The sequence below is a fragment of the Rhodothermus marinus genome (assembly GCF_009936275.1).
In the GTDB taxonomy this organism is placed as follows: domain Bacteria; phylum Bacteroidota; class Rhodothermia; order Rhodothermales; family Rhodothermaceae; genus Rhodothermus; species Rhodothermus marinus_A.
Genome location: NZ_AP019797.1, coordinates 865323 through 1093835, shown reverse-complemented (window position 1 = coordinate 1093835; position 228513 = coordinate 865323). Strand labels below are relative to the sequence as shown.

Annotated in this window: 219 protein-coding genes and 1 pseudogene (2 of these 220 running past the window's edge); 90 read left to right on the top strand and 130 right to left on the bottom strand. The window is 62.7% G+C overall.

Going from position 1 to position 228513, the window contains the following annotated elements; genetic code table 11:
- From GYH26_RS04880 to GYH26_RS15175, 9 genes are all read right to left on the bottom strand, one after another.
- On the bottom strand, window positions 1-496 hold the 5' portion of the coding sequence (locus tag GYH26_RS04880; RefSeq protein WP_161540700.1) for a 1,4-dihydroxy-2-naphthoyl-CoA synthase. The gene continues 401 nt to the left of window position 1, outside the view; 496 of the gene's 897 nt are visible here — the first part of the coding sequence; its start codon is at window positions 494-496; its stop codon lies beyond the left edge, outside the window.
- Between the two features lie 74 nt (window positions 497-570).
- Window positions 571-1197, bottom strand: a complete 627-nt coding sequence (locus GYH26_RS04875; protein WP_161540699.1) for a 4'-phosphopantetheinyl transferase family protein — start codon at window positions 1195-1197, stop codon at window positions 571-573.
- 73 nt (window positions 1198-1270) lie between these two features.
- Window positions 1271-1900 (bottom strand): superoxide dismutase, encoded by a 630-nt coding sequence (locus GYH26_RS04870; RefSeq protein ID WP_161540698.1) that lies wholly within the window; start codon window positions 1898-1900, stop codon window positions 1271-1273.
- Window positions 1901-1999: 99 nt separating this feature from the next.
- Window positions 2000-2548: a hypothetical protein gene (locus GYH26_RS04865; protein ID WP_161540697.1), complete on the bottom strand. Its 549-nt coding sequence runs from the start codon at window positions 2546-2548 to the stop codon at window positions 2000-2002.
- Between the two features lie 8 nt (window positions 2549-2556).
- Window positions 2557-3918 carry a 16S rRNA (cytosine(967)-C(5))-methyltransferase RsmB gene (rsmB, locus tag GYH26_RS04860; protein WP_161540696.1) on the bottom strand — a complete coding sequence of 454 codons (1362 nt, stop codon included), beginning with the start codon at window positions 3916-3918 and terminating at the stop codon, window positions 2557-2559.
- Window positions 3919-3976: 58 nt separating this feature from the next.
- Window positions 3977-4423, bottom strand: a complete 447-nt coding sequence (locus tag GYH26_RS04855) for a hypothetical protein (RefSeq protein ID WP_161540695.1) — start codon at window positions 4421-4423, stop codon at window positions 3977-3979.
- 88 nt (window positions 4424-4511) lie between these two features.
- On the bottom strand, window positions 4512-5837 hold the full coding sequence (locus tag GYH26_RS04850; RefSeq protein ID WP_161540694.1) for a RagB/SusD family nutrient uptake outer membrane protein: 1326 nt from the start codon (window positions 5835-5837) through the stop codon (window positions 4512-4514).
- A 19-nt stretch (window positions 5838-5856) separates the two neighbouring features.
- Window positions 5857-7152, bottom strand: coding sequence for a TonB-dependent receptor domain-containing protein (locus GYH26_RS04845; protein ID WP_242006595.1), 1296 nt, complete (start codon window positions 7150-7152; stop codon window positions 5857-5859).
- The gene (locus GYH26_RS15175) at window positions 7118-7687 is read right to left on the bottom strand and encodes a TonB-dependent receptor (RefSeq protein ID WP_242006594.1); all 570 of its coding nucleotides are present in this window, start codon (window positions 7685-7687) and stop codon (window positions 7118-7120) included. Before GYH26_RS15175 ends, GYH26_RS04845 begins: the two co-directional genes overlap by 35 nt.
- A 94-nt stretch (window positions 7688-7781) precedes the next feature.
- Between GYH26_RS15175 and GYH26_RS04840 the strand changes: the two genes are divergently transcribed.
- Window positions 7782-8557, top strand: a protein-coding gene (locus tag GYH26_RS04840) for an IS5 family transposase (protein WP_197738543.1) whose coding sequence is annotated in 2 segments (ribosomal slippage) — window positions 7782-8118 and window positions 8118-8557 — 777 coding nt in all. Because the reading frame shifts where the segments join, the coding sequence is not laid out codon by codon here.
- Here the strand turns inward: GYH26_RS04840 and GYH26_RS04835 are convergent.
- The 3 genes from GYH26_RS04835 to GYH26_RS04825 form a co-directional block, all read right to left on the bottom strand.
- The gene (locus GYH26_RS04835; RefSeq protein WP_161540692.1) at window positions 8497-9918 is read right to left on the bottom strand and encodes a carboxypeptidase-like regulatory domain-containing protein; all 1422 of its coding nucleotides are present in this window, start codon (window positions 9916-9918) and stop codon (window positions 8497-8499) included. The two genes, GYH26_RS04840 and GYH26_RS04835, sit on opposite strands and share 61 nt — an antisense overlap.
- Before the next feature lie 123 nt (window positions 9919-10041).
- Entirely contained in the window at window positions 10042-11598 is a 1557-nt protein-coding gene (locus GYH26_RS04830; RefSeq protein ID WP_161540691.1) for an apoptosis inducing factor family protein, read from the bottom strand.
- A 617-nt stretch (window positions 11599-12215) separates the two neighbouring features.
- Window positions 12216-13196: an NAD(P)H-quinone oxidoreductase gene (locus tag GYH26_RS04825; protein ID WP_161540690.1), complete on the bottom strand. Its 981-nt coding sequence runs from the start codon at window positions 13194-13196 to the stop codon at window positions 12216-12218.
- A gap of 128 nt (window positions 13197-13324) precedes the next feature.
- On the opposite strand from GYH26_RS04825, the gene mdh reads away from it, so the two are divergent.
- Both mdh and GYH26_RS04815 read left to right on the top strand, forming a co-directional pair.
- Window positions 13325-14263 (top strand): malate dehydrogenase, encoded by a 939-nt coding sequence (mdh, locus tag GYH26_RS04820; RefSeq protein ID WP_161540689.1) that lies wholly within the window; start codon window positions 13325-13327, stop codon window positions 14261-14263.
- A 90-nt stretch (window positions 14264-14353) separates the two neighbouring features.
- A complete protein-coding gene (locus GYH26_RS04815; protein WP_161540688.1) occupies window positions 14354-15277 on the top strand; it encodes a cation diffusion facilitator family transporter in 924 nt (307 codons plus the stop codon).
- A gap of 5 nt (window positions 15278-15282) precedes the next feature.
- Here GYH26_RS04815 and GYH26_RS04810 read toward each other — a convergent pair whose 3' ends face one another.
- Window positions 15283-18246: a VPS10 domain-containing protein gene (locus GYH26_RS04810; protein WP_161540687.1), complete on the bottom strand. Its 2964-nt coding sequence runs from the start codon at window positions 18244-18246 to the stop codon at window positions 15283-15285.
- A gap of 63 nt (window positions 18247-18309) precedes the next feature.
- Here GYH26_RS04810 and GYH26_RS04805 point away from each other — a divergent pair, with 63 nt between their 5' ends.
- The 4 genes from GYH26_RS04805 to GYH26_RS04790 are packed head-to-tail and all read left to right on the top strand — an operon-like array spanning window position 18310 to window position 21101.
- Window positions 18310-18774 carry a DUF1232 domain-containing protein gene (locus GYH26_RS04805; protein ID WP_161540686.1) on the top strand — a complete coding sequence of 155 codons (465 nt, stop codon included), beginning with the start codon at window positions 18310-18312 and terminating at the stop codon, window positions 18772-18774.
- Window positions 18771-19160 (top strand): fluoride efflux transporter CrcB, encoded by a 390-nt coding sequence (crcB, locus tag GYH26_RS04800; protein WP_054686114.1) that lies wholly within the window; start codon window positions 18771-18773, stop codon window positions 19158-19160. The genes GYH26_RS04805 and crcB overlap by 4 nt, the downstream gene beginning before the upstream one ends.
- Window positions 19157-19501: a DUF190 domain-containing protein gene (locus tag GYH26_RS04795; protein WP_012843413.1), complete on the top strand. Its 345-nt coding sequence runs from the start codon at window positions 19157-19159 to the stop codon at window positions 19499-19501. Before crcB ends, GYH26_RS04795 begins: the two co-directional genes overlap by 4 nt.
- Complete coding sequence (locus tag GYH26_RS04790) at window positions 19467-21101, top strand: M28 family peptidase (RefSeq protein ID WP_161540685.1); 1635 nt, start codon at window positions 19467-19469, stop codon at window positions 21099-21101. The genes GYH26_RS04795 and GYH26_RS04790 overlap by 35 nt, the downstream gene beginning before the upstream one ends.
- Window positions 21102-21163: 62 nt before the next feature.
- On the opposite strand, the gene GYH26_RS04785 is transcribed toward GYH26_RS04790, so the two are convergent.
- The gene (locus tag GYH26_RS04785; RefSeq protein WP_161540684.1) at window positions 21164-22285 is read right to left on the bottom strand and encodes a mechanosensitive ion channel family protein; all 1122 of its coding nucleotides are present in this window, start codon (window positions 22283-22285) and stop codon (window positions 21164-21166) included.
- A 134-nt stretch (window positions 22286-22419) separates the two neighbouring features.
- Here GYH26_RS04785 and GYH26_RS04780 point away from each other — a divergent pair, with 134 nt between their 5' ends.
- A complete protein-coding gene (locus tag GYH26_RS04780) occupies window positions 22420-22959 on the top strand; it encodes a hypothetical protein (RefSeq protein WP_161540683.1) in 540 nt (179 codons plus the stop codon).
- Between the two features lie 282 nt (window positions 22960-23241).
- Here the strand turns inward: GYH26_RS04780 and GYH26_RS04775 are convergent, their stop codons facing one another.
- From GYH26_RS04775 to GYH26_RS04695, 17 genes are all read right to left on the bottom strand, one after another.
- The gene (locus GYH26_RS04775) at window positions 23242-24552 is read right to left on the bottom strand and encodes a TolC family protein (RefSeq protein ID WP_161540682.1); all 1311 of its coding nucleotides are present in this window, start codon (window positions 24550-24552) and stop codon (window positions 23242-23244) included.
- Window positions 24549-27638: an efflux RND transporter permease subunit gene (locus tag GYH26_RS04770; RefSeq protein WP_161540681.1), complete on the bottom strand. Its 3090-nt coding sequence runs from the start codon at window positions 27636-27638 to the stop codon at window positions 24549-24551. The genes GYH26_RS04775 and GYH26_RS04770 overlap by 4 nt, the downstream gene beginning before the upstream one ends.
- Window positions 27639-27652: 14 nt before the next feature.
- Window positions 27653-28708: an efflux RND transporter periplasmic adaptor subunit gene (locus GYH26_RS04765; RefSeq protein WP_014067506.1), complete on the bottom strand. Its 1056-nt coding sequence runs from the start codon at window positions 28706-28708 to the stop codon at window positions 27653-27655.
- 124 nt (window positions 28709-28832) lie between these two features.
- The gene (locus GYH26_RS04760; protein ID WP_161540680.1) at window positions 28833-30692 is read right to left on the bottom strand and encodes a glutamate-cysteine ligase family protein; all 1860 of its coding nucleotides are present in this window, start codon (window positions 30690-30692) and stop codon (window positions 28833-28835) included.
- A 232-nt stretch (window positions 30693-30924) separates the two neighbouring features.
- Entirely contained in the window at window positions 30925-32652 is a 1728-nt protein-coding gene (locus GYH26_RS04755; protein ID WP_161540679.1) for a M1 family metallopeptidase, read from the bottom strand.
- Window positions 32653-33236: 584 nt separating this feature from the next.
- On the bottom strand, window positions 33237-33872 hold the full coding sequence (locus GYH26_RS04750; protein ID WP_161540678.1) for an LA_3696 family protein: 636 nt from the start codon (window positions 33870-33872) through the stop codon (window positions 33237-33239).
- 196 nt (window positions 33873-34068) lie between these two features.
- Window positions 34069-35466 carry an IS4 family transposase gene (locus tag GYH26_RS04745; protein ID WP_161540677.1) on the bottom strand — a complete coding sequence of 466 codons (1398 nt, stop codon included), beginning with the start codon at window positions 35464-35466 and terminating at the stop codon, window positions 34069-34071.
- 270 nt (window positions 35467-35736) lie between these two features.
- On the bottom strand, window positions 35737-36087 hold the full coding sequence (locus GYH26_RS04740) for an endonuclease domain-containing protein (protein WP_161540676.1): 351 nt from the start codon (window positions 36085-36087) through the stop codon (window positions 35737-35739).
- A 500-nt stretch (window positions 36088-36587) separates the two neighbouring features.
- Window positions 36588-37985 (bottom strand): IS4 family transposase, encoded by a 1398-nt coding sequence (locus GYH26_RS04735; RefSeq protein WP_161540675.1) that lies wholly within the window; start codon window positions 37983-37985, stop codon window positions 36588-36590.
- Window positions 37986-38846: 861 nt separating this feature from the next.
- Window positions 38847-40796, bottom strand: coding sequence for a polysaccharide biosynthesis protein (locus GYH26_RS04730; RefSeq protein ID WP_161540674.1), 1950 nt, complete (start codon window positions 40794-40796; stop codon window positions 38847-38849).
- Between the two features lie 161 nt (window positions 40797-40957).
- Complete coding sequence (locus tag GYH26_RS04725) at window positions 40958-42088, bottom strand: DegT/DnrJ/EryC1/StrS family aminotransferase (protein WP_161540673.1); 1131 nt, start codon at window positions 42086-42088, stop codon at window positions 40958-40960.
- Window positions 42085-42702, bottom strand: a complete 618-nt coding sequence (locus tag GYH26_RS04720; protein WP_161540672.1) for an acetyltransferase — start codon at window positions 42700-42702, stop codon at window positions 42085-42087. Before GYH26_RS04720 ends, GYH26_RS04725 begins: the two co-directional genes overlap by 4 nt.
- The gene (locus GYH26_RS04715) at window positions 42699-43328 is read right to left on the bottom strand and encodes a sugar transferase (RefSeq protein ID WP_029765850.1); all 630 of its coding nucleotides are present in this window, start codon (window positions 43326-43328) and stop codon (window positions 42699-42701) included. Before GYH26_RS04715 ends, GYH26_RS04720 begins: the two co-directional genes overlap by 4 nt.
- The gene (locus GYH26_RS04710; protein ID WP_161540671.1) at window positions 43325-44452 is read right to left on the bottom strand and encodes a glycosyltransferase family 4 protein; all 1128 of its coding nucleotides are present in this window, start codon (window positions 44450-44452) and stop codon (window positions 43325-43327) included. The genes GYH26_RS04715 and GYH26_RS04710 overlap by 4 nt, the downstream gene beginning before the upstream one ends.
- 252 nt (window positions 44453-44704) lie before the next feature.
- Window positions 44705-45601 carry a glycosyltransferase family 2 protein gene (locus GYH26_RS04705; protein WP_197738547.1) on the bottom strand — a complete coding sequence of 299 codons (897 nt, stop codon included), beginning with the start codon at window positions 45599-45601 and terminating at the stop codon, window positions 44705-44707.
- The gene (locus tag GYH26_RS04700) at window positions 45570-46673 is read right to left on the bottom strand and encodes a glycosyltransferase family 4 protein (protein ID WP_161540670.1); all 1104 of its coding nucleotides are present in this window, start codon (window positions 46671-46673) and stop codon (window positions 45570-45572) included. Before GYH26_RS04700 ends, GYH26_RS04705 begins: the two co-directional genes overlap by 32 nt.
- Before the next feature lie 46 nt (window positions 46674-46719).
- Window positions 46720-48054 carry a hypothetical protein gene (locus tag GYH26_RS04695; protein ID WP_206751740.1) on the bottom strand — a complete coding sequence of 445 codons (1335 nt, stop codon included), beginning with the start codon at window positions 48052-48054 and terminating at the stop codon, window positions 46720-46722.
- Between the two features lie 297 nt (window positions 48055-48351).
- On the opposite strand from GYH26_RS04695, the gene GYH26_RS04690 reads away from it, so the two are divergent.
- Both GYH26_RS04690 and GYH26_RS04685 read left to right on the top strand, forming a co-directional pair.
- The gene (locus tag GYH26_RS04690) at window positions 48352-49350 is read left to right on the top strand and encodes an IS701 family transposase (RefSeq protein WP_161540668.1); all 999 of its coding nucleotides are present in this window, start codon (window positions 48352-48354) and stop codon (window positions 49348-49350) included.
- Window positions 49351-49441: 91 nt separating this feature from the next.
- Window positions 49442-50217, top strand: a protein-coding gene (locus GYH26_RS04685; RefSeq protein WP_197738543.1) for an IS5 family transposase whose coding sequence is annotated in 2 segments (ribosomal slippage) — window positions 49442-49778 and window positions 49778-50217 — 777 coding nt in all. Because the reading frame shifts where the segments join, the coding sequence is not laid out codon by codon here.
- Here the strand turns inward: GYH26_RS04685 and GYH26_RS04680 are convergent.
- Entirely contained in the window at window positions 50157-50903 is a 747-nt protein-coding gene (locus tag GYH26_RS04680) for a UDP-N-acetyl glucosamine 2-epimerase (protein WP_262886231.1), read from the bottom strand. The two genes, GYH26_RS04685 and GYH26_RS04680, sit on opposite strands and share 61 nt — an antisense overlap.
- Window positions 50904-50935: 32 nt before the next feature.
- Here GYH26_RS04680 and GYH26_RS15630 point away from each other — a divergent pair, with 32 nt between their 5' ends.
- Together GYH26_RS15630 and GYH26_RS04670 are read left to right on the top strand one after the other, a co-directional pair.
- Window positions 50936-51373 carry an IS1 family transposase gene (locus tag GYH26_RS15630; protein ID WP_161540667.1) on the top strand — a complete coding sequence of 146 codons (438 nt, stop codon included), beginning with the start codon at window positions 50936-50938 and terminating at the stop codon, window positions 51371-51373.
- 26 nt (window positions 51374-51399) lie between these two features.
- The gene (locus GYH26_RS04670; protein WP_206751739.1) at window positions 51400-51990 is read left to right on the top strand and encodes a hypothetical protein; all 591 of its coding nucleotides are present in this window, start codon (window positions 51400-51402) and stop codon (window positions 51988-51990) included.
- Between the two features lie 6 nt (window positions 51991-51996).
- Here the strand turns inward: GYH26_RS04670 and GYH26_RS04665 are convergent.
- The 11 genes and pseudogenes from GYH26_RS04665 to GYH26_RS04615 all read right to left on the bottom strand — a co-directional run.
- Window positions 51997-52413 (bottom strand): annotated as a pseudogene (locus GYH26_RS04665) (UDP-N-acetyl glucosamine 2-epimerase); the annotation flags it as partial.
- Window positions 52410-53711 carry a lipopolysaccharide biosynthesis protein gene (locus GYH26_RS04660; protein WP_206751738.1) on the bottom strand — a complete coding sequence of 434 codons (1302 nt, stop codon included), beginning with the start codon at window positions 53709-53711 and terminating at the stop codon, window positions 52410-52412. The gene GYH26_RS04660 and the pseudogene GYH26_RS04665, both read right to left, overlap by 4 nt.
- Entirely contained in the window at window positions 53708-54754 is a 1047-nt protein-coding gene (locus GYH26_RS04655; protein WP_197738558.1) for a DegT/DnrJ/EryC1/StrS family aminotransferase, read from the bottom strand. Before GYH26_RS04655 ends, GYH26_RS04660 begins: the two co-directional genes overlap by 4 nt.
- 59 nt (window positions 54755-54813) lie before the next feature.
- Entirely contained in the window at window positions 54814-55383 is a 570-nt protein-coding gene (locus tag GYH26_RS04650) for an acyltransferase (RefSeq protein ID WP_161540664.1), read from the bottom strand.
- Complete coding sequence (locus tag GYH26_RS04645; protein ID WP_161540663.1) at window positions 55380-56315, bottom strand: Gfo/Idh/MocA family protein; 936 nt, start codon at window positions 56313-56315, stop codon at window positions 55380-55382. The genes GYH26_RS04650 and GYH26_RS04645 overlap by 4 nt, the downstream gene beginning before the upstream one ends.
- The gene (locus GYH26_RS04640) at window positions 56312-57658 is read right to left on the bottom strand and encodes a nucleotide sugar dehydrogenase (RefSeq protein WP_161540662.1); all 1347 of its coding nucleotides are present in this window, start codon (window positions 57656-57658) and stop codon (window positions 56312-56314) included. Before GYH26_RS04640 ends, GYH26_RS04645 begins: the two co-directional genes overlap by 4 nt.
- Window positions 57659-57765: 107 nt before the next feature.
- Window positions 57766-59016, bottom strand: coding sequence for a GNVR domain-containing protein (locus GYH26_RS04635; RefSeq protein ID WP_161540661.1), 1251 nt, complete (start codon window positions 59014-59016; stop codon window positions 57766-57768).
- Window positions 59017-59933: 917 nt separating this feature from the next.
- Entirely contained in the window at window positions 59934-60458 is a 525-nt protein-coding gene (locus tag GYH26_RS04630; RefSeq protein ID WP_161540660.1) for an LA_3696 family protein, read from the bottom strand.
- Between the two features lie 315 nt (window positions 60459-60773).
- Entirely contained in the window at window positions 60774-60974 is a 201-nt protein-coding gene (locus GYH26_RS04625; RefSeq protein WP_012843395.1) for a DUF2283 domain-containing protein, read from the bottom strand.
- On the bottom strand, window positions 60971-61210 hold the full coding sequence (locus GYH26_RS04620; protein WP_161540659.1) for a DUF4258 domain-containing protein: 240 nt from the start codon (window positions 61208-61210) through the stop codon (window positions 60971-60973). The genes GYH26_RS04625 and GYH26_RS04620 overlap by 4 nt, the downstream gene beginning before the upstream one ends.
- A 393-nt stretch (window positions 61211-61603) precedes the next feature.
- The gene (locus GYH26_RS04615; protein ID WP_161540658.1) at window positions 61604-62107 is read right to left on the bottom strand and encodes an LA_3696 family protein; all 504 of its coding nucleotides are present in this window, start codon (window positions 62105-62107) and stop codon (window positions 61604-61606) included.
- A gap of 230 nt (window positions 62108-62337) precedes the next feature.
- On the opposite strand from GYH26_RS04615, the gene GYH26_RS04610 reads away from it, so the two are divergent.
- A protein-coding gene (locus GYH26_RS04610; RefSeq protein WP_197738544.1) for an IS5 family transposase occupies window positions 62338-63125 on the top strand; the annotation gives its coding sequence in 2 pieces (ribosomal slippage) (window positions 62338-62674 and window positions 62674-63125; 789 coding nt in all).
- 347 nt (window positions 63126-63472) lie between these two features.
- Here the strand turns inward: GYH26_RS04610 and GYH26_RS04605 are convergent.
- Together GYH26_RS04605 and GYH26_RS04600 are read right to left on the bottom strand one after the other, a co-directional pair.
- On the bottom strand, window positions 63473-63976 hold the full coding sequence (locus GYH26_RS04605; RefSeq protein ID WP_161540657.1) for an LA_3696 family protein: 504 nt from the start codon (window positions 63974-63976) through the stop codon (window positions 63473-63475).
- Window positions 63977-64196: 220 nt separating this feature from the next.
- The gene (locus GYH26_RS04600; RefSeq protein ID WP_161540656.1) at window positions 64197-64649 is read right to left on the bottom strand and encodes a tetratricopeptide repeat protein; all 453 of its coding nucleotides are present in this window, start codon (window positions 64647-64649) and stop codon (window positions 64197-64199) included.
- A gap of 147 nt (window positions 64650-64796) precedes the next feature.
- Between GYH26_RS04600 and GYH26_RS04595 the strand changes: the two genes are divergently transcribed.
- From GYH26_RS04595 to GYH26_RS04575, 5 genes are all read left to right on the top strand, one after another.
- Window positions 64797-65873, top strand: coding sequence for a mannose-1-phosphate guanylyltransferase (locus GYH26_RS04595; protein WP_161540655.1), 1077 nt, complete (start codon window positions 64797-64799; stop codon window positions 65871-65873).
- Window positions 65874-66045: 172 nt separating this feature from the next.
- Window positions 66046-66714, top strand: coding sequence for a TetR/AcrR family transcriptional regulator (locus GYH26_RS04590; RefSeq protein ID WP_242006589.1), 669 nt, complete (start codon window positions 66046-66048; stop codon window positions 66712-66714).
- The gene (locus GYH26_RS04585) at window positions 66711-68318 is read left to right on the top strand and encodes a TolC family protein (RefSeq protein WP_161540653.1); all 1608 of its coding nucleotides are present in this window, start codon (window positions 66711-66713) and stop codon (window positions 68316-68318) included. The genes GYH26_RS04590 and GYH26_RS04585 overlap by 4 nt, the downstream gene beginning before the upstream one ends.
- A 32-nt stretch (window positions 68319-68350) precedes the next feature.
- Complete coding sequence (locus tag GYH26_RS04580) at window positions 68351-69532, top strand: efflux RND transporter periplasmic adaptor subunit (protein WP_242006588.1); 1182 nt, start codon at window positions 68351-68353, stop codon at window positions 69530-69532.
- A gap of 18 nt (window positions 69533-69550) precedes the next feature.
- Entirely contained in the window at window positions 69551-73423 is a 3873-nt protein-coding gene (locus GYH26_RS04575) for an efflux RND transporter permease subunit (protein ID WP_161540651.1), read from the top strand.
- Between the two features lie 243 nt (window positions 73424-73666).
- Here GYH26_RS04575 and GYH26_RS04570 read toward each other — a convergent pair whose 3' ends face one another.
- Window positions 73667-74143 carry a MerC domain-containing protein gene (locus GYH26_RS04570; RefSeq protein WP_161540650.1) on the bottom strand — a complete coding sequence of 159 codons (477 nt, stop codon included), beginning with the start codon at window positions 74141-74143 and terminating at the stop codon, window positions 73667-73669.
- Window positions 74144-74319: 176 nt separating this feature from the next.
- Here GYH26_RS04570 and GYH26_RS04565 point away from each other — a divergent pair, with 176 nt between their 5' ends.
- Window positions 74320-75810, top strand: coding sequence for an OmpA family protein (locus GYH26_RS04565; protein WP_161540649.1), 1491 nt, complete (start codon window positions 74320-74322; stop codon window positions 75808-75810).
- Window positions 75811-75886: 76 nt separating this feature from the next.
- Here the strand turns inward: GYH26_RS04565 and GYH26_RS04560 are convergent, their stop codons facing one another.
- The 42 genes from GYH26_RS04560 to GYH26_RS04355 form a co-directional block, all read right to left on the bottom strand.
- Window positions 75887-78166, bottom strand: a complete 2280-nt coding sequence (locus tag GYH26_RS04560) for a TonB-dependent receptor (RefSeq protein ID WP_161540648.1) — start codon at window positions 78164-78166, stop codon at window positions 75887-75889.
- Between the two features lie 82 nt (window positions 78167-78248).
- On the bottom strand, window positions 78249-78581 hold the full coding sequence (locus GYH26_RS04555; RefSeq protein WP_161540647.1) for a hypothetical protein: 333 nt from the start codon (window positions 78579-78581) through the stop codon (window positions 78249-78251).
- A 77-nt stretch (window positions 78582-78658) separates the two neighbouring features.
- Window positions 78659-79228, bottom strand: a complete 570-nt coding sequence (gene def, locus GYH26_RS04550; RefSeq protein ID WP_161540646.1) for a peptide deformylase — start codon at window positions 79226-79228, stop codon at window positions 78659-78661.
- Window positions 79229-79258: 30 nt separating this feature from the next.
- Window positions 79259-79714 (bottom strand): Holliday junction resolvase RuvX, encoded by a 456-nt coding sequence (gene ruvX / locus GYH26_RS04545; RefSeq protein WP_161540645.1) that lies wholly within the window; start codon window positions 79712-79714, stop codon window positions 79259-79261.
- A 78-nt stretch (window positions 79715-79792) separates the two neighbouring features.
- Complete coding sequence (locus tag GYH26_RS04540) at window positions 79793-80188, bottom strand: HU family DNA-binding protein (RefSeq protein ID WP_054684506.1); 396 nt, start codon at window positions 80186-80188, stop codon at window positions 79793-79795.
- Between the two features lie 169 nt (window positions 80189-80357).
- Window positions 80358-82586 carry a RelA/SpoT family protein gene (locus tag GYH26_RS04535; protein WP_161540644.1) on the bottom strand — a complete coding sequence of 743 codons (2229 nt, stop codon included), beginning with the start codon at window positions 82584-82586 and terminating at the stop codon, window positions 80358-80360.
- A gap of 147 nt (window positions 82587-82733) precedes the next feature.
- Window positions 82734-83363, bottom strand: a complete 630-nt coding sequence (rplQ, locus tag GYH26_RS15625) for a 50S ribosomal protein L17 (protein WP_029698414.1) — start codon at window positions 83361-83363, stop codon at window positions 82734-82736.
- A gap of 32 nt (window positions 83364-83395) precedes the next feature.
- On the bottom strand, window positions 83396-84379 hold the full coding sequence (locus tag GYH26_RS04525) for a DNA-directed RNA polymerase subunit alpha (RefSeq protein WP_014067543.1): 984 nt from the start codon (window positions 84377-84379) through the stop codon (window positions 83396-83398).
- Window positions 84380-84458: 79 nt separating this feature from the next.
- Window positions 84459-85061, bottom strand: a complete 603-nt coding sequence (gene rpsD / locus GYH26_RS04520) for a 30S ribosomal protein S4 (protein WP_161540643.1) — start codon at window positions 85059-85061, stop codon at window positions 84459-84461.
- 107 nt (window positions 85062-85168) lie between these two features.
- Window positions 85169-85558, bottom strand: coding sequence for a 30S ribosomal protein S11 (rpsK, locus tag GYH26_RS04515; protein WP_012843376.1), 390 nt, complete (start codon window positions 85556-85558; stop codon window positions 85169-85171).
- A 15-nt stretch (window positions 85559-85573) separates the two neighbouring features.
- Window positions 85574-85954 (bottom strand): 30S ribosomal protein S13, encoded by a 381-nt coding sequence (rpsM, locus tag GYH26_RS04510; RefSeq protein ID WP_161540642.1) that lies wholly within the window; start codon window positions 85952-85954, stop codon window positions 85574-85576.
- 21 nt (window positions 85955-85975) lie between these two features.
- Window positions 85976-86092, bottom strand: a complete 117-nt coding sequence (gene rpmJ / locus GYH26_RS04505) for a 50S ribosomal protein L36 (RefSeq protein ID WP_012843374.1) — start codon at window positions 86090-86092, stop codon at window positions 85976-85978.
- A gap of 83 nt (window positions 86093-86175) precedes the next feature.
- Window positions 86176-86394, bottom strand: a complete 219-nt coding sequence (gene infA, locus GYH26_RS04500) for a translation initiation factor IF-1 (protein WP_012843373.1) — start codon at window positions 86392-86394, stop codon at window positions 86176-86178.
- Complete coding sequence (gene map / locus GYH26_RS04495; RefSeq protein WP_161540641.1) at window positions 86360-87205, bottom strand: type I methionyl aminopeptidase; 846 nt, start codon at window positions 87203-87205, stop codon at window positions 86360-86362. The genes infA and map overlap by 35 nt, the downstream gene beginning before the upstream one ends.
- Window positions 87206-87215: 10 nt before the next feature.
- A complete protein-coding gene (gene secY, locus GYH26_RS04490) occupies window positions 87216-88532 on the bottom strand; it encodes a preprotein translocase subunit SecY (protein ID WP_014067545.1) in 1317 nt (438 codons plus the stop codon).
- A gap of 49 nt (window positions 88533-88581) precedes the next feature.
- Window positions 88582-89043 carry a 50S ribosomal protein L15 gene (gene rplO / locus GYH26_RS04485; protein ID WP_012843370.1) on the bottom strand — a complete coding sequence of 154 codons (462 nt, stop codon included), beginning with the start codon at window positions 89041-89043 and terminating at the stop codon, window positions 88582-88584.
- Between the two features lie 37 nt (window positions 89044-89080).
- The gene (gene rpmD / locus GYH26_RS04480) at window positions 89081-89281 is read right to left on the bottom strand and encodes a 50S ribosomal protein L30 (RefSeq protein WP_012843369.1); all 201 of its coding nucleotides are present in this window, start codon (window positions 89279-89281) and stop codon (window positions 89081-89083) included.
- A gap of 32 nt (window positions 89282-89313) precedes the next feature.
- Window positions 89314-89862, bottom strand: a complete 549-nt coding sequence (gene rpsE, locus GYH26_RS04475; RefSeq protein ID WP_014067546.1) for a 30S ribosomal protein S5 — start codon at window positions 89860-89862, stop codon at window positions 89314-89316.
- Between the two features lie 38 nt (window positions 89863-89900).
- Window positions 89901-90260 carry a 50S ribosomal protein L18 gene (gene rplR / locus GYH26_RS04470; RefSeq protein ID WP_014067547.1) on the bottom strand — a complete coding sequence of 120 codons (360 nt, stop codon included), beginning with the start codon at window positions 90258-90260 and terminating at the stop codon, window positions 89901-89903.
- A 71-nt stretch (window positions 90261-90331) separates the two neighbouring features.
- Window positions 90332-90886 carry a 50S ribosomal protein L6 gene (gene rplF / locus GYH26_RS04465; RefSeq protein ID WP_161540640.1) on the bottom strand — a complete coding sequence of 185 codons (555 nt, stop codon included), beginning with the start codon at window positions 90884-90886 and terminating at the stop codon, window positions 90332-90334.
- A gap of 40 nt (window positions 90887-90926) precedes the next feature.
- Window positions 90927-91328 carry a 30S ribosomal protein S8 gene (gene rpsH / locus GYH26_RS04460; protein ID WP_012843365.1) on the bottom strand — a complete coding sequence of 134 codons (402 nt, stop codon included), beginning with the start codon at window positions 91326-91328 and terminating at the stop codon, window positions 90927-90929.
- A 27-nt stretch (window positions 91329-91355) separates the two neighbouring features.
- On the bottom strand, window positions 91356-91625 hold the full coding sequence (gene rpsN / locus GYH26_RS04455; RefSeq protein WP_012843364.1) for a 30S ribosomal protein S14: 270 nt from the start codon (window positions 91623-91625) through the stop codon (window positions 91356-91358).
- 7 nt (window positions 91626-91632) lie between these two features.
- The gene (gene rplE, locus GYH26_RS04450; protein ID WP_012843363.1) at window positions 91633-92208 is read right to left on the bottom strand and encodes a 50S ribosomal protein L5; all 576 of its coding nucleotides are present in this window, start codon (window positions 92206-92208) and stop codon (window positions 91633-91635) included.
- A 41-nt stretch (window positions 92209-92249) separates the two neighbouring features.
- Window positions 92250-92606 (bottom strand): 50S ribosomal protein L24, encoded by a 357-nt coding sequence (gene rplX / locus GYH26_RS04445; RefSeq protein WP_012843362.1) that lies wholly within the window; start codon window positions 92604-92606, stop codon window positions 92250-92252.
- Between the two features lie 32 nt (window positions 92607-92638).
- Window positions 92639-93007: a 50S ribosomal protein L14 gene (gene rplN, locus GYH26_RS04440; protein ID WP_012843361.1), complete on the bottom strand. Its 369-nt coding sequence runs from the start codon at window positions 93005-93007 to the stop codon at window positions 92639-92641.
- The gene (gene rpsQ, locus GYH26_RS04435) at window positions 93004-93309 is read right to left on the bottom strand and encodes a 30S ribosomal protein S17 (protein WP_012843360.1); all 306 of its coding nucleotides are present in this window, start codon (window positions 93307-93309) and stop codon (window positions 93004-93006) included. The genes rplN and rpsQ overlap by 4 nt, the downstream gene beginning before the upstream one ends.
- 47 nt (window positions 93310-93356) lie before the next feature.
- The gene (gene rpmC / locus GYH26_RS04430; RefSeq protein ID WP_012843359.1) at window positions 93357-93572 is read right to left on the bottom strand and encodes a 50S ribosomal protein L29; all 216 of its coding nucleotides are present in this window, start codon (window positions 93570-93572) and stop codon (window positions 93357-93359) included.
- A 21-nt stretch (window positions 93573-93593) separates the two neighbouring features.
- Window positions 93594-94028: a 50S ribosomal protein L16 gene (gene rplP / locus GYH26_RS04425; RefSeq protein ID WP_012843358.1), complete on the bottom strand. Its 435-nt coding sequence runs from the start codon at window positions 94026-94028 to the stop codon at window positions 93594-93596.
- A 54-nt stretch (window positions 94029-94082) separates the two neighbouring features.
- Window positions 94083-94832 carry a 30S ribosomal protein S3 gene (gene rpsC / locus GYH26_RS04420; protein WP_161540639.1) on the bottom strand — a complete coding sequence of 250 codons (750 nt, stop codon included), beginning with the start codon at window positions 94830-94832 and terminating at the stop codon, window positions 94083-94085.
- A gap of 43 nt (window positions 94833-94875) precedes the next feature.
- On the bottom strand, window positions 94876-95235 hold the full coding sequence (rplV, locus tag GYH26_RS04415; protein ID WP_161540638.1) for a 50S ribosomal protein L22: 360 nt from the start codon (window positions 95233-95235) through the stop codon (window positions 94876-94878).
- A 13-nt stretch (window positions 95236-95248) separates the two neighbouring features.
- Window positions 95249-95533: a 30S ribosomal protein S19 gene (gene rpsS, locus GYH26_RS04410; RefSeq protein ID WP_012843355.1), complete on the bottom strand. Its 285-nt coding sequence runs from the start codon at window positions 95531-95533 to the stop codon at window positions 95249-95251.
- Between the two features lie 37 nt (window positions 95534-95570).
- Window positions 95571-96401, bottom strand: coding sequence for a 50S ribosomal protein L2 (gene rplB / locus GYH26_RS04405; protein ID WP_161540637.1), 831 nt, complete (start codon window positions 96399-96401; stop codon window positions 95571-95573).
- A gap of 66 nt (window positions 96402-96467) precedes the next feature.
- A complete protein-coding gene (gene rplW, locus GYH26_RS04400; protein ID WP_012843353.1) occupies window positions 96468-96770 on the bottom strand; it encodes a 50S ribosomal protein L23 in 303 nt (100 codons plus the stop codon).
- Window positions 96771-96793: 23 nt separating this feature from the next.
- Window positions 96794-97438, bottom strand: coding sequence for a 50S ribosomal protein L4 (rplD, locus tag GYH26_RS04395; protein WP_054682949.1), 645 nt, complete (start codon window positions 97436-97438; stop codon window positions 96794-96796).
- A 27-nt stretch (window positions 97439-97465) separates the two neighbouring features.
- Window positions 97466-98098: a 50S ribosomal protein L3 gene (rplC, locus tag GYH26_RS04390; protein WP_161540636.1), complete on the bottom strand. Its 633-nt coding sequence runs from the start codon at window positions 98096-98098 to the stop codon at window positions 97466-97468.
- Between the two features lie 41 nt (window positions 98099-98139).
- Window positions 98140-98448, bottom strand: a complete 309-nt coding sequence (gene rpsJ, locus GYH26_RS04385) for a 30S ribosomal protein S10 (RefSeq protein ID WP_012843350.1) — start codon at window positions 98446-98448, stop codon at window positions 98140-98142.
- Window positions 98449-98531: 83 nt separating this feature from the next.
- Window positions 98532-99728 (bottom strand): elongation factor Tu, encoded by a 1197-nt coding sequence (gene tuf / locus GYH26_RS04380; RefSeq protein WP_012843349.1) that lies wholly within the window; start codon window positions 99726-99728, stop codon window positions 98532-98534.
- Window positions 99729-99763: 35 nt separating this feature from the next.
- On the bottom strand, window positions 99764-101884 hold the full coding sequence (gene fusA, locus GYH26_RS04375) for an elongation factor G (RefSeq protein ID WP_161540635.1): 2121 nt from the start codon (window positions 101882-101884) through the stop codon (window positions 99764-99766).
- A gap of 40 nt (window positions 101885-101924) precedes the next feature.
- Window positions 101925-102392 carry a 30S ribosomal protein S7 gene (rpsG, locus tag GYH26_RS04370; RefSeq protein ID WP_012843347.1) on the bottom strand — a complete coding sequence of 156 codons (468 nt, stop codon included), beginning with the start codon at window positions 102390-102392 and terminating at the stop codon, window positions 101925-101927.
- A gap of 59 nt (window positions 102393-102451) precedes the next feature.
- On the bottom strand, window positions 102452-102826 hold the full coding sequence (rpsL, locus tag GYH26_RS04365) for a 30S ribosomal protein S12 (RefSeq protein ID WP_012843346.1): 375 nt from the start codon (window positions 102824-102826) through the stop codon (window positions 102452-102454).
- A gap of 221 nt (window positions 102827-103047) precedes the next feature.
- Window positions 103048-105141: an ATP-dependent zinc metalloprotease FtsH gene (gene ftsH, locus GYH26_RS04360; protein WP_161540634.1), complete on the bottom strand. Its 2094-nt coding sequence runs from the start codon at window positions 105139-105141 to the stop codon at window positions 103048-103050.
- Between the two features lie 91 nt (window positions 105142-105232).
- Window positions 105233-108094 carry a tetratricopeptide repeat protein gene (locus tag GYH26_RS04355; protein ID WP_161540633.1) on the bottom strand — a complete coding sequence of 954 codons (2862 nt, stop codon included), beginning with the start codon at window positions 108092-108094 and terminating at the stop codon, window positions 105233-105235.
- A 134-nt stretch (window positions 108095-108228) separates the two neighbouring features.
- On the opposite strand from GYH26_RS04355, the gene GYH26_RS04350 reads away from it, so the two are divergent.
- Window positions 108229-109044 carry a CDP-alcohol phosphatidyltransferase family protein gene (locus GYH26_RS04350; protein WP_161540632.1) on the top strand — a complete coding sequence of 272 codons (816 nt, stop codon included), beginning with the start codon at window positions 108229-108231 and terminating at the stop codon, window positions 109042-109044.
- Here GYH26_RS04350 and pyk read toward each other — a convergent pair.
- The 3 genes from pyk to GYH26_RS04335 form a co-directional block, all read right to left on the bottom strand.
- A complete protein-coding gene (pyk, locus tag GYH26_RS04345) occupies window positions 109028-110467 on the bottom strand; it encodes a pyruvate kinase (protein WP_161540631.1) in 1440 nt (479 codons plus the stop codon). The two genes, GYH26_RS04350 and pyk, sit on opposite strands and share 17 nt — an antisense overlap.
- Window positions 110468-110580: 113 nt before the next feature.
- Window positions 110581-111693, bottom strand: a complete 1113-nt coding sequence (locus GYH26_RS04340) for a site-2 protease family protein (protein WP_161540630.1) — start codon at window positions 111691-111693, stop codon at window positions 110581-110583.
- Window positions 111694-111832: 139 nt separating this feature from the next.
- Window positions 111833-112608 (bottom strand): IS5 family transposase gene (locus GYH26_RS04335; protein ID WP_197738543.1). Its coding sequence is split into 2 segments (ribosomal slippage): window positions 111833-112272 and window positions 112272-112608, totalling 777 coding nucleotides; the frame shifts between segments, so codons are not numbered across the junction.
- 202 nt (window positions 112609-112810) lie between these two features.
- Here GYH26_RS04335 and GYH26_RS04330 point away from each other — a divergent pair.
- The 5 genes from GYH26_RS04330 to GYH26_RS04310 all read left to right on the top strand — a co-directional run bounded on the left by GYH26_RS04330 (window position 112811) and on the right by GYH26_RS04310 (window position 120378).
- Complete coding sequence (locus GYH26_RS04330) at window positions 112811-115543, top strand: T9SS type A sorting domain-containing protein (RefSeq protein WP_161540629.1); 2733 nt, start codon at window positions 112811-112813, stop codon at window positions 115541-115543.
- Window positions 115544-115695: 152 nt separating this feature from the next.
- Window positions 115696-116823 carry a hemolysin family protein gene (locus GYH26_RS04325; protein WP_161540628.1) on the top strand — a complete coding sequence of 376 codons (1128 nt, stop codon included), beginning with the start codon at window positions 115696-115698 and terminating at the stop codon, window positions 116821-116823.
- A gap of 2 nt (window positions 116824-116825) precedes the next feature.
- Window positions 116826-118340, top strand: a complete 1515-nt coding sequence (gene mpl, locus GYH26_RS04320; protein ID WP_161540627.1) for a UDP-N-acetylmuramate:L-alanyl-gamma-D-glutamyl-meso-diaminopimelate ligase — start codon at window positions 116826-116828, stop codon at window positions 118338-118340.
- Window positions 118324-119130, top strand: a complete 807-nt coding sequence (locus GYH26_RS04315) for a helical backbone metal receptor (RefSeq protein WP_014067562.1) — start codon at window positions 118324-118326, stop codon at window positions 119128-119130. The genes mpl and GYH26_RS04315 overlap by 17 nt, the downstream gene beginning before the upstream one ends.
- Before the next feature lie 39 nt (window positions 119131-119169).
- A complete protein-coding gene (locus GYH26_RS04310; protein ID WP_029698405.1) occupies window positions 119170-120378 on the top strand; it encodes a dipeptidase in 1209 nt (402 codons plus the stop codon).
- Here GYH26_RS04310 and GYH26_RS04305 read toward each other — a convergent pair.
- Window positions 120375-121340: an EpsG family protein gene (locus tag GYH26_RS04305; protein ID WP_161540626.1), complete on the bottom strand. Its 966-nt coding sequence runs from the start codon at window positions 121338-121340 to the stop codon at window positions 120375-120377. The two genes, GYH26_RS04310 and GYH26_RS04305, sit on opposite strands and share 4 nt — an antisense overlap.
- A 93-nt stretch (window positions 121341-121433) precedes the next feature.
- Window positions 121434-122582, bottom strand: a complete 1149-nt coding sequence (locus GYH26_RS04300; RefSeq protein WP_029961339.1) for a glycosyltransferase family 4 protein — start codon at window positions 122580-122582, stop codon at window positions 121434-121436.
- A gap of 338 nt (window positions 122583-122920) precedes the next feature.
- Here GYH26_RS04300 and GYH26_RS04295 point away from each other — a divergent pair, with 338 nt between their 5' ends.
- Window positions 122921-124075, top strand: coding sequence for a glycosyltransferase (locus GYH26_RS04295; RefSeq protein WP_161540625.1), 1155 nt, complete (start codon window positions 122921-122923; stop codon window positions 124073-124075).
- On the opposite strand, the gene GYH26_RS04290 is transcribed toward GYH26_RS04295, so the two are convergent.
- Window positions 123996-125390: an oligosaccharide flippase family protein gene (locus GYH26_RS04290; protein WP_161540624.1), complete on the bottom strand. Its 1395-nt coding sequence runs from the start codon at window positions 125388-125390 to the stop codon at window positions 123996-123998. The two genes, GYH26_RS04295 and GYH26_RS04290, sit on opposite strands and share 80 nt — an antisense overlap.
- Window positions 125391-125523: 133 nt before the next feature.
- Window positions 125524-126156: a bifunctional nicotinamidase/pyrazinamidase gene (pncA, locus tag GYH26_RS04285; protein WP_161540623.1), complete on the bottom strand. Its 633-nt coding sequence runs from the start codon at window positions 126154-126156 to the stop codon at window positions 125524-125526.
- A 160-nt stretch (window positions 126157-126316) separates the two neighbouring features.
- On the opposite strand from pncA, the gene GYH26_RS04280 reads away from it, so the two are divergent.
- On the top strand, window positions 126317-127744 hold the full coding sequence (locus tag GYH26_RS04280) for an aldehyde dehydrogenase family protein (RefSeq protein ID WP_242006585.1): 1428 nt from the start codon (window positions 126317-126319) through the stop codon (window positions 127742-127744).
- A 2-nt stretch (window positions 127745-127746) separates the two neighbouring features.
- Here GYH26_RS04280 and GYH26_RS04275 read toward each other — a convergent pair whose 3' ends face one another.
- On the bottom strand, window positions 127747-128820 hold the full coding sequence (locus GYH26_RS04275) for a M42 family metallopeptidase (protein WP_012843329.1): 1074 nt from the start codon (window positions 128818-128820) through the stop codon (window positions 127747-127749).
- 93 nt (window positions 128821-128913) lie between these two features.
- Here GYH26_RS04275 and GYH26_RS04270 point away from each other — a divergent pair, with 93 nt between their 5' ends.
- Window positions 128914-129654: a response regulator transcription factor gene (locus GYH26_RS04270; protein ID WP_012843328.1), complete on the top strand. Its 741-nt coding sequence runs from the start codon at window positions 128914-128916 to the stop codon at window positions 129652-129654.
- On the opposite strand, the gene GYH26_RS04265 is transcribed toward GYH26_RS04270, so the two are convergent.
- The 3 genes from GYH26_RS04265 to GYH26_RS04255 all read right to left on the bottom strand — a co-directional run bounded on the left by GYH26_RS04265 (window position 129621) and on the right by GYH26_RS04255 (window position 132407).
- Window positions 129621-130331: a response regulator transcription factor gene (locus GYH26_RS04265; protein ID WP_161540621.1), complete on the bottom strand. Its 711-nt coding sequence runs from the start codon at window positions 130329-130331 to the stop codon at window positions 129621-129623. The two genes, GYH26_RS04270 and GYH26_RS04265, sit on opposite strands and share 34 nt — an antisense overlap.
- Window positions 130332-130370: 39 nt before the next feature.
- The gene (gene mnmA, locus GYH26_RS04260) at window positions 130371-131519 is read right to left on the bottom strand and encodes a tRNA 2-thiouridine(34) synthase MnmA (protein WP_012843326.1); all 1149 of its coding nucleotides are present in this window, start codon (window positions 131517-131519) and stop codon (window positions 130371-130373) included.
- A gap of 72 nt (window positions 131520-131591) precedes the next feature.
- On the bottom strand, window positions 131592-132407 hold the full coding sequence (locus tag GYH26_RS04255) for an SDR family oxidoreductase (protein WP_014067573.1): 816 nt from the start codon (window positions 132405-132407) through the stop codon (window positions 131592-131594).
- A gap of 98 nt (window positions 132408-132505) precedes the next feature.
- Between GYH26_RS04255 and GYH26_RS04250 the strand changes: the two genes are divergently transcribed.
- Entirely contained in the window at window positions 132506-132904 is a 399-nt protein-coding gene (locus GYH26_RS04250; protein ID WP_012843324.1) for a RidA family protein, read from the top strand.
- Here the strand turns inward: GYH26_RS04250 and GYH26_RS04245 are convergent.
- From GYH26_RS04245 to hisI, 4 genes are all read right to left on the bottom strand, one after another.
- Window positions 132886-133437, bottom strand: coding sequence for a hypothetical protein (locus GYH26_RS04245; protein WP_161540620.1), 552 nt, complete (start codon window positions 133435-133437; stop codon window positions 132886-132888). The genes GYH26_RS04250 and GYH26_RS04245 overlap by 19 nt on opposite strands.
- 6 nt (window positions 133438-133443) lie before the next feature.
- A complete protein-coding gene (locus GYH26_RS04240) occupies window positions 133444-133977 on the bottom strand; it encodes an adenine phosphoribosyltransferase (RefSeq protein ID WP_161540619.1) in 534 nt (177 codons plus the stop codon).
- Window positions 133978-134008: 31 nt separating this feature from the next.
- The gene (locus GYH26_RS04235) at window positions 134009-135229 is read right to left on the bottom strand and encodes an N-acetylmuramoyl-L-alanine amidase family protein (RefSeq protein WP_161540618.1); all 1221 of its coding nucleotides are present in this window, start codon (window positions 135227-135229) and stop codon (window positions 134009-134011) included.
- Between the two features lie 131 nt (window positions 135230-135360).
- Window positions 135361-135753: a phosphoribosyl-AMP cyclohydrolase gene (hisI, locus tag GYH26_RS04230; protein ID WP_161540617.1), complete on the bottom strand. Its 393-nt coding sequence runs from the start codon at window positions 135751-135753 to the stop codon at window positions 135361-135363.
- A gap of 149 nt (window positions 135754-135902) precedes the next feature.
- On the opposite strand from hisI, the gene GYH26_RS04225 reads away from it, so the two are divergent.
- The 8 genes from GYH26_RS04225 (at window position 135903) to GYH26_RS04190 (ending at window position 142682) form a co-directional block, all read left to right on the top strand.
- Window positions 135903-136613, top strand: a complete 711-nt coding sequence (locus GYH26_RS04225) for a cell wall hydrolase (RefSeq protein ID WP_161540616.1) — start codon at window positions 135903-135905, stop codon at window positions 136611-136613.
- Window positions 136614-136646: 33 nt separating this feature from the next.
- A complete protein-coding gene (yidD, locus tag GYH26_RS04220) occupies window positions 136647-136943 on the top strand; it encodes a membrane protein insertion efficiency factor YidD (protein WP_012843318.1) in 297 nt (98 codons plus the stop codon).
- Window positions 136940-137455 carry a MogA/MoaB family molybdenum cofactor biosynthesis protein gene (locus GYH26_RS04215; RefSeq protein ID WP_161540615.1) on the top strand — a complete coding sequence of 172 codons (516 nt, stop codon included), beginning with the start codon at window positions 136940-136942 and terminating at the stop codon, window positions 137453-137455. The genes yidD and GYH26_RS04215 overlap by 4 nt, the downstream gene beginning before the upstream one ends.
- Before the next feature lie 67 nt (window positions 137456-137522).
- A complete protein-coding gene (gene cysS / locus GYH26_RS04210) occupies window positions 137523-139037 on the top strand; it encodes a cysteine--tRNA ligase (protein WP_161540614.1) in 1515 nt (504 codons plus the stop codon).
- An 18-nt stretch (window positions 139038-139055) separates the two neighbouring features.
- The gene (hemB, locus tag GYH26_RS04205) at window positions 139056-140078 is read left to right on the top strand and encodes a porphobilinogen synthase (protein ID WP_161540613.1); all 1023 of its coding nucleotides are present in this window, start codon (window positions 139056-139058) and stop codon (window positions 140076-140078) included.
- Complete coding sequence (locus GYH26_RS04200; protein WP_161540612.1) at window positions 140063-140605, top strand: hypothetical protein; 543 nt, start codon at window positions 140063-140065, stop codon at window positions 140603-140605. Before hemB ends, GYH26_RS04200 begins: the two co-directional genes overlap by 16 nt.
- A gap of 179 nt (window positions 140606-140784) precedes the next feature.
- On the top strand, window positions 140785-141666 hold the full coding sequence (locus tag GYH26_RS04195; RefSeq protein ID WP_161540611.1) for a flagellin: 882 nt from the start codon (window positions 140785-140787) through the stop codon (window positions 141664-141666).
- Window positions 141667-141803: 137 nt separating this feature from the next.
- Window positions 141804-142682 carry a flagellin gene (locus GYH26_RS04190; RefSeq protein ID WP_161540610.1) on the top strand — a complete coding sequence of 293 codons (879 nt, stop codon included), beginning with the start codon at window positions 141804-141806 and terminating at the stop codon, window positions 142680-142682.
- A gap of 132 nt (window positions 142683-142814) precedes the next feature.
- Here GYH26_RS04190 and GYH26_RS04185 read toward each other — a convergent pair whose 3' ends face one another.
- Entirely contained in the window at window positions 142815-143978 is a 1164-nt protein-coding gene (locus tag GYH26_RS04185; protein WP_161540609.1) for a glycosyltransferase family 2 protein, read from the bottom strand.
- A gap of 192 nt (window positions 143979-144170) precedes the next feature.
- Here GYH26_RS04185 and fliS point away from each other — a divergent pair, with 192 nt between their 5' ends.
- From fliS to GYH26_RS04165, 4 genes are all read left to right on the top strand, one after another.
- Window positions 144171-144491, top strand: a complete 321-nt coding sequence (gene fliS, locus GYH26_RS04180) for a flagellar export chaperone FliS (protein WP_012843311.1) — start codon at window positions 144171-144173, stop codon at window positions 144489-144491.
- Between the two features lie 31 nt (window positions 144492-144522).
- Window positions 144523-146025 carry a flagellar filament capping protein FliD gene (gene fliD, locus GYH26_RS04175; RefSeq protein WP_161540608.1) on the top strand — a complete coding sequence of 501 codons (1503 nt, stop codon included), beginning with the start codon at window positions 144523-144525 and terminating at the stop codon, window positions 146023-146025.
- Window positions 146026-146089: 64 nt separating this feature from the next.
- On the top strand, window positions 146090-146446 hold the full coding sequence (locus GYH26_RS04170) for a hypothetical protein (protein WP_014067586.1): 357 nt from the start codon (window positions 146090-146092) through the stop codon (window positions 146444-146446).
- Window positions 146447-146523: 77 nt separating this feature from the next.
- A complete protein-coding gene (locus tag GYH26_RS04165) occupies window positions 146524-146892 on the top strand; it encodes a flagellar biosynthesis anti-sigma factor FlgM (protein WP_161540607.1) in 369 nt (122 codons plus the stop codon).
- 14 nt (window positions 146893-146906) lie between these two features.
- Here GYH26_RS04165 and GYH26_RS04160 read toward each other — a convergent pair whose 3' ends face one another.
- Window positions 146907-148325 carry a sigma-54-dependent transcriptional regulator gene (locus GYH26_RS04160; RefSeq protein WP_161540606.1) on the bottom strand — a complete coding sequence of 473 codons (1419 nt, stop codon included), beginning with the start codon at window positions 148323-148325 and terminating at the stop codon, window positions 146907-146909.
- Window positions 148326-148395: 70 nt separating this feature from the next.
- Window positions 148396-149118, bottom strand: coding sequence for a sensor histidine kinase (locus GYH26_RS04155; protein ID WP_161540605.1), 723 nt, complete (start codon window positions 149116-149118; stop codon window positions 148396-148398).
- A gap of 332 nt (window positions 149119-149450) precedes the next feature.
- On the opposite strand from GYH26_RS04155, the gene GYH26_RS04150 reads away from it, so the two are divergent.
- The 40 genes from GYH26_RS04150 (at window position 149451) to GYH26_RS15620 (ending at window position 187271) form a co-directional block, all read left to right on the top strand.
- On the top strand, window positions 149451-149789 hold the full coding sequence (locus GYH26_RS04150; RefSeq protein WP_014067590.1) for a flagellar basal body rod protein FlgB: 339 nt from the start codon (window positions 149451-149453) through the stop codon (window positions 149787-149789).
- Window positions 149790-149807: 18 nt separating this feature from the next.
- Complete coding sequence (gene flgC, locus GYH26_RS04145; protein ID WP_012843304.1) at window positions 149808-150308, top strand: flagellar basal body rod protein FlgC; 501 nt, start codon at window positions 149808-149810, stop codon at window positions 150306-150308.
- A gap of 4 nt (window positions 150309-150312) precedes the next feature.
- On the top strand, window positions 150313-150696 hold the full coding sequence (locus GYH26_RS04140; protein WP_161540604.1) for a hypothetical protein: 384 nt from the start codon (window positions 150313-150315) through the stop codon (window positions 150694-150696).
- 4 nt (window positions 150697-150700) lie between these two features.
- A complete protein-coding gene (locus GYH26_RS04135; protein WP_161540603.1) occupies window positions 150701-150988 on the top strand; it encodes a hypothetical protein in 288 nt (95 codons plus the stop codon).
- Between the two features lie 16 nt (window positions 150989-151004).
- Window positions 151005-151313 (top strand): flagellar hook-basal body complex protein FliE, encoded by a 309-nt coding sequence (fliE, locus tag GYH26_RS04130; RefSeq protein WP_012843301.1) that lies wholly within the window; start codon window positions 151005-151007, stop codon window positions 151311-151313.
- 80 nt (window positions 151314-151393) lie between these two features.
- Window positions 151394-152995 (top strand): flagellar basal-body MS-ring/collar protein FliF, encoded by a 1602-nt coding sequence (fliF, locus tag GYH26_RS04125; RefSeq protein WP_161540602.1) that lies wholly within the window; start codon window positions 151394-151396, stop codon window positions 152993-152995.
- Window positions 152996-153011: 16 nt separating this feature from the next.
- Entirely contained in the window at window positions 153012-154058 is a 1047-nt protein-coding gene (gene fliG / locus GYH26_RS04120) for a flagellar motor switch protein FliG (RefSeq protein WP_161540601.1), read from the top strand.
- Window positions 154059-154064: 6 nt separating this feature from the next.
- Complete coding sequence (locus GYH26_RS04115; RefSeq protein ID WP_161540600.1) at window positions 154065-154985, top strand: FliH/SctL family protein; 921 nt, start codon at window positions 154065-154067, stop codon at window positions 154983-154985.
- On the top strand, window positions 154978-156330 hold the full coding sequence (locus GYH26_RS04110) for a FliI/YscN family ATPase (RefSeq protein ID WP_161540599.1): 1353 nt from the start codon (window positions 154978-154980) through the stop codon (window positions 156328-156330). The genes GYH26_RS04115 and GYH26_RS04110 overlap by 8 nt, the downstream gene beginning before the upstream one ends.
- A gap of 67 nt (window positions 156331-156397) precedes the next feature.
- Window positions 156398-156859, top strand: a complete 462-nt coding sequence (gene fliJ, locus GYH26_RS04105) for a flagellar export protein FliJ (RefSeq protein ID WP_161540598.1) — start codon at window positions 156398-156400, stop codon at window positions 156857-156859.
- Window positions 156856-157452: a hypothetical protein gene (locus GYH26_RS04100; RefSeq protein ID WP_161540597.1), complete on the top strand. Its 597-nt coding sequence runs from the start codon at window positions 156856-156858 to the stop codon at window positions 157450-157452. Before fliJ ends, GYH26_RS04100 begins: the two co-directional genes overlap by 4 nt.
- Before the next feature lie 1639 nt (window positions 157453-159091).
- Complete coding sequence (locus tag GYH26_RS04095) at window positions 159092-159685, top strand: hypothetical protein (RefSeq protein ID WP_242006584.1); 594 nt, start codon at window positions 159092-159094, stop codon at window positions 159683-159685.
- Between the two features lie 12 nt (window positions 159686-159697).
- Window positions 159698-160390, top strand: a complete 693-nt coding sequence (locus GYH26_RS04090; protein WP_161540596.1) for a flagellar hook assembly protein FlgD — start codon at window positions 159698-159700, stop codon at window positions 160388-160390.
- A gap of 27 nt (window positions 160391-160417) precedes the next feature.
- Window positions 160418-160807, top strand: coding sequence for a TIGR02530 family flagellar biosynthesis protein (locus tag GYH26_RS04085; protein ID WP_012843291.1), 390 nt, complete (start codon window positions 160418-160420; stop codon window positions 160805-160807).
- Window positions 160808-160923: 116 nt separating this feature from the next.
- Window positions 160924-162171, top strand: a complete 1248-nt coding sequence (locus GYH26_RS04080; protein WP_161540595.1) for a flagellar hook protein FlgE — start codon at window positions 160924-160926, stop codon at window positions 162169-162171.
- 134 nt (window positions 162172-162305) lie between these two features.
- Window positions 162306-163982 (top strand): flagellar hook protein FlgE, encoded by a 1677-nt coding sequence (locus tag GYH26_RS15165; RefSeq protein ID WP_242006583.1) that lies wholly within the window; start codon window positions 162306-162308, stop codon window positions 163980-163982.
- A gap of 150 nt (window positions 163983-164132) precedes the next feature.
- Window positions 164133-164630: a chemotaxis protein CheW gene (locus GYH26_RS04065; protein WP_012843289.1), complete on the top strand. Its 498-nt coding sequence runs from the start codon at window positions 164133-164135 to the stop codon at window positions 164628-164630.
- A gap of 24 nt (window positions 164631-164654) precedes the next feature.
- Complete coding sequence (locus GYH26_RS04060; protein ID WP_161540594.1) at window positions 164655-165920, top strand: HEAT repeat domain-containing protein; 1266 nt, start codon at window positions 164655-164657, stop codon at window positions 165918-165920.
- A gap of 15 nt (window positions 165921-165935) precedes the next feature.
- Complete coding sequence (locus GYH26_RS04055) at window positions 165936-166829, top strand: CheR family methyltransferase (protein ID WP_161540593.1); 894 nt, start codon at window positions 165936-165938, stop codon at window positions 166827-166829.
- On the top strand, window positions 166822-167187 hold the full coding sequence (locus GYH26_RS04050; RefSeq protein ID WP_012843286.1) for a response regulator: 366 nt from the start codon (window positions 166822-166824) through the stop codon (window positions 167185-167187). The genes GYH26_RS04055 and GYH26_RS04050 overlap by 8 nt, the downstream gene beginning before the upstream one ends.
- Before the next feature lie 33 nt (window positions 167188-167220).
- Entirely contained in the window at window positions 167221-167589 is a 369-nt protein-coding gene (locus tag GYH26_RS04045; RefSeq protein WP_012843285.1) for a chemotaxis response regulator CheY, read from the top strand.
- A gap of 10 nt (window positions 167590-167599) precedes the next feature.
- Window positions 167600-168610 (top strand): protein phosphatase CheZ, encoded by a 1011-nt coding sequence (locus tag GYH26_RS04040; RefSeq protein WP_161540592.1) that lies wholly within the window; start codon window positions 167600-167602, stop codon window positions 168608-168610.
- Window positions 168611-168640: 30 nt separating this feature from the next.
- The gene (locus GYH26_RS04035; RefSeq protein WP_161540591.1) at window positions 168641-170953 is read left to right on the top strand and encodes a chemotaxis protein CheA; all 2313 of its coding nucleotides are present in this window, start codon (window positions 168641-168643) and stop codon (window positions 170951-170953) included.
- Window positions 170954-170976: 23 nt separating this feature from the next.
- Window positions 170977-172038 carry a protein-glutamate methylesterase/protein-glutamine glutaminase gene (locus GYH26_RS04030; protein WP_161540590.1) on the top strand — a complete coding sequence of 354 codons (1062 nt, stop codon included), beginning with the start codon at window positions 170977-170979 and terminating at the stop codon, window positions 172036-172038.
- 103 nt (window positions 172039-172141) lie between these two features.
- Window positions 172142-172930, top strand: coding sequence for a motility protein A (locus GYH26_RS04025; protein ID WP_161540589.1), 789 nt, complete (start codon window positions 172142-172144; stop codon window positions 172928-172930).
- Window positions 172931-172949: 19 nt separating this feature from the next.
- The gene (locus GYH26_RS04020) at window positions 172950-173711 is read left to right on the top strand and encodes an OmpA/MotB family protein (protein WP_161540588.1); all 762 of its coding nucleotides are present in this window, start codon (window positions 172950-172952) and stop codon (window positions 173709-173711) included.
- Window positions 173651-174205 carry a flagellar basal body-associated FliL family protein gene (locus tag GYH26_RS04015; RefSeq protein ID WP_161540587.1) on the top strand — a complete coding sequence of 185 codons (555 nt, stop codon included), beginning with the start codon at window positions 173651-173653 and terminating at the stop codon, window positions 174203-174205. Before GYH26_RS04020 ends, GYH26_RS04015 begins: the two co-directional genes overlap by 61 nt.
- 8 nt (window positions 174206-174213) lie before the next feature.
- Entirely contained in the window at window positions 174214-175260 is a 1047-nt protein-coding gene (gene fliM / locus GYH26_RS04010; RefSeq protein ID WP_161540586.1) for a flagellar motor switch protein FliM, read from the top strand.
- Window positions 175229-176110: a flagellar motor switch protein FliN gene (gene fliN, locus GYH26_RS04005; RefSeq protein WP_161540585.1), complete on the top strand. Its 882-nt coding sequence runs from the start codon at window positions 175229-175231 to the stop codon at window positions 176108-176110. The genes fliM and fliN overlap by 32 nt, the downstream gene beginning before the upstream one ends.
- Window positions 176111-176173: 63 nt before the next feature.
- Window positions 176174-176704, top strand: a complete 531-nt coding sequence (locus tag GYH26_RS04000) for a flagellar biosynthetic protein FliO (protein WP_161540584.1) — start codon at window positions 176174-176176, stop codon at window positions 176702-176704.
- Complete coding sequence (gene fliP, locus GYH26_RS03995; protein WP_161540583.1) at window positions 176694-177503, top strand: flagellar type III secretion system pore protein FliP; 810 nt, start codon at window positions 176694-176696, stop codon at window positions 177501-177503. Before GYH26_RS04000 ends, fliP begins: the two co-directional genes overlap by 11 nt.
- A gap of 13 nt (window positions 177504-177516) precedes the next feature.
- The gene (fliQ, locus tag GYH26_RS03990; protein ID WP_161540582.1) at window positions 177517-177786 is read left to right on the top strand and encodes a flagellar biosynthesis protein FliQ; all 270 of its coding nucleotides are present in this window, start codon (window positions 177517-177519) and stop codon (window positions 177784-177786) included.
- Between the two features lie 4 nt (window positions 177787-177790).
- Window positions 177791-178567, top strand: a complete 777-nt coding sequence (gene fliR / locus GYH26_RS03985) for a flagellar biosynthetic protein FliR (protein ID WP_161540581.1) — start codon at window positions 177791-177793, stop codon at window positions 178565-178567.
- A 104-nt stretch (window positions 178568-178671) separates the two neighbouring features.
- Complete coding sequence (locus GYH26_RS03980; RefSeq protein WP_161540580.1) at window positions 178672-179754, top strand: EscU/YscU/HrcU family type III secretion system export apparatus switch protein; 1083 nt, start codon at window positions 178672-178674, stop codon at window positions 179752-179754.
- Between the two features lie 18 nt (window positions 179755-179772).
- A complete protein-coding gene (flhA, locus tag GYH26_RS03975; protein WP_161540579.1) occupies window positions 179773-181863 on the top strand; it encodes a flagellar biosynthesis protein FlhA in 2091 nt (696 codons plus the stop codon).
- Window positions 181864-181882: 19 nt separating this feature from the next.
- Window positions 181883-183121 (top strand): flagellar biosynthesis protein FlhF, encoded by a 1239-nt coding sequence (locus GYH26_RS03970; RefSeq protein ID WP_161540578.1) that lies wholly within the window; start codon window positions 181883-181885, stop codon window positions 183119-183121.
- A 12-nt stretch (window positions 183122-183133) separates the two neighbouring features.
- Complete coding sequence (locus tag GYH26_RS03965; RefSeq protein WP_161540577.1) at window positions 183134-183907, top strand: MinD/ParA family ATP-binding protein; 774 nt, start codon at window positions 183134-183136, stop codon at window positions 183905-183907.
- Window positions 183908-183978: 71 nt separating this feature from the next.
- The gene (locus GYH26_RS03960) at window positions 183979-184263 is read left to right on the top strand and encodes a hypothetical protein (protein ID WP_161540576.1); all 285 of its coding nucleotides are present in this window, start codon (window positions 183979-183981) and stop codon (window positions 184261-184263) included.
- Between the two features lie 20 nt (window positions 184264-184283).
- Entirely contained in the window at window positions 184284-185045 is a 762-nt protein-coding gene (locus GYH26_RS03955) for a sigma-70 family RNA polymerase sigma factor (protein WP_012843267.1), read from the top strand.
- Between the two features lie 135 nt (window positions 185046-185180).
- Window positions 185181-187271 carry a peptidylprolyl isomerase gene (locus GYH26_RS15620; RefSeq protein WP_161540575.1) on the top strand — a complete coding sequence of 697 codons (2091 nt, stop codon included), beginning with the start codon at window positions 185181-185183 and terminating at the stop codon, window positions 187269-187271.
- A gap of 297 nt (window positions 187272-187568) precedes the next feature.
- Here GYH26_RS15620 and dapF read toward each other — a convergent pair whose 3' ends face one another.
- Window positions 187569-188447, bottom strand: coding sequence for a diaminopimelate epimerase (gene dapF, locus GYH26_RS03945; protein ID WP_161540574.1), 879 nt, complete (start codon window positions 188445-188447; stop codon window positions 187569-187571).
- A 103-nt stretch (window positions 188448-188550) separates the two neighbouring features.
- Between dapF and GYH26_RS03940 the strand changes: the two genes are divergently transcribed.
- Window positions 188551-189540: a PhoH family protein gene (locus tag GYH26_RS03940; protein ID WP_012843264.1), complete on the top strand. Its 990-nt coding sequence runs from the start codon at window positions 188551-188553 to the stop codon at window positions 189538-189540.
- Here the strand turns inward: GYH26_RS03940 and GYH26_RS15340 are convergent.
- The 5 genes from GYH26_RS15340 to panC all read right to left on the bottom strand — a co-directional run bounded on the left by GYH26_RS15340 (window position 189527) and on the right by panC (window position 192944).
- A complete protein-coding gene (locus GYH26_RS15340; protein ID WP_262886188.1) occupies window positions 189527-189655 on the bottom strand; it encodes a hypothetical protein in 129 nt (42 codons plus the stop codon). The two genes, GYH26_RS03940 and GYH26_RS15340, sit on opposite strands and share 14 nt — an antisense overlap.
- Window positions 189656-189707: 52 nt before the next feature.
- Window positions 189708-190568 (bottom strand): 3-hydroxybutyryl-CoA dehydrogenase, encoded by an 861-nt coding sequence (locus tag GYH26_RS03935; RefSeq protein WP_161540573.1) that lies wholly within the window; start codon window positions 190566-190568, stop codon window positions 189708-189710.
- Window positions 190569-190634: 66 nt separating this feature from the next.
- Window positions 190635-191657 (bottom strand): WG repeat-containing protein, encoded by a 1023-nt coding sequence (locus GYH26_RS03930; protein WP_161540572.1) that lies wholly within the window; start codon window positions 191655-191657, stop codon window positions 190635-190637.
- On the bottom strand, window positions 191654-192061 hold the full coding sequence (gene panD, locus GYH26_RS03925) for an aspartate 1-decarboxylase (protein ID WP_012843260.1): 408 nt from the start codon (window positions 192059-192061) through the stop codon (window positions 191654-191656). Before panD ends, GYH26_RS03930 begins: the two co-directional genes overlap by 4 nt.
- 13 nt (window positions 192062-192074) lie before the next feature.
- Window positions 192075-192944, bottom strand: coding sequence for a pantoate--beta-alanine ligase (gene panC / locus GYH26_RS03920; protein ID WP_161540571.1), 870 nt, complete (start codon window positions 192942-192944; stop codon window positions 192075-192077).
- Window positions 192945-193093: 149 nt separating this feature from the next.
- Between panC and GYH26_RS03915 the strand changes: the two genes are divergently transcribed.
- Entirely contained in the window at window positions 193094-194497 is a 1404-nt protein-coding gene (locus tag GYH26_RS03915; protein WP_161540570.1) for a class II fumarate hydratase, read from the top strand.
- A 214-nt stretch (window positions 194498-194711) separates the two neighbouring features.
- Window positions 194712-196247, top strand: a complete 1536-nt coding sequence (locus GYH26_RS03910) for a Do family serine endopeptidase (RefSeq protein WP_161540569.1) — start codon at window positions 194712-194714, stop codon at window positions 196245-196247.
- Window positions 196248-196310: 63 nt separating this feature from the next.
- On the opposite strand, the gene GYH26_RS03905 is transcribed toward GYH26_RS03910, so the two are convergent.
- Complete coding sequence (locus GYH26_RS03905) at window positions 196311-196796, bottom strand: single-stranded DNA-binding protein (protein WP_161540568.1); 486 nt, start codon at window positions 196794-196796, stop codon at window positions 196311-196313.
- 280 nt (window positions 196797-197076) lie between these two features.
- Between GYH26_RS03905 and mazG the strand changes: the two genes are divergently transcribed.
- Together mazG and GYH26_RS03895 are read left to right on the top strand one after the other, a co-directional pair.
- Window positions 197077-197928: a nucleoside triphosphate pyrophosphohydrolase gene (gene mazG, locus GYH26_RS03900; RefSeq protein WP_161540567.1), complete on the top strand. Its 852-nt coding sequence runs from the start codon at window positions 197077-197079 to the stop codon at window positions 197926-197928.
- An 82-nt stretch (window positions 197929-198010) separates the two neighbouring features.
- Window positions 198011-201376 (top strand): S8 family serine peptidase, encoded by a 3366-nt coding sequence (locus tag GYH26_RS03895; protein ID WP_242006582.1) that lies wholly within the window; start codon window positions 198011-198013, stop codon window positions 201374-201376.
- Here GYH26_RS03895 and cimA read toward each other — a convergent pair.
- The 15 genes from cimA to GYH26_RS03820 all read right to left on the bottom strand — a co-directional run bounded on the left by cimA (window position 201364) and on the right by GYH26_RS03820 (window position 223689).
- Window positions 201364-202971 carry a citramalate synthase gene (cimA, locus tag GYH26_RS03890; RefSeq protein WP_161540566.1) on the bottom strand — a complete coding sequence of 536 codons (1608 nt, stop codon included), beginning with the start codon at window positions 202969-202971 and terminating at the stop codon, window positions 201364-201366. The two genes, GYH26_RS03895 and cimA, sit on opposite strands and share 13 nt — an antisense overlap.
- Before the next feature lie 5 nt (window positions 202972-202976).
- Window positions 202977-203546 carry a 3-isopropylmalate dehydratase gene (locus GYH26_RS03885; protein WP_161540565.1) on the bottom strand — a complete coding sequence of 190 codons (570 nt, stop codon included), beginning with the start codon at window positions 203544-203546 and terminating at the stop codon, window positions 202977-202979.
- 66 nt (window positions 203547-203612) lie between these two features.
- Entirely contained in the window at window positions 203613-204911 is a 1299-nt protein-coding gene (locus tag GYH26_RS03880) for a 3-isopropylmalate dehydratase large subunit (protein ID WP_161540564.1), read from the bottom strand.
- A 25-nt stretch (window positions 204912-204936) separates the two neighbouring features.
- Entirely contained in the window at window positions 204937-206550 is a 1614-nt protein-coding gene (locus GYH26_RS03875; protein WP_161540563.1) for a 2-isopropylmalate synthase, read from the bottom strand.
- 194 nt (window positions 206551-206744) lie between these two features.
- Window positions 206745-207833, bottom strand: a complete 1089-nt coding sequence (leuB, locus tag GYH26_RS03870) for a 3-isopropylmalate dehydrogenase (RefSeq protein ID WP_161540562.1) — start codon at window positions 207831-207833, stop codon at window positions 206745-206747.
- Window positions 207834-207843: 10 nt separating this feature from the next.
- Window positions 207844-208857, bottom strand: a complete 1014-nt coding sequence (gene ilvC / locus GYH26_RS03865; protein ID WP_161540561.1) for a ketol-acid reductoisomerase — start codon at window positions 208855-208857, stop codon at window positions 207844-207846.
- Window positions 208858-208871: 14 nt separating this feature from the next.
- Window positions 208872-209498, bottom strand: a complete 627-nt coding sequence (gene ilvN / locus GYH26_RS03860; protein WP_242006581.1) for an acetolactate synthase small subunit — start codon at window positions 209496-209498, stop codon at window positions 208872-208874.
- An 8-nt stretch (window positions 209499-209506) separates the two neighbouring features.
- On the bottom strand, window positions 209507-211300 hold the full coding sequence (gene ilvB / locus GYH26_RS03855; protein WP_161540560.1) for a biosynthetic-type acetolactate synthase large subunit: 1794 nt from the start codon (window positions 211298-211300) through the stop codon (window positions 209507-209509).
- A 614-nt stretch (window positions 211301-211914) separates the two neighbouring features.
- Complete coding sequence (locus GYH26_RS03850; protein WP_161540559.1) at window positions 211915-213399, bottom strand: TrkH family potassium uptake protein; 1485 nt, start codon at window positions 213397-213399, stop codon at window positions 211915-211917.
- A gap of 3 nt (window positions 213400-213402) precedes the next feature.
- Entirely contained in the window at window positions 213403-214755 is a 1353-nt protein-coding gene (gene trkA, locus GYH26_RS03845; protein WP_161540558.1) for a Trk system potassium transporter TrkA, read from the bottom strand.
- 9 nt (window positions 214756-214764) lie between these two features.
- On the bottom strand, window positions 214765-218808 hold the full coding sequence (locus GYH26_RS03840) for an ATP-binding protein (protein ID WP_161540557.1): 4044 nt from the start codon (window positions 218806-218808) through the stop codon (window positions 214765-214767).
- 15 nt (window positions 218809-218823) lie between these two features.
- Window positions 218824-219243: a DUF4783 domain-containing protein gene (locus tag GYH26_RS03835; RefSeq protein ID WP_161540556.1), complete on the bottom strand. Its 420-nt coding sequence runs from the start codon at window positions 219241-219243 to the stop codon at window positions 218824-218826.
- 39 nt (window positions 219244-219282) lie between these two features.
- Window positions 219283-220251, bottom strand: coding sequence for a 2-hydroxyacid dehydrogenase (locus tag GYH26_RS03830; RefSeq protein WP_161540555.1), 969 nt, complete (start codon window positions 220249-220251; stop codon window positions 219283-219285).
- A gap of 28 nt (window positions 220252-220279) precedes the next feature.
- Entirely contained in the window at window positions 220280-222694 is a 2415-nt protein-coding gene (locus GYH26_RS03825) for an endonuclease MutS2 (protein WP_161540554.1), read from the bottom strand.
- Complete coding sequence (locus GYH26_RS03820; protein ID WP_161540553.1) at window positions 222691-223689, bottom strand: sugar phosphate nucleotidyltransferase; 999 nt, start codon at window positions 223687-223689, stop codon at window positions 222691-222693. The genes GYH26_RS03825 and GYH26_RS03820 overlap by 4 nt, the downstream gene beginning before the upstream one ends.
- Window positions 223690-223886: 197 nt before the next feature.
- Between GYH26_RS03820 and GYH26_RS03815 the strand changes: the two genes are divergently transcribed.
- The 3 genes from GYH26_RS03815 (at window position 223887) to GYH26_RS03805 (ending at window position 226295) form a co-directional block, all read left to right on the top strand.
- Window positions 223887-224543, top strand: a complete 657-nt coding sequence (locus GYH26_RS03815; RefSeq protein ID WP_161540552.1) for an OmpA family protein — start codon at window positions 223887-223889, stop codon at window positions 224541-224543.
- A gap of 6 nt (window positions 224544-224549) precedes the next feature.
- Window positions 224550-225293, top strand: a complete 744-nt coding sequence (locus GYH26_RS03810; RefSeq protein WP_161540551.1) for a TIGR00730 family Rossman fold protein — start codon at window positions 224550-224552, stop codon at window positions 225291-225293.
- A gap of 147 nt (window positions 225294-225440) precedes the next feature.
- On the top strand, window positions 225441-226295 hold the full coding sequence (locus tag GYH26_RS03805; RefSeq protein WP_242006580.1) for a tetratricopeptide repeat protein: 855 nt from the start codon (window positions 225441-225443) through the stop codon (window positions 226293-226295).
- A gap of 55 nt (window positions 226296-226350) precedes the next feature.
- Here the strand turns inward: GYH26_RS03805 and GYH26_RS15335 are convergent, their stop codons facing one another.
- Window positions 226351-226476, bottom strand: coding sequence for a hypothetical protein (locus tag GYH26_RS15335; RefSeq protein WP_014067656.1), 126 nt, complete (start codon window positions 226474-226476; stop codon window positions 226351-226353).
- A gap of 106 nt (window positions 226477-226582) precedes the next feature.
- Here GYH26_RS15335 and GYH26_RS03800 point away from each other — a divergent pair, with 106 nt between their 5' ends.
- On the top strand, window positions 226583-227746 hold the full coding sequence (locus GYH26_RS03800) for a DegT/DnrJ/EryC1/StrS family aminotransferase (RefSeq protein ID WP_014067657.1): 1164 nt from the start codon (window positions 226583-226585) through the stop codon (window positions 227744-227746).
- 4 nt (window positions 227747-227750) lie between these two features.
- Here the strand turns inward: GYH26_RS03800 and GYH26_RS03795 are convergent, their stop codons facing one another.
- Window positions 227751-228513, bottom strand: partial view of an aspartate carbamoyltransferase catalytic subunit gene (locus GYH26_RS03795; RefSeq protein WP_161540549.1) — the 3' portion only. Its footprint extends 197 nt past the window's final position; the window shows 763 of its 960 coding nt (coding positions 198-960); the start codon falls outside the window, past its right edge; the stop codon is at window positions 227751-227753.

Genomic DNA, 228513 nt, shown 5'->3' with positions numbered 1-228513 from the left:
TGAAGAGCGCATGCTCCCGGCTGGCGATCGTCAGGTCACAAACAACGTGCAGGCTGTGGCCGCCGCCCACCGCCCAGCCGGGCACCACGGCGATCACCACCTTGGGCATGAAGCGGATCAACCGCTGCACTTCCAGAATGTGCAGCCGGCCCATGCGGGCCTTTGCGGCGGGCGAGTCGTCCCCTTCCTCGTACTGGTAGCCCGACGGTCCGCGCACGCGCTGATCGCCCCCGGCCGAAAAGGACCACTTGCCGTGCTTTTTCGAGGGGCCGTTGCCCGTCAGCAGCACCACGCCGACATCCGGCGTCTGGCGGGCGTGGTCGAGCGCCTGATAGAGTTCATCGACGGTCTTGGGGCGAAACGCGTTGAGCACTTCCGGCCGGTTGAAGGCAATGCGGACCGTACCCTGATCCTTGGCGCGATGGTAGGTGATGTCCTCGAACTGGAATCCTTCGACTTCCACCCAGCGGTCGGGATCGAAAATGGCCGAAACCATGGCGGCTCCTGTGTTTTCGTGAGACAACTTCGGGATTGTCGGCGCCAATATAGAACGAAAAAGGCTTCGATGCGCTACAGATTTTCGGGCCAGGCCAGTGCCCGAACATAGCCGTCGTGCTCGGATGCCCGCACCTGCCAGCTCGTGCCATCTTCCAGCAGCACGCGGCCACGCGTGGCCGTCTCCAGCACCAGTCGGAGCCTTCGAGGCGAGCAGCGCAGGCCGACGCCGAGCCCTTTCAGCACGGCTTCCTTGAAGGCCCAGCACCAGATCACGGCCTGCCCCGGATCGTCCCCGAAATGACGCAGCAGCGGGTACTCATCTGGATGCAACACGTAACGATAGAGTTCGGGTGGGCGTGGTTTGAGGCGCTCCAGATCGGCCCCGATCGGATGGGGAGCGACGGCGGCCAGCGCCACTTCGTCGGCATGGGCGATCGAGACGAACAGCCCCGTGCCCGGCACCTGCGGCGGCTCGTCGGGACGCGCCACAAGGGGCACGCGCTCGGGAGCTATGCCCAGGCGTTCGGCCAGCAACTGCCGGGCGGCTGCCCGTCCCAGCAGAAACGCCCGCTGCCGCTGCACACGCCGGAAGCCCGCCAGCCGCCGGCCCTCGTCTTCCGAAAGCCACGACCGCCAGCGGGGCTCGCAGGACGGATCGTAGCGCAGCCAGTGCCAGCTGATTGACTCCGGCAACTCCATGCGTGGACTCCCCGGATCAACAAAAAAGGCAGGGCCTGATGCCCTGCCTTTCACGTTTCGATCGCCGGGCGGTTCAGGCCGCCGCGACTTTCGCCAGCGCCTCCTTGTAGTACTGGGCCACCTGGTCCCAGTTGACCACGTTCCACCAGTTCTGGATGTACTCGGCGCGGCGGTTCTGATACTTCAGGTAGTAGGCATGCTCCCAGACGTCCAGCCCCAGGATAGGCGTATGGCCCTGCATGTAGGGGCTGTCCTGGTTCGGCGTCGAATAGACCTGGAGCTTGCCGTTTTCGTCCACCACCAGCCAGGCCCAGCCGCTGCCGAAGTGTCCGGCGGCCGTGGCCGAGAACTTCTCCTTGAAAGCCTCGAACGAACCGAACGTGGCCTTGATCGCCTCGGCCAGTTCACCGGTGGGTTCACCCCCACCATTGGGTTTCATGATGGTCCAGAACAGGCTGTGGTTGGCGTGTCCGCCACCGTTGTTGCGCACGGCGGTCCGGATCGCCTCGGGAATTTCGTTGATGCCGCGCAGCAACTCTTCAATCGACTTGTTCTGCAGCTCGGGGTAGCCCTCGAGCGCCTTGTTCAGGTTGTTGACGTAGCCCTGATGGTGCTTCGTGTAATGAATTTCCATCGTCTGCGCATCGACATACGGCTCGAGGGCGTCATACGGATAGGGCAACGGGGGCAGCGTGAAAGCCATAGCGTCTCCTCGATTTGGTTCCGGGTTGCATCGGATCGCCGCAGCGTTCCTCCCACGGGGAAGGTTCTAACGGAAAAAACCGCGGGAAAGTTTTCCCGGTTAACCAGATCGTAACACTTCGAGCAGGCGTTCGTAGTCGCGCCGGCTCAGTTTCCCTGTTTCCAGCAACTGCTGGAGTAGGGCCTGCACCGCTTCGCGATCGGTTTGCGTCGCCGGAGCTTGTGGCGCGGAAGGTGCGCGCAGCATGGCCTCCTGCAGAAAGCGTGCGATGTAAGGGGCCGCTTTGGGCCTGCCAGAGAAGTCCATCGACAGCGTGAAGGTGGCGCGGCCGCGGTTGACCTGCAGTTCGATACGGCGACCGCCCAGCAATCGCCGCTTCAGTTCGACGTCCACCAGGTCTTCGTAACGGACGGTCTGTGGGGGTTCCAGATCCAGGTTCTGGAACACGAACCGATCTCGCAGGAAGACGGCGCCGTCCCGTCCCGTGCCCATCAGTGTCGCGTCGTAAAGCGCCAGCACTTCGTGGGGCGCCACGCCCTGCGCGTAGTCGGCCAGCGCGCCCCGGAGACGATCTTCCGGGATTTCCGGGGCCACGAACAGACCCCATTGCGGCGCGTGCGGAATCAGTTCGCGGATGAGTGCTTCCATGCTCGTTTTCAGGCCGTTCGGCGCAGACGCGCAGCAAAGGCCCCGTCCATCCGGTCGCGCGGCGGCCAGGTGGCCAGGAAGCCTTCGGCCGTAACCATCTCGGCCGGCACCCAGGCGTCGGCCCGCTCCACGGTGAACTCCGGATGCCGCGCCAGAAATGCCCGGACACGCGCTTCGTTTTCCTCCGGCTCGATCGTGCAGGTGCTGTAGACCAGGATGCCGCCGGGACGCACCAGCCGGGCAGCCGCCTCCAGCAGCTCGTCCTGCAGCCGGACGAGTTCGTCCAGCTCCTCCGGACGCCGGTGCCAGCGCAGGTCGGCCCGTTTGGCGAGCACGCCCAGCCCGGAGCAGGGCACGTCGAGCAGCACGCGGTCGGCCTGCAGGTCCGGATAGCGCTCGGGCACCTGGCGCAGGTCGAGCGTCTCGGCCGCAATGCTGGTCAGCCCCTGCTGCAGGGCGGCTCTGCGGATCAGTTCCGTCCGCTTCGGGTGCACGTCGAAAGCCAGTACGCGCCCGTGGTCGCGCATGCGCGTAGCGATGTAGGTGGTCTTGCCGCCGGGCGCCGCGCAGGCGTCGACGATGGTTTCGTCCGGATGCGGATCGAGCAGACGCACCACCAGGCCCGCGCTTTCATCCTGAACGGCCAGCAGGCCTTTTTCGATGAGCCGGTCTTCCAGGATGGGGCCCAGCCGCTGCACCCGGATGAAGTCGTTCAGCACGGGCGACGGCTCGGCTTCGAGACCCCGATCGGCCAGGCGATGCAGCACCACATGGCGCGGAATGCGGTCGGTGCGCACGCGCACGCCAAACCAGGGGCGTTCGTTGTTGTAGCGCAGGAGCGCCTCGGTGTCGGCCGGTCCGTAGCGAGCCAGCCAGCGCTGCACGATCCAGGTCGGGTGCGAATAGCGAATGGCCAGATCTTCGGCCGGGTCGCCCGTCTGCGGCTGCGGCAGAAAGTCGCGCTGGCGCAGCAGCGATCGGAGCACGGCGTTCACCACGGCTCCGGCCTGCGGCCGCACAAGCCTTCGGGCCAGTTCGACGGCCTCGTGCAGCGCGGCATAAGGCGGCGTGTCCGTGAAGAGCAGTTCGTAAAGACCCAGCCGCAGGATCTGGCGCAGCCGGGGCTCCATGCTGTCGTAGCGGCCGCGGTAGTTCTGTGCCAGCAGAAAGTCGAGCCAGCGCCGCCAGCGCGTCACGCCGGCCACGTATTCGGTAGCCCGGCGGCCGGCCTCCGGCTCCAGCTCGTCGATCAGTCCGGCCGACGTCAGACGGTTGACGTAAGCCTGATCGTTTTCGATGCGTTCCAGCATCCGCACCGCCTCCCGGCGGGCGGGATCCAGGCGTTTGCGTAGTCCTCGTACTTTAGGCATAAATTTCCTGTAAACGCGGGGTACGTTTCTCTGATACCGAATCAAGAGAAAAAGGTTATCAGAAGATCTCGTTATAGGGGGGTGTTCCTTTGACGCGGTAATAAACGAACTGCAATAACGGAAGAGTTTCCCCCGGACGCGTGTCGTATCGGAGGCGGTCGTCGATCCAGACGCGCATCCATACGCCAGCGACACCCGGAGAGAGTCGTGCGAAAAAGCGCTCACGTAGCCGGATATCAAATTCCCCGCTGTAAGGCAACGTAATCTGCAACGTGTCAGCTTCCAGAAAATACACCAGCAGGGTATCTCTGCGCGGCGTGCCCGACTCGTCCAGCACCGCCGTACGCTGCAGCAGAAAGTTTGTCGAGGTGACCAGCGTCAGCGTGCTGTCTGTGGTGCCTTCAATGCGGAGCCGCGCCCGCTCCGGCGCATCCTGTCCCCTGAACAGATCGCAGGCGCCCAGCAACAGGCAACCAGTGAGTCCCAGAACAACCAGTCCTCGCATCTATATCCACCGGTTTGGCTTTAGAAAAGCGGAGGTGCCGAAGACCGGGCTCCGGCACCTCCGTCTCATTCAGGTACGTCTTTTCGGCTCAGTCTATGTACGGATTGGCACGACGCTCAATAATCGTAATGGGGAAGAAGGTCCCCGGCTGGCGCATGGCCGTGCCGTCCGGTCGCCACTCCGGCGAGGGATCATTAAAGCGGTAGTGGTCCGCCAGGCGACGCCCCTGCAGGAACAGGTAAGCCTGACGGCTAAAACGGAGCATTTCAATCGGTTCGATGCCCGAACTGTTCGGGTCATAAGGTGTCAGCCCGTCCCGCGTACGCAGATGGTTGATGTGGGTGGTAAAGCCGTTGATGTCTCCGCTGGCCAACGCCGCTTCGGCCAAAATCAGGTGCATTTCACGTTCGGAGGCAACTGTCATGTCAGGGTACAGACCGGCCGCATGGAAGGCCATGATCTCCTGCTCCACAAAAGGATGGACCACATCTGTGTCAATGATGTCTTTGAAGATAACGGCCTGCGTCTGCTTGTTGTTGGCCGTGGGCTGAATGTAGGTATCCCCAAAACGCATCTCCAGACGGCTGTTGACCTGATCCCCCAGGCTCAGATCCCCCACCACCAGATCGGGCGCATTGGGATCCATGTCCAGAATCACCCGGGCTTCGGGATCTACCACGGCAAGCGCCGCCTGGGCATCGGCCACGGCACCGGCATCGTTGACCAGTCCGTTCACTTGCACCTGTCCGGGTCGAAGCATGGCGCGCAGCGCCTTGCTGTACTTGGCACGCGCCCGGAACATCAAGATCTGCCCCTGGAGGGCAGTATTGTTCCGCGCCTCAGCGATTGCCAGCGCTTTGTTAAGGTAATCGATCGCCTTATCATAGACCTGCGGCAATCCATCCCGGCCGATCGGTGGTGCGGGCTCCTGCCGATCGGAAAAGGCAAAGTCGTCAAACATATCGGCGATCGTCACATAGATGATCGCGCCGTACAGGTAGGCCCGCGCCAGCACGGTAGGATCCGAAAGTGCCCCTTCGTTGCGAAATGCTTCCAGCCGGGCGATGACCGCATCGGCCCACCAGCGCGCCTCGGCTACATAGGGGAAGGCTGCGTCGGTAAATTCATTAAACGGATCGTCCACATTCCCAAAGTCCAGCTGTTGCCAGGCATCGCGCGATCCTACCCAGACCAGCTCGTCAGTAGCTGTAGAATAAGGCGTCAGAATCGCTTGAACCGCCCGCGTAACAGCGGCTTCGACGCCATTCACCATGGGTTCGGCTGCCGCCGGATTCCCCAGGTCTTCTTCAACCAGGTCGTTCGGGTTGTTGACGTCCAGCAGGTTACAGCCGGCGATACTCAGCCCCAGGCTAAAGACCAACAACCCGATCCAGAAGCTTTTATCGTAACGCATGGTCGTTTCTCCCGGTAGGTTAGAAGCCAAACCGAACGGTAAACGTCACCCGCCGCGGCAGGACGAAGCCAAAGGCGTCCACTCCGTCCAGGTAGTTCTGATCCAGCTGGCTACCGCTGCCGCGCCCGACGGCATTGACTTCCGGATCCGGCCCGTCGTAGCGGGTCCAGAGCGCCAGGTTGCGCACGCCCAGCGTGAACGACAGCCGGTCAATGCCCCAGAGCCGCTGCAGATGCGAACGCGGCACGTCGTAGGTCAGGCTCAGCTCCCGCCAGCGCAGAAAGTCGGCCGGCTTGATCGTATTCAGCCCACTGAAGGGAGCCAGCGCCAGCAGTTCGTTAAGCCAGCGCTCCAGCGCCCGCAGCCGCACCTGCGGATCGTTCATGGGATTCCCGTTGGCATCCACCCCCCCGGTCGCGTAATCCCGCACCACTTCGGCCGACCAGGGCAGGTTGCGTCCGATCACGGCATTGGCCTGACGGAAGGCGAACGTCAGATTATTCACGTAGTAGTTGCCCGCCTTGAATTCGAAGGCCGTATAGAGCCGGAAGTTGCGCAGAAAGCGAATCGTCGCCCCGAACGAGCCCTGCCAGTCCGGCGTCGGCTTGCCGAGGTAATGGTCCAGCAGATCTCCATCGCCGTCCTCATCGGCAAGCAACACCAGCCCCAGCGAACTGGGCATGTTGACACGCCCGTTGCTTGGATTGATCAGATCTTCCGGCGTCAGTGTCGCCAGATAGGCCAGCACCTCATCCCGCGAGTCCGGCTGCCCATCTCCGTTGAAGTCTACCGGCAGGTGGTTGGCATCGGTCGGCAATAGTTTGGCCCCGAAATGCGCTCCTGGTGCATACCCCTCAATGATGAAGTTGCGATACCGCGGATAGCTGCCGCCGACCTTGATAGGTGGAGCCCCTCCCATGTCGGTCACCTGCTCCCACAGATAGGAGGCGCCTGCAAATAGCTCTACCGAGAATTGCTCGCTGCTGTAAACCGTGCCCTGAAAGCCCAGTTCTACTCCTTTTGCCTTCAATTCGCCAATGTTTGTAAGCTGGCGGGCCCGGAAGCCTCCCGTAACGGGGAATTGCTTGTCCACCAGGGCATCGGTAACCGTTCGATCCCAGTAGGTGGCCTGCAAGGCGAGCCGGTCCTGTAACAATCCGAGCTCCATGCCCACTTCCCATTCGGTGGAGATCTCCGGCTTGAGCTCCGGATTCCCCAGATTGCCCGGCACAATACCGGGGCCGCTGCTTGAAGCAACCGGCACGTAGGTGGTCAACGCATCAAAGGCACCGGGCTGCAATCCTGACTGTCCCACGGCCGCCCGCAGCCGCAGTGACGAAATGGGCCCCAGCGGACGCCAGAACGGCGCATCGGACGGAATGAAACTGAGCCTTGGGATAGAACACAGCGTCAAACTCCGAACCAAAGGCGCTGTTGGCGTCCAGACGCCCACCGACGGTCAGAAAGAGATAATCGTTAAATCCAATCTGCTCCTGTGCAAAGATTCCCAGATTGACCACCTCCAGATAGGACTCAAAGACTTCCTGTTCGGCAGCACCACCCGTCACGTCAATACCCGGTCCCGGGAAACGCCGCCCTTCGGCCGATTCGTCGATGCGGCGCGTGATGAAGCCCTGCGTCCCCAGAATGAACGTGGACTCCAGCGACGAGCTAAGCCGCACCCGATGGGTTGCCTTGATATCGGCCGTAATGTCCAGCGCATTCAGGTCGTCAATGCGGCGGACGCCTTCCGGATTGTAGCCGCTGAAATTGTCAATATTCCAGCGAAATGGAAAGACTTCTCGGCTGAGCTGGTTGACCACATCAATGCCAAAGGTAGCGTCCACCATGAGCGGTCGCGACGGCCGATAGTTCAGATTCAGACTAGAACTTATCCGGAAAATAGGGATACTCTGTAATCGCCACGATAATCGGAGCGGCCTCATGAAACTCACCGACGCACAATGGGCACGCATCGAGCCCCTGATCGTCTCCCCTCCTAAACGCCCTGATCGACGCGGCCGTCCCCGACGCGCCGACCGCGAGATCCTCGAAGCGATCCTCTGGATACTCCAGACCGGCGCTCCCTGGGCCAAGCTCCCCGCCCACTTTCCGCCCAGGTCCACCTGCCACGATCGCTTCCAAGCATGGAACCGAAACGGCACCCTCCAACGCATTTTGCAGGTGTTGGCCGAAGAACTCCACCAACAGGGCAAGCTCAAGCTTTCGGAGTGCTTTATCGATGCCTGCTTTGTCGCTGCTAAAAAGGGGGGACGTGTGTGGGCAAGACAAAGCGAGGTAAAGGAAGCAAACTCATGGCGATAGCCGATGCCAATGGGATGCCGCTGGCGGTGCTGGTGGCCAGTGCTTCGCCACATGAGACCCGGTTGGTCGAAGCCACTCTGGCGGCTCGTTTTACCGAGGCCAGGCCAGTACGTTTGATTGGAGATCGGGCTTATGACAGTGATCCGCTGGATAAGGCATTGGCGCAACAGGGTATAGAGATGATTGCCCCGCATCGGCGGAATCGGAAGCGGAAAAAGACGCAGGATGGGCGTAAGCTTCGTCGCTATCGACGCCGTTGGAAAGTAGAGCGGTTGTTTGCGTGGTTGGGGCATTTTCGCCGGATTGTGATGCGTCATGAGCGCTACGCGGAAAACTACCTGGGTTTTGTATTGCTCGGGTGCCTCATGATCTTCTTGAGAACCTTTTTCGGATGACTTCTACCAAAGAAGCGATCGACGTCCTGAGTATAGGTTTGCTGTAGCCCCTCATTCACCGTCATGAAGGCCGGCGAGCCGGTCTGGTTGTTGTATCGGACCAGCTCCGGCTTGCCGAACTGAGCCAGCGTAAAGGCCGCATAGATGTTGTTGTTGTTGTTGGGCGTCTCATAATGACGCCGCGTCAGACCGGTCGAAATGCCCAGCCGTAGCTTATCGCTGGGGAAAATATTGACCGTAGCGCTGGCCTGCGCCAGACGGTTGATATCAGCCGAGCGGGTACGCACCCCTGGCGGATACCAGCGCCCTTTCTTGGCCCCAAACGGCCCATCTTCGTCCGACCATCTCAGATTGACAAAATACGTGACTCCGGGCGTCCCACCACTGACCGAAGCCGAATAGGCCTGGTGGTAACCCGTCTCAAACATCTCATGCATGAAGTTCGTCCGCACCAGTTCATAAGGGCGAATCGGCCGCCCGAAGTACTTCGACATGGTATCGGCTACGGCCTGATTCCAGGCCCACCCGGTATTGTCCGGATAGATCTTCGGATACCACGAGGCGCCCTGCTCAATCCGGAAGCTGAAGCGCGGCGGCCCCACTGCCCCCCGCTTTGTGAAGATCTGAATTACACCATTAGAAGCCTCCGTGCCGTACAGCGTGGCCGCCGCGGCACCTTTCAGAATTTCGATCCGCTCAATGGCTTCGGGATCCAGATCGTCCAGGCGCGAAGGTGAGCCACCTCCGCCGGTTCCTACGAAGCCACTTCCGAATCCTCCGTCGCGATTAACTCGGATCCCGTCGATGTAAACGATCGGCTCATTGCTCTGGGAAAGCGAGGCCGAGCCGCGAATACGAATGCGGGCCCCCTCACCGGTGATACCGCCCGAAGGCAGTACGGCTACCGATGGCTCGCGTGCCATCAGCATTTCCGAAAGATTCTGCACCGGGGCAATCTCCAGACGGGCCGCATTGATGGTGGCGATCGTATTCCCAAGTCGCTTTACTTCTACGGGACCACCCGCACCGGTCACGACCACTTCCTGCAGGTTCAGCGCCGTCTGGAAGAGCGCAAAATCAACCGTGATAGTTGCCCCTTCTTCAACCGTCACCCGGCGCGTTTCCGTTCGATACCCGACGAAGCTGGCCTCCAGGGTATAGGTCCCGGCCGGAACACGCTCAATGGTGTAGTTCCCATCGATGTCCGTTGCCGCCCCGCGAATCAGCTCGCGAACCACCACGTTGGCGCCCGGGATGGGATCCTGCGTCTCGGCATCCACTACGCGCCCTCGGATCGTCCCCTGCGCCAATACGCTACCGGGCAGCAACAACGCCAGCAAAAGTGCGTAGCCAATGCGCATAACCTTTCCGGATTTTGGTGAGGCAAATCGATGACAATCTAACGCTATTTTAAAAAACAGATCACCTTTCCTTCAACAAGTCTTCAATCTAAACCGTCAAAATACCTGACCGAACTGCCAAAATCAGCGGTTGAGCAGGTGGGCGCGCACGCTTTCCAGGACGGGCAGCCCCTCCTCCAGCAACAGGCCGTGCAGGCGGGCCATTTCGTAGCCGCGGCCCATGCCGGCTACGGCCCAGACCTGTTCACCGCGAAGATAAAAGGCCAGAAACTTCCGGGCCGACGGGTCGCCGTCGAGCACCACCTCGTCCCAGGCGTCCACGTAGCCCAGGTACTGCAGGCTCACGCCGAACTGGCGCGTCCAGAAGAACGGCACGCCCCGGTAGGCACGACGCGCTCCGGCTGCATTGGCACCGGCCAGGCGCCCGTGCTGCGCGGCCAGTCGCCAGTGCTCGATCCGGATCGGCGTGCCCGTGCGCCAGTCGGGGAAGCGGGCGGCATCGCCGGCCACAAACAGCCCGTCGGCCGCCTGCAAAAAGGCATCCACGATAATGCTGCCGTCCGGGGCTTTCTGCACGCCCTGCACAAAATCCGTGGCCGGCTGCACGCCCACGCCCACCACGACCAGCTCGGCCGCAAGCCGACTGCCGCCATTCAGCACGACCTGCTGCACCCGATCCGTACCCTCGAAAGCCTGTACGGTATGCCCCAGCCGAAACGCCACGCCGTTTTCCTCATGCAGCGTCTGCAGCACGCGTCCGACCTCCACGCCGAGCGTGCGCTCGAACGGCACCGATTCTGGCGCCACGACGGTCACTTCCAGCCCGAGATGCCGCAGGCTTTGCGCGACCTCCATCCCGATGAAACTGGCCCCCACGACCACCGCCCGCCGGGCCTCGCGGGCCGCCGCGCGAATGGCCCGGCTATCCTCGATGGTGCGCAGCGTGAAGATGCCCGCCAGTTCAGCCCCCGGCACCTCCAGCCGGCGCGGCCGGGCGCCCGGCGCCACGACGGCCACGTCGTAGCGCAGCACCTCGCCATCGGCCAGCGTAATGGTTTTCGCGGCGGCGTCCAGCGCGGCGGCCGGCCGTCCCTGCACCACTTCGATGTCCGCCGCCTCGTAAAAGGACGGATCGCGCAGCGGCATCCACTCTTCGGGCGCCTCGCCCGCCAGGTATTCTTTGCTCAGGTTCGGCCGATCGATCGGCGGAAACTCGCTGCCGGCTACCCAAACCACACGTCCCCGAAAGCCCTCCGCCCGGACGGCCTCGACCGCATAGGCGCCCGCACAGCCCGATCCGACCACCACGCAGGTGCGCGCCTCCTGCGGATCGCGTCGGACCAGCGCCGGTGCCCGTCGGCCTTCCACCGTGTCGGGCAATTCCACCAGCACCTGATCGTTCTCGACGCGCACCGGAAAGCGCGGCAGGTGATCCATCCCCGGCGGCTCCAGATGCTCGCCGGTTCGCGCGTGGAAGCAGGCATGGTGCCAGGGACAGATGATCCGTTCGCCATGAAGCGCGCCCGTCGCAAGCGGGGCCCCGTAGTGCGTGCAGCGGGCTCCCAGCGCGTAAAACTGACCGTCCAGTCGCACCAGCAGCAGTTCCGTCTCGCCCGCTTTCACCTGTTTCATCTGGCCATCGGCCAGCTCATCGACGCGGGCAACCGGATAGATCGGCATGGCAGGCAGGTGTTTGTTTCAACAGAAAAGCTTTTCAGAAGATAACCCACCTGGTTCCGAAGGTCCAGCCCCCGGCTTCAACCATCCGGTTACGAAACAGGCGGCCGTCTGAAGCCCACCCTGCTTACCCTGCGCTGCAAAGGCTTCTGTTTGGGCACCCCGCTATCGCTTATGCCGGACTGGAAGTCATATGGGATCGCTGATTTACTGGTGCATGAGGAGGCCACACCCCGTGTGGCGGACGTGATCCGGCGGGTATGATCGGGCGGACACAGGGGTCCGCCCCTACGGGATAGGGAAAACGCCAAGGATCTGTAGGGGCGCACCGCCGTGTGCGCCCGTGCTTTCTCACATGCACTATGATTTCCGGGAAATCATATAAGTTCTACAAACCAGTGCTTCTGGCACGCAGCGCAAAGCACCAGTTTACCAGTTCTTCCCTTGTTTTCCGGATAAGTTCTACCACAAGCGCGCGTACCTGTCCAGCAAACTGATGATCAAAAATCATGGGCGCACACCCTGGCGCGCCCCTGCCGGAAAAAATGCCCCCACCTCGCAGGAGTGAACCCTCAGGGTCCGCCCCGAACATCGGGCGCGGGCGGTCGCGCGTGGCCGCCTCAAGCAATGCGAAGCACGATCTTGCCCACGTTCAGATTGGCCTCCATGCGGCGATGCGCCTCGGCTACTTCCGTCCAGTCGTAGATGCGGTCGATCACGGGCCGCAGCCGGCCTTCGGCAAAGTCGCTCAGGAAGCGCTCGGCGAACGCCTGCGTCAGCCGCACCTTGTAGTCGCGCGGGCGGTTGCGGAGCGTGGAGGCCATCAGGTGCGCCCGCCGCGCAAAAAGCAGCCGCAGGTCGAACGACGCAACGCGACTGCCGCCCATCGTGGCCAGCAGCACGATCCGTCCGTCCACGGCCAGACATTGCAGGTTGGGCTCCAGATAAGGCGCCCCGACGAAATCGACGATCACGTGCGCTCCGGTTCCGCCGGTTGCTTCCTGCACCCGCGCGGCAAAGTTTTCGGTATGGTAGTCAATGGTGGTTTCGGCACCCAGCGCCCGGCAGACTTCGTGCTTGGCGGCCGAGGCGGTGACGTGCACGTGCGCGCCGAGGCGCCGCGCCAGCTGGATGGCGGCCGTTCCCACGCCACTTGCGCCGGCATGGATGAGCACGTGCTCGTTTCGCTGCAGCTGTCCCAGCCAGCAGAGCGCCTGATAGGCCGTCAGAAACACCTCGGGAACGGCGGCGGCCTCCTCGAACGACAGGTTGTCCGGAATGCGCATGGCCATCCCGGCCGGCAGCACGGCGTATTCGGCGTAGCCCCCGCCCTCGACGAGCCCGAACACGCGGTCGCCCACCTGCCAGCCCGTCACGCCGGGTCCCAGCGCAGCCACCGTCCCGGCCACGTCCAGCCCCAGAATCGGACTGGCGCCGGGCGGCGGCGGATACTTCCCTTCCCGCTGCAACAGATCGGCGCGGTTGAGCGACGTGGCCCGCACGCGCACCAGCAGTTCGCCCGGGCCGGGCGCGGGCGTGGGATATTCCCCCAGATAGAGTTTTTCAGGACCTCCCGGTTCGCTGACCAGAATGGCTCGCATGTCGTTCACCACCGCGATAATTCGAGGCTTTGCCGGCAATTTACACAGCAGCACCTTTCTTTTCGGTCGCTTCGTACTATTTTTAGCAAAAAGACAACCATCGCGTTCACCAAAGCCAGCGAGGAGCCATGAAAGTTACCGTCATCGGAGCGGGCAACGTGGGGGCTACCGTGGCCGAGTGCGTGGCCCGCAAGGACATGGTCAAAGAAGTCGTGCTCGTGGACATCGTCGAAGGGCTGCCGCAGGGCAAGGCGCTCGACATGCAGGAGGCCGCGCCCATCCACGGCTACGACACGCGCATCATCGGCACGAACGACTACAAAGACACGGAGGGCTCGGACATCTGCGTGATCACGGCCGGCTCGCCGCGCAAACCGGGCATGAGCCGCGACGACCTGCTGGCGATCAACGCGAAGATCGTGCGCTCGGTCACCGAGCAGTTCGTCAAGGGCAGTCCGAACGCCATCATCATCGTCGTGTCGAACCCGCTCGACGTAATGACCTACGTGGCTTACAAGACGAGCGGCTTTCCGAGCCATCGCGTGATGGGCATGGCCGGCGTGCTCGACACGGCCCGCTTCCGCACGTTCATCGCACTGGAGCTGGGCGTTTCGGTGCGCGACGTGCAGGCGCTGCTGATGGGCGGTCATGGCGACTCGATGGTCCCGCTGCCCCGCTACGCCACGGTCAGCGGCATCCCGATCACGCAGCTGCTACCCAAAGAGAAAATCGACGCGATCGTCGAGCGCACGAAGTTCGGCGGCGGCGAAATCGTCAAGCTGATGGGCACTTCGGCCTGGTACGCGCCGGGCGCGGCGGCGGCCGAGATGGTCGAAGCCATCGTGAAGGACGCGAAGCGCATCCTGCCCTGCGCCGCCTACGTGAACGGCCAGTACGGGCTGAAGGACCTGTTCATCGGGGTGCCCGTGCGGCTGGGCCGCAACGGCGTTGAGGAGATCATCGAAGTGGAGCTGAACGAAGAGGAGCGTAAGCTGCTCGAAGCCTCGGCCGAGCACGTGCGCAAAGGCATTCAGGACCTGGAGCGTATCGAAGCGGCAGCGAGCTGAACGAAAAGCCGGAGTTCCGCATTAGCTGAAGGGTGCGGAACTCCGGCTTTTTCCTGCTCGTAGGCGCGCAAAAAGCGTAGCGCCTGTCGCATGGCACACGTTCACACACACGCGCACGATGGGAGCCACCGTCGGCTCGTGCTTTCGATCGGCCTGAACCTGCTCATCTCGGTGGCCGAGATCGTCGGGGGCTTGCTGGCGGGCAGTCTGGCGCTGCTCTCCGACGCCGTGCATAACCTGAACGACACGGCCTCGCTGGGGGTCAGCTACGTGGCCCGCCGCCTGACCCGCCGCCGGCCCAACGCACGTAAGACGTTCGGCTATCGCCGCGCCGAGATCGTGGGCGCGTTCGTCAACCTGGTGACACTGGTGGTCATCGCGCTCTTTCTCGTCAAAGAGGCAATCGACCGCCTGCTGGCGCCTCAGCCCATCGACGCGCCCGTCATGCTGACGGTGGCTACAATCGGCCTGGTGGCCAACGTGCTCACGGCCGTACTCTTATACCGGGACGCTCATGAGAGTCTGAACATTCGCAGCGCTTTTCTGCACATCATTTCGGACGCCGTTTCGTCGGTGGCCGTCATCCTGGGCGGCATCGCCATCCTGCTCTGGGGCGCCTACTGGGTGGACCCGGTCATCACGATCGGCATCGCCGTCTATATCGCCTTGCTGAGTCTGAAGCTTCTCCGACAGACTACCCACATTCTGATGGAAGGCACGCCGGAGAATCTGGACCCCCGGCACATTGCCGCCGATCTGCGCCAGATGGCGCATGTACGCGACGTGCACCACGTGCACATCTGGCAGCTCGACGAACACCACCTGGCCTTCGAGGCGCACGTGGTCGTCGACGAAGCCGACCTGCCCCGGATGGAACAGATCAAGCGGGCATTGAAGCAGCGGCTGCGCGAGCAGTACGGGATCGGGCACGTGACCCTCGAATTCGAAAGCCATCCCTGCTGCGAGGAAGCCTCGGCGCCGCCCTGCCACGACCCCCTGCCGGCCCGCCAGTAATTTTTTCAGTAGCGCTCAAGATACCATTCCATCTCGGGCTCAACGCGCGGAAGCATCTGAAAGCGATCGCGGCGACTGCGTTGCACCACCAGTCGGCCGCGGGCCGTGGCCGCACCGCGCACCAGCTCCACCGTATAGGTGCCCGGCGGCAGATAGTAGCGGCCGTTGTCGGCCACCTTCACCTGTGCTTTCTCCTCGCGCTGCGCGTTGAACGCGGCCACCTGCGTCGTGTCGATCGTCAGATCATAGACCGGGTAGTTCAGCCCGACCTCGGCCGTGTCGGTGCGCACGGCCAGCAGCAGGCCGTCTTCGGTCAGCACCCGGATCGTCACCGGACCGGCCTCGCGGCTGTAGTACGGAATCCGTACGGCGGGCGTGTCGGGCGGCATCCAGACGGCCCGGATGCGGCCCCAGTTCGGATTGCGCTGGAGCGTGTCAATCGCGAACACGTGCAGCGGCCGCTGGAGCAGCTCCGGCGTGAGTTGCTCGACCTCCTCCAGGTCGGCCACGTAGAGCGAGCGGCCGTGCGTGGCCACCACCAGATCGCGCTCCCGCTTGTGGATGACCAGGTCGTGCACGGGCGCATGCGGCAACCCCTCGTAGAAGGGCATGAACGAGCGCCCGCCGTCGAGCGACACGTAAAGCCCGCCGTCGGTGCCCACGTAGAGGATGTCCGGGTTGTAGGGATCCTCCCGCACGACGTTAATCGGCTCGTAGGGCAGATCGGTCCCGATGCGCGTCCAGTGCAGCCCGTAATCTTCGGAGCGGTAGAGATAGGGCGTGAAGTCGTCCCACCGGTACCCGTTGAGTGCCACGTAGACGCGGCTTTCGACGTGTTGCGAGGGTTCGACGTGGCTCACCCACAGGTGCTGCGGCAACGCGTCGGAAATGCGCTGCCAGGTGACGCCGCCGTCGCGCGTTACGTGCACCAGGCCGTCGTCGCTGCCCACGTAGATGAGCCCGAAGCGAAGCTCCGACTCGGCGATCGTCGTGAGCGTGCCGTAGGGCACGTCGCCTTTGCGTCCGCCGCGCGTCAGGTCGCCCGAGATCGTCTCCCAGTCGTCGCCCCGGTTGAAGGAGCGGTGGAGCTTGTTCGAGCCCAGGTACAGGATGTCGGGATGGTGGCGCGACAGGAAAATGGGCGTCTCCCAGTTGAATCGAAGCGGCCGCTCGCCCAGCTTGTGGCGGGGCTTGATGGGCACGCGCCGACCCGTTTTGCGCTCGATCCGGAAGTAGTTGCCGAACTGAAAGCCCGCATAGACGATGTCGTTCGTGCGCGGATCGACCTGCACCTGCATGCCGTCGCCGCCCAGCAGCCGCTCGTAGGGATAGCGGCCCTCGGCGTACCATTCGTAGCTGAACTCGTAGGTGCTGGGGCCGACCCAGACGCCGTTGTCCTGCAGACCGCCGTAGACGTTGTAAGGCCGGGCGCTGTCGACCGCCACCGAATAGAACTGTCCCACCGGAGGCGTGTTGGCCTTGAACCAGGTCTGGCCGTCGTCATAGGTCAGGTTCACGCCCCCGTCGTTGCCGTTGACCAGGTGGCCCGGCCGGTTCGGGTTGACCCAGAGCGCATGGTGGTCCACATGCACGTTCTCCTCGTTGATCGAGCGCCAGGTACGGCCGCCGTCGTCCGAGACCAGGATCGGCACGCCCATGATGTAGACGTGGTCGGGGTCGTTCGGATCGACCCGGATCTGGCCGAAATAATAGCCATAGGAAAAGTACACGTTGTCCAGGTAGCCTTCGTGCGTGCGGCGCCAGGTGCGGCCGCCGTCGTCCGAGCGATAGACCTCGGCGCCGATGACGGGCGTCTCGAACAGCTCCCGGTTTGCGTCGGTCAGGTAGTCGTAGAGCGCCCGCGGCTCGATTTCGCCGCGCCGCACCATCTCTTTCACCCGCTTTGCCGTGTACTCGCGCGGGAAGCCGTTTTCCCGGAGGAAAGCCTCCAGCGAATCGTCCGACAGCGCCAGAAAGGCCTCCCGGCTCATCTCCAGAAAGTCTTCCTTGGTCAGCGCGGGTTGCTCCGCTTCTTCCTCGGGGCGGTGGTACTGGTTGTCGAGCAGTGCATAGAGAATCTGCGGATTCTTCGGATAGAGGGCCAGTCCGATGCGACCGACGCCCTCGCCCGTCGGGAAGCCGCTGCCCTCGACGTTGAGGCGCTGCCAGGTTTCGCCGCCGTCGGTCGATTTGAAGATGCCCGAGCCGGGACCCGCCTCGACGAAGTTCCAGGCGCGGCGTTCCCGATGCCACATCGCCGCGTAGAGCACGTTCGGGTTGGTCGGGTCGATGGCCAGGTCGATGGCTCCGGTGTTGTCGTCCACGTAAAGCACACGCCGCCAGGTGCGGCCGCCGTCCGTGGTCTTGTAGACGCCGCGTTCGGGATTCGGCGAATAGAGATGGCCGACGGCCGCTACCCAGACCGTGTTGGGATCGTCCGGGTGGATCACGATGCGGCCGATGTGGTGCGTTTCGGCCAGGCCCAGATGCTCCCAGGTGCGGCCACCGTCCGTGGAGCGATAGATGCCCGTGCCCGCGTAGGAAGAGCGGCTGGAGTTGCTTTCGCCCGTGCCCACCCAGATCGTCTCGCCATGCGCCCAGTCTACGGCAATGTCGCCAATGGTCATCGTCGCCCCGCGGTCGAAAAGCGGCCGGAAGGAAATGCCGTTGTTTTCGGTCTTCCAGAGGCCGCCCGAGGCGTAGGCCACGTAGAATTCGGTCGGGTCGTCCGGGTTGACGTCCACGTCCACCACACGGCCGCTCATGATGGTCGGGCCGATGCTGCGGAAGGGCACGTTGCGCACGAGCGAGCGTTCCACCCGTGCCATACGCTCCTGAAACGACCGGAGCCGCACGTCGGCCGGGGTAGGTGGCACCGGCGCCTGTTCCTGCGCCTGTGCCGAGGTCAGTACCAGGCCGAGCAGCAGGCCGAAAAGGCCGCGATACCGTGATTTTATGCGCTTTCTCATGGTTTTTATATTCCGGTACGTTTCGGGGTCAGCAGAAACTACGAGATCGTCTTATTTTTTGCCATGCCCCTGCCTGATCTGGAAACACGCGCGATGTCGTCCGAAGTGCTGGCCCGGCCGCCTTTGCGCACGCGGGCTTTCAAGCTGGCGCTGCGCACGGCCCGGCGTTCGCTATCCCGTCGGAGTCGGCTGATGCGGTTGGTGTTGCACGCTTCGCGTCGGCTGGCCCACCGCGAGGCCGCGCTGGTGCAGGTACGCGGCGAACTGCAGACGCTGCTGCGCATGGTGCATGCCTGGGCGCGCCGGGAATACCGGGTCGTCCCCTGGCGCTCGCTGCTTTACGCTGCGGCCGCACTCGCCTACTTCGTCAATCCGGCCGATCTGTTGCCGGACGCTCTGCTGGGCCTGGGTCTCGTGGACGACGTGGCCGTCATTGCCGCCGTGGCCCGCGCCATTCAGGCCGACCTCGAACGCTTCCGTCAATGGGAGGCGCTGCGTAGCCGCAACAACGGACGCCGACACGCATGAAGCTGCTGCTGATCGCCCTGGGCGGCGCCCTCGGGGCGCTTGCCCGCTACGCGCTTTCCGGGCTGGTCTACGCCTGGCTGGGACCGGCCTTCCCCTGGGGCACGCTGGTGGTCAACCTGACCGGCTGCTACGGGCTCGGACTGCTCTGGGCGCTTTCGGAGGCGGTCCCGCTGCCAACCCCGATTCCCCCGCTGGTTTTCGTGGGATTTTTCGGGGCGTTTACTACCTTTTCCACGTACGGACTGGAAAGCTTCAACCTGCTGCGCGACGGCGAGCTGGTGCTGGGTCTGCTGAACCTGCTGGGAAGCAGTCTGGCCGGCCTGCTGTGCGTCGCGCTGGGTTTTCTGACCGCCCGCCTGTTGCTGCATCTGGGAGGCATGCCATGACGAAGCTACCCGCCGAAGGCGTCCTGCTGCGCATTTTCATCGGCGAGACCGACCGCTACCACGGGCGGCCGCTCTACGAACAGATCGTGCTCAAGGCCCGCGAGCTGAATCTGGCCGGCGCCACCGTGCTGCGCGGAATCATGGGCTTCGGGGCCTCCAGCCGCGTCCACACGGCCAAACTGCTCCGGCTCTCCGAGGACCTGCCCGTGGTGGTCGAGATCGTCGATACGGAAGAAAACATCCAGAAAATCTTACCTTTCCTGGACGAGGTCGTACAGGAAGGACTCATTACCATGGAGAAGGCTCATGTTATCCGCTATCGCCACCGTTCGGAAGATTAAGCACACAGGCTGGCTCCTGATGGCCCTGCTATGGGTGATCCCGCTGCGGGCCCAGGAGCCGGTCGATACGCTGGCCGTTCGCCTTATCCGTGAGGAGGGGCTGGAGCGGAGCCAGGTGATGGCGACGATGTTCTGGCTGACCGACGTGTACGGCCCGCGCCTGACGGGCTCGCCGCTGCTCGACAGCGCGATGGCCTGGGCTGCCCGTCGGCTGGAAAGCTGGGGGCTGGCGAACGTCCATCGCGAGCCGTGGGGACCGTTCGGGCGCGGCTGGACGCTGCACCACGTGCGGGCCGAGGTGACCGCGCCCGTCGCCTTCCCGGTGCTGGCCTACCCGAAGGCCTGGTCGCCCGACATCGACGGCCCCGTCACGGCCGAGGTGGTGCGCTTCGACGTGGAAGACACCAGCGCGTTTGCCGCCTACCGGGGCAAGCTGCGTGGGAAGATCGTACTGCTGGAGCCGCCCCGGGAGCTCAAGGAACCCTTCGAGCCGCTGGCGCGGCGGCGCGATGCCGAAGACCTGCTGGCGCTGGCCAACGCGGCCCGTCCCGAAGGCGGCGGCCGCCGTTACAGTGCGGAAGTGCTACGCCAGCTCGAACTGGCCCAGCGCCGCCTGCAGTTTCTCTACGAGGAGCAGCCGCTGGCCATCCTCGACCGTGGCTACCGGGGCGACTACGGCACCGTGTTCGTCGATGCGGCCGACGTGCCTGCAGCGCCCGGCACGCCCTGGTACGAACGTCCCGGTCCCTGGGAGCCGGGCGTCCGGGTCATCCCCCAGTTCACCGTGGCCGTCGAGCACTACAACCGCATCTATCGGCTGCTCGAGCGCGGCTTCCGGGTCGAGATGACGCTGGATCTCGACGTGTCGTTCAACGACGACGATCCGTACGAATACAACCTGATCGCCGAGCTGCCCGGCACCGATCCCCGGATCGGCGACGAGGTGGTGATGCTCGGTGCGCACTTCGACTCGTGGCACGCGGGCACCGGTGCCACCGACAACGCGGCCGGCTCGGCCGTCATGATGGAGGCCATGCGCATCCTGAAGGCGGTCTACGATCGGCTGGGCCGCGGCCCGCGCCGCACGATCCGGCTGGCGCTCTGGACCGGCGAGGAGCAGGGTCTGCTGGGCTCCCGCGCCTATGTCGATCAGCATTTCGCCGAGCTACGCGGCTGGGGCCAGCCCCCGGGCCGCCTCAAGCCCGAGCACGAAAAGTTCTCGGTCTACTTCAACCTGGACAACGGCGGCGGCAAGATCCGGGGCGTCTATCTGCAGGGCAACGAAGCCGTGGCCCCGATCTTCCGGGCCTGGCTGGCGCCTTTCCACGATCTGGGCGCGGCCACGCTCTCGCTCCGCAACACGGGCGGCACCGACCACCTGTCGTTCGACGCCGTGGGCCTGCCCGGCTTTCAGTTCATTCAGGACCACCTGGCCTACGGCACGCGCACGCACCACTCGAACATGGACGTCCTCGACCACGTGATCGAAGACGACCTGAAGCAGGCCGCCACGATCATCGCCGCCTTCGCCTACCACGCGGCCGAGCGCGACGAGCGCCTTCCCCGAAAGCCGCTGCCGATGCCCGAAGGTACCCACTGAGCTGGAGCGACGGAACGCCTTCCAGACCTCAGGGCGGGTCGTCGGACCCGCCCTTTTTGCATTCAGGCCCGGGCGCGTGCATCGGCATCCTGCGGGGCGGCGACCTCGACCGGCTTCATCGGATAGACAAAGAGCGTCTGCGTCGGGTAGGCAAACTCGATTCCCTCCTGCTGGAAGCGCTCAAACAGCGCCAGGTTGATGGCCTGCTGGATGTTCATGTAGAGCGTGTAGTCCGGATCGAGCACCCAGTAGACCACCTCGAAGTTGAGCGACGAAGGGCCGAACTCCTTGAAGTGCGCCCGGTCGAAGCGCACCATCTCCTGCGCCTCGATGATCTCGCGGATGATCTGCGGGATCTTTTCCAGCTTTTCCTTCGGCGTCTGATAGACCACGCCCACCGTGAACACGATGCGCCGCTCCTGCATGCGCTTATAGTTGCGAATGCGGCTGTTGAGCAGATCGCTGTTGGAAAAGACGAGCTGCTCGCCGGTGAGGCTGCGGATGCGTGTGGACTTGAGGCCGATGTGCTCGACCGTGCCCATGTAGTTGTCGATGATGATGAAGTCGCCCACCACGAAAGGTTTGTCGAGCACGATCGACAGCGAGGCGAACAGATCGCCCAGGATGTTCTGTACGGCCAGGCCGATGGCGACGCCGGCGATGCCGACGCTGGCGATAAGCGCCGTGATGTCCACGCCGAAGTTGTCCAGCGCCACCAGCAGCACGATGGTCCAGAGCACGAGCCGCCCGATGAAGCCCAGCGCCTGCATCGAGGTGACGGCGGCCGGGTCTTCTTCGAGCTTCTGCTGGCGATAGCGCTCCACGTAAAACGTGATGAGCCCGCTTCCCCAGCGGATGAGCTGCAACAGCAGCAGCACGAAGGCGATGCGCCCGCCCCACTGGACGACCGGCCGGGGCAATTGCACGATGGCCACCGCCGCATAAAAGGCCAGACCCACCAGGAAGTAGGCGCGCGTCTGGCGCAGGATGTTCGCGATGATGTTGTCGATGTTCGTGCGGGTGCGCGTGGCCAGCGCTTCGATCCGGCCTGCCAGCACCCGCTGCACCACGATGAACACCACCGAAAGCGCCGCCCACACCCCGATAGCCTTGAGCCATTCAAGGAGCGGTGCGCCGGCAATCATGGTCTGTCCCAGTTCATTGAGCTGCAATCCCAGAAGCATGCTCCTCCACGGATTGGTTCGCGCGTTCACGTGCTCGAAAAATATAAAGGATCTCCTTCCCTTCAGGAACAGGGACTTTTTGTTGCGGTTGATGGTGCTGCTCTTTCAACAGGATTTTCCCAACCCTGCGGCGTATGGAACCGGTCAGCGACTATCAGCCAGAACCAGAGCGACGCGTAGGCCCCACCGTCTCCAAGGACAAATGGATCAACCACGCCAAGAACAAGCTGGCGCGGGGCTATGTGCTCATTGTGGGCACCGAGCGGCGAAACGCCAACTTCTACCTGCGGGGCAAGGGCTACGAGATGTGCCCTTACGACGTCGCCCAGGCCATGATCAAGCTGGGCCTGGTGGTGCAGACGGGCAAGCACCATCTGGGCCTCATCTACGAGCTGGTGCCGGAACTTAAGGCCGAACTGCAGCAGCGCCATCGTCCCCGCACGCCCGAGCCGGAGCCCGACACGATGGAAACCATCCTGGGCGGACTCGAGGACGAAGAGGAGGCCGAAGTCGATGCGGTGGTGCCGGACGAAACGCTCGACGAAGACCTGGATGAGGAACTGGACGAGGACGAATTCGACGACGAGGAGGAGGACGACGAGTTCGACGAAGACGAATTCGACGAAGAGGACTTCGAGGACGAGGATCTCGAGGACGACGAGGAAAAAGACTGAAGCGAACCGGCGCTTCGCATGCCTGAACGTCTTCGGAATCGATCTTCCGAAGACGTTTTTTTCGGGGATCGCTGATTCACCGGTGCATGACGGCGCCCCTCATGTGCCGGACGTGATCCGGCGGTATGACAGGGCGGACACCGCGGTCCGCCCCTACCTGATGGAAACGTCGTGGTTGGTCTGGTAGGGGCGCATCGCAGGGTGCGCCCGCGCTTTCAGGGCGGGAAACCGGGTGTGATCATGGGATGCCGCCCCCTGTACCCCGATGTCCGGGCCATCGTCTCAGAACTGGCCGGCCAGCTGGCGCAGGCGAATTTCGGCGACCTTGGCCTCGTAGCGGGCGTTGACCAGACGCTCTTCCGCCTGCAGCAGGGCCTGCTGCACTTCTCGCAATTCCACCGAAGAGATCGTTCCCAGTCGAAACTGCTCCAGCGCCACCTCCACGTTCAGACGGGCTGCCTCCAGGTTGTCCTGCTCCAGCGTAATCAGCTCCAGGTAGCGCTGATAGGCGGCGTACTGCTGGGCCAGCGCCGTTTCGATCGATCGTTGCACCTGCTCCAGCTGGACCTGATTGGCCTGGTAGTTCAGCCGGGCATTTTCTATGCGGCGTCGCCGATTCCAGCCGTCAAACAGCGTCAGCGACAGACTCAGTCCATAGCTGAAGTCGAAGGTGCGGCTTTCCTGCATGAAGCCGCTTTCGGAATGCAGGTTGGTGTACGTGTAGCCGGCGATCAGATCCAGCTGCGGCCACCGCTCGGCTCGCAGTTCCTGCAGGGCATGGTGCGTCAGGGACACCGCAGCCCGGACCTGTTGCAACATGGGATTGCGCTCCCGGGCCGCCTCGTGCAGGGCCGGAAGCGTCAGCGAAGGATCGACGCGGATCGAATCGACGGTGCGGAAAGGCGTTCCGGGATCGCGCCCGAGCAGTTCGTTGAACGCAGCCCGTTCCTGCGCCAGCAGCACTTCCTGCCGCAGCAAGGCGGCCTGGTCCGCATTGAGATCGACCTGAGCCCGACTCACTTCCAGTCGGGAGGCGGCGCCCAGGTTGTAGCGCATCCGGGCAATTTCCAGACGCTCGGTCGAAATCGCCACGGTCGATGCGAGCACCTCGCGCTGCTGCTGGAGCCGCACCAGATTGTAGTAGGCGATGGCGACCTCGGCCAGCAGCGCATTGGTGGTGGCGCGGACGTCGGCTTCAGCCCGGGTGGCCTCGGCCTCGAGCCGGCGATAACGGGCCCACTGCCCCAGTCCATCGAAAATCGTCCAGCGCAGCTGCAGGCCGCCATCCAGGCGTCGCGCCTGTGCGCCGTTCCGCACGACCGGTTCCGGGTTGGTCAGAAACTGCTGCCGGGTGTTGGTCAGGCTTCCGGTCCATCCCATGCTGAAAGAAAGCTGCGGCCAGAAGCCCGCCGTCCCGAGCGCATAATTGTTCTCAGCCTGCCGGGCCTGCAGCCGGCTCACCTGCACCGAAGGGTTGCGTCGGCGGGCCAGTTCGAGCGCTTCATCGAGGGTCAGAAGCGGCTGGGCCACTGCATGCCGCACGCCTGTCACCAGCAGGCCCAGTACACAGAGCACACAGGCAATCCGACTCATGCTTCGGTCGCTTCCAGCTTGGGTTCGTCGACAGCCGCCGGCGTCCGGGTCGTTTCGCGCGTCAGATAGGTGTAAATGGCCGGGATGACGTACAGCGTCAGCAGCGTTCCGATCACCATGCCGCCGATGATCGCAATCCCCATGGGCATCCGACTCTCGGAGCCGGCCCCCAGCGCCAGCGCAATGGGCAGAATGCCCAGAATCGTCGAAATGCTCGTCATCAGAATCGGCCGGAAGCGTGCGGACGCCCCTTCTTTGATCGCCTCCAGCACCGGGAGCCCGGCGGCTTTGCGCTGTTTGGCAAACTCGACGATCAGAATCCCGTTCTTCGTAACCAGTCCGATCAGCATGATCATGCCGATCTCGCTGAAGATGTTCAGCGTCTGTCGGAAATACCACAGCGCCAGCAACGCCCCGGCCAGCGCCAGCGGCACCGTCAGCATGATCACGAACGGATCCCGGAAGCTTTCGAACTGGGCCGCCAGAATCAGGTACACCAGCGCCAGCGCAAACAGAAAGACGAACAGCAGGCTGCGCGAGCTTTCGGCAAAGTCACGCGAAGGGCCGCTCAGCGCCGTCGAGAACGTTTCGTCCAGGACGCGCTCGGCGATGGCGTCCATGGCGGCAATGCCATCCCCGATCGTCTTGCCCGGTGCCAGGGCGGCCGACACGGTGGCCGAAACGTAGCGGTCAAACCGGTAGCGCTGGGGCGGCGTGCTCTCTTCCGAGAGCGAGACCAGATTGTCCAGCGGAATCAGCTCGCCCCGCGCATTGCGCACGTAGAGCGTCCGCAGATCCAGCGGATCGTTGCGGTTTTCGCGCTGCAGGAGCGCGATCACCTGGTACTGCTTGCCGTTCATCACGAAGTAGCCGATCCGCTGCTCGCTCAGGGCCAGTTGCAGCGTCTGCGCAATGTCCAGCGCCGAAACGCCAGCCTGCCGGGCCCGCGCCCGGTCGATCTGCAGCCGCAGCTCGGGCTTGTTGAATTTCAGATCGACGTCCACAAACGTAAAGGTCGGATCCTTTTCGGCCGCTTCCAGAAAGCGCGGCAGTACCTCCCGCAGCTTTTCCAAATTGGGCGCCTGGAGCACGTACTGCACGGGCAATCCGCCCCGGCGGTTGCCGATCGACTGCGGCTGCGAGACGAACGTCCGCGCTCCCGGAAAATCGCGCACGCGCTGGCTCAGATAGTCCGCAATCTCCTGCTGCGTGCGCGTGCGCTGCTCCGGATCTTTCAGAATGAGACGAATGAAGCCCGAGTTGACCGACGAAGAAGCGCCAAAGCCCGGCGAGGTGACCGAGATGATCGCTTCGTGCTCGGGCACCTCTTCCTGAATCATCCGGATCAGTTGATCCATGTAGGCATCCATGTACTCGAAGGTCGCACCCTCCGGTCCGCTGGCAAACAGGCTGATGTTGCTCCGATCTTCCATGGGCACCAGCTCGGCCGGCAGGCTTTCCATGAACCAGACGATCAAGCCGCCGGCCACCAGCAGGATCGGAAACGCCAGCCACCGCCGCCGCAAAAACGCCTCCAGCGAGCGCCGATACCCCTGCGCCATGCGCTGGAAGAAAGGCTCCGTTTTGTAATAGAACCACGAATGCCCCTGGTGGCCCCGCAGCAGCCGCGTGGACAACATAGGCGTCAGCGTCAGCGCCACAAAGGACGAAATCACCACGGCCCCGGCGAGCGTCATGCCGAACTCCCGAAACAGCCGTCCGGTCAATCCGCCCAGAAAGAGCAGCGGCATGAAGACCGCCACCAGCGCCAGCGTCGTCGCGATCACGGCAAAGAAGATCTCCCGCGTCCCGACAATGCCCGCTTCGACCGGAGGACGCCCCTGCTCCAGCTTCGCGTAGATATTCTCCAGCACCACGATCGCGTCGTCGACCACCAGCCCGATGGCCAGCACGATGCCCAGCAGCGTCAGCACGTTGATCGAAAAGCCGAAAAGATACATCAGGAAAAAGGCTCCGATCAGCGAGACGGGAATCACCAGCACGGGGATGATCGTGGTGCGCCAGTCGCGCAGGAACAGAAAGATGATGAGCACGACGAGGCCCAGCGCCAGAAAGATGGTCTGCTGCACCTCCCGGATCGAGTCCCGGATGTACTCCGTCACATCGAAGCCGATGCCCAGCTCGATGTCGGCGGGCAGCTCTTTTTTGATCTGTTCAAGCCGGCGATAGAACTCGTCGGCGATGGCGATGTAGTTGGCGCCGGGCTGCGGACGCAGCACGACGCCCACCATCGGGATCCCGTCGCGTTTCAGGACGGTCCGTTCGTTCTCAGGCCCCAGCTCGGCATGCCCTACGTCCCGAAGGCGCACCAGGCGGCCCCCTTCTTCTTTCAGAATCAGGTTGTTGAATTCCTCGGGCGTCTGCAGGCGGCTGAGCGTGCGGATCGACAGCTCGACCGAGCCCCCCTCGATGCGTCCGGCGGGCAACTCGACGTTTTCGCGCTGGAGCGCGTCCCGCACGTCCAGGGGCGAAAGCCCGTAGGCCGCCAGCTTGTGAGGGTCCAGCCAGATGCGCATGGCATAGCGCTTCTCCCCCCAGATGTCCACTTCGCTGACGCCGGGGATCGTCTGCAGCCGTTCTTTGAACAGCTCCTCGGCAATGCGCGTCAGCTCCAGCAAATTGCGCCGGTCGCTTTTGACGTTCAGAAAGACGATCGGCTGGGCATCGGCATCGGCCTTGGTAACGATGGGCGGATCGACGTCCGGGGGCAGGTTGGCCATGGCGCGCGAGACGCGATCGCGCACGTCGTTGGCCGCCTGTTCCAGATCCACCCCCAGCTCAAATTCGACGGTGATCGTCGAGCGGCCGTCTCGACTTACCGAGGTGATCGAACGAATTCCGGCGATGCCGTTGATGGACTCTTCCAGGGGTTCGGTGATCTGCGTCTCGATCACCTCGGCATTGGCGCCCCGGTAGTTGGTCGCCACCGTAATGATCGGCGGATCGACGGCCGGGTATTCCCGCACGCCCAGATAGGTGAAGCTGACGATCCCGAAAAGCAGGATCACCAGCGAGAACACCACCGCCAGAACGGGGCGCCGGATGCTGACGGAATACAGGCTCATGACGAGGCTTCCGGTTAGCTTCCAACCAGTTCGATCTCGACCGGCATGCCCGGCTGCAGCAGCTGCACCCCCTGCACGATCACCGTATCGCGGGGTTGCAGGCCTTCGAGCACCTGTACGCTATCTTCCAGACGCAGGCCAGGAACGACGGTGCGCGCCGTGACCTGTCCGTTCTCATAGACAAAGAGTTTATACTGGCCCATCTCGGGCACCAGCGCGATCGCCGGGACGAGCAATGCCTCGGGGATTTCTTCAAAGATGATTTCCACGCGGGCAAAGGCTCCGGGCAACAGCAGCCGATCCGGATTGGCGCTGAGCGCCCGCACGCGCAGCATGCGGGTGCTTTCGTCGATGCGGGGTTCGACCGCGTAGATGCGCCCCTCGAACGTCCGCGTCAGGCCCTCCAGCGTAAAGCGAACGCGCTGTCCCACCCGCACGCGGTGCGCATAGCGCTCCGGCACGGCAAACTCAATTTTGACCGAATCGAGCGCCTGCAACAGGGCGATGGGCGTACTGGGCGTCACATAACTCCCCATGCTGATCGAGCGCAGGCCGATCACGCCGTCAAACGGTGCCCGCACGACCGTTTTGTCGAGCTGTGCCCGTATCAGATCGGCCTGAGCTTCGAGCACCTGCACCTCGCTGCGCGTCGCATCGACCGTCTCCTGACTGACCCCGCCGCGTTCGAGCAGTTGCTCCTGGCGTTGCAGCTGCGCGCGCAGCAGCTGCAGCCGCGTCTCGACCTGACGCAGCTGGGCCTGCAGCTCGTCGTCATTGAGGCGGATCAGCACCTCTCCTTTTCGGACGGGCTTTCCTTCTTCAAACAGCAACGCCTCGACCCGACCGGACACCTCCGGATGCAACTCGACCGCTTCGCCCGCCAGGACCGAACCGGTGACGACCAGCCGATCCGCCACCGAAGTGGGCCGCACCACCATGGCCTGTACCCGCAAAGCCCGCTGCGCCGGCCCCACCGCCGCGGTTTCCCGCCCGTTCTGCGCCCACCGTGCATAGACCAGCCCTGCGATGATCAGCAGCACTACAAGGCCTGTCGCGATCCGACGAATCATGAAAGCCGTGCCGTTGCTGTTGCCGGTAGAAACGACCGTACGCTTTTATACGACGCGTCGAGCGGTTCGATACCGCCGCGCCGCATGAAACGCACGTCGCTGTCACCAATGGCACCTTTCCGGTTCAGAAAGCGGGAAGCTCGGCGCGGGTGAGCATGCCGACGAGCTGCTCCCGGTGCACGACCAGTAGCGCCGCGGCCTTCCGCGCCTCCAGCAACCGCATCGCCTCGGTCAGTGGCGTTTCGGGTGTGACCACGATCGGTCGTGGATTCATCACGAGCCGAACGGCCGTCGTCGGATCTTTTTCCTGAAGCGCCTGCTGCACCGCCTCACGGTGCACCAGACCGACGGGTCGGTGGTGGACGTCCTCGACGGGCACGGCGTCCAGCTGCTTCCAGTCCATCAGCGCCGCCACGAACTGCAGCGGCTCGTCTTCCTGCACGGTGAACAGATCGGTGGTCATGACGTGCTCCACGCGGCGGTTGCCCTGCGCTGCGCGCCGCCGCACCGCGGCCAGCCGCGCCGGCTCCCAGCGATGCACCGGCCGATTCTCCTGCTGATAGGCCTGCATGGTCAGCACCAGCGCCTCCAGGCGTTCGGCGCGGCTCCCCTGCCCTTTCATTGCCGCCAGCGAACGAAGCTGCCATTCGGCGCCGGTCTGACGACTTTCCACCCGCTCCCGGATGATCCCCAGATAATAGGCGATGTCCGCCGGATCGACACCCGCGCGTTGCAGTCCGGCCCGCGCCATCGGCAGCAGTTCCTCCAGGATGAGCCGCTGGGCCGGCCAGCGCGCGCCGTCCAGCCAGGTCAGATGCGCGCCCAGCCCGAGCCGGGCCGCGGCGATGAAGTTGCCCCGGACCTCGTCGAAATCCATCCGCCGGTGCAGCTCCGGCTCACGGTGCGCCAGCTCCAGCACGAGCCCTACCCAGAAGGCCGCATTGGCCACCTCGTCGGCGGGCGTGGGGCCGGAAGGAAGCACGCGGTTTTCGATGCGCAGGTGCGGACGGCCCTCCGACACCCCATAACAGGCCCGATTCCAGCGATAGACCGTTCCGTTGAAAAGCTGCAGCGCCTCCAGCCGGGGCATGCCGCCCTGTTCCAGCACCTTCCAGGCATCTTCCGGAGGCGACTCCGGCGTGAGCAATACCCGGAAGCGGGCCAGGTCCTCGCGGTAGATTTCCAGCACTGACTCCCGCACCCAGTCCGTGCCAAAGTGCACGCGTGGGCTCATTTCGCGCAGGTACAGGTTGCCGCCCCGCGTATCGATGGCCTGCCGGAAGACCGCAATGCGCGTCTCGTGCCAGAGCCGCTTACCGAAAAGCACCGGGGCGTTGACCCCGGCGGCCAGCACGGGCGCGGCGGCCAGCTGGGCGGCGTTGTAAAAGCGGGGAAAGGCGTCCGGATCGACCTGCAGGTGCACCTGGAAACTGGCGTTACAGCCCTCGGCCATGATGGAGTCCAACTGCACGAACAGCTCGTCGATACCCGTGATCTGCAACTGAATGGGGCCACCGCGCAGGCGCGTGATGGCTTCGTTAAGCCGGGCGTAGCGCGGCCGGGGCGTCATGTTGTCGCGCGTCAGGTCCGAGAGATGAATGGTGGGCAGGATGCCGCACAGCGCAATGTCGTCGCCCAGCTCGCGCGCCAGCTTTCTTGCATGGGCCAGCCGCTCCAGCAGCTGTCGTTCCAGGCGCCGCAGACCGTCGCCTTCCAGAAGCACCGGCTCCAGGTTGATCTCCAGGTTAAAGCGCGTCAGTTCGGGCACCAGGTGCGGATCCCGGTTACGCGCCAGCACCTGCTCGGCCACCGGCGCCGGATTGCCGCAGGGCTCCACCAGAAACAGCTCCTGCTCGGCCCCGATCCGGCGGACGCCCCGCTCAATCAACCCATCCTCCAGCATCCGCGCAAGCGCCGCAAGGTCTTGCAGCAGCTGCAGAGCAAACGGCGAGAGGGCTTGTGCTTCATTCGAAGTCGTGGCCATATCTTGCGGGTACAGTAAGACAGAAGCACGCCGAACATAGAATATAAGCCGCTGCTTTCAACGCGGCCTCTCAGAATGATTCCGCAAGCGCTACTCCCCCACCGGCGTCCACATGGAACGAAAAGTGCTGCGTCCTCACTGCGGCGTGGACGCCCGCACCGGGTTCCTGCGGAGACGTCGCGGCGGATCGCCCCGCCGTACTTTGCAAAAGGCCCGATTTTTCAGACGCAGATCACCTGCGCGCTTCATCCCGCAGGATCCGGAGGTCCGGGTCGATGATCGGCTCGGCTTCGAGTTCGCCCAGCGGCACGACGGCCTCGCCGTCCGGCATGGGAATGCGACGGCGGGTGTCGCCGATCTGCACCTCGACAGGCATCGGAAACGGCAGGTTGTCCGGCGTTTCCCAGCGCAGAATGAGACGGTCCGGCTCGCGCGTCACGACCAGCCGGGGCAGCTCGGCACGGCGCACATACACCTCGAAGAACCAGTCCAGCTCCTGGCCGGTGATCTCCTCCACCAGCGTGGCGAAGTCGTCCGTAGTGGCAAAGCGGCACTGGCGGCCGTCGACGACGCGCTCCAGGGCCGGATCGGGATAGGCCATGCGGCGCAGCGCCCGGAAGAACGCCGCGTCGCCGATCAGATAACGCAGCGTGTGGAGCACCCAGGCGCCCTTGTAATAGATGTCGTTGTCCGTCTGACCCGTGGCGGGGTCGGCAAAGTACATCTCGGTCGTGGTCTTCGAGGTGCGAGGGGCGATAGGCCGCCGGTTGCGGATGGCGGATCGATAGCGCATCAATTCGGCCCGGTAGGCTTCCGGTCCGAAGCGTTCCTCCGCATAGAGCGCCTGCATGTAGGTGCAGAAGCCCTCGTGCAGCCAGAAATCCTTCCAGTCGTAGGCGGTCACCAGGTTACCCCACCATTCATGGCCCAGCTCGTGGTGATGCAGCCAGTCGTAGCCGTAGGGCCGGTCCGAAAAGTCGCTGCCGTAGGCGATGATCGTCTGGTGCTCCATGCCCAGGAAGGGCGTGTGTGCAATGCCGTACTTGTCGGCCCGAAACGGATAGGGTCCCAGTCGCCGCTCGTAGAAGGCCAGGTGGTCGAGAAACTCCGGCAGCATGCGGCGGGCGTCGGCCGCGCGTTCGGGCAGCACCCAGAAGGTGACCGGTATCGTATCGCCCGCCACGCTGACGTAGGTGGTATCGACGGTCCGGTAAGGGGCGATGTTCAGCGCCACGCCGTAGTTGTTGATGGGCGTCGAGACGAACCAGTGGTAGGTGCGCGTGCCGTCGGCGTGTCGCTCGACGCGGCGCAGGCGGCCGTTGCTGGCCACCACGAGCGGTTCGGGCACCGTGATGTGCAGCGCCATCGAGTCGGGTTCGTCCGAGGGATGGTCCTTGCAGGGCCACCAGAGGTCGGCCCCTTCGCCCTGGTTGGAGGTGGCGATCCAGGGCCGGCCGTCGACCGTGCGGGCCCAGGTGAAGCCGCCGATCCAGGGCGGATAAGGCGCCTCGCGGGGCACGCCGCCGTAGTGCACACGGAGCACCACCTGCCGGCCCGGCTGACGGGTGTGGGCCAGGTGCGTCCAGATGCGTCCGTCCGGTCGGTGCTCGAAGGTGCGCGGCACCCACCGTCCCGCCACCTGTTCTTCAATGCGCCGGACGGTCAGCACCGTGTCGAGGTCGAGCACGAACCAGATGAGCGGATGCACCACGCGGGCCTGCACCGTCAGCGTGCCGTCGATGCGGCGGGCGTCCGGCTCGACGCGCAGTGCCAGCTCATAAAAGGTCACGTCGTAGGCGGCCTGCTCGGGAAGCAGCGGTCCGCCGGAGTGGTTCGTCACGCGCGCCCCCAACTGCCGCTGCGCACAGGCGGTCTGTGCGGCCAGCAGCACCAGGCAGCAGATCAGCCCCGGCAGGGCAATCCGGAAGCGTCTCGGTCGTTTTCGGTCTGGCGTCAGCATGGAAGTCGGCGATAATACGATTTACCGGGGCATGTGCGCGGCATCCCATGCCCCCTTCAGCCGCTTTGCGACAGCTTCTCCTGCAAGGGGAAGCAGGATCTGTTGGCTACGGCTGGGCTGGTTGTAGCAACGGGTGCCCGGGCGCGTTTCAGCGTCGCTGTCTTCCCTCATGTGCTTCCCCCGCCCTGCCCGGGAGGGGCCAGGGGGAGGGTGTTCCCGCTGGGTGCGGGCGCCGACGTTCGGGGCGCTGGCGTTGACGCCGCTTTTTCCGGGCGTGAAAGCACGGGCACATGGGATGTTGCCCCCTCATGCCCCAGTAAATCAGCAGTTACATATAAGCTGCGACAGGATAAGACATTCCCCGGATTCTTTCAATCTGTCCCGGCAGCGTACGGCCCGGCTTTCCATGCAGCTGCGCGCTTGTCGTCAGGCATGAAGCGAAGCGGAGTGCTGTCAACGCCAACGCGGTCGTTGTCCGGCACGGAGCGCGGCGAAGGGCCATTTATACACCGGACAGGAAATCCGAGGCGCCGACAGGCCTCCCTCTTCAAGAATCTCTACGTCAGGGTGCTCCGCCCTTTCCCCTATCGCAGCAGCGCCAGCAGTGCCGCAATCACCCCGATCTGCCCCGCCCAGAAAATAAACATCCACCGCACCAGACTCGCATAGCGCTCGCTGAGCGTCACCTGCAACTGCGCCGATACCTCGGCCATCTGCTTTTCCAGTCGCGACACCTCCTCTGTGATCCGATGATCCAGTCGCTTCTCCAACTCCGCTATCTGGACCTCCAGCCGTTTCCCCTCCTCTGTGATTCGATGATCCAGCCGCTTCTCCAGCTCCGCCATCTGTTTTTCCAGACGGGCCACCTCCTCCGTGATCCGATGATCCAGCCGCTTCTCCAACTCCGCCATCTGCTTTTCCAGACGGGCCACCTCCTCCGTGATCCGATGATCCAGCCGCTTCTCTAACTCCGCCATCTGCTTTTCCAGATGCGACACTTCCTCTGTGATCCGATGATCCAGTCGCTTCTCCAGCTCCGCCATCTGGACCTCCAGCCGTTTCCCCTCCTCCGTCACCCGCCGCTCGAAACGCTCGGCCAGGATCCCCAGCAGGTTGTCCCGCTCGTGATGGGCCGCTTCGTTAAGCAAAGCGATCAGCGCCTCGACGCCCTCGTCGCCGAGCTTTTCGCGCAAAACTTTCGGGACCGTCAGAATCGCCATGCTTGGAAAAGGATAGCCCTGCGAAAACAGCAAACTTCAAATGGCGTGCGATGGGTTCCCGGGTCGGACCGACCCGGAGCCACCACCGGCCGTAGCCTCCAGCACCCGCTCCTCCTTTCCAGGGGAACTATCGCGAAGCAGCTAAGGGATAACAATTCGACCCTCCCCCTGACCCCCTCTTACCTTTACCCACAAATCAGGAGGGGTGAAAGGCAAGCCAGGCGGCGGCAATATCGCTGAGACGTTGCCAGCCACGCCAGAGCACCGTGACACCCGGAGGACCATCGTTTTTGCGAGCTAAAAAGCCGCCCAGCCGCGCAATCCACAAGACCACCTGACCCACCGTGGGCGGCCGGGCCGGCACCTGGTGGGTCTTGTGGTGGAAGGCATACAGGGCCCGCCACTCATGTGCGGCCAAAACCAGCGTGCAGGGCGCCTCCGGCGCATGACGCGCCAGCAGCGTCATCCAGAAAAGACGCCAGGCGATGATGCTCAAAAGGGCCAAATAAGGCAACAAACGCTCCACACTGGCCAACTGAGCTTTCTCCACACCGCATCCCGATTTGAGCACCTTGTGATAGACTTCAATCTGCCAGCGCAGGCCGTACCACCGGATCCGCTCCACGGCGTCGGCAAAACTATCTACAGGCACCGTGGTCAAAAGAAGCCAGCACAAAGGGGAGCTGACATCCCGGGGCGGAGCCTCCTCTTGCACCAGCACCGCATAGAGTGGCATGTCGCCCATCGTTTTGCGCAGGTGCTGGGGGGCTTTCAAGCTCACAGGCGCAAAGCGCACCGTGACCAGGGCCTGGCGTTTCGGCTTCCCTTTGCGGGCCGAGGCAACCACCTGCAGCTGACCGCACACCGCCTGCCGGCCCATCACCTCCCAGAGCCGCCCCACCTCGGGCGCACAGACCGAACGGTTCTGGGCGGCCCGCACCAGCAGCTCGGTCCCCAGGGCGCGGGCCAGGTCAAACAGCGCAAAAAGGTCCGACTCGCTGTCGCCGATGGTGATAAGCTGCGCCTCGGGGGGAACAACGGCCCGGCTCTGGCGCAGGGCCTTGAGCCACTTGGCGCTTTCCTTAGCTTCGGTCGGCAGTTTGCGTCGTGCTGCTGCGGTGCGCTGGTGCATTTTAGGCGGACGCACCCAGATCTCCTGGCTGGCCAATCCGAGCGGAAGGCCTTGCTCCGTCATCAGCAGGCTGGTGTGCAGGATCATGCCGGACAGCTTCTGCTGCGCGGTGCCAATGGGCCCCAGCCCCTTGGTACTCGGGTGATGGGTGTAGTTCAGATACGTCGTGTCCTGAATGGCAAAGAGCCGTTTGTGCCCCCGGGCTCGTTCCCGGGTGCGGCGATAATGGGGCGCGCGGATCTTTTCGGCGGTCGTTTTGGCATTGGCAAAGAGCCGGTAGGCGGCCTTGGTGTCGGCCCAATCCGCACAGGCCTGATTGATTGACACCGAAGGCCTGGCCGCCAGTTTGGCGCCTGTTGTGAGCAGTCGCCGCTCCAGACGCTTATCGCCCAGCGCAACGTCGTGTAACTCATGCACAAGCCAGGCGGACAGCTCATCAAGCTCAGGGTTTTCCGTATCCATTTGGGGCTCCTCTTTGATTGCTTCGCTGGGGTAAAAGGTTATCTTAAGTATCCTCCTGCTAATCCCACGGCACTTGTGGGTAAAGATAAGCCGGGCAGGGAGGGGGAAGCACATCAGGAAAAAACCTCAGCGCCGAAACATGCGCAGGCGCCCACCACCACCGCCAGCCGTAGCCCGCAGACACAGCTCCCCCTTCCAGGGGGAGCTGTCGCGAAGCGACTGAGGGGGTCTCCTTCACTGCCAGCACGAGGCCCGTCCAGCACCTCCGTATCACCCACGAAACGCCTGGCGGATCGCCTCCAGCACCGTATCCAGCTGCTCCAGCACCTGCCGATTCTCAAAGCGCAACACCCGAAGCCCCCGCGATCGCAGATATGCCTCACGCCGGGCATCGTAGCACGCTCGGGCCACATCTTCATGCACCGCCCCATCCAACTCGATCACCAGTCGCTCCGACGGACAGTAAAAATCCACCACATAAGGTCCGATGCTGTGCTGGCGACGAAAACGACGTCCTGCCAACTGACGTTTTCGCAAGCAGGCCCAGAGCCGTCGTTCGGCCGGCGTGGCCTGTCGCCGAAGCCAGCGACGGTATTGTACGCGCGCGCGATTGACCGACATAATCCAGCAATTGTTTGATGGTCACCTCGGTTGTACCAAGATAAAAACCGAGACCTGTTTGCGGGGCTTCTCCATGAAAGAACGGGGTGAAACATAACCATAAAAAGCGCCAACAGTAATGCGTGTGCCTCTCCGAACGCCGGCGCTGAAACATGCTCAGACGCCTGCTTTCCCCGTCAGCCATAGCCTCCAGAACACGCTTCCCTTACAGGCGGAGCTGTCGCGAAGCGGTTGAGGGTTAATAATTCAACCCTCCCCCTGACCCCCTCCCTTGAAAAGGGAGGGGGAAGCGTTCAAAAATTCAGAAGCAGCGCTATCCCGAACGCCCATCAAAAGAACCCAACGTTCGGAACAGGCGGTACGTCCAGATACACCGCCAACTCAAGTTCACAGAACACGCTCCACCTCGCAGGGGAACTGCTGCGAAGCCGCTGAGGGGACAACAATTCAACCCTCCCCCTGACCCCCTCCCGGGCAGGGAGCTTACCTTTACCCACAAATCAGGAGGGGTGAAAGGTAAGCCAGGCGGAGGCAATATCGCTAAGACGTTGCCAACCACGCCAGAGCACCGTGACACCCGGAGGACCGTCGTTTTTGCGAGCTAAAAAGCCGCCCAGCCGCGCAATCCACAAGACCACCTGACCCACCGTGGGCGGCCGGGCCGGCACCTGGTGGGTCTTGTGGTGGAAGGCATACAGGGCCCGCCACTCATGTGCGGCCAAAACCAGCGTGCAGGGCGCCTCCGGCGCATGACGCGCCAGCAGCGTCATCCAGAAAAGACGCCAGGCGATGATGCTCAAAAGGGCCAAATAAGGCAACAAACGCTCCACACTGGCCAACTGAGCTTTCTCCACACCGCATCCCGATTTGAGCACCTTGTGATAGACTTCAATCTGCCAGCGCAGGCCGTACCACCGGATCCGCTCCACGGCGTCGGCAAAACTATCTACAGGCACCGTGGTCAAAAGAAGCCAGCACAAAGGGGAGCTGACATCCCGGGGCGGAGCCTCCTCTTGCACCAGCACCGCATAGAGTGGCATGTCGCCCATCGTTTTGCGCAGGTGCTGGGGGGCTTTCAAGCTCACAGGCGCAAAGCGCACCGTGACCAGGGCCTGGCGTTTCGGCTTCCCTTTGCGGGCCGAGGCAACCACCTGCAGCTGACCGCACACCGCCTGCCGGCCCATCACCTCCCAGAGCCGCCCCACCTCGGGCGCACAGACCGAACGGTTCTGGGCGGCCCGCACCAGCAGCTCGGTCCCCAGGGCGCGGGCCAGGTCAAACAGCGCAAAAAGGTCCGACTCGCTGTCGCCGATGGTGATAAGCTGCGCCTCGGGGGGAACAACGGCCCGGCTCTGGCGCAGGGCCTTGAGCCACTTGGCGCTTTCCTTAGCTTCGGTCGGCAGTTTGCGTCGTGCTGCTGCGGTGCGCTGGTGCATTTTAGGCGGACGCACCCAGATCTCCTGGCTGGCCAATCCGAGCGGAAGGCCTTGCTCCGTCATCAGCAGGCTGGTGTGCAGGATCATGCCGGACAGCTTCTGCTGCGCGGTGCCAATGGGCCCCAGCCCCTTGGTACTCGGGTGATGGGTGTAGTTCAGATACGTCGTGTCCTGAATGGCAAAGAGCCGTTTGTGCCCCCGGGCTCGTTCCCGGGTGCGGCGATAATGGGGCGCGCGGATCTTTTCGGCGGTCGTTTTGGCATTGGCAAAGAGCCGGTAGGCGGCCTTGGTGTCGGCCCAATCCGCACAGGCCTGATTGATTGACACCGAAGGCCTGGCCGCCAGTTTGGCGCCTGTTGTGAGCAGTCGCCGCTCCAGACGCTTATCGCCCAGCGCAACGTCGTGTAACTCATGCACAAGCCAGGCGGACAGCTCATCAAGCTCAGGGTTTTCCGTATCCATTTGGGGCTCCTCTTTGATTGCTTCGCTGGGGTAAAAGGTTATCTTAAGTATCCTCCTGCTAATCCCACGGCACTTGTGGGTAAAGATAAGCCGGGCAGGGAGGGGGAAGCACATCAGGAAAAAACCTCAGCGCCGAAACATGCGCAGGCGCCCACCACCACCGCCAGCCGTAGCCCGTGGACACCGCTCCCCCTTCCAGGGGGAGCGGTCGCGAAGGGCCTGTGGGGGTCTATCCGTAACCCACCCTAAACGCCAACACTAAAAACGAACAGATTTGACCCTCCCCCTGACCCCCTCCCGGGCAGGGAGGGGGAAGCACATCAGGAAAAAACCTCAGCGCCGAAACATGCGCAGGCGCCCGCCGCCATCGCCAGCCGTAGCCCGTAGACACCGCTCCCCCTTCCAGGGGGAGCTGGCCCGAAGGGCCTGAGGGGGGCTAAAAAATGCTCCTATCGCCGGAGAAGCTGGCCCGAAAGACCCGAGGCTACCGACACCTGAGAACCCTGATCTCAAAGGTTTAAGGGAAGGGCTACGGGCTACCGCCCCCCGCAAAACCTCGAGGTCTGCCCATCAGCGCAGCGCCCGCCCTGCTCCCATCGAAAGCACCCTCGATCTTCGTCGCAGCCTCCGCCGCCCCCGCGGCAATTTTTTCTGCCGCATCAAGCGCCCTGTGCATCTTTTGCACGCCAGCGTGCAAAACCGGAACGAAAGGATAACGCCCGCGCTTCAGCGCCGACCCGTTCTTAGTCCGGCACGGAGCGCAGCGAAGGGCCGCCCTTCGCTGGTAGTCGGGCCCGACGTCCGGGGCAAACCATCCCTCGCGCATCAGCGCACCTGCCGGTGCGCAGCAGGCTCCAGGGACTATCTCTCATCCGCACCGTTTCGTGCAGGCCCGCTATCTGCCTCTACTTCAAGATGTTGCTGTTGCGTCTCGGGTCTATATTCTGGAATCAGTTGGGACAGAAGTCGGCGGATACCCGGGACATCCTCTACGCGAGCGGCCTGAATCAGGGCATCGATCAGTCCTTCCAGGCCTTCCGGCACAAACTCGCTGGCATTGTGTGCAATGAAGATGTGGTCATGCGCCGTTTCGTCATACTGCTCGCCCGGAATGAACAACTCTTCGAAAAGCTTTTCGCCGGGCCTCAGGCCGGTAAACTTGATTTTTATATCCTTATCCGGGATCATCCCGTGCAATTCGATTAGCTGACGTGCCATATCCAGTATACGCACAGGCTCTCCCATCTTCAGCACGAAGATCTCTCCGCCTTTCCCGAGCACAAGTGCCTGAAGCACGAGCTGGACAGCCTCGGGAATACTCATGAAGTAGCGCCGAACCTCCGGATGGGTAACCGTGACCGGTCCTCCCCGTTCGATCTGTTCCTGGAAAACCAGCAACACACTGCCCCGACTTCCCAGTACATTACCGAATCGGACGGCCATATAAGGCTTTCCGGTACGCCGCGCAGCCCCGAGTACCAGATATTCAGCAATCCGCTTGGTAGCCCCCATTATGTTGGTCGGACGCACCGCCTTGTCGGTTGAAATCAGCACAAACCCATCCACGTCCACCGCCTCGGCCGCCTCCACCACATTCTTGGTACCGAGCACGTTGTTATCGATAGCTTCTGCCGGGTTCAGTTCCATCAGGGGGACGTGCTTATGCGCGGCAGCGTGGAAAACAAAGTCCGGACGAAACCTCCGGAAAATGCTGAAGATGCGCTCTCTGTCCCGCACGTCGGCGATTACCGGAAGCAGCTCCACATTGCTCAGTCCCGCACGGTTGGCTTTGATCCATTCCAGTTCGTTCAGGATTTTGAAGATACTGTTTTCGCCATGTCCGAGCAGCACAATTTTCCGGGGGGCGGCCAGCAAAACCTGACGGCACAGCTCGCTACCGATCGATCCTCCTGCGCCCGTGATCAGGATCGTCCGCCCCTGTAGCAGCCTTCGAACGCCTTCCAGATCGATGCGGACCGGTTCTCTTCGCAGCAGATCCTCAATGCGGACAGGTCGTAACTGGCTAAGCCGGACCTTTCCGTTCAGGAGCTCATGAATGCCCGGGATCGTCCGTACTTCCACGTCGAGCTGGCGGCATCGGGCGACCACGCGGCGGATTACTTCGCCCGGTGCGGTGGGCATGGCGATAACCACCTGCCGGGCGCCCGTCTCGCGCACGACTGCCTCCAGCTGGTCCAGTCCGCCCAGCACCGGTACCCCCCGAATGCGTTTCTGCTGCTTTTCGGGATCTTCGTCCAGAAATGCCACCGGCAGCAACCCCAGATGGGGCTGCCGTTGCATCTCCTGCACAACAGCCAGCCCGGCCTGTCCGACCCCGACCACAACGGTGCGTCTGGCATTTCGGGGCGGACGAATGTGCTGCAGACGCTGACGCAACCGTTCAGCCAGGCGAAGGCTGAAGCGCGTGGCGCCCACCCAGAGAAATGTGACGATCGCATCAATTACGGGCAGCGATCTGGGCAGTCCCTGCAGCGTCCCGCCGGCATGAAGCACCCAGTAAATCGCCGTGCAGGCGAGGCCAGCCCCCCCGACCGACAGCGTCAGCCGCAGCAGGTCGTCCACACTGGCATATCGCCAGTACCGCCGATACAGTCCGGTTGTCCAGAAGGTGACCAGTTTCAGGATGGCAAATCCTCCGACGATCCACCAGAATGCCGGACGTGCCAGATAGGGCTGCAGTGCTTCAACGCGAAGCAGGAGGGCCAGCAAAGGGGTAGTCCAGAGTGTGCAGAGATCCAGCAGAAAAAGATGTCGGTTCCGCAGGTTGACAACCCGTTCCAGCAGTTCCATGGATGGTCCCCGAAAGTTCGTGGCGCCTTTTTTTCGTTACCCCCGGGCTCCCACTCTCCCCTATAATCGGCATCACTGCACTCAAAATCCATACCCCCCTGCGCCAGAGATTACCCCAACAGATGCCAAAATGGAGTCAGTGTAACCTCTCCATTCGGGATTCAGATGCTTTTGCACAGACTTTTGACAATTTCGATAATGCGGACCTGATCGCTTTCAGTGAGCGACGATCCAGAAGGCAGACACAACCCCTTTGCAAACAGACTTTCCGCCACCGCTCCCCCGATCTTTTCACAGTCCCGAAAAACCGGCTGCAGATGCAGGGGCTTCCAGACCGGGCGGGCCTCGATATTCTCGACCTCCAGTGCCCGACGCACTTCTTCGACAGTTGCCCCGAACAGCTCGGGCTCGATTGTCATGACGGTAAGCCAGCGGGTATGCCGCCCCCAGGGAGCCTCGAGCTGGAAGGAAATGCCGGGGAAGTCGGCAAGCTCCTCCACGTACCGCTGGAAGATACGCCGCCGCTTTTCCACCCGCTCTTCCAGCGTCCTGAGCTGGGCCCGTCCCAGTGCGGCCAGCAGGTTGCTCATGCGGTAGTTATACCCCACCTCCCTGTGTTCATACCAGGGTACGGGCTCCCGGGCCTGCGTGGCGAGCTTTCGTGCATGGGCAATGACCTCCTCCTGATCCGAAACCAGCATCCCCCCACCGGAAGTGGTGATGATCTTGTTGCCGTTGAAGGAGAAGATGCCTGCCAGACCGAAGGTGCCGGGAGACTTGCCCTTGTACGTACTCCCAAGGGCCTCCGCCGCATCTTCAATGAGGGACACGCCGTACTCCTGGCACAGAGCCCGGATGGGGTCTATGTCGGCGCTCTGGCCGTAGAGGTGGACCAGCACCACCGCCCTCGGCAGGCGTCCCACTTGGGCCCGCCGCCTGAGAAACTCCTCCAACAGGCCGGGGTCCATGTTCCAGGAGGTGGGCTCCGAATCGATAAAGACCGGTCTGGCCCCCAGATAAAGCACCGGAAAGGCGCTGGCGGCAAAGGTCAGGGTGGAGACCACCACTTCGTCGCCCGGCCTTACCCCGATGTGGATCAGCGCCAGATGAATGGCCGCCGTGCCCGAACTCACCGCCAGGGCGTACTTTGCCCCCACCACATCGGCGAACTCTCGCTCAAAGGCCTCAACCTGCGGGCCCAGCGGAGCGATCCAACCTGACTCCAGGGCCTCTAGAAGAAACCGGGCTTCGAGGCCGGAGAGATGGGGAGGAGATAGATAAATACGCTTCATGGATTCCTTCGTTTAACTTGAGCAGGCACTCCATAGGCGATAACGCCTTCAGGAATATTATCCACCACTACACTTCCAGCTCCTATAGTCACCCATGCTCCTATTTGAACTCCAGGAATTATGCAGGCGCCAGTTCCTACCAATGTTCCCTCCCCAATTTCAACACCTCCTGTTAGCCGACATCCCGGGGCTACGTGGACAAAGTCACCTATCTTGCAATCATGCTCTACGATGGCTCCGGTGTTAACAATTGCGTGTTTTCCGACTGACGCAAACGGTTGAAGAATCGCGCCAGCAAAAACGACAGTACCATCGCCCAGACGTACCGATGGATGCACATAAGCCCGTGGATGAATAAGGGTAACCCATTGAATATCAGGAAAGTTAGAAGCCAGAAGTTTTCTTGTTCTGTTATCCCCTATTGCTATAATGGCGCGCACATTGGAGTGGTTGTGCAGAACAGAGATCGGCCCAAGGATAGGAACTCCCAGTAAACGATCGCCCCATTTATCAGAATTATCATCTAGAATGCCATCAACTGTCCAACCAGCATCTTGAAGTGAAGCAACTACAACTTTAGCGTGTCCGCCTGCACCAATAACAAAAAGACTCATGTCTGCTTCGAGCCTTTAAACTCCGGCATGGTGGCGTGCCCCTCAGCGCTGATCCCTTCACGCCTTAACACTTTCACCAGAGTCATGAAAAGAATCTTAAGGTCCAGAAGGACATTCCAATTATCTACATACCACACATCCAGCTTGAACTTCTCCTCCCAGGTCAGCGCATTTCGCCCGTTGATCTGCGCCCAGCCGGTGATGCCCGGTTTAACTTCGTGCCGCCGGAACTGCTCCGGCGTATAGCGATCCAGATACTCCATCAAAAGTGGTCGCGGCCCTACCAGGCTCATATCGCCCTTGAGCACATTGAAAAGTTCGGGCAGTTCGTCCAGACTCCAGGACCTGAGCCATGCTCCGAAGGGAGTGAGCCGCTTCTCATCGGGAAGGAGGCGACCTTCGGCGTCTCGCTCCTCGGTCATGGTACGGAACTTGTACATCATGAAGGGCTTGCCGTGCAGTCCAGGCCGCACCTGGCGAAAGATAACGGGGCTGCCCAACTCCCGCCACACTCTGAATGCGACGTAAAGCATCAGGGGACCGAAGACGAGGAGTCCGAAGGAGGCCCCTACCAGGTCAAGAAGTCGCTTCAGCGTTGGCGAACGCAGAAGGTTCACGGATTTCATTTTATTCCCAGCTCACGCAAGAGGCGCTCGTTAATCTTTCGGGCATCAAAGCGTTCCTCTGCTAGCTTACGGCTTTCCCTTCCCATGCGCTCCACCAGGGACGGGTCCCGGATAAAGTGCTCCATGGCCTCTACCAGAGCTTCCACGTCCCGAGGGGGCACCAGGAAACCGTTGACCCCGTCCGCCACCGTCTCTCGGCACCCTGGGGCGTCCGTGGTGATCACGGGCCGGGCCATGGCCATGGCTTCCTGGGAGGAGCGAGGCACACCTTCCCTATAAGAAGGGAGCACGTAAACGCTCGTCTTCCGCAGATAGGTACGGACGTCGTCCGTCCAGGGAACCCACTCCAAGACCCCTTTCTCTACCCAGGAGCGCACCTCCTCCTCGGGAATGGCACCGGGATTAGAGTCCAGGGGGCCGATGAGGAGGAAGCGCACCTCGGGGTGCCTGGTCTTCACCCGGCAGGCGGCCTCGGCAAACTCTCGCACGCCCTTCTCCTTCAGAAGCCGAGCGATCAGGGTGAAAGTAAGAGGCTCAAGGTGGGGCGGGACGGGAGGCCACTCCTCCAGAGGCACCCCGATGCCTCTCAGCAGGACCGCCTTCTCCGAGCGCACAAGCCCCCGGGAGACGAACTCTCGGAGGTCGTCCGGGTTGAGAAAAAATACCTTATGAGCGAAAACAAAACTAAGCCTGTATAGGCCCTGGAGGACCGTCCTCACCATGCGCTTCTTAAGGTTGTTATCCCCGGGTGTAAAAGCAAAGCCCAATCCCTCCACTACTGCAGCCCTTAAGGGCACCCGCGCCAGTGCCGCAGCCAGGATACCGTAGATATTGGGCTTTGGCTGGAAGGTAATTATCACACATGGCCGCAGACGAGCAAGAGAAAAGGCTAGAAACACCAGCGTTTTAAGATCCGCAAAGGGGCTTACACCCGTACGTTTCAAAGGATAGTCACAGGCTTTTGCTCCCGTGCTCTTTTCCACGATTTCCTTTAGCTCCGGCGTCCAGTCCGGAGCGTAGATCAGAGGCCTGTCCCCTCGCTCACTAAGCTGTTTTATAAGGGATAAGCGAAAAAGAGGAACTGCAGGGGCGTAAGGCACTACCAGAACTACTCGCGAACCCATATCTATATTACGATTTCCCGGGTGTCATGGTGCGTGTGAGAAAGAACGGGCGCACACTGCAGTACGCCCCTACCGGACAAACGACAACATTTTTACCATATAGGGGCGGACTCAGTGTCCGCCCTGTCGTGTCCGCGGAGCGGTATGGCGCCATCATGCACCAGTGAATCGGCGATTACATATTACCTTAAGTCATCCCTATATTTTTTTTTCCACAGGAAACGCACAGTTTCAAACTTTATTAAACTGTTTTCACGCATTATCCCAGCCTGGCACTGGCGTCCCCCGTATAGCCTTCAAAATGGACAATACTTCTTTTCGCTGACTTTCATTCAATGCTTCAAAAACCCGCCTTCGGGCAATATGCTTTTCAGCGCCGATCTTCTCAGCCAGCCAAGTAAGAGCCTCCTTGCTCCAAGAAAGCAGAATTAGACGCAAAGTCCCTCCCCATCCCACCAGCTTGGGGCCATATTTCCACATTATTTTCCTCTCACTTCGGTAACCAACGCGGAGAACGTGGCCTCGAGGTACGCCAAACCAGCGATAAAGGTAAAGGGGGGCCGTAAGCACCCGAAGCCTGGAAACCTTCAAGGTTCGCACAAAAAGCTCCCGGTCCTCAGCCCTAGGATAGTCCAGCGAGTAAGGATGGTTCCCAAACCATGCCTTGCGAGCCATAAGTGACGGATGTAGAAATCCTCCCCAGACAAGGACGTCTGGAGTAGAGGGCTGACGTCCGGGAAGAAGCGCCAGAGGATTATCCTCTCCGTCAATTAGATAAGCCCCGCTCGTCACCCCGTCCACCTCTGGGTTTGCTTGCAGGAAAGCCACTTGTCTTTCCAGACGAAGGGGATGCATGGCGTCGTCTGCGTCCATTCGGGCCACCAGCTCACCCCGTGCCAACTGCACAATCTCATTGAGTCGCGCGGGCAAGCCCTTGTTCTGACCGTCGCGCAGAACCCGAACCCGGGGGTCTCGAATAGCCATGGCCCGCTCGTAACTGCCATCCCGTGAGCCATCGTCTACCAGAATAAGTTCCCAGTTCTGATAAGTCTGGGCAAAAACCGAGCGCACAGCGAGTTCAAAGTAAGCCCCAGGGTTCAGAAAAGGAATGCCAATGCTAACCAGGGGTGAATGACGGATAACGCCCACGACTGCTTACCTCCTTTAAAAACAGAATTCTCTCCTTCTCTTTATAATGTAAATCTAGATGAGCTACGGCTTCCCGCGGAACACGCCTATCTTTCCATTTTTCTACAAAGTTCTGAATATTCTCCAGGGACCGTCGTACGTTATTCTCCTCATTGGGAATCTCCAGCAGAAAAGGAGCACCACAGGGAAAATCTGTATCCCGATACCCGATGATCACTGGAAGTCCCAAGGCAAGGTATTCTCTCACCTTCAGAGGAGAGGCTTCCCTCATTCCTTTTCGATGGAGGGCCAGCGTACCTAAAGCCACATGGGATTGTGCCAGGATAGGGAGGTACTCTGAAAATGTCATAGGTCCATGAAGATATACGTTAGATGGAGCTTGCGGCACATCCTTGGGTGAAACCCCTATGAGGTGGAAACGCCACTGCGGGAATTGTTCAGCCAGAAAAAGAATTTTGTCTACACCATGCCACGGAGCCGGGTAGCCCATAAAAACTAGAGTAGGCACATCATTTCGGGAAACAGGCAGGTGAGGAAACGCATCCAGGGACACACCGTTAGCAATCACCGCTTTTCTTCCAGGCAGGCGCGAAAAATAAGAATGCGAAAGGAGTTCCCTCGTTACAAAAACCCATCCCTGAGTTTTGTGGTCCAAAAATCTCCGTGTTACTTTGTGGTACAGGTACTGCGCCCGACTGTAAAGTCTCAACTCAGCCAACTCGTCGCTGTTGACCTCTTGAACTAAAGGAAACTTGGAAGCGAGGCGCAGATATGCAGGATAGACCAAATCCCGCCTGAGATACACGACATCTGGGTTCCAAAAAAGTATTTCCCTGGTTGCCTGATGCATAGCCCGAAGCTTGCCCAAACTGTAAGCGCCTCCATAGTAAAAAAAAGGGTTACCCCCCACATCAACTACAAAATTTGCCACATCACCTCGACGAGTTATTACACAGAAAAATATTTCTACTCCTAACTTTTTCCATAATTTAATCTGAGAAGCTATTTTTTTGGAAACGCCACTACTTGGGCCTAAGTTAAGATGGACCAAGTAAGCAATCTTCAAGGCCATCACTCCTTTCTAAGGATAAATCCTACAAATGAAATGAATCTATTATCTATTTTCTCAAACAACTCTTATACTTTTTTGTTCCTACTGACAATAGTACAAGTAATGGAACAAGCCCTCCTTTAAAAACAAAATCAGCAAAAGTTCCTGAAACCAAAAAAAATAGCGCTGGAAGGGTTGTATAAACAGAAATCATGCGAACTGATACAGGTTTATTACGTATCAATATGTCTAACAAAGCTAGGTAGAATATCACCAAGCCGCCAGAAATTGCTACTCCCCAAAAGCCTAAGCCTGACCACCCTGTAGCAACGAATGAGGCATTAGCACTAAATATATCCCCGGTTGCCAGATAGGCAGTAGTACGTATAACATCCATATTAGTGTGGATAGCTCTTTTCAAACCAAGAAACTCATGAAACTCAGGATAAACTAAAAACCAAAAACTTTCCGTGTTAACCGGAACCAAGAAGATTCTTCCAAATAGCGAAAGAATTGAATTCTTAAAAGAAAGTCCAAAGTTTACAACATAAAGCCCCACTCCAAGTATTACCCCTAACACAAAAACAATAATTACAAATTTATTATTACTTTTACCCTCGTCCATAATATACAAATTTTTACGCATTTTATTAAATCTTATTCCCAAATACAATATAATAGTGTATATTAACACAACAAATGCCAATGGAGCTTTTTGATAAGTTTGCAATGCAAAAAGAAGACTCAATACAAGAAAAGCCATCCAACATAGTACAAAAAATCTCTTTGATTTATAGTTTGACAAAGCGACCAAAACTGCTAAAAAGGGAAGAAAATTATAACTTACAACAGATACTCCAAAAGATCCCTGCCCTGGCTTTATCAGATTCCAAGCTAAAGATCGCGCAGTCACCGCTTCTATCGGATTAGAAAAGAAAATTCGAACAGCAACGAGTAATTTCAAACCTGGCCCAAATATAAAGTATTTAAAAAAGAAATAAGACCCAAAAAATCCTACCAGTACTAAAACAAGTCGACCAAAAAAATTTACAGAAGAAGTTTTGTTTATCATAAAAAAATTAGATCTTTTTACATTTAAGACAACCAGCGCCAATAACACTAAAGCAACAAAAACATGAATAACAAAATGAGAAAAAATATGATTGATGTATACAGACATAATTCTACCATCCAACTTTTCGTATACAACATATGTATCCTGCAAATAGGGAAGATTCAAATTTAAAAAGGGTAAAATTACAAGACCAAGTGAATCCAAGCTAACAAAGGCTATAGCCCCCCATGATAAAAACAAACTAGACTCACGTCTAATGGCAAACAACGCCATTAATAATACGCAAATCGATGAAATTAGCAGGACAAACGCAGCCAACAAAACCATCACATGTAATTAATTGACTTCGTTTTTACCATGCTGTAAGCGTCAAACAAGATGCAACTTTTATGATCACACTCAAACTTTAGTTCCAATTTTGTCAGAAGCTCTAAAGGTAGCGATTGTGTCAGAAGGCTTCAGCTTTTTGTTCGCCCATCGCCTGTTGGGCAAGTTCACTCGTCTTCATGATTCCACGGTGTAGTCAGCAATTACCTTAACATTAGCTAGGACTTACGCAGTTGACCGTGATGATGTAACTTTGGGAGGCACACTGGGACAACGCTTTAGTCTGGGAGGCCAACCGTGAACGCGTCGAAAGTGGATGAGTTAGATTACATTCATTTCTTGGTTGCGGCCCAACGGGTCTTCACCACCACCGAAGCGGCTCGGATTCGGGCAGGGGAGCTCAACGCCCCGGCGCATGATGCCTATACGCGTCTGCTGAAGCGGATTCCGCCCGATACGGAAGCCCTGTGGCAGGAGGTGGCCCCCTTTGTCCGGCCAGACCGTGGGGTGTTGGTGGTGGACGATACCACGCTGGACAAGCCCCATGCTCGGAAGATGGCATGGGTGACACGCCATTGGTCGGGCAAGCACAAGCGGGTGGTCCAGGGCATCAACCTGATCTCGCTGTTGTGGACCGAAGGTCAAGCACGCCTGCCTTGCGATTTTCGCCTTTACAACCGGGCAGAAGACGGCCTGACCAAGAATGACCACTTTCGAGCCCTGCTGCAAACGGCCCATGCGCGTGGCTTTCAGCCCCGGTTGGTTGTCTTTGACAGTTGGTATGCCAGTCTGGCCAACTTGAAGTATGTGCGCCAGCTGGGATGGGAATGGTTCACGCGTTTGAAAGCCAACCGGTTGGTTTCGGTAGAGGGCGAGCGCCGGAATCGTCCGGTATCGAGTTGGCCGATCCCTGCTGAAGGTTGTGTGATGCATCTGAAAGGGTACGGCTGGGTGAAGGTGTTCAAGACGGTGACCCCAGACGGTCGCGAGGAATACCGGGCCACCAGCCGCCTGGATATGACCCTGGAAGAAACCGCCGCGTATGGCCGGCATGCCTGGCAAATCGAGGTGTATCATCAGGGTCTGAAGCAGTTCACAGGGATCGAACGGGGGCAATTTCGTGTGGCTGAAGCCCAGCGCAACCACATTGGTTTGGCCATTCGAGCCTTTTTGCGCTTGGAAGTGGCCCGTTTGCAGCGTGGTATCAGCTGGTTTGAGGCCAAACAGGCCATCCTTCGGGAGGCTATCCGTCATTACTTGGCCTCTCCCTCCCTGATCCTTCATTCAACTGCGTAACTCCTAATTAGCAAAGCCAAGCAATCACTTTCTAGAACTTATCCGGAAAATAGGGATACTCTGTAATCGCCACGATAATCGGAGCGGCCTCATGAAACTCACCGACGCACAATGGGCACGCATCGAGCCCCTGATCGTCTCCCCTCCTAAACGCCCTGATCGACGCGGCCGTCCCCGACGCGCCGACCGCGAGATCCTCGAAGCGATCCTCTGGATACTCCAGACCGGCGCTCCCTGGGCCAAGCTCCCCGCCCACTTTCCGCCCAGGTCCACCTGCCACGATCGCTTCCAAGCATGGAACCGAAACGGCACCCTCCAACGCATTTTGCAGGTGTTGGCCGAAGAACTCCACCAACAGGGCAAGCTCAAGCTTTCGGAGTGCTTTATCGATGCCTGCTTTGTCGCTGCTAAAAAGGGGGGACGTGTGTGGGCAAGACAAAGCGAGGTAAAGGAAGCAAACTCATGGCGATAGCCGATGCCAATGGGATGCCGCTGGCGGTGCTGGTGGCCAGTGCTTCGCCACATGAGACCCGGTTGGTCGAAGCCACTCTGGCGGCTCGTTTTACCGAGGCCAGGCCAGTACGTTTGATTGGAGATCGGGCATATGACAGTGATCCGCTGGATAAGGCATTGGCGCAACAGGGTATAGAGATGATTGCCCCGCATCGGCGGAATCGGAAGCGGAAAAAGACGCAGGATGGGCGTAAGCTTCGTCGCTATCGACGCCGTTGGAAAGTAGAGCGGTTGTTTGCGTGGTTGGGGCATTTTCGCCGGATTGTGATGCGTCATGAGCGCTACGCGGAAAACTACCTGGGTTTTGTATTGCTCGGGTGCCTCATGATCTTCTTGAGAACCTTTTTCGGATGACTTCTAATTAAAATGACTGTTACAATATCCTGAGCTGCTTGGCCAGAACCAAATAACTGAACTTCGTTCCCCTGCACACCGATACAGCCAATCATGGCATCCATCATTGCCTCTTTACTCCTGGGAGATGCCAAGCGATTCCAGCCAGACTCTAGGAGTTCCAACCACTCTGTTTCCTCTCGCAGAGTGACACAGGGCACCCTGTAGAAGTAGGCTTCCTTCTGCACCCCTCCAGAATCGGTGGCGATAAGACATGCGTTCTTCTCCAGCATGACCATGTCCAGATAGCCCACGGGCTCAAGGGCCAGTACCTTCTTCAAGTAACCTTCAAGTCCAAAGGCCTCCGTCCGCTTGCGGGTTCTGGGGTGCACAGGGAAGACCACGGGGACCTCCTGATGCACCTCGGCCAGAGCCTCGAGGATAGCCCGCAGGCGCCCGGGATCATCGGTATTCTCCGCCCGGTGGACAGTGGCCAAGATATAGCCTCTGGGCGGAAGGCCAAGCTGCTTCAGGAGCTGGCTTTTTACCTCAGCCTTCGCCCCGTAGTAGAGCGCGGCATCGTACATTACATCTCCTACCAGGTAAATTTTGTCTTCTGCAATGCCCTCACATCGTAGATTCTTCACCGCGGTTTCGGTGGGAGCAAAAAGAATGTCCGATGCGTGGTCCGGGTTGTCACTCTTTATGGTGTTGATTATAATGGGGCAGGAGGTGAACTATGGCGAGAAGACCATCCCCGAACAATCCCCCCTGTCCCCATTGTGGCCACAAGCACACGGTGCGTAACGGCCGCAAAGACGGGCGCCAGCGCTGGGTGTGTCGCGGCTGCGGGCGTTCCTTCGGGCCCACCTTCGGCACGCCCTTGTACCGCCTGCGCACCCCACCGGCCGAAGTGGCCCGTGCCCTGCTCCTCGTCATGCGGCGGGGGAGTTTGAGCGCCGCCGAGGAGATCACCGGCCACAAGTACGAGACGATCGGCCGCTGGCTGCGGCGGGCGGCCGACCATGCGGAGGCCATCACCCAGGCCCTGGTGCGCGAGCTCCAACTGAGCCAGCTGGAAGTGGACGCCTTCTGGTCATTTGTTAAAAAAAGCGGGGCGCGCTTAGAAGCAGGACAGGCACGCCGGACGGGGTGGGCCCGCGCTGGGGATGCATAAGCCAGGAGCGGGCCAGCCGCTTTGTGGTGGCCTGGGCCTTTGGGCCGACCGAGGATGCACTGGCGCCGGAAGTGGTCCGTCTGAGCCGTGAGCGCACTCGGGGGCAGGCCGGTGTGTGTTGGGTCAGTGATGGCCGGAAGGCCTACGAAAAGGCCGTCCGGCGGGTGTATCGTGACCCGCAACGGAGCGGCAAGCGGGGGCGTCCGCCCCTGGTGCTGCGGCAGGATGTGCGCTTGACGCAAGCGGTCAAGCAACGGGTGGGTGGGCGCGTCGTTGGGGTGGAAGTGCGCCCGGTCGTGGGGGAGCCGGTCGCCTGTCCCTACTGTGTGCACGTGGAACGCCTCAACGGGGTGTTGCGAGATCGGCTCAACGCCTTGACGCGCAAAACCCATGCTTTTGCGAAGCAGCCGACGACTTGGGATGCGCTGGTGCGGCTCTGTTTGTTCGAGCACAATTGGATGCGTCCGCATCGGGCGTTGCGAGAGCGCGTTGGAGGCTTGCCGGGCGGGCGGCGCTATCGACCCCGCACGCCAGCTATGGCGATTGGCCTGGCTGAGCATGTTTGGAGTTGGGAAGAATTCCTGACCTTCAAACATTATCAATACAAAAAGGAGTGACTACCCGTGGTCCGTGAGCACCCGGTTTATTTCTTCCGGCATGCGGCGGTTGAAGGAGCGCAGACCAGCCTCCACATGGGCCACAGGAATGTGGAGCTTCACCGCCGCCAGGGCCCCGGCCAGGGTGCTGTCGGTGTCGCCGTAAACCAGCACCCAGTCTGGCTGTTCCTTGAGAAGCACCCTCTCGATGGCCTCCAACATCCGGCCCGTGTTCTGGCCGTGGGTGCCGCCCCCGATGCCCAGGTGGTAGTCGGGCTCGGGAATCTCCAGCTCCTCAAAGAACACCCGACTCATGTTGTCGTCGTAGTGTTGGCCGGTATGGACCAGCACCTCCTGCACCCCGGGCTCAGCCCGGAGCACCCGGGAGACGGCCGCCGCTTTGATGAACTGGGGCCGGGCACCTACGATGCTCACTACCTTCATTGCACCTCCTCAGTGAGGACTTCCGAGTTTAGAAAAGCACCAGAGCTCCGGTAACCCCACAATTCCTTTGGGCCAGTAATCCAGATCAGGACTAGCAGGTAAAAAACATAAAGAGCCACATTAAGCCAAGAGATCAACCCCAAGACCCAAACGGCTTGCCCTTGACCGTGCAGGTAGAAGGGGGCGCCAAAAACGGCCAGGGCGGCTAAGTCATACACAAACTTCACCCAAGCCTTCTTTGATAAAAAAACCGCCCGACTCACCGAGCTCACGGTCATCTGTGCCACCATCCACGGCGCCATGGCCGCCATCATCCGTCCCGCCTCCTCCCAGGCGCTCCCGAAGACCCAAGGAGCAAAGCGGGGGGCAAGAAACCACAGGGCAAGACCAAAGGGCAGGGCGAGCAAGAAAAGCCGGAAGGCGGTGGCGAGAAGAAAGCCCCGCAAAGCCTGCGGCCTTTCCCGGGCAAGTTCCGCCGCCCGCCCGTAGAACACGTCGGCCACGGCGGCCCCTATCAGGGAAACCGGCAGGCCCACCACCCTTTGGGCCAGGGCCAAGCCTCCTCCCACGGCTGGACCGTAGAGGGCGGTGAAGACCGGCACCGGAGCCATGAGGGCCAGCATGTTTAGAAAGCCGGAGGGCAGCTGAACCAGCGGGTAGGTCCTGTACCGGGCAAGCACTCCGGGGGAAAACCAAGGCCCCGAGGTCCTAGGAAGAAGCCGCCAAAGGGCGATAAGGCCCAAGAAGCGGCCCAGGACCTCACCCAGAAGAAGACCCGCCCCGCCTAGGAAGGCCAAGAGGAGTTGGGCCAGGGGCCGGGCCACGCCCTGCGTCACGGTGAATCGCCCTACCCGACCGAAAGCTCCCCGGCGCACACCGTAGTAGCGGAGAGCCGTCCCCCAGGCAAAGGCCACTAGGGCCGGGAAGGCCAGGAAGGAGGCCCAGGCGGGTAAGGCCCCGTAGCCCAGGAGGTGGCCCCGCCGCAGGCCTTCGAGAGCCAGCGCCCCTAAAAGGCCCACCCCCAGGCCCAGAACCAGGCTGCTCCGGGTGAGCGCCAGGGCCTCTTCCTCGCTCGAGGCGGCTACGATGGCCACCTCGTAGCGGAGGGTAGCGGCTACCGAAGTCACTCCCAGAAAGCTCATAAAAAGCCCCCAGAGCCCCACGGCCTCCGGAGTGTACAGACGGGTGAGCAGAGGGGAGAGAAGGACGCCCACCGCCTGAGCCAAGGCGGTCCCCCCTGCAATGGCTATCACGCCTCGAAAGAAACTGCTTTGACTCACACGGCGAATAGCATTCATGAATTTATGGCATATAGAATTGCCTCCCAGATTTTCTGTTGGGTGTCCGACTTCATGCCAGGCCACATCGGCAGCGAAAGCACCTCCCGGGCCGCCCGCTCGGCTTCCGGGAAGGTACCTTCGGGATAGCCATAAACAGGAAGCCGGTGGAGGGGCACGGGATAGTAGACCATGGTGCCTATGCCCATCTCGGCAAGCCTTCGCTGCACCTCGTCCCGCCTTCCCTCCGGAATACGCACCGTGTACTGGTGGTAGACGTGCTTCGCGTAGGGGGCCTCGCAGGGAATCACGACCCCGGGCACGTCTTTCAGAAGTTCGTTGTAGGTCCGGGCCACCCGCCTGCGGGCTTCGTTCCAGGCATCCACATGAGGGAGCTTCACCCGCAGGATGGCCGCCTGCAACGCATCAAGCCGTGAGTTGTAGCCCGGCATCTCGTTGTAATACTTCTTCCTGGCGCCATGGGCCCGGAGCATGCGGGCGAGCTCGGCCACCTGGTCATCGTTGGTGGCGATGAGGCCGCCATCCCCGTAGGCCCCCAGATTCTTGGAGGGAAAGAAGGAAAAGGCACCGGCATCTCCCAGGGTACCGAGCTTGCGGCCCTTGTACTCGCCGCCGAAAGCCTGGGCCACGTCTTCCAGAACCTTGAGCCCGTGCTTCCGGGCGATCTCCAGAATGGGGTCCATGTCGGCCGCCTGGCCATAGAGATGCACGGGCAGGATGGCCCTGGTGCGCGAGGAAAGGGCGGGCTCTATCAGTTCGGGATTGATGTTGAAAGTGCTTGGGTCAATGTCCACGAAAACCGGGGTGGCCCCCACCATGCTGATGGCCTCGGCAGTGGCGAAAAAGGTGAAGGGGGTGGTGATGACCTCGTCCCCGGGGCCCACGCCCAGAGCCCTCAGGGCAATCACCAGAGCATCGGTACCGGAATTCACTCCGATAGCGTGCTTGACACCCAGATAGGCCGCCACCTCCCGCTCAAAGGCCTCCACCTCCGGGCCCAGGATAAACTGACCCGAGCGGAGAACCCGCCCAATGGCGGCCATGAGGTCGTCCCAGAGTTCCGCAACCTCCGACGTAAGATCCAGAATCGGAATCTGCCCGTTCACGACACTTTCTGAACGCGTTTTTCTTCCTGCACGTATTGGCGGCCGCACTCCCGACAGGTGGCCTCCCGCCCCTCGAAACAGAGCGGGATCCCGCACTCGCACACCCATCCCACCAGACGCGCCGGCACCCCCGCCACCAGCCCGTAGTCCGGCACATCCTTCGTCACCACCGCACCCGCCGCCACCAGCGCCCACCGCCCGATCGTCACCCCGCACACAATCGTCGCGTTCGCCCCGATCGACGCCCCATGCCGCACCAGCGTCCGCACATACGACCCCTTCCGCGGAAACGCCGCCCGCGGCGTCCGCACGTTCGTAAACACCATGCTCGGCCCGCAGAACACGTAGTCCTCCAGCTCCACCCCCTCGTAGAGCGACACATTGTTCTGAATCTTGCAATGGTCCCCCACCTTCACCCCCCGCGCCACGAACACGTTCTGCCCCAGCGTGCAGTGCGCCCCGACCTCCGCTCCGCCCATCACGTGACTGAAATGCCAGATCCGGGTGCCCTCCCCGATCCGGGCCCCCTCATCCACGACGGCCGTCTCGTGCTTCCACCAGCTCATGCCGCCACCAGGCTGTGTCGCTGACCATCAACGGCCCGCACCACCTCCAGCCGACGCAACCGATCCACCGTCTCGATCGCCGCACGCGCCTCCGCAAGCCCGAACCCCGCGCCCCCAAGCGTCCGACGATACACCTCCGTGTGCAACTCCGTAAACCCGCCCGAAAACTCCACCTCCTCCCCGTCGATCCGGATCGACCGATACGTCCGCTGCCCCTGCGCCCGCAACGCCTCCGGCACATAGCGCGCATCGATCGACAGAAACCATCGCACCCGCGCCCGCTCCAGCTCCAGATACCCCGCCATCGTCGTCGCCGTCCGCACGTGCAACTCCGCCCGCTCCAGACCCCCGAACAACCAGTGCAACAGATCAAAAAAGTGCACCCCGATGTTCATCGCCACCCCGCCGCTGAGCTCCTCACGCGCCTTCCAGCTCCTGAGATACCACGGCCCCCGACCCGTGATGTAGGTCAGCTCCACGTCCCTGACCGCGCCCTCGCCCAGCAGCCGCTCCCGAAGTGCCGCCAGCGCCGGATGCACCCGAAGCTGCAGCACCGTCCATACCCTGCGCCCCGACCTGGCCTCCAGCTCCGCCAGCCGATCCAGCTCCGACGGCTCCAGAACCAGCGGCTTCTCGCACAAAGCATCGGCCCCCACCCGAAACGCCAGCCGAATGTGCGCCCCGTGCAAAAAGTTCGGCACGCAGATCGACACGTAATCGACCCCCTCGCCCCGATCCCGCAGATCCTCCAGGTGCGCCTCAAAAAGCTCCGGGTGCAGGAAAAACGCCGCCTCCGGAAAGTACCGGTCCAGCACCCCCACCGCGTCCACCACGTCCAGCGCCGCCACCAGCTCGCCCCCCACCTCCTGAATCGCCTTCAGATGACGCGGCGCAATGTAGCCCGCCGCGCCCGTGAGCGCAAATCGCTTCATAGCAGCACAATCTTTTCGCTTTCAATGCCGCGCGTCGCGTAGCGCGTGTCCAGCACCGCACGCGCCTGCTCGACCACCCACCGGTAGTCGATCGTGCTGTGGTCCGTCGTGATGATCACCAGGTCCGCCGCCGCCACCTCCTCGTGCGTCAGCGGCACGCTCCGGTAGCTCCGACCCGCCACCTGAACTTCCGGCACGTACGGATCGTGGTAGCGCACCGTCACCCCGTCGGCCTCCAGCAGACGCAGCACCTCCAGCGCCGGACTTTCGCGCCAGTCCTCCAGGTCCCGCTTGTAGGCCACCCCCAGCAGCAGCACCCGCGCCCGCGAAGGCGCCACCCCCAGCCGGTTCAACACCCGGTAGGCCTTCTCCCGCACAAACTCCGGCATCTTCCGGTTGATCTCCCCCGCCAGCGCAATGAAATGCGTGTTGAAGTTCAGCTCCTTGGCCTTCCACTCCAGATAGTGCGGATCGACCGGAATGCAGTGCCCGCCCACGCCCGGTCCCGGCCAGAACGGCATGATCCCGAACGGCTTCGTAAAGGCCGCCTCCAGCACCTCCCACACGTTCAACCCCATCCGGTCGCACAACAGCGCCAGCTCGTTGACCAGCGCAATGTTCACCGCCCGAAACGTGTTCTCGAAAACCTTCACCAGCTCGGCCGCCTTCGCGCTCGAGACCGGCACCACGTGCTCGATCGTCTGGCTGTAGAAGGCTACGGCCACTTCCAGGCTCTCCGGCCCCACGCCGCCCACCACCTTCGAGGTGTTCTTCGTCGTGTAACGCTGGTTGCCCGGATCGACCCGCTCAGGCGAGTGCGCCAGGAAAAAGTCCCGCTCGACCTTCAACCCGCTCTCGCCCTCCAGAATCGGAAGCATCACTTCCTCGGTCGTGCCCGGATAGGTCGTCGACTCCAGACTGACGAGCTGGCCCGGGCGCAACCGCCGCCCGATCTCGTACGTGACGCGCTCGACATACTGCAGGTCCGGGGTCAGGTTCTTCGTCAGCGGCGTGGGCACGCAGATGACCACCACATCCATCTCCGGCACACGCCCGAAGTCGGTCTCGGCCACGATCCGACCTTCGGCCACCAGTCGCCGCAGCTCCTCGTCGCGCACGTCCCGGATGTAGTTCTCTCCGCGGCTAATCTTCTCGGCCCGGCGGGGATTCTGCTCGATGCCGATGAGGCGGTAGCCCACCTTGGCCTTCTCCACGGCAAAGGGCAAGCCCACGTAGCCCAGCCCCACCACGCCCACCACCGCCTCCTTCGTCCGAATCCGCTCCAGCAATTCTTTTTTAACTGCGTGATCGGTTTGAACCGAAACAGTTGCCTTTACTTCCATGTGCCCTCTTGATCAAATGATAGATTCTTCCCTGCTCAATCTCAATGCCTGCAAACTGTTAATGCCCACGCCGACTCGCCGCGGTTCAGCCGCATCATCCCGCTCGCTCACCGGGGACGTTCCCTTTCCTCCGTGCGACTCCGTCCGTTCACCAGCGCCTTTACCTCGCCCCACCAGGTGGCAGGACGGAAAAGCGCACGGACTTCTTCGACCTTCCGGCGCTCTTCGTCGTCCGAGGGCGGACGCGAAAGCCAGTGGTTCACGAAAGCCAGCCCCAGCCCCACGAACACCCCCAGAAACAGAAACAACAGCACGATCAGCTTGCGGCTCGTGCCCGAAGGCTGGTCAGGAGGCACGGGCGGCTGCACGATGCTCAGCACCGGCGCCTCCTTCTGCACCTGGATCTCGGCCTGCGTCTTCTGCAACTGGATCTCGCGGTAGAGCTGCTCCTTGAAGCTCACCTGCCGCTGCAGCCGCTCCATCTCGGCCCGGAGCTGGGCCGTCTGCGGATTGCGGTTCGCATCCAGAAATCGCGCCAGCTCGTTCTCGGCCTGCCGCAGCTCGGCCTCCACCTGCGCGAACTTCCGCTCCAGAAACTCCAGGTCCTGCCGCGCCTTCTCGGTCTTGATCCGGTTGATCGCCGCCTGCAGGTGCCGGATGGCCCGCTCCACGATCGCCGCCGAAAGATACGGGTCCTCCGTCTCGGCCCGCACCGTGATCATTCCGGGCCCTTCCTTCAACAACCCGCCACCCGCCTTCTCCGAAGCACTGAGCACCTCACGAAGCGCCCGGATCGCCGTGTATTCCTCTTCCGTCGGGAGAATCAGCGCACCCGAGTAGAGGTCCCGCACCGGCGCCTCTTCGCCACCGCCGAGCAGGCTTCGCAGCCAGCCAAGCGGATTCAGATACGACAGCCAGCTCCGCCGGCCGTAGTACTCGACCAGCGTCATGGGCCGGCCTTCTTCGGCGATGTAGAACGTGTCGCGCGCCAGCGCCAGCAGAAAATCCGGGCTCCCCACGATGTCGGGATAGACGCTCGGACTGACGATCTCGCCCTCGCCCAGCGACAGTCCGAACGACCGCAGCGCCGAAAGCGCCCCGCCCGTGGAGCCCGTGCTGCTGGGCGCCAGCTTCGCCTCGGCCACGTAGGACTTCGGCGACAACAGCGCTACGACCACTCCCAGCACGAGCGCCACCAGCACGCTCACGACGATCACGCGCCGCTGGCGGGCGATCACCACGCCCAGATCCAGCAACGAGATCTCGTCGTCCTCCGGCGGGCCGTAGTACGACCACCCCGGCGGCGGAGCCGGCGGGGTGGCGGAAGGCTGTCGTTCCTGCTGCGATGCGTCGGACATGCGTCTGCGTGGTCGGGGACGCCTGCTCGATCCGGTGCGGGTCCGTAAACAAAGATCGGACCCGACGGGCTGAAAGTTATAACATCACGACCGAGAAGGAAAGTCCCGCGGTTCATTTCACCGGAATCCCACGCACCCGCGGCAAATGCTGCCGGACCGGACGGGCATTCTTTCCGAATCGCCCCGCCGCGCTCCCGGCCCTTTGTGCCAAGTGGCACGGGTTTGCCGTGCGCCACGAAGGCGAAGCCGAGTGGCGTTCCCCCAAACGGCACGCCGCTGCGCTTCGTGCCGGACTACGAACAGACCTGTTTGTAGTAAGCCACGAAGGCGCCAGCCGGAGTGGCGTCACCCGAAACGGCACGCCGCTGCGCTTCGTGCCGGACTACAAGCGGAGCCTGTTGGTAGTAAATCTCCGGAATATCATGGGGCCTGTGCACGGCCTCCCATGCCCCCTCAGTCGCTTCGCGACAGCTCCCCCTGCAAGGGGGAGCGGTGTTTACGGGCCACGGCCGGCGGTGGCGGCAGGCGCCCGTGCGCGTCTCAGCGTCGAGGCTTTCTCTCGGGTGCTTCCCCTTCCCTGCCAGGGGTCAAAAGGAGGGTGGCCCTGCCGGTCTCTGGCGCCGACGTTCGGGCAGCTGCCGTTGGTGGTTGGCGCCGCTCATTTCGGGCTGGAAGCACGGGCGCACACGACGGTGCGCCCCTACCAGATCCCTGACGTTTTCCCTGTCCTGCATGTCCGCCCTGTCATACCCGCCGGATCACGTCCGCCACACGGGGTGTGGCCTCCTCATGCACCGGTAAATCGGCAATCCTATGATGAAAGGTCTCGTAGTCGTAGTAGGGCTGCGGCCTCCTCATGCACCGGTAAATCGGCAATCCCCTATACGCAGTTGCACGCGTCTGAACGAAGTCCCGCTTCACCGCAGCAGCGCGAACAGCGCCACGATCACCCCGATCTGCCCCGCCCAGAAAATGAACATCCACCGCACCAGACTCGCATACCGTTCACTGAGCGCTACCTGCACCTCTGCGATCCGACGGTCCAGTTTGGCAACTTCCTCCGTGATCCGGTGATCCAGTCGCTTTTCCGTTTCGGCAAGCAACACCTCCAGCCGCTTTACCTCCTCCGTGATCCGGTGATCCAGTCGCTTCTCCGTCTCGGCAAGCAACACCTCCAGCCGCTTTACCTCCTCCGTGATCCGGTGGTCCAGTCTGGCAACCTCCTCCGTGATCCGGCGGTCCAGTCTGGCAATCTCCTCTGCGATGCGATTGTCCAATCGCTTGCCTTCCTCGGTTACGCGCCGCTCAAAACGTTCTTCCAGAATGCCCAGCAGATTGTTGCGTTCGTGATGGGCCGCTTCGTTGAGCAAAGCGATCAGCGCCTCGACGCCCTCGTCGCCGAGCTTTTCGCGCAAAACTTTCGGGACCGTCAGAATCGCCATGAGCGGAAAAGGATGGCTCCGGGCGAAAAGGCAAACTCCGGGAGGCGTGCGATAGGTTCCCGGGCCAGCGCCCATCCCGCAGCACCGCTGAGCCTGAAGGGCGTTACTCGGGACGGCACGCCGCTGCGCTCCGTGCCGGACTACAAGCGCATTGTTCGTGCTGCAAACGACAGGCTATAAAACTCAGCGAAACGCTATGCAGGTCGCAAGCGCGAACCTTTTCGACACGATTTTTCGGACGACTTCTCGACACCCTTCATCACCCAGGGGCAGCACGCGACGGCCGATGATGCCCCGCTGCTCCCCTGTTTCTGCTCAGAGCGTTTCGAACTCCAGACGCTTCAGCATCTGTTCCGGGATCCGCTTCCGAATTCCCAGAATCTCGATGCCCACCACCTGATCCTCCGCGTTGTAATCCAGAATAATCCCCGGCCGCACCTCCTCCGATTCCACCACCGCCGACTCATCGAGGCGCAGGTAGAGGGCGTCGTTCTTCGTGTCCACTTTCAGTCTCATCGTTCCTTCCGCTTTAGCCTGCGATCAAAAAAGACGGTCACGATACGTTGTGGCACTGCCTCCGGATTGACTACGACCCGCAGATACCTTCCGTCAAACTCTTCAATCGCCCGAAGGTAGTGTAACGTCCACTCGGTTATTTCAGGCTCCTCCAGTACCCGTTTCACCCATGCTTCCAGGATATTCCGTTCCCGCAGCATCTCGCGGGCGTGTTCGGAGCATTCGTAGGCGGACATGGACGCTCCCCGAGACGGCGCTTCGCTTCGTTTCTGACTACTATGATTTTCCGAGAATCATGGTGCATGTGCACGGCATCCCTTGACCCCCTCAGTCGCTTCGCGACAGCTCCCCCTGCAAGGGGGAGCAGGATCTGTGGGCTACAGCTGGCAGTAGCAACGGTTGCCTGGGCGCGTTTCAGCGTCGCCGTCTTTCCTCATGTGCTTCCCCCTCCCTGCCAGGGAGGAGGCCAGGGGGAGGGTGCGCCTGCTGGGTGGGGGCGCCGTCGTTCGGGGCTTTGGGGGTTGGCGCCGCTTATTCTGGGCTGAAAGCACGGGCACATGGGATGTGGCCCCCTCATGCACCAGTAAATCGGCAATCCCATATACGCATGTCTGAACGAATTCTCCGCTTCATCGCAGCAGCGCGAACAGCGCCACGAGCACCCCGATCTGCCCCGCCCAGAAAATGAACATCCACCGCACCAGACTCGCATACCGCTCGCTGAGCGCTACCTCCAACCGCGACACCTCCTCTGTGATCCGGTGATCCAGTCGCTTCTCCGTCTCGGCAAGCAACACCTCCAGCCGCTTTACCTCCTCCGTAATCCGGCGGTCCAGTCTGGCAACCTCCTCCGTGATCCGGCGGTCCAGTTTGGCAACCTCCTCCGTGATCCGGTGGTCCAGTCTGGCAACCTCCTCCGTGATCCGGCGGTCCAGTTTGGCAACCTCCTCTGCGATGCGATTGTCCAATCGCTTGCCTTCCTCGGTTACGCGCCGCTCAAAACGTTCTTCCAGAATGCCCAGCAGATTGTTGCGTTCGTGATGGGCCGCTTCGTTGAGCAAAGCGATCAGCGCCTCGACGCCCTCGTCGCCGAGTTTTTCACGCAAAACTTTCGGGACCGTCAGAATCGCCATGAGCGGAAAAGGATGGCTCCGGGCGAAAAGGCAAACTCCGGGAGGCGTGCGACAGGTTCCCGGGCCAGCGCCCATCCCACGGCACTGCTCTCCCTTCCAGGGGCCTGAAGGGCGTGACCCGAAACGGCACGCCGCTGCGCTCCGTGCCGGACTACGAGCAGAGCCTGTTTGTAGAACTTATCCGGAAAATAGGGATACTCTGTAATCGCCACGATAATCGGAGCGGCCTCATGAAACTCACCGACGCACAATGGGCACGCATCGAGCCCCTGATCGTCTCCCCTCCTAAACGCCCTGATCGACGCGGCCGTCCCCGACGCGCCGACCGCGAGATCCTCGAAGCGATCCTCTGGATACTCCAGACCGGCGCTCCCTGGGCCAAGCTCCCCGCCCACTTTCCGCCCAGGTCCACCTGCCACGATCGCTTCCAAGCATGGAACCGAAACGGCACCCTCCAACGCATTTTGCAGGTGTTGGCCGAAGAACTCCACCAACAGGGCAAGCTCAAGCTTTCGGAGTGCTTTATCGATGCCTGCTTTGTCGCTGCTAAAAAGGGGGGACGTGTGTGGGCAAGACAAAGCGAGGTAAAGGAAGCAAACTCATGGCGATAGCCGATGCCAATGGGATGCCGCTGGCGGTGCTGGTGGCCAGTGCTTCGCCACATGAGACCCGGTTGGTCGAAGCCACTCTGGCGGCTCGTTTTACCGAGGCCAGGCCAGTACGTTTGATTGGAGATCGGGCATATGACAGTGATCCGCTGGATAAGGCATTGGCGCAACAGGGTATAGAGATGATTGCCCCGCATCGGCGGAATCGGAAGCGGAAAAAGACGCAGGATGGGCGTAAGCTTCGTCGCTATCGACGCCGTTGGAAAGTAGAGCGGTTGTTTGCGTGGTTGGGGCATTTTCGCCGGATTGTGATGCGTCATGAGCGCTACGCGGAAAACTACCTGGGTTTTGTATTGCTCGGGTGCCTCATGATCTTCTTGAGAACCTTTTTCGGATGGCTTCTACTATGATTTTCCGAGAATCATGGTGCATGTGCACGGCATCCCTTGACCCCCTCAGTCGCTTCGCGACAGCTCCCCCTGCAAGGGGGAGCAGGATCTGTGGGCTACAGCTGGCAGTAGCAACGGTTGCCTGGGCGCGTTTCAGCGTCGCCGTCTTTCCTCATGTGCTTCCCCCTCCCTGCCAGGGAGGAGGCCAGGGGGAGGGTGCGCCTGCTGGGTGGGGGCGCCGTCGTTCGGGGCTTTGGGGGTTGGCGCCGCTTATTCTGGGCTGAAAGCACGGGCACATGGGATGTGGCCCCCTCATGCACCAGTAAATCGGCAATCCCATATACGCATGTCTGAACGAATTCTCCGCTTCATCGCAGCAGCGCGAACAGCGCCACGAGCACCCCGATCTGCCCCGCCCAGAAAATGAACATCCACCGCACCAGACTCGCATACCGCTCGCTGAGCGCTACCTCCAACCGCGACACCTCCTCTGTGATCCGGTGATCCAGTCGCTTCTCCGTCTCGGCAAGCAACACCTCCAGCCGCTTTACCTCCTCCGTAATCCGGCGGTCCAGTCTGGCAACCTCCTCCGTGATCCGGCGGTCCAGTCTGGCAACCTCCTCCGAGATCCGGTGATCCAGTCTGGCAACCTCCTCCGTGATCCGGCGGTCCAGTTTGGCAACCTCCTCTGCGATGCGATTGTCCAATCGCTTGCCTTCCTCGGTTACGCGCCGCTCAAAACGTTCTTCCAGAATGCCCAGCAGATTGTTGCGTTCGTGATGGGCCGCTTCGTTGAGCAAAGCGATCAGCGCCTCGACGCCCTCGTCACCGAGTTTTTCACGCAAAACTTTCGGGACCGTCAGAATCGCCATGAGCGGAAAAGTATGGCTCCGGGCGAAAAGGCAAACTCCGGGAGGCGTGCGACAGGTTCCCGGGCCAGCGCCCATCCCACGGCACTGCTCTCCCTTCCAGGAGCCTGAAGGGCGTGACCCGAAACGGCACGCCGCTGCGCTCCGTGCCGGACTACGAGCAAAGCCTGTTTGTAGTAAATCTCCGGAATATCATGGGAGGCCGCGCACGTACACAAATCGTTCAAATAAGCCATCCCAGCAGTCCGCCCAGGCCGATCGCTCCCAGCAGCCACATGCCCAGACAGCCCTTACGTCGCTGCGTACCGGCCGCTGCCCGCTGCGGCCGTCCGCTGCTACTGTAGCTCGCCTCCGAAAACAACGGACGCGTGCTTTTCTCATGCGCCCGGTCCTGCAGCCGCCGCTGCAACGCTTCGACGCGTCGGACCAGCCGGACCAGCCGCTTGCTGGGACCCCGCTTCTGTTCGATCCGGCGAGCCGTCTCGAACGCCTCCAGCGCCTGTTCCAGCTTCCCCTGCTCCTCGTAGAGCACACCCAGCCGCTCGTAGGTGAAGCTGAGATCGCATCCCTCACGAGCGTTGGCCTCGTAAAGCGCCAGTGCTTCAGCCTTACGCCCGGCCCGCTCCAGCGCCTCGGCCTGTTCATTGCGGGCAAACCAGACGGCACGTTGTCCCATTGCTTTCTTCGATGTTCATGCTGTACGGAATGAAGGCCGCGTCGTATTTTTTACGGGAGCGTCGCAACCTGCATCCTGCACGACTCGTTCGCGCAACGTTTGTCTGTGCACGCGATCCTTTCGTTTCACCAAACCGGAATGTGACCTATGCTGTATGCGGTGATCATGGCGGGTGGTATCGGAAGCCGTTTCTGGCCCAAAAGTCGTATCGACCACCCCAAGCAATTCCTAAAGGTCTTCGGCGAGGCCACCCTGCTCCAGAACACGGTGGCCCGCCTGCAGGGACTGGTTCCGATCGAGCGCTGCTACATCGTCACCCATCAGCGCTACGTGGAAAAAACCCGCGAGCAACTACCTGCACTCCCCCCCGAAAACATCCTGGCCGAGCCCATCGGCCGCAATACGGCGCCCTGCATCACCTATGCGGCGATCAAACTGCTGGCGCAGGACCCCGATGCGCTCATGATCGTGCTACCGGCCGACCACGTGATCCGAAACGTCCGGGCTTTCCATGAGACGCTGCGCGTGGCCATCGAAAAAGCCCGGGAGCCCGGCGCGCTGGTGACGATCGGCATCAAGCCCACCTACCCGGCCACCGGCTACGGGTACATCCAGTTCGAGGGCTCGGCCGAGCACCTGTTCGAGGAACTGCGGCCTTACCGGGTGCGCACTTTCGCCGAAAAACCGGACCTGGCCACGGCCGAACGCTTTCTGGACTCGGGCGACTTTCTCTGGAACAGCGGCATGTTCATCTGGCGCGCCGACTCGATCCTGAACGAGGTGCAGCGTTACCTGCCCGACCTTTACGAAGCGTTTGAGCCGCTGCGCCAGGCCATCGGAACGCCCGACGAACCCCGGCTGGTCGAGCAGACTTACCAGGTCTGTCCCAGCATCTCCATCGACTACGGCGTCATGGAGCGCTCCAGGAACGCCTGGGTCGTCCCCGGCAACTTCGAGTGGAGCGACGTGGGCGACTGGCGCGCCGTCTACGACCTGAGTCCCAAAGATCAACTGGGCAACGCGCTGAAGGGCCAGGTCATCGTGCGCGACGCCAGCCGCAACTACGTCGATACGGAAAAGCGCCTGGTGGTGCTCATCGGGATTCACGATACGGCCGTCATCGACACCGACGACGCGCTGCTCATCTGCAACCTCGACAGCACCCAGCAGGTGAAGAACGTCGTCGAATACCTCCAGGCCCACAACCTGGAGCAATACCTCTGAGAAAAGCTCCACGCCGCTCTTCAACGGCGTGAGCCCTGCCGCTCACGCCGTTTTTGTTTGCCCGCCCATTTCTTCATGCACACTTAACACCGAACTCGCATCTTTACGGATCGCACAACGTAGACTCTCGCGTCAACAAATGACCGATCAGTCAATTTTTGACGAAGCATTCATGGAATCCCCTGCACTTTCCCGTAAGGAGCGCGAGCGGCTGATGCGCCGGCGGGCCATGCTCGAAGCGGCGCGGGCCGTCTTCGCGGAAAAGGGCTACGTCGATGCCACGCTGGACGAAATCGCCCAGCGGGCCGAATTTGGCAAAGGGACGCTCTACAATTACTTCCCCGGCGGCAAGGACGAGCTGTTCTTCACCGTCTTCGAGGAGATCTTTGCGCAGTTTCGCCAGCTGATCGAGCAGTCTTTTGCCGGGGCTACCTCGTTCCGAGAGGGATTCGAGACCTTCCTGCGGGCCAGCTTCGAATTCTTCGAGCAGCACCGGGACATGCTGCTGCTCGTCACGCGCGAGTCGCAGCGCATGCTGGTCAGCCCCGATCCGGAGCGGGCCGCCTTTTTCCAGAAGCACTACGAAACATATCTGCAGCTGCTAACTCGCCATGTTCAGGAAGCCATCGAGCGGGGCGAAGTGCGGCCGCTGCCGGCCGAAGCTGTGGCTCACACGATCCTGGGCAACCTGCACGGGCTGGCCATGCACCGCCTGCTGAAGGAATGCACCACCGGGGCACCGAAACAGTACATCGGTACTCCGGAAGAAGCCACGCGCTTTCTCTCGACGCTGCTGCTGGAGGGCCTGTTGAACCGAACGCAAACGACGGAAAAATCATGAGTCGCTGGAAAATCATCGGGCTGCTGTTGCTGCTGGCACCCGGCGTCGGCGCCCAGCCCCTTCTGAAGCCGGAGCCGTCCGAGCAGCCCGTGGTGTTGACGCTGGAAGAGGCCATTCAGATTGCGCTGGTACAGAACCGGGCCCTGCAGCGCGCCCGGCTCGACGTGGAAAACGCCAGCGCTCAGGTGCGCGAGGCCTGGGGTCAGGTGCTACCGCAGGTGAACCTGAGCGCCGATTACACCCGCAACCTGAAAAGCCCCAACCCCTTCGCCGGCTCCAGCGCCGGGAGCCTGTTCAACTCGCTGGGCTTTGTGGACTGGCTGGCCTACAACGAGCGGGCCCGCACCGACGACGATCCGGAGACCGAGCCCATCTCGTTCGGCGAGTTTGTCGAGCGCCAGCAGCAGGGGCTTCAGGAGGCCGGTATCCGGTTGCGCACGGGCGACAACCCCTTCGCTGTGGACAACCGCTTCACGGCGGGCCTCACTATCGAGCAGACGCTCTTCAGTAAAACGGCCTTCGCGGCCATCAAAGGGGCCGAGATTCTGAAAGAAATCAACCGCCGCGGCGTCACCCGCCAGGAGCAGCTGCTGATTGATCAGGTGCGGCGGGCCTTCTACGGTGCATTGCTGGCCCAGGAGCAGGCGCGCGTGATGGCGCAGAGCGTGGAGCGCACGCGCGAGACGCTCCAGGAGACGATCCGGCGGGTGGCCCAGGGCGTGGCCCCGCAGTTTCAGCGGCTGAGCGCCGAGGTGGAGCTGGCCAACCTGGAGACTCAGCTCATCCAGGCCCAGAACCAGGCCGCCCAGGCGCTCGATCAGCTCAAGCTGTTGCTGGGCATTCCCATCGAGCAGCCGGTGCAGCTCCGGGGCACGCTGACCGTAACCGACCCCGGCCGCTACCAGCAGGTCGCGCTGGACGATGCCGTGGCGCTGGCGCTGGAGCGCCGTCCGGATCTGGAGCAACTCCGGCTGCAGATCAAGCTGCGTGAGGTGGATCGGGAGCTGGCAAAAGCCGCCCGCTATCCGCGCCTGAGCGCTTTTGCCAGCTTCAGTTACATCGGCAACGTGCCGGATTACCGGACGATCGTGCTTTCGGACCCGAACGATCCGTTCAAGTTCTCGCAGCGCACGAACGACTTCTTTTCGAGCGACTACTGGAATCCTTCGGTCAACGTCGGGCTGCGGCTGACCTGGACGATCTTCTCCGGCTTTCAGACTTCGGCCCGTGTGCAGCAGCGCCAGATCGCCGTCAAGCAGGCCGAACTCCAGTACCTGCAACAGCTGGAGCAGGTGCGGCTGGAAGTGCTGCAGGCCATGCGCGATCTGGAAGCCGCCCGCAAGCGGCTGGTCAGCCAGGAGCGCAACGTCGAGCGGGCCGAACTGAACTACGAACACGCCCGCATCCGATTGCGCGAGGGCGTGGCCAGTCCGCTGGAGGAACGTGAAGCTTCGCAACAGCTCGATCAGAGCCGCCTCAACTACCTGCAGGCCGTCTACGACTACCTGGCGGCCCAGAGCGCCTTCGAGGCGGCCGTGGGGCTGATCGCCCCGCCCGGTCAGGAAGACCGGATCACGCTGACGCTCCGCAACGAATCCCGGTAGTTCCCGTCAACCAGAAAGCCATGCACACAGCCATGCATACACGCGAATGGATTCGCCTTTCGGCCCTGACCGGCCTTGTCGTCCTGGTGCTGCTCGGCGGCTGCGCTCCGCCGGATGCGTCGGCACCGGCCTCCGATACGGCGCTGGCCGCCTCGAAACGGCGCGTGCGCGTCGAATTGCTTGAACTGCGGCCCACCCGCTTCGTGGACTGGATCGAGGTGACGGGCACCGTCGAGGCCGAGCACGACGCGACGCTTTCGGCGCAGGCCTCCGGCACCGTCGAGTTTCTGGCCCCGCTGGGTAGCCGTGTCGAAGCAGGCGCCCTGCTGGCCCGCCTGGATCAAACGCTGGCGCGCGCGGCACTCCAACAGGCCGAAGCGCAACTGGCCAGCGCCCGCGCCGCCTACGAACTGGCCCTGGACAATTTCCGACGCCAGGAGCCGCTTTTCCGCGATTCCATCATCAGCGCGCTGGAATTCGAAAACGTTCGCGCACAGCGCGACCAGGCCGAGGCCCAGCTCCGGCTGGCCGAAGCGGCCGTCGAGCAGGCCCGCAAGCAACTGGCCCACACGGAAATCCGGGCACCTTTTGCCGGGACGGTCGAAGCGCACTTTGTGGACGTGGGCGAACAGATCGCCATGGGCCAGCCGGTCGTGCGCCTGGTCAACCTGCGCGAGGTGAAGGTCCGGGCCGGCGTGCCGGAGCGCTACGCCCGCGACATCCGTGTGGGCACGCCGGTCGAGCTACGCTTCCAGGCCTACGGGTTGCCGCCACGCGAGGCCACCGTCACGTTCGTCGGCAACGCGATCGATCCGGCCAACCGCACCTTCCCCGTCGAAGTGCGGCTGGACAATCCGGACGGCCAGCTCAAGCCCGAAATGGTCGTGCGCGTGCGGCTGGCCCGAGAGGTGCTCGACAGCGTGGTCGTCGTTCCCCTGCCGGCCGTCGTGCGCGACGAGACCGGCACCAGCGTGTTCGTGGCCGATTCGTCGGCCGAGGGGCCGGTGGCCCGCCAGCGCTACGTAACGCTGGGGCCCTCGTCGGAAGGGCTGGTGGTCATCACCCGGGGCCTTCGCTTCGGCGAAAAGGTGGTCGTGCTCGGCCAGAACGACCTGAGCGACGGCGACCTCCTCGACGTGCTGCAGACCTACACCGTGGCCGCCCTGGCCGCCGATGCCACCACCGACAGCGTCCGTACCCTTCAGACCCCGTAACCCGATCGGTTCGGAGCCATGAAAATCACCGATCTTGCCATACGCCAGCGCACCACGGTCCTCGTACTGACCGTTCTGCTGGCCGTCGGAGGGCTGGTCAGTTATCTGACCATTCCCAAGGAGTCCTTTCCCTCCATCGAAATCCCCAACATCGTCATCACGACGGTGTACCCCGGCGCCAGCCCGGAGGACATCGAGTCGCTGATCACCAAGCCCATCGAGGAAGAACTGCAGGGCATTACCGGGATCGACGAGATCCGCTCGACTTCGACGGAGGGTGTCTCGACGATCGTGGTGGAATTCATGCCCGACCAGATCTCGCTGGATGAGGCCTTCCAGAAGGTGCGGGATAAGGTGGACATTGCCAAGGCCAAGCTCCCGGAAGATGCCGAGGAGCCGATGGTCAATGAAATTGACCTCTCGGAGCTGCCCATCATGACGATCAACCTGGCGGCGCCCTATGCGCTCTCGCGCCTGAAGGAGGTGGCCGAGGACCTTTCGGACGAGCTGGAGGCGCTGCCGGACGTGCTGGAGGCCACGGTCGTGGGCGGCCTGGAGCGCGAGGTGCAGGTGAACGTCGATCGCGCGGCACTGCAGGCCTACAACCTGACCTTCAACGACGTCATCAACGCCATCCAGCGCGAAAACACGAACCTGCCGGGCGGCTCTATCGACGTGGACCGGCTCAACTACCTGGTGCGTGTGGACGGAGAGTTCGAGGTGCCGGAAGAAATCAACAACATCGTGATCAAGGCGCCGGGTGGCAAGCCGATCTACGTGCGCGACGTGGCCGAGGTGGTCTTCGGCTACAAAGAGCGCGACAGCTACGCCTATCTGCGCGTGCTGCAGCGAGAGGAAGACGGCCACCTGGTGCCCGTCCACAATCAGTCCGGCGAGCCGCTACAGGTGGTGAGTCTGAGTATCCGCAAACGTTCAGGCGCCAACATTCTGGAGACGACCGAGGCCATCCGTCAGGTGCTCGACCGTTTCCCCTTCCCGGCCGGCACCGAGGTGGTCATCACGGGCGACCAGAGCGAGGATGTGCGTACGCTCGTCCGCGACCTGGAAAACAACATCATCAGCGGGCTGATCTTCGTCGTGGCGGTGCTGCTCTTTTTCCTGGGAGTGCGCACGGCCACGCTCGTAGGTATTGCCATTCCGCTGTCGATGTTCACCTCGTTCCTGGTCTTCCAGGCGCTCGGCTACACGCTCAACTTCGTCATCCTCTTCTCGCTGATCATCGCGCTGGGCATGCTCGTCGACAATGCCATCGTCATTGTCGAGAACATCTACCGCTTCCGGGAGCAGGGCTACAGTCGATTCGAGGCGGCCCGGCTGGCCACGGCTGAAGTGGGCGGAGCCGTGGTGGCCTCGACGGCCACGACGGTGGCGGCGTTCGTGCCCATGCTCTTCTGGCCCGGCACAATCGGCAAGTTCATGAGCTTTCTGCCGCTGACGCTCATCATCACGCTCACCTCGTCGCTGTTCGTGGCGCTGGTGATCAATCCGGTGCTGACCGGCTACTTCATGCGGGTAGAAGGCGAAAAAGCGCCGCGTCCGCCCCGGCGGGTGCGTGTGCTGGCGGCCGCCGTGATCCTGCTGCTGGGGCTGGTGCTGGGGCTGGCCAACTGGAAAACGCTGGTGGTGCTGGCCGTCGCCGTTCCGGTGATTTACCTGCTCCACCGCTACATTTTCAGCCCGATCGGCAACTGGTTCATCCACCATGGCCTGCCGGGCCTGATCCGGCGCTACCGGGCGTTCCTGAGCTGGATGCTGGAACGAGACTATTCGGTGCGGCACGCACTGCTGCGCAACACGTTCACGCTGGGAAGCTTCACGCTGGGCGTGGTGCTGCTGGTGCTGGGCGGCGGCCTTTCGGCGCTGCTGGGCGGCGGCCCGGCTGGCATGGTGCTGACGATCCCCGGCACCATCCTGGCGGTAGTGGGCCTGATCGGAATCATCCTGCACACGCTCGAGACGCTCTTTCTGGGCGGCTGGGCGACGGTGCGCGGCGGATTGATCTTCGGGGCCGTGGTACTCGTTATCACCGGGCTCATGTACCTGAGCCCGCGGGAGGTGGCGCTCACCACGATCGTCGAACTGCTGACGCTGCCGCTGCTCATCATCGTCGTCGGACTGCTGGGCGCGTTGCTGAACCGCCGGGGCCGTCGCTACCTGATCCTCACGGACAACCGCGCCCGCCTGCTCAACAGCGTGCTCGGCGCGCTCTTCGCGATTCTGGCGATGTTTGCCGTTGCTCCCACGGGCGTCGAGTTCTTCCCGAAAACCGATCCTAACCAGATTCAGGTCACGCTGACGGCCCCGCTGGGCACGAACGTCGAGACGACCGATCGGATCGCCCGCGAGGCCCTGGCCCGCATCGAGCAGCTGCTGAACGAACATCCGGAAGACCGGGCCAACGTCAAAAACATTCAGGTGAACGTAGGGGTGGGCGGCGACCGGATGTTCGGCGGCGGCTCGTCGCGCCCCGAGGTGGCCACGATCACGCTGGATCTCGTTGATTACGAAGACCGGGCCGTCTCCAGCCGCGAGACGCTCGACCGGCTGCGCCGCCAGTTGCAGGGCATTCCCGGCGTCACGATCAAGATCGATCAGGACAACCCCGGGCCGCCCACCGGACCACCGGTGAACATTGAAATCACCGGACCCGAATTCGCTGAAATCGTGCGCATCACGCAGGAGATCAAGCAGCGGCTGATCGAGGCCGCCGAGACGGGGCGCATCCCCGGCCTGGTGGACATCACCGACAACCTGAACACGGGGCGGCCGGAGCTGCGCGTGCGCATCGACCGGGAGCGGGCCGGACGTTTCGGGCTGAGCACGCAGCAGATCGCCTCCACCGTGCGGGCGGCCATCAACGGCATCGAGGCCAGCCAGTACCGCACGGGCGAGGACGAGTACGACATCACGGTCCGCCTGAAAGAAGCCGACCGCCGCTCGCTCGAAAGCCTGCGTAACCTGACCATCCTGCACGAAGGCCAGCAGATCCCGCTGGCGGCCGTGGCCGACTTCGAGCTGGGCGGCGGACTCGGCGCCATCACGCGGCTGGACCTGCAACGCGTCGCCACTGTCAGCGGCGACGTGGCGCCCGGCTACAATGCCCAGGCCGTGTTGCAGCAGGTGCGCCAGTACCTGGCCGACTACGAGCGGTCGCTGCCGCCGGGCTACCACTTGGCCTACACGGGCGAAAACGAAGAGCAGCAGGAGTCGTTCAGCTTCCTGACCACGGCGCTGCTCATCGGCTCGGCCCTGATCTTTCTGATCATGATCGCCCAGTTCAACCGCGTCAGCGGGCCGTTCCTGATCATGATTGCCGTGGGTCTGAGCCTGATCGGCGTGCTGCTGGGCCTGATCCTCACGCGCACGGCCTTCGGGCTGATGACCTTCATCGGACTGATCTCGCTGGCCGGCATCGTGGTCAACAACAACATCGTGCTGATCGACTACACGATGCAGCTTCAGCAGCGCGGGCTCAGCAAGCACGACGCGATCATTGAGGCCGGGGCCACGCGTCTGCGCCCCGTGATCCTGACGGCGCTGACCACCGTGATCGGCCTGGTACCACTGACGTTCGGTATCAACATCGACTTTGTGGGGCTGCTGGTCAACTGGGAGCCTAACTTCCAGCTTGGCTCGGAAAACACCCAGTTCTGGGGGCCGATGGGTACGGCGATCATCAGCGGCCTGACGTTCGGGACGTTCCTGACGCTGGTGATCATGCCCGTGCTCTACTCCTCGTTCGACTCGGTCGCCAACCACCTGCGGCGTTTCCTGGGCCGCGCGCCCGTGGCGGCCGAGGTAGGCAACGGCGCAACGGGCACCCCGCCGGCCGACGTGGAAACCCGGCCAAGCGCTGTACCCCGGCGCTGAGCTTCCATTTTGATGCAGAAGAAAAAGCCTTCGCTGACGTCAGCGAAGGCTTTTTTCTTCTGGTACCAGGCTCGATTCGTCTAATAAGGGATCACTGATTTACCGGTGCATGAGGGTGCCACCCCCCGTGTGGCGGACGTGATCCGGCAGGTATGATCGGGCGGACACAATGGTCCGCCCCTACGGGATAGGGAAAACGTCAAAGATCTGTAGGGGCGCACCGCCGTGTGCGCCCGTGCTTTCTCACATGCACGATGATTTCCCGGAAATCGTATAAAACGAAGCGGATTCGGTAGCGCCTGCAGCAGCTTTTTCTTTTGATTCGGTCACGGGATGCACCGCACATCGGGCCTGCAGCCGCCAGTTCTGCCAGTGGCCCCAGATGAGCAAGGCGCTGCCGAGCATCGTGACCAGCGTGCCGCCCAGTACGCCCAGCGCTTCATGGCCGGGAAAGCTGGCCAGCAGCACCAGTGCCAGCCCCGGCCCGAATCCCCACAGCACCCGCTTCTGACGATGTCGGCGATAGCCCTGGTAAAACGCCAGCGCCGTCGTGGGGACCAGCAGCACGGCAAAGACAATGTGCACATCTTCATGCCAGGTGATCACCAGCGCGCTTACCGGCAATACAACCAGTGCCACCGGGAGAAGCAGACAGTGGACAAGGCAGATTCCGGAAAGCCAGATCCCTACCCGATCCCACCGTGATTTTTCCGTCAACATTTGTTGTTATGCTCCACACTATACGTCAAAACTACCTGACGGCAAACGCCAGAAATAACGGGCAAGATTCTAAAAAAGCGCCGCCTCTGCTATGTTTTCTCAGTGTAAGTTTTGTATACTCCCTGTCCGGAAGCGGGCCTGTGTCCTTCCATGGTGGTCATTTTTTCTGAGCAACTATGCGACACGGGGGATTACGTTACGGATTTTTCGTACTGCTTTTGCTGGCAGCACCGGACCTTTTCGCACAACGCGTCTGGGTTGCACCCGGACCCTTCCTGCGCTTCGGCTATGGTCCGTCGCTCAGTGAAACGGACTACTCAACCTACGCGGTTGAACCGTATGCGCTCAAAGGCGAACTGGGCTATCAGTTCCCGCTCGGATTGAGCCTTGGACTGGCCTATGAAGGCGGCAACTACCCCAGGGTCAGCCGTACCTATCATCGTTTTCACATCATTCAGGGACTGCTTCGCTGGCGCGTTTTTCCTTTCAAGCGCCTCAGCCATTACTTCAACATCGGTCCGCACATCACGCTGGGCGGCTACAAGACGGGCTTCGGGATTAACGCCGCGCTGGGCGCCGACTATGTGCTCACGCGCAACGTGGCCTTTTTCGTCGAAGGAAGCGCCAACGCGGTCTTTCCCGACCGGGCTTCCGAAGGCATCCGGAGCGGACGTGCCGCCTTCGACGGGCTGGGCTTTCTGGGAGCCGGCCTGCGCATCACGTTCCGGCCGTTGCCAATCCCGATCCGGACGCTGAACATCGAAGGCCCCGCACAGCTTCAGCGTCGGGAGTACGGTACCTTCACGGCCCGCGTCGATGATCAGGCCACGCAGCCCGTTTCCTACATCTGGTTCATGGGCGACGGCACCCAGTACACCGGTCCTGTGGTCGAGCACCGCTATCGCCTACCCAGTCGCTACGAGATTCAGGTGCAGGCGCGCAATGCGGCCGGGGTTGTCCGTACGGCCACTCATCTGGTCGAAGTCGTCGAGCCGCCGCGCGCCGTTCGTATTGTCTCCTTCCAGCCGCTTGCCGACACAATTAAACGAGGTAGTTTAGTCATTTTTGAAGCCCAGCTCGAAGGGGCCCCTCCAGTTCGGTATTACTGGAATTTTGGAGACGGGGAAGGAGCCATTGCTGCAGACAATCAGTATCGATTAGAAGAAGGGTTGCGCGCCGGTACTATGTCGCTCCATGCCCGGGTCACACACCGCTTCGACAGGCCCGGCACCTACACGGTTTCCCTGATCGCCGACAACGAACTGAGGCGGGACTCGGTGCAGGCCAGGATTGTTGTGGAACCGACCGCCTGCGATCTAATTTCGACCTTGGAGTCCGTTACGTTTGACTTTGGTGGAAGTACCCTGAGCGAATCGGCACGTGCCGTACTCGACCAGAATGCCCGCGTATTGCAGAGCTGTCCGGAGCTTGTGGTACAATTGGTGGGTTACGCTGATTACGTAGGGGGAGAAGCGTTCAACACCTTGCTTTCTTTGCGGCGCGGGCTGGCCGTATACAACTACTACCAGCAGCAGGGTATCGAACCGGAACGGTTGATTTTCCGGGGGCTGGGCGAGCTGCCGCCGCCCTGCCCGAACCCGGCCGAACGTCCGGGTTGCCGCGAGCTTCGGCGTGTGGATACGATCGTAATCCGCTGGCCACGCTGACGGTTGGCGCAAATAGATAGAAAAAGGCCGTGGCCCATGGACCACGGCCTTTTCTGTTTGCAGGATTGCCACGAGGTCAGGGTAGCTGCAGCGTAAGGCGCAGTTGCACGTTACGGCCGGGGTCCAGCACGCCGTAAGGTCTCAGGCGGCTGAGATGGCTCACGTAGGCTCGGTCCAGCAGGTTGTGCACGGTCAGATCCGTTACCAGCTGCCAGGCTCCCAGCGGCCAACGGGCCGAAAACGCCGCATTCCAGAGCACGTAGCCTTCGGTGGGCGTTTCCTCAGGCGCCACGCGTCGCTGGTCGGCCACCAGCGTGGGGCCGAGTCGGAGCATGACCTCGCTGGCCGGCCCCCAGCGCTCCCGGTGCACCTCGATCCCGGTGATCAGACGCGGAGGCGGCGAAAACGGCAGCGGCTGGCCGGTTTCCCGGTTCTCCGTGTAGGTTACGTCGCCACCCACATGCAGGTGCAGCCACTCGGTCACCCCCAGGTTCAGCAGCAGCTCGCCCCCCCAGAGCAGCGCCTGCGCCTGATCGAACTGATAGATGAAAAGCCCCGAGTCCGGATCACGTTGGCCTGTGGGCCGCGGAAAAATGAAGCGCTCAATCCGGTTGACGAAGGCGTTCAGTTCCAGATACCAGCGGGGGCGCAACCAGCGCAGCGTACCGTCCAGACTCAGGCTCTGCTCGGGCCGGAGCGTCGGCGTGCCCACCTCGAACCGACTGGTCCCTTCGTGCACGCCCCGCGAGAAGAGTTCGTTGAGCGTGGGGGCCCGCCAGGCTCGGCCCACGTTGAAGGCCAGCGACAGATCCGGGCGCACCTGCCAGGCCAGTCCCACCGCCCCGCTGAAGGCGCTGTAGGTGCGCGTCTGAGCCACCACGCCAAGGTCCTCGTTGGCCTCTACTGAAAGCCGCCGGCCGTCCCACCGCACCCCGCCGCTGATGGTCAGGCGCGGGAGCGCCAGTTCCTCGAACACGTACACGGCCCCGTTCCAGGTGCGCGCGCCGGGAATGAGCGCCTCCTCGGCCAGGGTTTCGTTGCGCTGGAAAAAGCCGCTCAGGCCGATCGTGCCGAACAGCGAGCCGATCGGCCGATGATGAAAGCGCAGGTCAGATGTCAGGGTGTTGAGCCGTAGATAAAGCGAAGGGGCTTCGTGCTCGTCAACGTGGGGCACCTCTTCCTCGTCTGCGTCGTGATGATGCCCGAATTCCCGCCGCCGGTTCTGCTGCCAGGCTGCGTTCAGCTCCAGCCGATCAGCTCCCAGGCGCCACAGCGTGCGAAGCTGCACCAGGTCATGGTCCACCCGCTGGTAGGGTTCACCGATATGGTAGCGGTCGGGCGTTTCCGTGGTCGCCTCGGCTTCCTCCGGCTCAAAAAATCCGATCCGGGCGCGGTACCGCTTGTAAGCCAGTTGCCAGCGCGCGGCGTGGTTTTCGTAGCCGAGCTGGAGCATTCCGTTGCGTTCCTCCAGCCCGGTGTTGGGGACCGGTCCGCGGGGGGTATCGTAGGCGCCGGCCTGGCGGAGCGTCAGATTACCCGCATAGGCCCAGTTGCCCTGGCGGCCTCCCGTTTCGACATGCATCCCGCCCATGCGCGTGTTGCTGGCGCCCTCGATCGTGACCGCTCCGGTGAGCGGCCGGTCGTAGCCGAATGGCCCTTCGGTGGCCAGTTGCACGACCCCGCCCAGCGCGTCGGAGCCGTAGAGCAGGCTGGCCGGGCCCTTGACCACCTCGATACGCTCGGCCGCGTGGGCGTCGATTTCCACGCCGTGCTCGTCGCCCCACTGCTGGCCTTCCTGCCGGACGCCATCCTGCACTACCAGCACACGCTGCGCCGTCAGGCCCCGGATCATCGGCTTGGCAATGCCGGTGCCCGTATGCACCAGATGCACGCCCGGCGTCTGCGCCAGCGCATCGACGGCCGTCATGCCGCGCGCCAGCCGCAACGCATCGCCTTCAAGCACGACCACCGCCTGCGGCGTCGAAAGCACATCGGTAGCCTGCGCCTTGGCCGTAATGGTGACGGCGGGCGCCTCAACGGAGGTAGGCGTTAGCGTCACGTCCAGACGAACTGACGCCGCTTCGGAGAGCACGACCTCGCGTGTTTCCGGCTGATACCCCACAAAGCTGAACAGGACGCGATAGCGACCGGGACGGGGAAGCAAGAGCCGGTAACGTCCTTCGACATCGGTTGTAGTTCCCGTCTGCACCGAAAGCACAAGCACGTTGGCGCCAATCAGCGGCTCTCCCGTCGTTGCGTCGGTGACCCGCCCCTCCAGTATCTGCGCAAGTCCTGAGGAAATTCCGGAAATGAACAGAATAAGCACGAGTAGTCCTGTCCGTACAGACTGCTTCATGGCTGACACTCCGATTCTGTGCTAAGAATAACTGGCTACAGACAATCAGAAGGATCGACAAGGCCGGTTGATGTGGCCGGCTTCAGCACAGAACCGGAGGCGCACGGCTGGCATGGGCAAAAGACGGGGAGTCAAGAATAGCCCGACCTTCCGCAACAGAAAGTTCCTCCCAGTGCGTCCACAGCTCCGGGAAAGTCGGGGTAACCGCGGGCAGCGAGCGCAGACTGGCATACAGACGGCAGGGATCGGGCAGGTGTCGGCAGTCCGGGCTCCGGTAGAGTCCCTCGCCGACCGTACAGACGGCTGATTCGGACTGCAGGGCATGGCGCACCAGATGCGCCGCCGGAAGCCCGACCGCGCCGATCAGAAAGAGCAGGGATAACCCCGCCGCCCGTTTACGCAGAATGGCCAGCATGCCGCGGTGCGCTGGGATCAGCGGAGAAGATACCAACCGCCAGCCCGTAGATGCAAGGCGATAGCATTAAGCAATCATCACACGCGGCTGAGTGCCAGCGGGTATTCGGCCGAAACCTGCCCCCGCGCAATCTCGCGCAGGCGACGCCGGAGTAGCTGTCGTCGAAACGCGCTGATGCGGTCGATGAAGAGAATACCCTCCAGGTGATCGTACTCATGCTGGATCACCCGGGCCAGCATCCCCCGGACCTCCAGCTCCTGTGGACGGAATTGCCGATCCAGGTAGCGAATCCGGACGGCCGCGGGGCGTTCGACTACTTCTCGGACGTCCGGAATGGACAGACACCCCTCCTCAAAGCTGCACTGCTCCTCGCTTGTCCAGACAAGCTCCGGGTTGATAAAAAACATAGGCATGGGCGGGAGCGTCTCTCCTTCGGCTTCCAGCTCGTCTTTCATGGGCGTCAGGTCCACCACAAAAACACGCTCCCGGCGTCCCACCTGGGGCGCCGCCAGGCCAATGCCCGAGGCCGCGTGCATCGTTTCGACCATATCGTCGAGCAGCTGCTGCAGCTCCGGCGAATCGGCCTCCACCGGCTGCGCCCGCTCCCGTAGAATAGGATCTCCGTATACGTGAATCGGCAGTACCATGTGCGCCCTGTGCGATTTTACGCCTGTCCTTTATTCGGACAAGCCGATTTTCGGTTCCTGCTGCTCCAGATACTCCTGCAGGATGATGACGGCCGCCATCTGATCGACGCGGCCTTTATCGCGTCGCTTTTTGCGCGGTCCTCCCACTTCCCGCAACCGCTCCTTTGCCAGTTCCGAGGTGTAGCGTTCATCCCAGCGCACGACCTGCACGCCGGGCAACAGCCGCTGCAGCCTGCGGATGAAACGTTCTACCCTGCGCGTAGCTGCCCCTTCTGTCCCTGTTTCGGTCAGGGGCCAGCCGATCACCAGCGTTTCAATTCCCTCGACGGCATGCAGGCGCTGCAATACCTGCAACGCTTCCTCCGGCGCATACGTGCCATAGGGTTGCGCGATGATCCGCAGCGGATCGGCCAGCGCCAGTCCAACACGCCGCGTGCCGTAATCCACCGCCACCACCCGTGGCCGTGTCCCTGAAGCCAGCAACATGCCCTTTGCCTCAAACAAAAAGCGGACGGGGCTGTCGTAAACCCGTCCGCTTCCTGTCGGTTCGCAAAAATGCGGGTTTCAGCGGGTGCCGTTCTTTCCGGCGGCCTGCGCCTCCAGGTATTTGTCGGCGCTGCCTTCCGGAATCTCGTAATTCAACTCGACCAGCGGACGCTGCAACACCTGCTTCAGCCGCTTGCTGGGTTTGAAGTGCGTCTTGCGACGGCTGGGAATGAACACCGTCTCGTTGGTCTTGGGATTGCGCGCCTTCGGCTTGGCCCGCGTCCGCTTGACCTCGAACACGCCAAAGTCGCGCAACTCGATACGCACCTCGGGATCCGCCTCTTCCAGCAACTGCGCCAGCGCCTCGATGACCGCGTTCACCCACGGCTCGCTTTTGTAAATGGGTTCGCCCATGAGCTGGGCCACCCGACGCGCGACGTCTTTCTTCGTCAAAGTGGGAATGCGTTGCGCCATGATCAACCACTCCGTTTAATTTTGCACATGCACTCAACACCGGCCCTGCCTGCCCTAAGTTATGCGTGCGCACAGGCACCGACGCGGCAGGACGCACCATTTTATTAAATTACGCGGGCTTTTGCAAAACAAAAGCGCAACGCATCATTGAATTTTTAAGGACTTGCCGCTACTCCTCGAAACGATAGACGCCGTAGATCCCGTCGATCCGCTTGATGCGCTCGATGACCCGTCGCAGGTGCTCCAGATCGCTCACGTAAAGCACGATGGTGCCCTCGAACACGCCGTCTTCCGAATCGACCGTGATGGAGCGAATGTTCGTTTTGAGGCTCTTGGAAATGACCGTGGTAATGTCGCTGACGATGCCCACCCGATCTTCGCCGATCACGCGCAGCGCGGCCAGAAACTGCACGTCCTTCTGGCGGCTCCACTCGACCGGCACGATGCGGTCCGGATGATTGATCAGCAGATAGGGCGCGTTCTTGCAGTTGACCCGGTGGATTTTGATGGCGCCGCTCCGGCTCACGTATCCGAAGACCTCGTCGCCGGGGATGGGATTGCAGCAGGAGGCATAGGTCGTGACGATGTCCGTGTGCAGCTCGCCGTCGATCTTCAGTGCCGGCTGGCCCGTTTCTTTGGCCGTATCCAGGAAGCTTTCGTACTTCAGCCGCAGCGCCTGGGACTGCGATTCCTGCTGCTGCCCGTCGCCCGAACGCAGCGCCCTGACCAGCTCGTCTACCTCGAACAGGCCACTGCCGAGCTCATAGAACATCTGCTGCAGGTTGGGAAACTTCAGTCGGTGCGCCACCCGCTGCAGCTGGCGTTCGTCCACCTCGAGGCCCAGCCGCTGCGCGCGCTTTTCCCAGAGTTCCTTTCCCAGTTCGATCGTTTTCCGCCGCTGCTCGTTGATCCAGTGCCGGATGTGGCTCCGCGCCTTCTGGGTGACGACGAACTTCATCCAGTCGGGGTTGGGCGTCTGCTTCTTGGAGGTGATGATTTCCACCTGGTCGCCGCTTTTGAGCTTGTAGGAAAGCGGCACCAGCTTGCCGTTGACCTTGGCGCCGATGCAGTGCAGCCCCACTTCCGTATGCACCCGGAAGGCGAAGTCTACCGGCGTGGCGCCCTGCGGCAGGCTGATCACGTCGCCTTTGGGCGTAAAGACGTAGATCTCGTCGTCGTAGAGATTCAGCCGGAACTCCTTGACGAACTCGGTGGCCTGATCCGGTTTGGGGTTCTCCAGGATCTCGCGGACCCACCGGAGCCACTGGTCCATCTTCGGATCCGGCTCTTCGATGCCCTCTTTGTAGCGCCAGTGGGCGGCCACGCCGCGCTCGGCCACTTCGTGCATTTCCTGCGTGCGGATCTGCACCTCCACCTTGCGTCCTTCAGGTCCCAGCACCGTCGTGTGCAGACTCTGGTAGCCGTTGGACTTGGGCACCGAGATGAAATCCCGGAAACGCTCCGGCAGCGGCTTGTACAGATCCGTCACGATGGAATAGGCCCGCCAGCAGTCCTCTTTGCCCTTGCGGCCCGAACTTTTGAGCACGATCCGAATGGCAAACAGGTCGTAGATCTCCTCCAGCGGCTTGTTCTGCCGCTTCATCTTGCGATAGATCGAGTAGATGTTTTTGGGGCGGCCGTAGAGGTCGAACTCCAGTCCGGCCTCCTCCAGTCGCTGCTTCAGCGGTTCGATGAAGCGCTGAATGTAGGCCTCGCGTTCCTTTTTGGATTCGTTGAGGCCGCGCACGATGGCGTAGTACTCGTCGGGCTGCAGTACCTTGAGCGAAAGGTCCTCCAGCTCGCTTTTGATCTTGAACAGACCGAATCGATGGGCCAGCGGGGCAAATAGCTCCAGCGTTTCGGTAGCGATCTTCAGGCGTTTCTGCGGGGGCAGCGCTTCGATCGTCCGCATATTGTGCAGCCGATCGGCGAATTTGACCAGGATGACCCGGATGTCCTCGGCCATCGAGAGCATCAGCTTACGCACGTTCTCGGCCTGCCCCAGCTCGCGCAAGGTGAAGACGTCCTGGATCTTGGTCAGCCCGTCGATGATGATGCCCATGGTCTCGCCGAACTCCTCCCGGATGAAGTCCAGCGAGATGTCGGAGTCTTCGACCACGTCGTGCAGCAGCGCGGCTGCCACGCTCACGTCGTCGAAGCTGATATCCTCGGCCACGATGAAGGCCACTTCCAGCGGATGCAGGATGTAGGGCTCGCCCGTCACCCGCCGGTGGTCCCGGTGGGCCCAGTAGCTTACCCGAAACGCCCGGCGAATCAGCTCTTCGTCGACGCGCGGCAGGTGCCTGTGACAGGCCTGAATCAGCGTGTCCAGACGCTGCTGGAATTCTTCCGGGATGTTCAGATCACCTTCTTTCAGGAGGGTCGATACCTGGACCATGGACCTCCGGGCCTGTGCTTGCCCTGTGGAAAGTTTTCCAGAAGTTAAAGTACCGGGGCTTTCCCCTGTTCCGCCAACAAAAAAAGCGCCATCCCGATCGGGATGGCGCTCCGGTCGTTGCTTTTCAGGGGTTGTACGTAGGCCGGATCAGCCTTCGTCCTTTTTCTCCTGATCCTCGGCCGCTTCCTCCGAAGAAGCTTCGGGAGCAGCTTCGGCAGGGGTGGCCGCTTCCGCTTCAGCGGTCGCCTGCTCGACCTGTGCCTCCGGTTCGGCCGTCTCCGGGGTCTCCGGAGCCGCGGCTTCCGCCTCGGCCGCCTGGGTCGTGGTAGCAGCAGCCTCCGGCGTTTCCGTACGACGACCCCGCCCGCGGCCGCGACGCGTCCGACGCCGCGTCTTCCGGCTGTCGGCCGGCTTGACGTCGTTGTAATCGACCAGTTCGATCACGGCCATCTCGGCGCCGTCGCCGGGCCGACGACCGATCCGCACCACGCGCGTGTAGCCGCCCGGTCGGCCGTTGACCTTCTCGGCGATCTCGCCAAAAAGTTCTTTAACGGCCTCCTTGTCCTGCAGGTAGCGGAAGACCTGCCGGCGGTTGTGGGTGGTGTCTTCCTTGGCCCGCGTGATGAGCGGCTCGATGAACATGCGGAGCGCCTTGGCCTTGGCCAGCGTCGTGCGGATCCGTTTGTGCCGGATCAATGCGCACGAAAGCGCCGCCAGCGTGGCCCGGCGATGTCCGTAGGTGCGGCCTAACTTGAATCCTTTTTTTCGATGTCTCATGGCTCGTTTCGGCTTACTCCGGCAGCGCCGGCTCAGCTCTCGGCTCCCTCAAGGTACTTGTCGACGTCCATGCCAAAGTGCAGCCCGCGTTCCTCCAGCACGGCGATCAGCTCCTGGAGCGACTTGCGGCCGAAGTTGCGGAACTTGAGCATTTCGGACTCCTGCCGTCGCACCAGATCGCCGATCGTGCGGATGTTGGCCGCCTTGAGGCAGTTCTGCGCCCGCACCGACAGGTCGAGTTCATCGACCGGCTGCGAGAGCAGCTCGCGGATGCGCTGCACCTCGGCGTCGACCTCTTTCTTCTTGACCTCGGGCTGCGGCTCGCTCTCCATCGTGATGAAGAGGCTGATGTGGTCGCGCAGGATCGTGGCCGCCTGCACGAGCGCTTCTTCGGGAGAGACCGAGCCGTCCGTGGTGATTTCCAGTTCCAGGCGCTCGTACTCGATCTTCTGACCCACGCGCGTGGGTTTGATCGTGTAGCGCACGTTCTTGATGGGCGTGAAGATCGCGTCGATGGCGATCACCCCGATCGGGTCATCCGGCAGCTTGTTTTCCTCGGCCGGCACGTAGCCGCGCCCGCGCCCCATGCGCAGCTCGAGGTTCACTTCGGCGCCTTCGGCCAGCGTGGCGATGTAGTGGTCCGGGTTCAGCACCTCGTAGTGACTGGTGGCCTCGGCAATATCGCGGGCCGTCCACACGTGCGGTCCTTTGAGCGAAAGCCGGATGTTCGCGTCGGTGGTGTCCTTCGCCTTGAAGCGAACGCCCTTCAGATTCAGGATAATTTCCGCGACGTCCTCGGTGACGCCCGGAATTGTCGAGAATTCGTGCTGCACGCCGTCGATTCGGACGGCCGTAATGGCAACGCCCGGCAGCGAAGAAAGCAGCACGCGCCGGAGCGCGTTGCCGATCGTCACGCCATAGCCGCGCTCGAGCGGCTGCACCACAAAACGCCCGAACGTTTCCGTCGCCTCTTCCACCCGAACACCTTCGGGCAATTGCACCATGTAGTTGCTCATGGTCTGTCTGGGGTTTTATCGATCGCAAAACCCGGAAATCACCTTTCCGGTATGGCCATCCATGCCACCCGTCGCCGCACTACTTGGAGTAGAGCTCGACGATCAGGTGCTCGCGGATGTTTTCGGGAATGTCTTCCCGATTGGGGTAGTCCAGGAACTTGCCCTGCATTTCCTTACGATCGACTTCCAGCCAGGGAAAGTTCCGACGCAAACGCTTGATGTTCTCCTGAATGATGGCCAGCTGGCGGCTCTTGGGCCGCACGGCCACCACGTCGCCGGGCCGCAGCTGGTACGACGGAACGTTGACGACCTGACCGTTCACCATGATGTGGCGATGAACGACCAGCTGCCGCGCCTGCCGACGCGTGCGGGCAAAGCCCATGCGATAGACCGTGTTGTCCAGCCGCGCTTCGAGCATCTTGAGCAGGTTTTCACCGGTGATGCCCTTTTTGCGCGTGGCCTTTTCGAACAGATTGCGGAATTGCCGCTCCAGCAGCCCGTAAATGTGCTTGACCTTCTGCTTTTCCTTGAGCTGGACGGCATATTCGCTCTCTTTGGCCCGGCGGGTACGTCCGTGCTGGCCGGGCGGATACGGCTTGCGCTCCAGCGCCTTGCTCGGACCGAAAATCGGTTCGCCAAAACGCCGGGCAATCTTCTGTTTGGGGCCTCGATATCGGGCCATGGTCGTTCAGGTCTCGTTTGTCGGTGAGGGATGTTTCTGATAAAGACAAACGCACGGCAGCCCCGTTGCTGGCTACCGTGACCGGGCTTATACCGAAACGCGGTCGCTCAGACGCGCCGCCGCTTCGGAGGCCGGCAGCCGTTGTGCGGTACCGGAGTGACGTCCCGGATGCTCAGCAGCTCCAGACCGGCCGCGGCCAGCGCACGAATGGCCGACTCGCGCCCCGATCCGGGTCCCTTGACGAAGACGTCCACCCGGCGCAACCCCAGATCGTAGGCTTCGCGGGCGGCCGACGTGGCGGCCATCTGCGCCGCATAGGGCGTGCCCTTCCGGCTGCCCTTGAAGCCTTCCTTGCCACCACTGGACCAGGCGATCGTGTTGCCGTACTGGTCCGTGATCGTGACGATCGTATTGTTGAACGTGGACTGAATGTGCGCCTGCCCGTTCTGCTCGACGATGACGTTCTTCTTGCGCGTCGTCCGCTGCTTCTTTGCCATGGCTGTGCTGCAGGATTACTTCTTCGGAGCCTTCTTCTTCCCGGCCACCGTCTTACGGGGCCCCTTGCGCGTACGGGCATTGGTGCGCGTGCGCTGACCCCGCACGGGCAACCCCAGACGATGCCGGATCCCACGATAGCAGCCGATGTCCATCAGCCGCTTGATGTTCATCTGGATCTCGGCCCGGAGCTGTCCCTCGACGACGTACTCCTGTTCGATGATCCGACGGATCTCGCGCGTCTGCTCCTCGGTCCAGTCCTTCGGACGCGTGTTGGGATCCAGACCCACGCGCTGGAGGATCTCCTTCGCCCGGGACTTCCCGATTCCGTAAATCGCGGTCAGCGCAATTTCTCCGCGCTTGTGCAGCGGAATGTCGACACCTGCGATCCGTGGCATAGCTTCTCTGGTTTAACCCGCTCAGCCCTGACGCTGCTTGTTGCGGGGGTTCTTCTTGTTGATCACGTAGATGCGGCCCTTGCGCCGGACGATCTTGTCGTCGGCGCTCCGCTTCTTGACACTGGCACGTACCTTCATGATGCTTTTCGTTTTAGCTGAAACCCCGGCGTCATCAGGCAAGGGTGCGTAAACGCCCCAGCCGACGCCGGGTTCGTGAACCTTTATTTATAACGATACACGATGCGTCCTTTGGTCAGATCGTAGGGCGACAGTTCGACTTTGACGCGGTCGCCCGGCAGAATCTTGATGTAGTGCATGCGCATCTTGCCCGAAAGAATGCCCAGGATCTCGTGGCCGTTGTCCAGCCGCACGCGAAACTGGGCGTTGGGCAGCGCCTCGATCACTTCACCGTCCTGTGTAATGGGTTTCTGTTTCGCCATGTGGGGATGCGATGGTCTGTTTGTAGGGCGCTTCGACTACCTCTTCGATGTAGGCAAACGTCGTCAGCACTTCCGGCCGCCCGGCCCGTACCACGACCATGTGTTCGTAGTGGGCCGAGGGCTGCCCGTCGGCCGTGTAGACGGTCCATCCGTCGTCGCCGACGCGCACCTCATACGTTCCGCGATTGACCATGGGTTCCACGCAGAGCGTCATCCCCACACGGAGCCGTCGGCCTGTACCCGGCCGCCCCACGTTGGGTACCTGCGGCTCTTCGTGCAGACGGCGTCCGATGCCGTGCCCCACCAGCGCCCGCACCACGCCGTAGCCCGCCGCCTCGCAATGCCGCTGAATCGCATGGCTGATGTCGCCGATGCGTTTGCCGGCCACCGCCTGCGCAATGCCTTTGTCGAGCGCCTCGTAGGTAACCCGGCAGAGACGGACGTTCTCCGGGTCCAGCTCGCCCACCCCGAAGGTGTAGGCGCTGTCGCCATAGAAGCCACGATACCGCACCCCGCAATCCACCGACACCAGATCCCCTTCTTTGAGCTTATAGTCGCCCGGGATGCCGTGCACCACCTGGTCGTTTACCGACACGCACAGCGTGGCCGGATAGACCAGCCGGCCCACCCGGTAGCCTTTGAAGGCCGGTTCAGCACCCTGCGTCCGGATGAAATCTTCGGCGATGGCGTCCAGCTCGGCCGTGGTCACACCCGGTCGGATGTAGCGCGCCACCTCCCCCAGCGTGCGTCCCACCAGCTCGGCGCACTGACGCAGGATGTCGATTTCTTTTTCGGTTTTGATATGGATCATAACCGGGCGTTTAGAACCGTCGTCCCCGCACGCGCGAGCCTTTCATGAAGCCCTCGTAGTGGCGCATCAGCAGATGGCTTTCGATCTGCTGCAGCGTGTCGAGCATCACCCCCACGATGATGAGCAGGCTGGTTCCGCCGAAAAAGTGGGCAAATCCCGCCGTCACGCCCGCCCGCATGGCAAAGGCCGGAATGATCGCCACGATGCCCAGAAAGATGGCGCCCGGCAGCGTGATCCGGGTCAGGATCGTGTCGATGAACTCGCTGGTCTGCTTGCCCGGACGCACCCCGGGAATGAAGCCACCCTGCCGCTTGAGCGTGTCGGCCATCTCGCGCGGGTTCACGGCAATGGCCGTGTAGAAGTAGGTAAAGAACACGACCAGCAGGAAAAACAGGGAAGAATAGCCCCAGCCCGAGATGTCCGAGAAAAAGCTCCCGAACTGCTGCATGAAATCACTGCCGGGGAAGAACGTGGCGATCGTGGCCGGCACGAACATGATCGACTGCGCGAAGATGATCGGCATCACGCCGGCCGCGTTGACGCGCAGCGGCAAATACTGCGTGACGCCGCCGTAGACGCGGCGCCCGACCACCCGTTTGGCATACTGCACGGGGATGCGGCGCGTCCCCTGCGTTACCAGCACCACCCCGGCCGTGATCACCACGAAGACGGCCAGCTCCAGCAGCACGATGAACAGGTTGTCTTTCAGCGTGAATTCGTTGTAGACGGCCTGCGGCAGGAAGGCGATGATGCTCACCATGATGATGAGCGAGATGCCGTTGCCGATGCCGTTTTCCGTGATGCGTTCGCCGAGCCACATCACGAAAACGGTACCGGCCGTCAGCACGATGACGGCGATCAGCATAAAAAAGGCCGGACTGACCACGATGGCCTGTCCGGTGGCGCCGTAGCGCAGGTTGATCGCATAGCCCACGGCCTGCAGCGCCGTGATGCCGACGGTCAGATAGCGCGTGAGCTGCGTGATCTTGCGGCGGCCCTCTTCGCCTTCACGCTGCAACTTCTGGAAGTAGGGCACCACCGCGCCCATGAGCTGGATGATGATGGAGGCGGTGATGTAGGGCATGATGCCCAGCGCGAAGATGCCGGCCTGCGAGAAGGCGCCGCCGACGAACAGGTCGATCAGGCCGAACAGGTTGTTCGTGCCGGCCTGGCGGTTGACCTCGGCCAGGATGTGGGCATCGACGCCCGGCAGCGTCACGTAGGTGCCGAGCCGGTAGACGACCAGCAGCCCGAGCGTGTAGAGCACGCGCTGCCGGAGCTCTTCGATCTTCCAGATGTTGCGAATGCTTTCCGTGAAACCCGCCATGGTCTGCTAATGGGCTGGGCGTCCTGCAGGACGCGGCTGCGCTTGCGAATCAGGCGATTACCGTGGCCGTTCCACCGGCCGCTTCGATCTTCTGCCGGGCCGAGGCGCTGAAGGCATGCGCCGAAATCTGGAGCGCCACCGACAGTTCGCCGTCGCCCAGAATCTTGATGCGGTCGCGTTTGCGGGCCAGTCCGGCGGCCACCAGCGTCTCCGGCGTGATCGGCGCCTCGGCCGAAAGCCGCCCGGCCTCGATCCAGCGGGCCAGATCGCCCACGTTGATCACCCGGTATTCCGTGCGGAACGGATTGCGGAAGCCCCGTTTGGGCACACGCCGCACCAGCGGCATCTGCCCGCCTTCGAAGTAGGCCGGAATCTTCTGGCCGGTGCGCGCCTTCTGACCTTTCGTACCACGCGTCGAGCTATGGCCACCATAGCCGGAGCCCACGCCACGTCCCAGGCGCTTGCGTTCGCGGACCGCTCCTTTTGCCGGTTTCAGTCGACTCAGATCCATTGCTGCCAGACCGTTTTGCGCACGCCAAACCGTGCGGTTATGCTTCAATTTCTTCAACGCGTACCAGGTGCTCCACCTTCTTGATCATGCCCCGGATCTGGGGCGTGTCGTCGTGGACCACCGTCCGGCCAATGCGTCGCAGGCCCAGTGCTTCCAGGGTGCGGCGCTGCCGCTCCGGATAGTCGATCACGCTGCGGACCTGCGTGATTTTCAGCTTTTTCTGTTTTTTTGCCGCCATACGTCCGTTGCCTTCCGTGGTCCGTCGCGTTGTTACCCTTCGAACACCTTCTGCAGCGGGACGCCCCGGCGCTGGGCGACCTCCAGCGGGTCTTCCAGCTGCTCAAGGGCGTTGATGGTCGCCGCCACGAGGTTGTAGGGGTTCGTCGACCCCAGCGCCTTGCAGAGCACATCGGTGATGCCAGCGCACTCCAGCACGGCACGGGCGCCGCTGCCGGCAATGACGCCGGTACCGGGCGAGGCCGGCTTCAGCAGCACGCGCGCCGCGTCCTGACGTCCGATCACCGGATGGGGAATCGTCCCGCGCCGGATCGGCACACGGATCAGGTTTTTCTTGGCATTTTCGGTGGCCTTGGCGATGGCATCGGCCACTTCACGCGCCTTGCCCACGCCGGAGCCGACCAGTCCGTTGCCATCGCCCACCACGACCACGGCGCTGAAGGAGAAGCGCCGGCCGCCCTGCACGACTTTGGCCACTCGTTTGACCGACACCAGGCGTTCGATCCACTGCTGCTGCTCTTCGGCAGCACGCTGGCGCTGTCGACGACGACCGCGGTTGTTACGATTTTTCTGCCGTGCCATAATCGTCTGTCATCCTTTGTCCGAGAATCCGGGAAGGGTCAGAACTGAAGGCCGCCTTCACGCGCGCCTTCGGCCAGCGCCTTTACCCGGCCATGATATTTGTAGGCGTTCCGATCGAATACCACCTGCGTCACGTTCGCAGCCAGCGCCCGCTGGGCCACCCGCCGCCCCACCTCCCGGCTGATCTCCGTTTTGGTGCCGGAAGGCATGTCTTTCTCAAGGCTGGAGGCGGCCGCCAGCGTATGGCCACGCGTGTCGTCGATCACCTGCGCGTAAATGTGCTTGTTCGACCGGTACACGCACAGGCGCGGACGCTCGGGCGTGCCGCGGATTTTTTTCTTCAGGCCGCGCTTGACGCGCGCCCGCCGTTCCTTCTTGCGCTTGAGTTCGTTGATCATGATCTGCCTGACAGGTTTGCCGGAAGATTGCCGACCCTCCGGGTCTTTCCGATTTCAACAGCGGACGGAGATTAGCGGCCGGCCGTCTTGCCCGCCTTGCGCCGCACATACTCGCCCACGTAGCGGATGCCTTTGCCCTTGTAGGGCTCCGGCGGCCGCAGGGCGCGGATCTTGGCCGCCACTTCCCCGACCAGTTGCTTGTCGATCCCCTCTACAATGACGATCGGGTTGCTCCCGCGCTCGCTACGCACCGACAGTTTGATGCCTTCCGGCGGCACGAAGTAAATCGGGTGCGAGTAACCCAGTGCCAGTTCCAGCATGTTGCCCGACATCGAAGCGCGGAAGCCGATGCCGATGACTTCCAGCTCCTTGCGGTAGCCTTCGGTTACGCCCGTCACCATGTTCTGGATCAGGGCGCGGTAAAGCCCGTGCATCGCGCGGTGGCGCTTCTGCTCGGTGGGCCGGAGTACCCGTACGGTTTTATCCGCGACTTCCACGGTAATGTCCGGATCCACCTGCAGCGTGAGCGTCCCTTTGGGGCCCGTGACGGTCACTACGTTGTTCGGGGCCACTTCGACGCGCACGCCGTCGGGCAGATGGATCGGCTGTCTCCCTATCCGCGACATGGTTTTTCTGGTTTAGCTGTGAAGCTGATCCGTGGCTGTTTTAGAACACGTAGGCCAGGACCTCGCCGCCAATGTGCAGCTTGCGCGCCTCCTTGTCGGTCATCACGCCCTGGGAGGTCGAGATTATGGCAATGCCCAGGCCGTTGCGCACGCGGGGCAGTTCATCGGCCCCCACGTACTGGCGGCGCCCCGGCTTGGAGACGCGCTGCAGCTCCCGGATCGCCGGATTGCCGTTCCGGTCGTATTTCAAGTAGATGCGCAGCAGGCCCTGCTTTCCGTCATCGATGTCCAGGTACCGCTGCACATAGCCCTTGTCCACCAGAATCTGGGTGATGGCCCGCTTCAGTTTGGAAGCGGGCACGTCGACGTACACCTTCCGCGCCATCTGCGCATTGCGCAGACGGGCCAGGTAGTCGGCAATCGGATCTGTAATCCCACTCATGGTCGTTGCAGTTGACTGAAATCGGGGTTACCAGCTGGCTTTGCGAACCCCTGGAATCTTCCCTTCGAGGGCCATTTCACGGAAGACGATACGCGAGACGCCGAACTTGCGCAGGTAGCCCCGAGCCCGTCCCGTCAGCGGACAACGATTCCGCAGCCGGACCGGGCTGGAGTTGCGCGGCAGCTTCTGCAGGCCGATCCAGTCGCCTGCTTCTTTGAGCTGACGCCGCTTCTCCGCGTATTTGGCTACCAGTTCGCGGCGCTTTTTCTCGCGCGCCATCCAGCTTTTTTTCGCCATAGCGCCTTTATGCTGCCTTTGCTTGAGGTTCTTCGCGGCGGACGAACGGCATGCCCAGCAGCTTCAGCAGCGCATAGGCCTCTTCGTCCGTCTTCGCCGTGGTCACGAACGTGATGTCGAAGCCGCTGATGCGATCGACTTTATCCACGTCGATTTCGGGGAAAATAATCTGCTCGGGAATGCCCAGCGTGTAATTGCCGCGCCCGTCGAAGCTGCGGTCCGAAACGCCCCGGAAGTCGCGCATCCGGGGAAGGGCCAGCGTGACAAGGCGGTCGAAGAACTCGAACATCCGGTCGCCGCGCAGCGTGACCGATACGCCGACGGGCATGCCCTTGCGAAGCTTGAAGTTCGAAATGCTTTTCTTGGCGCGGCGCACGACCGGATGCTGGCCGGTGATCAGCCGGATTTCTTCGATCGCGTCGTCCAGCACCTTTTTGTTCTGGGCCGCCTCGCCCACGCCTTTGTTGACGCAGATCTTGACCAGGCGCGGCACCTGCATCACGTTGCGGTACCCGAACTGTTTCATCAGGGCGGGTACCACCTCTTCCCGGTATTTTTTCTTCAGTCGAGGAACGTAGGTCATGGCTCCCTATTCATTCTGGGCTTTTGTGCGCGCAGCCGGCCTCAGCGGTCCAGCTCCTCGCCCGTCGTTTTCGCGTAACGCACCCAGCGGCCCCGTCCCGTAGCCGGGTCTTCCACCCATTTACGGCCGACCCGCGTGGGCCGCCCGTTGCTGTCGAGCGGCATGACGTTCGAGACGTGGATGGGCATTTCCTGCTGGATGCGCCCGCCCTGCGGGTACTGGGGGCTGGGCCGCACGTGGCGGATGCGCAGGTTCACGCCTTCCACGATGACGCGCTGCTTTTTCGGAAAGACGCGCAGGATGCGCCCTTCCTTGCCTTTATCGTTGCCGGCGATCACGCGCACCAGATCGCCTCGTTTTACGTGCAGCTTGGGTTGTTTATTTTTTGTACGCGGCATGGCCTTCTGCAGCTCTTGGGGTTAGCGGCGGCTCAGACCACCTCAGGGGCCAGCGAAACGATACGCATGAACTGCTTGTCGCGCAGCTCACGCGCCACGGGCCCGAAGATACGGGTCCCGATCGGTTCGTCCTGGTTGTTGATCAATACCGCCGCGTTGTCGTCGAAGCGAATGTAGGTTCCGTCCGGGCGGCGGTATTCTTTCTTGGTACGGACGACGACGGCTTTGACCACGTCGCCCTTCTTCACGCTCCCTCCAGGAATGACCGATTTGACCGAGGCGACGATCTTGTCGCCGACGCGGGCGTAGCGCTTGTGGCTGCCGCCCAGCACGCGAATGCAGAGCAATTCTTTCGCCCCGCTGTTGTCGGCGACCACCAGTCTGCTTTCCTGCTGAATCATGGCGTTTCTTCTCGCTGGATTTTCTTAGCCCGCTCGATAATTTCGACGAGGCGCCACCGCTTGTGCTTCGAGAGCGGCCGCGTTTCCATGATGCGGACCACGTCGCCCTCGTTGGCCTCGTTGTGTTCGTCGTGGGCCATCAGTTTCGTCGTACGCTTGATGTATTTGCCGTAGAGCGGATGTTTGACGAGTCGCTCGACGGCGACCGTGATCGTCTTGTCCATTTTGTTGCTGACGACCACGCCGATCCGCTCCTTTCGGCGTCCGCGCTGCGTTTTCTGCGTCTGCTGTTCGTTAGCCATAGTTGTCTTTCAGGGCTTGGTGAGCCGCGACCTCACCAACTACCGGGTTATTCGTTCACGGAAGCCTGCCGGGCTTCCCGGAGTTTTTCGTTGTAAATCGTCTTCAACCGTGCAATAAGCCGCCGTTTGTTGCGCAGCAGCATGGGATTTTCGAGCTGCGCCACGGCATGCTGAAACCGAAGCTGGCGCAGTTCCTGCTCTTCGCTTCGAATGCGCTGGGCGATTTCTTCCAGGCTCATTGCACGGATCTCTTTCGGCTTCATAGCCTGCGTCCCAGGTTTGGGTTAGCGTCCCTGCGGAGCGGCCATGAGTTCTGGCCGCTTGACGAACTTGGTTTTAATGGGCAGCTTGTGCGAAGCCAGTCGAAGCGCCTCGCGGGCCAGCTCTTCCGGCACGCCGCCCACTTCGAAGAGAATGCGCCCCGGCTCCACGACCGCCACCCAGAACTCGACCGAGCCCTTCCCTTTACCCATACGGACTTCGGCCGGTTTTTTGGTCACGGGTTTGTCCGGAAAGATGCGGATGTACACCTTCCCGGTACGCCGCAGCTTACGGGTGATGGCCACACGGGCCGCCTCGATCTGCCGCGACGTGATGCGTGCCGGCTCAAGCGCTTTGATCCCGAAGTCGCCAAACTCTATCTGCGTACCGCGCGAAGCCAGGCCTTTGATACGGCCTTTCTGCTGCTTGCGGTACTTGGTACGTCGGGGCATTAACATGGCTCGTACCTCCGCTTCGCTTACGGCGAGGGACTACCCCCGCGCGGTTTCAGGTTAGCTCTCTTCTTCGGCAGCGCGGCGACCGGTCCGCCGTGCACGACGCCGACGCCGACGTTCGGGCTGCTCGAAGGTCTGCTGCTGTTGCCGCTGCATCAGGGCGTTCGGGCTCAAATCCGGCTTGCCGATAATCTCGCCCAGGAAGATCCACACCTTGACGCCGATCGTGCCGTAGATCGTGTAGGCCGTCGCCTGCGCATAGTCGATATTAGCCCGGAGCGTATGCAGCGGCACGCGTCCCTCCAGGTACTGCTCGGTGCGGCTCATTTCGGCGCCCCCCAGACGGCCAGACACCTTGATACGGATGCCCTGGGCGCCCATACGCATGGCGGCCGTGATGGCCTGCTTCATGGCCCGGCGGAAAGAGACGCGACCTTCCAGCTGCTGCGCGATGTTCTGCGCCACCAGGCTGGCATCCAGCTCCGGCCGCTTGATCTCGCTGATGTTGATCTGGATCTCCTTGCCGGTCAGTTTCTGCAGCTCTTCCCGGAGCTTCTCCACCTCCTGGCCACCGCGGCCGATGACGACGCCCGGCCGGCTGGTATGGAGCGTGAGGATCACCCGCTTCGGGGTACGCTCGATCACCACCCGGCTCAGGCCGGCCCGCTTGAGTCGCGCCTGCAGATAGCGCCGGATCTCCTCGTCCTCGATCAGCTTCTCCGGCAGGTCCTTTTCCGCATACCAGCTGGAGAACCAGCCGCGGATGACGCCCAGGCGAAATCCTATCGGGTGTGTTTTCTGACCCATAATGGTTCGTTGCTACGGGTTGACCTTTTCTGCTCGCCGCCGCTCAGGCTTCCACTTCGGACTCGGTGGTGGCCACCACGACGGTCAGATGACTCATGCGCCGCCGGATGGGCACCGCCCGCCCGCGGGGTGCCGCACGCCAGCGCTTGAGCCGTGGTCCATCGTCCACGCGAATCTCCCGGATCACCAGGGCCGCCTCGTCGATGCGCTCCTCCGCATTCTTTTCGATCAGGTTGTAGACGGCCGAGCGGATGGTCTTTTCGACGGGGCGTGCCGCCCGGTGCGGCAGGTGCCGCAGGATGGCCAGCGCTTCGGCCACCCGTTTGCCACGCACGGCGTTGACCACCACGCGCATCTTGCGCGGCGAACTCCGAATGTATTTGTTGATGGCTCTGGCTTCCATGGCTCCCTATGGCTTATCGACGGCCACGCTTGTCTTTCTTGTCGCCGGCATGCCCGCGGAAGGTCCGCGTCGGCGCAAACTCGCCCAACCGGTGCCCGACCATGTTCTCCGTGATATAGACCGGGATGAACTGCCGGCCGTTGTGCACGGCGAACGTATGGCCGACAAACTCGGGAATGATCATCGAGGCCCGGCTCCAGGTTTTGATCACCTTCTTCTGGCCGGACCGGTTGAGCTCCTCGACCTTCTTGAGCAGTTTATAATGGACGTAGGGTCCTTTTTTCAGCGAACGCGCCATAGCCGCTATTCTCTGCGTTTTGCTTCAGCGTCGTGCGTTACTTGGCCGCATTGCGACGACGCAGGATGTATTTGTCCGAAGGTTTGTTGCGCTTGCGGGTCTTGTAGCCCTTGGCCGGCTGGCCCCACGGCGAGCGCGGATGTCCACCGGAGTGCCGTCCTTCGCCACCACCCATCGGGTGGTCGATGGGGTTCATGGCCACACCGCGCACTTTGGGCCGAATGCCCAGCCAGCGGCTGCGGCCGGCCTTTCCGAGATCGATATTCATGTGGTCGGCGTTGCTCGTGGTGCCGATCGTAGCCCGGCACTTCACGTGGATCAGACGAATCTCTCCGGAAGGCAGGCGCAGCGTAGCGTATTTCCCTTCACGGGCCATCACCTGCGCATAAGTGCCGGCCGCCCGGGCAATCTGCGCGCCCTTGCCGGGCTTCATCTCGATGCAGTGCACGTAGGAGCCCACCGGAATTTTCTCGAGCGGCAGGCAGTTGCCCGGCTCGGGGGGCGCGCCCGGCCCGTTCATCACGGTCTGGCCGACCTTGATTTCGTTCGGTGCGATGATGTAGCGCTTTTCGCCGTCGGCATAGGCCAGCAGCGCGATGCGCGCCGAACGGTTCGGGTCGTATTCGATGCTGACCACGCGGGCCGGGATGCCGTCCTTGTCCCGCCTGAAATCGATGATACGGTAGCGACGCTTGTGACCCCCGCCCTGATGGCGCGTGGTGATCCGGCCCTGGTTGTTGCGGCCGGCGTGCTTCTTCAGCGGCGCCAGCAGGCTCTTTTCGGGCGTATCCTTTGTGATTTCCTCAAACGTCGAAACCGAATACTGGCGCTGACCAGGGGTTACCGGTTTCCGTCTGCGAATCGGCATGATCGTCGGCTCAGTCTAAGGCAGGCTTACCTGTCCTGAAGGACTTTGCGCCTGCCGGGTTCACACTCACACGTTCTCGAAGAAGTCGATCCGAGGACTGTCGGGCGTCAGCGTCACGATGGCCTTCTTGTAAGAGCCGGTACGGCCTTCGGCCACACCCCGGCGCGAAAACTGCCGGCGGCGCTTACCGGGCATGATCATCGTGCGCACCTTCTGGACCCTGACGCCCGGATACATGGCCTCAACGGCCTTGCGGATTTCGATTTTGTTGGCGTCTTTCGCCACGATAAAGGCGTAACGCCCCTCGTCCATCTGCTGCGAGAGCTTTTCCGTCACCAGCGGACGGATCAAAATCGGATGCTTGCTCATGGTCTCGTCTCAGCCGGTTTGATTCAGGCCGCCACCGGTGCCGTACGCAGCATGCGGTTCAGCACCTCAACGGCGCTCTCCTGCATCAGCAGGACCTGCGCGTCGAGCAGGTCGCGCGTCGAAGCATTCCGGGCTTCCAGCACCCGCACTTTCGGGAGGTTGCGGCTCGACAGGTACAGCGTGGGGTTGTATTCCCCGGTCAGCAGCAGCACCTTTCGGTCGGCCAGCCCCTGCGCCGCCAGCACTTCCAGCAGACGCCGGGTGCTGGGCTGCTCGAACGTGAAGTCCTCCACCACACGGATGGCCTCGGCCTGCGCCTTGTAGGTCAGCGCCGAACGCCGGGCCAGCCGCTGCGTCTTGCGGTTGACCTTCAGTTCGTAGGAGCGGGGCTGTGGCCCGTGGGCCGTACCTCCCCCCCGGCGAATGGGCGACTTGGCATCGCCGGCCCGGGCGTAACCCGTACCTTTCTGGCGGTACAGCTTGCGGGTGCTGTGGGCGTTTTCGGCCCGGTTCTTCACCTTGTGCGTACCCTGCCGCCGGTTCGCTTCGATCCGCTTGACGTCGAGCCAGAGCACATGATCGTTGGGCTCGATCTCGAAGACGGTCGGATCGAGCGTCACCGTGCGACCGCTTTCGCTCCCGTCCAGCCGATATACCTGCAGTTCCATGACGTTCGCCTCGATTCAGCGGGTCCGTTACTGGACCTTCTTGTGCAATTCGACAATGCCGTTTACAGGCCCGGGGACCGCCCCCTTTACCAGGATCAGGTTGTGCTCCGGAAAGATGCGCACCACCCGAAGGTTTTTCACCTTCACGCGCTGGTTGCCCATGCGCCCGGCCATGCGCATGCCCTTGAACACATGCGACGGGAACGACGAGGCGCCGATCGAACCGGGCGCCCGCTCCCGGTTGTGCTGGCCGTGCGTGCGCGCACCGACGCCGCCAAAGCCATGGCGCTTGACCACGCCCTGGAAACCCCGGCCTTTCGTGATGCCCACCACGTCGATCAGCTCACCTTCCCGGAAAAGCTGCTCGACGCGCACTTCGTCGCCGGGCTTGACGTCCAGCACGAAGTTTTTAAACTCGCGGAGCACCTGCTTCGGCGACACGCCGGCCTTCTCGAAGTGGCCGAGCATGGCCCGCGTGGTGCGCTTGGGCTTCCGTTCACCGTAGCCCAGCTGCACGGCCTCGTACCCGTCTTTGCCTTCGGCCGTCTTCACCTGCACCACCGCGTTCGGCTCGGCCTGAATGATGGTGCAGGGAATGCAGTTGCCGGCCTGGTCAAAGACCTGGGTCATTCCGATCTTTCGTCCAAGCATTCCACTCATGGTGCCTGTGCACACAGCTTATGGCAGCCCACTGGCCGCCCTTACACTTTGATCTCCACATCGACGCCGCTGGGCAGCTCCAGCTTCATCAGCGCGTCGACCGTCTTGCTGCTGGTCGACAGGATGTCGATCAGCCGCTTGTGGCGACGGATTTCAAACTGCTCGCGGCTCTCCTTGTCAATGTGCGGACTCCGAAGCACCGTGATGACCGTGCGCTCGGTCGGCAGCGGAATCGGCCCGCTGACCACCGCACCGGTCGCCTTCACGGTGCGGATGATCTTTTCCGCACTCCTGTCGATCAGCGTGTGATCGTAGGATTTCAGCTTGATGCGAATCTTCTGGCTGGCCATCGCCCTCTTGCTTTCGGCAAGTCAAAGGGTGGGGGCACGTTAACGCGTGCCCCCACGGTTGGTTTATTCAAAATCGACGGATTTCAGTCGAGGATTTTGGTGACGACGCCGGCCCCGACGGTCCGTCCTCCCTCACGAATCGCAAAACGCAACCCCTCCTCCATCGCCACCGGATAAATCAACTTCACCCGAAAACGCGCATTGTCCCCAGGCATCACCATCTCCACGCCCTCCGGCAACGTAATATCTCCCGTCACGTCCGTCGTCCGGAAATAAAACTGCGGACGATACCCGTTGAAAAACGGCGTGTGACGTCCACCCTCCTCCTTCGACAACACGTACACCTCGCACTCAAACTCCCGGTGCGGCGTCACACTACCCGGCGCGCACACCACCATCCCACGCTCCACATCCTCCTTGCCAATCCCACGCAACAACAACCCCACGTTGTCGCCAGCCTCTCCCTGCTCCAACTGCTTGCGGAACATCTCCACGCCCGTCACCACCGACGTCAACTTCTCCTCCCGCAATCCAATGATCTCCACCGGATCACCTACCTTCACCACGCCCCGCTCAATCCGACCCGTCACCACCGTACCACGACCCGTGATCGAAAATACGTCCTCGATCGGCATCAAAAACGGCTTGTCCTTCTCACGTACCGGCGTCGGAATGTACTCGTCCACCGCGTTCATCAACTCCATGATCTTGTCCTCCCACTGCGGATCCCCATTGAGCGCACCCAGCGCGCTACCCCGAATCACCGGCACCTCATCCCCAGGAAACTCGTACTGGCTCAACAACTCCCGCACCTCCATCTCCACCAGCTCCAGCAACTCCTCGTCGTCCACCAGGTCCACCTTGTTCAAAAACACCACAATGTAGGGCACCCCCACCTGACGCGCCAGCAGAATGTGCTCCCGCGTCTGCGGCATCGGACCGTCGGTGGCCGCCACCACCAGAATCGCCCCGTCCATCTGCGCCGCCCCCGTGATCATGTTCTTCACGTAGTCGGCGTGACCCGGACAGTCCACGTGCGCATAGTGCCGCTTCTCGGTCGCGTACTCCACGTGCGCCGTGGCAATCGTAATCCCACGCTCCCGCTCCTCCGGCGCGTTGTCAATCGAATCAAACGTACGCGGCTTGTTGACCGGGTCCGGCACCCGCTTGGCCAACACCTGCGTGATGGCCGCCGTCAGCGTCGTCTTGCCGTGGTCGACGTGACCAATCGTCCCTATGTTCACGTGCGGCTTCGTCCGCTGAAATACCTCCTTCGCCATGGTTCTATCTGGTCTGATGGTTCGTTGCGAAATCCTCAGGCGGTTGTGGCACCCGTGGCCGCCGCGATGATCTCGTCGGCGATGTTCTTGGGCACCTCTTCGTAGGTTTCAAACTGCATGGTGTAGATGGCACGGCCCTGCGTGAGCGAGCGCAGGTCGGTCGAGTAGCCGAACATCTCGGCCAGCGGGACCAGCGCCCGCACCACCTGGGCCTCCTGGCGCTGTTCCATGCTCAGGATGCGACCGCGCCGGCTGTTCAGGTCGCCGATCACGTCGCCGAGGTACTCCTCGGGCGTGATCACTTCCACGCGCATGATCGGCTCCATGAGCACCGGGTTGGCCCGACGCGCCGCGTTGCGGAAGGCCATACGGCCGGCAATCTCGAACGAGATCGCGTCGGAGTCGACCGGGTGCGTCTTTCCGTCGTAGAGCCGGGCCCGGACGCCCTCGACCGGATAGCCGGCCAGCGGCCCCCGGTTCATGGCCTCCCGGATCCCCTTTTCAACGGCCGGAATGAACTCACGCGGAATGACACCGCCGTGAATGTCGTTGATGAACTCCAGCCCGGTGCCCGACTCGTTCGGGCCGAATTCGATATACACTTCGGCGAACTGACCGCGGCCACCCGTCTGCTTCTTGTGCACGTAGTGTTCGTCGACCGTGGCCCGGATAGCCTCGCGGTAGGCGACCTGTGGCCGTCCGACGTTCGCCTCGACCTTGAACTCACGGCGCAGCCGATCGACGATGATCTCCAGGTGCAGCTCGCCCATGCCGGCGATGATCGTCTGACCGGTCTCCGGGTCGACCGACACCTGGAAGGTGGGGTCTTCCTCGGCCAGTTTCTGCAGGCCGGTCGAGAGCTTGTCGCTGTCGGCCTTCGTCTTGGGCTCGATGGCGATCCGGATGACCGGCTCGGGGAAGTCCATCTTTTCGAGCTGAATCGGGTGATCCGGATCGCAGAGCGTGTCGCCCGTGCGCACCTCCTTGAGCCCGACGGCCGCCGCGATGTCGCCCGCCATCACCTCGTCCACATCTTCGCGATGGTTGGCGTGCATGAAAAGCAGGCGACCGATGCGTTCCTTCTTGCCGGTGGTCGTGTTGAGCACCTGCTGGCCTTTGGTCAGCCGACCACTGTAGACGCGGAAGAAGGTGAGCTTTCCGACGTACGGGTCGGTCATGATCTTGAAGGCCAGCGCGCAGAAGGGCTCGTCCGGGCTCGGATGGCGCTCCAGCTCCTCGTGCGTGTCGGGATGATGCCCCTTGATGGCCGGAATGTCGACCGGCGAGGGCAGGTAATCCAGGATGCCGTCGAGCAGCCGCTGGACGCCCTTATTCTTGAAGGCACTGCCGCAGAAAACCGGCGTGATGTCGAGGCTCAGCGTCGCCTTCCGGATCGTTTCCCGGATCTCTTCGGGAGTGATGGGCTCCCCTTCCAGATACTTCATGAGGAGCTCATCGTTGTGCTCGGCGATGGCCTCGAGCATCAGGATGCGCCAGTGCCGCGCTTCTTTCTTGAGATCCTCAGGAATGTCGATTTCGTCCCACGTGGCGCCCTGGGTCTCGTCGTGCCAGATGATGGCCTTGTTGAGCACCAGGTCGATCACCCCGCGGAACATCTCTCCGCTCCCGATCGGGATCTGCACGGGGACCGGATTGGCCTTCAGGCGCTGCTTCATCTGCTCGATGGTCCCCTCGAAGTTGGCCCCCGTGCGGTCCATCTTGTTGATGAACGCGATGCGGGGCACCCGGTATTTGTTGGCCTGGCGCCAGACCGTCTCCGACTGCGGCTCGACGCCCCCTACCGCACAGAAGAGCGCCACGGCGCCGTCGAGCACACGGAGCGAGCGCTCCACCTCGACGGTGAAGTCCACGTGACCGGGCGTGTCGATGATGTTGATCCGGTGCACCGGACGGTCCTTTTTGGAGCCGGACCAGAAGCAGGTGGTCGCCGCGGCCGTGATCGTGATGCCGCGTTCCTTTTCCTGCTCCATCCAGTCCATCGTGGCCGCCCCCTCGTGCACCTCACCAATGCGGTGCACACGCCCGGTGTAAAACAGGATCCGCTCGGTCGTCGTGGTCTTACCGGCATCAATGTGGGCCATGATGCCGATGTTGCGGATCCGCTCCAGCGGAATATCGTGATACTTGACTTCCATTGTCTTCTATCGTCCGTTTAACACAACCCCACAGCCTCCATCAGAAGCGGAAGTGGGCAAAAGCCCGGTTCGCTTCCGCCATGCGATGCATGTCGTCCTTCTTCTTGATGGCACCGCCTTCTCCATTGGCGGCCGCCATCAGTTCGTTGGCCAGCCGGATGGCCATGCTTTTATCTCGACGCGCACGGGCGCTCTGGATGATCCAGCGGAAGGCCAGCGACATGCGACGCTCAGGGCGCACTTCCATGGGCACCTGGTAGGTGGCGCCACCCACGCGGCGGCTGCGCACCTCCAGCAGCGGCGCGGCGTTGTTCACCGCCCGCTTGAACACGTCGATGCCCGGCTCGCCCGTACGCTCCTCAATGACCTTGAACGCCTCGTAGACGATCTTCTGCGCGATGCTCTTCTTGCCATCGCGCATGACGTAGTTGATAAAGCGCGCCACCAGTTCGTCGTTGTAAACCGGATCGGGCGCTACGGGTCGTCTTTCTGCTCGTTTTCTACGCATGGTTGTCAGGCGACAGCTTCACACTGCGTTGTCCCGAGACAACGCCTCCCGAATGCTTTTTACTGTTTGGGCCGCTTCGTACCGTACTTGGAGCGCGACTTGCGCCGGTCGGCCACACCGGCTGCGTCCAGCGCGCCGCGCACGATGTGGTACTTCACACCCGGCAGGTCCTTCACACGTCCACCGCGCACCAGTACGATGGAGTGCTCCTGCAGGTTGTGGCCCTCGCCCGGAATGTAGGCGATCACTTCCTCGCCGTTGGTCAGGCGCACCTTGGCCACCTTACGCAACGCCGAGTTCGGCTTCTTTGGCGTGGTGGTGTACACGCGCGTACACACCCCACGCCGCTGCGGGCAGCCGTGCAGGGCCACCGACTTGCTCTTCTTCACCTTGGGCTTGCGCCCCAACCGAATCAGCTGTTGAATCGTAGGCACGGCTTCCTGTACCGTCTGTTTGTTACACGTTGCGCCGTAGCAGCAGTTGAGTAATTTAACAAGCAAGAAGCTTTATCGCCAAAACAACCCTCTCCGCCACCCCTTTCTTAGCAGATTCTACACCGGCCAGCTCGTTTCGAGGCGTTCTAAACCGATATAGCAGTATATATCGGTGTCAAAAAAACGCCTGCGCTTCCTGAAACCAGGTGCAGGCCATGCCCTCAGGGGGCAGAAGAGGATTCGGGCCGCTCCGTCGGCGGAGCAGACGCTTCAACGGCGGAAGACGCAGCGGGTTCGCCTTTTTGCAGATCTTTCAATTCTTCCGCGTCCTTACCGTTGGGCGAGGGATAATCGCCGTAGGGACGCGGTCCGAGAATCTCCACCAGATCGCGTGGACCCAGCACCTCTTTTTCGAGCAACCGCCGGGCCAGCGCCTCCAGCTTGTCCCGCTTTTCTTCGAGGATCTGGCGGGCGCGTTCCCGGACCTCGTTGATGATCCGACGTACTTCCTCGTCGATCAGCCGCGCCGTCTCCTCGGAGTACGGCTTGTCGAAGAAGGCCTGCTCGCCATACTGGCCCGACAGGTTGAAGCTGACGTAGCCGACGCGCTCGCTCATGCCGTAGTCCACCACCATGGCGTAGGCCATGCGCGTGATGCGTTCCAGGTCGTTCTGCGCGCCGGTCGAGATGCGTCCGAAGACCAGCTCTTCGGCCACGCGCCCGCCGATGGCCATGGTCATCCGGTCGAGCAGCGCCTCTTTCGTGTAGAGGTAACGCTCTTCGGGCAGGTACTGCGCGTAGCCCAGAGCGGCCAGTCCGCGCGGGACGATAGAGACCTTGACGACCGGATCCGTGTAGCGCAGGAACCAGCCGACGATGGCATGGCCCGCCTCGTGATAGGCGACGATCTCGCGCTCTTCCGGCGAAATGATCTTGTTCTTCTTTTCCAGGCCGGCGATCACGCGATCGATCGCCTGCTCGAAGTCCTCCATCTCGACGGCTTCCTTGCCCTTCCGGGCCGCCAGCAGGGCCGCCTCGTTGCAGACGTTGGCGATTTCGGCCCCGGCGAAGCCGGGCGTCTGGCCGGCCAGCACCTCCAGGTCCACGTCGTCGCCCAGGATCAGGTCGCGCGTGTGCACCTTGAAGATCTCCAGCCGCTCGCGGCGGTCGGGCTTGTCGATGAGGATCTGTCGGTCGAAGCGGCCGGGCCGCAGCAGGGCCGGATCGAGCACGTCGGGCCGGTTCGTGGCCGCCATGATGATGACGCCCTTGTCCGTGTTGAAGCCGTCCATTTCGACGAGCAGCTGGTTCAGCGTGTTTTCGCGCTCGTCGTTGGCGCCCATCATGATGCCGCGGCCACGGGAGCGACCGATCGCGTCAATCTCGTCGATGAAGATAATGCAGGGCGCCTTTTCCTTGGCCTGCCGGAACAGATCGCGCACGCGCGCGGCCCCCACGCCCACGAACATCTCGACGAAGTCGCTCCCCGAAATGGAAAAGAACGGCACGCCCGCCTCACCGGCCACCGCCTTGGCCAGCAGCGTTTTACCCGTACCTGGCGGTCCCACCAGCAGCACGCCTTTGGGCAGCTTGCCGCCCAGTCGGGTGAACTTCTTCGGGTTTTTCAGAAACTCGACGATTTCCGCGACTTCTTCTTTGGCCTCGTCCAGCCCGGCCACGTCCTTGAACGTGACCCGGTGATCGCCCATCGCATCGTAGAGAATGGCCCGGTTCTTCCCAATATTGAGCACCTGCGAGCTGGGGTTCATGCGGCGCAGCAGAAATACCCAGAGCGCCACAATGAGAATGAGCGGAAAGATCCAGGTGAGCAATCCCCCGAACCAGTTCTCCTCGATGCGGGCGGTAAACTGTACGGTAGGCCGCCCCTCGGCGCGGGCCCGTTCGTTGTAGGCCAGCAGGAAGCTGGTCAGATCGTGATCGGCCGGTTTGGTGGTCGTGAAGCGGCGGATCAGTTCGGACGTCTGCGCGCCGCGAAGCAGGTCGGTCTGGCGCACCGGTACCGACACCAGGCCCTCGCGTACGGCGGCCTCCGTGAAGCGCCCCTGCACCTTCGTGTCGTTGACAATCTCGACGCGCTCCACGTAGCCTTTTTCGACGTATTCAAGAAACTGGCTGTATTCGATCGTGCTGGTGTCGGTGCCCGTCCAGAACAGGAAAAAGTGCACCAGCAGCGCCAGGAAAATCGCCAGATAAATCCAGACGGAAAAACGCGGCCGCCGCTCAGGCAGGCGGGGGCCGTTGGGAGGCGTATTTTTCCGTTCCAGCTCCAGGCTGTCGCGCTCGTTCTGCGACATGGGATTTCCGCTACACGGTCTTCTTCGGGATCGCTTCAGGGCGGGGCCGAGGTGGCTCCGCACTCCAGGGCCAAACCGCCGAGAAAAGGCTTTAGTTCCTGTTTTCGCGGCCCGTGGGCTCCAGCAGCAAGGGTCGTGCCCCACCCTGTAGCACCGGATGGAGCTGCTGGATGGCGGTACGGGCTTCTTCTTCGCTACGATAGCGGCCCAGGATGAGCCGATAGTGCAGGCGACCTTCGGCGCGATAGGGCCGCACGTCGATCACCTGCCCCGGCGCCAGCTGCCGGTACTGCTGCAGCACCTGTCCGACCTCCTGGTCGTTATCGGTCTCCAGCAGCAGGATGGTCCAGACCGCCCGGACGGACTCCGGCTCCCGCAGCCGCTCCGGTTCGGGGCGGCCCCGGGGCGGGCGTACCCGCGCCGAGTCGGCCTTTGCCGAATCGGGCGCCACTCCGGACGGCGGCGGCTTCAATGCAGCCAGCACCTCGCGGGCCAGCCGGGCTTCCGGCGCCTGCGGATAGCGCTCGGTCAGGTAGGTGTAGAGGCGAACCAGCGTGAGCGCGGTGTCCGGCCGCGCCGCCGGGGAGACCTTCGACGACACATCGGGAAGGGTCGAATCAACCTGCACGGAGTCCTGCGAAGCCGGCCCGGCGATCGTCTCCAGCGTGTCGGGCGCGGCAAGCGCCCGCCCCGTGTCGGCCACCGCGGCCGTATCCACGGCCGGAGGCGCCGGCATCAGGGCCGAACGCAACGGCGCCGGTATGGCAACGGGGAGCCGGGTGCTGTCGGCCAGCACTCCCCGATCCAGCATATCGCGCCACACGTAGCCGACGGCCAGCAGCGCGCGCGGCGCTACCGGTGTTTCCGGGTAGTGCGCGGCCGTTTCCAGCAAATGCCGGAGCGCCTCTCGATACCTTCCCCGGCGCCAGGCATCCACGGCCCGCGCGTAAGCCGCTTCGGCATGGGCCAGGGTGTCGGGGACAGTCGGCTGCGGTGGCGGAGTCGCTCCCTGAAGCACCCGGACCCGGCTGGCCAGCGGCGTATCGGGATACCGTTCCAGCAGGGTCTTCAGCAGCGCCGAGGCGGCCGCCGTGTCGCCCAGCGCCCGCTGCACCTCGGCCAGGGCATAATAGGCGCGTGGAGCCACCGGCTGATCGGCGTCTTCCAGAATCACCAGCCGGTACCAGTAGGCGGCCGAGTCGGGTCGCTGCATGGACAGAAACAGCACGTTGCCCAGTTCGTAGCGCAACCGCGCGCGTTCGGCCCGCATCTGCGCCTGTCGGACCGAATCGCGGGGTACGTCCGAAACGTCCACCGGGGGCAGCTCCTCCTCGACGTCTTCTCCATGGAGCCCATCGGCCATCTGGCCGTTCGCGGTCCGCTCGGCAACCGTCGCGCCCTGGATGGCCGCCCGGCGGCGCCAGTTGGGGACCAGAGGACGGCGGCCCCACCGCTCAAAGAAACGCGTGCGGTTTTCCTGGACGCGGACAGGATCGCGGTGAAACAGAAAGCCGGCATCGCCGCCTGCTGTGGCGGCTGCGGTCTCGGCGCTACGCGTGGGCTGCTCGAGGCGGCTCTGCAAAAACCGCTGTTCGGCCGCCCGCTCCCCTGCCCGCCGGCGCTGCGCTTCCAGCTCGCGCGCCCGCCGACGGCGCAGTTCCAGCACAAAGGCCGCGAACGCCTCGTCGTTGAGCGATCCCAGATAGAGCAGCGAGTCCAGCCGGTGAATTTCCTGTCGGACCCGTGCGAATTGTCCGAACACGCGCGCCTGCTCCTGCACATCACTCAGGGCCAGCGGCGTCGGTGGCGTCGAAGCGGCTTCGGTACGCGCCGATGCGCGCCGGTTGCCACCCAGGGCGGTAGCAGCCGTGTCGAAGTGGGCCGCAGCGGCCAGGTAATCCTGAAAGACGTCGCGGTAGAGCTCGCCCAGCGCATAATGAATCCGCCCGCGAACCCGGTTGATGTCGGCGTCGCTCTCGTAGAGGAGCCGATGGTAAAGCGTCCGGGCCTCTTCGACCGCTCCCATGGCCTGATAGATGCGAGCGCGCAGGTAGGTCAGCTCGGCCCGACGGGCAAAGTGCTTGTCGTCGCGTTCCATACGGCGGAGTCGCTCCAGCGCGGCTTCCGGATCGAGGTGCAGCCCCTGAATGCGGACGGCCTGCCACTCGGCGGCATAGGCCAGCTCGTAGTCGGGCCGGTAGCGACGCACGCGATCGAAGGCCGCGTAGGCGCAGGCGTAATCCTGAAGCGTTTCGCAGACCTGACCCAGCAGAAAGTATCCTTTTGCGCCGAGCGACCGCTCCGGCACGCGCTGCAAGCCCGCCTCCAGCGCCTGACGGGCCTCCTCCCAGCGTTCCTGTTGCACGTAGAGATCGGCCTGCAGCAGTAAAAAGCGCGACCGCCAGTCGGTGGGCAGTGCTTCACGGGCCAGCGTTTCCTGCAGCACGGTCTGCGCCTCGTCGAAGGAGCGGGCGGCCACCAGCGAACGCGCCAGCCAGAAACGCGCCTCCAGTTCCCTTTCCCTACTCAGCGCGATCACCTCGCGAAATTTCTGCGCGGCCCCCGCATAATTGCCCAGATAGAAATAGGACTGGCCGATCAGCATCAGGGCATCGTCGACCCATTTCGAGTCGGGATGCCGTCGCACCACCTCGGCGCTTTTTTCGATGGCTTTGTTGAAGGCAGCCGCGTTCGCCGTACGCGTCGGCGGCCCGAACAGGGTCAGGTAGGTGGTCAAATCGATCGGCTGCTCCTGCTGGGCGCGCAGGCCGCGCACCCCTTCGTCGAAGGATTTCCGGGCATTATAGAAGGTGTTGTAGTAGGCGCGGAAGTTGTCGAACTGGCGTCCCAGAAACGAGCTGGAGCTGCAGCCGGCCAGCACGCTCCCTGCAAGCAGCAGGCCCAGTAGCATGCGGGCGCGTATAAACCACAGGTCTGGCCCTGAGCGGTGCATGGCAGATAGTCCGATCGCGCGTTGTCCATCCGGCCGGCATCAGAGGGCGAACGCGCACTCCGGGCAATGGTTCGGGTCCGGAACGCCCACCATTACGGCAACGTTAAGCGGGCCGGCCAACCGGTGTGCTGCCTATGCCCTCACCCACCAAGCTACCCGAGCGCATCTTCCGCGACTTCAGCGCGTTCGGTCTGGGTTTGATGCAGCAGGTAGCCCGGCGTCTGGCGCCCACCCGCATCCGTCCCGTACATATCACCTGGCTTTTTCTGGTGGACGGGTTGCTTGCCGCATGGCTGGTTCGCCGCGGGCAACGACGTACCGATCGCCTGGCCGCCGTGCTGCTGATCGGCAAGCACCTGCTAGACGGGCTCGACGGAGCGCTGGCCCGCCACCAGCGCCCCTCCCGGCTGGGCCGCTATTTCGACTCGATTGCAGACTTCGCGGTAAACGTGGCGCTGTTTGCGGCTGTGGCCGATCGGCGGGGCGGACGACTTCGCGACCGGTTGTTTTCGGCCGCGGGCCTGCTGGCCATGCTCCTGCAGGGCTCGCTTTACAATTTTTACTATGTCCGTTACCGCCACCACCTTGCCGGCGAGCGCACCAGCCTGCCGGATGAACGCCAGGCCCGGCCTTATCCCTGGGATCCGCCCCGGCTTACGCGGCTGCTCCAGCGCCTCTATCTCATGCTGTACGGCTGGCAAGATCGGCTCGTTGCCCGACTGGACGCCTGGCTGACCGGCACGAGCACCCCGCCGCTGCCTTCGCCTTCGTTCATGACGGCGCTGTCCACGCTGGGACTGGGTCTGCAACTGGCGGTGGCCGCCGTGTTAGTGTTTTTCGGCCAGGCTGCCCGGTTGCCGCAGGTTTTTCTGGGGCCGTATCTGCTCTGGAGCGGCCTGCTGCTCGGCTGGCGCGCTCGGGAAGCCCGAAAGCCTACTCGATCCGACTGACGTGCACCATGTTGGTGCGTCCTTTGGCCGGCAGCGGCATTCCGGCCGTGATGACCACCAGATCGCCCGGCCTGACCAGCCCCTGTTCTTTCAGAATCCGGTGCACCAGCTGCACGCCCTGGTCCGTGTCGCGCTGAAAGGGAATCGAAAAGGCGCGCGTGCCCCAGAGCAGGCTGAGCTGCGGGACAATGCGGGGGTTGTCGGTGAAGGCATAGACCGGAACGGGCGGCCGGTGGCGGGCGATCATGCGGGCCGTGCTGCCCGTGGCCGTCAGGCAGGCGATCGCCACGGCGCCCACCTGCTCGGCAAGCTGGCAGGCCGTATAGCCGATGGCTTCGGTAACCGACTCGGCCTCGTCGGCGCCCTTCGGGATGTGCAGCCAGTGGCCCCGACTTTCGCGAATCTCGCGCCGGAAGCGTTCGGCCTGCCGAATGATCTCGTCCATCACCTGCACCACGCGCACCGGATACTTTCCGGTGGCCGTCTCGCCCGAGAGCATCAGCGCGTCGCTGCCGTCCAGCACCGCATTGGCCACGTCGCTGGCCTCGGCACGCGTGGGCCGCGGGTTCTCGATCATGCTTTCGAGCATCTGCGTGGCCGTGATGACCGGCTTGGCTGCGGCCAGACACTTCCGGATGATGCGTTTCTGCACGGCCGGCACCTCGGCCAGCGGCATCTCGATCCCCAGATCACCGCGCGCCACCATGATCCCGTCGGCCTGCGCCAGAATCTGATCGATCTTGGCCACCGCCTCCGGCTTTTCAATCTTGGCAATGACTCGTACTTCTTTGCCGGAGTCCCGCACGCGGCGCATCAGATCGGCCACGTCTGTCTCGCTTCGCACGAACGAAAGCGCGATCAGGTCCACTTCCATCTGCAGGCCGAACTCCAGATCACGCAGGTCCTTTTCGGTAAGCGACGGCGTGGAGTTGCGCAGGTGGGGCAGGTTGACGCCTTTGCGCGAGCGAAGCGGCCCGCCGACCACCACCTCCGTAATCACGTCCTCGCCTTCCACGTCCACGATTTTCAATTCCAGCAGGCCATCGTCGAGCAGAATGCGACCGCCGGGCTCCACGTCCTGCGCCAGCGTGGGATAGTTCACAAAGATGCGGGTCTGCCCGTCGGCCCGCTCGGGATGGGCCGTCAGAATCAGCCGCTGCCCCTCGTGAATCAGAATGCCGCCCTCGGCCACTTCACCGAGGCGGATCTTAGGGCCCTGCAGATCCTGCAGGATGGCCACGTCGCGTCCGAGCTTGCGCGCCTCTTCTCGGACAATTTCGATGCGGCGGCGATGCTCGTCGTGGGTGCCGTGCGAAAAATTCAACCGGGCCACATCCATACCGGCCTCAATGAGCTTTCGGATGATCTCGCGATCCGACGAGGCCGGTCCCAGCGTACAGACGATCTTTGTGCGGCGCGTCATGGAGTCACAGGCAGGCCTGTTCGAGATCGGGCAAAGCTACGATAAAAAGCCGGACGGGTTCAAACCAAGCTGCCTGTCATGAAGCGCTTACGAAGGCGGACTTCCCGACAAATTCAAGGATGGGGCAACTGGGCCCGCAGGGCTTCGGCCTGCCGAAGCGCCGAGGCGATCATCATCAGTTCCCCGACGTTTTCCAGCGTCAGCAAGCCGACGAGCTGCCCGTTATGCACGACGGGAAGCGCCTCGCAGCCGGTTTCCTGCATGCGCAGAAAGGCTTCTTCGAGCATGGCCGTATCCTCGATGGGGCGGCAGTTCGATCGCATGGCATCGCGTACCCGGCCCGACTGTCCCTCGCGGGCCAGCGCATGCAGCAGTGCCTTCCGGGTCAGCACCCCCACCACCTGACCGTTCTCGATCACCGGAAAATCGTGTTCGGCTCCGGCCAGCAGGGCCTCGACCGCCCGCCCCAGCGTGTCGTCCGGGTGCAACACCTGAAAACGCGTCATCATGGCCTGACGCACCGGGATGCCCTGCGTGAGCGAGCGGAACATGGCCTGCTGCGCTTCCTGCTGGGCGCCCACGTACACGAACAATGCAATGAACAGAAGGATCGGATTGAAGCTGATGAGCCCGAACAGCCCGAAAAGCACGGCCATACCCTGCCCGATGCTGGCGGCAATCTGGGTGGCGCGCACGTAGTTCATGCGCAGCGCCAGCAGCGCCCGGAGCACGCGGCCGCCGTCCATGGGAAAGGCCGGCAGCATGTTGAAGCCCACCAGCAGCAGGTTGATCCACATCAGCGACGTCAGAAAATGCAGGCGGGGCTGCACCAGCGCATTCGGGTCGAAGCTACCGCCCACGCCCCAGAGTACCAGCGCCAGCACGGTGGCGATTACCAGATTGACGGCCGGCCCGGCCACGGCGATCCAGAACTCCTGGATGGGCTCTTCCGGGATGCGCTGCAGGCGGGCCACCCCACCGATCGGGTACAGCGTGATGTCGCGGGTGGGGACCCCGAAGCGTCGCGCCATGAGCGCATGGCCCAGCTCGTGCAGGACCACGCACCCGAAGACGACCAGGACCAGCACCACACCCGCCAGCGCCGCCTGCACTCCCACGCCATGCAACAGGTAAAAAGCAAAAATGCCGGCAATCAGCAGGCCGAATGTCCAGTGTAGAAAAATGTCGATGCCGGCTATCCGGCCGATGCGCAGGGCACCTTTCATCTGCGTTGCGCTTACCGTTTACGTTCGTTTCCCACGCAATCCCGTTTGTACCGGGGCTTGTGCTTCTTTTGAAAGATAGACATGAATGCCCCTGAAAAAAACCGGCGATGTCGGCGCATCCGGGCTTTTCTTCGAGAAGTCATCCGAAAAAGGTTCTCAAGAAGATCATGAGGCACCCGAGCAATACAAAACCCAGGTAGTTTTCCGCGTAGCGCTCATGACGCATCACAATCCGGCGAAAATGCCCCAACCACGCAAACAACCGCTCTACTTTCCAACGGCGTCGATAGCGACGAAGCTTACGCCCATCCTGCGTCTTTTTCCGCTTCCGATTCCGCCGATGCGGGGCAATCATCTCTATACCCTGTTGCGCCAATGCCTTATCCAGCGGATCACTGTCATATGCCCGATCTCCAATCAAACGTACTGGCCTGGCCTCGGTAAAACGAGCCGCCAGAGTGGCTTCGACCAACCGGGTCTCATGTGGCGAAGCACTGGCCACCAGCACCGCCAGCGGCATCCCATTGGCATCGGCTATCGCCATGAGTTTGCTTCCTTTACCTCGCTTTGTCTTGCCCACACACGTCCCCCCTTTTTAGCAGCGACAAAGCAGGCATCGATAAAGCACTCCGAAAGCTTGAGCTTGCCCTGTTGGTGGAGTTCTTCGGCCAACACCTGCAAAATGCGTTGGAGGGTGCCGTTTCGGTTCCATGCCTGGAAGCGGTCGTGGCAGGTGGACCTGGGCGGAAAGTGGGCGGGGAGCTTGGCCCAGGGAGCGCCGGTCTGGAGTATCCAGAGGATCGCTTCGAGGATCTCGCGGTCGGCGCGTCGGGGACGGCCGCGTCGATCAGGGCGTTTAGGAGGGGAGACGATCAGGGGCTCGATGCGTGCCCATTGTGCGTCGGTGAGTTTCATGAGGCCGCTCCGATTATCGTGGCGATTACAGAGTATCCCTATTTTCCGGATAAGTTCGAGCCATGCCGCATTAAGCCCGGCCAGCGGCATCCTGCTTGCCTGTCTGTTTAACCTCTGGAAAATTTTGTATCTTTAGAGAAGTCGCCGAGCGATCACCCCCTCTCTACCCGCCAATCTCAAAACCAAAAAATGAGGGTGCGCCATGAGACGCCTGATGCTACTCCTGACGCTCGCGCTGGCCGCTGCTGCACAGGCCCAGGACCTCGAGGTCGTCTCCACGACCCCCGCCCACGGCAGCGCCAGCGTGGATCTGACCACGGCGGTATCCATCACGTTCAACAAGGCCATCAATCCGGCCGACAGTCTTCTTATCTTTCCGCTGGACACGCTATTGCAACAGCAGCTGACCGATCCAACGCGGATCACGTTCAGCACGGATGGCCAAACGGTGACGTTCCTCGTCACCCATCAGACCGATCAGGATTACACCTGGGTGGTGCACTATGCCAAGGGAGTTGATGGGAGCCGGCTGGCCCGGCGGTACGTGTTTCACTACACGACCTCGTCTGCAACAGGCCCCTACACGGTCAGCGGCCAGCTCGTAGAAATGCAGAGCGGACCGAGCAAACGACCGTTGTCGGTCCGACCGAGCCTTTTCACCTTCTGGTCGTTCTCAGAACCGCATGCCAGGCCTTTGGCCTCGTCTGCTTCCGGTCCGTTTACGCTGGCGCGCGCCCCGCGCCTTGCGGCACGTCCCCTGCCGATTCAGTCCAATCACCTGGGCAACTGGTATGTGGCACTCTGGCCTACCCCGGAGCCAGAAGGCGAGCCGATTCGCGTGGCGGTATCCAATCCGGACGGCTCGTTTGCCATCGAGTACGTGCGCCCCGGCACCTACTACCTGTGGGCGTTTTTACTTGCGCCCGATTTCACAGGTCCGCTGAGTTTTAGCTTCTACGATCAAAACGAGGACGGAACACCCGATCCCCTGCAGATCTCCGGCGATCTTTCCGGGCTGACGATTCCGGTCATCCGCCTCGAACCGCTCACAGCGCTTCAGGCGGCCCAGGTAGCCCAACTGGCGCTGGCAATGGCGAGCGTGGCCCCGGACGCCCAGATCGTCTTTATTCAGGGCGTACCTGACGAAAACGGCCGGGCGCTGAGCTGGGGCTTTACGGCCTATTCGCCCTCACAGCAAACGGCCTATGGCCTTTCCACATGGGGCACCACGTCGGCAGCGCCACCGATGGCCCTGCCTTCACCGACACCCTACGATCAGATGGCCCCGCTGCCGCTGGACAACATGGTGGATTCGGATGGCATCATAGCGGCCTATCGGAGTCGCTTCCCGGCCGCCGGCAATACCGAGCGCTTTCTGCTTCAGGCCGGCCAGCTTGCCCGCTATTTCGACGGTCTTGGCATCCTGCCGATCGAGCTGTACCCGCTGGATCCGGAGCAGTCCATCTGGCTCGTGCAGGAAAATCGTTCGCTGCCGACGCCCCTTGAAGGCAACCTGGAATACAGCGCCGCCTATGACCTGAGCGGCAACGAGCTCGTGGCCTACGAACCGGCCACGGCCGTCGAGGCTCTGCAGGCTGCCTGGCAGCGGGTGGCGCCCGCCAAGCGCATCCTGCAGAGCGATGGGATTGTTCGTTTCTGGGCCAATCCTTTTGATCCCTACAGTGGAAAAGCTTCCTGGTGGACGGTCGAGGTCGTCGCCGGTGGTCAGGCGCTGAGTCTTACGCTCAGCAACACGCTGGTGACCTGGATCGACACGCTGAGCCAGAGCGACTGGGCGGACGCGCCCAAGATTCCCTTCCCGGAGATCATCGACTCCGACCAGGCGGCCGACACGGCACGGGCGCGCAGCGCAGCCGAATTTCTGAACGCGCATGACAACGAATCGGTCTCTTCCTGGCTAGAAGGTGGCTTTCTGGCCGAGCAGTACGGATTGCAGGTCGATCCGAACACGCCGCTGTATGCGCTGAGGCTGGAAGCCTACCCCGGGTGGACATCCAAACGTGCCGAGCGCCGAACCATTGCGCAGGCATCTGCCACGTACTTCATCAACATGACCACCGGCGCCTTTGTCGAGGCGCAGACGTTTGAACCGATCGGGCCGTTCACAGCCCGTGCGCCGCTGCAAGCCGTCCGGGACTCCCTGGCCGAAGACTACCCGGGGGCGGAACTCAAACGCATCTTCTCGGACGGGGTCAATCCGGATGGCACTGCTTCCTGGTGGACGTACGACGCTTATCAGAGCGATGCAAACACGCAGATCACCGTAGCCGTCTCGGCTCCGGAGGAGACGTTTGCCTTCGAATTCTATCCTTCCTCGCCGCCGTCCGATTCCGTAGCCAACTGGCCTACACTGCCCGAATCGTTCATCGACTCGGACGAGGCGATGGCCACGGCGATGGCCAGCGGCGGCAGCGCGTTTCTGGAATCGCACCCCGATGCCTGGATCACCATGGAAGGGCGGGCCATGCCGGACCGCTATCCGCACCTGGAAGGACACTTCATCTGGGAGATCATCTTTCGGGGATTTACATCGGGTAAACGCGCTGCCACACTCGCCCAGGAAGATTCGCTGGTGGTACTGGTCGATATGGTGACCGGCGCATTGTTAATTCCACCGGTTGTGGACGAAAACGAAACGCTACCTGACGACACGCGCCTGGTGCTCCGAAGCATCTACCCGAATCCGGCCAACCGGACGGCGGTGGTCGTCGTGCAGGTGCCCCGGACCGAGCGCATCCGCCTGGTCGTCTACAACCTGCTGGGCCAGGAAGTGACCCGGCTGATCGATGGCCCGGTGACGGCCGGCGAGCACCGGCTGCGCTGGTCGGCAAGTGCCCTGCCGGCGGGACTGTACCTGGTGCGGTTGCAGGGTGAAGACGGCGTGCAGACGGTACCCGTCGTTGTGGCTCACTGATCGCCGGGCAAGCATTGGCGGCTGGCAAAGGTCCGGGCCTTCGGTGCCCGGACCTTTTTTCTGTTGAAACTCCCCTGCACCCGGCGGCATTCTTTTTTTGTCCACTGTGTTTGTATCACCGGCTCAGGACGCGCATCCGAGAAGCTTACCCGATGGGCCTATTGATCTTTTACCTGGCGCTGACGCTGAGCGTCTCGTTTCTGTGTTCCATCATGGAGGCGGTGCTGCTCAGCGTCACGCCGTCGTACGTGGCTGCTCATCAGCATACAACAACCGGTCGGCTGCTGCAGCGCCTCAAGCGCGACATCGACCGACCGCTGGCGGCCATCCTGAGCCTGAACACCATCGCCCATACGGCCGGTGCAGCCGGAGCAGGCGCACAGGCTGCAAAAATCTTTGGCGACGCCTACGTGGGCATCATTTCGGGCATATTGACGCTGCTGATCCTTGTCCTTTCCGAGATCATTCCGAAGACCGTGGGCGCCCTCTACTGGCGTGCATTGGCTCCGGCCGTGGCCCGCATGCTGCCTCCCATGATCTGGATCCTTTATCCGTTCGTACTGCTTTCCAAAGGCATCACGCGCCTGCTGGCCCGCGAGCGTCGAGCGCCCTCGATCAGCCGCGAAGAGCTGGCCGCCCTAGCCGAGCTGGGACGCCAGCAGGGCGTCTTCGAGCAGGAAGAACTGCGCATCCTGAAAAACCTGCTGCGCTTTCATGCACTGCGGGCCAAGGACATCATGACGCCGCGCACGGTCGTCTTCGCGCTGCCCGAAGAGCTGACCATCGCCGAGGTGCTGCGCCGCCATCCCGAGCTGCGTTTCTCGCGCATTCCCATCTACCGGAAAACGAAGGACCACATCACCGGCTATGTCTTGAAAGATGAAATCCTGCTCCGCGCCGCCCGGGACGAGGGCGACGTCCCGTTGCATCGTCTGCGCCGCGAAATCCTGGTGGTGCCGGAGAACCTGCCGCTGCCTGAGTTGTTCGAGCGCATGCTGAACCGTCTGGAACACATAGCGCTGGTGATCGACGAGTACGGCGGCACGGCGGGCATCGTAACACTCGAGGACGTCGTGGAAACGCTGCTAGGGCTGGAAATCGTGGACGAGGCCGATTCGACGCGCGACATGCAGGAGCTGGCCCGCCAGCAGTGGCGGCGCCGCGCGGCCCGGCTGGGGCTGCTTCCGGAATCGGAAGCGGCGGCCGAGTCCTCTACCGCCGAACGCGAGGCCGCCGTGCGCCTGGGTCTGACCGGTGGTCCTCCCCACCCGAATCGCTGACCATGAAACGGCTGGAAGATTATCCCGACGCCCACCTGCGCCGGTTCGAGCGGCCGCCGCTGCTTCCTCCGGAAGCCGTTCGTGACGTGTACCTGATCGGTATCTGCGGCACGGGCATGGGCACGCTGGCCCTGCTGCTCCGGGAAGCGGGCTATCAGGTTCGCGGCAGCGATGCGGCCGCCTATCCGCCCATGAGCACACTGCTACGCCGCCATGGCATTTCCTTTTATGAAGGTTTTGATCCGGCCCATCTGGAGCCCCCGCCGGACCTGGTCGTCGTGGGCAACGCCTGCACGCCCACGCATCCCGAAGCGGCGGCGGCCCGAGAACGCCGACTGCCGCAATGCTCTCTGCCCGAGGCACTTGCTCACTTCTTCCTCCAATACCGCCAACCGGTCGTCGTGGCCGGCACCCATGGCAAAACCACCACGGCGGGTCTGCTGGCCCACGTGCTGGACCGGGCCGGGCTGGATCCGGGCTTCTTCATCGGCGGCGTCATGATCGGCGCCGAAACGAGCGGTCACATTGGTTCCGGCCCCTGGTTCGTCGTCGAGGGCGACGAGTACGACAGCGCCTACTTCGACAAGCGGCCCAAATTCCTGCACTATCGCCCGCAGGCCGTTCTGCTGACCTCCATCGAGTTCGACCACGCCGACCTGTACGACGACCTGGACGATTACCGGGAAGCCTTCGAGCAACTGGTCGCCCTGCTCCTTCCCGAAGGACTGCTGGTGGCGCACGGCGACGACCCGACGGTCCGGCAGGTGGCCCGCACCTGCCGCGCTCAGGTGCGCACCTACGGGCTGCATACGCTCTGTGACGTGACGGTCGGGCAGGTCTATCCGACGTTCGAGGGTCAGCACTTCACCCTGATCGTGGACGGACGCGAGCTGGGACGCTTCTTCCTGCCGCTGAGCGGCCGCCACAACCTGCGCAATGCGCTGGCCGTGTGTGCCTTCGCGCTGCAGATAGGTCTCTCGCCCGACCAACTGCGCGAGGGGCTGGCCAGCTTCCCCGGCATGAAACGTCGGCTGGAGGTGCGGGGCGAGGCCGGCGGCGTGCTCGTAGTGGACGATTTTGCACACCACCCGACGGCCGTCCGCGAGACGCTCCGCGCCGCCCGCCAGCGCTGGCCGGATCGCCGCCTGGTGGCCGTCTTCGAGCCGCGCTCCAACTCGAGCCGCCGCAAACGCTTCGAGCAGGCCTACATGGAAGCTTTCGACGACGCCGACGAGGTATGGCTGAGCATGCCCCCGTTTCGACACAACGACCGGCCCGAGGACTTTTTCGATCCCGAATCGGTAGCGGCCGGCATCCGGGCACGGGGCATTCCGGCCCACGTGGCCGAGGGGGCCGACGTGCTGCTTCCGCTTTTATTGGAAGCGCTTCGTCCCGGTGACATCGCCCTGATCATGAGCAACGGCGCCTTTGGCAACCTGCACGAACGCCTGCTGCGTGCGCTGCAGCACCAGACGGAACCGGCCACGTCGCGAACGACCCATGACCTTTCCGCGTGAACTGACCGACGCACGCGGCCGCACGATCCGCCTTGCCCGTCCACCTCGCCGCATCGTCTCGCTCGTGCCCAGCCTGACCGAGCTGCTGGCGGCGCTCGAGCTGGATGAGGCCGTCGTGGGACTGACCCGTTTCTGCGTGCGCCCGCCCGACTGGAAGCGTCGCAAAACGATCGTGGGCGGCACCAAACAGGTCAACTACGAGCGGCTGCTGGGCCTGCAGCCCGATCTGGTCCTGGCCAACCTGGAAGAAAACACCCGCGAAATCGTCGAGACGCTGGATCCGCATGTGCCTGTTTTTGTCACCCACGTACGAACGCTGGAGGAAGCGCTGCAGATGATTCGCCAGGTCGGCTACCTGACCGGCACCGAAACGGCCGCCGAAGCGCTGGCCACTACCATTGCCGAACGCTTTGCGGCACTGCCGACCTATCCGCCCCGGCGCACGCTCTATCTGATCTGGCGCGATCCATACATGAGCGTCGGTCGCGACACGTTCATCCACGACATGCTCCGGCGCGGAGGCTTCGAGAACGTGTGTGCCGACCGGACGCGCTATCCGGTGCTGACGCCTGAGGAAATCCGCGCACTGCGCCCCGAAGTCGTGCTGCTCAGCAGCGAACCCTATCCGTTCAGGGAAAAGCACATCGAGGAGCTACGGCAGCTGTGTCCCGAGGCCACGTTCCTGCTGGTCGACGGACAGCCCTTCTCCTGGTACGGCGCCCGGCTGCTGGAGACACCCGCCTATCTGAACCACCTGCAGACGCAACGGCCCGCCCGGTTGCTATCCTGACCGGCGTTTGGTATTCTTCGGGCATCGTCAACCTGCCTGATGATTCCCATGCGTTTGATCGTTTTCGCAGGGCTGCTGGCCGGACTGCTGGCGGCCTGTCGCTCCGAGGAGCAGCGGCTGCTGGAACATGCCCGCGCGCTCACGCAACGGTTCATCCTCATCGACGGCCACATCGACGTGCCCTACCGGCTGCGTCAGTTTCCGGAAGACATCACCCGGCGCACCGAGCTGGGCGACTTCGACTACGAGCGCGCCCGCGCAGGCGGTCTGGACGCCCCGTTTTTCTCCATCTACCTGCCGGCCGAGCTGCAGGACACGCCCGGTGCTTCTAAAGCGCTGGCCGATTCGTTGATCGACATGGTCGAAGCGCTGGCCCGTCAGGCCCCCGACAAGTTCATGCTGGCGCGTTCGCCGGAGGACGTGCGCCGGGCCCATCGGGAGGGACGCATTGCCCTGCTCATGGGCATGGAGAACGGCTCCGGACTGGAAGGCGAGTTGCGCAACGTCGCCTATTTCTACGAGCGGGGCATCCGGTACATCACGCTCACCCATGCCCGCGTCAACCAGATCTGCGACAGTTCCTACGACACCACGCGCGTCTGGAACGGGTTGAGCCCCTTCGGTGAGCAGGTCGTCGACGAAATGAACCGGCTCGGCATGCTCATCGACATCTCGCATGTATCCGACAGCGCCTTCTACGACGTGCTGCGTCGCACGAAGGCCCCGGTGATCGCCTCGCATTCGTCGGCCCGGCACTTCACGCCCGGCTGGGAGCGCAACATGAGCGATGAGATGATCCGGGCGCTGGCAGCCAACGGCGGTGTGATCATGATCAACTTCGGCTCCTCGTTTCTGCGCGGCGAATATCAGGCCATGGGCGACTCGCTCCGTCGGCAACTGCGGGCCGAACTGGAAGCGCAGGGCATCGATCCCGAGTCGCCGGAAGGGCGTCGCTGGATGGCGCTGCAGCGCAAGCGTCATCCCATCGGCACGGTGGCCGACGTGGCCGATCACATCGACCACGTCGTGCAGCTCGTGGGCGTCGATCACGTCGGGCTGGGCTCCGACTTCGACGGCGTCTTTGCCCTGCCGGCGGGGCTGCAGGACGTGTCGATGTATCCGAACCTGGTGGCCGAGCTCCTGCGCCGCGGCTACAGCGAGGAGGACCTCGAAAAAATCCTGGGCGGCAATCTGCTGCGCGTCTGGGAGGCCGTCGAAGCCGCCGCCGCCGAGCTGCAGACGCCTTAGCGGTCGAAGACCGTGTGGTAGGGAAGGAACGGGGAGGGCGACCAGAAACTCTCGTTGAGCATGTAGCGATACATTCCGACTGCGCCGCCCAATCCGGCCACAAACAGGGCGGCTTTGAAGCGCCAGTCCATTGGTTCATTTACGCGCCGGTAGGCGCGCAGCATTGCCATCGGAATCAACAGATTCACCATATCCAGCAGACGAGGTGTAACATAAATACCCATGCTGAAAAACAAAATCATAAAAAATAACGAGCTATAAATAATTCTTTTCTTCTGGTATTCAGAAATGTTGCTGAAGGGTATTGGAGCCAACAGTACAAGTCCCAACATAATACGTGAAAGCCCGGAAAACAAACTTGGAGCTTCCAGATAAGCATAGATTGCCAGTTTTGAAAGAAAGTAGTGTTCATTCAAAATAACCAAAATGGCAATCAAAGATGAAACAGCAAAAATTAAAAACAAATTTTTTCTATTCCACACATTCTCTTTGTTATAATCGAGATTAAACCACAGAAAGAAAAGAGCAAATAAGAGAGAATAATGAAACAGAACAGACAATATTCCAAGCAAAATTGCCTTTTTATACTCTTGTCTCCTATCTTGCTGAAGAGCCAACAACAAAATGGAGAAAGCTATGCCCACACGAATTACATTCATGCTGTAATTATAAAAAAACAGAGGAACAAAAAAAGCCATCAAAAAAAACAATTCCTCCTCATCCGACTTATAAACAAACCACAATAAAATTCCTGCAAAAATCCCAGAAAATGCTCTGACCACCCAAACAGGATCGTCTAGCCACAAATTAAAAACATACATCAGAATCCAGAAGGCGGGCTCAAGGCCTGACCAGGTATCTATACGCGTGACCAATCTTTCATAAGTAGCTGTGTCGGTTCCAACAGAGCCTCTGAAGATCGCAATTAAGCTTAAGAGTAAAATTACCCCTCCAGCAATCACCTTAAGGTGACGTTTCAGAAAAAAGCACATTGCAAAATAATAGTAAACAAGCAGCCATCCTATTATGTATATCATCTTTCGTTTTTCATCAATTTAGATCTTTCCTCTATTTCTCAAAACTTCCTGATATACATGCGCTGTGTTTTCCAGCATACGTTCAAGCGTAAAGTGCCTTTCATATCGTTTTCGTCCACTTTCCCCCATGGAACATCGCAGTGTTGCGTTAAGAATGAGTTGCTGCAAACAGGCTCTCAGTTCTTCCACATGGCCCCGAGCAAACAGAAGGCCGGTGCGCCCATGTTGTACCGCTTCGCTGACGCCAGAGACATTGGCGGCAACAACCGGCAAACCTGCACGCATGGCTTCCAGAATGGTGATGGGAAGCCCCTCGTAATGGGAAGCCAGTACAAAAAGATGGGCCTGAGCCAAGTGCTCGGCCACATCCTTGCGTTCCCCCCTGAAATAAACCTGGTCGCTGATGTGAAGGTCGCGGGCCAGCTGCTCACATGCAGGACGCAACGGTCCATCTCCAATCAGCTCCAACTCCCAGGGAAGGTCACGCAAGCCGGCCAGTGCCCGCAGCACCAATGCATGATCTTTCTGAGGGCTGAAGCGGGCCACCATGATGAGGCGTACTCGTTCCCCTTCTTTTGTCAGCGGGCAGGCCCGCAACTCTGGAGGAATATCCGGAACCCCATTATAGACCGTAATCACCCGTTCAGGTTCAACAATACGATGGCGCAAAGCAAGCTGGCGGTCATATTCGGATACGGTGATGATCTTATCGGCCAGTGGCGCTACCAGGCGCTCAGCTACTTTGAAAAACCATCGCTGGGGATAGCCAATTCCCTCAGTGAATGCCCACCCGTGGGCGGTAAAAACTACGGGAATTCCCAGACTCCGCGCAACCAGCCGCCCTATCCATCCAGCTTTTGAGGAATGGGTGGCCACCAGATCAGGCATAAGCTTCCGGAGCAACTGGCGTAACACCAGCAAACAGCGCATGTCCTTCCAGGGATGAATGGCGCGCTGCAAAAAAGGAACATGAACATAAGGAATACCGGCCGCCTGCACCAGTTCTGAAAAAGAGCCTTCACTGCCAGCCAGAACGGTTACCTGCCAGTCACGCACCCGAAACCCTCTCGCCAGTTCCAGTACGTGCATCTGGGCACCGCCCAATTCATCCGCCCGCGTAATCAGATAAACAACATGCACCGACCCTTTTCTTCCAGCTTCCAACATCAATGTATATGCCGCCGTTCATTCACTCCTGTCCAATATAAAACATCCCGGCCCCTCCACGCATGGGGTCAGCGAGCAAGCACAAACCTCGTATCTGCTTTCTGGATAAGCTGCGTATGTAGACCTCGTTTCATTCAGAACTTGCGCAGGGCGACTCAGACTTAAAAAGCTGCGATCAGCAGGGTATACCCCTGACATTCAAAAGCTTAAACATCAAATCTCTTAGAAATACTAGCCCTCACATCATCATAGCCCATCTTTATTTTGAGGGAACACAAATCATATAGCATGCGTTTTGAATATTTAAATTTTACACAAAATAAATTGAATATTAAATTATGAAATGTCTTCACGTAATAACAGGTCTCACATATGGGGGAGGAGAAGCCCAATTAGTAAGAATTACCACCCAACTCAAACTTCGAGGATGGGATGTAAGGGTGGTTTCTATTACTCCTCCTAAAGCATACATAGATGAATTAGAAAGCGCAGGAATACCAGTTACAACGTTAAATATAACCCAGAAAATACCAAGCACTAAATTCTTAAAATTGGCACAATTAATAAGAAGCTGGCAACCAGATGTTGTTCACAGTCACATGGTTCATGCCAACATTCTTACAAGATTAACTCGATTAGTTACAGAAATCCCGGTTTTAATATGTACAGCCCAGAATATTATTGAAAAAGGCCAAAGAGGTTCACTAAAACTACGCGAATTATCTTATCGAATCACTGATCCGCTATGCGACATCACCACGCAAGTAAGTAAAGCAGGCTTGAAACGCTATATTGACATTAAAGCGGTTTCCCCTCATAAAATAAGATATATCCCTAACGCTGTTGACACTACAAAATTTCGTCCTGACAAGACGTATAGAATCAATCTTCGTAAAGAGTTAGAATTAGACAACTATTTCCTCTGGCTTTCGGTTGGAAGATTGGTGGAGGCCAAAGATTACCCCAGTCTGTTTCATGCATTTCAAAAAGTTTTAAGAAAAAACAGAAATACTCGGCTTATGATTGCAGGAGATGGTCCTCTTTACTCGACATTAAGAAATCTTGCAATCAAATTAGAAATAGATCAGTATGTTCTTTTTATGGGTATACGAGATGATATTCCCCGACTTATGAATGCTGCAGATGCTTTTGTTATGTCTTCAGAATGGGAAGGAATGCCTCTTGTCTTACAAGAAGCCGCTTCATGCGCCCTTCCTATTGTCGCCACAGATGTGGGAGGAAACAGTGAAGTTGTTATCGACCAGGAAACTGGATTCTTAGTTCCTCCCAAGAATCCAGAAGCACTGGCTCAAGCCATGCTCAGACTCATGAACTTACCTCTTCAACAGCGCATTGCTATGGGAATCAAAGGCAGGAATTACATGGAAAATGTTTACTCTCTGGATCAAATTGTCAATCAGTGGGAATCTTTATATTTCGAACTAATAAACAAAAAACAGAAAAAACATAAAGCAAACACAACAAAACACTGATTATCACAACTTCTACAGAATCAAAATTTGATTTCAAAAACTTTACACAAAACAGTACAACAATTCCTGTAGTTACTACCCAAGTAACTTTTTTTGATATCAGAGTAAAAAGAATTAATCGCCTTCCCCACCAAATACTAAGCAATAAAGCACAGCCAAAAGCTATCAATGTTGACCAGGCTGCAGCAATCATACCCATTCGAGGAATATAAATCAAATTTACAATTAAATTAACAAAAAGCCCACACATCACCACATACAACTGTTTTTTTGTATTTTCAGTCAAATGAAAACTAAAATCTGAATGGTATATCCGAATTCCTTCCAATAATGTTCCCCACACTATCCATGGCACTATTATAGTAGCATCATAAAACTTTTCTCCCAACACCGTTTTCACAATAAGATCAGAAAATTCGGTAACAAAAATGCCGGATGCAAAACCAATTGCCAACAACAATGTTATGTTGTCTGATAAATATTCTTTAACCATTCTTTCCTTTCTATTCTCCCATGCTCTTACGATTAGTGGATATGAAGCCAGGTTTACAACACTGAAAAGTAATATAATAGGTTGATATGCCAAATCATATCCTGCTGAATAAATACCTGCCTTTCCTTCATCGATCAACAATGCTATTAAGAATCTATCAGACGCATTGAGCGCCAAGTTCAAAAATACACTACCAGCTAACGGGAGTCCAAAACGTAATAATGGAATAAATTGATTCCAATTTAATTGAAGCCGTATAGTTCGCCAGTTCTGGTAAACAAAGAAAAGGCCAACTCCTGCCATACTCAATGTCATACCCAGCAGGGGCCCGAACGCCCCCAGTCCGCCCAGAATGAACAACGTGCCCAGACCCAGGGCGCCCACGCTCCGCACGCCCATCGCCCAGCCATACGCGCGCGTCTGCAACCGAGCCCTTAACAGTTCGACATTGAGTTCAAACCAGGCCTGCATCCACAACAACAGCACCGCCACCAGCACCAGACGCTGCCATTCCCCTCCGACAACCAATCCAGCTACTCCTCCCAGCACGCCCACTCCCGCCATCAGAATCAGGTAGATCCGGCCAATGGTGCCCAGCAAGACGCCTTCTTGCTCCTGATACGCCGGCAGATAACGCACCAGGGACAGCCTAAGCCATTGAAAAACGGTAAGATTGGCTATGTTGACCCCGGCCAGCACAAGAATGTAGCGCCCATACGCATCTGGCGACAGCAACCGCGTGTAGACGGCAATTGCCAGAAAGTTTACCAGTGCCGGAATTCCCCGGGCAATCAGGTAATGCAGGCTATAGCGCAGAACCATTCATCCAGGCACAGGGCGCGCAAACCGCTTGAAGACGGGCAGCCCAACGCTGGATGCGCAATAGAAGTTCTACAAAAAAGCGAGGCGTCCGGCCTGCCACCAGACGCCCCGTTATCCATACCTCGGTCAGGCTTCAGGCTACCGGCTCGGTCTGGCGGATCACCTCGTCGGAAGTGATCAGATGCACGCCGGCCGCCTTCATCTCTTCCCAGGCGCGCGCCAGCGAGCCGTTCGTGTCGATACCACGCGTGGCGTCGGTGACCACGTACACGTCAAAGCCCAGCCGGCGGCCGTCCAGCGCCGACCACTTCACGCAGAAGTCGGCCGCCAGTCCGACCACGTACAGCGTCGTGATGCCCCGCTCCTTCAGATAGCCGGCCAGTCCCGTCGTGGTCTGCTTGTCGTTCTCGTAGAAGGCCGAATAGGAGTCGATCTCCTTCCGGAATCCTTTCCGGATGATGAGCTGCGCGCGCGTGGTGTCCAGCTCCGGATGGAAATCGGCGCCCGGCGTGCCCTGCACGCAGTGATCCGGCCAGAGCACCTGCTCGCCGTAGCTGAGCTGGATCGTCTCGAACGGCTTCTTGCCGGGATGCGCCGAGGCAAACGACCAGTGGCCCGCCGGATGCCAGTCCTGCGTCAGAATGATGTTCTCAAAATACGAATTCAGCCGGTTGATCACCGGAACGACCGCATCGCCTTCGGGTACCGGTAGGGCGCCCCCCGGGCAGAAGTCGTTCTGCACGTCCACAACCAGCAGCGCCTTCATGGTTCCCCCGAATGTCTGGTGAACGGTTCCGCCTCCGTAAAGAAGCGAAGCAAGCCGGAGAATTGTTCCGAAGCCTTGACGTATGTTTCAAAAACGTATACTATTAAATCAGAATGTCCAACCTCCCCGCAGTGAAACCATGACGCCCCACCCGTCTGCCATGCCCTGCACGCCGGAACTGGCGCGCACCATGGCCGAAGTCTTCGAGCGCCAGCGGCGGCATCACGTCGCCATCCGTAATCGCACCGTACGCGAGCGGCGACGCCAGCTCATCCGCCTGCGCGAGGCCGTGCTGGATCACCGCGAAACCATCCGGGCGGCGCTCTGGGCCGATTTCCGGAAGCCACCGCTGGAGGTGGACCTGACCGAAATCGCCCCCGTCGTCACCGAAGCCCGCTACGTGGCCCGCCACCTGGCCCACTGGATGCGCCCGAAACGCGTGGGCACGGCGCTGACGCACCTGGGCACCCGTGCCGAGATCCGCTACGAACCCAAAGGCGTGGTGCTCCTCCTTTCGCCCTGGAACTATCCCTTCACGCTGACGCTTGCCCCGCTCGTGACGGCCATCGCGGCGGGCAATTGCGTGATCGTCAAGCCCTCGGAGTTCGCCCCCAACAGCGCCCGCACCATCCGACGCATCATCGAAGAGGTGTTCGATCCGGAAGAAGTGGCCGTTTTCGAAGGGGATCACACGGTGGCCGAAGCATTGCTGGACTTGCCCTTCGACCACATCTTTTTCACGGGCAGTCCGCGGGTGGGACGCCTGGTCATGGAAGCGGCCGCCCGCCATCTGGCCTCCGTTACCCTCGAACTGGGGGGCAAGTCGCCCACCGTCGTTGATGAGACGGCCGACGTCGAGCAGGCCGCCGAAAAAATCGCCTGGGGCAAGTTTACCAATGCGGGCCAGACCTGCATCGCGCCCGATTATGTGCTGGTGCACCGGAGCCTGCACGACGCGCTGGTGGCGGCCCTTCGGGAGCAGATCGAAGCGTTTTACGGACCGGATCCCGAAGCCTGGCGGCAGAGCGACAGCTACGCCCGGATCGTCAACGACCGCCACTTCGAGCGGCTGCGCCATCTGTACGAAGACGCGCTGGCCCACGGCGCCCGCGAGGCCATAGGCGGCCCCTGGATTGCAGCAGAACGCTTCGTGCCGCCCACCGTGCTGACGCAGGTGCCCGACGAGGCCGCCATCATGCAGGAAGAGATCTTCGGTCCGCTCCTGCCCGTTCAGGTCTTCGACCATCTGGACGAAGCACTGGAGGCCATCAACCGCCGCCCCAAGCCGCTGGCGCTTTACGTGTTTGCCCGGGATGACCGGCGCGTGCAGCACGTGCTCAATCACACCTCGGCCGGTGGCGGCTGCGTGAACGATACGCTGCTGCACTTCAATCACCCCGACCTGCCCTTCGGCGGCGTCGGTCCCAGCGGGATCGGGAAAGCCTACCGCTACCACGGCTTTCTGGCCTTCTCCAACGAGCGCCCCGTGGTCTACCGGCGGTTCGACTTTCCGCTGCTGCGCCGGCTCTATCCGCCCTATGGCGAGCAGGCGCAGCGCCTGATCGACCGCTTCCTGCCGTTCTTCTGAGCCTACGCCGTCAGTTCCGGAAGAAAGCGATCGTCCGGCTGCAGGCTGCGCACGAAGGCCACCAGTAGCCGGACCGTGTGGGCCACGTCGTCCAGATCGACCACCTCGACCGGCGAGTGCATGTAGCGAAGCGGCACCGAAACCAGCGCGCAGGGAATGCCACCACGTGTCGGGAAGATATCGTCGGCGTCGGTGCCGGTGCGTCGGGACGACGCCTCGTGCTGCACGGGGATGCCTTCGGCCTCGGCCACGGCCAGCAGGCGCTCGACCAATAGCGGGTGGTTGGCCGTGCCGTGCGTCAACACGGGTCCGGCTCCCAGACGGACGAGTCCATGCCGCCGGGCGTCGAGGCCGGGCGTATCGGTGGCGTGCGTCACCTCCAGCACCAGCGCCAGGTCCGGGTGCAGCCGGTAGGCCACCATGCGCGCGCCATAGCCGCCCGTCTCCTCCTGCACCGCGTTGACGGCGTAGACAGTTGCTTCTGCGGGCGTTTCGGCCAGCGCGGCCAGCACCTGGGCCAGAATGAAGCCGCCCAGCCGATTGTCGAGCGCACGTCCCACCAGCCGCCGCCCCTGAAGCCGAAACGGCCCGCTAGCCAGCACCACCGGATGCCCTACCCGGATGCCCAGCGCCGCCACCTCCTCCCGATTGCGGGCCCCCACGTCCACGAACAGTTCGTGCCACTCGGGCACCTTCTCGTCTTTCGTATCGCGCAGGTGGATGGCCGTATGTCCCAGCACGCCGTCCACCGGCCCGTTGCTGCCCAGCACCTGCACCCGACGCGCGCGGGCCAGTGCCCGATCGGCTCCGCCGATGGGCGCAATGTGCAGAAATCCCTCATCTGAGATGTGCTGCACGATGAAGCCCACCTCGTCGGCATGCGCCTCCAGCATCAGCCGTGGCTGATCGGCCCGCCCGCGCTTTACAGCCCAGACCGTGCCATAGCTATCCTGCTCGACGGCGTCGGCCCACGGCTTCACGTGCTGCGCCCAGGTGCGCTGCAGGGCCTGTTCAAACCCCGACGGACTGGGCGTTTCCAGAAGTTTCAGCAGAAAAGCTTCGTTCGTAGCTTCCATTGCTTTTTTAGCTGGTCAAGAAAGTTGACAGCGCCCCCTTCAGTTGCTAATCTCCAGAAAGAGTTCCCGTTCAACCAGCGCACAGGCAGCACCATGGCCGAGTCGACGCCGACCTATCACATGCTGATCGTCGAAGACGACGCCGACGTGGCTCAGGCCCTTCAGGATTTCTTCGAGCTGCAGGGCTATCGCGTCACCCACGCCCCGGAAGCGCATAAAGCGCTCGAACTGCTCACAAACGCCCATCGGTTCGACGTCGTCTTGCTGGACGTGATGTTGCCCGATCGGAGCGGCTTCGAAGTACTTCAGGAAATGCGCCGGCGCGGGCTGGAGACGCCCGTGCTGGTGCTCACCGGCCGCGGCGAACGCGAGCAGGTCCTGCAGGGCTTCGGGCTGGGCGCCGACGACTACATCGTCAAGCCCTTCGATCCGGACGAAGTGGCCGCCCGCGTACGGGCCATCCTGCAACGAACGCAACCGCCCGACCGGGCGCCCATGCAGATCTACCACATCGGCGACGTGGAGATCAACTTCAGCACGCACGAGGCCTACCGCGGCTCCGAGCGCATCAACTTCACGGCCATGGAGCTGAATGTGCTCCGCTATCTAATCCACCATCGGGGCGAAGTGGTCACGCGCGAACAACTCCTGCGCGACGTGTGGCACATCGTCGGCGACGTCGAAACGCGGACGATCGACCGGCACATCGCTTCGATTCGCAAAAAAATCGAGCCCGACCTGCGCCAGCCCCGCTATATCGAAACCGTCTACGGCAAAGGCTATCGCCTTCGGGCCGAGGATCAATCGACGAACTCCCCGCCCACCAGCCGGTAACCGATCCCGTAGACGCTCTGAATCGGCCAGCTTGCTTCGTCCTCGCCGTCCATGATCTTGCGGAGGGCGTTGATGTGACGATCGATGGTGCGGGTCTGCACGGTGGGCGGAAGCTCCCAGACTTCCCGGAGCAACTGCTCGCGGGTGACGGTGCGGCCACGGTGCAGGATCAGGTAGCGCAGTAGCCGGAATTCCATGTCGGTCAGTGCCACCGGCTGGCCGTCGCGCGTCACCGTGCCTTCCACCAGATCGACCTCAATGCCGCCTACCCGGAAGCGACGCTTTTCGGGCTGGGGCTGCCGCTTGGCGCGGCGCAGAACGGCCTCCACGCGGGCCAGCAGCTCCTCGGGCGCAAACGGCTTGGCCACGTAATCGTCGGCGCCCAGCTCAAAGCCCTTCAGGCGGTGCTCCCGGTCGTTCAGCCCGGTAAGCATCAGGACAGGCGTCATTACCCCGTCCTCCTCACGCAACTCGCGGAGCACCTCAAAGCCATCGCGCCCCGGAAGCCTCGCGTCCAGGATGATCAGATCGTAGCCGGGCACCGTGATGGCCTTCTCGCGCCCCGCCTCGCCGGTGGCGACGGCGTCCACCTCGTAGCCCGCCGTCTCCAGGCACAGCGCCAGCGCCTCGCGTACTTCCGCGTCGTCTTCTATGATCAGCAGACGTGCTTTCCCCATGTTCCCGCTTTTTATCCGGAATCTACAACCAGCAGCGTGCTACGACAAGTTCTTCGCTGCGGCCGTGGCCGGCGTGTCTTCGGTGTCCAGCACCTCGTGGATCCAGCCGCCGGCCAGCACGTCGTCGCCTTCGTAGAGCACGACGGCCTGTCCCGGTGTGATGGCCGGTCGGGGCTCAGCAAAGGCCACGTGCAGCGCATCCCCCTCCTGCCAGACCAGACAGGGCGCACCCTCGTCCTTGTAGCGGATCTTGCCGATGGCCGGACGCTCCTCGCGCAGGTCCGGGTACTTGACCAGGTTGATCTGGCGGGCCACCAACCGCTGACGAAGCAACTCTTCACGTGGCCCGACGGTGATCGTGTTCGTCTCCGAATCGATGTGGGTGACGTAGGCGGGATAGCCGAGCGCCAGCCCGAGACCGTGCCGCTGGCCGATCGTGTAGAACGGATAGCCCCGGTGCGTGCCCACCACGGTACCGTCCTTCAGCACGAACTTGCCCGGGCCGACCTTCCGGTCCAGATCGGGCACGCGCTGGCGCAGAAAACGCCGGTAATCGTTGTCCGGGATGAAGCAGATCTCGTAGGAATCCGGCTTCTGTGCCAGCCGCTCGAAGCCCATCTCGGCGGCCATGCGCCGGATTTCGGGCTTGGTATAGTCGCCCAGCGGCAGAAGCGTCCGGGCCAGGTGCTCCTGCGCAATCCCCCAGAGCACGTAGCTCTGGTCCTTGTTCAGATCGCGTCCGCGCGAGATCACGTAGCGCCCCAGCGACTCGTCGTAGCGAATGCGGGCGTAATGCCCGGTGGCAATGTAGTCGCAGCCGAGCCGATCGGCCCGTCGCAGCAGCGCCGCCCACTTGATGTGCGTGTTGCAGAGAATGCAGGGATTGGGCGTGCGGCCGGCCAGATACTCCTCGGTGAAGCGTTCGATCACCCAGTCGCCGAACTCCTCACGGATGTCCACGATGAAATGCGGAAAGCCCAGCCGCACGGCTACGGCGCGGGCATCGTTCATGGACTCCAGCGAGCAGCAACCCACTTCTTTGCCCGTACGCACACCGCTGGAGGTGTAGTCCCACGTCTTCATCGTGATGCCCACCACCTCGTAGCCCTGCTCGTGCAGCAGGGCGGCCGTGACGGACGAATCCACCCCGCCGCTCATCGCCACCAGTACCCGTCCGTGCCGACTCATCTTCTCCCGGGTTCGTTGTTTTCAGGTATGCGCGGCGGTTGTACGGCAGGGGCGGTTGCCCGTTCCGGTGCCTCAGAGCAGGTGCTTCGAGCGTCCGCCATCGACCGGGAAGGCTACGCCCGTGATGTAGCTGGCGCGGGCACTGGCCAGAAAGGCCACGGCCGCGGCAAACTCGTGCGGCTCGCCGATCCGCTTCAGCGCGGCCTGTTCGGCCCAGCTTGTCTCGATTTCTTCAAGGGAGCGGCCGGTGCGCTGCTGCTGCACCCGGGCCAGCTCCTGCAACCGTTCGGTGCGCGTGTAGCCCGGCAGCAGCGTGTTGACGGTGATGCCTTCAGGCCCCAGTTCTTCGGCCAGACTCTTCGCGAAGCCCTGCACGCCCGCCCGCGCGGCGTTCGACAGATACAGGTTCGGGATCGGCTGCTTGGCCGAAATGGACGTGATCATCAGAATGCGGGCCAGGCCGTTCGGCTCACGGGCTGCGCGGCGCAGGTGCGGCAGTGCATGTCGGCAGAGGTTGATCGTGCTGAGCAGGTTTAGCTCCAGGGCCGCCCGCCAGTCGTCGGCCGTAAAGTCGCCGACGTAGCCGGCCGGTGGCCCGCCGGCGTTCGTCACCAGAATGTTCAGGACGTTCCACCGATCGACCACCTGTTCGATCATCCGGATGATCTGCGCCTCATCGGTCACGTCGCAGACCAACGGCAGTACCCGGTCTTCGGCCAGGCCGAGTGCTTCGACAATGCGGCGGGCTGCCGCCTGAATGCGCGCCTCCGAACGCGAGCAGATGGCCACGCGGCACCCTTCGCGGGCCAGTTCCAGCGCCGCCGCCCAGCCCAGCCCGCTGCTGGCACCCGTCACCAGCGCAATACGATCCTGCAAACCCAGATCCATGGCGTCCTTAGCGGATTCTTCGTTTGCCGTTCAGCAAGTGCGTTTTGCAAGTTAATAAAGGCTAATGAGATCTGTAGACCATCGACGGAATCTTCACCGTGCCTGAGCGAACGATCATCAAGACGCCCCGTGCGCCGGCGGCCATCGGTCCGTACAGCCAGGCCGTGCTGGTGGGCGACACGCTCTACTGCTCCGGACAGATCGCCATCGACCCGAAGACCGGCAGTCTGATCACCGACAGCATCGAGCGAGAGACCGAGCAGGTGCTGGAAAATCTGGGCGCAGTGCTGCGTGCCGCCGGCATGGACTACAAAGACGTGGTGCGCTGCACGGTGTACATGACTGACATCAACGATTACGCGCAGATCAACGAAGTGTATTCCCGCTACTTCAACGAGTCGCCGCCCGCGCGCGAGGCGGTGCAGGTAGCCGCCCTTCCCCGAGGCGCCCGCGTCGAGATCTCCTGCATCGCCGTCCGTCAGACCCCCTCGACCTGAACGCGCAGCGTCAGGCGCACTTCGTAGACGTAGGTTTCCCCGGCATCCGGTTGCAGCGGCACCAGCCGCAGTTTGGCCCCGAACGCAGGCTTTTTTACAAAAGCGGTGATGTCCGCACCGCTTCGCGGAGCCATCGAGGCCGTCTCGTCGTCCGGGAATCCGGTACGGGACGCCACCTCCAGGTCGCTCAGCCCGGAGGCCGTCAGCAACACCCGGGCTTCGCTGAGCAACTCCGAGAGATCGGTCAAGGCGGGCTGGACGCGCTCAATTTCGGCGGCCGTTACCGTAGCGGCTACCACCTCATTTTTCGTGTAGCCCCCTCGCTGCTGGAGGGCCGTCATCAGATCGACCGTGTTGACCGACGTGGCCGTGTAGGGCTGGCCGTCAGTCAGTGCATTGCCGCTCACCTCGAAGCGAAACGACACCTCGATCTCCGGCAGCGTCAGCCGCTCGCTGGCCGCCGCCTCGCAGCCGGCCAGCACCAGCGTAAACGCCAGCAACGCCAGCGCAAGCCATCCGCCCTTTCCGTGCATGGCTTTTCAGAGTTGAAGCACCGTATGGATCGGCACATGGGACGGAAGCCGCTTACGCCCCTGCAATTCGGTCAACTCGATCAGAAATGCACAGCCGACTACCTCGCCCCCGGCCCGCTCGACCAGACGAATCGTAGCCTCGGCCGTCCCGCCTGTAGCGATCACGTCGTCGTGGATCAGCACGCGGTCGCCGGGCTCGATGGCGTCGATGTGCATTTCGATCGTATCGGTGCCGTATTCCAGCTGATAACTTTCCGCAAGGGTCTGGTAGGGCAGCTTGCCTTTCTTGCGAACCGGCACGAAGCCGGCATCCAGATGGTGGGCCAGCATACCGCCCAGAATGAAGCCCCGCGACTCGATCCCCACCACCTTCGTGATCTCCTGATCCTGAAACGGCTCCAGCAGCGCCTCGATGGCCAGCCGAAGCAGTTCAGGATGCCCCAGCACCGGGGTAATATCTTTGAACTGAATGCCCGGTTCGGGAAAGTCGGGCACCGTACGGATGGCCTGTTTGAGCGTTTCCAGCGCCGTCGCGTTCATATTTTCCATCAGATAAGGTTCGAGCCAGCAATCATCGCGCGGCTGGAAACGCCAGTTCCCGCTCGTAGTGTTCCTTGAAGGTGCGCACCGCTCGGAAGATGGCGCTGGCCATGTAGGCCTGGCCTTCCTTGCTTTTGAGGAAAGCCGCCTCCTGCGGGTTGGTCAGAAAGCCCAGCTCCACAAGAATGGCCGGCATCGAAGCGCTCCAGAGCACGTAGAAGCCCGCCTGCTTGACACCGCGGTTGACGCGTCCCACGCGCTCGGCGAACTGCTCCTGCACGAGCATGGCCAGCTTCTCGCTTTTGCGCAGGTAGGCACTCTGCGCCAGCGTCATCAGGATCAGCTCCTGCTCGGTGAAGTGCTCGTACTGCGACGGATCCTCTTCCAGGCGCACGACGCTGTTTTCTCGCTCCATCACGCGGCGGGCCGCCTCGGTCTTGTGCAATCCCAGGAAGTAGGTTTCGGCGCCATGCACCCGACGATTGCCGGGCAACGCGTTACAGTGGAGCGAGATGAAGAGCTTGCCGCCCGCCTCGTTGGCGATCCGGCCCCGCTCACGCAGTCCGACAAAGCGATCATCCTTGCGCGTGTAGACGACCCGCACGCCCAGCAGCCGCTCCAGATACTCGCCCAGCTTCAACGCCACGGCCAGCGTGATGTCCTTTTCCCGCACGCCGTTGGCCACCGCGCCCGGGTCTTTTCCGCCGTGCCCCGCATCGATCACGACGGTGTCCAGGTGCCAGCGGTCGGCCACCCGGGGCGTCGGGGGCGTTTCGCTCCCCAGCGCCACCGTCCGCGTCGGCGCCGATTCGCTCGCGGCCGGTTGCGGCAGGGGTTCCGCTTCGGCTACCGGCGGATCGCGCTGCACGATGGTCAGCCCGATGAGGATGTCCGTCGAGTAGCGATCCCGGTAGGCCGCCGCCTCGGCCGTGACGTGTTCGTCCAGCTCGAATTGAAAGACCAGGTGATCGTTGCGGGGCTCGATCGTGTAGGCCCGGATCGGCCCCTGCGGTGGATCGTGCTGCAGATCGGGTGCCGGCTCGGTGTAATAGAGCACAAGCTGCAGGCGACGGGCGTCCAGCCACTCCGGCTCCTGGTAGGCCCCCACGTGATCGGTTGTGTGGATTCGAATCACATAGCCGCTCTGATCGGAGCGTGGCGCGAACGAGACGCGCGTCACCTGCGGCAGCGCATGAGCCCACGCGCTCTCCCAGAAGCACCCGATCAGCAGCAGTAGCAGTGCCGCCCGCATGGTCGATACCGGTTCAATCCGCCCCGAGCTGCAGCAAGCTCCGTACCGTCCCTTCAGACCGCTGGTTCAGGTCCTTGCTACAGGAAAGGAAGGTACGACAATTATGTCGTTCTTGCCAGCTGCTCGAACATCTATTTCCGGTACACCTGCGCCGGGTCGAATACCGGGGCGTCGGTTTCGACCAGGCGGTCGCCCTCCAGCTTGCGATAGAAGCAGGAGCGGTGGCCGGTGTGGCAGGCGGCCCCGCCGTTCTGCTTGACCTTGAACAGCAGCACGTCGCCGTCGCAGTCGACGCGCACCTCGCGCACCTCCTGGGTGTGCCCGCTGGTGGCGCCCTTCACCCAGACCTCCTGGCGCGAGCGGCTCCAGTAGGTCATCAGGCCGGTCTCCAGCGTCCGCCGGAGCGTCGCCTCGTTCATGTAGGCCACCATCAGGATCTCGCCCGTCTCGGCATCCTGCGCGATGGCGGGCACCAGCCCCTGCTCGTTGAAACGAACGGCTTCCAGAAGCGCCTGTGCGTCCATGGCGTTCCTCGGGTTTGCGGAAAACTTTTCAGGCAAAAATACCGGTTTTGTCCGCCGATTGTCCTTTCTCTACGAACTTTTAACCCGAGACGCCGATCGGCACCTGTTTTGACACGGCTCCGTCCAGTTCGTTCACCACCCCGAAGCCCATGCTGCGCGGTCTGGCGATCTGTTGTCTGGTGTTACTGGCGCGACCGGAGGCCGGAGCAGCCGCGCCACCCGATTCGCTCGGCCGCCGCGACTTTCTGGCGGCCTTCCGGCGCCTGTCGCCGCTGGAGCAGGACGAAGTGCTCTGGCTGGCCCGGTGCATCTACTCCGAAAGCAACCGTCCCGAGGAGCAGCGGCTGGTGGCCTGGGTCGTGCGCAACCGGGTAGAAACCCGTTACCGGGGCGACACCTACCGCGAAGTGGTGCTGGAGCCCCGTCAGTTCAGCGCCTTCAACCGCCCCACCCCGCGGCGTGATCTGATCCTGAGTCTGACACCGCGTTCGACCGTGCCGGGCTGGCAACAGGCCCTGCGCATCGCGCTTGAGGTCTTCCAGGCGCCGCCTTCGGCCCGGCCGTTCCCGATCACCGTGCGCCATTTCTACAGCCCCATCTCCATGCCGAGCGACGATCCGCCTCCGTGGGCAAGCGCCGGTCGGCCCTATCGGGGACCGGCCGTGGCCCACATCAATCCCGCGCGGTTTCAGTTTTTCGACGGGATCGACGCTCGGCTCGATCCGGAGCCACCGGCGCATACGTCCCCGCCCCCCACACGCCCGGCTCGTTTGCTGCGCCTGTGGGATCGGCTGCGTCCTTCTGGTCGCGTGCCCCGTCCGGCCCGGCCGATCCCGCCACAACGCCCCGGCCACCGGTGAACTCACGGCCGGACGCGGCGTTCGGATGGTGCCATGCAGGTACTTCGCGCCATCGGCCGTTTTCTCTGGACGCTGCCCCGGCGGCTGCTGATCGGACTGGTGCGGGGTTATCAGCTGATCATCAGTCCCCACCTGCCCGACACCTGCCGCTACACACCGAGTTGCTCGCACTACGCCATCGAGGCGTTTCAGAAATACGGGGCCGTCCGCGGCCTGATCCTGACGCTCTGGCGGCTAGCCCGCTGCCACCCCTGGGGCGGCTACGGTTACGATCCGCCTCGCTGGTTTGGCGAACCCCGTCCGGAATCCCCCAACCCGGAACATCCATGAGCTACGAACTGCACCAGGAATCGGCACGCGGACAGACCGTCCGCTGCGCCGTCGTCACGATCAGCGACACGCGCACCGAAGAGACCGACCGGAGCGGTACGCTCATCCGCAAGCGGCTCGAAGAGCACGGCCACCAGGTGGCCCACTACGCCATCGTGCCCGACGAACCCGAGATGATCGGGGCGCTCCTGGACGAACTGGCCGGGCGCGTGGACGTGATCCTGACCAACGGCGGCACCGGCATCAGCGGCCGCGACACCACCTACGAAGTGGTGGCCGCCCGCCTCGAAAAAACGTTGCCCGGCTTTGGCGAACTGTTTCGCATGCTCTCCTTTCAGGAAATCGGAAGCGGCGCCATGCTCTCGCGGGCCATCGGCGGCGTGTACAAAAACACACTGATTTTTTCCATGCCCGGCTCGCTCAATGCCGTCAAGCTGGCCCTCGACCGGCTCATCCTGCCCGAGCTGCGTCATCTGGTCTGGGAAATCCGGCGCCACCAGCCGGCCTCCTGACGGTGCAACCCGACGGGCTCCGGACCGTTAGAGTGCGCCGGAAGCCAGTAACCGTCGCTTGCGCCGCATGGAGGGTTCTTCCAGGACACTGCGTCTGTACAACACGCTCACGCGCTCGATCGAGCCGATCTATCCGCTGGAGCGCAATCGCCTCCGGCTGTATGCCTGCGGGCCCACAGTCTACACCTACGCCCACATCGGCAACTTTCGGAGCTTTCTGACGGCCGACCTGATCGTACGCGTGGCCCAGGCTCTGGGCTGGCAGACGGTCTACGTCTGCAACATCACGGACGTCGGGCACCTGACCGTCGACGACTACGCCGACGCCAGCGGCGAAGACAAGCTGGAACGCGCCCTGCGCTCCGAAGAAGGCCGCCGCTTCCCCAACATCTGGGACCTGGCCCGCTACTACACACAGGCCTTTCTGGAAGACTGGCAGGCGCTCAAGCTGGTCGAACCGGACGTCCGTCCCCGGGCCACCGAGCACATCCGCCAGCAGATTCTGGCCATCGAACAACTGGTAAAAACCGGCCACGCCTACGAAACGCGCCAGGGCGTCTACTTCCACGTGCCCAGCTTCCCCGACTACGGCAAGCTCTCGGGCAACCGCGATCCGGAGCAGCTCGCCCGGGCCGTGCGCGACGTGGTGCAGGACCCGGAAAAGCGTGACCCCCGCGACTTCGCCCTGTGGAAAAAGGACGAAAAACACCTGATGCAATGGTACAGCCCCTGGGGGTGGGGCTTTCCGGGCTGGCACATCGAGTGCTCGGTCATGTCCATGGAATACCTGGGCGAGACGTTCGACCTGCACCTGGGCGGCGAAGACCTGATCTTCCCCCATCATGAATGTGAGATTGCTCAGGCCGAAAGTCTCACGGGTAAGCCGCTGGCCCGCTACTGGGTGCACACCCGTTTCCTGCTCGTCGAGGGGGAGAAGATGTCCAAGTCGAAGGGCAACTTCTTCACCGTGCGCGAGCTGATCTTCCCGCTCGAGGCCGGCGGCCACGGTATCGATCCGATGGCGCTGCGCTACGCGTTGATTTCCGGCAAATATCGCGAGCCGCTCAACTTCACGCGCAAGCACCTGCGCGACAGCATCCGGATCGTGCAGCGCTACCAGGAGGCCGCCCGACACGTCGAAGCCGCGCTGGAAAGCGATCGTTCCGGGCCGGATCGGCTTGGTGATCGCCTTTCTACGATTTACGATAAGACACTGGAAGCCCTCTGTGACGACCTGAACACCCCGGTGGCGCTGGCCACGGCGCTCGAAGGCGTCAAGCTGATCCTGGGCTTCGGCGACCAGCTCAACCGGGCCTCGGCCGAAAGCGCCCGGCGCTGGCTGGAGCAGATCGATGCGCTGCTGGGCTTCGTCTATCCACCGGAGCGTCCCTGCGCGCACACGCGACGCGAGAAAGATCCATTTGTGGAGAAAGTCGAGCGCCTGCTGGCCGAGCGCGATGCGGCCCGGCGTGCCCGCGACTTCGCCCGGGCCGATGCCATTCGCGAGCAACTTTTGCAGATGGGCGTCGAAGTGATGGACACGCCCGAAGGCACCCGCTGGCGTCGCAAGGTGCTTGTCTGATCAACCTGCAGAATGGCCATGGAAATGCAAACGACACAGAGCGTGACGCTTTCGCTGATCGAGCGCCCCCGTCGGTTGCGCCGGACCGAAGCCATCCGGCGCATGGTGCGCGAAACGCGCCTGTCGGTGGACCAGCTCGTAGCGCCGCTGTTCGTCGTCGAGGGCCACGGCGTGCGCCAGGAAGTGCCCTCGATGCCGGGCCAGTACCGGCTCAGCATCGACGAACTGGTGCGGGAGGCGCGGGAGCTGCACGCGCTGGGCATCCCGGCCGTGGCGTTGTTTCCGGCGCTGGACGAATCGCTCAAGACGCCCGACGGCCGCGAGGCGCTCAACCCGGACGGTCTCTATCCCCGGGCCATCCGGGCGGTCAAGGAGGCCGTGCCCGAGCTGCTGGTCATCACCGACGTGGCGCTGGACCCCTACTCGTCGGATGGTCACGACGGCATCGTACGCGACGGCCGCATTCTCAACGACGAGACGGTGGAGATCCTGGCCCGGATGGCCGTCGTGCAGGCACAGGCCGGCGCCGACATCGTGGCCCCCTCGGACATGATGGACGGCCGCGTGGGCGCCATCCGCCGGGCACTTGACGAAGCCGGCTTCACCGAAGTGGCGATTCTCTCCTACACGGCCAAATACGCCTCGGCCTTCTACGGGCCCTTCCGGGATGCGCTCGACTCGGCCCCGCGCCTCCGCCCCGGGGTGCCGCCCGACAAGAAAACCTACCAGATGGACCCGGCCAACGCCCGTGAAGCGCTGCGCGAGCTGCGGCTGGATCTGGAAGAAGGGGCCGACATGGTCATGGTCAAGCCGGCACTCCCCTACCTGGACGTCATCTATCGGGTGAAGCAGGCTTCCGATGTGCCGGTGGCCGCCTACCATGTCAGCGGCGAGTACGCCATGCTCAAGGCGGCCGCGCTGAGCGGCTGGCTCGACGAAAAAGCCGCGGTGCTCGAAGCGCTCACGGCCATCTGTCGCGCCGGTGCCGACGTGATCCTCACCTACTTCGCCAAACAGGTTGCGCAATGGCTGCAGGAGTAAGCGTGCCGGCCATTGTGCCGCTCGACCCCGGTGACCTGGAAGGCGGCTTTGTGCGGATGATGGGCCGGTTTCATCTTTCCGGGACGCTCACCGGCGATCCCGAAGCCGACGCCTATCTCCGGCGCGACGCGAACGCCGTGCTGCTGGGTCTGCTTTACGACCAGCGCGTGCGCGCCGAGTTTGCCTTTACCGGGCCGATCCGGCTGCGCGATCGTCTGGGGCACCTCGACCTGTGCCGCATTGCCGCAATGCCGCTGGCCGAACTTCAGCGGCTGTTTGCCGAAAAGCCGGCCGTGCACCGGTTCACCAACCGCATGGCCGAGCTGACGCAGGCCGTCGCCCGCCACCTCTGCACGCATTACGACGGCCAGGCCGCGCGGCTGTGGGCCGACGGGGCCTCGCTTATGGAAATCCAGCGGCGCGTGGGCAAACTGCCCGGCTTCGGCGAAGACAAACTCCGCAAGCTCCCCTACGTGCTGCACTACTTCGGCCACCGGGACTTCAGCCGAGAGCTTGGCAGACGGTAGCGTTCATCCCCTGTCGCTTATTCCGTGAACCCTTCAGAAAGGCCCATTTCGGGCCTTTTTTATTTCTGGCACGGTTGTCCTGGTCGGCAGGATTTAAGTCGCCGCGGATGTGTGCCGATACAGGCGGTAGATTTTTAAAATCGCTTGCCTGAACCGTCCAACCAAACCCGGAAGGAGCCATGTCGTTCGGAGACATGACCCGTATTAACACGAACCTGCAGGCGCTGCAGGCCTACACCTACCTGCAGCGTACCAACACCGAACTTGGCCTGCGCCAACTGCGCCTGGCCACCGGCAGCCGCATCAACCGCGCCGAAGACGACTCGGCCGGCTACTCCATCGCGGCCAAACTCAAAGCCAAAATCCGCGGCCAGGAACAGGCCCTGGCCAACATCGGCGATGCCAAATCCCTCCTTACCGTCGCCGAAGGCAGCCTCAACTCCATCATGGAAATCCTTCAGACCATGAAGGAAAAAGTCGTCCAGGCTGCCAACGACACGATGGGCGCCGAAGAACGCGACGCCATCGAAAACCAGCTCAACCAGCTCACCGCCGAAATCGGTGACATCCTCAACGCCACCAAATTCAACGGCAAAGCGCTCTTCAGCTCTGCCAGCACCGTCTCCCTCCGATTCCAGGTGGGAGATTCTACGGATGCCCAGGACAACTTTGAGGTGGCGATCGAGGCGATTGCGAACACGTCCGCTTCGGTCGGGCTGTTCTCGAGCGTATCGCAGGCCTCGGTATTTTCCAATGGCAAATGGGGCCTTGACACGGTGGCACAGGCCACGCATGCGCTGCAGGCCATCGAGGCGGCCATTCAGAACGTAGCCACGCGTCTAGGCAAGATCGGTGACTACCAGAAGCGGCTCTCGTTCAAGCTGGACAATCTGGCCACGGCCAAGAACAACTACGAGGCCGCGCGCAGCCGCATTGCCGACGCCGACTTCGCCTACGAGCAGATGCAACTGGCCAAGCTGCAGATCCTGCAGCAGACGGGTGTGGCCGCCCTCGCGCAGGCCAACGTCGCACCGCAGGCCATCCTCCAGTTGTTCGGCTAAGAATGAAGCCCTGAAAATAAAAAGCGGTGGCCCCGTGTCTGCCCCACGAGGCCACCGGGCGTCCCCTCCCCCACGATCCACGGGTCCGCGAGCCAACGTAACCCTAATGTTCAACTAAACCGTAAGGGAGGTTCGCCATGGGTTTCGGAGACCTGACCCGCATTAACACGAACCTGCAGTCGTTGCAGGCCTACACCTACCTGCAACGCACCAACAGTGAGCTCGGCCTGCGCCAGCTGCGCCTGGCCACCGGCAGCCGCATCAACCGCGCCGAAGACGACTCGGCCGGCTACTCCATCGCGGCCAAACTCAAAGCCAAAATCCGCGGCCAGGAACAGGCCCTGGCCAACATCGGCGATGCCAAATCCCTGCTCACCGTCGCCGAAGGCAGCCTCAACTCCATCATGGAAATCCTCCAGACCATGAAGGAGAAAGTCGTCCAGGCTGCCAACGACACGATGGGCGCCGAAGAACGCGACGCCATCGAAAACCAGCTCAACCAGCTCACCGCCGAAATCGGTGACATCCTCAACGCCACCGAGTTCAACGGCAAAGCGCTCTTCAGCGCTTCCAGCACCGTCTCCCTCGGTTTTCAAGTGGGAGATTCTGCAGCCGCACAAGACAATTTCAATGTAAAGATCGAGGCGATTGCGAACACGTCCGCTTCGGTCGGGCTGTTCTCGAGCGTATCGCAGGCCTCGGTATTTTCCAATGGCAAATGGGGCCTTGACACGGTGGCACAGGCCACGCATGCGCTGCAGGCCATCGAGGCGGCCATTCAGAACGTAGCCACGCGTCTGGGCAAGATCGGTGACTACCAGAAGCGGCTCTCGTTCAAGCTGGACAATCTGGCCACGGCCAAGAACAACTACGAGGCCGCGCGCAGCCGCATTGCCGACGCCGACTTCGCCTACGAGCAGATGCAACTGGCCAAGCTGCAGATCCTGCAGCAGACGGGTGTGGCCGCCCTCGCGCAGGCCAACGTCGCACCGCAGTCGGTGTTGCAATTGTTCTGACCTTGGCAGCATCCCCAACTGTCTCCTATTTCCCGATTCCGGGAAGGGACGGTTCAGGACCCCAAAACCCAACACCGGAAACGGGAAGGAAGTGCCAGTCCAATCGGGCTGGCACTTCCTTTCATTTTTGGACTAAGCAGCGGTTGCTCTTCGCTGCTCCATCAAGACCATCATTCTGCGAATATCATCTAATAGTTGTTTCAGCTCACCCCTTGACATTCCCGTGCGCACTTTTTTCATCTTCAACTTAACATCATTTAAATGCAACCGCTCCAATATTTCCTCCAACAAATTCAAAGATACCTCTTCATTTACAGGAAATCTTGCACTGGGATTCTTTTCATTAATATCGAATGATTCTGCAATAAACAATATTCCATTTTCTATTTGCTTCTCTAAAAACAAAGCAAGACCACACAAAAAATACGCAGCCGGTTCATTACGGTTAATATTCAACATCTTATTACAAAACAACAATGCTTTTTTTCCATCTCTCTTCTGGAGTGCAGCCTGTGCTGCAAGCATCTGAGCATAAAAGGCATTATTTATATTCCATTTTGCAAGTGCTTCGTAGTTTAATTGCTCAAAGATTTCAAGAGCACGATCGTACTCTTTTAAAACAAAATATCCAGCAGCAAGCTGATATCCGTAATAGGCCTTAGCTACCTCATTTTCTGCTGTTTCATATTCTTCCTTAAGCAGCGGCAATCTGGGTAAATATTTTTTTTGTAGTTTTTCTTTATTATGAGCATACCCAACATGAATCACATCAATTGGTAAATCGATGGTAGGATAACCGGTCTTTTTCTGGTATTCCTTCAAGGCTTCAACAATTTGATTATGAACTCTTCCCGAGTATCGAATCGAACTATCGTTGGGGAAAATACGCTCCTGAAAAGAAACATCTGCTACGACAAAGCTATGAGGTGGCATCAGATTACGTATTCTGAGCCGAACGCAGGTTAGCGTGCTGCGCTGCAATACCTCCCGCAACAACAACCAATCCCTGGGATCGGCAATGTATTCATCGCCGTCCAGGATCAGAATGTACCGTCCCGAGGCGCGGTCCAGGCTGTAGTTGCGGGCGGCGGCGAAGGAATTGGGCCATTCGATTTCCTCGAACACGTCGGCATAGCGCCGGGCGATGTCCTGCGTGCCGTCGGTCGATCCCGTATCGATGACGACGATTTCGTCCACGTGCGGCCGGGCCAGCTTCAGGCAAGTCTCCAGGTATTCGGCCTCGTTTTTGACGATCATGCAGAGCGACAGCAACGGTCGCGCCTCGTCGTGGGGCATGGCGGTCGTGGGTTACGTTCAGGGTTTGCGTGACCTGCGTAGAAGAAAATGTGCCAATTCGCCCGGCCACTTAAGCCGCGCCTGCATTGGCCGATACTTCCGTCAGAAGCAAGGCGGCCGCTGCTTCTGCAAGGGAAAACCTGCCTTCCGGCAGGAAAAAGCTTCCGCGAACCTTCAAACCAGCGTATTGCCATGAGCACCGTACATCCCATGCGGAAATATCAGGAGCAGGCCGTCCTCAGCGCGTCCCCCGAGCAGTTGATTCTCAAACTGTACGATCTGGGCATTGCGGCCTGCCGGCGCAACGATCGCCCGAAGGTACGCGCCGTGCTGGTGGAACTCATGTCGGCGCTGAACTTCGAGGCCGGCGGTGAACTGGCCGAGCGGCTCTATGCCCTGTACGAATTCTGTCTGCGCGAGAGCGCCATCGGCGACATTGCCGTCGTCCAGCGCATTCTGGAAGGACTGCGCGAAGCATGGCACGAAGGCGTCGTCATGGCCCGTGCCGCCTGAACCCGAGCGGGACCATCCTGCATAAAGCGCCATGGCTGTCAATCCGCTGCTGTCGGTCTATCGCGCCAACGACCCCTACGAGCAGCTCATCAGCGCGATTATCTCGATCGAAAGCCAGCCTAAGCTGGACCTCCAGGCAAAGAAGGCCGAACAGGAGCGGCTCAAAGGGGTTGTCAAGGACTTCGACAGCAAGCTCTCGGCGCTGCACAGCCTGTTGAAAACGCTGACCGATCCGCTGGCGCGCCCCTTCCAGGGCAAAAGCGCCACCACGTCGGCCACCGAATTCTCCGTATCGGCCGGCGATTCGGCCGCACTGGGCACGCATACGCTGGAGGTGAAACGCCTGGCTTCGGCCGACACACGGATCTCCAAGCAATACACCAGCAGCGGATCGAGCCTGCGCAGCTTTTTCGACACGAACGGGGCGCAGACGTTCACCATCCGCGTGGCCAGTCCCACCGATACCGACCCGAACAACCGGGTGGACATTCAGGTGACCGTCAACCCCACCGGCACGACGGACGAGGAAATCCTGAACGAAATCGCCACGGCCATCAACGATGCCTTCCAGGCGGCCGTCGATGCCGGCACGATCAAATCCGATGAGCGCGCCTACGCCTCGGTCATCAACGAAACGTCCAGCACGGCCCGGCTCTCACTGCGCAGCGGGAAGACAGGCTTCACCTACCGGCTGGAGTTCGTGGACTCGGCCGCCGGACTGCTATCGACGCTCGAAATCAACAATAACGTTGTTGCCTCCGGCACCGGCGGCGGCCAGGTTAAATACGTGGGAACCAGCGAGACCGACTCCGAACTCAACAGCCAGTTCGTGCTGGACGGCCTGACGCTTTACCGGGACACCAATCGTGTGACCGATGCCCTGGCAGGCGTCACGCTGGAACTCAAGCAGATCAGCACGTCGCCGGCCGATTTTACCATTACGCCTAACAGCAATGGTATCAAAGCCAAGGTGGAGGATTTTATCAAGAAGTATAACGACGTACTCCTCTACCTGGCGGGCAAGAGCAACGTTGACGGTAAGGCGGAAACGCGCGGCGACTTTGCCGGCGATCCGGTGTTTTCCGGCCTGCGCTTTACGCTCCGTAACGAAGTGGTGCGAAAAGTAAGTGGCCAGCCCACCGAAGGCCCGCACTATATCACCGATCTGGGCATCACCATCAACAACGACGGCACGCTCACGCTGAGCGATGCAGACAAGCTCATTCAGGCCGTCGAGCGCAATCCGCAGGCCGTAGAGCGCCTGTTCTCCGGAAACGACGGCATCGCCACCCGGCTGCTTACCCATGTGGAGACATTCGTCAAAACGGGGGGCATCATCGATCAGCGAGAGGATTCCCTTGAAGCCTCGATTCGTCGTCTGGACGATCGCATTGCCGACTTTGAAGAACAACTGGCCCGGCGAGAGGAGCAGCTCCGGGCACAGTTTGCCCGCGTGCAGGAAACGATTGCCCTCTTCCAGGGCCAGCAACAATTCCTCAGCGGCTTCCTTTACGGAGGTGGCACGTTTTTTTAAGCGAATCCAATCGGTCCGTATAGACCTTAACCAATAACACCAATTACCAGTCATCCTGGACGCCATGTCCGAGCACGACACGCTGGCAGTGCTTCGCGAAATTCTGGACCTCGGCGAAGCGGTCGAGCAGGCCCTGATCAACCACGAATTCGAAAAACTCCAGGAACTGATCGCACGACGTGGCACGCTTGTCGAACAGCTTCGCGATCATGAGCCACCGAACGGCTTCGACCCCGAATGGGAAGTGCTGCGTGTGGCCCTGACGGCCCAGCATCGACGGTTGCAGGAGCTCCTGAGCCAGACCGAGCAGCGCCTGACCCGTTCGCTGGTGGAGCTGGAACAGTACAAACAGGCCCGCCAGCACTATCAGGAAGAAACGGCCCCGAAGCGAAGCGTACTGCGTGCCGGCTTGCAGGGTTGAGCAGCATCGCTTAACTTTTCAGATAAAGTGCCGATATTTTCGTATGGAGGGGGTCACCAGATAGCGACCTGATAGCTATGGACGTTCGGGATATTCAGTCGGGTGGATCGCAGCGACTTGACCCGCTGCAGCGCGAAGCGCTGAGCGGTGCGCGCGAGGTGAGCAAGCGGGCGGCGGAAAACACGCCGGAAAAGCCGGCTTCGGAGGATCGCGTCGATCTTTCGGAGGCTGCCCGCACGGCCGCTCAGCAGGCGGAGGCCACCCCGGATCTGGAATTTGCACGCCAGGCCTTGCGTAGCGTCCCCTCCATCAGTCCGGAACGGGTGGCGGCCATCCTGCGCCACCTGCAATCGGGCTACTATCAGCAGCCCGCTGTACTCAAGGAAATCGCGGAGCGCATCGTGGAGCAGATGCTGGCCCAGAGCCTGCCGCCCCAGCAGCAATAGCGGCGCATATTCGCTCAGGAAATCAATCCCTGCTCGCGATAGCGCTTCAGTTTGTTACGAATCGTGCGGGCGCTGATGCCCAGTTTCTGGGCGGCCAGCTGCTGGTTGTTGTTGGTCTCCTTGAGCGCGCGCAGAATCATCTCCCGCTCCATGTCCTCGATGGTCTGCACGCGTCCAAGGAGCTCTTCTTTTTCTGCCGAGGCGTTCTGTCGCGCCGGTTCGGCATCGGCAAAGAAGTCGTTGAAAACGTCTTCGACCTCGATAACCTCCCGTTCGGCCGAAAGCAGTACGCCGCGCTGCACGTAGTTTTCCAGCTGGCGCACGTTGCCCGGCCAGTAGTACTGCATGAAGCGCTCCATCAGCGCGTCTGACACCTTTTTGGGCGGCAGGCCGTACAGTTCACAGTACTTCTTGATGAAGTGCGTCACCAGCAGCGGAACGTCCGACATGCGCTCCCGCAGCGGCGGCACGCTCAACGGAAACACGCTCAACCGGTGATACAGGTCTTCCCGGAACTCGCCCTTGGCAATGGCCTCGCTCAGGTTGCGGTTGCTGGTGGCAATGACCCGCACGTCGATCTTGCGCGTCTCCGTGGACCCCACCTTCTGGATTTCCTGCTCCTGCAGCACACGGAGCAGCTTGGCCTGGATGGCCAGATCGACCTCGGTGATCTCGTCCAGCAGCAGCGTTCCACCTTCGGCCCGCTCGAAGGCGCCGGTCATGTCTTCGATGGCTCCGGTGAAAGCGCCCTTCCGGTGCCCGAACAGGTGGCTTTCGACGAGCTCGCGCGGCAGGTTGGCGCAGTTGATCGCCACGAACGGCCCTTCGGCCCGGTCGCTCATCTGGTGAATCAGTCGGGCGAGGATCTCCTTGCCGGTACCGCTTTCGCCCTGGATAAAGACCGGTGCTTTGTTGGCGGCCACGCGGGGCAACATCTCTTTGAGCCGATGAATCGTGGGATGCTCCCCCACGTATTCGATGGTCGGTCGGGCGCGGCGCTGTGATGTGCGCGCCGGTTGCTTCGCCCGGGCTTCCTGCTGCTCCCGGCGGCGGGCCAGCGCGGCCTGCACGCGCTCGACCAGCTCCTCTGTCGAAAACGGCTTGGGAATGTAGTCGATGGCCCCGTTCTGCATGGCCCGCACGGCGTGCTGCACGTTCGCGTGCGCCGTGATCATGATCACCTGCAGGTCCGGGTGCTCTTGCCGGATATAGGCGAGTAGCTCCAGCCCGTCCATATCCGGCATTTTGAAATCGGTGATGACCAGATCGAAGGCGTCGGCCTCCTTCTTGAGCACCTCCATGGCCTGCAGCGCATTGTAGCAGCTTGTCAGGCGCAGGCCGTGCCGGCTGAACAGCCGCTCAAAGAGCGTGTGCAGCAGGTGTTCGTCGTCGACCAGCAAAATGTGCGGAACGTCGCGCTGAGGCGCCGCCATGGTAGGCAAACGATTGGTTGGGAGAGCGTTACTGTTCTGGAGATTAACTAAAGATAAGGCTTCCAGGATTCTAAGCCAAGGAGGACGCGCCATCGGCGGCGGGTTCATCGTCCTGCGGCAGAATCAGCGCCATGCAGATCCCGGCGTCCGGATCGTTGTTGGCCAGATAGACGGTCCCGCCGTGCGCTTCGGCGATGCGCCGGGCGATGGGCAGCCCGATCCCGAGGTTCTGTGCCTTGGTGGTGAAAAACGGCACGAAGATCTGCTCGGCCACCTCGGGGGGCATCCAGCCCTCGTTCCAGACCTCGAAGCGCAGGGAGCGCGGCTCGCCCAGCACCCGCAACTGCACCACGCCGGCCGGTCCGGTAGCCTCCAGTGCATTTTTCAGCAGCATGAAAAGCGCCTGGCGGAGCAGCATGACATCGGCCCGGACCTGATACCGTCCGGACAGCCGCAGGTCAAGCGCCACGCGGGCTGCCTCGTTCTCCTCCAGCATCACCAGGAGTTCCTGCAGCAGCGTGCGTAGCGGACGCCGACCGGGCATCGGGTGCAACGGACGGCTGTACCACTGCAACTCGGACAGAATGCGCTCGATGGACGCCGTGCTTTCAAAGACGCGCAGCGCCAGTTCGCGCTGCTCCGGCGTGGCCAGCGTATCGGCCAGTAGATCCGTAAATCCTTCGATGCTGGTGATCAGACCCCGTAACCGATGGGCCAGCACCTGGGCCAGGTTGGCCAGTAACGCGTCGGAGGTCTCCTGTGCACTGGTGGGTTTTTCGGTCAGAGAAGCCATAAGCAACGCGGGCAACTTCAGGTTGAATGCTCCGGTCCGGTTTCAAGACCGGCCACCTCTGCCTATACCACGTTCACGGCGAAACCGAACGTCCGTTGGGCTGACAAATCACATGCCGTCACACCATGGAGCCGACCCGGCGCCTTCCCTGCTGGCGAACGGCAAGTTTTTCCCCGTTTCCTGCCGTTTCTTTTCAGGCGGGGCAATCATCCACCGGCTTAATCCAGTCATATCGACGCCTCTTCGGGATTCTTAAGCGCTGTTGTCGCGCCTGGCACGGTGGTTGATTTTTCGCCCAATCGCATTCCGGTTCGGAAACGATCGGGTCGATTATGGAACCTGCCAAGCTCCAGTTGCTCCGCCACGCCATGCAGGCCTACACCTGGCGCCTGAAGGCGCTGGCGGCCAACATTGCCAACCTGGACACGCCGGGTTACCAGCGGGTCAGCGTCTCTTTCGAAGAAGCGTTGCAACAGGCGCGTCACCAGATTCCCGGCCTCCGCCAGCCGGAAGAGGTCGAACCGCGCATGCGGATGGAAAACACACCGCCGGTGCTGGAAGACGAACTCATGGAACTGGCCGATACGCAGATGCGCACGCAGCTGACCACACGGGCCCTGCGTGAGCACTTCGACCTGATGCGCACGGCCATTACCGGACGCACCGGCTGATAAACCCATAACGCCGCCATGCCGCTGCCTACCCGCATCTTCTCATTTTTCCGGACGGCCGCCCGGGGCTTAGAGGCCCAGCGCATGGCCATGAGCGCGGCCACCGAGAACATCGCCAACGCGGCCACCACCCGCACCGATGAAGGTACGCCGTACGCCATCAAACGGGCCGTGCACACCAACCCCGAAGTCCGCAACCGGCGCTTTTACGAGCTGCTCAGCCGGCTGCGTACGGCCCCGCGCACCCAGGACCCCCGCCACAGTTCCTCCCCGTCGCTGCTGACGCGCCTGCCGGAAGCCGAGCTGGGTCCGGAAACCACGATCGCCGAGACGCTTCGGCTGCGCTACGAGTACGATCCCACCCATCCGCACGCCGACGCCAACGGCTATGTGGCCTACCCCGACGTGAACGTGGTGGAGGAAATGGCCCATCTGATTTCGGCCAACCGGATCTACGAGGCCAACCTCTCCACCATTCAGGCCGCCAAAGAAATCGTCAAACGAACCCTGGAAATCTGAGGCCATGCCGTACCGGTCTCCCATCGTTTTCTGGCTGTTGCGCTGGCTGCGCCCGCGCGAGCGCGCCGTCCTTCGTCAGGTGAACCTGGCACGTCGCGCGCTGGGCAAGGCGCCTTTGAAGCAGTTGCCGACCGGACAGCCCGGCCACATGCGGCGCTGCCCGCTGGCGCAGGCACTGGACGGGCTCGTCGGCCGGTGCGGCGTAGCCTATGCGTCACACGACACCGCCAGACGGGTCGCCCGAGTCTGGGGTACCGCTTACGAGCCCCGGGCCGGACGCTACCTCGTCTACTTTCCTCCAGAGCTGTCCCGCTTCGTGCAGGACTACGACCTGCATGCTTTCCCCCGACTGGCCAAACGTTCGACCTCCCCGCTGATTGCCGCTTAGCGATATGGACCTGCGCATTCACAACAACTGGCCTTCCTTCCTGAACACGCCGGAGCCGAGCGCGACGCGGCGGCCCGATCCGGCGCCGACGCCGTCCGCTCCGCAAACGCCTTCGGAAACGCCGACGGCGCAGCACGCGCGTCCCGAGGGCGTGACCCAGGAGGAATGGACATGGATCCAGCGTCATTTTCCGCCATCCGAGAAAATGACGCTCCGTCTTTACGGTCCCAACCGCACGCTGCAAACCCTGCAGCCCGGCGGACTGGGGACCCGGCTGGACGTGAAAGGCTAACCTGGTCGCTTTCGTCATGAACGTGGCCGAGCTCCAACGTCTGCGGCAGCTGAGCGGCGGCGACGAGCGGCGATTGCCCACGCCGCGCTCGCGCGAATCGGTCGACGGTGGCTTTGCCGACACACTGGCGCAGGCCATTCAGGAAGTGGACCGCGCCCAGAAGGACGCCGACGAGCAGGTCGAGGCCTTCATCGCCGGCGAGCAGGAAAATCTGCATGAGGTGATGATCTCCATGAACCAGGCGCGGCTCTACTTCCAGCTCATGACGGAAGTTCGCAATCGTCTGCTGGAGACCTACCAGGAATTGATGCGCACGCAGATTTGATGCGGACAGGCCCACGCCGGCCTCTGTTCACCACCCCGTAGTTGTCTCCCAATCCACAGGCTGGAGTTGGTAGTACGAAGATGTTCGAGCAGCTCAAGCAGTTTCTGAGTCGGCTCTCTCCTGGCCAGCGGCTGGCGCTGGGCGCCGTTACGATCGGCAGCATTCTGTTGCTGCTGGGCATTGCCTACTGGGCCGGACGGCCGGAATATGCCCTGTTGTTCGGCGGCCTTTCCCCCTCGGATGCCAGTCGGATTGTCGAGACGCTCCAGGAAGAAAACGTCCCCTATCAGCTCAAAGAAGGCGGCACGGCCATCTGGGTCCCGCGCGATCGCGTCTACGAACTGCGCCTGCGGTTTGCGGGAGAAGGGCTCGTCAGCGACGGACCGGTCGGGTACGAGCTCTTCGACAAAAACACGCTCGGCATGACCGACTTCATGCAGCGGCTGAATTACAAACGGGCGCTGGAGGGCGAGCTGGCCCGCACGATCATGAGCCTGCAGCAGGTCGAGCTGGCCAAGGTCCATCTGGTGTTACCGGAGCGGAGCCCGTTCCGCGAAACCCAGGTGGCTCCCAGTGCTTCGGTGCTGCTCTCACTCAAAAGCGGCGCGCGCCTGACCGAAGAGCAGATCGACGGCATCACGGCGCTGGTGGCCGGTGCCGTCGAAGGGCTCGATCCGGCCAACGTGACCGTGCTGGATGCCCGGGGCAACCTGCTCTCCAATCCGGACGCCGGCAACGCCGAACTCGCCCTCAGCAGCACCCAGCTCAAACTGCGTCAGGCGCTCGAGGCCCATCTGACCGAAAAAGGCCAGTCCATGCTCGACCGCGTGCTGGGCCCCGGTAATGCCATCGTGCGCGTTTCGGCCACGTTGAACTTCGACCAGGCGGTTACCGAGCGACAGCTCATCGATCCCGAAAGCGCCACGGTCATCAGCGAGGAACGTCTGGAAGAGGCCGGCACCGGTGGCGAAGGGTCTTCGGCCAGCTCCATGGTGCGCAACTATGAACTGAGCCGTACGGTCGAACGCATCCAGCAAAACGGCGGCGACGTCGAATACCTGACCGTTTCGGTCATCCTCAACCAGCGCTTCGAGCCGGGCCCGGACGGCACGCCGCAGCCACGCCCTTACACCGAAGACGAACTCCGGGAAATCGAAGAGCTGGTCAAAAACGCCGTCGGTTTCCGGCCGGAGCGAGGCGACCGCTTTGCCATTCATCAGACGCGCTTCGACACGCAGATCGACGACCAGATCGCCCAGGAACTCCGCGAGCAGCGCCGTCAGGAGCAACTCAATCTCTACCTGCGCTACGGCCTCATGGTGCTGGCCCTGGGCCTGGCCGTCTGGCTGCTGCGCGCGCTGGTCCGTCGCATGGGCGAGCTGGCCGGCGAGACGCAGGTGCTCATCGGCCGCGTCGACCGTAAACAGGGAGCGCTCGGTGCCCCCGAAGGCGCTTCGGGGGCGCTGCAGGGCAAAGCGGTGCCCGGTCTGGAATCCGGCGAATCCGACGAGGAGCTGGTTTTGATCGACGACATCTACACCAGTCGGCTATCGGCCGAAGCCAAGGCCCGCCTGAAGGCCAAGCACATCCTGTTCGAGGAAGTCCAGAAACAGGTCAACGAAAAGCCGGAAGAGGCGGCCGAAATCATCCGGAGCTGGCTGGTAGCCGACATGCAGGATTGAAAACGGACGGGGAGCCATGGCAAACGCCACCAAACAGCAGGCGCAGGAAGTCCCCGAAATGACGCAGCACAACATGACCGGCGCCCAGAAGGCGGCGGTGCTGCTCATCGCCATGGGGACGCAGGCGGCCAGCAAGGTGCTCAAGCACCTGCGTGATGAAGAGGTCGAAAAGATCTCGATCGAAATTGCGCGCATGCGCAACGTAAGTGCCGATGTCGTTGAGGCCGTCCTGCTGGACTATCGCGACTCGGCCATGGCCCACGATTACATCGCGCAGGGAGGCCTCCAATTTGCTCGTGAGGCACTGGAGGCCGCGCTGGGTCCTCGCCGTGCCGAGGAAATTCTCATGCGCGTCGAAGCGGCCATGGAGGTTTCGGCCTTCCACCTGTTGCAGACCGTCGAGACCGCCCAGCTGGTCAACTTCATTCAGAACGAGCATCCGCAGACGGCCGCGCTGATTCTGGCCCACCTGAACGCGCGCAAGGCCGCCGACATCATCTCCAATCTCCCGGAAGAACTGCGTACCGAAATCATCTATCGGCTGGCCACCATGGGCAAGACGTCGCCCGAGCTGCTGCGCGACATCGAGGACGTGATTCGTCAGCATATCAGTTCGGTTTTCGGTGCCGAGCTGAGCGCGTCGGGTGGCGTGGAAAAAGTGGCCGAAATTCTCAACAGCAGCAGCCGCACCGTCGAGCGGGCCGTGCTGGAGGCGCTGCGCGAGCGCGATCCGGAGCTGGCTACTTCGGTCAAGGCGCTGATGTTCACCTTCGACGACCTGGTGCACATCAGCGACCGCGACATGCAGCGGCTGCTGACCGAGGTCGATCAGAAGGACATCGCGCTGGCACTCAAGGCAGCCTCCGGCGAACTGAAAGAAAAGATTCTGCGCAACGTCAGCGAACGCGCCGCCCAGATGATCCAGGAGGAGCTGGAGTTGATGGGACCGGTGCGCGTGCGCGATGTCGACGAGGCGCAGCGCCGCATCCTCGAAACCGCCCAGCGGCTCGAAGAACAGGAGGAGATTACGCTTTCGCGCAACAGTCAGGAAATGGTCATCTGATAATCTATGGCTACCCGGCGCCGCATCCTGTCGCTGGCCGACTTTCTGTCGGATCGATCCGATCCCCGGCGTTCCTCGCCCGCTCCAGAGGGGCCGGCCCGGCGTCCACCGCCCCGCCTGCATCGCAGCCAGGTGCAGCCGGCAGCACAGGATGAAGCCGAGGAGTCCCCAGAATTCCGCTATCGCGGACTGCTACGACGCGCGCAGGCGATCCAGGCACAACCCGTCGAACTCTCTCAGGAAGTCTGGACTTCCGAGGACGACGTGTGGCGCGTGGAGCCCGAGCTGGAGCAATCTTCCGAGGAGGCATCGCCGCCTGCGCTCGATGAGGCGGCCCTCCGGGCTGCGATCGAGGCCGAATGGCAGGGGCGCCTGGAAGAAGCCGTAAATCAGGCCCGCGCTGAAGGCGAAGCGGCCGGTCGCGCTGCCGCCGAGGCCGAGTGGGCCCCGCGCCTGCAGGCGCTTCAGGAACAACTGGCCCGCGAGCTGGAGCGGCTGCGCCAGGCCTGGGCCGACTACACCCGACAGCTGGAGCCCATGCTCGTCGAACTGGCCCTCGAAGTGGCCGAGACGCTGCTGGACGCCCCGCTTCCTGAAAGCATCCGTGGCGTTTCGGCGCGCACGCTCACCGAAGCCGTCGAGCAACTGGCCCGCTCGGCTCCGCTGGAGGTCTCCATGCATCCGGTCGACTTTCTGCGGCTGCAGGAGCAGGGGGTGATCGCCCAGCTCGAAAGCCGCCACCCTGACCTGCACTGGGATCTCAATTCCGAACTGAGCGAAGGCGACTGGATCGTCCAGACGCCCACAGCCATGCAACGCCGCATCCGTCAGGAGATCCTGGAGCGGCTGCGCCAGCGACTGGGCCTTACCCCGTCCTCCGACGCACCGGGATCGCCCGAACAGCAGTCTTCTGCCGACGATGTTTAACGGATCCCCCTCCAACTCGTTCGTCGCGCACTGTCTGGAGCAGGTGCGCCGCCATCCGCTGCGCCCGCTCCACTTCGGTAAGGTGCAGAGCGTCGTCGGGCTGCTCATCGAGGCGTCCGAGCTGCCGGCGGCCGTCGGCGAACTCTGCTATATCCACGAAGGACAGGAGCCCGGCGCCCGGCGCATCAAGGCCGAAGTGGTGGGCCTGCGCGGCAACACCACGATCCTGATGCCGCTCGAAGAGACCCGCGGCCTGCGTGCCGGCTATCTGGTCGAACCCTCCGCCCTGCCATTGACAATTCGCGTCGGCGAGGCCATGCTGGGGCGTGTGGTGGATGCCAACGCCCGCCCCATCGACGGCAAAGGACCGCTGACGGTCACCGACGAGCAGCCCGTACGCAACGATCCGCCCCCGCCTCTGTCGCGGCGCATGATCGACACGCCGCTGTTTACCGGCATCCGCGCCATCGACACCTTCCTGACGCTCGGACGCGGCCAGCGCATCGGTATTTTCGCCGGCTCCGGTGTCGGCAAAAGTACGCTGCTGGGCATGATCGCCCGCCGTGCCCGTGCCGATGTGAACGTCATCGCTCTGATCGGCGAGCGCGGCCGCGAGGTGCAGGAATTCATTGCCGACAACCTGGGTCCGGAAGGGCTCAAGCGCTCGGTCGTCGTGGCCGTCACCGGCGATCAGGCGGCCATGAGTCGCGTCAAAGGCGCCAGTGTGGCCATGGCCATCGCGGAGTATTTCCGGGATCGCGGCCTGGACGTGCTGCTGATGATGGATTCGATCACGCGCGTGGCCATGGCCCAGCGCGAGATCGGCCTGGCAGTCGGCGAGCCGCCCACCACGCGCGGCTACACACCCAGCGTCTTTGCCATGCTCCCCCGGCTGCTGGAGCGGGCCGGTCCCGGCGCACGCGGTACGATCACGGGCATTTTTACGGTGCTCGTCGATGCCGACGACATGAACGACCCGATCGGCGACGCAGTACGCGGCATTCTCGACGGCCATATCGTGCTTTCCCGGCGCCTGGCTCACGCCAACCATTTCCCGGCCATCGATGTGCTGCAGAGCGTCAGCCGCGTCATGCCCCGCGTCACGACGGCCGAGCACCGCGCGCTGGTCGAAGAAGCCCGCCGTCTGCTGGCCACCTATCAGGAAGCGGAAGACCTGATCCGCGTCGGTGCCTACGAGATGGGCACGCGGCCCGAAATCGACCGGGCCATCCTGGCCCACGCAGCGCTCATGGCTTTCCTGCGCCAGGGCGTCGACGAAGTTGCCGACGACCCGGTCGCGCAACTGGCCGACATGCTGCGCAGCCTGCCCGCCCGCGCTTCGTGAATTGGCCGACCTTTTGCTTTAACGACAGATACCTCCACAACCGCCGTGTAGTACCCCGCAGCGTCCTATGCAAGGCAAGAAATTCCGCTTTTCGTTGCAAAGTGTGCTGCGCCTGCGGCAGCATCAGACCGAACAGGCCGTAGAGGCGCTGATCCGCCTCCAGCAGGAACGCCAGAAACTGGAAGAAGCAATTGAAGCAGCCCGGCAGAAGCTGGAGCAACTGCACCAGGAACTTGCGGCGCGGCAATCGGCCGTCGATCCGGCTCAGCTTCGCCGCCAGGAAGCCTACTGGTTGAAAGCCCGGCGCCAGCTTCGCCAGCTGGAGCAGCAACTGGCCCGGCTCCAGCAGCAGGAAGCCGAAGCCCGTGCGCTGGTACTGGAACGCCGGCAGGCGGAGGAATCGCTTGAACGCCTGCGCGAGCGGCAATATGCCCGCCATCTGGAAGCCGAAGCCGCCGCCGAGCGCGCCTGGATCGACGAGCAGGCGACCGGAGCCTACGTCCGTAAGCTGCAGCAGCGTGCGTCATGAAGCTCGTGCTTCGCATTGCGCTGGCGATCGTCTTTTTCCTCATCGGCGTGGTGGGGATGTACTTCGCCATGCCCTACATCGCCCCGCAGCGCGTGCAGCAGGTGCAACAGCAGCTCGATAGTTTACGTCAGCTTAACAGCGCACTGGCCGATTCTGTGCGGACCGATTCTCTGGCACCGGATACACTGGCCCTGCTGGCCGACTCGCTCGCGGCTACGCGCGATACCCTGCAGCAGCTGCGCGACTCGCTTCGCATCCTGTACCAGCAGATGAACACGCTTCAGCAGACGCTTACCCAAACGCAAAGGCATCTGCAACAAACACAACAGCAACTGGCTGTTTTAGAACGCCGACGCATTCAGGCTCAGGAACTGGCCACCACCATCACACGCCTGGAAGACGACCAACGCCGCGCTTTGTTGAGCCAGCTCTCCCCCGAAATTCTGGATATGCTCTACCTGGAAACCCAGGGACGCGGCCGCACCCTCCTGCTCCAGTCGCTCCCCCCCGAACAGGCGGCCCGCCTGGTAAGCCGCCTGATGCAGAAATCCGGCGATCAGGAGTCCATAGTGACTTCGGTTGGAAGCCAGTAACCGTAATCTTTCCGAGACCATGAACCTGTTGCCCCTACCCTCCGCCTCTCCCGATCAGCCTCTGGCGAACGCCCCTGCCGCGCCTCAGGCGGAAGGCCGACCGCGCCGCTTCGCCCGACTGCTGGAAGCAGCCCTGGCTTTGTTTTTCCCCGGGGATGAAAACCCGGCGGCCAACGCTTCATCCGAAAACGACACGCGCTCCGGACGCGAAATCCTGCCGAAAACGCCGGAAGAACCTGGCTCGCCACCTTCGACGCCGACCGGTGAAACGCATCACCCCCATCGTGATCGGAAGAGCCCCCGGTCGGTCTCGCTCGCACCCGAAGTTGCTTCGGTGCTTTCAGCGGTGGCGACAGCCTCTCCGCCGACCATTTCCCCGCCCGAGACCTCGACTTCCCCGCATGCCGCATTGCCTGAACAGAAAACAGCATCTGCTGACGAAATCGGGGCCGTTCTGATTCCCCGGGCTGAAACGAACGCGAATGGTTCTGCGCAGACGGCCCTTCCTTCTTCGATCGAATCAGACGAACCGTCCCTTTCCGAAAGGGCCCCGGACAAAACGAATCCAGAAACTCCGGGCCTGCGCAGCGCTGCGCTTCGCGGATCGCAAAGCATTGAGGCCGAAGCCGATCCAAAAGCCCTGGTGCCCTCCGATGACGCGCGCTTTACACAGGCCACCTCTGCCCAGACCCGGCACGAGATGGCGCCTCAGCGACCCGATCAGGCCGAAACGCAGCGCCCACCGGCCATGGCACCGGAAAGTGTTTCAGTGCCAGAGCCAGCAAGACACTCGCCTGCGCCCGTTGCCCCTGAACTGGCAGCCCACGTAGCGCAACAGTCCGGAGCCGCACCGAACCGCGATCATGGCCCTACCGATCAAAATCGATTCGCTGAGACCAGCTCCAGTGCATCGCGCAGAGACGTAAACCCAGGCGCCGCTATCGGGATACGGCCCATTCGCCTGCAGGCCAATCCAGAAGCGGTCAATCAGGAAGCAACGGCGACAGCGCTCACGGAGTCGCGCTCTGCGTCCTCGATGCCCGCCGAACCCGCATCGCAAGGAGAGCCTGCACTGGAGTCCCACCCCCTCCTCTCCACTACGGCCGAAGCGTCTGAACCCGTCAACGTCTCTGCTCCGACGCCGACAGAAGCTGAGGCCGCCCCGGCGACGGCTGTCCGCCAGAAAAACCCCGTGGCGCAGAAGCAGGCGCTTCCCGAGTCCTCCCACGATGGTCCCCTGGCAACCGCCGGAACGCCTGCACAACAGACTACAGGCAATCCTGCCGCGCAATCTGCAGGGTTGCTTTCTCTATGGGAGGCTTCTAACGTCTCGTACGCGCCTCCTTCCGAGGAGGCGACGGACGGTGCCCAAACCGCAACAATGTCGGACCACAGGCCTGCACACCCTTCCACGCCTGAATCCGACACCCCATGGGTCGAAACCACCCCCGCGTTCAGACACAACCTCGAATCGAATATCACCCGGGAAGTACGACACACCCCCGAAAAGCCCGGTCGTCCACCGAGCACCTCCTCCCTTGCGGTGACACCCCCATCTCAGACCACGGATCACTCCGAAACTGTAGCAAAGCCGGACGGTACGCCGGCAAAATCTGCCACTCCATCTGCACATCCTTCCATGCAGGACGCTGAGGCTTCAATGGCCGAAGCTGCGCTTCCCTCTGAACAGGATACCGAAACCGATTCTTCTCTGGAAGTGCAGCACGCACCTGACGAAATCGATCGACCTCCGGTAGCTTCCTCCCATACGGTGGCGCTCCCACCGCAGGCAACGGCCCTGCCGCGGGTGATCCGCACGGCCGCGTGGTTCCAGATGGCCATGGCTTTTGCCGAACGCGTCCGTCAGCATTTCGACGGACAGATGCTGGAAGTGGAACTGGCCGACGGCGAAGGTACGCTGCGCGTCGAGACGCGCCGCCATCCCGACCACGTGGCCGTGTCGGTCCAGCTCAGCGATCCACAGCTCCGGGCCCTGGTGGCCGCCCACGCCGACCGCATTCAGGAGGCGCTGCAGGCGCAGTACCAGACCGCCGTGCAGTTCTCGCTCTCCGGTGGCGGCGAGCAGGGCGCCCGGCAACAACAGGCCTTCACGCAGGCCCCCGCTCATGGTACGCCGCTTGCTTCCGGCTCAGATGCGTCCGGCCCTGCACCGGCCGAATCTTCCCGTGCACGGGTGCTGCGTCCCGGTAGCCGACATGAATGGATTGGTTAAACCCGTACCGCCATGCCGTCCCTGATCGCTCCCATTGACGAAATCCGCCAGCAGGCGCTGCAGAGCACGCCCAGTGCGCCCGCACCGCCATCGCAGGAGCTGGACAAAGAAGCCTTCCTGCGACTGCTGGTGACCCAGCTGCGCTATCAGGACCCCATCAACCCGCTGGACAGCCGCGAATTTGCCGCACAGCTGGCTCAGTTTTCCACCGTCGAACAGCTGATCGGCATCAACGAGACGCTGGCGGCCCAGTCCGACGCCTACGCCGCGCTGGCCCAGGGCATCCACAACAGCGTAGCGGCCGGGCTGGTGGGCAAGATCATCGAAGCCGAAGGCGATCGGCTTACCTGGGGGGGCGAAGAACCTGTCCCCTTCCGGATCGAACTGGGCGACGCCGCCCAACAGGTCAGCATCCAGATTCGCAACGAGGCCGGCGAGGTGGTACGGACGATCTTCCTGGGCCCCAGGGCCGCGGGTGAACATGCCGTGGAATGGGACGGAAAAAACGATGCGGGCGAGGCGCTTCCCGCCGGCACTTACACGATCGAGGTGCTTGCCACCGATGCCGATGGCGATCCGGTAGCGGCCCGCTCCTTCGTGCGCGGACGCGTCACCCGCGTGACGTTCGGCCCCGAGGGCATTCTGCTCTGGATCGGTGACCGCTCGGTGCCCATGCAGTCCGTCCGGGGCGTGGAATCCGAATAGACCTTCCATTAAACCATAAGAAACGCCATGAAGGTACAGGAACTGGCCGCGCGCGTGCAGCCTGTGCCGGGCACGTCGACGTCGCCCACGCAGGCGCCGCGCACGCACGATCCGCCGCGCTCCTCGTTTGCCGAAGTGCTGCGCCAGGTGCAGGCGCCCGATGAAGGCGTGCGTCTCTCGGCCCACGCGCGCCAGCGCATCGCCCAGCGCGGCATCGCCTTCGATGACCTGCTGGCCCGACAGCTCACCGAGGCCGTGCAGGAGCTGTCGGCTAAAGGTGCGCGCGAAGCGCTGGTGCTGCACCCTGAGGCAGCCTTCATCGTCAGCGTCACGAACCGCACCGTGGTGACGGCCCTCGACCGCCAGGAAATGCAGCAACGGATTTTCACCCAGATTGACAGTGCCTACATCCTGTAACGACTGAACGAACGCACCGGCAGGCCCCTTCTGGGATGCCGGTTGCTGCAGCCGACCGACCGACGCTGCAGCGCTCGTCCTGAGCATCCTGCAAAACCAAACCCGAAGTAACGGCCATGATTCGCTCTCTGCGCACCGGCGTCTCCGGACTCAAAAGCCATCAGGTCCGCATGGACGTCATCTCCAACAACATCGCCAACGTCAACACCACCGCCTTCAAACGCGGCCGCGCCGCCTTCAACGAACTGCTCGGCCAGACGCTGCTGGGTGTGGGCCGCACCGCCGGCGGCCGTGGCATCAACCCCGCCTACGTCGGGCTGGGCGTCTCGGTGGGTTCGATCGATGTGAACTTCGCCCAGGGCGCCCTCGAAAACACCGGCGTGGCCACCGACCTGGGCATCAACGGCGACGGGTTCTTCGTCGTCCGTGGCGGGGATCGCATCTACCTGACGCGCGCCGGCAATTTCACGATCAACCGCTTTGGTGAACTGGTGACCAACAGCGGTTTGCAGGTGCAGGGCTGGGCTTTCGATGAAAACGGTGAGCTGCGCTCGGCCGCGCTCGAAGACGTGCGCGTTCCCTTCAGCGCCACCGCTCCCCCCAAACAAACCGAAAACATCTACGTCCGCGGCAACCTCAATGCGGAATTGGCAGCCGGCGAAAGCGTGACGGTCTCTACCGTCGTGTATGATCCGCAGGGGAAAGCCAAAACCATCATCATTGAATTTACAAGAACCTCCAATCCCAACGAATGGCAATGGAATTTGCTGGACGAAGACGGGAATCCCCTGGGTGTTACGATTACCAGTGGCGATAACCTGATCACCTTCGACACGCAGGGCAACCTGGATCCCACCGAAGCGCTCCAGACGTTCGACTGGGACATCGACAATGATGGCACTCTGGAAAGCTTCACGCTGAACCTGGCGGGGGCCGACGATGCCCTCACCCAGTACGCCGGCTCCACCACCGCCACCGTCCGCGACCAGGACGGCCAACCCCCCGGCTCCCTCATCGGCTTCAGCATCAACCAGGAAGGCATCGTCGAACTCAACTTCTCCAACGGCTACCAGCAAAAAATCTATCAACTGGCCCTCGGGTCCGTTAACAACGTCAACGGCCTGCAACAGGTCGGCGACAACCTCTGGAGCCTGACCAGCTCCTCGGGCGATCTGGCCCTGGGCCGCGCCGGCGTCGAACTCAACCGCACGGTGATCGTGGCCGGTACGCTCGAGATGAGCAACGTGGACCTGGCCACGGAATTTACCGACATGATCGTCACGCAGCGCGGCTACCAGGCCTCGGCCCGCATCATCACGACTTCCGACGAAATGCTCCAGGAACTCGTCCAGCTCAAACGATAAGCGCTCATAGTGTAATCCGGTGAACCTGAACGCACCGGCAGGCCCCATCTGGGATGCCGGTTGCTGCAGCCGACCGACCGACGCTGCAGCGCTCATCCTGAGCATCCTGTAAAACCAAACGCGAAGTAACGGCCATGATTCGCTCTCTGCGCACCGGCGTCTCCGGACTCAAAAGCCATCAGGTCCGCATGGACGTCATCTCCAACAACATCGCCAACGTCAACACCACCGCCTTCAAACGCGGCCGCGCCGCCTTCAACGAACTGCTCGGCCAGACGCTGCTGGGTGTGGGCCGCACCGCCGGCGGCCGTGGCATCAACCCCGCCTACGTCGGGCTGGGCGTCTCGGTGGGTTCGATCGATGTGAACTTCGCCCAGGGCGCCCTCGAAAACACCGGCGTGGCCACCGACCTGGGCATCAACGGCGACGGGTTCTTCGTCGTCCGTGGCGGGGATCGCATCTACCTGACGCGCGCCGGCAATTTCACGATCAACCGCTTTGGTGAACTGGTGACCAACAGCGGTTTGCAGGTGCAGGGCTGGGCTTTCGATGAAAACGGTGAGCTGCGCTCGGCCGCGCTCGAAGACGTGCGCGTTCCCTTCAGCGCCACCGCTCCCCCCAAACAAACCGAAAACATCTACGTCCGCGGCAACCTCAATGCGGAAGCCAGCACCCAGGACCCCGTATCGTTGACCATCTCCTCGGATAATCCGTTTTATCCTACGTTTACTTTTCAGGTAGAACGGAATGATATCTACGAATGGACGGGAAGCATCATCGATGAGAATGGCCAGGTTATTGCCACAGACATTCAAATCACGTTTGATGAAGACTGGAATATCTCCAGCATGAGCAGCTCAGATTCAGGCGTGACCATCACTGAAATTCCGGCTTCCGACCCGGATGATCCCTCGACATTTCAGTTGACGGTCAACAACTACGATCCCGACGGTAGCGGCTCTATCACACCCTTCCCAATTTCTTTTACCTTTGAACCGTTGTCGAGCAGCAGTCCAGCAAACCCGATTGGTCTGGAGCTCCAGGAGATTGGCGAAAAGGTGACCATTTCCACGGTCGTTTACGATGCACAGGGGAAAGATTCGTCGGTAATTCTGGAATTTACACGGATCAACTCGCTGGAAAACGGCGACCCCCAGGACGAATGGGCATTGCGGATTCTGGATCGGGACGGTCAGCCGCTTCACACCGGGTATCTGGCCAAGTTGATTTATGACACCCAGGGAACGCTCACAGAAATCCGTGCGGTCGATGGCGGTCTGATTGACGATCTGAGCGGTGACGGGGAACTCACATTGCCGGTATCTCTGGATTTCAATGGGGATGGCCTAGATGAGACTTTCACGCTGAACCTGGCGGGGGCCGACGATGCCCTCACCCAGTACGCCGGCTCCACCACCGCCACCGTCCGCGACCAGGACGGCCAACCCCCCGGCTCCCTCATCGGCTTCAGCATCAACCAGGAAGGCATCGTCGAACTCAACTTCTCCAACGGCTACCAGCAAAAAATCTATCAACTGGCCCTCGGGTCCGTTAACAACGTCAACGGCCTGCAACAGGTCGGCGACAACCTCTGGAGCCTGACCAGCTCCTCGGGCGATCTGGCCCTGGGACGCGCCGGCGTCGAGCTGAACCGCACGGTGATCGTGGCCGGTACGCTCGAGATGAGCAACGTGGACCTGGCCACCGAGTTCACCGACATGATCGTCACGCAGCGCGGCTACCAGGCCTCGGCCCGCATCATCACGACTTCCGACGAAATGCTCCAGGAACTCGTCCAGCTCAAACGATAAGCGTTTGCGGTGAACCTCCCGGCGTACCCCGGCCTGTGGCCGGGGTACGCTTTTTTACGTAAAGACCTCATATTTCTCTAAAGAAGCGCCCTTTCTGGCCGATATGGTAGCCGGAAGGTATTCCTGTTGGATTCAACCCCACCGCTGGCCATGCAGCAGCAGACGTCTCGTTCGCAGATTCTCCAACTGGTCAGTTTTCTGATCGAAAACGAAGAGTTTGGCGTCGACATTCTGAACGTGCAGGAGATCATCCGGCCCGTCGATATTACGCGCGTGCCGAATGCGCCCGCGTTCGTCGAAGGCGTCATCAACCTGCGCGGGCGCATCGTGCCCGTCGTGGACCTGCGCAAGCGGTTCAACCTGCCGCGGCGCGAGCGCGATAAGAACTCGCGCATCATCGTGGTGGAACTGGGCGACAAGATCGTCGGCTTCATGGTCGATGCCGTACGCGAGGTGTTGCGCGTCGATGCCGGCGTGATCGAACCGCCGCCGGAGCTGGCCATCGGCATCGATGCCCACTACATCACGGGCGTGGCCAAGCTCGACGATCGCCTGCTCATCCTGCTGGACCTGGAGCGCATCCTGACCGACGAAGAAAAGCATCGCCTCCAGCCGCTCCAGGAGACCGCCGAAGCCGAAGCTTCCTGATCGCACAACCATCGGTGAAAAGCCATGTCGATGATGCTGCCTGAAGGTCTGCAGCATCCGGATCCGTCTGTTCGTCTGGATGCGCTGAACGAGTTGCTGGCCACCCACACGCCCGCCGAAACGATTCCGGTCGCGGCCCACTGCCTGCAGGATCCCGATCCGGGCATTCGCGAAGCCGCGGCCGAGCATCTGGTGGCCATCGGCACCGAGGAAGCGGCCCGGGCGGTGGTGCCGCTCATCCAGCATCCCGAGTTGCCTGTGCGCAACCTGGCCGGCGAGGTGCTCGTCCGCATCGGCGCGCCGTCGATTCAGGCGCTCCTGCCCTACGTGGACATCGACGATGCGGACGCGCGCAAGTTTGCCATCGACGTCCTGGCGCAGCTCCCGGCCTACGACGTAGTCGATCGCATCGCGGCCCGGCTGGACGATCCGGACACGAACGTCCGCCTGGCCGCCATCGATGCGCTGGCCGCGCTGGGGGCTACCGAGTACGCCCCGGTGCTGCGCGAACGCTATCGGTTCTACCCAGCCGAGCGGCCGCACATCCTGGCGGCGCTGGGGACGTTCCGGGATGCACGCGGGCTGCAGCTTATTGAGGCGGCCCTGAACGATCCGGATCCGGTCGTTCAGTACGCCGCCGCCGAAGCGCTCTCGCGGTATCCGATTCCTGAAGTGCTGCATCTGCTGCTGCGCCAGGTCGAGCAGGCCACGCCCGAAGCCCGTCCCTTAGTGCTCTACGACCTGATCGAGGCCTACGAATCGGCCACCGGGCCGATCCCTCCCCTACCAGAACGGCTCCGTCCCTACCTGCTGGAAATGCTTCAGGAGCCCGATCTGAGCTTCAAAAAAGCGGCCGTGCGTGGCCTGCGCCACATGCTCGACGAGGCGACCATCGAGGCCATGCTGGAGCATGCGGGGCAGCACGACGAGCTGGACCTGGCCCTGTTCGAAGCCATCTCCACCTACCCCACGGCATTCGCCTGTGTGGCCCGCTGCGCCGAAACGGGTCGGATGTCGCTCGACGCGGCCGCAGGCTTTGCCATCGCGCTCCTGACCCACGGCTGCCTGGACGACTTCCAGCTGCCGCAGGCGGCCCAGTTCCTTCAGGCCCACTTCGAAAGCCTCGATGCCGAAACCAAAATGGCGGCCATCACACTGGGCCTGCAGCTGCAGCACCCCGCCTTCTTTGCTCTGGTTCAGCAGGGATTGCATGACCCCGATCCGGCCGTGCGCCACTATGCCGACGACGCGCTCTGCACGGCCCGCCGTAGTTCTGCCTACCAGCCCTGACAACCCCGTACCGCCATGAGTCTGCTGGCACGCCTACCCCTGACCCCGCAACAACAGGGCGTCCTTTCGGACGCAGAATTCCAGCAGTTGCGCCAGCTGATCTACGAAAAGACCGGCATCTACTTTCAGGACAACAAGCGCTATCTGCTGGAAAGCCGGGTCGGACGCCGCCTGAATGAACTCCGCCTGCCGAACGGCCGGGCCTACCTGCATGCTCTGCAGAACGGCCAGGCGCGGGAGGAATTCCGTCATCTGGTCAACGCCATCACCATCAACGAAACCTATTTCTTTCGCGCGCCCGGCCATCTGGAAGTGCTCGAGCAGCACATCCTGCCTGAATGGCTGCGCACCAGACACCAGATCCGCATCTGGAGTGCGGGCTGCTCCAGCGGCGAAGAGCCCTACACGCTGGCCATTTTTCTGCGGGATCGCATTCTCCCGCGCCATCCCTATGCCCGCTTCGAGATCATCGGCACCGACATCAACACGAACGTGCTCCAGCAGGCCCAGCAGGGGATCTACGGCGACTATGCCATCCGCAACGTGCCGCCTGAATATCTTCAACGCTATTTCGTCCGGCAGGGCGATCGCTACCAGGTCCGCGAGGAAATTCGCAAGATGGTGAAATTCCAGGTGTTGAACCTGGCCGATGCGGTCGCCATGAATGCCATGCGCAATTTCGATTTAATCATCTGCGCTAATGTTCTCATCTATTTCGACGATAATATGAAGCGCCGCGTGGTCCAGTCATTCTACCGGAGTCTGGTACCGGGCGGCTACCTGTTTATCGGGTTCTCGGAGACCCTTTACGGCATCAGCCAGGCCTTCCAGCCGGTGCGTTTTGGCAAGGCCATTGTTTACCGAAAAGAAGCCGAAGCTTCCGAAAATAGCCCGTATCGCCATGGCTAAGACGGTTCTCGTCGTCGACGACTCCAGCACGGCCCGCAAGTTCGTCACGTTTGCTCTGCGGGCCCAGGGCCTCACGGTGCTGACGGCCTGCGACGGCCTGGAAGCGCTGGAAAAAATTGCCCAGACGCCGGTCGATCTGGTCATTACCGACCTGAACATGCCCAAGATGGACGGGATCGGTCTGGTGCAGGCGCTGCGCTCCGACCCGGAGTACGCCCACATCCCGATCCTGGTGCTGTCTTCGCTCGAAGATGCCGAGCTGGTCAGCCAGAGCCAGCAACTGGGCGTGCAGGCCTACCTGACCAAACCCTTCGACGCGCAACGACTGCAGTACGAAGTGTCCAAGTTTATCTCCTGAACCGACCAAAAATCAAAAGGCATGAGCGAAGCCATGACGTTCCTGGTCGTCGATGATTCCCCCACGATGCGGCGCATCGTCTGCAACGCGCTGCGCGAGATCGGCTACACCGACGTGGTCGAGGCCAGCGATGGGGCCGATGCCCTGGAAAAACTGGAGCAGGGCTCCATCGACTTCGTCATCACCGACTGGAACATGCCCAACATGAACGGGCTGGAGCTGACGAAAGCCATTCGCAGCCACGCCCGCTTCGGCAACCTGCCGATCCTGATGGTCACCACACGCGGGATGAAGGAGGACGTGATCGCCGCGATGCAGGCCCGCGTCAACAACTACATCGTCAAGCCCTTTACGCCGGAAGTGCTCCGCGAAAAGATCAACCTGATTCTGAAAACCGCCTGAGGAGGCCGCAATGACGACCAATCACATACAGGAGCTGCTTTCCAAGCTGAACGAGCTGCGCGCCGTCTTCATTCTCGGCCAACGGGCCATTCCGTTCATAGAAGAGGTGGTCTATTTCCTCCGGGAGATCTCCCCGCTCCTCTCGGAGGTCAACGACTCGCTGGCCGAAAGCACCCGCAAAATGCCGCGGGCCAGCTCGCAGCTCAAAAGCGTCACGCAGGCCACCGAAATGGCCACCACGGAGATCCTCGACCTGATCGACGTGGTGCTGAATGACCTGGATACGTTCAGAAAGTCCTGGGCCGCGGCACCCGAGGCGCTCCAGACGCTGCAATCCCAGGAGGAGCAGCTGTGGCAGCCGCTTCCGGAGAGCTGGCACAAGCAGCTCCAGACGCTGCTGGAAGAACGCCGGCAGCATTATGCCACGCTGCAGGCCATGCTGGAAAGCCAGCAGCAGCTGATTGACTCGCTGCGCGAACGCATGAACCGCATCATGATGGCGCTGCAGGTGCAGGACATCACGGCCCAGCAGCTGGCCGCCGTCAACCACCTGATCGAGTCGGTGCGGTATCGCATGGCCCAGCTTATCCGACGGCTGGGTAGCGAAGTGCTCGACGATCTGGAGCTACCCCGACAGCTCTTTGCCGAAGGGACGTTCGATCCCCACGCCCGCTACGACCGGGATGGTAGCCGCCAGCAGCGTGTCGATGCTCTGGTCAACGCCCTGCAATACACCGCCCCGCTGTCTCAGGATGACGAAGCCGCTGGACCGGCCTCGCAGGAAGAAATCGACGCGCTCTTTAACGGAAACAGCGCTCCCGCCTCGCAGGACGAAATCGATGGTCTGTTCAGCGGCGGCACCCCGACCTCCCAGGACGAAATCGACGCCCTGTTCGGCGGCGGAAGTACCCCTGCCTCCCAGGATGAAATCGACGCCCTGTTCGGCGGCGGAAGCACTCCCGCCTCCCAGGACGAAATCGATGCCCTGTTCAATCCGAAGCGGAACGACTCGAATCGCTGACGTCCCCACCAATAGCCAGAGAGTGGTGCCATGAGCGAGCATCCTATTTTTTCGGAGGAGATGCGGGAGATTGTCGAGAGCTTCATCGTCGAGACCCGCGAAATCTTCGAAGACCTGGAGCACGACCTGCTCCAGCTCGAAAAAACCCCCGACGACCGTCAGCTCGTCGACAAAATCTTCCGCGCCGTCCACACCGTCAAAGGCACCTCCGGCTTCCTCAGCCTCGAACAACTCAGCCTCCTGGCCCACCACTTCGAGGACGTCCTCAACCGCCTCCGCAAAGGCACGCTCGCCTTCGAGCCCGCCATGATGGACATCCTCTTCGAAGCCTTCGACCTGATGAAACAACTCCTCCACCAGGTCGAGGAGCGCAACCTCCAGCCCATTCCGCTGGAGGACATCCTGCGTAAGCTCAAAGCGCTGGCCGACGAGGAGGCTGCAGCCGGAAGCGCCGATAAAACGACCCCAACCGCTCCTCAGGAACCATCGGCACCGACTCCTGCGCAATCTGCGCCTGCTGCCCCCCAGGAGGCCGCCGCCCTGGAGGCCCTGGCCGAGACGCTCTTTTCGGAGGAGGTGCGGGAGATTGTCGAGAGCTTCATCGTCGAGACCCGCGAAATCTTCGAAGACCTGGAGCACGACCTGCTCCAGCTCGAAAAAACCCCCGACGACCGTCAGCTCGTCGACAAAATCTTCCGCGCCGTCCACACCGTCAAAGGCACCTCCGGCTTCCTCAGCCTCGAACAGCTCAGCCTCCTGGCCCACCACTTCGAGGACGTCCTCAACCGCCTCCGCAAAGGCACGCTCGCCTTCGAGCCCACCATGATGGACGTCCTCTTCGACGCCTTCGACCTGATGAAACAACTCCTCCAGCAGGTCGAAACCCGCAACCTGCAACCGCTGCCCATCGGCGCCGCCATCGAAAGACTTCAGGCGATTGCCGAGGGCAAGCCGGCACCCGCCCGCTCCGAGTCGGCGCCTGCAGCGCCCACGCCGGAAGCCCGGACCACGCCACCGGCCACGGCACCTGCTTCGGAGACAGCCGATACGTCCCGATCGACCCCGGCCGCTTCGGCGCCTTCGGGCAACGGACAGGCCGCCCGTCGGGATCAGAGCACCGAGACAATCCGTGTCGAGGTGCGCCGCCTCGACAACCTCATGGATCTGGTGGGCGAGCTGGTGCTGGGCCGCAACCGGCTGCTGCAGCTCCTCAGCGAACTGAGCACCGACGGCGACAACGCCGAGCTGCTCCGCGAGCTGGCCGACACGACCACCCAGATCGACTTCATCACCACCGAGCTGCAGTCGGCCGTCATGCACACGCGCATGGTGCAGATCGGCCGCGTGTTCAACAAGTTTCCGCGCCTGGTGCGCGATCTGGCCCGCGAGTTCGACAAGCAGATCGAGCTGATCATCGAGGGCGAAGAGACCGAGCTGGACAAGTCGCTCATCGAAGAAATCAGCGATCCGCTGGTGCACCTGATCCGGAATGCCGCCGACCACGGCATCGAGGATCCCGAAACACGCCGCGCCCGGGGCAAGTCGCCTACCGGCCGCATTCGACTGGCCGCCTCGCAGGAGGGCAACCACATCGTCATCGAAATCGAAGACGACGGCGCCGGCATCGATCCGGAGAAACTCAAGGCCAAGGCCCTGGAAAAGGGCCTCATTACCGAAAAAGAAGCGGCCGAGATGAGCGACCGCGAAGCGCTGGAGCTTATTTTCCGGGCCGGCTTCAGCACGGCCCAGCGCGTCAGCAAAGTATCAGGTCGGGGCGTGGGCATGGACGTGGTCAAGACCAACATCACCAAACTGAACGGCACCATCAGCGTCCACTCGGTGCCCGGTCAGGGCACGCGCTTCACGCTCAAGCTGCCGCTGACGCTGGCCATCATCCAGAGCCTGCTGGTGCGCGTGGGCGAAGAAGCCTTCGCCATTCCGCTGCATTCGGTCATTGAAGTGGTCGGGCTCGAGCCCGACACGGTATACACCATCAAAGGCCGCGAAGTCATCCGCCTGCGCGACGCGGTCATTCCACTGCTGCGCGTGGGCGAAATGCTGCAGGTACCTGGCTGGACGTACCATCCCGAGCGCGCCTACGCCGTCATTGTGGGCATCGCCCACCATCGCCTGGGCCTGATCGTGGACGATCTGATCGGCCAGAAGGAAATCGTGATTAAGCCGCTGGGCAACTACCTCAAGAAGGTGCCCGGCGTGGCCGGGACCACGATCCTCGGCGACGGTCGGGTGATCATGATTCTGGATGTGGGCGAGCTGGTGCGCATGGAAACGCAGCGTCTCCGCGGCAGTGAAGCCTTCCAGGCTGCGCTGGTCACAGCCTGAACCGCTATCTGCAGAGAAAGTCCATGATTCGCGTACTCATCGTCGACGATTCGGCTTTCATGCGCAAGGCGCTCTCCATCATGCTGGAGGGCGACCCGGAAGTCGAAGTGGTGGGCACGGCCCGCGACGGGCTGGAAGCCATCGAGAAAGTGCGGGAACTCAAGCCCGACATCGTTACGCTCGATGTCGAAATGCCGCGCATGGACGGGCTGACAGCGCTGCGGCGCATCATGCGCGAGCATCCTGTGCCCGTCATCATGGTCAGCTCGCTGACGCAGGAAGGCGCGCAGGCGACGATCGAAGCGCTGGAAGCCGGTGCCGTCGATTTCATCCCCAAGCAGCACTCGTACGTCTCCATCGAAATCTCGCGCATTCGCGCTGAACTGCTGGAAAAAATCAAGACGATCGCCCGCACGCGTCCGCTACCGACGCGTCGCAGGTCCGCCGCCCCGGGCACCGAGGCGCTGCCGGCGTTTCGCTTTCGCGAAGCCCGCGCTATTGCCATCGGCGTTTCCACCGGCGGCCCCCGCGCCCTCCAGCAGGTCATTCCGGCGCTTCCGGCCGACCTGCCCGTGCCGGTGCTGATCGTCCAGCACATGCCCCCCCACTTTACCCGTTCGCTCGCCGAGCGGTTGAACAGCCTCAGTCCGCTGACGGTGGTCGAAGCGGAAGAGGGCATGCCGCTGGAGCCCGGGCGGGTCTTTCTGGCCCCCGGCGGGCGTCATCTGGTACTCGAGCGCCGCAACGGCCACGTGCCGGTGATCCGAACGCCTGTCGAACCGGCCACGCTGCACCGCCCCTCGGTGGACGTCATGTTTCAGAGTGTCTGCCAGGCCTTCGGGGGCAAGGTGCTGGCCGTCGTGATGACCGGCATGGGTCGCGACGGATTGGAAGGCGCCCGCCTGATCAAGCAGCACGGCGGCAAAGTGATCACCCAGGACGAGGCCACCTGCGTGGTCTATGGCATGCCCCGCGCCGTGGCCGAGGCCGGACTGAGCGATGCGGTGCTGCCGCTGGAGCAGATCGGTCCATTCCTGGCCCGAAGCCTGGGTTGCACGCCGGTCGCCCAGCCTGTCTCCCCTTAAGCTGCCTCCTGAACTGCCGATACTTTCCCCGGGCGTCTGCCCTTTTGGAGCGCGCAGTACGTCCTGAGAGTCCGGCCACCTTGAAGTACGGGACGGTGTCGCCATGGAGAAATCCACGCCGATCGGCTTAGGACTGGGTTTTGCGCTGATCTTTGCCGCCATTTTTCTGGGGGGCAACTGGCTCACCTTCATAGATATTCCCTCTGTGCTCATCACAGTGGGGGGCACTGTGGCGGCGCTGCTGGTTGCCTATTCCTTTGACGAACTTAAAGTCGTTATCCCCGGGCTGCAGGGGTTGCTGAAATTCAACCCGCCCGATCTGAACCAGTACGTACACCTGTTCACCGACCTGTCCCGCACGGCCCGCCGCGAAGGCCTGCTGGCGCTGGATCGGCGTCTTGCTGAAGTAGAGGACGAGTTCATCCGCTTCGGATTGGAGATGGCCGTCGATGGCATCGAAGAGCAGGAAATCGCCGAGATGCTGCAGGTTCGTATGGCAGAAGAATTCCGCCCGATGCAACTCTTTGCCAAGATCATGAACTCGGCGGGTACGTTCGCACCTTCGTTCGGCATGATCGGGACGCTGATCGGCCTGGTGCAGATGATGCAGAACCTCACCGATCCGACCCAGATCGGTGCAGGAATGGCCGTGGCGATGCTTACCACGCTTTACGGGGCCGTGCTGGCCAACCTGATTTTTCTGCCGCTGGCCAACAAGACCAAAGTGCAGCTGGCCCTGCTGCAGAAAGCCCGCGAAATGACCCGCGTCGGCATTCTTTCCATTGTCCGGGGCGATAGTCCCAGCATGATCGAGAAGCGCCTTCAGATGCTTGCCGGTAATCAGGAAGCCAGTGCTAAAGAAGAAGCCCCGCACCTGGCCAAAGCCGCCTAACAACACCCGCCGCTGAGCCATGCCGGAAGAAGTGCAACAGCCTCAGGAAGAGGAAGACGAGGAGCCCTCGGCTCCGTTCTGGATGACCACCTTCAGCGACATGGCCACGCTGCTGTTGACCTTTTTCGTCATGATCGTGGCCATGTCGGAGGTTGAGGTCAAAAAGTTCAAAGAAGCGCTCAGCTTCTTTCAGGGGCGGACCGGCATGTTGCAGAGCGAAGCGGTCATCCCTTCCATGAAAAATCAGGTAGTCCAACGTCGACTTTCAAAAGAGCAGCTGGAGAAATATGAGGAACTGATTCAGTACCTGCAGGAGCACAACCTGGAAGGCAAGGTGCAGGTGAACCTGACCGACAGGGGATTGCACCTGATCATCACAGACTCCATCATGTTTCGGTCCGGCGAGGCCGAAATCATCGAACCGTCCCGTACGATTCTACGCATTCTGGCCGGGATTATCGACGACCGGATCGAGTCGGTCGTCGTCGAAGGCCACACCGATGACCGTCCCATCCACACCGCCCGTTTCCCCTCCAACTGGGAGCTGTCGGCGGCACGGGCTGCTGCGGTCGTTCGCTTTCTGCTGGAGCAGACCAATGCCCTGCCCCCTTCGCGCTACATGGCGGTAGGGTACGGTGAATTCCATCCACGAGATACCAACGCGACACCGGAAGGACGGGCCCGTAACCGCCGCGTCGAAATCCTATTCAACTGGGAGCCATGGCAGAACGAGCACAGCAATCCGTACCTGAAACGCCTGATACCCCCGGTGAAGAAGTAGCGCAGAAACAGGAGCAATCTTCGGGCGGAGGTCGCCGCCTGCTGGCCCGCCTGCTGCTGGTTGCGCTGACGCTGGGGCCTACGGCCGCCGGTGCCTGGCTGGCCTACTTCTACTATCCCAGCCTGGCTCAGGCCGCCGAGCAGTTTTCTGGCACGGATGATGATACGGAAGCAGAAGAAAAGCCCGTCGAGTACGGCCAGTTCATGGAGCTACAGGGTTTCATCATCAACCCGGCCGGAACCGACGGGACCCGCTACCTGATGATCAATCTGGGGCTGGAAAGCGCCGAAGGTGGCGTGCTGGAAGAGCTGAAGGAGAAAGAAGTCGTCGTGCGCGATACCGTGCTCAAGTTGCTCGGCCAGCGCACCGTCGAGGAACTGGCCGACATCAGCCTGCGCACGCAGCTCAAACAGGAGTTGCGCGACGCGGTCAATGCTGTCCTCCGCAAAGGAAAAATTGACCGCGTTTACTTCACGCAATACGTTCTGCAGTAAGGAGGGCCATGGCTAAGCCACTTAGCCAGGAAGAAATCGACATACTCCTTGAGGTCCGTAGCCAGATCGGTGAACAGGGCGACTACGACCTCGAGGCCCTCGAGTCGATGATGACGGCCGAGGCGGAGAAGAAGATTCTCCCCTACAACTTCAAGCGGCCTCGGCTGTTTTCGCAGGACCAGATGCGGGTCCTGCACTACGTGCACGAAGCCTTCGCCCGCGATCTTTCGGTCTATCTTTCCGCCCAGCTCCGCACGCTGGTCGACATCGGCCTGTCGGCCATCGACCAGGTGCTCTACTCCGAGTTCGTCATGTCCAGCGCCCCGCCTTCGGCGCTCTACGTGGTCGACGTCCATCCACTGCACCAGAAAATCGTCCTGGAGCTTGACCCTCGCCTGGCCATTTTCACGGTAGAGAAGCTTTTCGGTGGACCGGGCATCTTTCTGCGCAAACCGCGGGAGCTTTCCCAGATCGAGCGCCGCATCATGGACAAAGTCATGATGCGGGCGTTTCGGGAGCTGGAAAAGGCCTGGAAACAGATTCACGAAATCCACCTGGAGGAAGCCGGTTTCGAATCGAACGCCGAGTTCGTCCAGATCCTGCCGGGTGTCGAGCCAGCGCTGGTGGCTACGTTCGAGGTTTCGATTTACGAGCAGCGCTCTTTTATCAACATCTGCTATCCGTACATCCTGCTGGAACGGATGCTGGGGCACAGCGCCATGAAGCAGTGGCGCTCCAGCTCCACCACCGAAGTGCCTCCTGCCGTTCGTCAGCGCTACGAAGAACAGCTGGAAAAAATCGAGGTGGAGCTGCGCGCCGTGATGGGCCGCACCCGGATCAAACTCAGCGAATTGATGACGCTCGAAGAGGGCGACGTGATCGTGCTGGAGCGCCGGGTGAACCAGCCCGTCCAGGTGTACATCGGCGACCGCGAGAAATTTAAAGCGATCCCCGGCCGCTCCGGCAAGCACCGCGCCCTGCGCATTCTGGAAGTCGTCCCCCCGGAACTACCGCTTGAAGAAGATGAGCTCGAATCCAACGCTTCCGCGGCTTGAGGCTACCCGTGAGGCCCTGCAGCAATTTCTTCAGACGCTGCTGAATCAGGAGCTTACTCTGGAGCTGGGTACGCCTGCCACGGTTACGAGTGACCAGCTGAACGAGCTGGCCGGCGACCGGGTGCTGATCTGGGCCCGCAGTGAGCCGTTTGCCATCGGGCTGACGCCGGACTGGATCCCGCTCCTGTCGCAGGCCATGCTCGGCGAAGCGCTCAACCCCGGCGACGAAGGCACCGATGATCTGCTGGGAGAAGTGGCCGCCCAGGGCTACGGCACGCTGCGCAACGCACTGGCCGCCGAAGGCGTGCGCTTGCCCGAGGTAAGCTTCGTCGTCCAGCAGCCCGGTTCCGGGGCCGCCCAGCCTCCGGTGGAACTGCCCGACTCGCTGTTGCAGCTTCCGTTCACGCTCCAGATAGGCGACGCCCGGCACGAAGGCTTTATTCTGCTACCTCCGAGCGTGACGCAACAGCTGACTTCCAGAGCACCCAAGGCGACGGCTGCAGGAGCCGCCGAGCAACCGGCCGTCGAAGTACGTCCGGCCTCCTTTGGCGAACTGGGCCCCGAGCGCATCGGCGACGGCGGCGTCAAAGGCAATCTGGAGCTGCTGGCCGATGTCGAGCTGGAGATCGTCGTCGAGCTGGGCCGACGCCGCCTGCCGCTGGCCGACGTGCTGCGACTGACCACCGGCAGCATCATCGAACTGGAAAAACTGGTCGGTGAACCGCTGGAAATTTATGCCAACGGCCGGCTCATCGCCGAGGGCGAAGCCGTCGTGATCGACGAGCAGTTCGGCGTACGCATTACCAGCCTGGTCACCGGAAGCCGCCAGCGCGAGAAGACCCTGCTCTGATCACTGGCACGGTGTTGGCAGGCCGGTGGCGATAGCGTAATGCCACCCCATCCACACCGTGCCATGATGTTTCGTGTGCGTTCTGCCAGCGGCTTTCCGCTTCGCCGCCTGCTTCTGCTGGGCGTCGGGCTTGTTTTGCTCTGGCTGGCATTGCAATGGGCCTCCGCTCCTGCTGTGCCGCCCGCCTCTTCTCCGCCGGTCCCCACGGATTCCACACTGACCCTGCCTGTCCGCTCTGAGTCGGCCTCCCCCTATCCGAGCGTTCGCTACGTGCTGGTGCTGCTTGTTCTGGCCGCCGGAGCCGTCCTGGCGCTCTATCTGCACCGCCGCACCCGCACGCTCCCCGGTCCCGCCCTGCTACGCCCGATTGGCCAGCTCTCGCTGGGCCCCGGACAGCAGATCCGCCTCGTCGCCTGCGGGGACGAACTGCTGATTCTGGGCGTCACCTCCCAGCAGATCACGCTGCTTAAAAGTATGCCGCTTCCGCAGGAACTGCAGCACGAGCATTCGGCCGAAGCGACTGCTTCCTCTACCTTCGCCCGGATGCTCACCACCCTGTCCGCACGAGCCTCGCAGACCGACCATGCGTCGTAAGCTGTCGCTTCTGGGACTGTCGCTGTGCCTGCTGCTCCCGGGGCCTGCTCTGCCGGCCCTCGCCCAGCAGACGCAAACCCAGCAAACCACCCCGCAGACGCCCCCTGCATCCGGCAGCAGCACGCTGCTGGGCCCGCTCCCCCGCATTCAGCTCGGCGAGAACGAAGACTTCGCGCTGCCGCTGCAGCTGCTGCTGCTGCTCACCATCCTGTCGCTGGCTCCGGCCATCATCATCCTGACCACCAGTTTTACCCGACTGGTGGTCATCTTCAGCATCCTGCGGACGGCACTCGGCCTGCAACAATCCCCGCCCACGCAGGTGCTGATCGGGCTGGCGCTCTTTCTGACGCTGTTCATCATGTACCCGGTGTTCGATCAGATTCACGACGAGGCGCTGCGGCCCTATCTGGACGGCGAGATCACCCAGCAGGTGGCGCTCGAACGGGCCGCCGCGCCGCTGCGCGCTTTCATGCTGCGCCAGACCCGCGAAAAAGACCTGATGCTGTTCATGGACCTGGCCCGTGTCGAGGCCTTCGACCGGCCCGAAGACGTGCCCTTCTACATTCTGGTCCCGGCCTTCGTGATCAGCGAACTGCGCATCGCCTTCCAGATCGGCTTTATGATCTTTCTGCCCTTTCTGCTGGTGGACTTGATCGTCGCCAGCGTGCTGATGAGCATGGGCATGATGATGCTGCCGCCGGTCATGATCTCGCTGCCGCTCAAGCTGCTACTGTTCGTGCTGGCCGACGGCTGGTATCTCGTGGTAGAATCGGTCGTTCGTGGTTATCTCAGCACTTAAATCCCTGACGGCTATGACCAGCGAAGTCGCTCTGTACTGGATTCAGGAAGCGCTCAAAACCGCCCTGCTGCTGGTAGGGCCGCTGCTGGGCGTGGCACTGATCGTGGGCCTGATCGTGAGCCTGCTGCAGGCCATTACGTCGGTGCAGGAAATGACGCTCAGCTACATTCCCAAGATTCTGGCCGTGGGGTTCGTGTTGTTGTTGCTGGCGCCCTGGATGCTGCAGATGCTGACGGATTTTGCCGTGCAGGTGCTGCAGTTCATCCCGAACGTGTCGCACTGAGGCCATGCCCCTGCTGAACCCGGAATACCTGCTGCGCGTGCTGCTGGTGTTCGTGCGGATCAGCGGGGTGCTGCTGGCGGCCCCGTTTTTCGGCCAGCTCTCGATCCCGGTCCGCGTGCGCGTGTTGCTGGCCGTGCTGCTGGCCTACAGCCTGTCGGGTCTGGTGCCGGGCCCGCTGCCGCCCCACGCCGATCAGGCGCTCGGATTCATCGTGGCCGTTGCGCTGGAAGCATTGACCGGTCTGCTGCTGGGCTTTGCCGCGCACATGATCTTCTGGGCCGTCGAAATGGCCGGCGACCTGATCGGCTTCCAGATCGGGCTTCACATAGCCCAGGTCTTCAATCCGCTGGAGGGACACGCAGCCAACCCCCTGGGACGGCTGCTCTCGCTGGCTGCGCTGATGATCTTCGTGCTGCTGGACGGCCATCACGTGGTGCTGCGCGCCCTGGTCGAGTCGTTCCGCGTCGTCCCCCTGGCGGGTGCGAACCTCGCAGCCAGTCACCCGCTGCTGGTCCGATGGGTCTGGGATTTTCTGGTGCTGGCGCTGCGTCTGGCCGCGCCGTTCATGGTGACGATCCTGCTGATCGACGTGGCCCTGGGCATCTTTGCGCGCGTCGTCCCCCAGGCCGACCTGTTTTCCATTGCGCTGCCGCTCAAGCTGCTCGTCGGGCTGGCGCTGGCCCTGTTCTACATGCGGGCCTTTTTCCCGCTGATGGCCACATTGATCAGCAATATCGACGACGAGCTGCTCCGGCTGCTGGGCGCCATCCTGCCGCCCTGACGGAAAGGATTTCCGCCAACGTCCGTCTGTCCGCTTCTCAGCCTTTCGTTTAGCCGTCCGGCACGCTTTTTCGACAGGCACGGGCAGCCACCCTGAAATGCCGTATGCCGGATCGCGATCAGAAGCAGTTCGATCCTACCCCGCGACGCCTCCAGAAGGCGCGGGAAGAAGGCAACGTCTTTCGCTCGCAGGAGACGAGCGCCGTCCTGCTGCTCCTGGGTGGCCTGCTCACACTCGCGCTGAGCCTGCCCTACGCCTACGGCCTGATGCGTCAGTTCACGGCGCGCACGCTGATGAGCGCTCCATTCTATCCGCTCACCTCCGGCTCCGTCATCGGCGCCCTCCAGGAAGCGCTCATGGTGCTGGGACGCCTGCTGGTGCCGTTCTTTGCGCTGCTGCTGGTGATCGCCTTCGGCGTCAACGTCTGGCAGACCGGCTGGCACCCTACGCTCAAACCGCTGCTTCCGAAGCCCGAGCGCATCAGCCCGCTGCGCGGCCTGCAACGTCTGTTTTCGTCACGCGGCCTGTTCAACGTGCTCAAGGCACTGCTGAAGATCGCCATCGTCGGCCCGATCGCCTTCCTGGTCATCTATCGGCATCTGCCCGAGATTCTTGAGCTGCACACCCATTCGCTGGAGGCGATTCTGCAGGCAACGGGTCTGTGGATGCTGCAGCTTGCGGCCTACACGCTCGGGGCACTTCTGCTGCTGTCGGCCGCCGACTTCGCCTACGAGAAATGGAAGTACCGGCAGGATCTGAAGATGACGGCGCAGGAGGTGAAGGACGAACACCGGGAGACCGAAGGCGATCCGATGGTCAAGAGCCGGCGCTTGAAGAAAGCCCGCGAGCTGGCCCGTCGGCGCCGGCTCGATCATGCCGTGCTGCGCTCCGACGTGGTGGTTACCAACCCGACGCACTATGCGGTCGCGTTGCGCTACGATCCATCTGAAGCGCCGGCACCGCGCGTCATGGCCAAAGGCATCCGCAAGCGGGCGCTGCGCATTCGAGCCTTGGCGCTGGAGCACGGCATTCCCGTCGTCGAAGATCCCCCCCTGGCAAGGGCTTTGTATCACAACGTGCCCGAAGAGCAGGAAATCCCGGAAGAGCTGTACCTGGCCGTCGCCACCATTCTGGCCGAGATCTACCGCCAGCGCGGCCAGCAACCTCCGGGTGCCGGTAGCCGCTAAACCCGCTGACGTACCCCGATGGCCAACTCCGTTCCGGCAACCCTCACCCCGAACCTGTTCGGCGGCTTGGCACGGCGCTTCAACACCGAAGCGCTGCTGGCCAGCAGCATCGTGCTCATCCTGTTCGTGATGCTGGTGCCGCTGCCGCCGTTTCTGCTGGATGTGCTGCTGGCCACTAACATCACGATCAGCCTGGCCATTCTGCTGACCGCTTTCTACGCGGCGCGACCGCTCGAATTTGCCATCTTCCCGGGCCTGCTGCTGCTGACCACGCTGTTCCGCCTTTCGCTCAACGTGGCCTCCACGCGGCTGATCCTGAGCGAGGGCAAAGCCGGCGCGCTGATCAGCGCCTTCGGCCAGTTCGTCGTGGCCGGCAACTACGTGGTGGGCGCCATCATCTTCATCGTGCTCGTGGTGATCAACTTCGTGGTGATCACCAAGGGTTCCGGACGCATCGCCGAGGTGGCCGCCCGCTTCACGCTGGACGCGCTGCCCGGCAAGCAGATGGCCATCGACGCCGACCTGAACGCGGGCCTGATCGACGAAGACGAAGCGCGCAAACGGCGCGAAGAAATCGCCCGCGAGGCCGACTTCTACGGCGCCATGGACGGCGCCAGCAAGTTCGTGCGGGGCGACGCCATCGCCGGCCTGGTCATCACGGCCGTCAACATCATCGGTGGATTCCTGATCGGCGTGTTTCAGCACGGCATGTCGGCCGCCGAAGCCGCACAGAACTTTGTGCTGCTTTCGATCGGCGACGGGCTGGTCTCGCAGATCCCGGCGCTGCTCATCTCCACGGCCGCCGGCATCATCGTCTCGCGCGCCAGCGGCGAGGCCAACCTGGCCGAAGAGTTCAAGGGCCAGCTCTTCGGCCGCTCCTATCCGCTGTTGATCACCGGGAGCTTTCTGGCGCTGCTGGGCCTGGTGCCCGGCCTGCCGCTCGTGCCGTTCTGGCTGCTGGCCGGTACCACGTTGCTGCTGGGCTACCAGCGCCGCCAGTTCGAGCGCCGCGAACAAGAAAAGCCTGCCCAGCCCGAAGCACAGGAGCCCGAACAAAAGCCCAGCGAAGACCCGAGCGAACTTCTCATGGTCGATCCGCTGGAGCTGGAGATCGGCTACGGTCTGATCCCGCTGGTCGATCCCAACCAGCACGGCGACCTGTTGGACCGCATCAAGGTGTTGCGCCAGCAACTGGCGCTGGAGCTGGGCATCGTCATCCCGCCGGTGCGCATCCGCGACAACATGGCGCTGGGTGCCAACCGATACGTCATCAAGATCCGGGGCAATCCGGTGGCCGAGGGCGAGGTGCTCCCCGGCTACTACCTGGCGCTGCTGCCCGAAGGGCTGGAAGAAACGCCCCCGGGGTTGCGCACGACGGACCCCACCTTCGGCCTGCCGGCGCTCTGGGTGGCCGAACGCAACCTGCCCGATGCCGAGCGCATGGGGCTGACCGTGGTCGAGGCACCGGCCGTCATCACCACGCACCTGCTCGAGGTGCTCCGCAAAAACGCCCATCTGCTGCTGGATCGCCAGGAAGTCAAAAAGCTGCTCGATAAAGTCAAAGAAACCCACCCGGCGCTGATCGAGGAGCTGACGCCGAATCTGCTCAGCATCGGCGCCATTCAGAAGGTGCTCAAGCGCCTGCTGCGCGAGCGCATTCCAATCCGTGATCTGGTCTCGATCCTGGAGGCGCTGGCCGATCACGCCACCAGCACGAAAAACATCGACGTGCTGACCGAATACGTGCGCCATGCGCTGGCGCCCACCATCACCCGGCAGTTCCTGTCGCCGGACGGCGCCATCTATGCCTTCGTGCTGGATCCCATATTGGAACGCCACTTGCTGCAACAGGCAGAAGCCGGGGAGTTGCATCCGGGCACGCTGGGCCTGGAGCCACGGCAGAGCGAGCGCTTCCTGAAGGAAGCGGAGCGATTGACCAAGCGGTTGCTGAGCGAAGGGCGGCCGCCGGTGCTGCTCACCTCGCCGGTGCTGCGCCCCGTGCTCTACAACTTCCTGGCCCCCTCGATCCCGGACCTGAACGTGCTTTCCTATAACGACCTGCTACCGGACACCCGCGTGGAAGTCGTCGATCAACTGCGGCTTCCGTGAGCCATAGCCCCTGCAAGCCATGAAACTGCATACGCTGACCGCTCCGAGCATTCAGGCCGCGCTGCTGGAGGCACGGCGTCGGTTCGGAGACGATGTGGTACTGCTGGAGTCCGTGCCGGCGCAGGGCGACCAGCCGGCCCGCGTCACCATCATGGTAGACGAACGGCAGGAAACGGAACGCCTGCCTTTCGGCTATGCCGGCACCAGTCGGCTGGCCCGCAGGGCGGGCGCCTCAGCGACCACGACCGATACGGCCGTCCTCACGGTCGAACGCGGCAACGGCGGCCCACCGCGTCCGTCCGGAAACCGTGCCCACCTGGACCGGCGCGGGCAACTCTTTCCGGCAGAAACGTCCGCCGCTTCCACCTCGGCATCGCCTGTTCCGGCCCACCTGGCCGATCAGCTCGAGCGCCTGCACCGGCGGCTGGAACGGCTCGAGCGGCAACTGGGCGGCGCCCTGGTGGGCGCCTCGCATCGCTGGCTGGGGCACCCGCTGGCCGGCGAGCTGCTGCGCCAGGGATTGCAACCTTCGACCGTGATCCGACTGTTCGACCGCCTGGTCGCGCAGGGCTTCGATCCCGAACAGCCCGACGAGCAGCTGCGCTGGGCTCTGGCCCGCGAAATGCGCCACCAACTGGCTCCGAGCACGCCGCGCCCGCTGCAGGGCCCCCAGGTCGTCATCGGTCCGGCCGGCGCCGGCAAGACCACACTCCTGCTCAAGCTGGCCCGGCATGCCGGCTTTTTCGGGCGGCGCATGACGGCCGTGCTCGTGCTCCTGCCCGAAGATGCCGACAGCCAGCCCTACCTCAGCCCCGTCGAACTCTACCGTCGTTTCGGACTTCCGGTGCAGACGGTCGCCACGCCGCAGGAAATGACGGCCGCGCTCCGGCGCGTGCAGGGCTTCGACCAGATCCTGATCGACACCCCCTCGCTGCCCCTGCAGGAAGCCCCGGCGCGGCGGCTGCTGCTGCACATGCGCCAGCTGTTGACGCCCGTTCTGCCGCTGCAGGTGCTGTTCTGCCTGAACGCCACCTGCAACTTCGAAGACATCCCGCCGGACTGGATCCGACGGCTGCCGCTGGCACCCGACGCACTCGTACTGACCCACCTGGACGAAGTACGTCGGGTCGGACGCCTCTATGACTGGCTGGTGGCGCTGGCCTGCCCGGTCGTCTGCGTCTCGCGCGGCGCCCGCGTGCCCGACAGCCTCGAAGCGTTCTCTCCGGCCGCCTTCATCGAACACCTGCTCCGGCTCTGACACGCAAGCCCTATGAAACGTCGTTCCACGGTTGTCGCCATCGTCAGCGGGAAAGGTGGCGTGGGCAAAAGCGTCACCGCCGTCAACCTGGCCGAAACGCTGGCCGTGATGGGCGAGCGCGTGGCGCTGCTCGACGCCGACTTCGGACAGGGAGCCTGCGGCATCCTGCTCAACGAAACGCCCCCGGCCAGCGTGCTGGACCTGGCCCTCGGGCGGGTCGAACCGGACGAAGTACTGCATCCGACCCGCTCGGGCTTCACGCTGGTGCATGCCGTGGCCGAAGCCGGCCAGGCCGACGGCCATCAGGAGGCGCTCTACCGGACGCTCGACTGGCTGCTGAAAGAACTGCGCCACACCCACACGTTCGTGCTGATCGACACGCCGGCCGGCACCGAAGGACCGGTGCGCTGGGCGCTCGACCGCGCCCACCTGGGCCTGCTGGTCATCGCAGGGGAGCCCACGGCCATTGCCGACGCCTACCGCCTCTGCAAGCTGCTCTGGCAACGCGCCCCCCACTATCCACTGGGCTGCGTGGTCAACTTTGCCGACACCGAGGCCGAAGCCCGGAGCGTGGCCGACCGCTTTGCCGAACTCACCCACCACTTTCTGCACCACCAGCCGATGTACCTGGGCTGGGTACCTTTTTCCGTCCAGATGCGGCAAAGCGTACACCGTCAGCAGCCGGCCGTGCAGTCGCCTGGCCCCGTACGCAACGCCTTTCAGCGGCTGGCCGAGGCGCTTGTACGCGGCACCGTTGAACAAACCGCCTCCTGCCCTACCTCCTGACCCTGCATGGCATGCATCTTGTTTGACCGGTTCATGCGTTGCCGAAGTAACAGCAGTAATTGTCGGGAGTCATGCAGAGCCTGTTCACCTACATCAGCGGTCTTCTGAGTGTGTTCGTGCTTTTCCTGCAGCTCTGGCGGTTTGCCTCGCTGGATCGTGCGCTGCTGACGGCCGCTCTGACGGGACTGGGTGCTTTTCTGGTGTTGCAGGTGGGCTATGTGGCGATCCGGTGGATTCTGACGCTGGCGCCCCCCCGAACCGAAGCGGATGAGTCGGCCGAAGAAAACAGCTCCGACCGGGCTGAAACGGACACCTCTGAGCATGCCTCCCGCATGACCGCACCGGCTGCTGCGTAACGTCCGAACGTGGCTGAGCCATGAAATACGATCTGCAACGCCTCGTTGAGCAGTATGTGGCCGATCCTTCGTCGGCCAACCGCGAGGCCGTCGTGCTGGCAGCCGTCCCGCTGGTACGCTCCATGGTCGGACGTCTGAGCGTGCCCGATCACCCGCTCGTCACCCGTGAGGACCTGGAAAACGTGGGCCTCATGGGGCTGCTCCAGGCACTCGATAGCTACGATCCGGAACGCGGCACCCCCTTCGTTTCCTATGCTTACGGGCGCATCCGCGGAGCTCTCGTCGATTACCTGCGCTCGATCGACGCCCTGCCCCGCGAGCGCCGCCGCAAACTTGCCGAGCTGCAACAGGCCATCGAAACGCTCCGCCAGACGCTCGGCGGCGAACCCGAGGATCAGGATGTGGCCGACTACCTCGGCATCTCCCTTCAGGAATACTACACGCTGCTGACCGACGCCCAGCGGCGCTTTGCGCTTTCCCTGCAGGAAACCGTCGGCGAAGACGGCGACCAGAGCGTGCTGGAGACCATCCCCAACGAGGACGCCGAAAAGCAACTCGAAGACATCGACCGCGCTTCGCTGATCGAGTACGTCACCAAACTCATCCAGCGCCTTCCCGAACGCGAGCAGAACATTCTGGCCCTCTACTACTACGAAAACCTGACGCTGCGCGAAATCGCCCAGCTGCTCGGACTCACCGAAGCGCGCATCTCGCAGATCCTGGGGAAAACCCTGCTGACGCTGCGCACCGAGCTGCAGCGCGTCCGCTCCCGCGTGGCCTGAGTCGTCGAACAAATCCTCCCGGGTGCCGTTTCACCGCAGGTGGCGCGGCCGCTTTTTTCGCTTGGGCTGTGCCTTTCTTTTTGTTAACTTCCGCTTGTTTTTCGCGAGGGAGCCAACCAAACCGAGTTTGCGCGCATGGGTGTGATGAACAAACTCCGGGAGAACACCGGAGTCATTCTGTGGATTCTGGTGATCTCCTTCGGCATCATCTGGGTGCTGCAGGATTCGGGCGCGTTCGACGTGGTCGGGCGCACCGGGGATACCATCGCCGAGGTCAATGGCGATCCCATCTCGTATCAGGAGTACGTCCGGGCCGTCGAGGCCCAGATGCAGGCCTATCAGCAGCAGACGGGCGAGGCGCCGACGCCTCAGATGAGCGACCTGATCCGCGAGCAGGTCTTCAACGCGCTCGTCGAGGAGCGCCTGCGCCAGCAGGCCATGGAGCGCCTGGGCATCACCGTGACCGACGACGAAGTCGTGCAGATGGTGCTGGGCGACAACCCCCACCCCATCATCAAAGCTTACTTCGGCGACGAAAACGGCAACGTCAACCGGGCGCTGCTCCAGAACTTCATCGACAATCCGGCCGCCCGTGAAGACTGGATCCGGCTGGAAGAATACCTGCGGGCCGAGCGTGCCCGTCAGAAGCTGGAGCAGCTTCTGCTGGCGACCGTTCACGTCTCCGACCAGGAAGTGGAAGAAGAATATCGGCGGCGCACGCTCCGGGCCGACGCGCGCTACGTCGCGCTTCGCTACGCCGAAGTGCCGGACGACTCCGTCTCGGTCACCGAGAGCGACCTGCGCCGTTACTACAACGAGCACCGGGACGATTTCAAGCGCAAGCGTACCTACCGGGTCGCCTACGTTACCCTGCCCAAGAATCCTACCGCCGAGGATACCTTACAGGTGCTGGAAGAGCTGAACCGGCTCAAGGAACGCTTTGCGCAGACCGAAAACGACTCGCTCTTTCTGGCCCGCTACGCGTCGGAGCGTCCCTTCACGGACGCCTTCTTCCGCCGGGATGAGCTGGATCCTGCCCTCGGTGACGTCGTCTTCGACGACCCGCAGCCGGGCAAAGTGGTGGGGCCGGTCGTATCCGGTGGCCTGGCCCACCTGATCAAGATCCGGGCGGTGCGGCCTTCGGAGGAAACCGTCATTCGGGCGCGGCACATCCTGATCCGGGCACCGGAAGGCGACGCAGAAGCCCGCCGGCAGGCGCATCAGGAAGCGCTGGAACTGAAGCGCCAGCTGGAACAGGGCGCCGACTTTGCCACGCTGGCCCGTGAGCATTCCGACGACCCCGGCAGCGCCCGGCAAGGCGGTGACCTGGGCTGGTTCGGTCGTGGCCGCATGGTCGAACCCTTCGAAAAGGCGGCCTTTTCGGCGCCGATCGGCCGGGTGGTGGGACCGGTCGAAACCCGCTTCGGCTATCATCTGATCGAAGTGACGGGCCGCTCCAGCGTGGAAGTCCAGATCGCCGACCTGGCCATGCGCCTGGCGCCCTCGCTGGCCACGCTCAACCGCATCCAGGAACGCATGGAAGACCTGGCCTACTACGCCGAGGAGTCCGGTGATTTTGAGGGCGAGGCGCAGCGCATGGGATTGCAGGTGCAGGAAATGCGCGTTGAAGAAGACCAGCAGTTCCTGCCCGGCATCGGCCAGAGCCGGGCTATTCTGAACTTTCTGGCCGGTGCCGACGAAGGCGACGTCAGCCAGGTGATCGAGCTGGACGACCGCTTCATCGTGCTGCAGCTCGTCGAGGTGATCCCCAAAGGGTATCGCTCCTTCGAGGAAGTGCGCGAGGAGATCCGCCCGCGTGTGTTGCTGGAGAAGAAGAAAGAGGTGCAGGTGGCGCGTATGCGCCGGGCCCTTCAGCAGCACGGCTTCGACGGCCTGGCCGAAGCGCTCGGCACCACGGTGCAGACCGTCACCCAGCTCAGCTACAACCAGACGCTGATCCCCGGGCTGGGCCGTGAGCCGCGCTTCATCGGCACGGTGTTCGGCCTGCAGGAAGGCACAACGTCCGGCGTCGTCGAAGGCGACAACGCGGCCTTCGTAGTACAGCTCACGAAGCTCTACGAGCCACCGCCACTGGGCGAACAGATGCGGGAGCAGATCCGACAGCAGCTGCTCAACCAGCGGCGCCAGCAGGTGCTGACGCAATGGCTGGCCGCGCTGCGCGAGCAGGCCGACATCAAGGACTATCGACGTCGGTTTGAACTGTAACGCCACCCGCTGAACCACAACCCGACGAAAGGCGCCTTTCTCTTCGGAAGGGCGCCTTTCGTTTTCTGCGCCTGCTCCGAACGGCCCTCGCTCTGGTTACGAGCGCACCGGTGCCTCTGGCTTGTAGATATGATTTCTGAAAAATCGTGGTGAGAAAGCAGGGGCGCACACCGCGATGCGCCCTTACTGGACAAGCGACAACATTTCTACCATGTAGGGGCGGACCGCCGTGTGCGCCCTGTCGTGCCCGCGAATCGGGATGGCGCCATCATGCCCCAGTGAATCGGCGATTACATATCACCCCGAAGGCACGAGCGGCATCGGGACCTCGACGGTGCCCCGGAAGACGACCTCCGCCGGTCCTTCCAGAAACAGCTCCGTTTCGCCGTCGTCTTCCGGCCGGAAACCCACGGTCAGCACGCCTCCCGGCATGTGCACCGCGATCGGGAGCTGCCGCACCCGCCCCTGTCGCCAGGCGACCAGGGCGGCGGCCACGGCCCCCGTGCCACAGGCCAGCGTCTCGGCCTCAACGCCCTTTTCGTAGGTGCGTGCGCGCAGAACACTGCGTCCCTGCGCCTCGCCTACCACCTCGACGAAATCCACGTTGGCACCCCGGGGCTGCAGGGCCGGATCATGCCGGAGTCGGGGCCCCCATTCGGCCACCGGCACGTCCTCCACGGAGGGCACAAAGCAGACCAGATGCTCCGTGCCTGTCCAGATAAAGGCTACCGATTCAAACTGAGTATTCAGGGGAGTTGCCAGACGGGGGTTCGGCTCGTAGGTACCGGCCGGGGGCAGGTAGAGCCGCACCGGTGCCTGCGGGTCGTCGGGCACCTCGGCCCGGTAAATGCCGGCGTCCGTCTCGAACCGAATCGGGTTGTCGCGGATGCCGGCCAGACGGGCAAACCGGGCCAGGCAGCGGGCCCCGTTGCCGCACATGGTACCCAGGCTGCCGTCCGCGTTGAAGTACCGCATCCGGTAGTGCGTCGCCGGCTGCCGGGGTGGTGCCAGCGCCAGCAATCCATCAGCGCCGATACCGAAACGCCGGCGGCAGTAGCGCCGGGCCAGCTCGGCCAGCTCTTCGTCCGAGAAGGCATAGAACCGGTTGTCCAGGACGACAAAGTCGTTCCCGGCACCGTTCATCTTGGTGAACTCAAGGACCAGGGTCTTCGGCATGATGATGGCAACCTGTGGGCACCAAGTGCGCGACCTGCCGTTAAACGGTTTGCGTCGAAGAAGGTTAAGCGAATTGTTTCACCAAACCAGGAAGCAGCCTGCATTGGCCGAAAAGCGACTGACGATCGAACACCCCAGCCCGGTGCTGCTCTTCGGGTTGGGCGACGTTCACCTGCGCAAGCTGGAGGCGGCTTTTCCGGAAGCGCAGTTCGTTGCACGTGGCAACCAGTTGCTGCTGCGGGGCGAAGCGGAGACGTTGGATCGCATCGAACGGGCCATTCGCGAACTGATCGCCCTGCTCAACCGGCACGGACAGCTCACCGAGCGGGACGTCGACACCGTGCTGGCGCTTTTCACCACGGGCGATGGCGCAGGTGCCACCCCCACCCCTGCCGACGATGTCATTCTGTTCACTACGTCCGGGGTGCCGGTACGCGCCAAGACGCCCAATCAGCGCCGGCTGATCGAGATGGCCCGCACAAACGACATCGTCTTCGCCATCGGTCCCGCTGGAACCGGCAAAACCTACACGGCCGTGGCGCTGGCCGTAGCCGCGCTGAAAGCCCGCCAGGTCAAGCGCATCGTGCTGTCGCGGCCGGCCGTCGAGGCCGGCGAGCGCCTGGGCTTTCTGCCCGGCGACTTCCGCGAGAAGGTCGATCCCTATCTGCGGCCACTTTACGACGCGCTGGAAGACATGCTACCGCGTGAGCGCCTGCGCGCGCTCATGGAGCAGAACGTAATCGAGATTGTGCCTCTGGCTTACATGCGCGGCCGCACGCTCAACTCGGCCTTCGTCATCCTGGACGAAGCCCAGAACGCCACTACCCAGCAGATGAAGATGTTTCTGACGCGGCTGGGGGCCAATAGCCGGGCCATCGTCACCGGCGACATCACCCAGACCGACCTGCCCAGTCCGGAGCGTAGCGGCCTGGTCGAAGTGCGGCACGTGCTCGAAGGCGTCGAAGGCATCGCCTTCGTCTACTTCGACCGAGAGGACGTCGTCCGCCACCGCCTGGTCAAAGACATCATCGAAGCCTACGAACGCTTCGCCCAGCGCGAGCAGAACGGCGGCGCGTCCGCTAAGACAGATTGAGAAAGTACAGCGTGAGCAAAATGGCCATCACGATGATTACAGCCCAGGCGGCCACGCTGGGCCGTCGATAAAAGGGCACGCTGCGCCTCCGATACGAGATCGTCGAGCTTTCCATCGCTTCCGATTCCGGTTGGTGGGGCACGCTCTCCATCGCAAACGACCGGCGCTCAGTTGGACGCATACTCGTAAAAGCCGCGGCCGGTCTTACGTCCCAGACGTCCGGCCGCGACCATCTTTCGGAGCAGCGGGCAGGGACGGTATTTGTCTTCGCCCAGTTCCCGGTGCAGCACTTCCATGATGCCCAGGCACACGTCCAGCCCGATCAGGTCGGCCAGCGCCAGCGGTCCCATTGGGTGGTTCATGCCCAGCTTCATAACCTGGTCCACATCTTCCGGCGAGGCCACGCCCTCCATCACACAGTAGATGGCCTCGTTGATCATGGGCATCAACACCCGGTTCGAAACAAACCCCGGTGCATCGTTGACGGTTACCGGGGTTTTGCCCAGCGCCTCGGCCAGACGGTAGATCGTCTCGTAGGTGGCATCGCTCGTTTCCAGTCCCCGGACGATCTCTACCAGTTGCATGACCGGCACCGGATTGAAAAAGTGCATGCCGATTACCCGGGCCGGGCGCTGCGTCCGGGCTCCCAGCCAGGTAATGGAAATCGACGATGTGTTGGAAGCCAGGATAGCTTCCGGCGGGGCTGCACGGTCCAGCCGTTCGAACACCTGCGCCTTCAGCTCTGGATTTTCCGGAACCGCCTCGATCACCAGTTGCACGTCGGCCACGGCGGCCTCCAGATCGGTTGCGGGCGTGATGCGCCCGAGCGCTTCTTCTTTCTGCGCCGCCGTGATGCGTTCCTTTCTGACCTGCCGCTCCAGGTTATGCGCGATCGTCTGAAGCGCCCGCTGCAGCACTTCTTCCGACACATCCACCAGCCGAACCGTCCGGCCATAAAGCGCCGCCACATGGGCGATCCCCTGCCCCATCGTGCCGGCGCCGACTACGGCAAGCGTCGAAATTTCCATGGGACCCTACGGACTGATCCTGCCTGACTTCGCAGAAGTGAAACGTACGAAATGCTGCGCTCAGTCTCAAGGGGAGGGGCTCTGCCAGCGCACACGGCCGCCCAGGTCGATGTACAGCAGCCGACCGTTTTCGACCACGAGCGCCACACCGTGCTGAAAGGCGTGCGCCTGCTCGAAGCGCGGCGGAATGATCAGATTGCCTTCGCGGTCGATGTATCCCCAGCGGCCCTCCACCCGTACGGCCGCTAGCCCTTCGGAGAAGTCCAGCGCCTGCTCGAAGCGTAGCGGAATGACCAGCTCCCCGGTGCGATCGATGAAGCCCCAGGCGGTGCCGTCCGAGACGCGGGCGCGTCCTTCCGAAAAGCTGTAAACCTGCCGGTACGGCACTTCGAAGACCGGTTTGCCCGCTCGGTCGATGAACAGCGTGCGATTTCCCTCGCGCACCAGCGCCAGGCCTTCCGAAAAATTCCGTGCCGACGAAAACCGAGGCGGGATGACCCACTGACCCGTCGTGTCGATGAAGCCCCATTTGCGGCCGGTCGTCACCATCAGCGTCTGCGTGCCCACCTCGACGGCGGCCAGCCCCTCGCTGAAGGCCAGCGCCCGGGTGAACTGCGGCGGGATGACCATCTCTCCCCGGGCGTTAATGAACCCCCAGCGCGTGCGCCGCATCACGCCAAGCATCTTCTGGATCACCGCCACCGGCGCCAGCCCATAGGCGAAGTCCTGAACGGCCTCGTAGGCGGGCCCCACTACCTCGCGCCCCTCCCGATCGACAAAGCCCCAGCGGCCGTCTTTGCGCACGCGGGCATAGCCGTTCTGATACGCAAAGACCTGCTCGTACTGCGGCGGAACGACCCAGTGGCCGGTCGTATCGATGAAGCCCCACTGGCCGTCGAGTCGGGCGGCCGCCCTTCCTTCCGAAAAGGCCAGCACACGCTCGAACCGGGGCGCAATGGCCGTCTCGCCCTCCGGCGTGACAAAGCCATAGCCCGCTGTGGTGGCCACCGGGAGCAGCGCCTCGGTCTGGGCACGAACCGTTCCGGCAACAAAGAGCAGACTCAGAAAAGCGATCGCAACGCGCATCATACCGTGCCGGCTTCGGATGGAGCGGCCAGCGCCTCCTCGACAGAAAGCTCCAGCGTCTGTTTGGGTTCGTTGCCTTCGTCGAACAGCACCACACGCGCCCGGTGTTTGCGGGCCTCTTCAGGCGTCATCTGCGCATAGGCGATCACCAGCACCTGATCGCCTCGCGCCGCCATACGGGCGGCCGGTCCGTTCAGGCACACCACCCGGCTTCCCCGTTCGCCGGGCAACGTGTAGGTCTCCAGCCGGGCGCCGTTGTTGACGTTGACCACCTGGACCTTTTCGTAAGGCAGGATACCGGCCAGCTCGAGCAGCTCCTGATCAATCGTGATCGACCCTTCGTAATAGAGATCCGCTTCCGTGACGCGAAGCCCATGCAGCTTCGCCCGAAACATAGTGATCGTCATACGCGCTCCGCCTTCAAGCTCCGGGAGCTTCCACAAAGACACTGTCGATCAGGCGGGTGTCTCCAAAAAAGACGGCCACGCCGGCCAGCACGCGCTGTCCCGGACGAATACGCGTGACCGGCTGCAGCGTCTCGGCGTCGACAACCTCCGCATACTGCACCCGCGCCAGCGGCGCCCGGGCCAGAATCTGACGCATCGCTTCAACAATGGCCTCCGGGCGCTGTTCCCCTGCCTCGATGGCCCGCCGGGCCGCTTCCACGGCCTGCGAGAGCACCACAGCCTGCTTCCGCTCTTCCGGACTCAGGTACGTGTTGCGCGAGGAGAGCGCCAGCCCGTCGGGCTCCCGCACCGTCGGCACCCCGATCAACTCGATGTCGTAGTGCAGGTCGCGCACCATGCGCCGGATGATCTGAAACTGCTGCGCGTCCTTCAGCCCGAAAACCGCCACATGGGGCTTGCAGATGTTGAACAGTTTGGCCACGATCGTGGTCACGCCCCGGAAGTGTCCGGGCCGGTAGCGGCCACACAGGTGCGCGTCGAGCTTTTCCACATAAACCCAGGTCAGGTTCGCTTCGGGTCCGTCCGGATACATTTCCTCGACGGTCGGCGCAAAGACTACGTCTACCTCAAGCGCTTCCAGCGCCGCCACGTCCTTTTCGAGCTGGCGTGGATAGCGGGCGTAGTCTTCGTTGGGACCGAACTGCGTCGGGTTGACAAAGATCGAGACGGTCACATGGTCGGCATGCGCGCGGGCCGTACGCACCAACGCCAGATGTCCCTCGTGCAACGCCCCCATGGTGGGCACCAGCGCCAGACGCCGCCCTTCCCGACGCCGGGCGTCGGCGTGCGCCTGCATCTCCCGAACTGTTCGGATGACTTCCATTGCTCACTCTCGTTTTGCAGCCCTGCAATCTACTGAAAAACCACGAAAAAATGCCCGAACGTCCTGCTGCGTCTTTTTTTCTATACCGGACGTCGTAAGTTAGTAGCGGCAAAAAGTTTTCGCGGCATTCCACCAACAGGAAATCTGCCATGGCACAGGCTTATCGCATTGAACGCGACTCGCTCGGCGAGGTGCGTGTCCCGGCTGACGCGCTCTACGGCGCCCAGACGCAACGCGCCGTCGAGAACTTTCCGGTCAGCGGGCTGCGCTTTCCGCGTCGCTTTATCGAGGCACTGGGCATCGTCAAGCTGGCAGCCGCCCGCGCCAACCGGGAGCTGGGCCTGCTGCCACCAGAAAAGGCCGAAGCCATCGAAAAAGCCGCCCAGCGGGTGATCAGCGGCGAGCTGGATGATCAGTTCGTCGTGGACATCTTCCAGACCGGCAGCGGCACCTCGACGAACATGAATGCCAACGAGGTGATCGCTAACCTGGCCACCGAAATGCTGGGCGGCGAGCGGGGTAGCAAGCTCGTGCACCCGAACGACGACGTAAACATGTCCCAGTCGTCGAACGACGTAATTCCCACGGCCATGCACATTGCCGCCCGCGTGGCCCTGGAAAACGAGCTGATTCCGGCCCTGCTCCGGCTGCGCACCAGCTTGCAGGAAAAGGCCGAGCAGTTCGACGACGTGATCAAAAGCGGCCGCACGCACCTGATGGACGCCACGCCCGTGCGGCTCGGACAGGAGTTCGGCGGCTATGCATCCCAGATCGACCATGCCATCCGGCGGCTGCGCACCGTTTCACACGAACTGTCGGAGCTGGCGCTGGGCGGCACGGCCACCGGCACGGGCATCAACCGCCATCCGGAATTCCCCGCGCGCGCCATCGAACACATCAGCGACCTGACCGGCCTGCCCTTCCGGGAAGCCGAAAACCACTTCGAGGCCCAGGGCAGCAAAGACGCCTACGTGTCGGTCTCCGGCGCGCTCAACACACTGGCCGTCGCGTTGATGAAAATCGCCAACGACATCCGCTGGATGGCCAGTGGTCCGACCAGCGGCCTGGCCGAAATCCGCCTGCCCGCCGTGCAGCCGGGCTCGTCAATCATGCCGGGCAAGGTCAACCCCGTGCATTGCGAGATGATGATGATGATCTGCGCCCGCGTGATGGGCAATCATCTGACGATCACCATCGGCGGCCAGCACGGCAACTTCGAGCTCAACACGATGATGCCCGTCATGGCCTACGCCATGCTCGAAAGCATCCAGATTCTGACCAACGGCTGCGAGGCCTTCCGCACGCGCTGCATCGACGGGATCGAGGCGGATCGGGAACGCTGCCGCCAGCTGCTGGAGCTGAATCCGGCCATCGCCACCGCCCTGAATCCCATTATCGGCTACGACAAGGCTGCCGAGGTGGCCAAAAAGGCGGCGGCCGAGCGCAAGTCGGTCCGGGAGGTCGTCAAAGAAATGGGATTGCTCTCGGACGAAGAGCTCGACCGCGTGCTGAACGTCCGCGAAATGACCGAGCCGGGCATCGCCCGCCACTGAGCCGCAACGGAATCGCCACTAAAAAGCGCGGAGTCCCACGGCTCCGCGCTTTTTTCTTGTAGCCAGAAATACGAAAAGCTGCTCCCTTTCCGTTCTTCTTTCGGCTTCAGCCAGCAGGTGCACGCGTTACGACAACGTAGCGCTTCGACCTGATCCTTCAGAAAATCCTGCCGTTAGTACGGTGAAACTGCGTTGCATCAAACCCTGAGGTGCCATGCGACGGACGCGAACGCTTTCGATCATTGCGCTGGTGGTGATTGCCTTCCTGGCCGGTGTGTTTTTCACCACGGCCGGCGCCAACCTGCTCGGGCTGAGCAACCGGGCCACGACACCCACACTGGCCCGCGAGGAAAACGGCGGCACACGGATCGAAGGGGCCGCCGTCAACTCCCTGGAGGAAGCCTTCGTGGCCGTGGCCGAACGCGTCAACCCCACCGTGGTGCAGATTCGCTCGGAAAAGGTCATTCGAACCCGGCCGTTCCGCTGGAATCCCTTCGAAGGCACTCCCTTCGAGGAGTTTTTCAACTTTCGCATGCCCGACATGCCCGAGGAATTCCGCTCCCAGGGACTGGGCTCGGGCGTCATCATCCGCGCCGACGGCTACATCGTGACGAACAACCATGTGGTGGAGGGAGCTGATGAATTGCAGGTAGTGCTACACGACGGCACCACCTACGACGCGGAAGTCGTGGGCACCGACCCGCAGAGCGACCTGGCCGTGTTGAAGATCGACGCCGAGAACCTGCCCTACATCTCCATGGGCGACGCCAGTTCGCTGCGGGTCGGGCAGTGGGTGCTGGCCTTCGGCTCGCCGCTGTCGCCCCAGCTCAGCAACACGGTGACGGCTGGCATCATCAGCGCGCTGAACCGCTACTATAGCGAGGGGCCAGCCGTGCAGAACTTCATCCAGACCGACGCGGCGATCAATCCGGGCAACTCGGGCGGCCCCCTGGTCAACCTGCGCGGCGAGCTGATCGGCATCAACACGGCCATCTACACCCGCACGGGCGGCTATCAGGGCATTGGCTTTGCCATCCCGGTGGACATCGTCCAGTACGTGGTGCCCCAGCTCATCGAAACCGGCCACGTCGAGCGCGCCCGCCTGGGCGTGCAGTACACGGCCGCCGCGCCCTCGGTGATCAAAGCGCTGAACCTGCCGCGCGGCGCCGCCCAGGTCGTCACCGTCGAAGAAGGCTCGGCGGCCGAAAAGGCCGGCATCAAACCTGGCGACCTCATCGTGGCTATTGACGGCCAGCAGCTGACGAATCACCTGGAGCTTTCGAAAATCATCAGCACGCACCGGCCGGGCGACGAAGTTAAGCTGACAATCAACCGCGACGGCGAAACCCGTACGGTTACCGTCAAACTGGGGGCCGCCCCGTCCGAAGGGGCGACGGCCTCACGCCGGCGCACGCAAAGCGGCCGCGGTGCGGAATCGGACCTGATGGAAGAGCTGGGCTTCTCGATCGCCGACATCACGCCGGAGCTGGCCCGTCGCTTCAACCTGGAAGACACCGACGTAGCAGGCGTGTTGATTACGGACGTCGATCCCAATAGCGCGGCCTACCGCGAGGCAAACCTGCGCCGCGGCCTGATCATCACGGAAGTTGACCGCAAGCCGGTGCGAAACGTGGAGGAATTCGAGAAGGCCTACCAGGCCATCAAGCCAGGCACCACGTTCCTGCTCCGGCTCTACGATCCGCAATCCGGCGGCACCCTGATCACCGCCCTGCAGAAACCCGGCTCCTGAGCGATCATAACAAAGCGGGGCGCCTGTAATGGGCGCCCCGCTTTTTTTGCTTCTGTTGCGCACTCAGAACGGCAGGTCGTCGTCCGGCGACAGCGTGTAGGCGTCCTCATCGAAGGCTTCCGGTTCGGGCTCCGGCGCAAACGTCTGACGCGGCGCGGCCGCCTGGCGCTGTGTCGGGGCCGCAATGGATGCCCCCGACTCGGGTGCGGCCTCGCTCCGCGGATCCAGCATCACCATCTCCCGGATCTTGATCTCCGTGGTGTACCGGGTGTTGCCATCGCGGTCTTCCCACGAGCGCGTCTGGAGCGAACCCTCCACGTACACCTTGGAGCCTTTCCGGAGGTACTGATTGCAGATCTCTGCCAGCCGTCCCCAGGCCACCAGATTATGCCACTCCGTGCGCTCCACCAGATTGCCATCGGCATCGCGATAGACCTCGTTGGTGGCCAGACGCATGTTGCAGACGGCCGTGCCGCCGGGCGTGTAGCGGAGTTCGGGATCCTGCCCCAGGTTGCCGACGAGAATAACCTTGTTGATGCTGCGTGCCATGATGCACCTCCTGGTTTTTGGTTGGTGATTCCATGAGTCCTGGCGGCTGGCACACGAGTCCACCGGCCGGAGGCCGGCCCTCCCTGCGGTGCGCACACGAGCCCGCCAGGAGATGCAATGAGGAAGCTAATTTACGATTAGTGTCAACAGTATGTCACACCCTTTGATCCAGTACGAGAAATTTTTTCGTCACCCGCCGCCCCTGTGCACTGCAAAACAAATCGCGCCTCGGGTGGTTATGGTGCCGTCGGTTGCACCCGGGTCATTAACCGCTGGAATCATGGCGGAAGCAGAAAAGAAACCCTACGATCCGTCGTTTCGCGAATCGGAAGACCGGCTGGAGGCTTACGCCGACTTTGTGGCGATCGTGCGCCAGCTTCGCCGCGATTGCCCCTGGGATCGGGAGCAGACGCACGAGTCGGTCAAGCACCTGCTCATCGAGGAAGCCTACGAGGTCGTCTCGGCCATCGAAGAAAACGACTGGGAAGAACTCAAGCGCGAGCTGGGCGACCTGCTGTTGCATGTGGTGTTCCACAGCGTCATGGCCGAGCAGGCCGGACGCTTCACGCTGAAAGACGTGATCGAAACCGAAACCGAAAAGCTCATCCGGCGCCACCCGCATGTTTTCGGGGACGTGCAGGTAGGGAGCGTGCAGGAAGTGCTGAGCAACTGGGAGCAGATCAAGCTCAGAGAAAAGGCCGCCGCCCGCAAGGCGCAGGTTTCGGCCCTCGAAGGCGTGCCGCGGCATCTGCCGGCCCTGCTGCGGGCTTACCGGATTCAGGAAAAGGCGGCCGGTGTGGGCTTCGACTTTCCGGAACGGAAGCAGGCCTGGCAGAAAGTGGAAGAGGAGCTGCAGGAGTTCCACCAGCTGACACAGACCGGAGCCGCCCCGGAAAAACTGGAAGACGAGCTGGGCGATGTGCTGTTTGCCCTCGTGAACTATGCGCGGCTGCTGGGACTCAATCCGGAAAACGCCCTGCAGCGCACCAACAACAAGTTCATTCGTCGTTTCCGGCATATCGAGGCGCGGCTGGCCGAGCAGGGCCGCACCCCGGCCGAGGCCGATCTGGACGAAATGGATCGCTACTGGGAGGAGGCCAAATCGCTGGATCGGCATAAACCCGACTCCTGAGCGCATCGCCGCATCCGTCTGGATTCAGACCGGGACGGGCGTTATTTTGAAGCGACAAACGCTTCGCGAACCGACGAAAGCCATGCGTTCTGCGCTGCGATCCGTCTTTTTCGCACTGCTGCTCACGGGTGTATTCGTCCGGTCGGCCCGAGCCGATCGCACTCCTCGAATGCCCGTACAGCCCGGCGTTGTCGTTGTCAAGTTTGAAGTGCCGATCACATTGCAGGCCGGCAAGACCGGCCGTCCGATGCTGGACCGCACGCTGGCCCGCTTCGAGCCCGTCGCGCTGGAGCCGGCCTTTCCTTTTCTGGAGCAGGCGGCCCGGAAACGTCCGCATCCCGCGCTGGACCGTCTGCGCACCATCTATCTATTGCGCTACAACCGTCCGATCTCGCCCTGGCGCGTGGCGGCCGAGTTGAGCCGCCTGCCCGGCGTCGTGTACGCCGAGCCGCTGCCGATCCGGCAGATCGTGGAGGTCCCCAACGACTCGCTTTACCCACAGATGACCCACCTGCCACGCATTCAGGCGCCGGAAGCCTGGGACGTGGTCAAGGGCGAACAGGGCGACGTGGTCATCGCTATCGTGGACGGCGGCACCGACTGGCGTCATCCCGACCTGATCGACAACGTGTGGACCAACCCGGGTGAGATCCCCGACAACGGCATCGACGACGACGGCAACGGCTTTGTCGACGACGTACACGGCTGGAATTTTGCCAACGATACGCCCGATCCTTCCGGACTTTCGGCCACGCCGCTCAACGCGGCGCACGGCACCCAGGTAGCCGGCGTGGCCGCCGCCGTCACGAACAACAATCGGGGCGTGTCGGGCAGTAGCTGGAACGCCCGCTTTATGCCGATCAATGCGAGCTGCGCTGACACGGATCGCAGCATCTGCTACGGCTATCAGGGAATCGTGTACGCTGCCCTGAACGGCGCGCAGGTGATCAATGCGAGCTGGGGCGGTCCCGGTCTTTCCAGACTGGAAGCCGACGTGGTCGAATTCGCCACCGATCTGGGCAGCCTCATCGTGGCGGCCGCCGGCAACGACAGCGGCGACAACGACCGCGTGCCGTTCGGTCCGGCCAGCCATCCGCGCGTGCTCTCGGTGGGCGCCACCAACAAAGACAACGACGGCAAGGCCAGCTTTTCGAACTACGGGCGCAGCGTGAACGTCTTCGCGCCGGGCGTCAACCTGAACAGCACGCTGCCTAACGGCCGCTACACGGGATCGGCCAGCGGCACCTCGTTCGCCAGTCCCCTGACGGCCGGCATCGCCGCCCTGGTGCGGACGCGCTTTCCCGAATACACGCCCGATCAGGCCCGCGAACAGATCCGCCTGACCGCCGACCCGATCGACGCCGTCAATCCGGGCTTTTCCGGACGCCTGGGCCGCGGCCGCATCAACGCCTTCCGCGCCGTCACGGAAACCGGCTTTCCGGCCATCCGCCTGGTCGATCTCGACGTGGCCGATAGCGACGCCGACGGCTACCTCGAAAGCGGCGAGACCGTTCAGCTCACCGCCCGCTTCACGAATCATCTGGCCCCGGCCACCGGGGTGCAGTTTCAGTTGAGCGCCGACGCCGACTACCTCACCATCCTGCAGGGCGAGGCTCAGGTGTCGCAGCTCAATCCAGGCGATACCGTGCTGGTGACGTTTTCCTTCAGCATTGCCTCCGATGCCCCGCAAAACCGCACGGCGATTTTTCTGGCCGACATTCAGGCCGACGGCGGCTACGCCGACCGCGATCTGTTCCGCCTGGTGGTTAACCCCGAGCAAACCGCTACGCTGGCAACGGGACGCATTCAGACCTCGATTACCACTACGGGCAATCTCGGCTGGACGGGCTTTGCTGGAGAGTCGAGCGGCGTGGGCTTCGTGCTGGACGGGCACAATTTGCTTTTTGAAGGGGGCCTATTGGCCGGCATCTCGGCCCAGTTTGTCTCGGACGCTGTCCGGGGCGAAGACGGATCCACTCAGCACCGCGACTTCCAGCCGACCGAAGGCGGCAGCCTTGAAGTCATCGCACCGGGACGCTTTACGGCCCAGCAGGGCACCATCGAACTGACCGACCGGGCAGCGCCCTTCCCGCTGCACATCAACGTACTGCAGGAAACCTACGCCGATACGGTTCCGGGGCGCCAGCTCTTTGTGATCGTCCACTACACCATTGAGAATACGCGCACCACAACGCTTTCTCCGCTGTATGCCGGAATTTTTCTGGACTGGGACGTGAATCCGGACGCGCAGGACTATGCCCGCTACGACCCGACGCGTCGCCTGGGCATCGTGCAGGATAAAAGCACCAACCCCGATACACTGGCGGCCATTCGCCTGCTGACCCCGGCGCCTTTCTCCTACCGGGTGATCGACAATCCGACGGAACTCTACGACGGCTTCACGCAGAGCGAAAAGTGGAGCGCACTCTCGGGCGGCCTGCAGCGGACGCATCTCAGCAATACCGACGTGTCGCAGCTCATGGCGGCAGGCCCCTTCCGGCTCGATCCGGGCTGCCGCATTCCGGTAGCCTTTGCCATTCTGGCGGCCGCCGATGCCGACACGCTCACGCAGGCAGCCGACGAAGCGCAACGGTTCTGGGACGAGGTCATCCAGCCCTCCATCCCCAACGAGCCGCCCGCCTTCGTGTCCGTGCCCGACACGCTGGTCGCCCATGAAGGCGAAGCGCTCAACTGGCAATTTGCGGCCACCGATCCGGACGCCTGCGCCTCGCTCAGCTTCCGAGTGCTGGAAGGACCGGACGGGTTCTCGGTGGATCCGTTGACCGGCCAGGTCCGGTTTGTGCCCGGCTTCAACCAGGCCGGCACCTACCCGGTACGCCTGCTGGTCACGGACGGCCTGGCCACCGATACGGCCCGGACCGTGCTCGTCGTGCAGGATACCAACAGCCCGCCGACCTTTACGGCCGTGCTCACCGACACGGTGCTCGTGGTGGGCCGGACGTTCCGCTATCAGTTCCGGGCCGAAGATCCGGAAGGTGATCCGCTGACCTATACGCTGGTCGAAGCACCGGTGGGCGCCACCATCGATCCACAGAGTGGCCAGTTTACGTTCACCCCGCAGGAAGTCGGCCAGTACACGGTGGTCGTGGCCGTCAGCGACGGTATGTTCACGCTCGAAACGCCGCGTATTCACCTGGAGGTGATTCCGGCTGAGGCCGGCGTGCAGGTTTACATACCTTCCGGCGGCGGCAACGTCATTCAGATCGTGTACGATGTGCCCGATCCCGAACCCGTGCGCCTGACGATCTACGACCTGCTGGGACGGCGGGTGCGCCAGTTAGTAGACGGCGTGCCGGGCACCGGCCGCCATACCATTACCTGGGACGGCCGCAGCGATGCAGGAATCGAGGTGGCCTCAGGCCTGTACTTCGTCCGCCTGGAGATCGGCGGCAAGGTGGAGACGCGCCCGCTCGTTTACGTGCGCTGAGCCGAAGCCAGCGCCGCCGAAGCGGCCAGCTCGCCCTGCCGCTTTTTCAGCAGGTAGTAGCGGATGCCGTCGGCCAGCGCCTGCCAGCTCGCCTCCAGGATGTTCGTCGAAACGCCCACCGTGTGCCAGCGGCGCTCGCCGTCCCGGTGTTCCACGAGCACGCGCACGGCCGCGGCCGTACCGTCGTCGGAGTTGAGCACGCGCACCTTGTAGTCGCTCAGGTGCACCTGGTCGAGATCCGGGTAGAAGCAGCGCAGCGCCTTACGCAGCGCGTTCGAGAGCGCATCGACCGGTCCATTGCCCTCGGCCACCACCAGCTCGCGTGCTCCCTGCACACGAATGGCCAGCGTGGCTTCCGAGTTGCAGACGCCGCCGTCCTCGTCGATTTCGGTTCGCACCCGCAGCCGATCCAGCGTGAAGAAACGCGTGTCTTCGCCCTGGATCGTGCGCAGCAACAGTTCAAACGACGCCTCGGCGCCCTGGAACTCGTAGCCCAGGTGCTCCAGCTCCTTGATACGCTGCACGGCCTGTCGGGCCTGCTCGCCTTCTTTGAGTTCGATGCCCAGCTCGGCGGCTTTGTACTGGATGTTGCTCTTGCCCGACAGGTCCGAGACCAGCACCCGGCGGCGGTTGCCCACTTTCTCGGGCGGGATGTGTTCGTAGGCCCGGGGGTCTTTCATGACGGCCGAGACGTGCACGCCGCCCTTGTGCGCGAAAGCGCTCCGCCCCACGTACGGCGCCCGATCGATCGGCGTCAGGTTGGCCACCTCGTTGACGAAGCGGGAAAGGTCCGTCAACTGGGCCAGCTTTTCTTCGGGCACGCACGTGAAGCCCATCTTGAGCTGCAGGTTCGGGATGACCACACACAGATCCGCATTCCCGCAGCGTTCCCCGATGCCGTTGATCGTGCCCTGCACGTGCCGGGCGCCGGCCGCCACGGCCATGATTGTGTTGGCCACGGCGCAGCCCGTGTCGTTGTGCGTGTGGATGCCCAGCGGCACGTCGAACTGGCGTCGCACCTCCCCCACGATCCGATAGATGTCGCTCGGGAGCGTGCCGCCGTTCGTGTCGCAGAGCACCAGCACGTCGGCGCCGGCCTCGGCCGCCGCACGCAGCGTCTCCAGCGCGTAGGCCGGATCGTCCTGATAGCCGTCGAAGAAATGCTCGGCGTCGTAGATGACGCGGCGGCCGTGCGCCTTCAGGTAGGCCACCGACGAGGCGATCAGCTCCAGATTCTCTTCGAGCGAGACGCCCAGCGCGACGCGGGCATGCAGCGTCCAGCTCTTGCCGAAGATGGCCACCGTGGGCGTTTCGGCCTCCAGAAGCGCCCGCAGATTGGGATCGTCTTCGGGCGCCAGCCCGGCCCGGCGCGTGGAGCCGAACGCGCAGATCTGCGCATGCTTCCATTCGATGTCCCGGGCCCGCTCGAAAAATTCCTTATCCTTGGGATTCGAGCCCGGCCATCCCCCTTCGATCACGTCGATGCCGAAGTCGTCCAGGCGGCGGGCGATGCGGATTTTGTCATCGACGGTCAGCGTAACGTGTTCGCCCTGGGTACCGTCGCGCAGCGTCGTGTCGAAGAGTTCGATCTTCATGGCTGTCAGGCGTTTGTGGGGATCAGGCCGGCCTTACGGGCATACTCGAACAGGTTGCCTGCCCGCAGGATTTCGGCCACTTCGCCCAGTGGATGGAGCAGAAATTCTTCGCCGGTGGTCAGATTCGTCAGCTTGGCCAGGCGCGTGTCGATCTCCAGCTCGTCGCCCGTGCGGATTTTGTCGATCAGGCGAACCGGCGTTTCGAACGGCACGAGAAAGCCGCCGTCGATGGCGTTGCGGTAGAAGATGCGCGCATAGCTTTCGGCGACGACGGCCTCGCAGCCGGCTTCCTGGAGCGCGAACGGGGCGTGCTCGCGCGAGGAACCGCAGCCGAAATTCTTGCCGGCCACCACGATCTTGAAGCGGCTTTTGTAGGCGTCCGGCTCGGTAAACGGAATGTTACCGAACGGAAGGCCCTGGCCTTCGGCCGGTACGCCGCTGAGCGCATAGCGGCCATAGAGCCGCCGTTCTTCGGGACGCGTCAGGCTGTAGACCAGGTGTTGCGCCGGAATGATCTGGTCGGTGTCGATCGAGTCACCTACGACGTAGGCCAGCCCACGGATGATGTCTTTCATAGCCGTATCGGGTTGGAAAGCGGGGTGGAGCAGTCCGGAGACTGCTCCACCCCGTGTTTTTCAGGATTACACCAGCACTTCGCGCGGGTCGGTGATGACGCCCGTCAGGGCCGAAGCGGCCACCGTCAGCGGCGAGGCCAGATAGACGGAGGCCTGCTTGGAGCCCATGCGGCCCGGGAAGTTGCGGTTCGTGGTCGAGATGACCACCTCGGTGCCGTGCGTGCGGCCGAACGTGTCGGGCGGGCCGCCCAGGCACGCGCCGCAACTGGCATGGCCGATCTTGCAACCCGCATTTACGAAGATGTCGTAGAGCGAGACGCCGTCGATCTTGTAGTGGTGCAACTGCTGCTCCACGTAGGTGGAAGCCGGCACCACGAAGGTATCGATCCGCACCTCTTGCCCCTTCAGGATGCGGGCGGCCGCGATGAAGTCTTCCAGTTTGCCGCCCGTGCAGCTTCCGATATAGGCACGGTCGAGCTTCGTGCCGGCCACCTCGGTGACGGTCGCCCGGTTGTCGGGCCGGTGCGGTTTGGCCACGACGGGCTCCAGCTTGGAGACGTCGTAGACGTACTCCGAGTGGTAGCGTGCATCGGGATCGCTGTGATAGATCTCAAAGGGCGCATCGGTCCGCTCCTGCACGTAGGCGATCGTCTTCTCGTCGGGCGCGATGATGCCGCTTTTGCCACCCGCTTCGATCGCCATGTTCGTGAGCGTCATGCGCTCTTCGATCGACAGGTCGTAAACGGCCTCCCCGTCGAATTCCATGGCGCGGTAGGTCGCCCCGTCGATCCCGATGTCGCCGATGATGGCCAGGATGAGGTCCTTGGCCATCAGGTAGGGTGGCAGGCTACCCTCGAAGATGAAGCGCATGGTTTCAGGCACCTTGACCCAGATCTTGCCGGTGCCCATGATGAAGGCCGCGTCCGTGTTGCCCACCCCCGTCGAAAAGAGGCCGAAAGCCCCCGACGTACAGGTGTGGCTGTCGGTGCCGATCAGCACGATACCCGGACGATTGAAGCCCTCTTCGGCCAGCGCTACGTGACAGACGCCCTTGTAGCGGGACGTCCCCACGTCGTAGTAATAGGGCAGGTCCTGCTCACGGGCGAACTCGCGCAGAATCTCGATATTGCGCCGCGCGTGCGGATCGGCCGTAAAGATGTAGTGGTCCGGCAGGATCACAACTTTTTCGCGATCCCACACGCGGGCATTCGGTCCGAATTCACGCTTGAAAATCTCGATGGTTGGCGGCCCGCACACGTCGTGCGTCATCAGGATGTCGACGCTGATCCAGATGTTTTCGCCCGGGGTTACCCGGTCGCGCCCGGCATGGCGGGCCAGGATCTTTTCGGTGATGGTCATGCCCATAGGCGTTCCCCTGTGGGTTTATGGTTCAGGCGGCTGCGCCGCCAAAGGATTGCATGATGCCCGCGTTCACGAACGAGACGCTTTCCCGATCAGCCCGATACTGCTCGAGCTGGTTGATAGCCTCCAGGTAGGCGTCGGCCGACGCGCGCAGCACGTCGGTGTGCCGGGCCACGCCCTTGAAGCGCGTGCCGTTGAAGTCGATCACGACGGTCACCTCGCCCACGGCGTCGGCCCCTTCGGTGACCGAACGCAGCTCGTAGCTGACCAGCTCGTGCGCGGCTCCCACGGCCTGGTCGATCGCCTTGTAGATGGCGTTGACCGGACCGTCGCCGGTGGCCCGTTCGATGCGCAGCGTGTTGGTCGCCCGGTTGAGAATCTGCACCTCGGCCTCCGGTGCTCGGTGCGTACCGGTCGCGACGTGCATTTCCATGAGCTGGTAGAGTGCTTCCGGATTGTCGTCCGGTTGCTCCTCTACCAGTCGGCGCAGATCCTCGTCGTAAATTTCCTTCTTCAGGTCGGCCAGCGCCAGGAAGCGCCGGTAGATTTCCTCTTTGCGCTCCTCCGGAACCTCGATGCCCAGTTTGGCCAGGCGGCTGAAAAGGCCATGTCGCCCCGAGTGGCGTCCCAGTCGGATCTGCTCGGGCTCCTGGCCCACGTCTTCGGCGCGCATGATCTCGTAGGTATCGCGCCGCCGCAGCACGCCGTGCTGGTGGATACCGGCCTCATGGCTGAAGGCGTTGCGGCCGACGATGGCCTTGTTGGGCGGTACCGGGAAGCCGGTGGCCATCGAGACCATGCGGCTGGTTTCCGTCAGGTGTTGCGTGACAATGTTTACCTGCAGGCGACCAAACCGCTCACCACGCACCTTCAGCGCCATGACGACCTCCTCGAGGGCGGCATTGCCGGCCCGCTCGCCGATGCCGTTGATCGTGCACTCGATCTGACGCACACCCGCCTGCACGGCCGCCAGCGAGTTGGCCACGGCCAGTCCCAGGTCGTCGTGGCAGTGCGCCGAGAAGATGACGTGCGGGGGCGGCTGTACCCGCCGGATCACCTCCCGGAACATGGCCGCGTACTCGTCGGGCACGCAGTAGCCGGTCGTGTCGGGCAGGTTGATCGTGGTGGCGCCGGCTTCGATGGCCACCTGCACGACTTCGGCCAGGTAGCCCACGTCAGTGCGCCCGGCGTCCTCGGCGCTGAACTCCACGTCGTCGGTGAAGGTGCGGGCCAGGCGGACGGCCTCTTCGGCCAGGCGCAGGATCGTCCGGCGCTTTTCGGCCAGCGTGCGCCCGTAGCGCTCGTCGCCGAACTTGGCGTCGATGTGGATGTCGCTGGTGGCAATGAACGTGTGGATGCGCGTGCGTTTGCCGGGCTTGAGCGCCTCGGCCGCCGCCCGGATGTCCTCTTCGCGCGCCCGCGCCAGCGCGCAGATGACAGGTCCTTCAACCTCGGCGGCAATGCGCTGCACGGCCTCGAACTGGGCCGGCGACGAGATCGGAAAGCCGGCCTCGATGACATCCACGTTCAGCCGGGCCAGTTGATGCGCAATGCGCAGTTTTTCGTCGATTGTCATGGAAGCGCCCGGCGCCTGCTCGCCGTCGCGCAGCGTGGTGTCGAAGATGATGATACGGTCGCTCATGGCTGTTGGCAGGGTTTGGGACGGAAGGTTCGGATGTTGCCGCTCCGGTTGCATAGCGCGCCCGGCCTGTCGGCAACCCGCGGCACCCAGTTGCCGGACCTACTCGGTGGCCGGGCGCCGGCTAAGTCGCCGTCCCACCCTGCCGCTTCGTACCGCTACAACCCCTTCGTCCATGTCTCCTTCCGAATTGGTTTTTACGAAGCTACCGGCGTTTGCTGTCGCACGTAGGCCGCAATGAACTGACCGACGGCTTCGGTCGAGACGGGCGTCTCACCGGCCCGACACAGGTCGGCCGTCTTGACGCCCTCGGCCAGCGCGGCGTCCACCCCCTGTCGGACGGCCCGTGCGGCGGCCTCCTGACCGAGCGTCTCCAGCAGCATGGCGGCCGACAGGATTGCAGCCAGCGGGTTGGCCTTGCCCTGGCCGGCAATGTCCGGAGCGCTGCCATGCACTGGCTCGAACAGCCCCACGCGCCCGCCAATGCTGGCCGAAGGCAGCATGCCCAGCGAGCCCGGCAGCGTGGCGGCCAGGTCCGAAAGGATGTCGCCGAACAGGTTGCCGGTGACCACCACGTCGAACCGCCGGGGATCGCGCACGAGCTGCATGGCCGCATTGTCCACGTAGAAATGCTCCAGCTCCAGCTCGGGGAATTCCTCCCGATGCACCTGGGAGACCACCTCGCGCCAGAGCTGGGACACTTCGAGCACGTTGGCCTTGTCTACCGAGGCGACGCGGCCGCGCCGACGCTTCGCCCATTCAAAAGCCACCCGGGCGATGCGGGCCACCTCTTCGCGCGTGTAGCGCATCGTGTTCCAGGCCATCTGGCCGTTGCGGCCGCGCGGCTCGCCGAAGTAGATGCCGCCGGTCAGCTCGCGCACGATAAGCAGATCGGTGCCGGCTACCACCTCGCGCTTGAGCGGCGAGGCGTCGGCCAGAGCCTCGGGGACCTGCACCGGCCGCAGGTTGGCATAGGCTTCGAGCGCCTTGCGCAGCCGCAGCAGTCCGGCCTCGGGCCGTTGTGCCCGGTCCAGGTTGTCCCATTTCGGACCGCCGACGGCTCCCAGCAGCACGGCATCGGCCTGCAGGCAGGCCTGCAGCACCGGCTTGGGCAACGGGTCGCCCGTCGCGTCGATGGCCGCACCGCCCACCGGATGCGTTTCGGTCGTCAGCCGAAAACCAAAGGCCTCGGCGGCCGCCTCCAGCACGTGCACGGCCTCGCGCGTCACCTCCGGCCCGATGCCGTCGCCGGGCAATACGACGATATGGTAATGGGGCGTCTCCATCGCGTTCTCCTCACGCAGCCGTCGTCTCTTCGGGGACTTCCTTGGCTTTGAGCCAGCTCATCATCTGGCGCAACTTGCGGCCGATCACTTCGATCGGATGCTGGCGCGTCTTTGCCCGCGTTTCCCGCAGCTTCTTTTCGCCCGATTCGTATTCGGCGATCCACTCCCGCGCGAACTGGCCGGACTGAATCTCCTGCAGGATCTTTTTCATTTCCTCCTTCACCTGAGGCCCGATCACGCGAGGGCCGCGCGTGTAGCCGCCGTACTCGGCCGTGTCGCTGACCGAGTAGTACATGTAGGAGATGCCGCCCTCGTAATAGAGGTCGACGATCAGCTTCAGTTCGTGCAGGCACTCGAAATAGGCCAGTTCCGGCGGGTAACCGGCCTCGACGAGCGTCTCGAAGCCGGCCTTGATCAGCTCGGCCGAGCCGCCGCAGAGCACCGCCTGTTCACCGAACAGGTCGGTCTCTGTTTCGTCCTTGAAGGTCGTTTCGATCACCCCGGCGCGCGTGCCGCCGATGGCCGCCGCATAGCTGAGCGCCAGTTCGCGGGCCTGTCCCGTCGCGTTCTGAGCGACGGCCACCAGACAGGGCACGCCGTTGCCTTCCTGGAAGGTGCGACGCACCAGATGCCCCGGCGACTTGGGCGCCACCATGAACACGTCGACGTCGGCCGGCGGCTTGATCTGGCCGTAATGGATGTTGAAGCCGTGCGCAAAGGCCAGCGCCTTGCCGGCCTTCAGGTGCGGGGCGATGTCGGCTTCGTAAACCCGCTTCTGATGCTGATCCGGAATCAGGATCATGATCACGTCGGCCCAGTCGGCCGCCTCGGCGATCGACCGGACGGTCAGCCCCTGGGCCGATGCCTGCGCGGCCGAGGAGGAGCCGGGCCGCAACCCGACCACCACGTCCACACCGCTATCGCGCAGGTTCAGGGCGTGGGCATGCCCCTGACTGCCGAAGCCGATGACAGCAACTTTTTTGCTCTGAATTAGCGACAGATCCGCGTCATAGATGACGTTCATGGGCCCTTCGTTTTTTAGCGTTCGGGGGACAGATTCAGCGTGGGGTCTTCGTGCGTGAGCCAGCTTCCGGAGGAGCGGCGCATGGCCACACGGCCGCTACGGGCCACCTCCAGAATACCGTGCGGCTTCATCAGCTTGATGAAGGCCTCGATTTTCGAAGTCGGACCGGTCAGCTCGAAGGTCATCGTGTCGGGCGTGATGTCCACCACTTTGCCGCGGAAGATCTCGGCCGTGTCCATGATGGCCGCCCGGGTCTCGTTCGTGTAGCGCACCTTGAGCAGGCACAGCTCGCGCTCGACGAACGAGCTTCCGGTCAGGTCTTCCACGTGCAGCGTGTCGATCAACCGGTCGAGCTGGCGCAGCACCTGCCCGATGATCCGGTCGTTGCCCGTGGTGACGATCGTCATGCGGGAGATGGTCGGATCGTCCGTCTCGCCGACGGTGACGCTCTCCAGGTTGAAACCGCGGGCGGAAAACAGGTTGACCACCCGGATCAACGCCCCGATCGTGTTTTCGAGCAGCACGGCGATCGTGTGCCGGTGCACCTGTTCCGGCTCGCCCGGCAGGAGCGGTTCGCCCGCCTTGCGTTTGCGCAGGATCTGCTGGGGCGTCAGGGTCGGCATGTCCATTTCCGTTTGCATGGCGCACCTCAGACAAAAGCGTTAGGGGTGAGACGCTTGGTAATCATTTCGCTGGTCGAAGCGCCGGCCGGCACCATCGGGAAGACCAGCTCTTCCTTCACCACCCGAAAGTCGATCACGACGGGCCGGTCGTTCACCTTCCAGGCCTCGTCCAGCACGGCGTCGACCTCCTCGGGCCGGGTAGCCCGCAGGCCCACGCAGTGGAATGCCTCGGCCAGCTTGACGAAGTCCGGGTTCGTGTCGGACAGGTCCGTGTGGCTGAAACGGTTTTCGTGGAACAGCTCCTGCCACTGCCGGACCATGCCCAGGAAATTGTTGTTGATGATGGCCACTTTGATGGGCAGGCGATGCGCCGCGGCCACGCCCAGCTCCTGGGCGTTCATCACGAACCCGCCGTCGCCGCTGATGCAGACCACCGGCCAGTCGCTCCGCCCGCGCAGCCCGAAGGCAGCGCCGATGGCGGCCGGCAGGGCAAAGCCCATCGTGCCCAGTCCGCCCGAAGTGATGTGCGTACGCGGGTGCAGGAAGCGGAAGTACTGGGCCGTCCACATCTGATGCTGCCCCACGTCGGAGACCACTACGGCGTGGCCGCCCGTCTTGGCGCGGATGCGTTCGATGACGTATTGCGCCCGCAGCTTGCCATCGCCTTTTTCATAGGTGAGCGGGCACTCGGCGCGCCAGTACTCGATCTTGGCCAGCCATTCTTTCGTGTCTTTGGGCTCCACCAGCGGGAGCAACTGCTCCAGCACCTCGCGCACGTCGCCCACGATAGCGCAGTCGACCGGGACGTTCTTCGAGATGCAGGACGGGTCGATGTCGATGTGGATCACCTTCGCATAGGGCGCCCAGGAATCGACGCGGCCGGTCACCCGGTCGTCGAAGCGCGCGCCCACGGCGATGATCAGGTCGGCGTGCTGTACGGCCTGGTTGGCGTACCAGGTGCCGTGCATGCCCAGCATGCCCAGCGCGAGCGGATCGTCTTCAGGGAAGGCGCCCAGCCCGTGCAGGGTCGTAGTGACCGGGATGCGGGCCTTGCGGGCCAGCCTGGTCAGCAAATCGGCCGCATTGGCGTTGATCGTGCCGCCCCCCACGTAGAGCAGCGGTCGCCGCGACGCGGCGATCAGCTCCGCCGCTTCCCGGATGCGTTCCGGATCCGGCGGCCCCGGCAGCCTGTAGCCCCGCAGGTGAACCTCCTCCGGATAGGCAAAAGGTGCCTTTGCCAGCAACACGTCTTTGGGCAGGTCCACCACCACAGGCCCCGGACGCCCCGTGCGCGCAATGTGATAGGCGGCCTTGATCGTCCAGGCCAGATCGCGCACGTCGCGCACCAGGAAGCTGTGCTTCGTGATCGAGCGCGTGATCCCGATCGTGTCGGTTTCCTGGAAGGCGTCGTTTCCGATCAGTTTGGTGGGCACCTGACCGGTGAAGACCACGATGGGCACCGAGTCCATGTAGGCGTCAGCAATGCCCGTGACCGTGTTGGTGGCCCCGGGTCCGCTGGTGACCAGTACCGTACCCACACGCCCCGTGGCCTTGGCATAGCCTTCGGCCATGTGCGTGCCGCCCTGCTCATGGCGTACAAGGATGTGCTGAAAGCGCGGCTTGAGACGGGCGATTTCGTCGTAGATGTGGATGACGGCGCCGCCGGGATGCCCGAAGACGATCTCGACGCCCTCGGCCTCCAGCGACCGTACGAAGATTTCGGCGCCGGTCACGGGTTCGGTGGATGCGGCCACAGGCTCGCCTTCGGCGCTCAGGGCCGGACGGGCAGATCGGACCAGCGGGATCGTGTCGGTACGCATGGCTACCTCACAGGCTTGGACGGTGAAAATTGGTCTGGTTTTCTGGTTCGCTCGGTCTGGCTTCCGGGGTCAATCCCCCGGCCTCAAGCTCTTCTGAACCGCCCTACCTGTGAAGTGCCAAGGGGATTGACCGCCGTGCGTATCAGCCAATAAGGCCAATAATGAGTACGAGCAGGCCAATAAGGAGCAGCGGCAGCGCCCGAAGTCGGAGGCTGCTCCCGGCTACAACCTGCTGTACTCGCGCGGTCATCCCCTGATCAAAGGGATGGGCCCACGACGTCACCAGCGCGGTCGCCTGACCGCACGCAGCCACTGTGTTCATCCGGTGACGTCCGTGTGACATAAAAACCTTTCAGCTTTTGCGTGCAACGTGTGGCCTAATTAACGCGCAAACGGCCCGGATGTCAACCGTTTCGCCGAATCAAGGCCAATCGGGCACGAGACACCCTTCAGGCAGGATCGGTAGCGCTTTTTGTTTTATTAAATAAAGAAAGATCCTGCTTTTCCAAACATTTTTTTGAATATGGATGCGCTTTCCTGCTAAAATACGGACAACACATACCGGTCAACTTCAAAAGAAAGGATTGCGTATCTTCTCCCATTTTTCACATAAATCAACGCCGCCAGAAGGTGCGCGTCAGCAGAATGAGCACGGTGAAGATCTCCAACCGGCCGATCATCATCAGCAGCGCCAGGATCCACTTGGCCAGCGCCGGCAGATGCGCGTAGTTCTCGGCCGGACCCATCGTCCCGAACGCCGGACCGATATTCCCCAGACAGGAGAGCACGGCCCCGAAGGCGCTCAGCAGGTCCACCTCCATGGCGCTCAGCGCCAGCGTCCCCATGCCCAGCAGCCCGAAGTACAGCACAAAAAACGAAAGCACATTCCGCAAAATCTCGTCGCTGACCATCCGGCCGTTGAGCCGTACAGGCACGATGGCGCGGGGATGAACCAGTTGTTTCAATTCCCGAAAGGAGTTTTTGAAGAGCAAAACGTGCCGTACCACCTTGATGCCGCCGCCCGTCGAACCGGCCATGCCGCCCACAAAAAACAGCAGAAACAACACGCCCACGGCCAGCGGCGACCATTGCTCGTAGTCGGCCGTGCCGAAACCTGTCGTTGTGATAATCGAGACGGCCTGAAAGGCACCGTGCCGCAGTGCGTCGGCCAGTTCCGCATAGGTCTGGTAGTCCTCTTCGGCGTGCAGGGGCGCCCAGATGCCCAGCGTGATCAGTACGGTGGCAACCGCTACGATCGACAGGTAGACGCGCAGCTCGGTGTCCTGCCACACCGGCCTCCACTGCCCGTGCAGCAGCCGATAGTGCAGCGCGAAGTTGGCGCCGGCCAGCAGCATGAACACGGTAATGACCCACTCCACGTAGGCCGAGCCGAACTGCCCGACCGAGCCGTTCTTCGTGGAAAAGCCGCCCGTGGCCATCGTGGCGAAGGCGTGGTTGACGGCGTCGAACCAGTCCATCGCCGGCAGCAGGAGCAGTACCTCCAGCGCCGTGATGCCCACGTAGATCAACCACAGCCGGCGGGCGGTCTCCCGCACGCGCGGCGTCAGCTTATCGGCCGTCGGGCCGGGTACCTCCGCCTTGAAGAGCTGCATGCCGCCCACGCCCAGGATGGGTAGAATGGCCAGTGTGAGCACGATGATGCCCATGCCGCCCAGCCAGTGTGCCAGGCTTCGCCAGAACAGATAGGCGCGAGGCAATGCCTCGATCTCCGGCGTGCGCTCTCCGCCCAGGATGGTAGCGCCCGTCGTGGTGAAGCCGCTCATCGTCTCGAAGAAGGCGTCCGTGTAGGAGAGCACGTCGCCCAGCACGAACGGCAGCGCTCCGAAAAGCGAGAGCACCAGCCACGCCAGCGCCACGATGGCGAACCCCTCGCGAATGCCGGGCTCGTGGGGACGGCGCCCACCGAGTATCCATAGACCACCACCCACAACTCCGGCCAGCAGGGCCGCCAGCACAAACGGCTTCCAGGCGGCTTCTTCGTAGAGCAGCGCAATGCCCGCCGGTAGCAATAGCGCAACGGCCAGGAATCCCAGCAGGGCGCCCAGGGTTGCCGCCAGCGCACGCAGATTCAACACCATGGCTCAGCGATTGTCGAACAGCCGTTCCACTTCGGCCAGCTGGTCGGGCGTCACGAACACGATCGCCCGGTCGCCCTCCTGAATTTGCGTATCGCCGGTGGCAATTTCCACCTGGCCGTTGCGCAGCAGGGCACCGATCAGTACACCCCGGGGAAGTTTCAGCGCTTTGAGGGGCTTGCGCACGATGGGTGCCCGGGGCTTGGCCTCGATTTCCAGAATCTCGGCGTTCAGCCCGTAGACGGTCGCCACGCTGAGCACATGCCGGCCGCGCAGGAAGCGCAGAATCTCGCGCGAGACGGCCAGCTTCTGGCTCACGGCCGCGTCCAGTCCGATCGCCTGGCTGATGGGCACGTAGGCCGTCTTCGAAAGCAGCGCCACGGTTTTCCGTACGCCCAGGTGCTTGGCCATCAGGCAGGTGACCAGGTTCGACTCCTCGTCGTCGGTCACGGCCACGAAGGCGTCCATTTCGCCCAGCCCTTCACTCACCAGCAGGTCGATGTCGGTCACGTCGCCGTGCAGCACGAGCACGTGCTCCAGCTCCTCGGCCAGCTGCTCGGCCTGCTCGCGATCGGGTTCGATCAACTTGATCTGGCGATTTTTCTCATCGCCGAGCTGTCGGGCCACCTGAGCGCCCACCTTGGTGCCGCCCAGGATCATGATGCGCTGGATCGGCGCCTCCAGCTTGCCCATCGCACGGGCGATCACCGGAATCTCGTCGGGGCGGGCCAGCACGAAGATCTGATCGTTGCGCTGCAGCCGTTCATCGCCATGCGGTAGAATCGTGCGAAAGCCCCGGCTGATGGCCATCACGCGGAAGCGCAGGGGGGCCAGCTCGGCGGCCAGTTCGCGGAGCGATCGGCCCAGCACGGGCGCGCCGGGGTCCAGCCGCATGCCCACCAGTTGCAGTCGGCCGTCGCAGAAGTTCAGCACGTCGGTGGCCCCGGCCCGGCGGATCAGGCGCACGATCTCGGCGGCCGTGCTTTCTTCGGGATGGATGAGCAGGTCGATGCCCAGCTCGCTGGCCTGCAGCACCGACTCGGCTCGGCCCAGCACATCGGAGCGCACGCGCGCCACCGTGGTCGGCACCCCCAGACGGTCGGCAATCATGCAGGCGATCAGGTTGACCTCGTCGATGGCGGTCACGGCAATCAGCATGTCGGCCTCGCGGATGCCGGCCGCCTCCAGCGTATGGATCGAAGTGCCGCTGCCCTGCACCGTCAGCACGTCAAGCCGCTGCGCCACCTGCTCCAGCACGGTCGGGTCGGTGTCGACCACGACCACGTCGTGCTGCTCCAGCGAAAGCGTGCGGGCCACGTCGAACCCGACCTCACCGGCGCCGATGATCACCACGCGCATGGGGTTCTTTCAGCCTGTTGTCTGGTTTTCGGGAGCTTCCGGGGGCTGCTCGTCCGAAGCCAGCGGCAACCGCAGCCAGAACGTCGTCCCGACACCTTCTTCCGACTCGAAGCCGATGGCACCCTGCAGGTCCAGCACGCACTGCCGCACGATGGCCAGCCCCAATCCGCTGCCGCCGGTTTTGGTGGAGAAATTTGGCTCAAAAATTTTCGGACGCAGCGCCTCGGGGATGCCTCGCCCGTTGTCTTCCACGGTGCTGTAGGCCCAGCGGCGCCCGCCCTCATCCACTTCCAGGCGCGTGGTAACCCGCACCCGCCCCGGCCGTTCCGGCACGAGCGCCTGTAGCGCGTTTTTGATCAGGTTGATATAGACGCGCCGTAGCTCCTCGCGATCGGCCTGCACGACGAGCGGCTCCGGGTGCAGTGCCAGCTCGATGGGCCGACCGGCTTCGGCTTCCATCAGACGGGCCGCCTCGCGGATGACTTCGTTCAGATCCACCCGTTCCAGTCGGCGCGTGGGCATGCGGGCCAGCGTCGAAAAGTCGGCGGCAATGTGCGATAGTGTGTCGATCTGTTCGATGAGCGTGGTGGTGACACGCTCGAACAGTTCGGCAAACCGGCCGGGATCGTCGCGGCGGGCAAAGGCGCGGCGCAGGTGCTGGACGGACAATTTCATGGGCGTGAGCGGGTTTTTGATCTCATGCGCCACCTGTCGGGCCATTTCGCGCCAGGCCAGCTCGCGTTCCTGGCGGGCCAGTTGCTCGCGGCTTTCTGCCAGTTGGCGGAGCATCCAGTTGAAGGTGCGGGCCAGCGCGCCCAGTTCGTCGCGCGACTCGACAGGAAGCGGTCGGTCCAGCTCGCCCCGGGCCACCGCCTGCAGTCCCTCACGGAGTCGGGCCAGCGGACGCACCAGCGCACGGGCCACCAGCCAGGCCGTCAGTAGCACCAGAAACATCAGCACCAGCAGCGCCCCGAACAGATAGGCCACGGTGCGCGCCCGTTCCTCCTCCAGCCGCTCCTGCTCGGGCAGTGCCGGGACAGCCACCACGTAGCGCGGCCGCCCTGCCTCGTCAAGCAGCGCCCGATAGCCCGTCCAGTAGGCGAATGTCCCCAGGCGCTCGGGCACAAAGGCCGACCGCTGTGCCCGACAGTAAAGCGCCTCGTAGGCAGCAACGGGCATCAGCGGTTCGATCAGCCGTTCGCGCACCAGCCGGGGACGTGTGGTGGCGATGAGCTGCCCGCCCCGGTAGAGCTGCAGGTCCAGCCCGGTGCGGCGGGCGATCGAATCGAGTGGAACGCGGTCCAGCACCTGGTAAGGCAGCTCGCCCGGACGGGCCGCCTGGCTCAACGTGCGCTCGACGCGGTCCAGGTACTGACGCAGCCAGGCCTGCACGGCCCGCTGACTTTCGGCCTCCAGCACACGCACACCGACCACGCCCACGACGACCACCGCCACGAAGCCCACCCCGACCAGCGCATTGAGCACACGATCCTGAAAGCGGGCTTCGAGAAGCGGAAGCCATCCCCTGCGCCAGCGATAGATCAGCCCGCCCGCATACACCACCAGCATCAGCAGCAGGCCGGTCAGCGTCAGGCGTAGCAGGTAGTACAGGTGGTCGAAAAGCGATAGCGCGGGAAGACGGGCCGCGTGTACGACCTGGGCCGCATCGTCCACGCGCCGGTAGCAGGTCAGGTAGGTATGCGCGTTTTCGGTCTCGTAGCGCCACAGCACCGGTTGCTGCCGGAGCCGGCGCGTTACCGTCGGATCGAGCCGATAGCGGACGAAGGCCTGTCCCTGACTGCGCACCAGCACCCCTTCGCGAAACTCGGCCAGCGACAGCCCTTCATGCAGCATCCCGGTCACGCCGGCCGGTACCAGCACGCGTGGAAACGGGGTCTCGGCGCCGTAGAGCGGGCTGATCGGCTCGGCCCGGACCATGACCCACCCGGCCACACGGCCATCGTCGCGGCGTACCATGGTGAAGCCGGCATATTGCAGCCGGCCCGGCTCACGCCGCCCGCTCAGTTGCCTGATGAATGGCAACCGGCCTTCAGAGCGGCGGAACGCCTGCCAGAGCATCGCAAACTCGGCGGCATCCTGTGCCAGTGCCTCCGACCCAGAAGCGATCGGACTCCCTTCATAGCGGCCGACCGGCCGGCGGGCCCGATCGAAAAAGGTCAGGTTCACCTCGTAGGTCCCTGTCAGCGACGAGAGCAGCGAGCCGCGCAGCAACGCGTCGGCCAGCGAGTCGAGCCGAACCGAATCCGGATCGGTGGTCAGCAACACACTCAGCAGGCTGTCGGTCGCCAGCTCCTGCAGCGCCTGCTCGATGGCAAAGACGAGCCGGGGGTCCTGTCCCTGCCCGAACTGGTCCAGGGCCCGTTCCATTTGCAGGCGACGCTGCGCATCCAGCGCTGCCTGCAGCATCGGATACAGCAGCAGGCTGAGCACAAAGGGGACGGGTAGCAGCGCACGGAGCGTCAGCCAGCTTCCGGTCCGCGGCCACCGCACTTTCCAGCACGAAGCGGCCAGTCCGGCCCCCACCAGTACCAGCGCGACCGGCCACGGCACCATCCGATCGAGCGGCATCAACCCGTAAGCAATGCCCAAGACGGCAAGTGCCGACCCGAGGGCCAATCCCAGCCGGGCATGCCACGCTTCAGGGCCAGTGCCACCGAACCACCCTGTCGCCCGACCCAGCGCCGCCAGCAACACCAGCAGCGCCAGCAACAGTACCAGCAGCCCGGCCCAGACCAGCAGCACGAGCCGGGGCGGAAACAGGCCAGTTCGGGCCAGATAGTCGAGCGTACTGTCGAGCACGCTGTGCCGCACCACCAGCCCCAGCAGCACCACCGGCCCCAGCATGAGCAGGGCGGCCACCAGCCGAACGCCCACCGCGCGTAGCGGGTGGCCGGGAGTTGTGTCGGACGTGTTACGCCGGCATTCGGCCACTACCCGCCATATCCCCAGCGCGAACCCCAGTGCAAAGAGTGCCGTCAGGAGCAGGTCGCCGATGGAGCGCATCAATCCCCCGCCGAAGGCCGAGGCCAGATGAGCCGGATCGAAAAGCGGCGCCAGCGGCGTGCGTCCGCGCTGCCAGCGGTTGGGTACGTCCAGCACCAGGAGCAGGTAGCGCGCGCCCCACCAGGCCAGTCCTACCAGTGCGGCGTGTCTCAGCAAGCGTTGCGGACTACTACGCGCGGCCCACATCCACCGGATCATCCCGATCAACGCCCAGATGAGCAGCGCCGTGGCCCACAGCGCCAGGAGATGATCCATGCGTCGCGCCGCATCCCGGAGCACCTGGCCAGGCGAGGGGATACCCAGCAGCAGCGTGCCCAGTTGTCCGTTCAGCGCCCGTAGCGTGTATGCGGCCTGTCCGTCGGCGGACGTCGTCTGTCCCGGCAACAGGAGCTGCACCGTAACGCCCAGCTCGCGCTCCCACAGACGGAGCTGATTGTACGTGTCGAGATAGAGATTATCGACGGGCATCTGCCAGCGAAGCAGTTCCAGCACCCGAACAGCTCCAAGGGCATGTCCCTCCGCGTCGACCACCGGATGCCAGAGGCTGAGTGCCAGCCGCCAGGGTGGATCGTCCACCAGTTCCACCTGCACCTGCCGCAGAAAGGCCTCCGTGTTGGGGATGGTCCCGACCGGCAGGGTCACACCGGCCCAGGCCAGGCGCCGGGGCACCACATCGTAGATCTCAATGCCCCACCGTTCAGGTAACGATTGGCGGGCCAGCAGTGCCACCAGCGCTTCGGGACATGCCTCGCCCTCCTGCCGACGGAGCGCCTGCAAGGCATGCCGAACCGTCTCGTGCTGCGCCAGCCGCCGGGCCTCGGCCAGCAGGCGCTGTTGCCGGGCCATCAGATCGGCCTCGATGCGGGCGGCCATGCGGTCCAGTTGCGCCTGCCGCGCCGACTCCACATGGCGTTCGAGCCAGGCCAGCCGCAGCACGCGAAACACCCCGGTGCCCAGCAGGAGTCCCAGCAGCAGCAGGCCAACCTGCCAGTAGCGACGGGACCATCGGGGAATGTGCCGGGCAACCATGGTGCACCTGCCCCGCTATCGCCGCGGGCGGCCGGCCGTTACCCGCAGCTCATGAAGCCTCCACGTGCCTGCCTCATGATGTAGCCGCATGTACACCTGAAAGGGCGCAGCCGCCCGTGCATACCAGTAGCGTCCGACCAGAAACCGATGGGGCTCCAGCAGTCGGTCTTCGTCGAGTTCGACGCGCAGCGGCGGGTAGGCCTGGAAAAAGTCCATCAGGACATAGCGGGCCTGCATGCGGCTGTAGAGCTGTCCTCTGCCCAGCAGGGCCAGCTCCACCTGGGGCGGTGCCTGCTCCAGCAATCGGGCGGCATCGCCTCGTGCCAGCGCTTCGACCAGCACCTGGCGCAGCGAATCGGCCGGTTGCGCCCTGCCCACCACCGCACCCATCAGCCACAGCGCCAGGATGCAAAGCCCGGTGCAAAGCCATCGCATGCTGCCGGATGCTGCCGGATGTTCCGCCCGCATTTGCATTTACACCAGCCGGTATGGAATCTTTTCTTCGCCGTTCAGCACGGCCAGCACCGCCTCGGCGCAGGCTCGCGCCATGGCCGTTCGCGCCTCGACCGTCGCGCTACCCAGGTGCGGCGCCAGCACGACCCGATCGCTCCGCAACAGCGCCGGGTGCACCCGGGGTTCGTGCTCGAACACATCGAGCGCCGCCCCGGCAATCTGGCCCTGTTCCAGTGCTTCGACCAGCGCTTCTTCGTCCACGATCGGTCCCCGCGCGGTGTTCACCAGCACGGCCGTCGGCTTCATCTTCGCAAAGGCGGCGCGATCGAACAGGTGATAGCTCTCTTTATTGAGCGGACAGTGTATGGAAATCACGTCACTGGTGCGAAGCAGTTCGTCGAACGACACGTAGCGGGCGCAGCTCTGGCGCTCAATGGTCGGGTTGGCCGGCCGCCGGTTGTAATAGACAACGCGCATGCCAAAGCCGAGCGCCCGGCGGGCGACGGCGCTCCCGATGCGGCCCAGTCCCACGATGCCCAGCACCTTGTCGCGCAGATCGTGCCCCAGAAGCAGCTTCGTCTCCCAGCGCTTGAAATGGCCCTCCCGCACATAGCGATCCGCCTCGCGCACCCGACGTACCAGCGCCAGCAGCAGGGCAAACGTAAAATCGGCCGTGGCGTCGGTCAGCACCCCGGGCGTGTGCGTGACCACGATGCCGCGCGCGCGAGCTGCTTCCAGATCGATGTTTTCATAGCCCACGGCATGCTGGGCCACGATGCGCAGCTTCGGACAGTTTTCCAGCACGCGCGCCGTGACCGGATCCGAGGGCATGGTGATCAATGCGTCGGCCTCCCGGGCTGCTTCGATCAGCGCATCTTCGTCCAGGGGCTGCTCCGGGTCCGGATCGAGGATCTCAACCTGATGGCCGTTTTCAAACAGCGGACGAAGCCCTTCTTCCATGACGGGTCGCGTGACAACAATGCGTGCCATAGGCCTGTCTGTGTTCGATGGTGGAGAGTTACTTCAGCCAGATGCGGGTCACACCGGGGCCGCCCTGCTCCCACGGGGCATCTTCAAAGCGCTCCACCTCGGGACGGCCCTGCAGATAAGAGCGAATGGCCTGCCGCAGGGCGCCGGTACCCTTGCCGTGCAGCACTTCCACCTCGCGCACGCCACCGGCCACCGCCTCGTCGATGAGTCGCTCGACCGCCTGCAACGCCTCATCCACCCGATAGCCGCGCACGTCGATGCGCGTGCGGGCCTGAAGGGCCGGAAGCGTCGCACCTGTGGCCGTACGCCGCTGCGCACGCCGCGCCGCCCGGTTCAGCCGCCGCAGCCGGCTCACCGGCACGCGCATTTTCAGCGAGCCCACGGCGATCAGTGCCTCGTCGTCCTCCAGCGCCAGCACCTCGGCCGGCGTGCCGCCCTCGTCGAGCACCACCTGATCGCCCACGGCCAGCGTCGGACGCGGCTCCTCGGCGGCCGATGGCTTCGGACGAGCCCGGCGCCGCTGCTCGTGCAGGCGACGGCGGAAACGCTCCAGCGCCTCTCGCGCTGCCCGGGTGGCCTCCCGCTCGGCCTGCGCCTCTTTGATTTCCCGGATGGTTCGTTCGATACGCGCGTTGGCCTCTTTCAACAACTGTTCGGCCTCCTCCAGAGCGCGCTGCCGGATCGCCTCCGTCTCGGCTTCGAGTTGCGCCCGACGCGCCTCGTATTCGCGCCGGAGCTGCTCCAGACGTGCCTGCTCTTCGGTCAGCGCTGCCAGCCGGGCTTCCAGCTCCTGGTTGCGCGCCTCCAGCGTCCGCACAAGCGCCTCCAACGCCACCTGCTGCCGACCCACGAGCGCCTGCGCCCGCGCCAGCACCGGTTCGGGAATCCCCATGCGCCGGGCGATCTCGAAGGCATAGGATGAACCGGGCACTCCGAGCTGGAAGCGATACGTCGGGCTGAGGGTGGCCTGGTCGAACTGCATGGAGCCGTTTTCGACGCCTTCGGTCTCGTAGGCGAAGACCTTGAGCGCGCCGTGGTGGGTCGTGGCGATCGTGCGTGCGCCGCGCCGCGTCAGCTCTTCGAGAATGGCCTGCGCCAGCGCCGCCCCTTCGTCCGGATCGGTCCCCGTCCCCGCCTCGTCGATCAGAATGAGCGTGCGCGCGTCGGCCCGGGCCAGCATGTAGGCCATGTGCGTCATGTGCGCGCTGAAGGTGGACAGGTCGGCCTCGACGGACTGCTCATCGCCGATGTCGATCAGCAATTGATCGAAGAGCGACACGTGCGAGGCCGGATCGGCGGGGATGGGAAGCCCGCAGGCCAGCATCAGCACCAGCAGGCCGACAGTTTTCATGGCGACGGTCTTGCCGCCTGCGTTCGGGCCGGTGATGATCAGCGTGTGGAAAGTGCGGCCCAGCGTCAGGTCGAGCGGTACGACTTCGCGCACTTCACCGGTGGTCTCCTGCAGGCGCCGGAAGTGCAGCACAAGGACCGGGTTGCGGGCGTGCTTCAGCTCGATCACGCCATCGGCGGCCACCTCGGGCACATGGGCGTCCATCAGTTCGGCCAGCCGCGCCTTGGCCTGCAGCAGATCGAAGTGGCCCAGCACTTCGAGCGAAGCCTTCAGCGCAGAAAGATGCGGACGGAGCCAGCCAGTAGCCTCGCGCAGGATGCGGTCGATTTCGCGCAGCTCGGCCAGCTCCAGCTCGCGCACCGCGTTGTTCAGCTCCAGACAGGAGGCCGGCTCGATGTAGACCGTCTGCCCGGAGGCCGAGGTGTCGTGCACGAAGCCCGGTACCTTGCGGCGCGCCTCGGCCCGCACGGGAATCACCATGCGGCCGTTGCGAATGGTGGGCTGGTCTTCCGTCGCGTAGCCCTGCCGGATGGCGTCGCGGAGCGCTTCGAGCAGTGCTTCGCGCAGGCGCTGGCGCTGCAGGGCCAGCTGGCGGCGGAGCCGCTGCAGTTCCGGCGAAGCGTCGTCGCGCACCTGGCCATCCTCATCGACCACGGCAGCCAGCCGCTGCTCCAGCTCCGGAAGCGGCGTCAGGCGTTCGGCCAGGGCGGCCAGCGCCGGATACTTGCTCCGCCGCTCGCGGAAGTAGCGGGCCAGCAGGCGCACCGTCATCAGCACACGGCGCACGGCCTCCAGCGCCTCGCCTTCGAGGCGGGCCCCTTCGGGTGCAGCCTGCACCAGCCAGGGCCGTAGATCGATCAGGTTTTCGAGCGGAACAGGATCGTCGAAACGCAACGCCTGCTGCAACTCCTCGACACGGGCCAGCTCGGCCCTGACCGCCTCCAGATCCCGCAGCGGCCGGAGCTGCGCGACGGCTTCGGCGCCCAGCGGACTGCGCGTCTGCGCCTTCAGCGCTTCGCGCACCACGTCGAAGCCCAGCCGCGTCTCAAGCGTGTCGGGATAGCCGTGCAGCGTTGCGTCGGTGGGGCTCATCGGACCGTCGAATGGTCGCCAATGTTGAGGCGTTGCGGCTGACCGCGCACCTCGGCATGCTGGCCCACCAGCGAGTCGGCCAGCACGGCGCCTTCAACGCGCGCATGGGCAAACAGGATGCTGTCGCGTACCACCGCACCGCGCACTTCGGCACCGGCCTCGATCGACACATTGGGCCCGACGACGGAATCGACTACACGCGCGCCGGGTCCCACGTACACCGGCTCGTGTACGATGCTGTTCTCCACCGTACCCTGCCGCAGCGTGTCCCGTTCTTTGTGCAGGAAGTAGCGCGTCGTTTCCATGAGCGCCTCGATGGTACCGCAGTCGAGCCATTCGGTAACGGTCGCCGTCTTGAAGACGTAGCCGTCCTTCAGCATGCGGTCGAAGGCGTCCGTCAGTTGAAACTCGCCCCCGTGGCCGCGGATGTCCTGGTCGATGAGCTGCTGGATGTAGCGGCGCAGCACGGCCAGATCCCGTACGTAGTAGATGCCGATCAGCGCTTCGTTGGAAATGGGTTCCGAAGGCTTTTCGACAAGCGCCACCACCCGATCGCCTTCGCGCACCGCCACCCCGAAGCGCCGCGGATCGTCCACTTCTTTGACCCACATGACCACGTCGGCCCCTTCCAGATCGATGCCGGGCTCCATTTCGAAAAGCGTGTCGGCAAACACCACGATGCCCTCGCCCTCCAGATGATCGCCCGCGCAGTAGACGGCATGCGCCGTGCCCTCGGCCACGGGCTGCACGGCAAAGTGTGCGGTCATGTGGTGCCGGGCGCAGATGTCCCGGAGCTGCGCCCGAATCTCCTCGCCGAAGTCCGGTCCGAGCACGAAGACCCCGGTGTCCAGATGGCGCGGCAACACCCGGTTGAACGTGTCCACGATGCGCTCCACCATGCTTTTGCCTTTGACGGGAAGGAGCGGCTTGGGCGTCACATGCGAATGGGGACGCACGCGGGTCCCCCGTCCGGCCATGGGAATGATCAGCTTCATGGTACCTGTTGCCTTCGTTGATGCGCAAACCTGGCCTCAAAGATAGGACACTGACCGCTGGAATGTGCGACCTCTGTGCAATTTCAATCGGAGTATCTGTGCAAAATATTCGCGCTCTTCCAGGCTTAAAGCCTTCGGCATTGAACTTGAGGAAGAAGGAAGGGGTATGAATTTGCAAAACCAAAGCTGAAACAGCGATGCGAACCACTGGAGCGATCTTTTTCATGCTGGCGCTGCTGCTGGCCGGCTGTGCCCGGCTGAGCAATATGGAGAAAGGCGCTGCCGTCGGGGCCGGCGCCGGAGCCGTGGTCGGCGGCGCCATCGGCAAGGCGACGGGCAACACGGCCCGCGGCGCCATTCTGGGCGCCATCGTGGGCGGCACGGCGGGGGCCATCATCGGCCAGCGCATGGACCGTCAGGCCGCCGAAATGCAGCAGGAGCTGCCGGACGCCCGCATCGAACGCGTCGGTGAGGGCATCCTGGTCACCTTCGACTCGGGCATCCTGTTCGACTTCGACTCGGCCACGCTGCGCCCGGAAGCTCGCGAGAAACTCCGCCGCCTGGCCGAAAGCCTGAAAAAGTATCCCGAAACCGAAGTGCTCATCGTGGGCCACACCGACAGCACCGGTCCCGAGGAATACAACCAGCGCCTTTCGGAGCGACGCGCCGAGGCGGCCGCCGCCTTTCTGATGCAGCAGGGCATCCGTCCCAGCCGCATCCGCACGATGGGGAAGGGCGAAACCGAACCCATCGCTTCCAACGCCACCGAAGAGGGGCGTCAGCTTAACCGCCGCGTCGAAATCGCGATTTTTGCCAGTGAGGCCTACCGGAAAGAGCTGCAACAGTCGTACTGAGGAACCATGGACAAGCCGTTTCCGCTGTCACGAACCGACGGACACGCCCGCCATCCGCTCAGCAAGCTCTCGGAAGCCGAAGCGCTGGCCTGGCAGCAGCGTCAGATCAAAGACCTCTGGCGCATTTTCCGGATCATGTCGGAATTCGTCGAGGGCTTCGAGACGCTCTCGCGCATCGGCCCGTGCGTGTCGATCTTCGGCTCGGCACGCACACCCCGCGGTCATCGTTACTACCGGATGGCCGAGGCTGTGGGCCGCTGTCTGGTCAAGCACGGCTTCGGGGTCATCACCGGCGGCGGTCCCGGCATCATGGAGGCCGCCAATAAAGGCGCCAAGGAGGCCGGCGGCGTATCGGTGGGGCTGAACATTGTCATCCCGCACGAGCAGGAGAGCAACCCCTACATCGACCGCGACAAGCTGATCAACTTCGACTTTTTCTTCGTGCGGAAGGTGATGTTCGTCAAGTACGCGCAGGGCTTCATCGTGCTGCCCGGCGGATTCGGCACGATGGACGAGCTGTTCGAGGCGCTGACGCTCATTCAGACCGGCAAGGCCTCCCGCTTCCCGGTTATCCTGATGGGCACCGACTACTGGAGCGGCCTTCTCGACTGGCTTCGCAACGAGATGCTGGCCGCCGGCAATATCTCGCCTGAAGATCTGGAGCTGTTCATGCTCACAGATGAGCCAGAAGAGGCGGCCGAGATTATCGAAACCTTCTACCGGGAACGTGCGCTCGGACCTAACTTTTAGCGCTGTGTAGTTTTCGTGAAAAACCGGTTATCTTTCTTTTTACCGCTGGAACTTGTATCTTTAAGCCTTGTCTTCAAAGGCGACCTGGCCGCAAGTTTCGAATTTCCAAAACACTCCAACCAGAGAGCGATGATGCAGAAAGGAAGCATGCGCGCGGTTCTTCTGCTGGGCATGGCCCTGCTGGCCGTCGTGTTGACCCCTGTGACCACCCGCGCCCAGCAGGCGGACGAGTACAAGAAGGTTTTCAATCAGGCGCTCGAAGACGCCAAGGCCAAGCAGTATCAGAAGGCGTACGAGGGCTTTCTGAAGGCGGCGGAGATGGCCAAACAGGCCAACGATGAAGAGGTCGCTCAGAAAGCGCTGCGCATTGTGGCCCAGCTCGACTACAACTTCGGCCTCCGGGCCTATCGCAACGAGCAGTACGACAAGGCGCTGGAGCATTACACAAAAGGGATCGAGCACGACCCGTCCTATCCGAAGAATTACCTGGGCAAGGGGCTGGCGCTGCTCAAGCTCAACCGCATTGACGAGGGGCTCGAAACGCTGAAGCAGGCGCTGGCCGTCAGCAAGGAGGCCCAGGATCGCCAAACGCTGCAGGCCGCCGAAAAAGCCATTCGGGACCATTACCTCTATCTGGCCTCCAGCACACTGGCCCGCAACGGCGGCAATCCGAATCCCTCAGACGCTCGTGAGGCCATCGGCTACCTGGACGAACTGCTGCAGATCGAGGACGTCTCGCCCGATGCCGATGTGTACTACTACTATGCCGAGGCGCTGAAGACGCTGGGAGAGTATCAGAAGTCCGTGGAAATGGCCCAGAAGGCGCTGGAGCTGCACCGGGGTAGCCGCACGGACAAAGCCAAGATCTACTTCGTGATGGGCGAGGCCTACATGCTGATGGGCGACAAGGAAAAAGCCCGCGAGGCCTTCAGCAACGCGCTCTACGGTAGCTACAAGGCGCCGGCCGAGCACTACCTGTCGCAGCTCTCCTCGTCGCGATAAGTCTTGCCGGTATGCTGACCGAAAGGCCCGCCACGATGGCGGGCCTTTCGCTTTTTCAGGTGGCCCGGCGGGCCAGGTAGATCAGCACGATCAGAAGCACCGCCGGAACCAGCACGCTGGCAATCGGAAGCCACTCCAGCCCGGTCGGCATGGAGACCGGCCCCTGCAACAGGTTCATCATGGCATAACGCGCCTGGTTTTCGGATTGCTTTCCCTACGAAACTTCCCCGCGCCGAGTTCTGGCGTTTCGTATCTTGCTTTTGTTGTAACCAACCCGTCAAAACGACATGGCGGAAGCACCCCCTGGGCTGCAGATGGTCGATCTGGTGGGCCAGTACCGGGCCATCCGCGAAGAAATCCTTGCGGCCATCGAAGAAGTGCTGGAAAGCGGTCAGTTCATCCGGGGGCCGGTCGTGGCCCGCCTCGAAGAGGAGCTGGCGTCCTATCTGGGCTGCCGCTTCGCGCTGGGCGTGGGCAACGGCACCGATGCGCTGCAACTGGCCTACATGGCGCTGGGCCTGAAGCCGGGCGACGAAGTGATCGTGCCGGCCTTTACGTTCGTGGCCACGGCCGAGGCGGCGGCCCTGCTGGGCATCCGGCCGGTCTTCGCCGACATCGATCCCAGGACGTTCAACCTGGACCCGGCCAGCGTCGAAGCCCGGATTTCGCCCCGCACCCGCGCCATCGTGCCCGTCCATCTGTTCGGCCAGGCGGCCGATCTGGCACCGCTGCTGGAGCTGGCCGAACGCCACCGGCTGTTCGTCATCGAAGACAACGCCCAGGCCATCGGCGCCATCTACCGGGACCGCAAGACCGGCACCTTCGGCCATATCGGCTGCCTGTCGTTCTTTCCGTCCAAAAATCTGGGAGCCTACGGCGACGGCGGGGCCGTGCTCACCGACGATCCTGCCCTGCACGAGCGGCTGTCGATGCTGGCCAACCACGGCGCCCGGCGCAAGTATTACCACGAACTGATCGGCGTCAACAGCCGGCTCGATGCGCTGCAGGCGGCCATTCTGCGCGTCAAGCTACGCCATCTGGACGCCTACACGCGGGCGCGTCAGGAAGCCGCCGCCCGGTACGATGCACTGCTGGCCGACTGTCCGGGCCTGACGCTGCCCTACCGCGCTCCGAAACGCACGCACGTTTTCCACCAGTACACGATTCGCGTTCACCCGGACGTGCCCGGCGGCCGCGACGGGCTTCAGCGCTATCTACAGCAGCGCGGCATTCCCACAGCCATCTACTACCCGGTGCCCCTGCACCAGCTGCCGGCCTTTGCGGACTTCGGTCCGCACGATACGCTTCCGGAAGCAGAAAAAGCCGCCCGCGAAGTGCTCTCACTGCCCATGCACACCGAGCTGACGCCGGAGCAGCAGGCCTACATTGCCGATGCCATCCGCACCTACGTGGAAACGGCGCAGCGCACGGGTCGGCCGCTCGAAGCCTGAAGCGTCAATCGGCGGCTTCGGGCATGCCGGCCAGCAGGTAGAGCACGGCCATGCGCACGGCCACGCCGTTGGTGACCTGGTTCAGGATAATGGCCCGTTCGTGATCGACGACCTCGCTGGCCAGTTCGACGCCCCGGTTGACGGGTCCCGGATGCATGACGAGCAGGTCCGGGTAGCGCTCCAGATGCTCCAGCTTGATGCCGTAGCGTTCGTGGTACTCGCGCAGGCTGGGAAACAGGCCGGCCGTCTGACGCTCGAGCTGCAGCCGCAGCGCCATGGCCACATCGCAGCCCTCCAGCGCCTCTTCCAGCCGGTAGGTGACGCGCACGCCCAGCTCCTCGATACCCACCGGCATGAGCGTACGCGGCCCGCAGAGCGTCACGTTGGCTCCCAGCGCCTTCAGGCCGTAGATGTTGGAGCGGGCCACCCGGCTGTGCGTGATGTCGCCGATGATCGAGACGTTCAGCCCCTCGAACGAGGGGAAGTAGTCCGAGATAGTCAGCAAATCCAGCAGCGCCTGCGTCGGGTGCTCGTGGGCGCCGTCGCCGGCGTTGATGACGACGGCGTCGATGCAGCGCGTGAGAAAATGGGCCGCCCCCGGCGAGCGATGCCGGATGACGACCATGTCGATCTTCATGGCCTCCAGGTTGCGGGCCGTGTCTTTGAGCGTTTCGCCCTTGACCACCGACGAGCCCGCCGCCGAGAAGTTGACCACGTCGGCCGACAGGCGCTTTTCGGCCAGCTCGAAGGAGATGCGCGTGCGCGTG

Coding starts and splice junctions, on each gene's coding strand:
- GYH26_RS04875 (WP_161540699.1), bottom strand. CDS start 1,197: ATGGAGTTGCCGGAGTCAATCAGCTGGCACTGGCTGCGCTACGATCCG.
- GYH26_RS04870 (WP_161540698.1), bottom strand. CDS start 1,900: ATGGCTTTCACGCTGCCCCCGTTGCCCTATCCGTATGACGCCCTCGAG.
- GYH26_RS04865 (WP_161540697.1), bottom strand. CDS start 2,548: ATGGAAGCACTCATCCGCGAACTGATTCCGCACGCGCCGCAATGGGGT.
- rsmB (WP_161540696.1), bottom strand. CDS start 3,918: ATGCCTAAAGTACGAGGACTACGCAAACGCCTGGATCCCGCCCGCCGG.
- GYH26_RS04855 (WP_161540695.1), bottom strand. CDS start 4,423: ATGCGAGGACTGGTTGTTCTGGGACTCACTGGTTGCCTGTTGCTGGGC.
- GYH26_RS04850 (WP_161540694.1), bottom strand. CDS start 5,837: ATGCGTTACGATAAAAGCTTCTGGATCGGGTTGTTGGTCTTTAGCCTG.
- GYH26_RS15175 (WP_242006594.1), bottom strand. CDS start 7,687: ATGGTGGACGCTACCTTTGGCATTGATGTGGTCAACCAGCTCAGCCGA.
- GYH26_RS04835 (WP_161540692.1), bottom strand. CDS start 9,918: ATGCGCATTGGCTACGCACTTTTGCTGGCGTTGTTGCTGCCCGGTAGC.
- GYH26_RS04830 (WP_161540691.1), bottom strand. CDS start 11,598: ATGCCGATCTATCCGGTTGCCCGCGTCGATGAGCTGGCCGATGGCCAG.
- GYH26_RS04825 (WP_161540690.1), bottom strand. CDS start 13,196: ATGCGAGCCATTCTGGTCAGCGAACCGGGAGGTCCTGAAAAACTCTAT.
- mdh (WP_161540689.1), top strand. CDS start 13,325: ATGAAAGTTACCGTCATCGGAGCGGGCAACGTGGGGGCTACCGTGGCC.
- GYH26_RS04815 (WP_161540688.1), top strand. CDS start 14,354: ATGGCACACGTTCACACACACGCGCACGATGGGAGCCACCGTCGGCTC.
- GYH26_RS04810 (WP_161540687.1), bottom strand. CDS start 18,246: ATGAGAAAGCGCATAAAATCACGGTATCGCGGCCTTTTCGGCCTGCTG.
- GYH26_RS04805 (WP_161540686.1), top strand. CDS start 18,310: ATGCCCCTGCCTGATCTGGAAACACGCGCGATGTCGTCCGAAGTGCTG.
- crcB (WP_054686114.1), top strand. CDS start 18,771: ATGAAGCTGCTGCTGATCGCCCTGGGCGGCGCCCTCGGGGCGCTTGCC.
- GYH26_RS04795 (WP_012843413.1), top strand. CDS start 19,157: ATGACGAAGCTACCCGCCGAAGGCGTCCTGCTGCGCATTTTCATCGGC.
- GYH26_RS04790 (WP_161540685.1), top strand. CDS start 19,467: ATGTTATCCGCTATCGCCACCGTTCGGAAGATTAAGCACACAGGCTGG.
- GYH26_RS04785 (WP_161540684.1), bottom strand. CDS start 22,285: ATGCTTCTGGGATTGCAGCTCAATGAACTGGGACAGACCATGATTGCC.
- GYH26_RS04780 (WP_161540683.1), top strand. CDS start 22,420: ATGGAACCGGTCAGCGACTATCAGCCAGAACCAGAGCGACGCGTAGGC.
- GYH26_RS04775 (WP_161540682.1), bottom strand. CDS start 24,552: ATGAGTCGGATTGCCTGTGTGCTCTGTGTACTGGGCCTGCTGGTGACA.
- GYH26_RS04770 (WP_161540681.1), bottom strand. CDS start 27,638: ATGAGCCTGTATTCCGTCAGCATCCGGCGCCCCGTTCTGGCGGTGGTG.
- GYH26_RS04765 (WP_014067506.1), bottom strand. CDS start 28,708: ATGATTCGTCGGATCGCGACAGGCCTTGTAGTGCTGCTGATCATCGCA.
- GYH26_RS04760 (WP_161540680.1), bottom strand. CDS start 30,692: ATGGCCACGACTTCGAATGAAGCACAAGCCCTCTCGCCGTTTGCTCTG.
- GYH26_RS04755 (WP_161540679.1), bottom strand. CDS start 32,652: ATGCTGACGCCAGACCGAAAACGACCGAGACGCTTCCGGATTGCCCTG.
- GYH26_RS04750 (WP_161540678.1), bottom strand. CDS start 33,872: ATGGCGATTCTGACGGTCCCGAAAGTTTTGCGCGAAAAGCTCGGCGAC.
- GYH26_RS04745 (WP_161540677.1), bottom strand. CDS start 35,466: ATGGATACGGAAAACCCTGAGCTTGATGAGCTGTCCGCCTGGCTTGTG.
- GYH26_RS04740 (WP_161540676.1), bottom strand. CDS start 36,087: ATGTCGGTCAATCGCGCGCGCGTACAATACCGTCGCTGGCTTCGGCGA.
- GYH26_RS04735 (WP_161540675.1), bottom strand. CDS start 37,985: ATGGATACGGAAAACCCTGAGCTTGATGAGCTGTCCGCCTGGCTTGTG.
- GYH26_RS04730 (WP_161540674.1), bottom strand. CDS start 40,796: ATGGAACTGCTGGAACGGGTTGTCAACCTGCGGAACCGACATCTTTTT.
- GYH26_RS04725 (WP_161540673.1), bottom strand. CDS start 42,088: ATGAAGCGTATTTATCTATCTCCTCCCCATCTCTCCGGCCTCGAAGCC.
- GYH26_RS04720 (WP_161540672.1), bottom strand. CDS start 42,702: ATGAGTCTTTTTGTTATTGGTGCAGGCGGACACGCTAAAGTTGTAGTT.
- GYH26_RS04715 (WP_029765850.1), bottom strand. CDS start 43,328: ATGAAATCCGTGAACCTTCTGCGTTCGCCAACGCTGAAGCGACTTCTT.
- GYH26_RS04710 (WP_161540671.1), bottom strand. CDS start 44,452: ATGGGTTCGCGAGTAGTTCTGGTAGTGCCTTACGCCCCTGCAGTTCCT.
- GYH26_RS04700 (WP_161540670.1), bottom strand. CDS start 46,673: ATGGCCTTGAAGATTGCTTACTTGGTCCATCTTAACTTAGGCCCAAGT.
- GYH26_RS04695 (WP_206751740.1), bottom strand. CDS start 48,054: ATGGTTTTGTTGGCTGCGTTTGTCCTGCTAATTTCATCGATTTGCGTA.
- GYH26_RS15630 (WP_161540667.1), top strand. CDS start 50,936: ATGGCGAGAAGACCATCCCCGAACAATCCCCCCTGTCCCCATTGTGGC.
- GYH26_RS04660 (WP_206751738.1), bottom strand. CDS start 53,711: ATGAATGCTATTCGCCGTGTGAGTCAAAGCAGTTTCTTTCGAGGCGTG.
- GYH26_RS04655 (WP_197738558.1), bottom strand. CDS start 54,754: ATGGCCGCCATTGGGCGGGTTCTCCGCTCGGGTCAGTTTATCCTGGGC.
- GYH26_RS04650 (WP_161540664.1), bottom strand. CDS start 55,383: ATGAGCTGGTGGAAGCACGAGACGGCCGTCGTGGATGAGGGGGCCCGG.
- GYH26_RS04645 (WP_161540663.1), bottom strand. CDS start 56,315: ATGAAGCGATTTGCGCTCACGGGCGCGGCGGGCTACATTGCGCCGCGT.
- GYH26_RS04640 (WP_161540662.1), bottom strand. CDS start 57,658: ATGGAAGTAAAGGCAACTGTTTCGGTTCAAACCGATCACGCAGTTAAA.
- GYH26_RS04635 (WP_161540661.1), bottom strand. CDS start 59,016: ATGTCCGACGCATCGCAGCAGGAACGACAGCCTTCCGCCACCCCGCCG.
- GYH26_RS04630 (WP_161540660.1), bottom strand. CDS start 60,458: ATGGCGATTCTGACGGTCCCGAAAGTTTTGCGCGAAAAGCTCGGCGAC.
- GYH26_RS04625 (WP_012843395.1), bottom strand. CDS start 60,974: ATGAGACTGAAAGTGGACACGAAGAACGACGCCCTCTACCTGCGCCTC.
- GYH26_RS04620 (WP_161540659.1), bottom strand. CDS start 61,210: ATGTCCGCCTACGAATGCTCCGAACACGCCCGCGAGATGCTGCGGGAA.
- GYH26_RS04615 (WP_161540658.1), bottom strand. CDS start 62,107: ATGGCGATTCTGACGGTCCCGAAAGTTTTGCGTGAAAAACTCGGCGAC.
- GYH26_RS04605 (WP_161540657.1), bottom strand. CDS start 63,976: ATGGCGATTCTGACGGTCCCGAAAGTTTTGCGTGAAAAACTCGGTGAC.
- GYH26_RS04600 (WP_161540656.1), bottom strand. CDS start 64,649: ATGGGACAACGTGCCGTCTGGTTTGCCCGCAATGAACAGGCCGAGGCG.
- GYH26_RS04595 (WP_161540655.1), top strand. CDS start 64,797: ATGCTGTATGCGGTGATCATGGCGGGTGGTATCGGAAGCCGTTTCTGG.
- GYH26_RS04590 (WP_242006589.1), top strand. CDS start 66,046: ATGGAATCCCCTGCACTTTCCCGTAAGGAGCGCGAGCGGCTGATGCGC.
- GYH26_RS04585 (WP_161540653.1), top strand. CDS start 66,711: ATGAGTCGCTGGAAAATCATCGGGCTGCTGTTGCTGCTGGCACCCGGC.
- GYH26_RS04580 (WP_242006588.1), top strand. CDS start 68,351: ATGCATACACGCGAATGGATTCGCCTTTCGGCCCTGACCGGCCTTGTC.
- GYH26_RS04575 (WP_161540651.1), top strand. CDS start 69,551: ATGAAAATCACCGATCTTGCCATACGCCAGCGCACCACGGTCCTCGTA.
- GYH26_RS04570 (WP_161540650.1), bottom strand. CDS start 74,143: ATGTTGACGGAAAAATCACGGTGGGATCGGGTAGGGATCTGGCTTTCC.
- GYH26_RS04565 (WP_161540649.1), top strand. CDS start 74,320: ATGCGACACGGGGGATTACGTTACGGATTTTTCGTACTGCTTTTGCTG.
- GYH26_RS04560 (WP_161540648.1), bottom strand. CDS start 78,166: ATGAAGCAGTCTGTACGGACAGGACTACTCGTGCTTATTCTGTTCATT.
- GYH26_RS04555 (WP_161540647.1), bottom strand. CDS start 78,581: ATGCTGGCCATTCTGCGTAAACGGGCGGCGGGGTTATCCCTGCTCTTT.
- def (WP_161540646.1), bottom strand. CDS start 79,228: ATGGTACTGCCGATTCACGTATACGGAGATCCTATTCTACGGGAGCGG.
- ruvX (WP_161540645.1), bottom strand. CDS start 79,714: ATGTTGCTGGCTTCAGGGACACGGCCACGGGTGGTGGCGGTGGATTAC.
- GYH26_RS04540 (WP_054684506.1), bottom strand. CDS start 80,188: ATGGCGCAACGCATTCCCACTTTGACGAAGAAAGACGTCGCGCGTCGG.
- GYH26_RS04535 (WP_161540644.1), bottom strand. CDS start 82,586: ATGGTCCAGGTATCGACCCTCCTGAAAGAAGGTGATCTGAACATCCCG.
- rplQ (WP_029698414.1), bottom strand. CDS start 83,363: ATGAGACATCGAAAAAAAGGATTCAAGTTAGGCCGCACCTACGGACAT.
- GYH26_RS04525 (WP_014067543.1), bottom strand. CDS start 84,379: ATGAGCAACTACATGGTGCAATTGCCCGAAGGTGTTCGGGTGGAAGAG.
- rpsD (WP_161540643.1), bottom strand. CDS start 85,061: ATGGCCCGATATCGAGGCCCCAAACAGAAGATTGCCCGGCGTTTTGGC.
- rpsK (WP_012843376.1), bottom strand. CDS start 85,558: ATGGCAAAGAAGCAGCGGACGACGCGCAAGAAGAACGTCATCGTCGAG.
- rpsM (WP_161540642.1), bottom strand. CDS start 85,954: ATGCCACGGATCGCAGGTGTCGACATTCCGCTGCACAAGCGCGGAGAA.
- rpmJ (WP_012843374.1), bottom strand. CDS start 86,092: ATGAAGGTACGTGCCAGTGTCAAGAAGCGGAGCGCCGACGACAAGATC.
- infA (WP_012843373.1), bottom strand. CDS start 86,394: ATGGCGAAACAGAAACCCATTACACAGGACGGTGAAGTGATCGAGGCG.
- map (WP_161540641.1), bottom strand. CDS start 87,205: ATGATCCATATCAAAACCGAAAAAGAAATCGACATCCTGCGTCAGTGC.
- secY (WP_014067545.1), bottom strand. CDS start 88,532: ATGGCGGGTTTCACGGAAAGCATTCGCAACATCTGGAAGATCGAAGAG.
- rplO (WP_012843370.1), bottom strand. CDS start 89,043: ATGGATCTGAGTCGACTGAAACCGGCAAAAGGAGCGGTCCGCGAACGC.
- rpmD (WP_012843369.1), bottom strand. CDS start 89,281: ATGGCGGCAAAAAAACAGAAAAAGCTGAAAATCACGCAGGTCCGCAGC.
- rpsE (WP_014067546.1), bottom strand. CDS start 89,862: ATGGCACGGCAGAAAAATCGTAACAACCGCGGTCGTCGTCGACAGCGC.
- rplR (WP_014067547.1), bottom strand. CDS start 90,260: ATGATCAACGAACTCAAGCGCAAGAAGGAACGGCGGGCGCGCGTCAAG.
- rplF (WP_161540640.1), bottom strand. CDS start 90,886: ATGTCGCGGATAGGGAGACAGCCGATCCATCTGCCCGACGGCGTGCGC.
- rpsH (WP_012843365.1), bottom strand. CDS start 91,328: ATGAGTGGGATTACAGATCCGATTGCCGACTACCTGGCCCGTCTGCGC.
- rpsN (WP_012843364.1), bottom strand. CDS start 91,625: ATGGCGAAAAAAAGCTGGATGGCGCGCGAGAAAAAGCGCCGCGAACTG.
- rplE (WP_012843363.1), bottom strand. CDS start 92,208: ATGACCTACGTTCCTCGACTGAAGAAAAAATACCGGGAAGAGGTGGTA.
- rplX (WP_012843362.1), bottom strand. CDS start 92,606: ATGCCGCGTACAAAAAATAAACAACCCAAGCTGCACGTAAAACGAGGC.
- rplN (WP_012843361.1), bottom strand. CDS start 93,007: ATGATTCAGCAGGAAAGCAGACTGGTGGTCGCCGACAACAGCGGGGCG.
- rpsQ (WP_012843360.1), bottom strand. CDS start 93,309: ATGGCTAACGAACAGCAGACGCAGAAAACGCAGCGCGGACGCCGAAAG.
- rpmC (WP_012843359.1), bottom strand. CDS start 93,572: ATGAAGCCGAAAGAGATCCGTGCAATGAGCCTGGAAGAAATCGCCCAG.
- rplP (WP_012843358.1), bottom strand. CDS start 94,028: ATGTTAATGCCCCGACGTACCAAGTACCGCAAGCAGCAGAAAGGCCGT.
- rpsC (WP_161540639.1), bottom strand. CDS start 94,832: ATGGGTCAGAAAACACACCCGATAGGATTTCGCCTGGGCGTCATCCGC.
- rplV (WP_161540638.1), bottom strand. CDS start 95,235: ATGGAAGCCAGAGCCATCAACAAATACATTCGGAGTTCGCCGCGCAAG.
- rpsS (WP_012843355.1), bottom strand. CDS start 95,533: ATGGCGCGTTCGCTGAAAAAAGGACCCTACGTCCATTATAAACTGCTC.
- rplB (WP_161540637.1), bottom strand. CDS start 96,401: ATGCCGATTCGCAGACGGAAACCGGTAACCCCTGGTCAGCGCCAGTAT.
- rplW (WP_012843353.1), bottom strand. CDS start 96,770: ATGAGCAAGCATCCGATTTTGATCCGTCCGCTGGTGACGGAAAAGCTC.
- rplD (WP_054682949.1), bottom strand. CDS start 97,438: ATGGAACTGCAGGTATATCGGCTGGACGGGAGCGAAAGCGGTCGCACG.
- rplC (WP_161540636.1), bottom strand. CDS start 98,098: ATGAGTGGAATGCTTGGACGAAAGATCGGAATGACCCAGGTCTTTGAC.
- rpsJ (WP_012843350.1), bottom strand. CDS start 98,448: ATGGCCAGCCAGAAGATTCGCATCAAGCTGAAATCCTACGATCACACG.
- tuf (WP_012843349.1), bottom strand. CDS start 99,728: ATGGCGAAGGAGGTATTTCAGCGGACGAAGCCGCACGTGAACATAGGG.
- fusA (WP_161540635.1), bottom strand. CDS start 101,884: ATGGAAGTCAAGTATCACGATATTCCGCTGGAGCGGATCCGCAACATC.
- rpsG (WP_012843347.1), bottom strand. CDS start 102,392: ATGCGTAGAAAACGAGCAGAAAGACGACCCGTAGCGCCCGATCCGGTT.
- ftsH (WP_161540634.1), bottom strand. CDS start 105,141: ATGTCGCAGAACGAGCGCGACAGCCTGGAGCTGGAACGGAAAAATACG.
- GYH26_RS04355 (WP_161540633.1), bottom strand. CDS start 108,094: ATGCACCGCTCAGGGCCAGACCTGTGGTTTATACGCGCCCGCATGCTA.
- GYH26_RS04350 (WP_161540632.1), top strand. CDS start 108,229: ATGCCCTCACCCACCAAGCTACCCGAGCGCATCTTCCGCGACTTCAGC.
- pyk (WP_161540631.1), bottom strand. CDS start 110,467: ATGACGCGCCGCACAAAGATCGTCTGTACGCTGGGACCGGCCTCGTCG.
- GYH26_RS04340 (WP_161540630.1), bottom strand. CDS start 111,693: ATGAAAGGTGCCCTGCGCATCGGCCGGATAGCCGGCATCGACATTTTT.
- GYH26_RS04330 (WP_161540629.1), top strand. CDS start 112,811: ATGAGACGCCTGATGCTACTCCTGACGCTCGCGCTGGCCGCTGCTGCA.
- GYH26_RS04325 (WP_161540628.1), top strand. CDS start 115,696: ATGGGCCTATTGATCTTTTACCTGGCGCTGACGCTGAGCGTCTCGTTT.
- mpl (WP_161540627.1), top strand. CDS start 116,826: ATGAAACGGCTGGAAGATTATCCCGACGCCCACCTGCGCCGGTTCGAG.
- GYH26_RS04315 (WP_014067562.1), top strand. CDS start 118,324: ATGACCTTTCCGCGTGAACTGACCGACGCACGCGGCCGCACGATCCGC.
- GYH26_RS04310 (WP_029698405.1), top strand. CDS start 119,170: ATGATTCCCATGCGTTTGATCGTTTTCGCAGGGCTGCTGGCCGGACTG.
- GYH26_RS04300 (WP_029961339.1), bottom strand. CDS start 122,582: ATGTTGGAAGCTGGAAGAAAAGGGTCGGTGCATGTTGTTTATCTGATT.
- GYH26_RS04295 (WP_161540625.1), top strand. CDS start 122,921: ATGAAATGTCTTCACGTAATAACAGGTCTCACATATGGGGGAGGAGAA.
- GYH26_RS04290 (WP_161540624.1), bottom strand. CDS start 125,390: ATGGTTCTGCGCTATAGCCTGCATTACCTGATTGCCCGGGGAATTCCG.
- pncA (WP_161540623.1), bottom strand. CDS start 126,156: ATGAAGGCGCTGCTGGTTGTGGACGTGCAGAACGACTTCTGCCCGGGG.
- GYH26_RS04280 (WP_242006585.1), top strand. CDS start 126,317: ATGCCCTGCACGCCGGAACTGGCGCGCACCATGGCCGAAGTCTTCGAG.
- GYH26_RS04275 (WP_012843329.1), bottom strand. CDS start 128,820: ATGGAAGCTACGAACGAAGCTTTTCTGCTGAAACTTCTGGAAACGCCC.
- GYH26_RS04270 (WP_012843328.1), top strand. CDS start 128,914: ATGGCCGAGTCGACGCCGACCTATCACATGCTGATCGTCGAAGACGAC.
- GYH26_RS04265 (WP_161540621.1), bottom strand. CDS start 130,331: ATGGGGAAAGCACGTCTGCTGATCATAGAAGACGACGCGGAAGTACGC.
- mnmA (WP_012843326.1), bottom strand. CDS start 131,519: ATGAGTCGGCACGGACGGGTACTGGTGGCGATGAGCGGCGGGGTGGAT.
- GYH26_RS04255 (WP_014067573.1), bottom strand. CDS start 132,407: ATGGATCTGGGTTTGCAGGATCGTATTGCGCTGGTGACGGGTGCCAGC.
- GYH26_RS04245 (WP_161540620.1), bottom strand. CDS start 133,437: ATGCACGGAAAGGGCGGATGGCTTGCGCTGGCGTTGCTGGCGTTTACG.
- GYH26_RS04240 (WP_161540619.1), bottom strand. CDS start 133,977: ATGAACGCGACGGCGCTGGAAACGCTCAAACAGGCCATCCGTACGGTG.
- GYH26_RS04235 (WP_161540618.1), bottom strand. CDS start 135,229: ATGCGGGCGGCACTGCTACTGCTGCTGATCGGGTGCTTCTGGGAGAGC.
- hisI (WP_161540617.1), bottom strand. CDS start 135,753: ATGGACGCACAGGCGCTTCTGGAAGCCGTTCGTTTCAACGAGCAGGGG.
- GYH26_RS04225 (WP_161540616.1), top strand. CDS start 135,903: ATGCTGCGCGGTCTGGCGATCTGTTGTCTGGTGTTACTGGCGCGACCG.
- yidD (WP_012843318.1), top strand. CDS start 136,647: ATGCAGGTACTTCGCGCCATCGGCCGTTTTCTCTGGACGCTGCCCCGG.
- GYH26_RS04215 (WP_161540615.1), top strand. CDS start 136,940: ATGAGCTACGAACTGCACCAGGAATCGGCACGCGGACAGACCGTCCGC.
- cysS (WP_161540614.1), top strand. CDS start 137,523: ATGGAGGGTTCTTCCAGGACACTGCGTCTGTACAACACGCTCACGCGC.
- hemB (WP_161540613.1), top strand. CDS start 139,056: ATGGAAATGCAAACGACACAGAGCGTGACGCTTTCGCTGATCGAGCGC.
- GYH26_RS04200 (WP_161540612.1), top strand. CDS start 140,063: ATGGCTGCAGGAGTAAGCGTGCCGGCCATTGTGCCGCTCGACCCCGGT.
- GYH26_RS04195 (WP_161540611.1), top strand. CDS start 140,785: ATGTCGTTCGGAGACATGACCCGTATTAACACGAACCTGCAGGCGCTG.
- GYH26_RS04190 (WP_161540610.1), top strand. CDS start 141,804: ATGGGTTTCGGAGACCTGACCCGCATTAACACGAACCTGCAGTCGTTG.
- GYH26_RS04185 (WP_161540609.1), bottom strand. CDS start 143,978: ATGCCCCACGACGAGGCGCGACCGTTGCTGTCGCTCTGCATGATCGTC.
- fliS (WP_012843311.1), top strand. CDS start 144,171: ATGAGCACCGTACATCCCATGCGGAAATATCAGGAGCAGGCCGTCCTC.
- fliD (WP_161540608.1), top strand. CDS start 144,523: ATGGCTGTCAATCCGCTGCTGTCGGTCTATCGCGCCAACGACCCCTAC.
- GYH26_RS04170 (WP_014067586.1), top strand. CDS start 146,090: ATGTCCGAGCACGACACGCTGGCAGTGCTTCGCGAAATTCTGGACCTC.
- GYH26_RS04165 (WP_161540607.1), top strand. CDS start 146,524: ATGGACGTTCGGGATATTCAGTCGGGTGGATCGCAGCGACTTGACCCG.
- GYH26_RS04160 (WP_161540606.1), bottom strand. CDS start 148,325: ATGGCGGCGCCTCAGCGCGACGTTCCGCACATTTTGCTGGTCGACGAC.
- GYH26_RS04155 (WP_161540605.1), bottom strand. CDS start 149,118: ATGGCTTCTCTGACCGAAAAACCCACCAGTGCACAGGAGACCTCCGAC.
- GYH26_RS04150 (WP_014067590.1), top strand. CDS start 149,451: ATGGAACCTGCCAAGCTCCAGTTGCTCCGCCACGCCATGCAGGCCTAC.
- flgC (WP_012843304.1), top strand. CDS start 149,808: ATGCCGCTGCCTACCCGCATCTTCTCATTTTTCCGGACGGCCGCCCGG.
- GYH26_RS04140 (WP_161540604.1), top strand. CDS start 150,313: ATGCCGTACCGGTCTCCCATCGTTTTCTGGCTGTTGCGCTGGCTGCGC.
- GYH26_RS04135 (WP_161540603.1), top strand. CDS start 150,701: ATGGACCTGCGCATTCACAACAACTGGCCTTCCTTCCTGAACACGCCG.
- fliE (WP_012843301.1), top strand. CDS start 151,005: ATGAACGTGGCCGAGCTCCAACGTCTGCGGCAGCTGAGCGGCGGCGAC.
- fliF (WP_161540602.1), top strand. CDS start 151,394: ATGTTCGAGCAGCTCAAGCAGTTTCTGAGTCGGCTCTCTCCTGGCCAG.
- fliG (WP_161540601.1), top strand. CDS start 153,012: ATGGCAAACGCCACCAAACAGCAGGCGCAGGAAGTCCCCGAAATGACG.
- GYH26_RS04115 (WP_161540600.1), top strand. CDS start 154,065: ATGGCTACCCGGCGCCGCATCCTGTCGCTGGCCGACTTTCTGTCGGAT.
- GYH26_RS04110 (WP_161540599.1), top strand. CDS start 154,978: ATGTTTAACGGATCCCCCTCCAACTCGTTCGTCGCGCACTGTCTGGAG.
- fliJ (WP_161540598.1), top strand. CDS start 156,398: ATGCAAGGCAAGAAATTCCGCTTTTCGTTGCAAAGTGTGCTGCGCCTG.
- GYH26_RS04100 (WP_161540597.1), top strand. CDS start 156,856: ATGAAGCTCGTGCTTCGCATTGCGCTGGCGATCGTCTTTTTCCTCATC.
- GYH26_RS04095 (WP_242006584.1), top strand. CDS start 159,092: ATGCAGGACGCTGAGGCTTCAATGGCCGAAGCTGCGCTTCCCTCTGAA.
- GYH26_RS04090 (WP_161540596.1), top strand. CDS start 159,698: ATGCCGTCCCTGATCGCTCCCATTGACGAAATCCGCCAGCAGGCGCTG.
- GYH26_RS04085 (WP_012843291.1), top strand. CDS start 160,418: ATGAAGGTACAGGAACTGGCCGCGCGCGTGCAGCCTGTGCCGGGCACG.
- GYH26_RS04080 (WP_161540595.1), top strand. CDS start 160,924: ATGATTCGCTCTCTGCGCACCGGCGTCTCCGGACTCAAAAGCCATCAG.
- GYH26_RS15165 (WP_242006583.1), top strand. CDS start 162,306: ATGATTCGCTCTCTGCGCACCGGCGTCTCCGGACTCAAAAGCCATCAG.
- GYH26_RS04065 (WP_012843289.1), top strand. CDS start 164,133: ATGCAGCAGCAGACGTCTCGTTCGCAGATTCTCCAACTGGTCAGTTTT.
- GYH26_RS04060 (WP_161540594.1), top strand. CDS start 164,655: ATGTCGATGATGCTGCCTGAAGGTCTGCAGCATCCGGATCCGTCTGTT.
- GYH26_RS04055 (WP_161540593.1), top strand. CDS start 165,936: ATGAGTCTGCTGGCACGCCTACCCCTGACCCCGCAACAACAGGGCGTC.
- GYH26_RS04050 (WP_012843286.1), top strand. CDS start 166,822: ATGGCTAAGACGGTTCTCGTCGTCGACGACTCCAGCACGGCCCGCAAG.
- GYH26_RS04045 (WP_012843285.1), top strand. CDS start 167,221: ATGACGTTCCTGGTCGTCGATGATTCCCCCACGATGCGGCGCATCGTC.
- GYH26_RS04040 (WP_161540592.1), top strand. CDS start 167,600: ATGACGACCAATCACATACAGGAGCTGCTTTCCAAGCTGAACGAGCTG.
- GYH26_RS04035 (WP_161540591.1), top strand. CDS start 168,641: ATGAGCGAGCATCCTATTTTTTCGGAGGAGATGCGGGAGATTGTCGAG.
- GYH26_RS04030 (WP_161540590.1), top strand. CDS start 170,977: ATGATTCGCGTACTCATCGTCGACGATTCGGCTTTCATGCGCAAGGCG.
- GYH26_RS04025 (WP_161540589.1), top strand. CDS start 172,142: ATGGAGAAATCCACGCCGATCGGCTTAGGACTGGGTTTTGCGCTGATC.
- GYH26_RS04020 (WP_161540588.1), top strand. CDS start 172,950: ATGCCGGAAGAAGTGCAACAGCCTCAGGAAGAGGAAGACGAGGAGCCC.
- GYH26_RS04015 (WP_161540587.1), top strand. CDS start 173,651: ATGGCAGAACGAGCACAGCAATCCGTACCTGAAACGCCTGATACCCCC.
- fliM (WP_161540586.1), top strand. CDS start 174,214: ATGGCTAAGCCACTTAGCCAGGAAGAAATCGACATACTCCTTGAGGTC.
- fliN (WP_161540585.1), top strand. CDS start 175,229: ATGAGCTCGAATCCAACGCTTCCGCGGCTTGAGGCTACCCGTGAGGCC.
- GYH26_RS04000 (WP_161540584.1), top strand. CDS start 176,174: ATGATGTTTCGTGTGCGTTCTGCCAGCGGCTTTCCGCTTCGCCGCCTG.
- fliP (WP_161540583.1), top strand. CDS start 176,694: ATGCGTCGTAAGCTGTCGCTTCTGGGACTGTCGCTGTGCCTGCTGCTC.
- fliQ (WP_161540582.1), top strand. CDS start 177,517: ATGACCAGCGAAGTCGCTCTGTACTGGATTCAGGAAGCGCTCAAAACC.
- fliR (WP_161540581.1), top strand. CDS start 177,791: ATGCCCCTGCTGAACCCGGAATACCTGCTGCGCGTGCTGCTGGTGTTC.
- GYH26_RS03980 (WP_161540580.1), top strand. CDS start 178,672: ATGCCGGATCGCGATCAGAAGCAGTTCGATCCTACCCCGCGACGCCTC.
- flhA (WP_161540579.1), top strand. CDS start 179,773: ATGGCCAACTCCGTTCCGGCAACCCTCACCCCGAACCTGTTCGGCGGC.
- GYH26_RS03970 (WP_161540578.1), top strand. CDS start 181,883: ATGAAACTGCATACGCTGACCGCTCCGAGCATTCAGGCCGCGCTGCTG.
- GYH26_RS03965 (WP_161540577.1), top strand. CDS start 183,134: ATGAAACGTCGTTCCACGGTTGTCGCCATCGTCAGCGGGAAAGGTGGC.
- GYH26_RS03960 (WP_161540576.1), top strand. CDS start 183,979: ATGCAGAGCCTGTTCACCTACATCAGCGGTCTTCTGAGTGTGTTCGTG.
- GYH26_RS03955 (WP_012843267.1), top strand. CDS start 184,284: ATGAAATACGATCTGCAACGCCTCGTTGAGCAGTATGTGGCCGATCCT.
- GYH26_RS15620 (WP_161540575.1), top strand. CDS start 185,181: ATGGGTGTGATGAACAAACTCCGGGAGAACACCGGAGTCATTCTGTGG.
- dapF (WP_161540574.1), bottom strand. CDS start 188,447: ATGCCGAAGACCCTGGTCCTTGAGTTCACCAAGATGAACGGTGCCGGG.
- GYH26_RS15340 (WP_262886188.1), bottom strand. CDS start 189,655: ATGGAAAGCTCGACGATCTCGTATCGGAGGCGCAGCGTGCCCTTTTAT.
- GYH26_RS03935 (WP_161540573.1), bottom strand. CDS start 190,568: ATGGAAATTTCGACGCTTGCCGTAGTCGGCGCCGGCACGATGGGGCAG.
- GYH26_RS03930 (WP_161540572.1), bottom strand. CDS start 191,657: ATGATGCGCGTTGCGATCGCTTTTCTGAGTCTGCTCTTTGTTGCCGGA.
- panD (WP_012843260.1), bottom strand. CDS start 192,061: ATGACGATCACTATGTTTCGGGCGAAGCTGCATGGGCTTCGCGTCACG.
- panC (WP_161540571.1), bottom strand. CDS start 192,944: ATGGAAGTCATCCGAACAGTTCGGGAGATGCAGGCGCACGCCGACGCC.
- GYH26_RS03915 (WP_161540570.1), top strand. CDS start 193,094: ATGGCACAGGCTTATCGCATTGAACGCGACTCGCTCGGCGAGGTGCGT.
- GYH26_RS03910 (WP_161540569.1), top strand. CDS start 194,712: ATGCGACGGACGCGAACGCTTTCGATCATTGCGCTGGTGGTGATTGCC.
- GYH26_RS03905 (WP_161540568.1), bottom strand. CDS start 196,796: ATGGCACGCAGCATCAACAAGGTTATTCTCGTCGGCAACCTGGGGCAG.
- mazG (WP_161540567.1), top strand. CDS start 197,077: ATGGCGGAAGCAGAAAAGAAACCCTACGATCCGTCGTTTCGCGAATCG.
- GYH26_RS03895 (WP_242006582.1), top strand. CDS start 198,011: ATGCGTTCTGCGCTGCGATCCGTCTTTTTCGCACTGCTGCTCACGGGT.
- cimA (WP_161540566.1), bottom strand. CDS start 202,971: ATGAAGATCGAACTCTTCGACACGACGCTGCGCGACGGTACCCAGGGC.
- GYH26_RS03885 (WP_161540565.1), bottom strand. CDS start 203,546: ATGAAAGACATCATCCGTGGGCTGGCCTACGTCGTAGGTGACTCGATC.
- GYH26_RS03880 (WP_161540564.1), bottom strand. CDS start 204,911: ATGGGCATGACCATCACCGAAAAGATCCTGGCCCGCCATGCCGGGCGC.
- GYH26_RS03875 (WP_161540563.1), bottom strand. CDS start 206,550: ATGAGCGACCGTATCATCATCTTCGACACCACGCTGCGCGACGGCGAG.
- leuB (WP_161540562.1), bottom strand. CDS start 207,833: ATGGAGACGCCCCATTACCATATCGTCGTATTGCCCGGCGACGGCATC.
- ilvC (WP_161540561.1), bottom strand. CDS start 208,857: ATGAACGTCATCTATGACGCGGATCTGTCGCTAATTCAGAGCAAAAAA.
- ilvN (WP_242006581.1), bottom strand. CDS start 209,498: ATGCAAACGGAAATGGACATGCCGACCCTGACGCCCCAGCAGATCCTG.
- ilvB (WP_161540560.1), bottom strand. CDS start 211,300: ATGCGTACCGACACGATCCCGCTGGTCCGATCTGCCCGTCCGGCCCTG.
- GYH26_RS03850 (WP_161540559.1), bottom strand. CDS start 213,399: ATGGTGTTGAATCTGCGTGCGCTGGCGGCAACCCTGGGCGCCCTGCTG.
- trkA (WP_161540558.1), bottom strand. CDS start 214,755: ATGCGCGTGGTGATCATCGGCGCCGGTGAGGTCGGGTTCGACGTGGCC.
- GYH26_RS03840 (WP_161540557.1), bottom strand. CDS start 218,808: ATGGTTGCCCGGCACATTCCCCGATGGTCCCGTCGCTACTGGCAGGTT.
- GYH26_RS03835 (WP_161540556.1), bottom strand. CDS start 219,243: ATGCGATGGCTTTGCACCGGGCTTTGCATCCTGGCGCTGTGGCTGATG.
- GYH26_RS03830 (WP_161540555.1), bottom strand. CDS start 220,251: ATGGCACGCATTGTTGTCACGCGACCCGTCATGGAAGAAGGGCTTCGT.
- GYH26_RS03825 (WP_161540554.1), bottom strand. CDS start 222,694: ATGAGCCCCACCGACGCAACGCTGCACGGCTATCCCGACACGCTTGAG.
- GYH26_RS03820 (WP_161540553.1), bottom strand. CDS start 223,689: ATGAAGCTGATCATTCCCATGGCCGGACGGGGGACCCGCGTGCGTCCC.
- GYH26_RS03815 (WP_161540552.1), top strand. CDS start 223,887: ATGCGAACCACTGGAGCGATCTTTTTCATGCTGGCGCTGCTGCTGGCC.
- GYH26_RS03810 (WP_161540551.1), top strand. CDS start 224,550: ATGGACAAGCCGTTTCCGCTGTCACGAACCGACGGACACGCCCGCCAT.
- GYH26_RS03805 (WP_242006580.1), top strand. CDS start 225,441: ATGCGCGCGGTTCTTCTGCTGGGCATGGCCCTGCTGGCCGTCGTGTTG.
- GYH26_RS15335 (WP_014067656.1), bottom strand. CDS start 226,476: ATGATGAACCTGTTGCAGGGGCCGGTCTCCATGCCGACCGGGCTGGAG.
- GYH26_RS03800 (WP_014067657.1), top strand. CDS start 226,583: ATGGCGGAAGCACCCCCTGGGCTGCAGATGGTCGATCTGGTGGGCCAG.